The organism is Arthrobacter sp. PAMC25284, from assembly GCF_019443425.1.
Taxonomy (GTDB): domain Bacteria; phylum Actinomycetota; class Actinomycetes; order Actinomycetales; family Micrococcaceae; genus Arthrobacter; species Arthrobacter oryzae_A.
Genome location: NZ_CP080382.1, coordinates 804,261 through 1,031,070 on the forward strand (window position 1 = coordinate 804,261; position 226,810 = coordinate 1,031,070).

At 65.6% G+C, this 226,810-nt stretch carries 208 protein-coding genes, 7 tRNA genes, 16 pseudogenes and 2 riboswitches (1 of these 233 running past the window's edge); of the genes and pseudogenes, 116 read left to right on the forward strand and 115 right to left on the reverse strand.

All coding sequences use genetic code 11. From position 1 onward, the window contains the following. The first annotated feature begins 235 nt into the window (after window positions 1–235). Window positions 236–856 (forward strand): thymidylate kinase, encoded by a 621-nt coding sequence (locus KY499_RS03745; RefSeq protein ID WP_219886238.1) that lies wholly within the window; start codon window positions 236–238, stop codon window positions 854–856. A gap of 276 nt (window positions 857–1,132) precedes the next feature. Here KY499_RS03745 and KY499_RS03750 read toward each other — a convergent pair whose 3' ends face one another. Both KY499_RS03750 and KY499_RS03755 read right to left on the reverse strand, forming a co-directional pair. Continuing rightward, window positions 1,133–1,828: a TrkA family potassium uptake protein gene (locus KY499_RS03750; RefSeq protein WP_219886239.1), complete on the reverse strand. Its 696-nt coding sequence runs from the start codon at window positions 1,826–1,828 to the stop codon at window positions 1,133–1,135. Then, on the reverse strand, window positions 1,821–3,251 hold the full coding sequence (locus KY499_RS03755) for a TrkH family potassium uptake protein (RefSeq protein ID WP_219886240.1): 1,431 nt from the start codon (window positions 3,249–3,251) through the stop codon (window positions 1,821–1,823). Before KY499_RS03755 ends, KY499_RS03750 begins: the two co-directional genes overlap by 8 nt. 175 nt (window positions 3,252–3,426) lie before the next feature. Between KY499_RS03755 and KY499_RS03760 the strand changes: the two genes are divergently transcribed. Beyond that, window positions 3,427–3,822 carry a hypothetical protein gene (locus KY499_RS03760; RefSeq protein ID WP_219886241.1) on the forward strand — a complete coding sequence of 132 codons (396 nt, stop codon included), beginning with the start codon at window positions 3,427–3,429 and terminating at the stop codon, window positions 3,820–3,822. A gap of 167 nt (window positions 3,823–3,989) precedes the next feature. On the opposite strand, the pseudogene KY499_RS18695 reads toward KY499_RS03760, so the two are convergent. Further along, window positions 3,990–4,040: pseudogene (locus KY499_RS18695) on the reverse strand (hypothetical protein); the annotation flags it as partial. A gap of 383 nt (window positions 4,041–4,423) precedes the next feature. Next, a complete protein-coding gene (locus KY499_RS03765) occupies window positions 4,424–5,038 on the reverse strand; it encodes a recombinase family protein (RefSeq protein ID WP_219886242.1) in 615 nt (204 codons plus the stop codon). A gap of 842 nt (window positions 5,039–5,880) precedes the next feature. Here KY499_RS03765 and KY499_RS03770 point away from each other — a divergent pair. Together KY499_RS03770 and KY499_RS03775 are read left to right on the forward strand one after the other, a co-directional pair. Further along, window positions 5,881–6,561, forward strand: coding sequence for a TIGR02391 family protein (locus KY499_RS03770; protein ID WP_219886243.1), 681 nt, complete (start codon window positions 5,881–5,883; stop codon window positions 6,559–6,561). A 530-nt stretch (window positions 6,562–7,091) separates the two neighbouring features. Next, complete coding sequence (locus KY499_RS03775; RefSeq protein WP_219886244.1) at window positions 7,092–8,753, forward strand: DUF262 domain-containing protein; 1,662 nt, start codon at window positions 7,092–7,094, stop codon at window positions 8,751–8,753. Window positions 8,754–9,138: 385 nt separating this feature from the next. Here the strand turns inward: KY499_RS03775 and KY499_RS03780 are convergent. Further along, window positions 9,139–10,483: pseudogene (locus KY499_RS03780) on the reverse strand (ParB/RepB/Spo0J family partition protein). 200 nt (window positions 10,484–10,683) lie between these two features. Here KY499_RS03780 and KY499_RS03785 point away from each other — a divergent pair. After that, window positions 10,684–11,028: a PadR family transcriptional regulator gene (locus KY499_RS03785; RefSeq protein WP_219886245.1), complete on the forward strand. Its 345-nt coding sequence runs from the start codon at window positions 10,684–10,686 to the stop codon at window positions 11,026–11,028. A 41-nt stretch (window positions 11,029–11,069) separates the two neighbouring features. Next, the gene (locus KY499_RS03790; RefSeq protein ID WP_219886246.1) at window positions 11,070–11,411 is read left to right on the forward strand and encodes a hypothetical protein; all 342 of its coding nucleotides are present in this window, start codon (window positions 11,070–11,072) and stop codon (window positions 11,409–11,411) included. A gap of 56 nt (window positions 11,412–11,467) precedes the next feature. Here KY499_RS03790 and KY499_RS03795 read toward each other — a convergent pair whose 3' ends face one another. The 3 genes from KY499_RS03795 to KY499_RS03805 form a co-directional block, all read right to left on the reverse strand. Then, a complete protein-coding gene (locus KY499_RS03795; RefSeq protein WP_219886247.1) occupies window positions 11,468–12,697 on the reverse strand; it encodes an IS110 family transposase in 1,230 nt (409 codons plus the stop codon). Window positions 12,698–13,202: 505 nt separating this feature from the next. Then, window positions 13,203–13,631: a hypothetical protein gene (locus tag KY499_RS03800; protein ID WP_219886248.1), complete on the reverse strand. Its 429-nt coding sequence runs from the start codon at window positions 13,629–13,631 to the stop codon at window positions 13,203–13,205. A 495-nt stretch (window positions 13,632–14,126) separates the two neighbouring features. After that, window positions 14,127–15,284, reverse strand: a complete 1,158-nt coding sequence (locus tag KY499_RS03805) for a DUF6226 family protein (RefSeq protein ID WP_219886249.1) — start codon at window positions 15,282–15,284, stop codon at window positions 14,127–14,129. A 110-nt stretch (window positions 15,285–15,394) separates the two neighbouring features. Here KY499_RS03805 and KY499_RS03810 point away from each other — a divergent pair, with 110 nt between their 5' ends. After that, a complete protein-coding gene (locus KY499_RS03810) occupies window positions 15,395–15,808 on the forward strand; it encodes a hypothetical protein (RefSeq protein ID WP_219886250.1) in 414 nt (137 codons plus the stop codon). 120 nt (window positions 15,809–15,928) lie between these two features. On the opposite strand, the gene KY499_RS03815 is transcribed toward KY499_RS03810, so the two are convergent. Both KY499_RS03815 and KY499_RS03820 read right to left on the reverse strand, forming a co-directional pair. Further along, a complete protein-coding gene (locus tag KY499_RS03815; RefSeq protein WP_219886251.1) occupies window positions 15,929–17,092 on the reverse strand; it encodes an IS110 family transposase in 1,164 nt (387 codons plus the stop codon). A 45-nt stretch (window positions 17,093–17,137) separates the two neighbouring features. Beyond that, window positions 17,138–18,359, reverse strand: a pseudogene (locus KY499_RS03820) (IS256 family transposase). A gap of 582 nt (window positions 18,360–18,941) precedes the next feature. On the opposite strand from KY499_RS03820, the gene KY499_RS03825 reads away from it, so the two are divergent. The 3 genes from KY499_RS03825 (at window position 18,942) to KY499_RS03835 (ending at window position 20,211) form a co-directional block, all read left to right on the forward strand. Beyond that, window positions 18,942–19,187: a hypothetical protein gene (locus tag KY499_RS03825; protein ID WP_123255231.1), complete on the forward strand. Its 246-nt coding sequence runs from the start codon at window positions 18,942–18,944 to the stop codon at window positions 19,185–19,187. Window positions 19,188–19,579: 392 nt separating this feature from the next. Further along, window positions 19,580–19,858, forward strand: a complete 279-nt coding sequence (locus KY499_RS03830; RefSeq protein ID WP_219886252.1) for a hypothetical protein — start codon at window positions 19,580–19,582, stop codon at window positions 19,856–19,858. Further along, window positions 19,855–20,211 carry a ribbon-helix-helix protein, CopG family gene (locus KY499_RS03835; protein ID WP_123255229.1) on the forward strand — a complete coding sequence of 119 codons (357 nt, stop codon included), beginning with the start codon at window positions 19,855–19,857 and terminating at the stop codon, window positions 20,209–20,211. Before KY499_RS03830 ends, KY499_RS03835 begins: the two co-directional genes overlap by 4 nt. A 116-nt stretch (window positions 20,212–20,327) precedes the next feature. Here the strand turns inward: KY499_RS03835 and KY499_RS03840 are convergent, their stop codons facing one another. From KY499_RS03840 to KY499_RS03855, 4 genes are all read right to left on the reverse strand, one after another. Beyond that, window positions 20,328–20,930, reverse strand: a complete 603-nt coding sequence (locus KY499_RS03840; protein WP_219886253.1) for a DNA-binding protein — start codon at window positions 20,928–20,930, stop codon at window positions 20,328–20,330. Window positions 20,931–21,270: 340 nt separating this feature from the next. After that, window positions 21,271–21,501, reverse strand: a complete 231-nt coding sequence (locus KY499_RS03845) for a hypothetical protein (RefSeq protein ID WP_219886254.1) — start codon at window positions 21,499–21,501, stop codon at window positions 21,271–21,273. Window positions 21,502–21,550: 49 nt separating this feature from the next. Further along, window positions 21,551–22,966 carry a DUF2130 domain-containing protein gene (locus tag KY499_RS03850; RefSeq protein ID WP_219886255.1) on the reverse strand — a complete coding sequence of 472 codons (1,416 nt, stop codon included), beginning with the start codon at window positions 22,964–22,966 and terminating at the stop codon, window positions 21,551–21,553. Window positions 22,967–23,404: 438 nt separating this feature from the next. After that, window positions 23,405–23,809, reverse strand: coding sequence for a DUF4352 domain-containing protein (locus KY499_RS03855; protein WP_258190955.1), 405 nt, complete (start codon window positions 23,807–23,809; stop codon window positions 23,405–23,407). A 311-nt stretch (window positions 23,810–24,120) separates the two neighbouring features. On the opposite strand from KY499_RS03855, the gene KY499_RS03860 reads away from it, so the two are divergent. The 3 genes from KY499_RS03860 (at window position 24,121) to KY499_RS03870 (ending at window position 26,376) form a co-directional block, all read left to right on the forward strand. Then, complete coding sequence (locus KY499_RS03860; RefSeq protein WP_123255225.1) at window positions 24,121–24,297, forward strand: CsbD family protein; 177 nt, start codon at window positions 24,121–24,123, stop codon at window positions 24,295–24,297. Between the two features lie 27 nt (window positions 24,298–24,324). Then, window positions 24,325–24,546: a hypothetical protein gene (locus tag KY499_RS03865; protein ID WP_123255224.1), complete on the forward strand. Its 222-nt coding sequence runs from the start codon at window positions 24,325–24,327 to the stop codon at window positions 24,544–24,546. An 831-nt stretch (window positions 24,547–25,377) separates the two neighbouring features. Continuing rightward, window positions 25,378–26,376 carry an EAL domain-containing protein gene (locus tag KY499_RS03870; protein WP_183164491.1) on the forward strand — a complete coding sequence of 333 codons (999 nt, stop codon included), beginning with the start codon at window positions 25,378–25,380 and terminating at the stop codon, window positions 26,374–26,376. Window positions 26,377–26,501: 125 nt separating this feature from the next. On the opposite strand, the gene KY499_RS03875 is transcribed toward KY499_RS03870, so the two are convergent. The 3 genes and pseudogenes from KY499_RS03875 to KY499_RS03885 all read right to left on the reverse strand — a co-directional run bounded on the left by KY499_RS03875 (window position 26,502) and on the right by KY499_RS03885 (window position 28,180). After that, complete coding sequence (locus KY499_RS03875; protein WP_123255222.1) at window positions 26,502–26,720, reverse strand: hypothetical protein; 219 nt, start codon at window positions 26,718–26,720, stop codon at window positions 26,502–26,504. 883 nt (window positions 26,721–27,603) lie between these two features. Continuing rightward, window positions 27,604–27,850, reverse strand: a pseudogene (locus KY499_RS03880) (helix-turn-helix domain-containing protein). 75 nt (window positions 27,851–27,925) lie between these two features. Next, complete coding sequence (locus KY499_RS03885) at window positions 27,926–28,180, reverse strand: hypothetical protein (protein ID WP_219886256.1); 255 nt, start codon at window positions 28,178–28,180, stop codon at window positions 27,926–27,928. 856 nt (window positions 28,181–29,036) lie between these two features. Between KY499_RS03885 and KY499_RS03890 the strand changes: the two genes are divergently transcribed. Then, entirely contained in the window at window positions 29,037–29,183 is a 147-nt protein-coding gene (locus tag KY499_RS03890) for a lmo0937 family membrane protein (RefSeq protein ID WP_123255220.1), read from the forward strand. 389 nt (window positions 29,184–29,572) lie between these two features. On the opposite strand, the gene KY499_RS03895 is transcribed toward KY499_RS03890, so the two are convergent. Then, window positions 29,573–29,752 carry a hypothetical protein gene (locus tag KY499_RS03895; protein WP_123255219.1) on the reverse strand — a complete coding sequence of 60 codons (180 nt, stop codon included), beginning with the start codon at window positions 29,750–29,752 and terminating at the stop codon, window positions 29,573–29,575. A 188-nt stretch (window positions 29,753–29,940) separates the two neighbouring features. Here KY499_RS03895 and KY499_RS03900 point away from each other — a divergent pair, with 188 nt between their 5' ends. From KY499_RS03900 to KY499_RS03915, 4 genes are all read left to right on the forward strand, one after another. Then, window positions 29,941–30,144 (forward strand): cold-shock protein, encoded by a 204-nt coding sequence (locus tag KY499_RS03900; RefSeq protein ID WP_219886257.1) that lies wholly within the window; start codon window positions 29,941–29,943, stop codon window positions 30,142–30,144. A gap of 216 nt (window positions 30,145–30,360) precedes the next feature. After that, a complete protein-coding gene (locus KY499_RS03905) occupies window positions 30,361–30,624 on the forward strand; it encodes a hypothetical protein (RefSeq protein ID WP_148045197.1) in 264 nt (87 codons plus the stop codon). 395 nt (window positions 30,625–31,019) lie between these two features. Then, window positions 31,020–31,352, forward strand: coding sequence for a hypothetical protein (locus KY499_RS03910; RefSeq protein WP_123255216.1), 333 nt, complete (start codon window positions 31,020–31,022; stop codon window positions 31,350–31,352). Then, the gene (locus KY499_RS03915; RefSeq protein WP_123255215.1) at window positions 31,349–31,600 is read left to right on the forward strand and encodes a hypothetical protein; all 252 of its coding nucleotides are present in this window, start codon (window positions 31,349–31,351) and stop codon (window positions 31,598–31,600) included. Before KY499_RS03910 ends, KY499_RS03915 begins: the two co-directional genes overlap by 4 nt. A gap of 155 nt (window positions 31,601–31,755) precedes the next feature. On the opposite strand, the gene KY499_RS03920 is transcribed toward KY499_RS03915, so the two are convergent. Beyond that, window positions 31,756–34,248, reverse strand: coding sequence for an ATP-dependent Clp protease ATP-binding subunit (locus tag KY499_RS03920; protein ID WP_219886258.1), 2,493 nt, complete (start codon window positions 34,246–34,248; stop codon window positions 31,756–31,758). A 697-nt stretch (window positions 34,249–34,945) separates the two neighbouring features. Here KY499_RS03920 and KY499_RS03925 point away from each other — a divergent pair. The 5 genes from KY499_RS03925 to KY499_RS03945 all read left to right on the forward strand — a co-directional run bounded on the left by KY499_RS03925 (window position 34,946) and on the right by KY499_RS03945 (window position 40,136). After that, window positions 34,946–35,407 carry an Hpt domain-containing protein gene (locus tag KY499_RS03925; protein ID WP_123255213.1) on the forward strand — a complete coding sequence of 154 codons (462 nt, stop codon included), beginning with the start codon at window positions 34,946–34,948 and terminating at the stop codon, window positions 35,405–35,407. Between the two features lie 214 nt (window positions 35,408–35,621). Beyond that, window positions 35,622–36,728 carry an EAL domain-containing protein gene (locus KY499_RS03930; RefSeq protein ID WP_219886259.1) on the forward strand — a complete coding sequence of 369 codons (1,107 nt, stop codon included), beginning with the start codon at window positions 35,622–35,624 and terminating at the stop codon, window positions 36,726–36,728. A gap of 677 nt (window positions 36,729–37,405) precedes the next feature. Beyond that, window positions 37,406–38,545 carry a glutamate--cysteine ligase gene (locus KY499_RS03935; protein ID WP_219886260.1) on the forward strand — a complete coding sequence of 380 codons (1,140 nt, stop codon included), beginning with the start codon at window positions 37,406–37,408 and terminating at the stop codon, window positions 38,543–38,545. A gap of 448 nt (window positions 38,546–38,993) precedes the next feature. After that, window positions 38,994–39,551 carry an Hsp20/alpha crystallin family protein gene (locus tag KY499_RS03940; protein ID WP_219886261.1) on the forward strand — a complete coding sequence of 186 codons (558 nt, stop codon included), beginning with the start codon at window positions 38,994–38,996 and terminating at the stop codon, window positions 39,549–39,551. Between the two features lie 378 nt (window positions 39,552–39,929). After that, complete coding sequence (locus tag KY499_RS03945; RefSeq protein ID WP_123255208.1) at window positions 39,930–40,136, forward strand: hypothetical protein; 207 nt, start codon at window positions 39,930–39,932, stop codon at window positions 40,134–40,136. A gap of 469 nt (window positions 40,137–40,605) precedes the next feature. Here the strand turns inward: KY499_RS03945 and KY499_RS03950 are convergent, their stop codons facing one another. Next, complete coding sequence (locus tag KY499_RS03950; protein WP_258190956.1) at window positions 40,606–41,424, reverse strand: hypothetical protein; 819 nt, start codon at window positions 41,422–41,424, stop codon at window positions 40,606–40,608. A 666-nt stretch (window positions 41,425–42,090) separates the two neighbouring features. Then, window positions 42,091–42,705, reverse strand: coding sequence for a hypothetical protein (locus tag KY499_RS03955; RefSeq protein WP_258190957.1), 615 nt, complete (start codon window positions 42,703–42,705; stop codon window positions 42,091–42,093). Between KY499_RS03955 and KY499_RS03960 the strand changes: the two genes are divergently transcribed. Then, a complete protein-coding gene (locus tag KY499_RS03960) occupies window positions 42,660–43,478 on the forward strand; it encodes a DUF1206 domain-containing protein (RefSeq protein ID WP_219886262.1) in 819 nt (272 codons plus the stop codon). The genes KY499_RS03955 and KY499_RS03960 overlap by 46 nt on opposite strands. A gap of 401 nt (window positions 43,479–43,879) precedes the next feature. Here KY499_RS03960 and KY499_RS03965 read toward each other — a convergent pair whose 3' ends face one another. Together KY499_RS03965 and KY499_RS03970 are read right to left on the reverse strand one after the other, a co-directional pair. Next, window positions 43,880–44,206, reverse strand: a complete 327-nt coding sequence (locus KY499_RS03965; protein ID WP_123255204.1) for a hypothetical protein — start codon at window positions 44,204–44,206, stop codon at window positions 43,880–43,882. A 212-nt stretch (window positions 44,207–44,418) separates the two neighbouring features. Then, complete coding sequence (locus tag KY499_RS03970; protein WP_183164490.1) at window positions 44,419–44,583, reverse strand: hypothetical protein; 165 nt, start codon at window positions 44,581–44,583, stop codon at window positions 44,419–44,421. A 224-nt stretch (window positions 44,584–44,807) separates the two neighbouring features. On the opposite strand from KY499_RS03970, the gene KY499_RS03975 reads away from it, so the two are divergent. Continuing rightward, entirely contained in the window at window positions 44,808–44,954 is a 147-nt protein-coding gene (locus tag KY499_RS03975; RefSeq protein ID WP_183164489.1) for a hypothetical protein, read from the forward strand. Window positions 44,955–45,003: 49 nt separating this feature from the next. Here the strand turns inward: KY499_RS03975 and KY499_RS03980 are convergent, their stop codons facing one another. Then, the gene (locus tag KY499_RS03980) at window positions 45,004–45,462 is read right to left on the reverse strand and encodes an SRPBCC domain-containing protein (RefSeq protein WP_123255203.1); all 459 of its coding nucleotides are present in this window, start codon (window positions 45,460–45,462) and stop codon (window positions 45,004–45,006) included. A 405-nt stretch (window positions 45,463–45,867) separates the two neighbouring features. Between KY499_RS03980 and KY499_RS03985 the strand changes: the two genes are divergently transcribed. The 3 genes and pseudogenes from KY499_RS03985 to KY499_RS03995 all read left to right on the forward strand — a co-directional run bounded on the left by KY499_RS03985 (window position 45,868) and on the right by KY499_RS03995 (window position 47,890). Continuing rightward, the gene (locus tag KY499_RS03985) at window positions 45,868–46,014 is read left to right on the forward strand and encodes a hypothetical protein (RefSeq protein ID WP_183164488.1); all 147 of its coding nucleotides are present in this window, start codon (window positions 45,868–45,870) and stop codon (window positions 46,012–46,014) included. Between the two features lie 399 nt (window positions 46,015–46,413). After that, window positions 46,414–46,986, forward strand: a pseudogene (locus KY499_RS03990) (recombinase family protein); the annotation flags it as partial. A 247-nt stretch (window positions 46,987–47,233) separates the two neighbouring features. Beyond that, window positions 47,234–47,890, forward strand: coding sequence for a GIY-YIG nuclease family protein (locus tag KY499_RS03995; protein ID WP_219886264.1), 657 nt, complete (start codon window positions 47,234–47,236; stop codon window positions 47,888–47,890). A gap of 85 nt (window positions 47,891–47,975) precedes the next feature. On the opposite strand, the gene KY499_RS04000 is transcribed toward KY499_RS03995, so the two are convergent. Next, window positions 47,976–48,305: an Lsr2 family protein gene (locus KY499_RS04000; protein WP_219886265.1), complete on the reverse strand. Its 330-nt coding sequence runs from the start codon at window positions 48,303–48,305 to the stop codon at window positions 47,976–47,978. 160 nt (window positions 48,306–48,465) lie between these two features. On the opposite strand from KY499_RS04000, the gene KY499_RS18520 reads away from it, so the two are divergent. Both KY499_RS18520 and KY499_RS18525 read left to right on the forward strand, forming a co-directional pair. Then, entirely contained in the window at window positions 48,466–49,251 is a 786-nt protein-coding gene (locus tag KY499_RS18520; RefSeq protein ID WP_308813077.1) for a hypothetical protein, read from the forward strand. Beyond that, window positions 49,248–49,433, forward strand: coding sequence for a hypothetical protein (locus tag KY499_RS18525; RefSeq protein WP_308813078.1), 186 nt, complete (start codon window positions 49,248–49,250; stop codon window positions 49,431–49,433). The genes KY499_RS18520 and KY499_RS18525 overlap by 4 nt, the downstream gene beginning before the upstream one ends. Before the next feature lie 23 nt (window positions 49,434–49,456). Here KY499_RS18525 and KY499_RS04015 read toward each other — a convergent pair whose 3' ends face one another. Beyond that, window positions 49,457–49,918, reverse strand: coding sequence for a hypothetical protein (locus tag KY499_RS04015; protein ID WP_219886267.1), 462 nt, complete (start codon window positions 49,916–49,918; stop codon window positions 49,457–49,459). A 350-nt stretch (window positions 49,919–50,268) separates the two neighbouring features. Here KY499_RS04015 and KY499_RS04020 point away from each other — a divergent pair, with 350 nt between their 5' ends. Beyond that, on the forward strand, window positions 50,269–50,589 hold the full coding sequence (locus KY499_RS04020; protein WP_219886268.1) for a metal-sensitive transcriptional regulator: 321 nt from the start codon (window positions 50,269–50,271) through the stop codon (window positions 50,587–50,589). Window positions 50,590–50,609: 20 nt separating this feature from the next. Continuing rightward, the gene (locus KY499_RS04025) at window positions 50,610–53,153 is read left to right on the forward strand and encodes a heavy metal translocating P-type ATPase (protein ID WP_219886269.1); all 2,544 of its coding nucleotides are present in this window, start codon (window positions 50,610–50,612) and stop codon (window positions 53,151–53,153) included. A 107-nt stretch (window positions 53,154–53,260) separates the two neighbouring features. Here the strand turns inward: KY499_RS04025 and KY499_RS04030 are convergent, their stop codons facing one another. Further along, window positions 53,261–54,022, reverse strand: coding sequence for a C40 family peptidase (locus tag KY499_RS04030; RefSeq protein ID WP_219886270.1), 762 nt, complete (start codon window positions 54,020–54,022; stop codon window positions 53,261–53,263). A gap of 6 nt (window positions 54,023–54,028) precedes the next feature. Next, window positions 54,029–54,223: riboswitch (cyclic di-AMP (ydaO/yuaA leader) on the reverse strand. A 467-nt stretch (window positions 54,224–54,690) separates the two neighbouring features. Here KY499_RS04030 and KY499_RS04035 point away from each other — a divergent pair. The 9 genes and pseudogenes from KY499_RS04035 to KY499_RS04075 all read left to right on the forward strand — a co-directional run bounded on the left by KY499_RS04035 (window position 54,691) and on the right by KY499_RS04075 (window position 62,060). After that, window positions 54,691–55,158: a hypothetical protein gene (locus KY499_RS04035; RefSeq protein ID WP_219886271.1), complete on the forward strand. Its 468-nt coding sequence runs from the start codon at window positions 54,691–54,693 to the stop codon at window positions 55,156–55,158. Between the two features lie 141 nt (window positions 55,159–55,299). Continuing rightward, window positions 55,300–55,896: a DUF305 domain-containing protein gene (locus tag KY499_RS04040; RefSeq protein ID WP_219886272.1), complete on the forward strand. Its 597-nt coding sequence runs from the start codon at window positions 55,300–55,302 to the stop codon at window positions 55,894–55,896. 80 nt (window positions 55,897–55,976) lie between these two features. Beyond that, complete coding sequence (locus KY499_RS04045) at window positions 55,977–56,876, forward strand: F510_1955 family glycosylhydrolase (protein WP_219886273.1); 900 nt, start codon at window positions 55,977–55,979, stop codon at window positions 56,874–56,876. Between the two features lie 4 nt (window positions 56,877–56,880). Continuing rightward, window positions 56,881–57,630, forward strand: coding sequence for a cytochrome c biogenesis CcdA family protein (locus KY499_RS04050; protein WP_219886274.1), 750 nt, complete (start codon window positions 56,881–56,883; stop codon window positions 57,628–57,630). Between the two features lie 40 nt (window positions 57,631–57,670). Beyond that, the gene (locus KY499_RS04055; protein WP_219886275.1) at window positions 57,671–59,269 is read left to right on the forward strand and encodes a multicopper oxidase family protein; all 1,599 of its coding nucleotides are present in this window, start codon (window positions 57,671–57,673) and stop codon (window positions 59,267–59,269) included. Between the two features lie 12 nt (window positions 59,270–59,281). Beyond that, window positions 59,282–60,239: pseudogene (gene lgt, locus KY499_RS04060) on the forward strand (prolipoprotein diacylglyceryl transferase). Beyond that, window positions 60,232–60,867 (forward strand): DUF3105 domain-containing protein, encoded by a 636-nt coding sequence (locus KY499_RS04065; protein ID WP_219886276.1) that lies wholly within the window; start codon window positions 60,232–60,234, stop codon window positions 60,865–60,867. The pseudogene lgt (KY499_RS04060) and the gene KY499_RS04065 overlap by 8 nt, the downstream one beginning before the upstream one ends. A gap of 30 nt (window positions 60,868–60,897) precedes the next feature. Further along, on the forward strand, window positions 60,898–61,155 hold the full coding sequence (locus tag KY499_RS04070; RefSeq protein WP_219886277.1) for a hypothetical protein: 258 nt from the start codon (window positions 60,898–60,900) through the stop codon (window positions 61,153–61,155). Between the two features lie 2 nt (window positions 61,156–61,157). Beyond that, complete coding sequence (locus KY499_RS04075; protein WP_219886278.1) at window positions 61,158–62,060, forward strand: cytochrome c oxidase assembly protein; 903 nt, start codon at window positions 61,158–61,160, stop codon at window positions 62,058–62,060. Window positions 62,061–62,112: 52 nt separating this feature from the next. Here KY499_RS04075 and KY499_RS04080 read toward each other — a convergent pair. Further along, window positions 62,113–62,301 (reverse strand): annotated as a pseudogene (locus tag KY499_RS04080) (M23 family metallopeptidase); the annotation flags it as partial. 47 nt (window positions 62,302–62,348) lie between these two features. On the opposite strand from KY499_RS04080, the gene KY499_RS04085 reads away from it, so the two are divergent. Both KY499_RS04085 and KY499_RS04090 read left to right on the forward strand, forming a co-directional pair. Then, window positions 62,349–62,678, forward strand: a complete 330-nt coding sequence (locus KY499_RS04085) for a helix-turn-helix transcriptional regulator (RefSeq protein ID WP_219886280.1) — start codon at window positions 62,349–62,351, stop codon at window positions 62,676–62,678. Next, window positions 62,678–63,502, forward strand: coding sequence for a cation transporter (locus tag KY499_RS04090; RefSeq protein WP_219886281.1), 825 nt, complete (start codon window positions 62,678–62,680; stop codon window positions 63,500–63,502). Before KY499_RS04085 ends, KY499_RS04090 begins: the two co-directional genes overlap by 1 nt. Before the next feature lie 180 nt (window positions 63,503–63,682). Here the strand turns inward: KY499_RS04090 and ykgO are convergent, their stop codons facing one another. Together ykgO and KY499_RS04100 are read right to left on the reverse strand one after the other, a co-directional pair. Further along, complete coding sequence (ykgO, locus tag KY499_RS04095; protein ID WP_011693081.1) at window positions 63,683–63,805, reverse strand: type B 50S ribosomal protein L36; 123 nt, start codon at window positions 63,803–63,805, stop codon at window positions 63,683–63,685. Continuing rightward, on the reverse strand, window positions 63,802–64,917 hold the full coding sequence (locus KY499_RS04100; protein WP_308813079.1) for a GTP-binding protein: 1,116 nt from the start codon (window positions 64,915–64,917) through the stop codon (window positions 63,802–63,804). The genes ykgO and KY499_RS04100 overlap by 4 nt, the downstream gene beginning before the upstream one ends. 131 nt (window positions 64,918–65,048) lie before the next feature. Here KY499_RS04100 and KY499_RS04105 point away from each other — a divergent pair, with 131 nt between their 5' ends. The 7 genes from KY499_RS04105 (at window position 65,049) to KY499_RS04135 (ending at window position 69,104) form a co-directional block, all read left to right on the forward strand. Continuing rightward, entirely contained in the window at window positions 65,049–65,357 is a 309-nt protein-coding gene (locus KY499_RS04105) for a helix-turn-helix transcriptional regulator (protein ID WP_219886283.1), read from the forward strand. Window positions 65,358–65,380: 23 nt separating this feature from the next. Then, on the forward strand, window positions 65,381–65,680 hold the full coding sequence (locus tag KY499_RS04110) for a hypothetical protein (RefSeq protein WP_219886284.1): 300 nt from the start codon (window positions 65,381–65,383) through the stop codon (window positions 65,678–65,680). A gap of 88 nt (window positions 65,681–65,768) precedes the next feature. After that, complete coding sequence (locus KY499_RS04115; RefSeq protein WP_258190958.1) at window positions 65,769–66,740, forward strand: metal ABC transporter substrate-binding protein; 972 nt, start codon at window positions 65,769–65,771, stop codon at window positions 66,738–66,740. Between the two features lie 5 nt (window positions 66,741–66,745). Then, window positions 66,746–67,564, forward strand: coding sequence for a metal ABC transporter ATP-binding protein (locus KY499_RS04120; protein WP_219886285.1), 819 nt, complete (start codon window positions 66,746–66,748; stop codon window positions 67,562–67,564). Further along, window positions 67,564–68,478 (forward strand): metal ABC transporter permease, encoded by a 915-nt coding sequence (locus KY499_RS04125; RefSeq protein ID WP_219886286.1) that lies wholly within the window; start codon window positions 67,564–67,566, stop codon window positions 68,476–68,478. The genes KY499_RS04120 and KY499_RS04125 overlap by 1 nt, the downstream gene beginning before the upstream one ends. 2 nt (window positions 68,479–68,480) lie before the next feature. After that, entirely contained in the window at window positions 68,481–68,897 is a 417-nt protein-coding gene (locus KY499_RS04130) for a Fur family transcriptional regulator (protein WP_219886287.1), read from the forward strand. 42 nt (window positions 68,898–68,939) lie between these two features. Continuing rightward, on the forward strand, window positions 68,940–69,104 hold the full coding sequence (locus tag KY499_RS04135) for a hypothetical protein (RefSeq protein WP_219886288.1): 165 nt from the start codon (window positions 68,940–68,942) through the stop codon (window positions 69,102–69,104). 325 nt (window positions 69,105–69,429) lie between these two features. On the opposite strand, the pseudogene KY499_RS04140 reads toward KY499_RS04135, so the two are convergent. Next, a pseudogene (locus tag KY499_RS04140) lies at window positions 69,430–70,267 on the reverse strand (IS256 family transposase); the annotation flags it as partial. Window positions 70,268–70,475: 208 nt separating this feature from the next. Between KY499_RS04140 and KY499_RS04145 the strand changes: the two are divergent. The 8 genes from KY499_RS04145 to KY499_RS04180 all read left to right on the forward strand — a co-directional run bounded on the left by KY499_RS04145 (window position 70,476) and on the right by KY499_RS04180 (window position 76,947). Continuing rightward, on the forward strand, window positions 70,476–71,417 hold the full coding sequence (locus KY499_RS04145) for an alpha/beta fold hydrolase (RefSeq protein WP_219886289.1): 942 nt from the start codon (window positions 70,476–70,478) through the stop codon (window positions 71,415–71,417). Between the two features lie 110 nt (window positions 71,418–71,527). After that, window positions 71,528–72,001 (forward strand): rhodanese-like domain-containing protein, encoded by a 474-nt coding sequence (locus KY499_RS04150; RefSeq protein ID WP_219886290.1) that lies wholly within the window; start codon window positions 71,528–71,530, stop codon window positions 71,999–72,001. Between the two features lie 248 nt (window positions 72,002–72,249). Then, on the forward strand, window positions 72,250–72,531 hold the full coding sequence (locus tag KY499_RS04155; protein ID WP_219886291.1) for an SHOCT domain-containing protein: 282 nt from the start codon (window positions 72,250–72,252) through the stop codon (window positions 72,529–72,531). Further along, the gene (locus tag KY499_RS04160; protein ID WP_219886292.1) at window positions 72,531–74,066 is read left to right on the forward strand and encodes a multicopper oxidase family protein; all 1,536 of its coding nucleotides are present in this window, start codon (window positions 72,531–72,533) and stop codon (window positions 74,064–74,066) included. Before KY499_RS04155 ends, KY499_RS04160 begins: the two co-directional genes overlap by 1 nt. Then, entirely contained in the window at window positions 74,063–74,473 is a 411-nt protein-coding gene (locus KY499_RS04165) for a DUF302 domain-containing protein (protein WP_219886293.1), read from the forward strand. The genes KY499_RS04160 and KY499_RS04165 overlap by 4 nt, the downstream gene beginning before the upstream one ends. 331 nt (window positions 74,474–74,804) lie before the next feature. Then, window positions 74,805–75,284, forward strand: a complete 480-nt coding sequence (locus KY499_RS18700; RefSeq protein WP_219886294.1) for a DUF4395 family protein — start codon at window positions 74,805–74,807, stop codon at window positions 75,282–75,284. A gap of 836 nt (window positions 75,285–76,120) precedes the next feature. Next, window positions 76,121–76,381 (forward strand): SHOCT domain-containing protein, encoded by a 261-nt coding sequence (locus tag KY499_RS04175; protein WP_219886295.1) that lies wholly within the window; start codon window positions 76,121–76,123, stop codon window positions 76,379–76,381. Beyond that, on the forward strand, window positions 76,378–76,947 hold the full coding sequence (locus KY499_RS04180) for a sulfocyanin-like copper-binding protein (RefSeq protein WP_219886296.1): 570 nt from the start codon (window positions 76,378–76,380) through the stop codon (window positions 76,945–76,947). Before KY499_RS04175 ends, KY499_RS04180 begins: the two co-directional genes overlap by 4 nt. 387 nt (window positions 76,948–77,334) lie before the next feature. Here KY499_RS04180 and KY499_RS04185 read toward each other — a convergent pair whose 3' ends face one another. Beyond that, window positions 77,335–78,660, reverse strand: coding sequence for an APC family permease (locus tag KY499_RS04185; protein ID WP_219886297.1), 1,326 nt, complete (start codon window positions 78,658–78,660; stop codon window positions 77,335–77,337). A 358-nt stretch (window positions 78,661–79,018) separates the two neighbouring features. On the opposite strand from KY499_RS04185, the gene KY499_RS04190 reads away from it, so the two are divergent. Both KY499_RS04190 and KY499_RS04195 read left to right on the forward strand, forming a co-directional pair. Further along, window positions 79,019–79,336: a heavy-metal-associated domain-containing protein gene (locus KY499_RS04190; RefSeq protein ID WP_219886233.1), complete on the forward strand. Its 318-nt coding sequence runs from the start codon at window positions 79,019–79,021 to the stop codon at window positions 79,334–79,336. A 77-nt stretch (window positions 79,337–79,413) separates the two neighbouring features. After that, complete coding sequence (locus KY499_RS04195) at window positions 79,414–81,543, forward strand: heavy metal translocating P-type ATPase (protein ID WP_219886234.1); 2,130 nt, start codon at window positions 79,414–79,416, stop codon at window positions 81,541–81,543. Between the two features lie 107 nt (window positions 81,544–81,650). Here the strand turns inward: KY499_RS04195 and KY499_RS04200 are convergent. Beyond that, window positions 81,651–82,043 (reverse strand): annotated as a pseudogene (locus KY499_RS04200) (recombinase family protein); the annotation flags it as partial. Here KY499_RS04200 and KY499_RS18040 point away from each other — a divergent pair. Next, window positions 82,044–82,418 (forward strand): annotated as a pseudogene (locus tag KY499_RS18040) (ATP-binding protein); the annotation flags it as partial. It lies immediately after the preceding pseudogene. Window positions 82,419–82,916: 498 nt separating this feature from the next. Here the strand turns inward: KY499_RS18040 and KY499_RS04205 are convergent. Further along, window positions 82,917–82,998, reverse strand: a tRNA-Leu gene (locus tag KY499_RS04205). A gap of 205 nt (window positions 82,999–83,203) precedes the next feature. Here KY499_RS04205 and KY499_RS04210 point away from each other — a divergent pair. Then, window positions 83,204–83,809, forward strand: coding sequence for an ANTAR domain-containing response regulator (locus KY499_RS04210; RefSeq protein ID WP_123254413.1), 606 nt, complete (start codon window positions 83,204–83,206; stop codon window positions 83,807–83,809). A gap of 184 nt (window positions 83,810–83,993) precedes the next feature. Here the strand turns inward: KY499_RS04210 and pyk are convergent, their stop codons facing one another. The 11 genes from pyk to hisI all read right to left on the reverse strand — a co-directional run bounded on the left by pyk (window position 83,994) and on the right by hisI (window position 99,254). After that, the gene (pyk, locus tag KY499_RS04215) at window positions 83,994–85,472 is read right to left on the reverse strand and encodes a pyruvate kinase (protein ID WP_123254414.1); all 1,479 of its coding nucleotides are present in this window, start codon (window positions 85,470–85,472) and stop codon (window positions 83,994–83,996) included. A 95-nt stretch (window positions 85,473–85,567) separates the two neighbouring features. Continuing rightward, a complete protein-coding gene (locus tag KY499_RS04220) occupies window positions 85,568–87,025 on the reverse strand; it encodes a glutamate synthase subunit beta (RefSeq protein ID WP_219886298.1) in 1,458 nt (485 codons plus the stop codon). Beyond that, the gene (gene gltB, locus KY499_RS04225; RefSeq protein ID WP_219886299.1) at window positions 87,018–91,634 is read right to left on the reverse strand and encodes a glutamate synthase large subunit; all 4,617 of its coding nucleotides are present in this window, start codon (window positions 91,632–91,634) and stop codon (window positions 87,018–87,020) included. The genes KY499_RS04220 and gltB overlap by 8 nt, the downstream gene beginning before the upstream one ends. A gap of 263 nt (window positions 91,635–91,897) precedes the next feature. Further along, entirely contained in the window at window positions 91,898–93,055 is a 1,158-nt protein-coding gene (gene lgt, locus KY499_RS04230; RefSeq protein ID WP_219886300.1) for a prolipoprotein diacylglyceryl transferase, read from the reverse strand. 3 nt (window positions 93,056–93,058) lie between these two features. After that, the gene (gene trpA, locus KY499_RS04235; RefSeq protein WP_258190959.1) at window positions 93,059–93,898 is read right to left on the reverse strand and encodes a tryptophan synthase subunit alpha; all 840 of its coding nucleotides are present in this window, start codon (window positions 93,896–93,898) and stop codon (window positions 93,059–93,061) included. Continuing rightward, a complete protein-coding gene (trpB, locus tag KY499_RS04240; RefSeq protein ID WP_219886301.1) occupies window positions 93,895–95,241 on the reverse strand; it encodes a tryptophan synthase subunit beta in 1,347 nt (448 codons plus the stop codon). The genes trpA and trpB overlap by 4 nt, the downstream gene beginning before the upstream one ends. A gap of 110 nt (window positions 95,242–95,351) precedes the next feature. Further along, window positions 95,352–96,170 carry an indole-3-glycerol phosphate synthase TrpC gene (trpC, locus tag KY499_RS04245; RefSeq protein ID WP_123254418.1) on the reverse strand — a complete coding sequence of 273 codons (819 nt, stop codon included), beginning with the start codon at window positions 96,168–96,170 and terminating at the stop codon, window positions 95,352–95,354. A 2-nt stretch (window positions 96,171–96,172) separates the two neighbouring features. Continuing rightward, a complete protein-coding gene (locus tag KY499_RS04250; RefSeq protein ID WP_219886302.1) occupies window positions 96,173–96,460 on the reverse strand; it encodes an HGxxPAAW family protein in 288 nt (95 codons plus the stop codon). A 76-nt stretch (window positions 96,461–96,536) separates the two neighbouring features. After that, window positions 96,537–97,154: a Trp biosynthesis-associated membrane protein gene (locus tag KY499_RS04255; RefSeq protein ID WP_123254420.1), complete on the reverse strand. Its 618-nt coding sequence runs from the start codon at window positions 97,152–97,154 to the stop codon at window positions 96,537–96,539. Beyond that, window positions 97,154–98,758: an anthranilate synthase component I gene (locus KY499_RS04260; RefSeq protein ID WP_123254421.1), complete on the reverse strand. Its 1,605-nt coding sequence runs from the start codon at window positions 98,756–98,758 to the stop codon at window positions 97,154–97,156. The genes KY499_RS04255 and KY499_RS04260 overlap by 1 nt, the downstream gene beginning before the upstream one ends. 67 nt (window positions 98,759–98,825) lie before the next feature. Beyond that, the gene (hisI, locus tag KY499_RS04265) at window positions 98,826–99,254 is read right to left on the reverse strand and encodes a phosphoribosyl-AMP cyclohydrolase (RefSeq protein ID WP_123254422.1); all 429 of its coding nucleotides are present in this window, start codon (window positions 99,252–99,254) and stop codon (window positions 98,826–98,828) included. Between the two features lie 155 nt (window positions 99,255–99,409). On the opposite strand from hisI, the gene KY499_RS04270 reads away from it, so the two are divergent. Continuing rightward, a complete protein-coding gene (locus KY499_RS04270) occupies window positions 99,410–100,054 on the forward strand; it encodes a TIGR03085 family metal-binding protein (RefSeq protein ID WP_123254456.1) in 645 nt (214 codons plus the stop codon). A 92-nt stretch (window positions 100,055–100,146) separates the two neighbouring features. Here KY499_RS04270 and hisF read toward each other — a convergent pair whose 3' ends face one another. The 14 genes from hisF to KY499_RS04340 all read right to left on the reverse strand — a co-directional run bounded on the left by hisF (window position 100,147) and on the right by KY499_RS04340 (window position 111,488). Continuing rightward, on the reverse strand, window positions 100,147–100,923 hold the full coding sequence (gene hisF / locus KY499_RS04275; RefSeq protein ID WP_123254423.1) for an imidazole glycerol phosphate synthase subunit HisF: 777 nt from the start codon (window positions 100,921–100,923) through the stop codon (window positions 100,147–100,149). A gap of 46 nt (window positions 100,924–100,969) precedes the next feature. Continuing rightward, window positions 100,970–101,812, reverse strand: coding sequence for an ATP phosphoribosyltransferase (gene hisG / locus KY499_RS04280; RefSeq protein ID WP_123254424.1), 843 nt, complete (start codon window positions 101,810–101,812; stop codon window positions 100,970–100,972). A 104-nt stretch (window positions 101,813–101,916) separates the two neighbouring features. Further along, window positions 101,917–102,180, reverse strand: a complete 264-nt coding sequence (locus KY499_RS04285) for a phosphoribosyl-ATP diphosphatase (RefSeq protein WP_123254457.1) — start codon at window positions 102,178–102,180, stop codon at window positions 101,917–101,919. 85 nt (window positions 102,181–102,265) lie between these two features. Beyond that, complete coding sequence (ribH, locus tag KY499_RS04290; RefSeq protein WP_123254425.1) at window positions 102,266–102,751, reverse strand: 6,7-dimethyl-8-ribityllumazine synthase; 486 nt, start codon at window positions 102,749–102,751, stop codon at window positions 102,266–102,268. 108 nt (window positions 102,752–102,859) lie between these two features. Continuing rightward, a complete protein-coding gene (gene ribA / locus KY499_RS04295; RefSeq protein WP_219886303.1) occupies window positions 102,860–103,543 on the reverse strand; it encodes a GTP cyclohydrolase II in 684 nt (227 codons plus the stop codon). A gap of 14 nt (window positions 103,544–103,557) precedes the next feature. Beyond that, a complete protein-coding gene (ribB, locus tag KY499_RS04300; RefSeq protein WP_219886304.1) occupies window positions 103,558–104,238 on the reverse strand; it encodes a 3,4-dihydroxy-2-butanone-4-phosphate synthase in 681 nt (226 codons plus the stop codon). Beyond that, complete coding sequence (locus tag KY499_RS04305; RefSeq protein ID WP_219886305.1) at window positions 104,235–104,888, reverse strand: riboflavin synthase; 654 nt, start codon at window positions 104,886–104,888, stop codon at window positions 104,235–104,237. The genes ribB and KY499_RS04305 overlap by 4 nt, the downstream gene beginning before the upstream one ends. Beyond that, window positions 104,888–106,132 (reverse strand): bifunctional diaminohydroxyphosphoribosylaminopyrimidine deaminase/5-amino-6-(5-phosphoribosylamino)uracil reductase RibD, encoded by a 1,245-nt coding sequence (ribD, locus tag KY499_RS04310; protein ID WP_219886306.1) that lies wholly within the window; start codon window positions 106,130–106,132, stop codon window positions 104,888–104,890. The genes KY499_RS04305 and ribD overlap by 1 nt, the downstream gene beginning before the upstream one ends. A 93-nt stretch (window positions 106,133–106,225) precedes the next feature. After that, window positions 106,226–106,377, reverse strand: a riboswitch (FMN riboswitch). Between the two features lie 134 nt (window positions 106,378–106,511). After that, window positions 106,512–107,168: a ribulose-phosphate 3-epimerase gene (gene rpe, locus KY499_RS04315; protein WP_123254429.1), complete on the reverse strand. Its 657-nt coding sequence runs from the start codon at window positions 107,166–107,168 to the stop codon at window positions 106,512–106,514. 108 nt (window positions 107,169–107,276) lie between these two features. Next, window positions 107,277–108,839: an RsmB/NOP family class I SAM-dependent RNA methyltransferase gene (locus tag KY499_RS04320; RefSeq protein ID WP_123254430.1), complete on the reverse strand. Its 1,563-nt coding sequence runs from the start codon at window positions 108,837–108,839 to the stop codon at window positions 107,277–107,279. Further along, a complete protein-coding gene (gene fmt / locus KY499_RS04325) occupies window positions 108,836–109,756 on the reverse strand; it encodes a methionyl-tRNA formyltransferase (protein WP_219886307.1) in 921 nt (306 codons plus the stop codon). Before fmt ends, KY499_RS04320 begins: the two co-directional genes overlap by 4 nt. Continuing rightward, on the reverse strand, window positions 109,753–110,349 hold the full coding sequence (gene def, locus KY499_RS04330) for a peptide deformylase (protein WP_123254432.1): 597 nt from the start codon (window positions 110,347–110,349) through the stop codon (window positions 109,753–109,755). Before def ends, fmt begins: the two co-directional genes overlap by 4 nt. Window positions 110,350–110,455: 106 nt before the next feature. Next, complete coding sequence (locus tag KY499_RS04335) at window positions 110,456–111,301, reverse strand: cytochrome (protein ID WP_219886308.1); 846 nt, start codon at window positions 111,299–111,301, stop codon at window positions 110,456–110,458. A gap of 115 nt (window positions 111,302–111,416) precedes the next feature. After that, a tRNA-Val gene (locus KY499_RS04340) sits at window positions 111,417–111,488 on the reverse strand. Between the two features lie 416 nt (window positions 111,489–111,904). Between KY499_RS04340 and KY499_RS04345 the strand changes: the two genes are divergently transcribed. The 6 genes from KY499_RS04345 to KY499_RS04370 all read left to right on the forward strand — a co-directional run bounded on the left by KY499_RS04345 (window position 111,905) and on the right by KY499_RS04370 (window position 112,889). Then, window positions 111,905–111,977 (forward strand) — tRNA-Gly (locus KY499_RS04345). Window positions 111,978–112,023: 46 nt separating this feature from the next. Beyond that, window positions 112,024–112,094: transfer RNA gene (locus KY499_RS04350), tRNA-Cys, on the forward strand. A gap of 39 nt (window positions 112,095–112,133) precedes the next feature. Continuing rightward, window positions 112,134–112,208, forward strand: a tRNA-Val gene (locus tag KY499_RS04355). A gap of 57 nt (window positions 112,209–112,265) precedes the next feature. Next, window positions 112,266–112,338: transfer RNA gene (locus tag KY499_RS04360), tRNA-Gly, on the forward strand. 40 nt (window positions 112,339–112,378) lie between these two features. Further along, window positions 112,379–112,453, forward strand: a tRNA-Val gene (locus tag KY499_RS04365). Between the two features lie 169 nt (window positions 112,454–112,622). Further along, window positions 112,623–112,889: an antitoxin gene (locus KY499_RS04370; RefSeq protein WP_123254434.1), complete on the forward strand. Its 267-nt coding sequence runs from the start codon at window positions 112,623–112,625 to the stop codon at window positions 112,887–112,889. 163 nt (window positions 112,890–113,052) lie between these two features. Here the strand turns inward: KY499_RS04370 and zapE are convergent, their stop codons facing one another. After that, complete coding sequence (gene zapE / locus KY499_RS04375; RefSeq protein ID WP_123254435.1) at window positions 113,053–114,090, reverse strand: cell division protein ZapE; 1,038 nt, start codon at window positions 114,088–114,090, stop codon at window positions 113,053–113,055. Window positions 114,091–114,325: 235 nt separating this feature from the next. On the opposite strand from zapE, the gene KY499_RS04380 reads away from it, so the two are divergent. The 3 genes from KY499_RS04380 (at window position 114,326) to ybaK (ending at window position 116,301) form a co-directional block, all read left to right on the forward strand. Continuing rightward, the gene (locus KY499_RS04380) at window positions 114,326–115,243 is read left to right on the forward strand and encodes a sulfurtransferase (RefSeq protein WP_123254436.1); all 918 of its coding nucleotides are present in this window, start codon (window positions 114,326–114,328) and stop codon (window positions 115,241–115,243) included. Between the two features lie 65 nt (window positions 115,244–115,308). Next, window positions 115,309–115,773: a SufE family protein gene (locus tag KY499_RS04385; RefSeq protein ID WP_183164427.1), complete on the forward strand. Its 465-nt coding sequence runs from the start codon at window positions 115,309–115,311 to the stop codon at window positions 115,771–115,773. 24 nt (window positions 115,774–115,797) lie between these two features. Then, entirely contained in the window at window positions 115,798–116,301 is a 504-nt protein-coding gene (gene ybaK / locus KY499_RS04390; RefSeq protein ID WP_123254438.1) for a Cys-tRNA(Pro) deacylase, read from the forward strand. Between the two features lie 21 nt (window positions 116,302–116,322). Here the strand turns inward: ybaK and KY499_RS04395 are convergent, their stop codons facing one another. Continuing rightward, window positions 116,323–117,660 (reverse strand): S9 family peptidase, encoded by a 1,338-nt coding sequence (locus KY499_RS04395; protein ID WP_123254459.1) that lies wholly within the window; start codon window positions 117,658–117,660, stop codon window positions 116,323–116,325. A 144-nt stretch (window positions 117,661–117,804) separates the two neighbouring features. Here KY499_RS04395 and KY499_RS04400 point away from each other — a divergent pair, with 144 nt between their 5' ends. The 10 genes and pseudogenes from KY499_RS04400 (at window position 117,805) to KY499_RS04445 (ending at window position 129,170) form a co-directional block, all read left to right on the forward strand. Continuing rightward, on the forward strand, window positions 117,805–118,296 hold the full coding sequence (locus KY499_RS04400; RefSeq protein WP_123254439.1) for a hypothetical protein: 492 nt from the start codon (window positions 117,805–117,807) through the stop codon (window positions 118,294–118,296). A 43-nt stretch (window positions 118,297–118,339) separates the two neighbouring features. Next, complete coding sequence (gene msrB, locus KY499_RS04405) at window positions 118,340–118,834, forward strand: peptide-methionine (R)-S-oxide reductase MsrB (protein ID WP_258190960.1); 495 nt, start codon at window positions 118,340–118,342, stop codon at window positions 118,832–118,834. A 160-nt stretch (window positions 118,835–118,994) separates the two neighbouring features. Next, window positions 118,995–120,404, forward strand: a complete 1,410-nt coding sequence (locus KY499_RS04410; protein ID WP_219886309.1) for a DUF6421 family protein — start codon at window positions 118,995–118,997, stop codon at window positions 120,402–120,404. Then, window positions 120,401–121,148 (forward strand): annotated as a pseudogene (locus KY499_RS04415) (SDR family oxidoreductase). The gene KY499_RS04410 and the pseudogene KY499_RS04415 overlap by 4 nt, the downstream one beginning before the upstream one ends. A 48-nt stretch (window positions 121,149–121,196) precedes the next feature. Continuing rightward, window positions 121,197–122,285, forward strand: a complete 1,089-nt coding sequence (locus KY499_RS04420) for a low specificity L-threonine aldolase (protein WP_219886919.1) — start codon at window positions 121,197–121,199, stop codon at window positions 122,283–122,285. A gap of 79 nt (window positions 122,286–122,364) precedes the next feature. Beyond that, window positions 122,365–123,009, forward strand: a complete 645-nt coding sequence (locus tag KY499_RS04425) for a DUF3000 domain-containing protein (protein ID WP_123254442.1) — start codon at window positions 122,365–122,367, stop codon at window positions 123,007–123,009. Window positions 123,010–123,070: 61 nt separating this feature from the next. Beyond that, window positions 123,071–124,406, forward strand: a pseudogene (locus KY499_RS04430) (HRDC domain-containing protein). Window positions 124,407–124,547: 141 nt separating this feature from the next. Further along, window positions 124,548–125,834 carry an acetyl-CoA C-acyltransferase gene (locus tag KY499_RS04435; RefSeq protein ID WP_123254444.1) on the forward strand — a complete coding sequence of 429 codons (1,287 nt, stop codon included), beginning with the start codon at window positions 124,548–124,550 and terminating at the stop codon, window positions 125,832–125,834. Further along, the gene (locus KY499_RS04440; RefSeq protein ID WP_219886310.1) at window positions 125,831–128,023 is read left to right on the forward strand and encodes a 3-hydroxyacyl-CoA dehydrogenase NAD-binding domain-containing protein; all 2,193 of its coding nucleotides are present in this window, start codon (window positions 125,831–125,833) and stop codon (window positions 128,021–128,023) included. The genes KY499_RS04435 and KY499_RS04440 overlap by 4 nt, the downstream gene beginning before the upstream one ends. Before the next feature lie 304 nt (window positions 128,024–128,327). Continuing rightward, window positions 128,328–129,170: a universal stress protein gene (locus tag KY499_RS04445; protein ID WP_258191056.1), complete on the forward strand. Its 843-nt coding sequence runs from the start codon at window positions 128,328–128,330 to the stop codon at window positions 129,168–129,170. Between the two features lie 56 nt (window positions 129,171–129,226). Here the strand turns inward: KY499_RS04445 and KY499_RS04450 are convergent, their stop codons facing one another. From KY499_RS04450 to KY499_RS04460, 3 genes are read right to left on the reverse strand one after another with little or no spacing between them, the layout of a single operon-like run. Further along, window positions 129,227–129,616: a CBS domain-containing protein gene (locus KY499_RS04450; RefSeq protein WP_123254447.1), complete on the reverse strand. Its 390-nt coding sequence runs from the start codon at window positions 129,614–129,616 to the stop codon at window positions 129,227–129,229. Window positions 129,617–129,654: 38 nt separating this feature from the next. Continuing rightward, window positions 129,655–130,005 carry a P-II family nitrogen regulator gene (locus tag KY499_RS04455; RefSeq protein ID WP_123254448.1) on the reverse strand — a complete coding sequence of 117 codons (351 nt, stop codon included), beginning with the start codon at window positions 130,003–130,005 and terminating at the stop codon, window positions 129,655–129,657. Continuing rightward, window positions 130,002–131,483, reverse strand: a complete 1,482-nt coding sequence (locus tag KY499_RS04460) for a DUF1538 domain-containing protein (RefSeq protein ID WP_219886312.1) — start codon at window positions 131,481–131,483, stop codon at window positions 130,002–130,004. Before KY499_RS04460 ends, KY499_RS04455 begins: the two co-directional genes overlap by 4 nt. A 229-nt stretch (window positions 131,484–131,712) precedes the next feature. Here KY499_RS04460 and KY499_RS04465 point away from each other — a divergent pair, with 229 nt between their 5' ends. The 3 genes from KY499_RS04465 to KY499_RS04475 are packed head-to-tail and all read left to right on the forward strand — an operon-like array spanning window position 131,713 to window position 134,238. Then, window positions 131,713–131,970, forward strand: coding sequence for a hypothetical protein (locus KY499_RS04465; RefSeq protein WP_123254450.1), 258 nt, complete (start codon window positions 131,713–131,715; stop codon window positions 131,968–131,970). Between the two features lie 10 nt (window positions 131,971–131,980). Beyond that, window positions 131,981–132,922 (forward strand): ABC transporter ATP-binding protein, encoded by a 942-nt coding sequence (locus KY499_RS04470; RefSeq protein WP_123254461.1) that lies wholly within the window; start codon window positions 131,981–131,983, stop codon window positions 132,920–132,922. Further along, window positions 132,919–134,238 carry an ABC transporter permease gene (locus KY499_RS04475; RefSeq protein ID WP_123254451.1) on the forward strand — a complete coding sequence of 440 codons (1,320 nt, stop codon included), beginning with the start codon at window positions 132,919–132,921 and terminating at the stop codon, window positions 134,236–134,238. Before KY499_RS04470 ends, KY499_RS04475 begins: the two co-directional genes overlap by 4 nt. Window positions 134,239–134,678: 440 nt before the next feature. On the opposite strand, the gene KY499_RS04480 is transcribed toward KY499_RS04475, so the two are convergent. From KY499_RS04480 to KY499_RS04560, 17 genes and pseudogenes are all read right to left on the reverse strand, one after another. Beyond that, on the reverse strand, window positions 134,679–135,350 hold the full coding sequence (locus KY499_RS04480; protein ID WP_123256430.1) for a class I SAM-dependent methyltransferase: 672 nt from the start codon (window positions 135,348–135,350) through the stop codon (window positions 134,679–134,681). Between the two features lie 97 nt (window positions 135,351–135,447). Continuing rightward, on the reverse strand, window positions 135,448–136,017 hold the full coding sequence (locus KY499_RS04485; protein ID WP_219886313.1) for a sulfocyanin-like copper-binding protein: 570 nt from the start codon (window positions 136,015–136,017) through the stop codon (window positions 135,448–135,450). Next, complete coding sequence (locus tag KY499_RS04490) at window positions 136,014–136,274, reverse strand: SHOCT domain-containing protein (RefSeq protein ID WP_123256428.1); 261 nt, start codon at window positions 136,272–136,274, stop codon at window positions 136,014–136,016. Before KY499_RS04490 ends, KY499_RS04485 begins: the two co-directional genes overlap by 4 nt. 269 nt (window positions 136,275–136,543) lie before the next feature. Then, window positions 136,544–137,206, reverse strand: coding sequence for a class I SAM-dependent methyltransferase (locus KY499_RS04495; protein ID WP_219886314.1), 663 nt, complete (start codon window positions 137,204–137,206; stop codon window positions 136,544–136,546). Continuing rightward, a complete protein-coding gene (locus KY499_RS04500) occupies window positions 137,203–138,174 on the reverse strand; it encodes a DMT family transporter (RefSeq protein ID WP_219886315.1) in 972 nt (323 codons plus the stop codon). The genes KY499_RS04495 and KY499_RS04500 overlap by 4 nt, the downstream gene beginning before the upstream one ends. Window positions 138,175–138,316: 142 nt before the next feature. Next, entirely contained in the window at window positions 138,317–139,954 is a 1,638-nt protein-coding gene (locus KY499_RS04505; protein WP_308813080.1) for an ATP-binding cassette domain-containing protein, read from the reverse strand. A 13-nt stretch (window positions 139,955–139,967) separates the two neighbouring features. Further along, window positions 139,968–140,723 carry an energy-coupling factor transporter transmembrane component T gene (locus KY499_RS04510; RefSeq protein ID WP_258190961.1) on the reverse strand — a complete coding sequence of 252 codons (756 nt, stop codon included), beginning with the start codon at window positions 140,721–140,723 and terminating at the stop codon, window positions 139,968–139,970. A 4-nt stretch (window positions 140,724–140,727) separates the two neighbouring features. Continuing rightward, on the reverse strand, window positions 140,728–141,549 hold the full coding sequence (locus KY499_RS04515; RefSeq protein WP_123256423.1) for an ECF transporter S component: 822 nt from the start codon (window positions 141,547–141,549) through the stop codon (window positions 140,728–140,730). A gap of 163 nt (window positions 141,550–141,712) precedes the next feature. Beyond that, window positions 141,713–142,087, reverse strand: coding sequence for an STAS/SEC14 domain-containing protein (locus tag KY499_RS04520; protein ID WP_123256422.1), 375 nt, complete (start codon window positions 142,085–142,087; stop codon window positions 141,713–141,715). Window positions 142,088–142,234: 147 nt separating this feature from the next. Next, window positions 142,235–143,302: a nucleoside hydrolase gene (locus KY499_RS04525; RefSeq protein WP_258190962.1), complete on the reverse strand. Its 1,068-nt coding sequence runs from the start codon at window positions 143,300–143,302 to the stop codon at window positions 142,235–142,237. Further along, window positions 143,302–144,279, reverse strand: coding sequence for an aldo/keto reductase (locus tag KY499_RS04530; RefSeq protein WP_219886318.1), 978 nt, complete (start codon window positions 144,277–144,279; stop codon window positions 143,302–143,304). The genes KY499_RS04525 and KY499_RS04530 overlap by 1 nt, the downstream gene beginning before the upstream one ends. 65 nt (window positions 144,280–144,344) lie before the next feature. Next, window positions 144,345–144,563, reverse strand: a complete 219-nt coding sequence (locus KY499_RS04535) for a hypothetical protein (RefSeq protein WP_123256420.1) — start codon at window positions 144,561–144,563, stop codon at window positions 144,345–144,347. Window positions 144,564–144,602: 39 nt separating this feature from the next. Then, complete coding sequence (locus KY499_RS04540; protein ID WP_123256419.1) at window positions 144,603–145,160, reverse strand: hypothetical protein; 558 nt, start codon at window positions 145,158–145,160, stop codon at window positions 144,603–144,605. 82 nt (window positions 145,161–145,242) lie between these two features. After that, the gene (dxs, locus tag KY499_RS04545; protein WP_123256418.1) at window positions 145,243–147,216 is read right to left on the reverse strand and encodes a 1-deoxy-D-xylulose-5-phosphate synthase; all 1,974 of its coding nucleotides are present in this window, start codon (window positions 147,214–147,216) and stop codon (window positions 145,243–145,245) included. A gap of 185 nt (window positions 147,217–147,401) precedes the next feature. Next, window positions 147,402–150,216: pseudogene (locus tag KY499_RS04550) on the reverse strand (aconitate hydratase). A gap of 152 nt (window positions 150,217–150,368) precedes the next feature. Continuing rightward, window positions 150,369–151,748: a class I SAM-dependent RNA methyltransferase gene (locus KY499_RS04555; RefSeq protein ID WP_219886319.1), complete on the reverse strand. Its 1,380-nt coding sequence runs from the start codon at window positions 151,746–151,748 to the stop codon at window positions 150,369–150,371. Continuing rightward, the gene (locus tag KY499_RS04560) at window positions 151,748–153,724 is read right to left on the reverse strand and encodes an APC family permease (protein ID WP_183164581.1); all 1,977 of its coding nucleotides are present in this window, start codon (window positions 153,722–153,724) and stop codon (window positions 151,748–151,750) included. Before KY499_RS04560 ends, KY499_RS04555 begins: the two co-directional genes overlap by 1 nt. 189 nt (window positions 153,725–153,913) lie before the next feature. Here KY499_RS04560 and KY499_RS04565 point away from each other — a divergent pair. Both KY499_RS04565 and KY499_RS04570 read left to right on the forward strand, forming a co-directional pair. Beyond that, window positions 153,914–154,586 (forward strand): annotated as a pseudogene (locus KY499_RS04565) (potassium channel family protein). Further along, a complete protein-coding gene (locus KY499_RS04570) occupies window positions 154,587–155,327 on the forward strand; it encodes a TrkA family potassium uptake protein (RefSeq protein WP_123256413.1) in 741 nt (246 codons plus the stop codon). It abuts the pseudogene before it with no gap. Window positions 155,328–155,372: 45 nt separating this feature from the next. On the opposite strand, the gene KY499_RS04575 is transcribed toward KY499_RS04570, so the two are convergent. The 4 genes from KY499_RS04575 to dut form a co-directional block, all read right to left on the reverse strand. Then, window positions 155,373–156,107: a DUF3159 domain-containing protein gene (locus KY499_RS04575; RefSeq protein WP_123256412.1), complete on the reverse strand. Its 735-nt coding sequence runs from the start codon at window positions 156,105–156,107 to the stop codon at window positions 155,373–155,375. Next, window positions 156,104–156,538 carry a hypothetical protein gene (locus KY499_RS04580; RefSeq protein ID WP_219886320.1) on the reverse strand — a complete coding sequence of 145 codons (435 nt, stop codon included), beginning with the start codon at window positions 156,536–156,538 and terminating at the stop codon, window positions 156,104–156,106. Before KY499_RS04580 ends, KY499_RS04575 begins: the two co-directional genes overlap by 4 nt. Then, complete coding sequence (locus KY499_RS04585) at window positions 156,531–157,262, reverse strand: DUF3710 domain-containing protein (RefSeq protein WP_123256410.1); 732 nt, start codon at window positions 157,260–157,262, stop codon at window positions 156,531–156,533. The genes KY499_RS04580 and KY499_RS04585 overlap by 8 nt, the downstream gene beginning before the upstream one ends. Window positions 157,263–157,423: 161 nt before the next feature. Then, window positions 157,424–157,915, reverse strand: coding sequence for a dUTP diphosphatase (dut, locus tag KY499_RS04590; protein ID WP_123256409.1), 492 nt, complete (start codon window positions 157,913–157,915; stop codon window positions 157,424–157,426). Between the two features lie 94 nt (window positions 157,916–158,009). Between dut and KY499_RS04595 the strand changes: the two genes are divergently transcribed. Next, on the forward strand, window positions 158,010–158,495 hold the full coding sequence (locus KY499_RS04595) for a DUF3093 domain-containing protein (RefSeq protein ID WP_219886321.1): 486 nt from the start codon (window positions 158,010–158,012) through the stop codon (window positions 158,493–158,495). Between the two features lie 88 nt (window positions 158,496–158,583). On the opposite strand, the gene KY499_RS04600 is transcribed toward KY499_RS04595, so the two are convergent. Further along, a complete protein-coding gene (locus tag KY499_RS04600) occupies window positions 158,584–158,883 on the reverse strand; it encodes a DUF4193 domain-containing protein (protein WP_219886322.1) in 300 nt (99 codons plus the stop codon). 334 nt (window positions 158,884–159,217) lie between these two features. On the opposite strand from KY499_RS04600, the gene sepH reads away from it, so the two are divergent. Beyond that, on the forward strand, window positions 159,218–160,564 hold the full coding sequence (sepH, locus tag KY499_RS04605) for a septation protein SepH (RefSeq protein ID WP_258190963.1): 1,347 nt from the start codon (window positions 159,218–159,220) through the stop codon (window positions 160,562–160,564). A 148-nt stretch (window positions 160,565–160,712) separates the two neighbouring features. On the opposite strand, the gene KY499_RS04610 is transcribed toward sepH, so the two are convergent. The 3 genes and pseudogenes from KY499_RS04610 to KY499_RS04620 all read right to left on the reverse strand — a co-directional run bounded on the left by KY499_RS04610 (window position 160,713) and on the right by KY499_RS04620 (window position 165,414). Further along, complete coding sequence (locus KY499_RS04610) at window positions 160,713–161,933, reverse strand: alkaline phosphatase family protein (protein WP_219886323.1); 1,221 nt, start codon at window positions 161,931–161,933, stop codon at window positions 160,713–160,715. Between the two features lies 1 nt (window position 161,934). Beyond that, window positions 161,935–162,678 carry a DUF5998 family protein gene (locus tag KY499_RS04615; RefSeq protein WP_123256405.1) on the reverse strand — a complete coding sequence of 248 codons (744 nt, stop codon included), beginning with the start codon at window positions 162,676–162,678 and terminating at the stop codon, window positions 161,935–161,937. A gap of 44 nt (window positions 162,679–162,722) precedes the next feature. Next, a pseudogene (locus KY499_RS04620) lies at window positions 162,723–165,414 on the reverse strand (GNAT family N-acetyltransferase). Window positions 165,415–165,480: 66 nt separating this feature from the next. Here KY499_RS04620 and KY499_RS04625 point away from each other — a divergent pair. Then, window positions 165,481–168,003 carry a DNA topoisomerase (ATP-hydrolyzing) subunit A gene (locus tag KY499_RS04625; protein ID WP_219886324.1) on the forward strand — a complete coding sequence of 841 codons (2,523 nt, stop codon included), beginning with the start codon at window positions 165,481–165,483 and terminating at the stop codon, window positions 168,001–168,003. A 73-nt stretch (window positions 168,004–168,076) separates the two neighbouring features. Here the strand turns inward: KY499_RS04625 and KY499_RS04630 are convergent, their stop codons facing one another. From KY499_RS04630 to KY499_RS04640, 3 genes are all read right to left on the reverse strand, one after another. Then, window positions 168,077–168,460 carry a VOC family protein gene (locus KY499_RS04630; protein ID WP_123256402.1) on the reverse strand — a complete coding sequence of 128 codons (384 nt, stop codon included), beginning with the start codon at window positions 168,458–168,460 and terminating at the stop codon, window positions 168,077–168,079. Window positions 168,461–168,635: 175 nt separating this feature from the next. Further along, window positions 168,636–169,406, reverse strand: a complete 771-nt coding sequence (locus tag KY499_RS18705; RefSeq protein ID WP_375141116.1) for an HNH endonuclease — start codon at window positions 169,404–169,406, stop codon at window positions 168,636–168,638. Then, on the reverse strand, window positions 169,381–169,875 hold the full coding sequence (locus tag KY499_RS04640) for a DUF222 domain-containing protein (RefSeq protein WP_258191057.1): 495 nt from the start codon (window positions 169,873–169,875) through the stop codon (window positions 169,381–169,383). The genes KY499_RS18705 and KY499_RS04640 overlap by 26 nt, the downstream gene beginning before the upstream one ends. A 671-nt stretch (window positions 169,876–170,546) precedes the next feature. Between KY499_RS04640 and KY499_RS04645 the strand changes: the two genes are divergently transcribed. After that, on the forward strand, window positions 170,547–171,065 hold the full coding sequence (locus KY499_RS04645; RefSeq protein ID WP_219886325.1) for a DinB family protein: 519 nt from the start codon (window positions 170,547–170,549) through the stop codon (window positions 171,063–171,065). 46 nt (window positions 171,066–171,111) lie between these two features. On the opposite strand, the gene KY499_RS04650 is transcribed toward KY499_RS04645, so the two are convergent. Genes KY499_RS04650 through KY499_RS04665 form a run of 4 tightly spaced genes read right to left on the reverse strand, consistent with a single transcriptional unit; the run spans window position 171,112 to window position 178,452 of the window. After that, window positions 171,112–172,167, reverse strand: a complete 1,056-nt coding sequence (locus KY499_RS04650; protein ID WP_219886326.1) for a GNAT family N-acetyltransferase — start codon at window positions 172,165–172,167, stop codon at window positions 171,112–171,114. Window positions 172,168–172,188: 21 nt separating this feature from the next. Next, entirely contained in the window at window positions 172,189–175,770 is a 3,582-nt protein-coding gene (gene cydD, locus KY499_RS04655) for a thiol reductant ABC exporter subunit CydD (protein ID WP_219886327.1), read from the reverse strand. A gap of 6 nt (window positions 175,771–175,776) precedes the next feature. Then, window positions 175,777–176,826 (reverse strand): cytochrome d ubiquinol oxidase subunit II, encoded by a 1,050-nt coding sequence (gene cydB / locus KY499_RS04660; protein ID WP_123256396.1) that lies wholly within the window; start codon window positions 176,824–176,826, stop codon window positions 175,777–175,779. A gap of 36 nt (window positions 176,827–176,862) precedes the next feature. Then, window positions 176,863–178,452, reverse strand: a complete 1,590-nt coding sequence (locus KY499_RS04665; protein WP_219886328.1) for a cytochrome ubiquinol oxidase subunit I — start codon at window positions 178,450–178,452, stop codon at window positions 176,863–176,865. A gap of 436 nt (window positions 178,453–178,888) precedes the next feature. Between KY499_RS04665 and KY499_RS04670 the strand changes: the two genes are divergently transcribed. Next, window positions 178,889–179,275 carry a BlaI/MecI/CopY family transcriptional regulator gene (locus KY499_RS04670; RefSeq protein ID WP_123256394.1) on the forward strand — a complete coding sequence of 129 codons (387 nt, stop codon included), beginning with the start codon at window positions 178,889–178,891 and terminating at the stop codon, window positions 179,273–179,275. Between the two features lie 6 nt (window positions 179,276–179,281). Then, window positions 179,282–180,271: a M56 family metallopeptidase gene (locus KY499_RS04675; RefSeq protein ID WP_123256393.1), complete on the forward strand. Its 990-nt coding sequence runs from the start codon at window positions 179,282–179,284 to the stop codon at window positions 180,269–180,271. Window positions 180,272–180,380: 109 nt separating this feature from the next. Here the strand turns inward: KY499_RS04675 and KY499_RS04680 are convergent, their stop codons facing one another. After that, a complete protein-coding gene (locus KY499_RS04680) occupies window positions 180,381–182,489 on the reverse strand; it encodes a type IIA DNA topoisomerase subunit B (RefSeq protein WP_123256392.1) in 2,109 nt (702 codons plus the stop codon). 241 nt (window positions 182,490–182,730) lie between these two features. On the opposite strand from KY499_RS04680, the gene KY499_RS04685 reads away from it, so the two are divergent. Then, entirely contained in the window at window positions 182,731–182,952 is a 222-nt protein-coding gene (locus KY499_RS04685) for a hypothetical protein (protein WP_123256391.1), read from the forward strand. Between the two features lie 141 nt (window positions 182,953–183,093). On the opposite strand, the gene KY499_RS04690 is transcribed toward KY499_RS04685, so the two are convergent. The 4 genes from KY499_RS04690 to KY499_RS04705 form a co-directional block, all read right to left on the reverse strand. Next, complete coding sequence (locus tag KY499_RS04690) at window positions 183,094–184,416, reverse strand: RNA polymerase sigma factor (RefSeq protein ID WP_219886330.1); 1,323 nt, start codon at window positions 184,414–184,416, stop codon at window positions 183,094–183,096. A gap of 264 nt (window positions 184,417–184,680) precedes the next feature. Next, complete coding sequence (locus KY499_RS04695; protein WP_219886332.1) at window positions 184,681–186,090, reverse strand: DUF4192 family protein; 1,410 nt, start codon at window positions 186,088–186,090, stop codon at window positions 184,681–184,683. 67 nt (window positions 186,091–186,157) lie between these two features. Further along, complete coding sequence (locus KY499_RS04700) at window positions 186,158–187,486, reverse strand: nitrate/nitrite transporter (RefSeq protein WP_219886333.1); 1,329 nt, start codon at window positions 187,484–187,486, stop codon at window positions 186,158–186,160. 39 nt (window positions 187,487–187,525) lie between these two features. Further along, a complete protein-coding gene (locus KY499_RS04705; RefSeq protein ID WP_219886335.1) occupies window positions 187,526–188,464 on the reverse strand; it encodes a proteasome assembly chaperone family protein in 939 nt (312 codons plus the stop codon). Between the two features lie 343 nt (window positions 188,465–188,807). On the opposite strand from KY499_RS04705, the gene KY499_RS04710 reads away from it, so the two are divergent. The 5 genes from KY499_RS04710 to KY499_RS04730 all read left to right on the forward strand — a co-directional run bounded on the left by KY499_RS04710 (window position 188,808) and on the right by KY499_RS04730 (window position 195,061). After that, window positions 188,808–190,334, forward strand: a complete 1,527-nt coding sequence (locus tag KY499_RS04710; RefSeq protein ID WP_123256386.1) for a leucyl aminopeptidase — start codon at window positions 188,808–188,810, stop codon at window positions 190,332–190,334. A gap of 249 nt (window positions 190,335–190,583) precedes the next feature. Further along, a complete protein-coding gene (lpdA, locus tag KY499_RS04715) occupies window positions 190,584–191,969 on the forward strand; it encodes a dihydrolipoyl dehydrogenase (protein ID WP_123256385.1) in 1,386 nt (461 codons plus the stop codon). A 115-nt stretch (window positions 191,970–192,084) separates the two neighbouring features. Next, window positions 192,085–193,848, forward strand: coding sequence for a 2-oxoglutarate dehydrogenase, E2 component, dihydrolipoamide succinyltransferase (gene sucB / locus KY499_RS04720; RefSeq protein ID WP_219886337.1), 1,764 nt, complete (start codon window positions 192,085–192,087; stop codon window positions 193,846–193,848). 140 nt (window positions 193,849–193,988) lie between these two features. Then, complete coding sequence (locus KY499_RS04725; RefSeq protein WP_123256383.1) at window positions 193,989–194,360, forward strand: hypothetical protein; 372 nt, start codon at window positions 193,989–193,991, stop codon at window positions 194,358–194,360. A gap of 272 nt (window positions 194,361–194,632) precedes the next feature. Beyond that, window positions 194,633–195,061, forward strand: a complete 429-nt coding sequence (locus tag KY499_RS04730; protein ID WP_123256382.1) for an OsmC family protein — start codon at window positions 194,633–194,635, stop codon at window positions 195,059–195,061. A gap of 143 nt (window positions 195,062–195,204) precedes the next feature. Here KY499_RS04730 and KY499_RS18710 read toward each other — a convergent pair whose 3' ends face one another. After that, complete coding sequence (locus KY499_RS18710; protein ID WP_375141133.1) at window positions 195,205–195,501, reverse strand: hypothetical protein; 297 nt, start codon at window positions 195,499–195,501, stop codon at window positions 195,205–195,207. Beyond that, window positions 195,383–198,733, reverse strand: coding sequence for a PDZ domain-containing protein (locus KY499_RS04735; protein WP_375141117.1), 3,351 nt, complete (start codon window positions 198,731–198,733; stop codon window positions 195,383–195,385). The genes KY499_RS18710 and KY499_RS04735 overlap by 119 nt, the downstream gene beginning before the upstream one ends. A 74-nt stretch (window positions 198,734–198,807) precedes the next feature. Here KY499_RS04735 and KY499_RS04740 point away from each other — a divergent pair, with 74 nt between their 5' ends. Continuing rightward, window positions 198,808–199,701 (forward strand): TIGR01777 family oxidoreductase, encoded by an 894-nt coding sequence (locus KY499_RS04740; RefSeq protein ID WP_123256380.1) that lies wholly within the window; start codon window positions 198,808–198,810, stop codon window positions 199,699–199,701. 21 nt (window positions 199,702–199,722) lie between these two features. Here KY499_RS04740 and KY499_RS04745 read toward each other — a convergent pair whose 3' ends face one another. Next, window positions 199,723–201,537 (reverse strand): serine/threonine-protein kinase, encoded by a 1,815-nt coding sequence (locus tag KY499_RS04745; RefSeq protein ID WP_219886338.1) that lies wholly within the window; start codon window positions 201,535–201,537, stop codon window positions 199,723–199,725. A gap of 107 nt (window positions 201,538–201,644) precedes the next feature. Here KY499_RS04745 and lipB point away from each other — a divergent pair, with 107 nt between their 5' ends. The 4 genes from lipB to KY499_RS04765 all read left to right on the forward strand — a co-directional run bounded on the left by lipB (window position 201,645) and on the right by KY499_RS04765 (window position 204,677). Next, complete coding sequence (gene lipB / locus KY499_RS04750) at window positions 201,645–202,313, forward strand: lipoyl(octanoyl) transferase LipB (protein WP_123256378.1); 669 nt, start codon at window positions 201,645–201,647, stop codon at window positions 202,311–202,313. Beyond that, window positions 202,310–203,317: a lipoyl synthase gene (gene lipA, locus KY499_RS04755; protein WP_219886340.1), complete on the forward strand. Its 1,008-nt coding sequence runs from the start codon at window positions 202,310–202,312 to the stop codon at window positions 203,315–203,317. The genes lipB and lipA overlap by 4 nt, the downstream gene beginning before the upstream one ends. Window positions 203,318–203,409: 92 nt before the next feature. Further along, window positions 203,410–204,159, forward strand: a complete 750-nt coding sequence (locus KY499_RS04760; RefSeq protein WP_123256376.1) for a DUF4191 domain-containing protein — start codon at window positions 203,410–203,412, stop codon at window positions 204,157–204,159. A 149-nt stretch (window positions 204,160–204,308) separates the two neighbouring features. Beyond that, on the forward strand, window positions 204,309–204,677 hold the full coding sequence (locus KY499_RS04765; RefSeq protein WP_219886341.1) for a DUF3817 domain-containing protein: 369 nt from the start codon (window positions 204,309–204,311) through the stop codon (window positions 204,675–204,677). A 112-nt stretch (window positions 204,678–204,789) separates the two neighbouring features. Here KY499_RS04765 and KY499_RS04770 read toward each other — a convergent pair whose 3' ends face one another. Continuing rightward, window positions 204,790–205,227 (reverse strand): RDD family protein, encoded by a 438-nt coding sequence (locus tag KY499_RS04770; protein WP_123256374.1) that lies wholly within the window; start codon window positions 205,225–205,227, stop codon window positions 204,790–204,792. A 283-nt stretch (window positions 205,228–205,510) separates the two neighbouring features. Here KY499_RS04770 and glnA (KY499_RS04775) point away from each other — a divergent pair, with 283 nt between their 5' ends. Both glnA (KY499_RS04775) and KY499_RS04780 read left to right on the forward strand, forming a co-directional pair. Continuing rightward, window positions 205,511–206,935, forward strand: coding sequence for a type I glutamate--ammonia ligase (gene glnA / locus KY499_RS04775; protein WP_123256373.1), 1,425 nt, complete (start codon window positions 205,511–205,513; stop codon window positions 206,933–206,935). Window positions 206,936–207,073: 138 nt separating this feature from the next. Continuing rightward, window positions 207,074–207,520, forward strand: coding sequence for a GNAT family N-acetyltransferase (locus KY499_RS04780; protein ID WP_123256360.1), 447 nt, complete (start codon window positions 207,074–207,076; stop codon window positions 207,518–207,520). 57 nt (window positions 207,521–207,577) lie between these two features. Here the strand turns inward: KY499_RS04780 and KY499_RS04785 are convergent, their stop codons facing one another. Beyond that, entirely contained in the window at window positions 207,578–207,961 is a 384-nt protein-coding gene (locus KY499_RS04785) for a VOC family protein (RefSeq protein ID WP_123256439.1), read from the reverse strand. 195 nt (window positions 207,962–208,156) lie between these two features. Between KY499_RS04785 and KY499_RS04790 the strand changes: the two genes are divergently transcribed. Genes KY499_RS04790 through rbsD form a run of 7 tightly spaced genes read left to right on the forward strand, consistent with a single transcriptional unit; the run spans window position 208,157 to window position 214,041 of the window. After that, the gene (locus KY499_RS04790; RefSeq protein WP_219886342.1) at window positions 208,157–209,191 is read left to right on the forward strand and encodes a LacI family DNA-binding transcriptional regulator; all 1,035 of its coding nucleotides are present in this window, start codon (window positions 208,157–208,159) and stop codon (window positions 209,189–209,191) included. A gap of 1 nt (window position 209,192) precedes the next feature. Continuing rightward, window positions 209,193–210,740: a sugar ABC transporter ATP-binding protein gene (locus KY499_RS04795; RefSeq protein ID WP_219886344.1), complete on the forward strand. Its 1,548-nt coding sequence runs from the start codon at window positions 209,193–209,195 to the stop codon at window positions 210,738–210,740. Window positions 210,741–210,761: 21 nt separating this feature from the next. Next, a complete protein-coding gene (locus KY499_RS04800; protein WP_123256357.1) occupies window positions 210,762–211,733 on the forward strand; it encodes an ABC transporter permease in 972 nt (323 codons plus the stop codon). Window positions 211,734–211,783: 50 nt separating this feature from the next. Further along, window positions 211,784–212,464 (forward strand): substrate-binding domain-containing protein, encoded by a 681-nt coding sequence (locus KY499_RS04805; protein ID WP_258190964.1) that lies wholly within the window; start codon window positions 211,784–211,786, stop codon window positions 212,462–212,464. Further along, window positions 212,436–212,726, forward strand: coding sequence for a substrate-binding domain-containing protein (locus KY499_RS18045; protein WP_375141118.1), 291 nt, complete (start codon window positions 212,436–212,438; stop codon window positions 212,724–212,726). Before KY499_RS04805 ends, KY499_RS18045 begins: the two co-directional genes overlap by 29 nt. Continuing rightward, window positions 212,726–213,661 carry a ribokinase gene (locus tag KY499_RS04810; RefSeq protein ID WP_219886345.1) on the forward strand — a complete coding sequence of 312 codons (936 nt, stop codon included), beginning with the start codon at window positions 212,726–212,728 and terminating at the stop codon, window positions 213,659–213,661. The genes KY499_RS18045 and KY499_RS04810 overlap by 1 nt, the downstream gene beginning before the upstream one ends. Beyond that, window positions 213,658–214,041 (forward strand): D-ribose pyranase, encoded by a 384-nt coding sequence (rbsD, locus tag KY499_RS04815; RefSeq protein ID WP_123256354.1) that lies wholly within the window; start codon window positions 213,658–213,660, stop codon window positions 214,039–214,041. The genes KY499_RS04810 and rbsD overlap by 4 nt, the downstream gene beginning before the upstream one ends. Window positions 214,042–214,101: 60 nt before the next feature. Here the strand turns inward: rbsD and KY499_RS04820 are convergent. The 6 genes and pseudogenes from KY499_RS04820 to glnA (KY499_RS04845) all read right to left on the reverse strand — a co-directional run bounded on the left by KY499_RS04820 (window position 214,102) and on the right by glnA (KY499_RS04845) (window position 221,902). Beyond that, window positions 214,102–214,636: pseudogene (locus KY499_RS04820) on the reverse strand (GNAT family N-acetyltransferase). A gap of 47 nt (window positions 214,637–214,683) precedes the next feature. Beyond that, window positions 214,684–215,100, reverse strand: a complete 417-nt coding sequence (locus KY499_RS04825; protein WP_219886349.1) for a VOC family protein — start codon at window positions 215,098–215,100, stop codon at window positions 214,684–214,686. A gap of 74 nt (window positions 215,101–215,174) precedes the next feature. Continuing rightward, window positions 215,175–215,924, reverse strand: coding sequence for an amino acid ABC transporter ATP-binding protein (locus tag KY499_RS04830; protein WP_219886351.1), 750 nt, complete (start codon window positions 215,922–215,924; stop codon window positions 215,175–215,177). Further along, window positions 215,921–217,378: an amino acid ABC transporter substrate-binding protein/permease gene (locus KY499_RS04835; protein ID WP_219886920.1), complete on the reverse strand. Its 1,458-nt coding sequence runs from the start codon at window positions 217,376–217,378 to the stop codon at window positions 215,921–215,923. Before KY499_RS04835 ends, KY499_RS04830 begins: the two co-directional genes overlap by 4 nt. A 144-nt stretch (window positions 217,379–217,522) precedes the next feature. Further along, window positions 217,523–220,534, reverse strand: a complete 3,012-nt coding sequence (locus KY499_RS04840; protein ID WP_123256349.1) for a bifunctional [glutamine synthetase] adenylyltransferase/[glutamine synthetase]-adenylyl-L-tyrosine phosphorylase — start codon at window positions 220,532–220,534, stop codon at window positions 217,523–217,525. A 27-nt stretch (window positions 220,535–220,561) separates the two neighbouring features. Then, entirely contained in the window at window positions 220,562–221,902 is a 1,341-nt protein-coding gene (gene glnA / locus KY499_RS04845; RefSeq protein WP_123256348.1) for a type I glutamate--ammonia ligase, read from the reverse strand. 261 nt (window positions 221,903–222,163) lie between these two features. Here glnA (KY499_RS04845) and panB point away from each other — a divergent pair, with 261 nt between their 5' ends. Continuing rightward, entirely contained in the window at window positions 222,164–223,036 is an 873-nt protein-coding gene (gene panB, locus KY499_RS04850) for a 3-methyl-2-oxobutanoate hydroxymethyltransferase (RefSeq protein WP_123256347.1), read from the forward strand. Between the two features lie 78 nt (window positions 223,037–223,114). On the opposite strand, the gene KY499_RS04855 is transcribed toward panB, so the two are convergent. Further along, window positions 223,115–223,279: an SPOR domain-containing protein gene (locus KY499_RS04855; protein WP_123256346.1), complete on the reverse strand. Its 165-nt coding sequence runs from the start codon at window positions 223,277–223,279 to the stop codon at window positions 223,115–223,117. Between the two features lie 82 nt (window positions 223,280–223,361). Here KY499_RS04855 and map point away from each other — a divergent pair, with 82 nt between their 5' ends. Continuing rightward, entirely contained in the window at window positions 223,362–224,240 is an 879-nt protein-coding gene (gene map / locus KY499_RS04860) for a type I methionyl aminopeptidase (RefSeq protein WP_123256345.1), read from the forward strand. A gap of 79 nt (window positions 224,241–224,319) precedes the next feature. Continuing rightward, window positions 224,320–225,123, forward strand: a complete 804-nt coding sequence (ppgK, locus tag KY499_RS04865; RefSeq protein WP_123256344.1) for a polyphosphate--glucose phosphotransferase — start codon at window positions 224,320–224,322, stop codon at window positions 225,121–225,123. Window positions 225,124–225,241: 118 nt separating this feature from the next. Here the strand turns inward: ppgK and nrdR are convergent, their stop codons facing one another. Next, on the reverse strand, window positions 225,242–225,733 hold the full coding sequence (gene nrdR / locus KY499_RS04870; RefSeq protein WP_123256343.1) for a transcriptional regulator NrdR: 492 nt from the start codon (window positions 225,731–225,733) through the stop codon (window positions 225,242–225,244). A gap of 194 nt (window positions 225,734–225,927) precedes the next feature. Further along, window positions 225,928–226,810, reverse strand: partial view of a histidinol dehydrogenase gene (gene hisD / locus KY499_RS04875; RefSeq protein ID WP_123256342.1) — the 3' portion only. The gene runs 506 nt beyond the window's last position; the window shows 883 of its 1,389 coding nt (coding positions 507–1,389); its start codon lies off the right edge, out of view; it ends in the stop codon at window positions 225,928–225,930.

Sequence of the window (226,810 nt, forward strand, 5' to 3'; positions counted from 1 at the left end):
GAAGCGCAATCTTCCCAGACAACAATTCCGTCTACTTACGTGACAAGTTCGCATGAGAGCCCTGAATCACCGAGCATCCGCTCAAGCGATGCTGCTACAAAGTGGAGGCTGATCAATCGTCACCAGAAAACTAGAGCTGTCCCGTATGTGGTTCCTTTCGGTGGCCGCTTCGCCGTCGCTGAAAGCGCCGGGGCCAGATGCTGGGCTGGAACACCCCTGAGGAGAAGGAGTTTGCTTGCTGGTTATTTTGACAGGGATTGATGGTTCAGGAAAAACAACGGCCGCACGGGCGATGGTTACTGCCGCCCTACGGGATGACAAGGACGCGATCCTGCTCCGGAACTACGCGGGCCGGCGCCGGATGTCACTGGTGAGCGCACGGTACGGGATACAGTTCCCTGCACAGTTGGCTGATGCCGTGGAGACGTTGATCCGCAGTGTGAATGTGCTGATTTCCCATACCAAGACCTGGAAGTATCCGGGCCTGATCATCATGGACCGTCACCTGCACTGCCAGCTGGCGTTGCGCCAGGTACGGGGCCTTCCCCGGGGACGTTTCCTTCCCTTCCTCCTCAGGAAGCTTCCAAAACCCGACCTGATCATCCACCTCGTCATCGACCCTGAAGAGGCGCACCGCAGGATCTTGGCGCGCGGCACGGACGTGGAAACCCTCGATGACCTCAACTCATTCCGTACCGCTTACCGTTCGCTTCCCGAATACGTGCACTTCACCGAAGTGAACTCCGGTGGTACACCCGCCGAAGTGCTCTCCAAGCTACGCATCGCCATCGCCAACGCCGACAGCAGCCGAGGAACGTCCTTGGATCGAAGGAAAGCCTCCAGTCAAGGCCCATGAACACAAGGACATAGCCGCCTCCCAAGTTTTCTACGTCCCAGTCTGGTTCTGCTTCGCCCGTCACGACGCCCAGCAAGAGACCTCTGGACGTGCAGACCGGGCATTCTTGCCCGAGCCCGGAATACGCTCTGGGACGGGGCCAAGGGCTGCGGCCCAGGCCGGCGGTTCGGCCGCGAGCTGGGAACCGAGACGGTTCACTTCCAGTGCCATGGCCTCGCGTCGTTCCTGGGGGTTGAGGGACAGACGCCCAATACGGCGCGGTTTACGTGGTGGTAATCAGGGGAGGGTGCTGAATTTTTCTGCCTGGGATTTGCTGCCTTGGACGATGATTTGGTCGTCGTCGTAGAGCACCGTTTGAGCGGTCGTGTGGCCCCACGTGCCGCCGGGACGTTTGACGGCCACGATGGTTATTCCGTACTTGTCACGAAGGCCCAGCACTCCCAGCGGCCGGTCGCGGACGCCGGCGGGCGGGGTAGTCCGGATCATCACGAAGTCGTCTTCGAATTCCACGTAATCCAGGATAGAGCCAAGGACGAGGTGCGCGACGCGCTTGCCCATGTCGTGTTCGGGCCGGATGACGTGCTCGACGCCGAGTTGGCCAAGGATCTCGGCGTGCGGTTCGCTGATGGCTTTCGCCCAGATCTGGGGGCGCTGGAATTTCAGGATCCGGGAGGTTGTCAGGATGCTGGCTTCGATGTCCGAGCCGATCCCGACCACCGCACGGTCGAATTCATGGACGGAGAGCTGGCGCAGCACCTCTTCCTTGGTCGAATCGGCCCTGACCACGTGGGTGAGGTGCCCGTTGAAGGACTGAACGATGTCTTCGTTGGCGTCGATGCCGAGCACCTCGGTGCCCTGCGCTTCCAGTTCCAGGGCCAGCGAACCGCCAAAACGGCCCAGCCCAATGACGACCACCGAGGACGCCTTGTCACCAGCGGCAGCGGAGTGGGAGGAGAAGAAGTTCCTAGCCAATGAGGGGCCTTTCCTTGGGGTATTCGTAGAGTATGGGCCGTTCGCGCAGGGCCAGGGCCGCGCCGAGCGTGACCGGGCCCAGCCTGCCGACGAACATCAGCAGGATCAGGACGAATTGTCCTTCGGGCGGGAGGGCGGCGGTGATGCCGGTGGACAGCCCGACCGTGGCGAACGCTGAAATGACTTCGAACAGGATCTGGTCCTGCCCGAAGTCGGTGATCAGCATCAGGAACATTGTTGAGCCTGTGACGAGGGCGAGGGCCAGGAGCACCACGGTGATGGCCTGGCGGTGCACCGCGCGGGACAGCCGCTTGCCGAAAATATTCACGGCCGTTCCCCCCTGAAGTTCGGTGTGAAGGATAAAGAACAATACGGCGAAAGTCGTGATTTTCAAGCCGCCGGCAGTTCCGGCCGGGCCGCCGCCAATAAACATCAGGATGTCCATGCCAAGCCAGGACACCGGATTCATCTGGGCGATGTCGATGCTGTTGAAGCCCGCGGTTCGGGTAATGACGGACTGGAAGAAGCCGGCGAGCACCCGCTCGGCGGGATGGAGTCCGCCCAGGGTTGCCGGGTTCGCCCATTCGACGGCGGTGAGGAACACGGTGCCGCCAACTAAGAGGGTGGCGGTGCCGACGAGGACGAGTTTCGTGTTCATGCTCCAGTGAACGGGCCGCCGGTATTGCCGGCCCAGTTCGAAGAGCACCGGGAATCCGATTCCGCCGATGATGACCGCCGCGGCGATCGGCAGGCAGATCCAGGGGTCAGCGACGAACCCCATCAGGTTGTTCGAATACAGGGCGAATCCGGCGTTGTTGAAGGAGGAAACCGAGTGGAAGATGCCGTGCCAGACGGCTTCCCCCAGGGATTGGCCGTACCCGGCCATGAAACGGGCCGCAAGGATCACGGCCAAGGCTGTTTCTACGGTGACGCTGATACCCAGGACTCCGAGCAGGACGCGGCGGACGTCGCCGAAGCCATGGCTTTTGGTCTCCGCGGCCGCCGAAAGCCGGGACTTCAGTCCCAGTCTGCGGGCCATGAGAACGCCCAGCAGCGCCCCGAAAGACATCACGCCGAAGCCGCCGATCTGGATCAACATCAGGATGACGACCTGACCGAATCCGGTCCAAAACACTGGGGTATCGACTGTGATCAGTCCGGTCACGCACACCGACGACGTCGCCGTGAAGAACGCCTCGAGAAAAGTTGCCCCGCCCACGCCGGCTTTGGACACCGGGAGCATGAGGAGACCGGTCCCGGCAGCAATGGCGCCGGCGAAACCCAACACGATGACCTGGGCGGGATGGCGGGGGGCAAACGCGCTAAGGGCCTTCGACAGGGCCGCGGATGTTCCTCTGCCTGCCGTCGAGACTTTGTGCCCGAATGAAGCCAGAACGGTCCTGGCAGCGCGAACAGAGTGCATGGCCGCCACGCTATCACCGGAAAAGCGCCGGACCCGCACTGGGAGGGTGCCCTGTACTGCCGTGGGCGGCTTCCGGGCCAGCCCGGCTACTTATTCATAAGGAACTCATCCAGGGATCCAGCTTGAGTGAAAGTGGCCTCGCTGCGTTCGGGCAGCCCAAGCATAAAATCAGACCATGTCTGAGCCCGCAGAATTTCTTGGCCCCATCCTGGAGCTGATGAGCTGGGTGGGCTTTGTCCCCGGCATTCCCCTGCTCATCACCGGCTGGGTCATCACCAAACGCCGCTGCCTGTGGGCCAGCACCACAGCCGAAGTTTTCGAAGCCGGAGGGTTCAAAGGGTTCCGCTGGTCAGATGAGGCGAACACCCCTCACATATCCCTGCACACCGCCGAGCAAACCCGCGGATTGGGGCCCGGCGATGAAGTCCTCCTCTGCTACGACACCTGCCATCCCGCCCGGTGGAGCATCGGCGAACCCCGGAACGATAACCCCGTCCTGGCCCTCGGATGGATCCTGACCGCCGTTGGCATCCTGTGCACCCTGGCCGGCTTCGTCCTGATGATGTTCTGAGGCCCGATCGGAAGGACACGACACTTCACGTACTGTGCGCCGGCCGCGTCCACGCAGATGTGACGGCTCATCCTGCCCCGATTCAGCTGTGTTTTTAGACCAGGGTCGACGGAAGATACCACCAAAACCGGCGAGGTGGTGCTTTCCAGGATGGACTGGCTGACTGACCCGCAGACGATGCCGGGGATGCCGCTGATTCCGCGTGTTCCGATGACCAACAGCCGGGTGCCACGTGTGGCTTTCCTGCCGTCAGCGCCTGTTTCCCCCCGTCATCTCCACCCCGACATCACCCACCACAACAACGTAAGGAGCCGTCTGGCCGAAATCGGTAATGGAAACAGCAGCAGGCGGCCGGCGCAAGGCGCGGCCCAGAATGCCGGCATAGAGAGGACGTGGCTGGATCGACATACATGGGACGACCCGAGCCTGCCGGATCCTCTAGATCTCGTCGAGCACATGACAGAGCACTTGACGTCGGCCAAACGCGCCTCCCGCCGAGTGGCTCCGTGAGTCCGGTTCCGTTTGCAGTTAGGGTCACCCGGGTCTTCTCGTTGCGGTGCTCCTGTCCACCAATGTTCAGCTCAGTGCCCACCCCGCGCGCCTACCGTGAAAGGAGTCTGTCACCGTCGGGTCGCAGTTCCCCGGTGGGTGAGACGTGCCGGTAAAGGGTCTGGCGGCTGATGCCAAGTTCGACACAAAGATCGCTGACTTTGGTGCAGGGCTTGCCCATCGAGGCCATGGCAAGACGGAGCTTTGCCGGGGTCATTTTGTAGGGGCGACCGCCGTTGCGTCCGCGGGCGCGGGCGGAGGCGAGGCCGGCGAGGGTGCGTTCGGAAATCAGTTCGCGTTCGAACTCGGCGAGGGCGGCGAAGATCCCGAAGACCAGCTTCCCGGAGGCGGTGGTGGTGTCGATTGCGGCGCCTTGGCCGGTGAGGACCTTCAATCCGATGCCGCGTTCGGTCAGGTCGTGGACGATGTTGACCAGATGCCGCAGGTCCCTGCCGAGCCGGTCGAGTTTCCACACCACCAGGGTGTCCTCATTATCGCGCAACGCCTTCAGGCAGGCAGCCAGTTCCGGCCGATCATCCTTCTTCCCGGAGACCTTGTCCTCATACAACTGCCCCGCACCGACGCCGGCAGCCTGCAGCGCATCGCGCTGCAGGTCCGTGCTCTGGGACCCGTCGGCCTTCGAGACGCGCATGTATCCGACCAGCATGGTTCCATCCTGTCATTTATACGTTCGTTTAAGTGACAGCGTGATTCCGAACCGGGCTGAAATCAAAATGTGTCACTTAACCAGTCATTTATTCTAAGTCATGCAAAGGGTCACTGTTTCTATGTATGTGACAGGATGCGCGTGAAGTGCGCACGCGGCTTCTGAAAGTCACACGGGGGCGCTGACATGGCGCTACTGACACAACCGCTGTCGTTATGGCAGGATCGAATCACTGTTAGGGCATACCGACCTAGGGCCCGTAGCAGATTACTTATTGGTGGCCTTCCTAGGGGGCTGAGCATCGTGGCAGGCCCGCGACCTGAACGCTCAAGGTAACTACTGAAGGGGCCCTTCCGAAGCGAGATCGGAGCCCGAGGCCACCTTCAGCGAACTTCTTGCTTCACGGCGGCACTAGGCAACCACCTATTCAAAGCTGAAAGCAGGAGCTCCCATGACCCACGAAATACTGTCCCTATCCCTCGGCCTAGCCGTCGTCGAGTGCGCAAAACGATTGATGCCGTTTATTCTTTGCCTGGCCGTGCTTGCCAAGACGGGAAAGACGAAGGGCTTTCAGGACATAGCCGGCGTCTTTAGCTCCTCCCGGCGGCGACCGTAGTACGAGCGGATCATCCCCACGTGCTCGCATAGGGTGGTCAAAAACGCCCAGTCCAGCGTTCTGACCAAGATTGATTCCGGAGCCGAGTTTTGAGCTGCCGGGCGCTGGCACTTGCCCCTGACATAGCCCGCTACTCATACGCACCGGATCCTGGCGCTAACCATTCGTGTGTTCCGGCTACAGTGTGCTCATTCTAGATAGTGAGGTTGCTGTGGATATAAGGAATATGACGGAATCGGAGATAGTATCTGTCTCCCTCGATGAGCTCGCGTTGGCAGTCTTAGCAGATGCCGTTCGCACCAGTACCTGGGACTGGCGCAACTGGATGCTTGGCATGCGTGAAACTAGGGAGTTGCGTAGCGGCTCACCAGGAGATGCAGCCCTGGCCGAAGCGTGGCAGTGGCTTCATTCAAAGGTTCTTGTTGCTAAGGACCCCGGTCAGACCAGCCCACATGCAGTCATGGTCACGCGCCGCGGACATGAGGCGCTTGAGATCGGCCTGCCATATCTGCGAGCAGTGGAACGGCTCGACGTGGACCTGACGCCTGAGCTGGAATATCAGGCGCGCCCTCAGTTCCTACGCGGCGATTTCGATATAGCGGCCTTCGCGGCGATGAAAGAAGTAGAAGTTGCTGTCCGGCGCACCGCAGGACTACCCGACGACAAGCTAGGTGTCGATCTCATGAACCAAGCTTTCCGCGAGGGTGGACCACTCTGGCGAAATTCACTCCACAGGGGTGAATCAATAGCTCAAATGAACCTTTTTGCCGGCGCGATTGGGCTTTTCAAGAATCCTTCTAGCCACCGGCGTGTGAGCTATGACGACGCTACTCTGGCTGCCGAAGTAATCCTCTTGGCAGATCTACTGCTTCGAGTCCTAAAGCGAATCGAACCTGGTTCTGAGTAACTGACGCACGGTGAGAGTCGCGGCACCTATCCGCCACAGACATTACGAGGCTGAAGTCGTCCTGTGCACTCAAAAACCGGCAATAGGGGTCGTTTCTGACAGTCGCGCGCAGGGATCTTGACGTGCAAAGAGATTTTCACGTGTTAGTAACGGCAACTTGACAAAGACTTGACATCGTGGTAAGATTGGGTGTATCGGGCAAGGAAGAAAGTTCCCAAGTTCATGACTCAGTTGCTCACAAAACAGTGCGTCGGGGGTTCGAGTCCCCTCGCTTCCACGATCATGGGAGCGTAGCTCAGTTGGTAGAGCGGCTGTCTCCTGTGACACACCCTCGTGTGTACGAAAAGGCACGGAACCAGTGGTTCCGTGCCTTTTCCTTTGGGCTTGGAAGACCTAGGGAGCGTCATTGAAACTCTCCACATCGGATGTATAGCGCCAGCCGACCCTGCCGTGCGACCTGCGGAAACGATCGTTTTAGACGTGCGCCGCTTGGGATAATCGAAAGCCCACATAGGCCTTAGGCTGACTTCATGGCAGATCCAGCACAGTTTGACCACGACCGGCTCGGTCATCTCTTATCCGACCTTTTACTCGAGGTTCCTGAGTTCCAACGACGCTTCTCGTGGCAGGACAGCCACGTCTTGGAGTACTGGACTGACATTGCGCGAGCGAGGGAAGCCTCAAACTCCTACTTCATGGGCACAGTTGTGCTGGCTGACTCCCCTGGAGACGATGGCAGAAAACTCATCATTGACGGACAGCAGAGGATGACCACCACTGCCATTCTCTTCATCGCCATACGAGACAGACTGAGAGAACTAGGGCAAGAGCGAGCTGCTCAATCCGTCGAAGACACGCATCTGAGTGATTACGTGCTTCGTGAAGAACAGACTGTCGCGAAGCTTATATTGAGCCCCGATGATCATCCATCATTCAGTGCTTTGCTGGCGCAGGAGCCAATCGGTTCAAAAAACAATCTGGTCGGCGGCGCCTATGCCCTGCTCAAGGAGCGAGTTGATGCCCTAGCGCCAGGAGAAGAGGATTATCGTTCGCTAATCGACTTGGTGGCTTATCTCGACAATGACGTTCAGGTATTACTTGCCGTAGCGACGGGGCTACCTGAGGCTTACGTGATCTTCGAGACGCTCAACGACCGAGGGGAAGACCTGACCACGGCAGATCTTCTGAAAAACTTCCTGTTCAGCCAAGCCGGGAACCAGGGCATTGGTCACGCTCAAAGCACATGGACAAGGCTTTCGGCCCGTTTCGACAAACCAGAGGACTTCGTAAAGTTCCTGAGGTACGAGTACATGTCCCGAAAGGGGCACGTGACCAACCGTGGGCTATACAAAGCCCTGCAGGCAGATGTTAGGGGCGGAACGGCTGCCGTCCGCCGCTACCTCGAGGGGGCGGAAACGGCGCTTCAGAGGTACGTAGCTCTCCGCGAACCTGATGACGCTTCTTGGTCAGCCCAAGCCATAGAGGTGAAAGATTCCCTGCTGGCATTTCGTCGCTTCGGATTTGAAGCAAGCATGCCGCTACTACTCGCCGCATTCGCAACCTGGTCGCACACTGATGCCACGCGTTTCGTTGACGTGGTCGCGTCATGGTCAGTTCGATCATGGATGGCGGGAACCCTGGGCGGCGGTGTAGCTGAACGCGCGTTTTGCCTGGCTGCTGAGGCCGTGGCCGACAAGAAAGCCAAGTCAGTAGGCGATGTCCGTCTTTACATGAAAGACCTCGTACCGGACGACGCAACCTTTAGGCAGGCGTTCACAGGTTACGGGTCAGTGACAACTACGCGAGCCAAGTACTTGCTCGCACGCCTAGAACGTCAGTACCTCACGGACCTTCAGGAACAAACGGATGCAATGCCGGACTGGAGCAGCAAGAGCGTGACGGTGGAACACATATTCGCCAAGTCCACTAAGCGTGCCGGCTTCGAGAATGATGAAGACTTCGAGAGATTCTCGCTGTTGAGGGATCAGCTCCAGAACCTAACCTTGCTGGAGCGAACCCTGAATGGGGGCCTCGAAGACAAGTCCTTCGAGCAAAAGGTCTCAACTTACGCCCAATCCGTGTTTGCGCTGACGCGGCTGTTAAGTGAAAACGGCGGGACGTGGGGATTCACTGAGGCTGAAGCTCGATCGGCCATGTTGGCCGGCCTCGCAGCCAAGGCTTGGCCAAAGTAATAGTCGCGTTGCCCGCGCTCTTCGGACCGTCGTCATCGCTGTACCGGCGCCACCTGCACCAATTGGCTGTTCTCTGAACGAAAGGCGGCAGGGCCAGCGCGAGCCGGCCCTGCCTGGGTTTTCCCTCTGCAAAGGAAATATGTGGTTCAGCTTAGCTGAATGGTTTGTGATGCTGCCGCGGGCTGGGTACCTCGTTGTTCGTGGCCCCGCGGGGGTGATGGGGTGTTGGTGCGTGGTCGCGGTTTATGGCGGTCCGTCGCTGGTGAGTGGCTGCTGGGGTTCGCCCCTGGGCGGCGGACCGCCCGGCGTACGGCAGGTTCCGCGCCCTGCGAATGGTAGGGCCGGGCGGCTGTATTGGGGGATCAGCTGCCCGGCCCATCTGACATTATTCGGTGTCGGTGGTGTGTTTGTCGAGAATGATTTTTTCCACGGCACTGGCGGTGTATCCCCATTGGGTGAGTTGGTGCAGGTAGTGGAAGTGCCGTTTCTCGGCGGACCGCCAGGAGTCTTTCTGGAGGGTCTTCTCGTACCCGGCGCAGATCAGGGCGATGAGGGAGAACTCGGGCCGGGCCGCTGTTTTCGCGGTGTGGTCCCGCAACGGGTTCCAGCCCCACCGGTCGGTGTCCTCCCCGGTCCTGGCGCCGATCATCTCGGCGGCGACCTTGCCGTCGTAGCCGCTGGCGGTTTCGGGGTCGTGGGTGATGGCGTGGACGGTGAAGTACTGCCAGCCCTTCGGCGCGGTCTTCCGCGAGAGCAGGGTCTTCACGAAGTCACGCCTGACCTTGGTGGCACTGTCCATCTCGCGGTTATTGGCTATCAGGGTCTTCCTCTCGGCTTTCTGTTCCTCGGTCATCGGGCCCTTCTGGGCCTGGGCGCCGCCGTCGTAGCGTTCGTACTTCGGGGTGAAGCCCAGGTCCTTCCAGCCGGTGATGACGGGGTTGGCGTTGTGCTGGCCCCGGTAGTCGGTGCTGATCAGGTAGGCGTTCGCGTCCGCGTCGGTGGCCGGTTCCCCGTCGGCCCGCTTCGCGGCCGAGACGAACAGGTTCTCCTCCGTCGCGTAGTGCCCGGCGTCCTCCACGATGACCTTGCCGTCGGCCTCGAGTCCGGCGATGAGGGCCGCGAGGGCCGCGGCGCGGTCGCGGCGGTCCCGGAGCAGTTGCGCGACGTGCAGGAGCTGATCGGGTTCGTCCCTGATGACGGACTCCAACTCCTCCGTGGCGTCCTGGTTCCCTTCAAACTCCGTCATGATGAGCGCTTCAAAGATGGTGTATCCCTTACCCAGGGCCGCGGCCCCCGGCGTTCGAAGACTTCGCTTTCAGTGCCCCTTCCACGGTGGTCCTGGTGCGCCCGGTTTTCTTGGCGATCGCGGCGGCCGAGACACCGATCAGGGACAGCTGATGGTAGGCGTCGGCCTCGTCCGCTTCGGTCAGTCCGGCGCGCTGGATGTTCTCCACGACCTGGGTCACGATCCGTTCGGCTTCCTCGGGGGACTCGATGATCATCACCGGGATCACCGCGCGTCCGGCTTCGACGGCGGCGCGGGTGCGGCGCTGTCCCATCAGGACATGCACCGTCCCGTCGTCCGTGCGGTGGGCGATGACCGGTTCCATCACGCCGTGCTCCTTGATGCTGGCAATGAAATCCGGGGTCAGTGCGGCGTCTTTGCGGACGTTGATGTCCACGGTCAGGGTGGCCGGGTCGAGCATGTCAAGGGTGGGTGTGGCGTTCATGGTGTTGCTCCTTCTTGTCCGAGAAGTGGGGTGGGTGGGGCGGCCCAGGTGACCGGCCAGCTCCCCCTTCTCCCCCGTTGATGCTCCTATAGGCGTCAAATCATGGCAGTGGTATTTCCGAAGAGCGCGGTAGGCACGCGAAGCAATGCCTGACTTCCTGTTGTGTTGCGCAGCAATCTACTTAGTGGCACTATCTATCTGTGGATCCCATCGACCTTGACCAGGAGCTGACCCGTGCGGCGCTCCCGCAGGCAGTGCTCGCGGTGCTCAACCACGGCGAAAGCCATGGCTACGCCATCGCCGAGGTCCTCCGGCTGTACGGCTTCAGCCGTCTTAAGGGCGGAACGCTGTACCCCCTCCTGAAGAGACTCGAAGACCAGGGCTTCGTCGAGCACACGTGGCAGCACGACCATGCAGGTCCGGGCCGCAAGCAGTTCACACTCACCGAGCAGGGCCGCCGGGAACTGGAGCGCACGGCAACAGCCTGGCGCCGAATGAGCCAGGCCCTCACCGAGATCCGTACGACCCGACAGGAACGACCATGAGCTACCAGCGGCACCTAACCTTTAACCTCAGAACCCGAGGGGTGTCCGAACCCGAGATCGCGGAAGCACTCGCAGAAGTGCGGGCGCATGAGGCTGCTACAGGGACTGCCGCGGAAGCTGAGTTCGGCACAGCCGAGGAGTACGCGAAGCAGTTCCCCAAGAAGAAGAGGCGGACACGTGGACACACCATCACGATCATCGGGGCAGCATTGGCTCTCGCTTACATTCTCGTCACGGTCCTACTGATGTCTTTCAGAATTGACGTTCGTGAGTACGTCGGCCCGATCACGCTCCTGCCGGGCTTGGTGCTGATCCTCGCCGGTGTACTGGCCGGATTCATGACCGATTACTTCCAGCCAGTGCGGAGCTCCCGCGCCCGCTAGGTACCCAAGCCGCGACGGCACAATCGTGAGTGCCGTGGCTATTCAATCGGGCCTGTCTAAATCAAAACCTCTCGGTCGGCTGATTGCTCGGTTAGCCATTGGCGGTAACTCGTGGCAAGGGCATCGTTGCGGACAAGGCCTCGTTCCAGACTGGAAATTTTGGAAGGCCAATGACCGAGCTCGCGGGCAGCGGTCGTAATAGTGAGACCGAGCTTGGTGCGCATCTGGCGTAGGTCGGCGTTGCTTGGTGCCGGCTGAGGGTTGGTGATCTGGCGGTAGAGTTCCCGGGCTGCGTAGCGTTTGAGACACCGCATTGTTTCTCGTTTGCTCTTGCCCTCCGCAGTGCGCTTGAGCACGTAGTCTTTGGTCCGCTGGCACGAACCCATACGCACCAGTACCACCTGATGCAGGGCACGGTTGGCATTGCGGTCACCGCCCCTGCTGAGCCGGTGACGGGTCGTTTTGCCCGAGGACGCGGGTATGGGCGCGACCCCGACGAGGGCAGCGAACTGGGCCTCGTCCCCCAGACGGTCCGGGTTGTCCCCAACGGTGACCAGGAGCTGGCTGGCTACTTCCGTTCCGACACCTGGAAGGTCACAGAGCATCGGCGCGTAGGTATCCAGGATTTCCCGGAGCGCGGCGTCCGCGGCAGCTACTTCTGCCGTGAGGGACTGGCAACGGGTGGCCAGGGCCTTCAACGTCAGCAGGCACACGTACTCGGGGTCGGCAATATGGCCCGAAGGTCTGCAGCGCTGCAGGGCCGTGATCATCGCCGAGGTTCCCAGCCCCCGGTATTTCGCCCGGAGGTTGTCCGGAGCCGACACGAGAAGGCCCTTGATCTGATTGATGGCCGCGGTACGGGCCTTCACTGCCGAGGTGCGTCCTGCACGCAGGATACGCAGGCATTCAACGGGACCGTCTTTGGCCTTCGGGATCGCCGCGGCCCGGCCGTTGAGTACCGATTGAGCGGCCTGGAAGGCGTCCATCGGGTCAGATTTGCCCTTCAGCCGACGCGCGGCCCGGTTCGGGCGGTTCACCTCCAGCACAGACAGACCCTCACCGCGCAGGGCTCTAACAATTTCGGCCCCGTACGAGCCTGTTCCTTCGACTCCTACGGCGGTGACCGTGCCGTAGCTGGTGATGAACTCCACGATCTTCCGGTATCCGGAGCCGACGGCCAGGAATTCCCTGTCCGCAAGAGGCTTGCCGTGTTCGTTGATCACGGCCACGTGGTGTGTGTCGGCGTGGGTGTCGATACCGGCGATGACGCTAATTTCGGTTGCCAAGATGGAAGTTGCCTCCAGTCGAGTTCAATGGCTGATTGAATGGGGCGCGGGCCAGGTGGGCAGACAGAACGGTAATGGGACTGGTCGAATCAGGCTCCTATGAAGTCATGTCCGCCTGGCTCCACACCCTTTGGCGGACCTTGAGCCGGCGGACAGATCAACAGGAAGACAGCGCCCGGAGGCACGTCAGTTTTTTGGGGAGTCACACCGGCCCAAGACCGGTTCCAGTATTACCGTTTTTTGGTTGCTGGCAAGCTCGCTTGCTCGGCGGCCGACGGAGCCCTGTCTACCCGCAGGGCAAGGTGCAGGAAATTCCCTCAAGGAAATCAGCGACGTAGGAGCGCCGGAGGGACATTTCCTGCACCGCAGGCCCCCGACGAAGGAGGGGCTAGACGGGGTGGAGCGGACGCCTAGAATCCGGAGGAATCTCAATGATGTTGTCAACGGATATTTGCAGTGCTGTTCGGGTGTCCCGGCCGGTGGAGGCCGGGACACCCGAGCGCTTCTAGGCCGTCCAGCCGGGGTAGGGCTTCCGGTCCTGCTCCGGCAGCCCGGCGGCTGTGGCGGGACGGTTGTCCGGGCCGTCGGACTGGCCGGAGGCCCAGTGGAAGAACACCTCCGCGGTGATCGCTTCGAAGCAGGCGTCCGGGGTCCGGAACCAGTGCGCGGCGGTGTCGCCCTCGACGTAGGTGCCGTAGCCGAACAGGTCCCCGCCCCGGTCGCGGGTGCGGGCGACAGCGAGGATGATGTAGGGCCAGGATCCGGCATCCCATCCCTCGCTGCCCCAGTTCGGCAGCGCGGACCAGGCGGTGCCTTCGAGGGTGTCCATCCAGTCGTACCCGTCCCCTGCCCGGTCATCGGCGGGAAGGGCCGGGGCGTTGACCGCTTCGGCGGTATCGGTCGTGACCGTGCGGGTCATGGTTTCTGTGTTCATGAGGTGGTGCTCCGTTTCGCTCGGGCGGGGGCAGGTGCCTGGCGTACCGGCTTCCCTCTCCCCACCATGTTTTTTGCCTGCTGGCGGAGCACCGCGTAGCTGTGCCCGTCGGAGCCGGGGCAACCCAAAAGGGCAAGCAGCTGAGGGGTTGTGGGAGGAAATAAGCGCAGCGCCGACCCAAGGCATCCGCTGCGCGGCCGTCCGCAGGACGGTTGAGCCGGTGGAGCGGGCACGTAGGATCCAACGGACAGCAGCAAAAAAGAATAGAAGAATGCTTGTACTGTCCGAGCGCAGCGAGGCCCGTTTCGTTCTCTTATTCCGGAGCCCGATAAGAAGTAGGAAGGCTCATCGGCGTATGCGTGACTTTTGCGAAACTTGGGCTCCGGGAGAGCACTCTTCCGAGGAAGAGGGGCCTGTTCTTGCCAAATTGGATGACATCGCCGGGATACTGCCGGGTCTACGGCGTTGCTGCTCGGCTCGCCGGGGGTTTCAGGTTCAGTTCCGGCGCAGCGGCCAGGGGCGCCACCCGCCGTCGATTTCCCGTAGCCGGATCTCCGCGGTCTCGAGGCGGGCAGCGGCGGCGGGGCCGGGTTCGCCTTGTCCGCTTTCAGAGCCGGAACCGTCGACGGCGGTCAGTGTGTATTCGCTCCACCGCCGGCCGCCCACCGGGTAGCGTTCGCTGTATCCGCCGGCCGCGACCGTGAGGACCAGCATCTCCATCCGGTCCGCTGTTGACTCGGCCGTTTCGTCGCAGGCATCACACCCGCATACCGGGAAGGGGAAGTCATGCAGCACTCCGGCGTGGATCGTGACTCCCGGATAGCCGGTCAGCACAAACGTCAGTGCCGCTGCACCGGAACCCCGCGGTGTGAGCCTAACCGCGCGCACGGCGTTCTTGGCCTCCCGTAGCAGTTCCCCGGCGTGGACGGGATCCTCTTGGACGTCCACATCGTAAACGGCGGCCAGATAATCGATCAAGACACGTGCGACGATATGAAGCCCGGCGAAACGCTCGGGGTGGCTGTCGACGCTGTAGGAATCCGGGTCCGGCCCGTCAGTGCCCCATTGCCGGCCGTAAGGAATGGGCTCCCCTTCGCGGGAGTAGTAGCTGGCCGCTGGCAGATGCGGCCGGACGTAGCGGGGCTGCCCGGGAGTCGGGGATACCGGGAGGGGCGGCATTTTCGGCGCGTCATCCAGCTCTTCCCGGGCCCATTCCGACAGCACGGAAACTAGCCCACGAACCGATTCGTCGTCCGCGCTGCCCAGACCCTCGAGCAGGCGGTCGATTTCGAACTGCATCTGCCGGTTCCCCACCGTCGCAGACCTTCCTTCGTAGGCCGTCCACTGCGCGTCCGGCCGCAGCCCGGCAATGGTGTTCCCGGCGAAGACGGCCGCCGCGGCACGCAGCGTGCTGTCGTTGTCCAGCTGAGAGCCGACCGTGCGCAGGAACAAAATGAGCCGTTCAGGATCCGAGGCCAGGGCATCGGGGGGCACGCCGCGGGCCGCACAGAAATCAACGAAGGGGGCATAGCCTTCGACGTGCCTGACCACCGCCGCAGCGCCCGGTTCTTCCCGGTAGAGGGCACTGCTGCGTGATACCGGCGTCGGCATGCCGGCCGGTTCCCCTTCGAAGAAACCCTCTTTCGTCCCCATACCGCGATCCTAGGCCAAGGGGCCGCCTGGCACCCTGACCGGGCTGGTGTAGCCTCTGAACAACGACAGCCTGAGGGGGCAGCGCCATGAATCGTCACACAATTCCACTAATGACCGCAGCGTTCGGCGCAGCAATCCTGCTCGCCGGGTGCACCGCACCGGCAGGATTCCAAGCCTTGAACCGCCAGGCAACCGCAGACGACAACGTGCCGGAAGGCTTCACTTTCGAAGGAACGGACGTTCAAGCCGAAAGCGCCCGCCTCCTTGCTTCGCAAGACGGGGTGAAGTACTTCGCCGCCCAAAACAAGGACTCACATGAGGCGTGTCTGGTTATTGTTCCGGAGGCCAAGGATTCGTTGTGGATCGCGGGTTGCGGGAGCTTTGCCCGCGGCGGTGAGGTCGTCACAGTCACCAACGCCACAGGCCTATCGGCCGTCCTCGTCACTGACGGCACCGACACCGACAGATGGCAGTCAGAGGGCTGGACCAAGGTCCATGACAACGTCCTCACCTCACGCCGGTAGCCCCGGGAATCCCTCACCGTCCCGTAGCAGAGTCAGAGGATGACAGCCCCTGACGGGTGCGTTTCCGCGCATTTCACGCACCTCGGATGATCGCGGTCGCCGCAGCCCCGAGTCTGCTTGTCAGGCAGCCATGCGCAGCGCCCGCGCCGGAGCCGTGCTGTAGGTGGTGCCGTCGCGGAGCATGGCCCAGAGGACGTTCAGGCGGCGGCGGGCCAGGGAGAGCATCGCCTGGATGTGGGTTTTGCCTTCGGTGCGTTTGCGGTCGTAGTACCTCCGGGAGGCGGGGCAGGATTTCAGGGCCGAGAGGCCGGAGAGGTAGAAGACCCGCAGGAGCCTGCGGTCGTAGCGCCGGGGCCGGTGGTGGTTGCCGGTGATCCTGCCGGAGTCCCGGGGTGCGGGGGCGAGTCCGGCAACGCCGGCGAACCGGTCCGGGGTTTCAAAGACCGTGAGGTCTCCGCCGGTGGCGCCGAGGAACTCCGCGGCGAGGACGGGTCCGAAGCCGGGCATGCTCAGCAGGGCTTGTGTGTGCCGGTGTTCGGTGACCTTCTCGCCGATCAGGGCGTCGAGCTCGGCCAGTTCCTTGTTCAGGGTGATGATTTCCCGGGCGAGGGCGGCGACGATCAGTTCCCCGAGGTGCTGGGCCGGGACGGTGGTGTGCTGGGATTTCGCTGCGTCCATGGCGGCCTGGGCGACCTTGGCGGAGGAGCGGGCCCCGTGTTTCTTCAGCCACGCCTGGAGCCGTGTCTGGCCGGTGCGGCGGATCCCGTCCGGAGTCCGGTGCTTGGTCAGCAGCAACAGGGCCGCCTTGGAGCGGCTGTAGTCGAAAGCCCGCTCCAGCGCCGGGAAGTACTCGAGCAGATGGGCCTGGAGGCGGTTGATCGCCCGGACCCGGTCCGCGGATTTGTCGGCCCGGCGTGCGGTGAGGAGCCGCAGCCCGGTGCTGATCTCGTCCCCTGCCCGCAGCGGCTGCGGATCCCGGCGCATCCTGGCCTGGTCAGCTATCACGGCGGCGTCTTTGGCGTCCGTTTTTCCTTCCCCGCGGTAAATTTTGGAGGCGTGGTGCACCGTCCGGCCCGGGATGTAGAGGATGTTTTGGCCGTGGGCGACGAGGATGGCGATCAGCAGCGCCGGTCCGCCGTGGTTCAGGTCCGTCGCCCAGACCACCTCGTCGCCGTCGGCGAGTGTGAGGACGGTGGCGATGAGTTCGAGCAGGGCGGGTTCGTCGTTGGGGATTTTCTGCGAGAGCAGACGGGTTCCCTCGGCGTCGATCACGGGGGGTGTCAAGTTTTCTGTGTAAGGGACCGGTCGGTTATCCGGTCTGCCGGGTGGTCAGATCGGAAGTCGGTTGGGGAATTGAACGGCGAAAGCGTTCAGGGCCTGGTGCCAGCCTTGGGTGCCGGTTCCGAGCTCGCCGCCGCGGGTGGTCTCGATGTTCCGGATCCCGAGGTAGACCAGCTTGATCGCGGCCTCGTCGGAGGGAAATGAGCCTCTGGTTTTGGTGATCTTCCGTAGTTGGTAGTTGATCGATTCGATCTGGTTCGTGGTGTAGATGACTTTGCGGATCTCCGGGGTGAAGGCCAGGAACGGGGTGAAGTCCTCCCAAGCGTTCCGCCACGCCAGCACCGCCCCGGGAGCTGTGCTCTGCCAGGTCTCCGCGAAGGCCTCCATCGCCAGCCCGGCGGCCTGCACGGTCGGTGCGGTGTAGATCGGGCGCATGTCCCGGGCCATGGCTTTGCGGGCGCCGTAGGAGGCGTATTTCATGGCCGAGCGCAGCAGGTGCACGACGCAGGTCTGCACCACGGTCTGCGGGTAGATGCTGTTCACCGCTGCCGGCAGCCCGGTGAGCCCGTCACAGCACAGGATCAGGATGTCGATCGCTCCGCGGTTACGGATTTCGGTCAGCACGTTGGCCCAGAACTTCGCTCCTTCGCTGGTGCCCAGCCACAGGCCCAGGACCTGCTTGCGGCCCTCCACGTCCACGCCGACGGCCACGTGGCAGGCCTTGTTCACCACGACGCCGCCGTCGCGGATTTTCAGCCAGATAGCGTCGATATGGACGATCGGATACACCGATTCGAGCGGCCGGTTCTGCCACTGGGCGACCTCGTCGGCGATCACGTCGGTCACCCTCGAAATTGTCGCGGCTGAGACCTTGGTCCCATAGATCTCATCGAGGTGGGAGCCGATGTCCCGGGTGCTCATTCCCCGGGAGTACAGGGACAGGATCATGTCCTCAACCTTGCCCAGCCGGCGGGGCCCGTTTGGGCACGATGACGGGCTCGAAGGAGCTGTTCCGGTCCCGCGGCACGGTGACTTGCACCGGTCCCTGGAGAGTCTGAACGCTCTTGGTGGTCTTGCCGTTGCGGGAGTTGCCCGTGCCCTGCCCTGCGGGATCTCCGGACTCGTAGCCGAGGTGGTCACTCATCTCGGTTTCCAGCGCCCGTTCCAGGACCGCCCGGGTCATTCGGGAGAGGAGCTCCTCAACACCGTTGCGGCCCTCTCCGAGGTCCTCCGCAGCCGTGACGAGCGCATCGATCTGGTCGGCGCTCAAAACGCCTTCTAGGGGGTTGGTGGTCGTACTGATTTCGGCCAAGGGGGCCCGTCCTTTCAGGGGTGAAACCGCAGGTCACACCCTAGTTAGAGACCGGACCCTTACACACTCAATGAAACACCCTCAGCTCACGACGCAGTGATGATGGGCTTTGCCGGCATCGATACCGGCCCACAATTTCGCCAAAACAGCCTCCAGTCTGTCGTACGGGTGGATCCCGGCAGATAACCGCGCCGTCGTGTCCTTATCCGGCGATCATGTCGCGTCTCTCAATCAGCGGTCGGGTCATCGCGGAGAGTGCGGGCGGCCAATCCTTCGGAGCCGTCACGGAAATCCGTCCGGCCACAGCAACAAAGCCATACCCGCCTCCCCCGGGTAGCCACGACCCTACAACGGCCACGGAAAACTACCCGTCAACAACATAAGGACAGCAACACAAAAACATCGCAGACGAAAGAAAAGGACCAGGGCATCCGGAGCCCTGCGACGGAGACACTGGACCCAACAGCCGGCCGCGCCAGCGGACGCCCAAATAGGGGTGAGCGCTGCGAGCATGCCCTTCCTCCTAAGTAGGGTGAGGCCATGAGTGATCAGCCACCGCATTCCGGCCGCCCACACCGTGCGCCGCACGGTGCTGGGATGGAGTCTCCGCGGATCCTGAGATTCCTGGCCGTGATATTCACGGTCGCCGCAGCAGGATCGCTGGTGCTGGTGGGCGTCGATCTCGTCATCGGCCGGCCGTCGGCGGGCGATATCTTCATCACCGTTCTGAATGCCCTGGCAGCTTTCCTGTTGTGGCGCAAGGTTTCCGAACAAGCACGGACATGAGGAAAGGGCAGGCCCGGCCGGACAGGCGGCCATGGGTGCACGCGTGGGTTGACTGCTCGGGCCCCCGACCGGCTACGATCAGTGGTCTTGTACGGAGAAAAACCCGGCCCCATGTACGGCAAAAACAGGGTTTTACCGGCCGGAGCGAAGCGCAGGCCCGCTTCCCTGGGTGGAGCGCAGCGGAAACCGAGTTTGGTCCCCGGGGTTGTGCCCATTGTGGTCAGGTGGAGCCCTCAGAACAGCTCAAAGCTGTCCACACTGTGCACAACCCCGGGCTGGCCCTGGGGGAACTGACTGCGGGACTGCCTGTGGGCAGTCGCTCTCGCCCGGACCGGTGAGGCAACCCCTAATATTGTCTTGCAATACTCCTATTTTTGTGAGACAATATTCATATGGCGATCAGGTGGGCGGATAGCGCAGAAAAGCATGGAATTGCCCGTGAGGATGCGTTGAATGCGATCCTGAACCAGATCTACCACGTTGAGCAGTTCGATGAGCCGCGTGTGGAATCGGGCGTACGTCCGGATCTGTTTATCGGCCCTTCCCGGGACCGCCGGATGATTCTCGAAGTCATGGCGGTCATTACACCGCCCAACGACATCCTGGTCTTCCACGTGATGGAGGCGAGGCGGAAGATACTCGACATTGCCGAGAGAGGAACAACGGAATGAGTGAGAAGAAGGCCAAGGGCGGCCAGGACCTGAGCCTGGAGGAACAGGCCCGCTTCCATGCCTTGGGGGAATGGGCGGAGACCGCCGATATCGGCCCGGACGCCCGCATCAGCAAGGCGTCCGGGCCAGGTGCCGGCCGCGCCCTCCTGGAAGCAGCCCTGGGTTCCCCCGAGGCGGTAAAAAGAGCCGTGGGCAAGCCGTCCCTGAGCAGCAAGGGAACGTCCCCGTCCCGGACCATCCGGCTCCCGAAGGACATGGACGCGCAACTGCTCGCCCGGTCCGAAATGGAGCACCGCAAGCCCAGCGAAATCCTCCGAGAAGCGCTGGCCCAATACCTTGCCAAAGCCTCCTGACGGCAGGCAGGTGATTGACGTGTACCCCTCAAGGGTCCCGACAGCCTTGACTGCAGCCCTGATCTAATTCGCGCCGGTTCCTGGATGTACGACGAGACGGATCTAAATCCTTTTGGCTACCGGGCATTCTTCGTCTCCGGGGAAACGCGCTGGAGCAGGGCGTTGTGTACCTGTTCAAGGGTGGTGGCGCGCACTTCGGCCGTCGCCAGCTTCCGGGAAGCGTCCGCGGCCTCCTTGGCAGCAGCCCGCTCGGACTCCCGTGAATCCTCCAGCTGCTTACCGATCACGGCAAGCTGGCGCTCCAACGCGTCCCGCTGCGCCTGAAGGCGTTCAAGTTCCTCGGCATGCCCCGCCGCGGCGGCATCCTTCTCGGCGCTGGCCTGGTCCAGGTCGGCGACGAGCTCGGCGATCTCAAGATCCTTGTCTTTTCGTTCCTGCGCCCAGGCTGCCTCCGCGGCCGCGTGGCGTTCAGCGGCCAGGGCGGATGCTTCTGCCCAGCAGGCACCGGCCAGGCGTGCCGCCTGCTCCAGCAGAGTCGGCGGCGCGGCTGCGACCTTCCCGCCCGCGGCCTGCTTTTCCTCGGTCCATTCCTTCAGATACCGGGTGGCGTCGGCGTTGCTCACGCCGGCCGCCGCGCGGACCGTCGACACGGTGGGCCGGCGCTCGGCACTGATCTGCTCGGCCGCGGCATAGACGCGGTCTTTCACGCTCAACGTCATCAAAAAGCACCTCTCCAATCCATCAGAAGTAGTAGGAGTAGTATTGATACTACTCCTACTACTACCCATTTTTGGCTCCGTATAGCGCCGGTTCGGATGACGCCGCCACCGGTCCCGGCTGAAATAGCTGCGACCTACGACGGGCCGGCAGCGCAAAGCTTGGACCACGCGAAACTTGAATGACGCCTCGCCGGCCTCAACGACGCCGAGAACGGGTCCTGTGACGGGTGCCAGCCAAGGGGGCGTCGTCGGAGCTTCCGTGGAGGCCCTGGTGCCAGCAGGCGCACGAAAGAAGCCGCCAGTCATGGGGGACGACTGACGGCTTCCGCTTCCTAGGGCGTCACGCTTCGGCGGACTCGTCGCGCACAGGAGTCCACGAGATATACACGGTCCCTGAGTCCTTTCCCCGCAGCTCGGCCCGCTCGTCCACCGCATCCTCGTGCTCCAGCAGATATGCCGCGATCATCCGGTCGGCTATCGCCGACCCCTGGTACTGGTCCTGGGCTGACACACGGCCCAGAAAGACCCAGTCCTCAACACCGACAAGTTTCAGGAACGCATTGAATAACATCCTGAACCCAAGCTACGAGGACGGGACTGCCCAACCAGAAGACGCATCATCAGTTGACTTCCCACTCGGCCGTCTTGGCCTGCTCCAGCTCGACAAACCTGGCGGCCATTGTCGCGTTGCCTCGTGTGAGCTTCCTAATCGTGAGGTCTTCGGCCTTGGCGTTCGCAAGCCGCAGGTTGTTGGCCGACTTGTGCAGCGCCTCTTTCGTCTTCTCCAAGTCTTTGATCGCTTCGTCGATGCGCTTGATCGCCTCCACGAAACCGTCGGAGGCGAGCCGCCAGTTGCGGCCGAACGCGTCCTTGAAGTCATCGATCTGCTGCTCGAAGTTCGTGATATCGAGGTTCTGCGCCTTAACCAGCGCGAGCTCGGTCTTGTACTTGAGCGAGTTCATCGCGGCGTTCCGCAGCAGCGCGATCAACTGGATGAAGAACTGCGGCCGGATGACGTACATTTTCGGATAGCGGTGAGAGACGTCAACGATCCCAGTGTTGTAGAGCTCGCTGTCGGGCTCGAGCAGTGAGACCAGCACGGCGTACTCGCACCCCTTCTCGGTGCGGTCTTTGTCCAGCTCCTTCAGGAAATCTTCGTTCTTGTGCTTTGTCGCGGTGCCGTCGTTCTCGTTCTTCATCTCGAACATGATCGAGACAATCTCAGTACCAGCACTATCGGAGTCGCGGAATATATAGTCGCCCTTGCTACCGGCCCGGGCATCGTTGTCCTTCTCGAAATAGGAGAGTGGGAAGGCTGTGGCACGGATGCGGTTGAACTCGATTTCGCAGTGCTGTTCAAGAGTTTCACCGACCATCTTGGTCGACAGCTTCGCCTTCAGGTCCCGCAGTCGCTCAATCTGTTCTTCACGGTCCTTGATCTGGGTTTCGTACTTGTCCTTCAGAGACGCCTCCCCGAGCTGCTTCGCAAGCTCGGCTCGTTCGAGACCACTCTTGAATTCGTCCCGCTCCTTTTCGACGGTGCTGACTGCCTCGGTGATCGCAAGTCTCTGCACGATCTCAATAGCCTCGAGCTTCGCCGTGAGGTCTTGGATCGCGGTGTCCTTCGTCGAGGCGGCCTTCTGAAGTTCGTTGACGAGCTTCGCTTCGGCCAGCTCCGCCGATGACTGTTTCTCCTGCTTCGTCTGTTCGAGCTCGTTCACGAGCGCGTCGCGCTCCTTTTCGACGGCACTCAGCGCCTCTGCTACAGCGAGCTTCTGTGTGACCTCACGGGCATCGAGCTTCGCCTTCAGCTCCTGGATCGCGGCATCCTTGGCCGCCGCAGTCTTCTGAAGTTCACTGGCGGCCTTCGTCTCCGCGAGTTCGAGAGCCGTGGCCTTGTCTTGCTCGGCCAGCTCGAGCCGCTCGTGGAGCTGCTGTTCGAACTCGGCATCGCGAACCTGCTTGACGATGTCGGCGTAGCCGGCCTCATCGATAGTGAATGTCTGTCCGCAGTGCGGGCACTTGATTTCATGCATAGCTGGAACCCCAATCAGGCTATGTCGGCCTCGAACGGCCGCACTTGTGTGCCCCTCTGGTCTTTCAGAGGGAGAAGAATTGTCGAGATACGCCGGTCTCCGGCGTGGCGGCATGCGAACCGACCGCCGAAGCGAACAGCAGCGTGCTGGGCTTGTTACGGCGCGGCGCAGAGTTGCCCGTAAGTCATTGACCCCCAAACTATCCCCCAGGGTGGCACCGTTGCGCCTTGCGTTCGCGCGGCCGGAGTCCTCCCGAGAGATGTCTAACAGTTGATGTACATGTCTGTCGAGAAACTTGCTCCGCTCCGCCCCCGATGTGATGGGCAATCCTTTACCGGACACAAGCCGACGTTCGGCGCAGATATTGGTGATGTCTCGGGGGCTGTTGAAGGCTTAGCTGTCGGCTTGTCAAGCAAATCTTCAGCAGTCCCATCTGGTTTACCCGGGGATCTGGATCCGTGCGGCTTCCTGCATCAGCGGGGTGGAGATCATCACAGTCGAAGCACCGGGCGCAATATCGAAAGCAATGAATCCGCGAGTCTTGTCACCCGGCAGAACGTCGCCAGAGCCAAGCTGATTGTCCGCGAAGAGGCTCAGATCGGCTTTGCGCCCATCAGCGTCCTTGGCAGTGAAGTAGAACGGATTGGAGCTGGTCTTACCCGATTCTGTTTCCCAGAGGACGTCCAACAACAAGTAGCTGCCGTTCTTCGCCGCGGTGGCGAATGCCGTCGTGGAAACAGCGTCCGTTCGCACGGCAGAGACGATCGTGATCTTCGCGATGTCGCCGTTGCCCATCTTGACGCTGAACGGTGCCCCAATCGACGGGCCGGAGGCAGGGGACATCAAAGCCGCCTCAAAAGACTGGGCCTGGAGCCAGGACCCCGCTGCCGAAGGAAACCCTCTCGGCCGCCACGGAACCGGAAACCTCCGATCACCCGCGCAGATAACACCATGACAGAGCCGCGTTTCTCTCTCCGTTCCGTGCGCCGACATTTACTCGCAGCCAGCCAGTCAGCGGGGCCTTCCGAAGGCCGGCACCGCCCCTGGCGGACCAGGATCGCATCCTGATCTTTTGGCGGGTTCCTCCGTACAATGGAACTGTCGGACCCTGCGGCAGTCACGCCGGCGGGGCGGCCTAATAAGGAGCACGCACCATGGGCTTGGGTGATAAGATCCACAACGCTTCGGAGAAACTCCACGGCAAGGGCAAGGAAACCGCCGGAGATGCCACCGGAAACGACCGGTTAAAGACCGAGGGCAAACGCCACCAAGTCAAAGCCGACCTGAAGCAGGCCGGCGAAAAAGTCAAAGACGCCTTCAAAAAACACTGATCCGGAAGACCTGCGGACGACGCGCCCATGAGCGAACCAAGGAATCCGGTTTCCGGCCGCCGGGTCAACAGCCCGGTCCCGGCCGGTCATGCCGGGCACAGTCTCCATCACGAAATCCTCACCACACAGCAGATACGCGAAGTGGGCAGGCGCCGCACGGATGCAGAAGAGAAACTTGCCCAACATCTGCGCGAGGCCCGGCACAAAAGCCGGGACTCCGGAAACCCCGAAACGCCCGCAAATCCCTGACCCTCCCCGCCCCTCCAGCAGCCCGTCTCTGCGTGGAGGCCGGTACCGCGTGCGGGGTCCGCACGCTATCCGCACCGCAAGTCGCGCCAGGCATCATTTTCAGACCCGGACGCCACAACGCGCCGCGCGCATCGTGACAGGAGTCGCTACGGAGCGGCGCTCGAACCCCTGCACCGGCCCCGACCCTATCCCGGGAACGACGAGCACCTTGCCGGCTGACAAAAATCCATGGTTGCCCCAGCGGCAAGCACCGGGGCGACCATTCCTCCTGCCCATCCCCTACCCGCAAACGTCATGGCCCGGGGCCTCTGGGTGGCCCGCGAAGGACCCGAACCCGCTTAGCATTTATCCATCAGGTCTATTGGGGGGGAAATATGAACAAGGCGCAAAGGCGCGCTTATATGGAGCCGCCCTGCCCGGCGTGCGGTTCCCGGGTTGCCCCGACTTGGAAAGATCAGCGGTCCCGGGCTGACCCGCAGCCCGACTGGCAGGTCAGCGCACGGCAATGCAGCAGCCGGACCTGCGCTCTCAACGACCCGCGGAACTGGACCGGCTACTCCCTGAACCCGTCATCGACGCGAACCTGACCCGCAGCCAACTGGCATGCGTCAGGCGGGATCACCGGGCCTGTCCGAAAGCAGTCCGAGTCGATGCCAGCGGAAGGAATACGGGGGTCTCGTCCGCACCCCCTACCGCCGTAGCACCGCACGGCCCCGCGGCGGCCGGGACCGTTGTACAGTACTTTCCAAGGCCTTCCGCTGCCGGATCCGGCAGCGGTGGGACGGTTCCGGACTCAGCCGGAACGGGGGAACAGAGGAACAGACTATGTCGATGGATTCGTCATCCATTCCTGCGCGCTCCGGGAACGAGCCACCGCCGGGCCCGGACCCTGGCGCCCCGCGCCGCGATGACGGTTCGGAAACACCCCGGTTCTTCGACGTCGATACTGAGTCGGGCCCGTCGGACCCCGTGCCGGCACAGGACAGTGCCGGGGACCGGCTCCGTGAATCCCGGGTGGCTGGTCCCGGACACCGGGAAACAGTCCTGACCGAATACCTCGCACCGGGATCCCGGACCGCGGCGGCGGCAACGCCGGCCGTGGGGGTCGGGGAATTCCTGACGGGCAGGCTGCTGCTGACTGCCTTCCAACCCATCCTCGATCTGTCCACGGGCGCCATCGCCGGTGTTGAAGCCTTCACCCGGTTTGCCGGCGACGGAAGCGATGACGCGCAGCGTTGGTTCGCTGCGGCCGCCCGCGCCGGGCTGGGACGTGAGCTGGAATTCGCGGCACTGGAATCTGCCCTCTGCGCCGCCGTGCACCTGCCGCCGCATCTGTACGTGGCGCTGAAAGTCTCCCCCGCCGTCTGCCTGGACCCGCTGCTGCCGGGCCTGTTCCACGGATCGGCGCTGGCCCCTGACCGGACGGTACTTCAACTCACCGAGCCGCTGACAGACGCCCAGCTCACAGCCCTCGCCACCGTCCTGGCCCCGCTCCGCCGGCAAGGGGTCCGTCTCGCGGTGGACCACGTGGGTTCCTACGCCGACTCGATCCGCCACATCCGGGAACTGGAACCCGACATCATCAAGATTGACCGGAACCTGATCGCCGGAATCGACACGGACTACCTCCGCCATGCCTTCGGCGACGCCATGGCCGGGTTCGCCGGAAAACTCGGGGCCACGCTCGTCGTAGAAGGCATCGAAACCGCTGCAGAACTCACGACCGTCCGCTCCCTCGGCATGACCGCGGGACAGGGCTACTTCCTCGGCCGGCCCACCACCAGCCCCGAGGACTGGGCCCACTGGCACCATCTTCCAGAAGAATCGTAATTCCGGGCAGATCCCGGCGGGCTCCCGCACCCCTGACACCCGGACACCACGGGCCGCCAACCCGAACCCAAGGCAGGCATCAAGGCAAAGGAACGGCGCACACCACACTCACGACCCGGTGCCGGTTACCCGGGATCCGCGCGCCGTCCTACGGCACCCTTGCAGCCCAGGGCGCCCGCGGCCCAAACCAGCACCCGGGCCGCGGCCGCCAGGGCCAATAGGGCCGTCAGGGCCAGGAGCTGGCCGGCAACCATCACGGCCGCCACACCGTGGGTGCCGTGCTGGGCGGTCGCTGATCCGGCGCCGGAGAGGTGAGTGATGTGTTCATGTGGTCCCCCAACCATGATGATTTCCTTTATCGGGCCGATCCCGGCGGTTCCGCCACATCCAGGCCCGCGCCTCAGCATCCGAAGGGCGCCGGCTCAATCGGGCGCCTTAAACGGACGGCCAGGTCACGTCGTGCACTGGGTCCGGATCAGGCAGCCCCGGCCCCGGAGTCACATGCCAGGAGCCGGCATCAAGCCGGGGCGGGGCAGGCATGGATGGTGGAGCGGCCCGCCCCCAACGGTTGGTACGGGCCGCTCTGGCCCGTACGCTAATAGGTTTTTGTCCGTCAGACAACGGGTGTTGACTTTCACGTCCCCGCGGCCTAAATTATTTCAGTCCCGCCGCATCCCCCAATAGCGGCGGGACAACTACGTTTACGCCCCCGCCCCCATGAACTCCTACCGGGGCGCGGGTCGGGGTGCTGTCCGAACCCCGTTTCGGGTCTGCCGCCGCGCCCGGTGGCACGCAAGGCAAGGCCACAGGGAGTCAGGTGTACTACGTGATCATGGCCGCGGGCTGTCTGCGCGGCCCGGCAAATGCATTCGACGGCCTGGCTTGATTCGGGACCATGGTCCACATATCCGAGACGCCAGCGCTGGCAGCGGTGCCTTTCAGGTCGCGGCGAATGTGGTGCTGACTACGTGGGATAGCGCCGGCGGACCAGATGTTCACGGACAACACCCGAGCCACATCATCCCGCCTCCTGTGATTGTTAAATCGGGATGGCGGTTGGCCCTCCCGTTCACCCAAGGTCCGACGGGACTGACTCGGGGCAGCGTGGGGTTTATCCCGCACCAGGCTCGTCCATCGCGCCGCGTCCCGTGATGGAGTCGGGGCAGTTCCTATCGAATCCTGCAGGGTTTCAGAACTTCTTGCGGATGAGTGATGACCTCTTTCCGGCTAAAACCGCACCAAGGTCGGGTTATGGAAACACCCGCAAATCTGGAACGCAGGTGGAGCCTCTGATCGTGTGTGGGAGGTGCCCGCCTTCCTGATGTAGTCTTCGACGGAGTTTTCAGGAATGCGGTAGGAGTTACCGAAGCGCACAGAGGCCAAGGGTGTCGGCGCGGGCCAGCCGATATACGGTCATCCTGGACACGCGCAGTATCTTGGCTGCCTCGGCGATGGTCAGGTACTGGTTGGGCACGTTGCAAGGGACATCGCACTCCGACTCTCGCGGGTTCGGATCAGGTCGCTGGGTTGGCTTGGTGCGGACTGGCTGCTAGTCCGGCCGCCGTAGTTGCCGGTAGTCGTAGAAGAAGATTTGGTCTACGGTCTGCAGCCCTACGAACGTGCCGTTTTTGACGGCCACGCGGCCTTCGTTGCGGCCGTTGAAAGGATCATCACCGATGACGACCTCGCCGAGCTTGTAGGGAACAGGCACCCTGCGTGCACGGGCCAGAGTTTGGTGGACGAACCCGGACAGTCGCCGGACCCGGGCGCTGAATGCCGGTGCTCCGGCATGAATTTCCCCCATTGGAATTCTCCTTCTGACGTGGGTGCGGCCCCGGTAGCCACGGAGATCGGTTCCCCGCACAGGGGCAGCACCACATAAGGCAGGGTAACCGCAAGTCACACACGTAACCATAGGTAATACTCGCCTCAGTGGTCACTCTTCGGTAAAGGCCGGCGGTGCCACCCTCGAAACAACAACACGTTGAATGGGAGGATTTCCGGTGCCAGAGTGTTGAGTCTTTCGGATCGTGCGGACATCGCGATGGGGCATCAGGCCGGTACAACGGGCCGGCCGATCGGTGTCAATATCGGCCGGGGCCCCGCCATCGCGTGGCGTAACGCCGGCATTCCACCAAGACCCGTGGCTACCATCGTGTTGTCACTGCGGACGTGTCGCCGGACCAAAAACGCCGGCGTCCAGCCCCGGAGGCGGGAGGCGGGAGGCTGTCCTCCTGGCACGGGTGAAGGCTGATTTGTTCAGGTCCAGGACGCCGCGGCGGACCGCGGGTGTTTGCGTTTGGAAGCGGCCGGACCCAGCGTGGAGACCATGGCGGAATCCCCCTGCCTCGGACCGCCACACCGGTGGGCTGCTATCCCTTATTGTTTTGCCATGTCCAGCAATCCGATCCTGACATAGGGTGATACGCACCACGCAATACCGGCGTGGGCCTTCGGCCGGGGTCGCGAACCTGGATCCTTACCCTGGCTTGCGAACAGATGCGGTACCGGGGCCGATGAGAGCGAGAGGCACGACGATGATCCTTGCCGGCACCGGCCGCAGGCGGGCCACCGACCGTCATGTCACTCCTGCCCCGCGGCTACAGCACGCGGAGCGGCCGAGGGCGCAAAATCAGCATGTCCAACAAAAGGAGACTCTCATGTTGCTTTGGATAGCCGTCATTATTGCTGTTCTCTGGCTTCTGGGCCTGCTCGGGAACATCGGCGGCGGCCTGATACACCTGCTTTTGGTTATTGCCGTGGTCGTCCTGATCTTCCACTTCATCCGCGGCCGATCCCGCACCTAAACACGACACGATGTTCCGCCGCCGCGGACGCCGAGGCGCGGGCAGCCGCCAAGTTATCGGACAGTGGGCCATCTCAAAAATGGGGGTCTGCTGAAAGTAGAGATCAGCATGCGTGCAGCACGCCGGCGTTTCACCCATGAACGCAGATCTGCCGCAGGCGGCGTTAAGCGCAGCGGGTGCACGCGGATCTTCACCGGCCACGGCGTGGGCGGCCCGGGCGGCGCCGGCGGCCCGACGGAAATCCCGGTGCGGCGTGGTGCGGAACGAGGTCAGCACCCCCTGGAACCGCCGCATCTTTGCCGTCCGGACGGCTACCGCGGTTTTCACCCTCATGGAGCGCTTGTCCCGGAAGTTTCCGGATAGTTAGTCAGGGGCGGCGGCCGTGCAGCTTATTCCGTGCCGTTGTCTTGGGCTTCGAGGTGTTTGGCCATGGCTTCGATGGCCTGGTTCCAGCGTGCTGTCAGCGCCTGCCGGCTCAGCGGTTCAAACATGCTGGTCAGTACCTTTTCAACTGCATCGTATGCGGCGTCTCTGGCGCGCTCCTGGGCCGCGGGGCTGTAGTAGTTCATGCCTGTTATTCGACACCGAAGCTTGAAAAGATGTCCTGCCACCGTTGCAGCCCGCCTGTGCAAGGGCCGAAGGTCCCCGTAGCCTGCGACCCTGCCGCCGGGTAAGTTGGAGGACGGCGGACGAAGGTGCCCGCCGCAGCCGGCGTCTGATGCCCGGTGAACCAGGACCGCAAAGGCAAAGGACGAACATGGCAACAGGGACAGTGAAATGGTTCAACTCGGAGAAGGGCTTTGGATTCCTGAGCAATGATGACGGCTCCGCGGATGTGTTTGCCCATTACTCCGCCATCGCCAGCAGCGGATACCGGTCGTTGGAGGAGAACCAGAAAGTCCAGTTTGATGTGGTCCCGGGTCCGAAGGGACCCCAAGCGGAGAACATCCGCCCGCTTTAGAACACACCGGCGCTCTCCTGCCGGCGCGAACGGCCCCGGGGTCACCAGCGGGTCTGATCCGGCGGGAAGGTCTTGAGTCCCGGGCCGGGCACACGCCAGAATGGTTACCGGGGCCGCGGCGCACGGCGGGTACCGGAATCCATGATTCTTTCACCGATGACCGCCGCGCCGGTGCGCGGGTTCCGGACCCTGAACACGTTCCGACCGGAGGAAACAATGAACAGAGCATCCATCGAGGACCTGTGGTCCAGGCTGGATCCGACGACGCAGGAATGGCTGCGGGCCAATCCCGGCAGCGCCATCCTTCCACGGACCGTGACCGAGGCCCTCCTGCAGGCCAGCGGCCGGCACGAGGACCTGGAGGGCACGGATCGAAACGGCCAGCTCCCCCTCTCCGCCCGGGACCGGGCCTTCATCCAGGCCATGGCCGAAGCCGCACCGGCAGGCCACCCCGTGCCCCCGGGAGCGCCGCCGGCCTGAGAACGGATGCCCGGCCGGGCCCGCGCAGGGCCGCCCGCCGGCGGACCCGCCAGCAGGTTCGGTGCCTCCTGCGGGTGACGGTCCGGCTGTTTTTCGCCCGTCGCGGCGCCGCTGACCCTGTGAAGCCGGTGCGTGACCGGGTTTCCGTACCCTCCAACGACCCGATGCTGGGTGTCTTCTTCCCTCGCGGCTGGAGGCGGCATCGACCTGCGGTTCAGTATCTTTGCCTGACTCCGGGATGATCCCGCAGGCCCGGAGGGCGGAAAAGGGGACGCGCGCTCCCTTCCTGCCGGCCCGATACGTCATGAGAGGATGTGATGCAGTTCACGCTGGTGCCGGTATGCTGGAACCGGTCGGGCAGGCGGCCGCCCGTGAATTGTAGAGAGACAGTGTCCATGGCCAGCAAACTCGATGTCACCGTCGCCGTCGACATGGGTTCTGGCACCATTACCGTCACCCCGTCAGGGGCCCTCACGCTCGGCAATGTCCGCGGACTCCTCCCGGTCGCACGGCGGGCAGCACTACTCGCCCCGGGCCACAGCGTCATCCTGGACCTGAGGAAACTGGCCGCCGCCGAGCCGGGCGCCGTGCAAACACTCTGTGCCGCCTGCCCGCCCGACACCCGGATCCTCGCACCGGGCCTTCCTGTCACGGCGCAGGCCACACCCGGCAGATCCCTGCGCCCGGGGACCCCGCGCACCACGGCACCCCAGCCGGCGGCGGCATGAGCACCGGCCGCCCGGATGCGCACGAGTCCGCGTCCTCACGGATCTTCGTTATGTTCCCCCGCTGGCCCCTCGTTCCCTCCGCCGACCTGTACCGGCTCCAGGCCGCGCTCACCCGGTGTGCGGACCTCGAGGACTCCGGCTCCGCCCGGGAACTGCTCCTGCTCGTCACCGATGAACTGGAACGCCGCACCGCGGAACCCGGGCACCTCCCCTCATTGGGTTCATCAGCGGACGACCACGGGCAATAGCAGACCAACGAGGGCCCGGCCCGGGCCTGGCCATCAACGGAACACCGTCACCCCGGGAACCCGCCAGAATCCGCGGCCTGGAATCACCCCGCGGCCGACACAGCCGGCGGGGTTCTCCGGCACGCGGGCGTCCGTCGTCATCAGGCAGCGGTCTCTTAGCCCGGCAGCGGCAGGGCGTCCGGGATAACCGGCTTGGCGTTGCCGGCGAAGGTGAACTTCGCGTCGTCGCCTTCGCCATCCACATCCACCATCACGATGTCGCCGGGGTGGATCTCGCCGAAGAGGATCTTCTCGGAGAGCTGGTCCTCGATCTCGCGCTGGATGCTCCGGCGCAGCGGCCGGGCGCCCATGGCGGGATCGTAGCCGCGGGTTGCCAGCAGGATCTTGGCCGCCGGGGTGAGCTCGATGCCCATGTCCTTGTCCTTGAGCCGCTTTTCCAGCCGGCCGACGAACATGTCGACGATCTCGATGATCTCGTCCTGGGTCAGCTGCGGGAACACCACAACGTCGTCAACACGGTTCAGGAACTCGGGGCGGAAGTGCTGCTTGAGCTCCTCCGTGACCCGGGCGCGCATCCGGTTGTAGCCGGTCTGAGTGTCCGTGCCCGACTGGAAACCGGTGGTGACACTCTTGGAAATGTCGCGGGTGCCAAGGTTGGTGGTCATGATGATCACCGTGTTCTTGAAGTCCACCACGCGGCCCTGCGAGTCGGTCAGACGGCCGTCTTCCAGGATCTGCAGCAGCGAGTTGAAGAGATCAGCGTGCGCCTTCTCCACTTCGTCGAACAGCACCACGGAGAACGGACGACGGCGGACCTTTTCGGTCAGCTGTCCGCCTTCCTCGTAGCCCACATAGCCCGGAGGAGCACCGAAAAGGCGCGAGACCGTGTGCTTCTCGGAGTACTCGGACATATCCAGGGTGATCAGGGCATCCTCGTCACCGAAGAGGAACCCGGCAAGGGCCTTGGCCAGCTCGGTCTTTCCGACGCCGGTGGGGCCGGCAAAGATGAACGAACCGCCCGGACGCTTCGGGTCCTTCAGCCCCGCACGGGTGCGGCGGATAGCCCGCGACACCAAACCAACCGCTTCCGCCTGCCCCACGACGCGGGAGTGCAGCTCGTCTTCCATCTTCAGCAGCCGCGAAGACTCTTCCCCGGTGAGCCGGGAGACCGGGATACCGGTGGAGTTTGCCAGCACCTCGGCGATCAGGTCCTCGTCAACCTCGGAAATATCGTCCAGACCGCCCGCCTTCCATCGGCGTTCCTTCCCGGCACGTTCGGCAATGAGCTTCCGCTCCTTGTCCCGCAGTGACGTGGCGCCTTCGTAGTCGGCGGCGTCGAGCGCGACGACTTTGGCCTTCCTGAGCGCGGCGATTCGCTCGTCCATGACCTTGAGCTCCGGCGGAGCAGTCATCCGGCGGATCCGCAGCCGGGCGCCGGCCTCATCGATCAGGTCAATGGCCTTGTCCGGCAGGAAACGATCCGAGATGTAACGCTCCGCCAGGGTCGCCGCGGCGACCAGCGCGCCGTCGGTGATTCTGACCCGGTGGTGCGCCTCGTACCGGTCACGGAGGCCCTTGAGGATCTCGATCGTATACGCGACGGAGGGCTCCCTGACCTGGATCGGCTGGAAACGGCGCTCGAGCGCGGCATCCTTCTCGATGTGCTTGCGGTACTCATCCAGCGTGGTCGCACCGATGGTCTGGAGCTCGCCGCGGGCCAGCACCGGCTTCAGGATCGAGGCCGCATCGATCGCACCCTCGGCGGCACCGGCACCCACGAGGGTGTGGATCTCGTCAATGAACAAAAGAATGTCCCCGCGGGTCCGGATCTCCTTCAGGACGTTCTTCAGCCGCTCCTCAAAGTCACCACGGTACCGGGACCCTGCCACCACGGACCCCAGGTCCAGGGTGTAGAGCTGCTTGTCCTTGAGAGTCTCCGGGACGTCACCGCGGACAATCGCCTGGGCCAGGCCCTCCACGACGGCAGTCTTGCCGACGCCGGGCTCACCGATCAGCACCGGATTGTTCTTGGTCCGCCGGGACAGGACCTGCATCACGCGTTCCATTTCGGATTCGCGCCCGATCACCGGATCCAGCGTGTTCTCCCGGGCAGCCCGGGTCAGGTTCCGGCCGAACTGCTCCAACAACGGCGAGTCCGCCGCCGTCCGCTCCTGCCGTCCGCCACCGGCGCCCGCACCCGAGGCGTCCGCGCCCCCGCCCGGGAGCAGCCGGAGGACCTGACCGCGCAGCCGGACCGGGTCCGCGCCCAAAGCCGCCAGCACCTGCGCGGCCACGCCGCCGCCCTCCCGGATCAGGCCGAGGAGCAGGTGCCCGGTACCGATGTAGTCATGCCCCAGATCCAGCGCCTCCCGTAGCGCCAGGTCCAGGATTTTTTTGGCCCGCGGCGTGAACGGGATATGCCCCGCCGGGGCCTGCCGGCCCCGCCCGATGAGCGCCTCCACCTCACCCCGGGCCCCCTGAAGCGAAACACCCAGACAGTCAAGGGCCCCGGCACCAACACCCTCACCCTCGCGGAGCAACCCCAACAGGAAATGCTCGGTGCCGAGGTAATTGTGGCCCAGCAGGCGCGCCTCCTCCTGGGCAAGCACCACCACCTGCCGTGCACCATCCGTAAACCGATCAAACAATTCGGCCCCACCCCCGCCCGCTTCCTACCTCGATGCTACGTCCGTCCCGGACCCGCCCGGGAGTGGTTCCTGTTGCAGGATGAGGGTCTGCTGTCCTGCCGGCCCGGCATGATTGCCGCCCCAGCCGTCAATGACCCGGGGTGTTGTCACCGGGTCCGGTCGGTGCGGGCGAGACCGCCAACGATCTGGTACTGGCTATAGAACCCGTTATGGGGGCCTTGTCCGTGAATGCCCGCTGAACACCCTCGCGCCGGCGCTGAGTGCCCTGGTCCAGAATGCTGACCTGGAGTATCCGATCCGTTGCCCGGCCGTGAGGCCTATTCTGTGACTGTTCATTCGAGACGGGGGTGGCAGAGGACTCACCTGCCAAGTGTTGCAATCGCTGCGGGAGTCCACGGAAGGTGCCACGCCGGTGCTGGAAACGAGCTGTTGCGGGGACCAGAAGTGCCAACCGCACGACCGGTTCACGGCTCGGCTGAGCTGGAAGCGGTGTTTCTTCAAAATTTTATCAAGGCGCCACGGAAGTCTTGAATAAATCGTGACCCGGGCCAGGGGCCTGCCTTGATCCGGGACCGGCAATGTTAGTGTTGTCCCGCCAAATGGTCACGGCCAGATCCACGCCGGGCAACCACCCGCGGCCGGCCCCGCTCGGAACAGGGCCAGCCATCGGGGCCTGAGTCGTGAATGAGGGAGACAAATGGCAGGCCGCCCCGGCGAAACCGTCCTTGACGCAGCCGTCCTCATCGATCTCGCCGATCAGATGCAGAGCGACGCCCTCGCCAGAAAGTTTGCCCTGAAATTTGTGGACCTGCTCCAGCCGCGGCACGACCGCATCCTCGCCACCCTCGGCAAAGGTGACATCCGCGCGGCCCTTGACGCCGTCCTGAGCCTCAAGGTCAACGCCCGGATGGTCGGAGCCTTCGTCGTGGAGCAGACCTGCCAGGCCCTCCAACGCTGCGTACTCGACGGCGACAATCCGGCCGCCGCACGGTATGCGCAGGAACTTCCACGGGACATCGACGACGTCAAAGACGCCATCGCCGAACTCCTCACCGGTGCCCTGCACCGGGGCACGCCCGTCAGGGACTCAGTACATCCAATGCCGCCGCGGGGCGGCTCCGGAGCATACACCCGTCAGGCAGTCACGCCGGCACTCTGAACAGGGACCGGGGACCGGGGCGTAGTAGTACTCCTGCGGGCCTGGTCCAGAGTTGGGCGGCGGCGCCGCAGGCGGGGAGGATATCCGGACCGCCGGGCCGGTGGGAGGGACCAGCAGGGGAGGTACAGTCTTATCCATGGCCTTCCGTCCGGGATCCCGGAAGAGGGCCGGCCGGTTCCGGACTCAGCCGGAACGGGGAACAAAGGAAGAGCCCATGTCGATGGACCCGCCGTCCTTTCCAGCACGCTCCGGGGAGGAACCTCCCCGGCGCCCGGCACCCGGCAGCCCTGACGGCGACGTCACCCCGGGAATCAGCCGGCAGGCCGCTGCCATTATCGAGGCGATCCTCGCAGACCCGGCGCCGGAACGGGCCCCTGTCAGGGACCGGCTTCGCGACCACGTCGCGGCCCATCCCGGGCACCCGGAAACGGCTCTCGCAGAGCATCTGCTGTCCCTCGGATCCCTGGCCTCATTCCCGGCCGGAGCGGCGGGACCGGTCCCGTCCGAGGAGCGGCACCCGGCAGAATCCCCGGCCCCGGCCGTGGACGGAGCGCTCTCGAGGATCGACGCGGTCCTCAAAGGCAGGATGCTGCTGTCCGCTTTTCAACCGATCGTCGATCTCACCACCGGCGCTGTCGTCGGAGTCGAGGCGTTCACCCGGTTCGTCAGCGACGGGGGCCCCACCGCGGACTGGTTTGCCGACGCGGCCGCGGCGCGGCTGGGAAGCGAACTTGAATTCGCCGCGCTGGAGTGCGCCCTCGCCACCGCCATGCACCTGCCCCCGCGCCTATACGTGGCACTTAAACTGTCCCCTGCCATCTGCCTGGACCCGCTCCTGCCGGCGCTGCTTCAGGAATCGACGCTGTCCCCCGACCGCATCGTCCTCCAGCTCACCGAGGCCCTCACGGCCGGCCAGCCCGCGGCGCTGGCCGCGGCACTGGCCCCGCTGCGTCGCACCGGCGTCCGGCTCGCGGTTGAACACGCAGGCACCTACCCCGACTCGATCCCCCGCATCCGGCAGCTCGGACCCGACATCCTCAAACTTGACCGCACCCTGATAGCCGGAATCGATACAGATCCCCTCCGCCGTTGCTTCGGTGAGGCCATGACCGCATTCGCCGAACAGCTCGGAGCGACGCTCATCGCCGAAGGAATCGAGACCAGTGCGGAATTCGGCGCAGTCGCCGGCCTCGGTATCAGGACCGGTCAGGGCTACTTCCTCGGCCGGCCCACCACCCGCCCCCGGGACTGGGCCCGCTGGGACCTTCCGGCTGTGGAAGCCCGCTCACGAAACGTACCCGGCGGGTCGGCACGGTCCTGACTCCCCGGGCCCCTCCCCGAAACCGGCCGCGGGAGCGGGGCCGCGGGAGCGGGAGCGGTAGCGGGGGCCCGGGACGTGGCGGGTGCAACGGCCCGGGCGCAAACGGGGACGGGGACGGGTGAAGCCCCCGGCAGCAGCTAGCCGGCCCTGTCCGGACCCCATCGGAAGCCGACCCTGATTGCGGCGATCCGCCGGCACGGGCACGTCCGCCGCGGGGAGGTCCGGAAAGGGGCCCGCGGGGAACGAGCATGATCACCGCCACCCCGCGACACGGATCAGCGACCCGATGACGTCCCACCGGTCGGGGTCCACGCCGGCACGGAAATGTCACCAGCTGTTCCTGCCGGTCCTCCCGGCTTCACCCGGGACGACCCTCGAGCAGGCCAAAGGCGGCGTCCTGTACGCGGCGGCAAAGTTCAGCAGGAGCCGAAACGATCCCTGGCCGGTCAATTCGCCTGCAAAGATCCTCTGATCGTCCCGCGTCTGCCCGAGTGGCGCCTGCCAATTCCCGTGTATCCTCGCTCATCTGCCGCTGCCGGACGTGTGATCAAAATTTAGGTAGAGCCGGGGGACACCGGCCGGGGCACGGACTCCGTCGTGGTTCTCGCTCCGGGACGGGACGGGTGCAGCGAAGGGGTCGTTCGGACAGACCGGGGCCGCTGGCCCACAATGACTGTATGCGCACATTCGGGGTCGAGGAGGAACTGCTGATCGTCGACCCCGTCTGCGGCCAGCCGCTGCCCCTGGCCGATGGGGTGCTGGCCGTCAGCAGGGTAGCTGGCGGCGCCTTTCCGGCGACGGGCAGGGTCGTGCTCACTGCTGAGTTCAAGCAGGAGCAGATCGAAGTCCAGACCAGCCCCTGCTCGAGCGTTGATGCCCTGATGGAGGAAATCCGCCGGGGACGGGCCGCGGCCGACGCGGCGGCCCGGGCCGTGGGGGCCAGGGCCGTTGCCCTGGCGACGTCCCCGGTGCCGGCGGTCACCCACACCACCCCCGGTTCCCGCTATGCGGCCATGACGGAGGGTTTCGGTCTGACCGCGAGGGAGCAGCTGACCTGCGGGCTGCACGTTCATGTCTCCGTCAGTTCGGATGAAGAAGGCGTCGCCGTCCTGGACCGGATCCGCAGCTGGCTTCCGGTGTTGGCGGCTCTGAGCGCGAATTCACCGTTCTGGAACGGCGCCGATACCGGGTATGCCAGCTACCGCACGCAGGCGTGGGGCCGGTGGCCGACAGCCGGTCCGGCCGAGCTGTTCGGCTCCGCTGCCGGGTACCGTTCCCTGATTGCGGGGTATCTGGGCACCGGCGTTCTGTTGGACGAAGGGATGGTCTACTTTGACGCCCGGCTCTCCCGGGACCACCCCACCGTGGAGGTCCGTGTGGCCGATGTCTGCCTGTACGCCGAGGATGCCGCCCTCATCGCGGCGCTCGTCCGTGGGCTGGTGGAGACGGCCGCTACAGAATGGCGTCATGGTGTGCCGCCGCTGCCCGTCCCGGCCGCCCTGATCCGTCTGGCCCTCTGGCGGGCCAGCCGGTCCGGGATCAACGGTGATCTCCTGCACCCGGTGGACAACCGGCCGGGACCGGCGCCGGAGATCATCGAGGCTCTCATCCGCTACGTCCGGGCCGCTCTGGCCGGTTCAGGGGACCTCCTTCCCGTGCAGTCCGGGCTGAGCGCCATTCTGCGGCGCGGCACCGGGGAACGCAGGCAACGCGCCACGCTCGCCTGCACAGGAAAGCTCTCCGCCGTTGTCACCGACGCCATCCATTCCAGCCACCACCCCCGGCCCAGTCCGCTACCGCCGGGCAGTTCGCCCTGATCAGTGCCCGCGGCGCCGCGCCCGGGGCCTTTCCGCATAGTCGACGGCAGAAATGACTCCGGGATCACGGAACACCGGGGCGCTTCCCCCTTTCCTTTCAACGCATGTGTCCGATTCGCTGCCCGGGCGCCGGCGGAGATCGAAACGCCGCGGACGTCATCGTCAGTGGACCGCCTCGTGTTCTTTTAACCACTCTCGTGTCCGTGCCGACGGATCCAGGCGGTCAGATGACCACGGGGCCGGTCCTGGCGTTCAGAGAAAACGTACGGATGCCGTGTGCGGCGGCTGACCGCGGAGCGCACGGCCGGACCGGGGTCAACGCGCGGAACGCCTCTTCCCCTGGCCGCGCCGAGAGCGTAGGTTGCTGCTTGCACAGCAAATACCGCGCTGATTACCGCGGGCGCTGTCTGGGGGCCCGTGGCGGCGCACTCATCATAGGGAGGAAACCATGAGCGACATCATCCGGCACATGCCTTTCGACGTGCCCGAACCGGTCCGCCGGTTCCTGCAAGGGGACATCGGCTCGTGGCTGCGCGTGGAGGAATACCACGACGGATCCAGCCTGGTGATCAGGGCCGAGGTGCCCGGCGTCGACCCCGAGAAGGACGTTGACATCACCATCGCCGGAACCACGCTCACCATCGAAGCCCGCCGGGAAGAACAATCCGAACACCAGGACAGGCACAACTACCGCTCCGAATTCCGTTACGGGGCGTTCAGCCGCAGTTTTCAGCTGCCCCCGGGCGTCAAGGAGGACGACATCCAGGCCTCCTACAACAGCGGGGTCCTCGAAGTCCGTGTACCCTCACCCGGACAGGGCACCACGCCCGGCCGGAAAGTCCCGGTCAACCGAACCGACGCCTGGGTGGCAACCGCCAGCGGGGGCAGTGCCACGGGTGTAGGGACCGAAGAGACCACCAGCGAAGCCACCGCACCGGCGCCGGCCTCCCCCACGCCATCGGATCCGGACCGACCGGCTACCCCGCCGGCGGGATCCTCATTCTGACCCGATCAGCCGGACCTGATCTGCAGCGGTGACGTAGGCGGCCGCCGCCTCAGGTGCCGCATGACCGGGTGCCGTGTCCGGCCGGCCCGTGGACCGGCACCAGCCAGGGCCGGCCCGCCATGGCGTTGCGGCCCGTTCATGCGCTGGATGCTAATGCTCGAAGGAAATCCTGCGGTGCGCCGGCGCAGCTGCCCGGCCATCCGGCCCGGACAGCACAGCCTTCTCTCCTGCCCGGCCCAACGGAACAACAGCCGCCGCGATCCAGACCCGTTTAGGGGGTTCACTTGAACGGGTGGTCCTGATCCGCGATGGATCATTTCCACGAACAGGTGCATAATGGCGCTCAACCGTCACTAAGATCCGGTATCGGAGGACGAAATGCGGGCGAGAAGCATCGTCGGAATAGTAGTGCTGCTTTGGCTCGCGATCGGCGTCATCGCCGCCGCGCAGCGCGGTTATTTCGCCGGACAGCTCGCGTCCTGCGCCTCGGTTGGGACTGTCGCGGTGACAATCGTTGCAGGGCCGCTGAACTATCTGGGCCTGAATCCCACGCTCACCTGCGACATCCCCCAGCCATCGCCGTAGCCGCAGACCCTGCGGCTGGGTCACGTGGTGAACGATGCAACACTGCAGTAAGTAACGGTCACCATCATTCAGGCTGAGCCTTCGCGTCCGTCAAACAGACCGGGAAGGAATATCTGCCCATTCTCACCTCCATGATCACCAGGGCCCACAATCTCGGACTGGCGGTCACCGGCGAGGGAATCGAAACCACCGTCCAGGCCCCGCCGCCTGATCCGGCTCGGCAGTGACTCACTCCAGGGGTACTACTTCTCCCGCCCGTCGCCGAACTCTGCCCCGCACAACAACACGCCACAGACCGCATCCGGGCCCGACCGTCTCAGCAAAGGAACGTTTGCTGAGATGCCGTGGCACATGCATGTGGATCAGGTTCCAGGACGAACGCTGCATACACCCAGCCGGCGATCGAGCGGACGCACATTGCGCAAGGATTGGCCGTTATGAAAGGGGTTCTCACGCTGACCGAGGCCTCTCATTTAGCGCCGGAGATCTCCGTTGCAACTTCGGCTTTGGGGGTCTGGGCGTAGTCTGCGTTTACCTCGTACGCGTGCTCGTCGAGTACCAGTGCCTGCTGGTTGATGTCTTTCAGTTGGGCATCGGAGAGCTGTTCCGCCTTGACCAGATCCAGGGTCTCCTGCCGGTCCCCGCCTACGGCTGTCACTTTTAGCAGACCCGTGCCTGCTGAATAGAACTTCTGCTGATGCCCTACTGCCGGTTCCAACGGATTGTGTTCATCAATGACCAGCACACCCTCGTAGCATCCCGTGGGAACACACGTTTTCTGATTCTCCTGGACGGGGACCCCGCAGTCCAGGAACTGCACTGCGGGTGCGTGAGCCTGGACATAGCTGGGCGAGCCGGTCCGCGGTTCGGCCTGCATCGCCAGTCCCGCCTGGGCCGCGGACAGACCGCTCAGAAATGTGGCTGGCGCGCCCATGAATTCGCCATTCTCAAACTCTTCCGGGTACTCCCCGAAGAGCCAGACGTCGCCATTGTTGGACTGCGCAAAAAAGGCCAGTTCGGATTCCACCAGCTCTCCGTCGGCGTAGTCGCGGTCCCACATCACCTGGGTCTTCACACCATCCACCATTTTGGTGAGTCCGGTCACAGTGTGGGTTACTGTGCGCTCGGTGGTGCCTTCTGCGCTGGTGACCGAGCCCGTGGTCGTGTACTGCATGCCGGGCGTCAGGGGAAACCACTTGTTGTCGATTTTTGGCGACGCCGGGAAAGCCGTGCGGTCGAAGTTGAGGGCTGTTCCTGGCCCGCACAGCCCCACGGCCACGGGCGCCACGGTTGGTGAGGCTGAAGCTGATGCTGCCTCCTGCGTCGGAGTTGGTGACGTTGCAGGCACAGCTGAGTCCGAGGGCGGTGTGGAAGTGGCCGAGGGTGTGGACTGCGCGGCACACGCCGCTGTGGACATGGTGAGAAATAGTAGGAGAGCGGAACCCACTGCTGTCCGCCGATCGTGCAAATGGAACATCTCGATGTCCTTCCGTCGCTGAAATTCTGTTCGGGGCAGTGCTCTCGCATCCGCGCCAAGTCACCCCAACGGGGCGCGGATCAAAGGGTCCTGGGGAATGGTTCACCGAGGAAGGAATGGAAGGTCTGCTCAGCCTCCTCTCCTAAACCTGAGACCTGTGCAAATTCTGGACCGACTTATCAGAATGGTGGCCTAGTTGCGGCTATTTGAGAAGAGGCATGCCTCCCGGATAGCAATTCAGGCGTGTTTGTCGTCCGACTGCGCGAAAGAGGTTAGCTAAATTGCAGCGAAGGCTCGTTCAGGTGAGTGAAAGCTTTCCGTAAGAGTGGACGCGACCCTGCGCAATGGTTTATATGGATTGGAATCATCAGCAGGTCCCGCAGAAGTGATCCTGGCGGCGCGGCTCGTCAGCGATGGCCGGGGCTCGCCGGTGGCGGCGGCCAACTGTTGGCGCCAGACGGAACTTGGACAGGGTTCCTACGCCAACCGCAGCGGCCGTCCGCCCAGCTTCACCGTAATTTCCTGGCCCCAGGAGGCGGTGAGGCGGGCGTCTTCCATGCCGTCTCCAAATACCACAAGCTGGTCGGCGGCAACGGTAACGCGGAGTGATTCGCGGGCCTCCGGCGCACCCACGGTCCAATAGGTTCCCGTGATGGGGGAGGGCCAGGCCTCGCGGGCGAACCATGTGAGGCGGGGATCCGTTGGCGCCGGCAGGGCGCGTCCGCCGCGGTCGAGGGTGATGGATGCGCACCAGTCGTTGGCGACGGCGACGGCGACGGTGCCGGTGCCGGTGCCGGTGCCGGTGCCGGTGCCGGTGCCGGTGCCGGTGGAGACGATAAGGTCCGACGACGTATGGCGTTGGGTCTGCCCGCCGGGGCCCGTGAGTTGGTATCGGACCGACTGGTGCGAAGCCTGGCCGAGTGGGTTCCCGCCAGACGGAGCCTTCCCGGAGCCCGCCCGGTCCAGGCCTGTAAGCAGTGGAACTCCGGTGACAAAATGGGTGTGTTGCGGGTAATTGGCATGTGCGTCGGCATTAAGGACCGGACATGAAGAAAGAGCTGAAAGAGGCCGCGAACACGGTCGAGGAGGCATCGAACTCCAGGGCTCTTGTAGTCGCGGCCAGGGCAGGGTTTGCCGTCAGCGGCCTGCTGCACCTCATGACCGGTTTCGTCGCCATCCGGTTGGCCTTCGGCACGGCGGGACAGGCGGACCAGGGCGGTGCCGTTGCCCAACTCGCAGGCCAGCCCGGTGGACTGGTGCTGCTGTGGACCGGATTCGCTGCCTGTGTGGCTCTGGCGCTCTGGCAAACCAGTAACGCCGTGTTCGACTACGGTCAGCTGGAAGCCAGGAAGCAGGTGGGGAAGAAACTTTCCGCAGGCGGCAAGGCGGTGGTGTTCGCCGTGCTGGCGCTGACATTTGCTGCCTCCGCAACTGGAAACAGCAGGAACAGCGGAAAGTCCACCAGCGATTTCACGGTTTCAATCATGAAAGCACCCGGGGGTTCATTCCTGCTGATCGTCATCGGAGTCGCGATCGCCGTCGTCGGCGTCGTATTTGTGGTCCTCGGAGTCAAGGCATCGTTCAAGAAGGATCTGCGGTTGCCGTCCTCGGGCACCGGCCGGACCATTGTGACGGGGCTGGGCGTTGCCGGCTACGTGGCCGAGGGCATCGCGCTGTTTCTGGTGGGGTTGCTGTTCATCATTGCCACCGTCAGCGCCCGCCCCCAGGAGTCCACCGGCCTGGACGGCGGGTTGACGGCGCTGCGCGAGCAGCCGTACGGGCTGTATATGCTGACCGCCGTCGGCGCCGGTCTGATCTGTTACGGCCTCTACCTGATGGCGAAGGCCAAATACGCGCGGATGTAAGCCGTCTGCCAGCGCGGCAGGCTCCAGCTCCATTGAGTTAAGTGATTGTCCGTGTCAATCTCATCCGCTGTGACGGCTTGAATCAGGTCCACCGGGGGCCATTTTGGTACTGGATTTCCGCCGCAGTGTGTGGTCGGGGCGGTAGGAGCCCGTGTGTTGGGGATGACAGCCTGACCGCATCCGAGGGACAGTCTGTCCGTCTCACCGCGGTTCACGACGATCAGCGGAGTCCTGGACGGTATCAAGGCTGTGCGGGAAAGCGCGGCAACGGGGCATGTGGTGGATCGTTCCTCCTGCGCACCACCGATCCCCCTTCCGGGAGCTCGCCGGTCCGTGCTCGTAGGGCGGTGATGGCCGCTCGATTTCCGGCTTTTTGCCCCGAGGCGGCCGGGAGCGGCAGGTCAGGCCGCCAAGCCCACAGCCAGGGCGGGGGCTGCGGCATTAACGGGTGCCAGGACGCTGAGTCTGCAATCAGCCTGGAGCGGATCTATGTATGCGGGCAGGCGGTGGCGCCGCGAGCAGGCGCGCAGCTGCTCCAAAGCTAGGGGTTCGACGCTGGCGTGGGTCATGTCGATTTCCACGGCCAGGCCTTCCATCAGGGCGTTTGCGCGTTTCACGATCACATAGAGGGCCTGGAGGCTTTGTGCCGTCACGCGGCCCTGGGCCTCGATCCGGGCGTGAGCGCAATCGAGGTCCACCCGGACCAGGACGCTGAGCTTGTCTTTCATGGTGCTCCTACCCTTCGGGGGTGGCCGCGACGCTGCGGCCGCCCCCGCAAGCGTAGGCATGAGCTGTGACGCACGCAACACCCCGGCACGCATTCAGGACATCTCTACCACCGTTCTATCACTGTGCGGGGAGGGTTGAGGCGCCTGCCCATGCGGCATCCGGACTAAGCGATCAGCGCATGCAGATCGACGCCGAAGAACGCGACGAGCGGTCAGAGAAGTATCGCCGCAAGGCCTTCGAGGATATTGCCGGGAATGTTCCATGCCACGAGGTATCCGTGGGTGGCGGCGACCAGCAGACCGATGGCCAGATAGACCACCCCGAAGAAGCAGATTCCGCGTCCGCCCGTTCCGCGTCTGCCAAATCCGCGCATCATCGCTACTTTCCCATTGTGGGGAGGGAGCTAAAGTATATTCCGCCCAACCGTCTTTGGATATGAAACTTCCCGCTGGCGGTATTCCGGCCCTTCGTCTCTAAGCGTGGTTAGGTCCAGTTGAGTTTGAGGGTTCGGGGTGTTGTCGGCGTGGCGGCAGGAGAGAGACATCAGGGTCTCTTTGAATTGGTAGCGACTAAACAACCATTTCCCAAAGAAACCCTGACGTGTCTGACTCTACTTCCTGCTCCGGCGGGACGTGGTGCGATCGCGCTGATGCCCTGCTTGGTGTTCCTGGCGTTCACATCACGTCCGTTGCCGAGGCCGCCGCTGGCCTGATCATCCATGTTGAAACTGACGAAACCATGGCCTGACGGAGTGGTCCTGCGGTTCGCGATATAGCCAGGCGTTCACGGCGGTACGTCAGGGCTGAGCTTCGGCGAGGTCTTTGAGTTTAGTGAGAGCCGCCGGCCACGCTTCATTCAGCATGGCCGCCCATTCGTCAACGCCGTCAAGCTCGACCTTGACTGACGTCACCCCTTCGGCTTCGGTGAACGAGTAGTTTTCGTGGGCTCCGATAAATTCCTTCGCCGCATCGCTGGTCCGGTCCTCCACACCGCGGACAATCTGACCGAGATATCGCAGGGAGATGAACTCATGCGGCCTGCTTTCCTCAACCGTTGCGATCATCCCTCCCAAGGATTCTTCATCGTCAGGGCCGAGGAAACGAATCTCGCTGCCTCTGTTCCAGTCGCCCTCATAGTAGGAACCCTTTTCATTGAAAGCACTCGTCCACTCCCGGTACGCGGCATCATCGAGCATCGTGGACCAGACGGTTTGGGCGGGGGCGCTAATACTCACCTCAAATTTCAGCTTTTCCATGCCTGATCGTACGTCCGCTTCAGGGATCGGAAACAGGCCCCGGTTTCCGGGAAGCCTTGGGGCTCATTGCACAGAGCTGATGCGACGCCCGCCCGCAAGCGGATCTTCTTGCAGAAGTGGTGTGCGGGGCCTATAGGGGTGGAAGCTTCGCGCACACAGTGAGTCTTGGCCGCACCGGAGCGGCGCAGTCCGCGTGCCGTCACTCGCGGTAGATTTTCGTGACCGGCGTCCCAATGCCACGAGGGCCCTTCGGGCCAGGAACACCGCGACGTCATCTCCGGACTCCCGTCGGCAGCCCTTCAAGCCCGAGGAACGACGAAAGGCGAGCACAGTCAGGCGCGCCGGCTGGTCCCGTCACCCGGTCATGCCGTAGACATGATGCCTATGGAGATCGACCGAGCGCATATGCCGCCAGCAACAGACGAAACAACCCACGGTAAGACCCATCGGGTGGTCTTCTCTGACCCCGAGTCCATCAGGGCAGTCGCGGTACGCGATCCCGACGATGCCTGTGACGCCGCCCAGGCTCCTGTCTTCTCAAACCCCTTCTAATCCACCTGCAGCCCCTTCCGCCTGGAGTACCGTCGACACGATGCCCGGACTCCTGCCGGCGGCCCTTGCCGCGCCGTCCCGGCGAAGCCGGTAACAAGCCCGGGTACCGGGCCCAACGGTACTGCCCGTCCGCTCCACGATCAGCCGGACGAATCACGGACCCTTGACGGGGCGCAATACGAGATCCGTGTCGATCGCCTCGGTGAAGTCATGGGCATCGATGCCTCCTGGACCGGCTGGCCCTCCGCGTCTCACAACCCTTGAGTTGCAAGACCTTTGGTCGAGACACTCGCTGGCCTTGACGCTTCAATAACCTCAGTGTCTTGCTACTATGTCCCGTAAGTGCGGCGCGGGTTTGCGGTAGTCAATCACTGTTGCGGGACACATTGGAGGCACCAAATGGGCAAGCTGATCGGATACGCCCGGGTATCTACCCGGGCCCAGGACGCCGACCGGCAGACCGTGGATCTACTGGCCGCCGGGGTGCGAAGGGATGACCTCTACACCGACCACGGGGTCAGCGGAGCCCGGGCGGCGCGGCCGGCCTTCGGCGCGGCTCTCGCTGCCCTGCATGAAGGCGACACCCTCGTCGTCACCACATTGGACCGGCTCGGGAGGTCCACCGCCAACATGCTCGAACTAGCCACCCTGCTGCGGGAACGGAAGACCGGTCTGCGCGTGCTCAATCTCGGCGGCGGCGACGTGGACACCGGCACACCCATGGGCTCCATGGTCTTCACCGTCATGACAGCCCTCGCGCAGATGGAACTGGAAATCAAACGGGAACGAATCACCGATTCGGTCTCCAAACGCCGGGCCGCGGGCAGGGACCTAGGCGGGCGCCGGGAGCAGTTCACCGACAGCCAGATCAACAACGCCCGCCGACTCATCGACGCCGGCCAGCCAGCCACCCAGGTCGCCCGTGACCTCGGCATGTCCCGGGCGACCCTGTACCGGCGCATGGGTGAACTCGATGCCCGACAGTGGATAATCGCCCAGCCCCCACTGAACGGAACAGCGGACTCTGGGACGGTTGCGGCAGCCACATGGCCGAATTTGTCGAGGCCTTCGGATTTGAGGGCGGCGACGACACTGCTAGGCACCCAATAATCACGGCACCAATGCATAATCGGACTAGCAAAACCCAACGTTGAGGAGCCTGATGCCCAACAGCCGAGAGATCCGACTATCTGAAGTGGAGCGATTAGCAGCCACGGGGATGTCTACTGCAGCCATCGCCGCCCAGCTAGGAGTTCACTACTCTACAGTCGCCAACGATCTGGCCGCCGTCCGTCCCAGACGGGTACCTCGGATCGACAGCCCCGTCAGCTCTCCCCCGCAAAATCTGCCAACCTCCGACACATCAGCGACCGGAACATGGTCTGGACTGGCCCAATGCGAAAACGCCTGGGCCGCCACGATGAACCAGCCCGGAATCTATCGCTGGTTTCTTGACGGCCCCCTGCCTGAACCGTTCAACTGGCCAGCCCATCTCTCACCATTAGGCCTGGGAGACCTTCTCTACGTGGGCAAGGCAACCAATCTTCGCACCCGGGCCAAACACCATAAGCTACCCACCGCCGGCTCCACCCTGCGTCGAACGCTGGCCTCGCTAATGGGCTTTCCCGGTGTCTGGCATGGGAAATCCGCCCATCCCCGTATCGCAGAAGAACATAACGCCTTCCTGACGGACTGGATGACCAATAACCTTCTGATGAGCTTCAGGGGCCTCCAAGAACACGAAACGCTGGAAAGCGCCGAGGTGCTGCTGCGAAAACAATCAAAGGCACCACTGAATAAGGACGCCATGACCCCGGAACAATTGCATGCTTCCGAGGTCGGCAGACGTTGGAAAGCCAGCGCAATACGTCTATGAAATACCCGAACGCCGATAACGGCCCATCCGAACGCCCAGGTTCAGCTTGGGTTCGATGAGCTGAGCCTGGGGCTCACGCTTCTCGCTAGGCGTGGGCGGCGGTGTAGGCCTCTTGGATGTCTTGGCGGATCCGGCCCCGGGTACTGGGGTTGTAGCCGTGGGCGTTGGCCCAGTCCCGGACCCTCCGGGTCTCTTCCCTGCCCAGCGGCGCCACCGTGCCGGCCCGGCCTGCGGAGGAACCGCGGAGCCGCCGGCCCTTGGCAGTGTATTTGGTCAATACTGCGCGAAGTTCGGCGGCGTTGGCCGTGGTGAGATCGATCTCGTAATCGGCGCCGTCGACAGAGAACCGGACGGTTTCTTCGGCGTCCTCGCCGGTCAGGTCATCGATGAGCTGGACATAGACTTTGCGGGCCAAGGGGGTCCTTCGGTTTAGGGTTCATGCCGCCGTCCCCCCCAACGTCAGCCTTTACCCTCAACCCTATTTCACCCCCGGACACCCCCAGACCCGGCGTGCACCTGCAGCTCAAATCCGCTCACGGGAGCGGATCACGGGCCGTTGTGCTTGTATGAAGGGCATGGCCGTCGACGCTCCCCCGGAAGTCACGCAGGACCTGACCCGGCTGGCGGCTGCGCTGGACGGGTCCGTGCCGGCGAAAACGGCGGCGAACCTCCTGATCGCGACCTGGAACGTCAGGGCCTTCGGGGACCTGACGAACAAATGGGCCGCCGGCCCCCGCGACTCCCCCAAACGCGACTGGCACGCCGTGGCGTGCATTGCCGAGGTGGTTTCCCGGTTTGACGTCATCGCCCTGCAGGAAGTCCGCCGCAACACCACGGCGCTGCGGTTCCTGCTCGAACTCCTCGGCCCCGTTTGGCGGGTCATCGCCTCCGACGTGACCGAGGGATCCGCCGGGAACGGCGAACGCCTCGCCTTCCTCTACAACACCGAGCGGGTTCAGCCTTCCGGCCTGGTCGGGGAAATCGTCCTCCCGCCCCTCGAAACAGACCCGCAGCGACAGTTCGCCCGCACCCCGTACGTCGCAGGGTTCAGCCGCACCGGCACCGAATTCACCCTCGCCTCCGTCCACGTCCTCTGGGGCAAAAACGCGACCGAACGCCTCCCCGAAGTCACCGCCTTCGCCCACTGGACGCGCGCCTGGGCCGACCGGCCCCACGACACAACCTCGTGGTTCTGGACTACTTCAACCTCGACCGCATCGGCGACCCCCGGGGATCTACCAGCCCGCCGCCGGGGTCCTCCGCATCGGTCGGAAGCCTTTCGCCCCGGCGGACGGGGGCCCCGGCTGGGCTACCTCCTGGAGGAACGCGGCTCTACAAAAAAGAGTCCGTTCTGGACGTGATGGTCTACTTCTTCCGTCTCAAAGGCCTGGACAAGGCCAGGGCGAAGGCCAAGTCGCAGGATTATCTGGAGCGCGTGGACCTCGCCGACAACGCGGGTGGGCGCACAGCACACCGGCGCCATCCATCAGACCTTTGGTTCGGCGCCGCAGTCCCTGGTGTCGGGGTGCCGGCCGGCCAGTGATGGGGATTGTCTCGGCGCGGGAACTACGTCACATCAGGGACGGATGGTTTGAGGGCCCGGGTCCCCCTAAGTATCACGGCCGCGAGCACAGTTGCGAGCATAATCACGAGTGACCCTATCCCCAGGTAGAAGAGCAGGGACGTGTTGCCGGGAGGCCTCGCCGCCCCGTTCGCAGCCGCGTCGATCAACCACCAATACCCTGCGGTGGAGGCCGTCCACAGTGCACCGGCGGCTAGAACCAGCCACGACAGTCGGGAGAACCAGGGTGTGCCGGTCCGATACGAGAGTGCCAGTGCCAACAGGGTGATTCCCGCCGCCGCGAGAATCAGTCCGGCGAAGTAGTAACGTCCTGCCAGAACGCCTGCGAGTGCCCCAAGGCCTCCGATGAGGACAAGACGCCGGGCGCCGAGGGGCATGCGTGGGCGGCCGACAGAAATCTCTCCCGCAGCCTGGGAACCGCCGGTTGTTGCGTCGTCGTCTGTCATCGTGTTCTGAGATCCTCTGTACTGACAATTGCTGGCCCCGGGCAGCGACTTGAGGTCTGGACTTGCGACCGGCAGGTCGGGGTGCTCCGACATTCAAACTCTACAGACACGGCGGCGCCCCGCTGGCATCGAGAGCTACGACAATGAGTGCGTTCTCCGGTCCGGAGCAGATTGTGCCGGGTCAAGAGCAAAACTCTCCCGGCAGGCCGTGGCCGGCGGTGAGTCATCATTCTGATCGAAGCACCCCGCCGCCGCGGGCGTGAACGAGTACAGCACAGTTCCACCTGAACTCTTGAAGTTATACCCCCTAGGGGTATACATTGGTCCTGTAACCGCTTGAAGGAGCCGTCATGAACCTCTCTGTCGATGAGGCCGGGGGCGCCCCTGTTGCCCCTCGCGGATACACCGCGGACAAGGACGCGTACCGTCGGCGGCTCAAGCGCATTGAGGGTCAGGTGCGCGGGATAGCCCGCATGGTCGATGAAGACTCGTACTGCATCGACATCCTGACCCAGGTCGCGGCCGTCACCAAGGCCCTGCACGCGGTCAGTATCGGGCTGCTCGAGGAACACATCGGCCACTGCGTCGTCAGCGCGGCGGCCGAATCGGAAGAAGCCGGGGACGCGAAAGTCAAAGAAGCATTGGACGCGATCGCGCGTCTGCTGCGCTAGGAATGAAGGGGAAAATCATTATGAGCGTCAATACCACCGTCAATATTTCGGGTATGGACTGCAGTCATTGCGTCGCCTCCGTGACCGAGGAACTCCAGAACCTTGACGGCGTCGAGGAGGTCGCTGTGGAGCTGAACAAGGACGGTGTCTCTGTCGCCACCCTCATCTCGGCAAACGAGCTCGACCTGGAGCAAATCGGCGAAGCGGTCGCAGGGGGCCGGCTACCTCGTCGTGGCCGCCGGGGCCTGAGGATGGACTCCGGAACCCTGACGAATACGCGCATTATAGATCTCGATATTCAGGGAATGACCTGCGCTTCGTGCGTTGGGCGGGTGGAACGGAAACTCGGAAAACTCGACGGCGTCCACGCCAGCGTCAACCTGCCCCTGGAATCCGCCCAGGTCACGGCGCCGGACGCCATCACGGACCAGCAGATCCTCGAGACCATCGCGGCGACCGGGTATACGGCCCGGCTCAAGGCCGCACCCGTCGCAGACGGGCCGGAGGAGGGCCCGGATAAGACGGTGCCGGAGCCGTCCCGTGACGGGCCCGCCGCGTCGGCGATCCTGCGTCCCCGGCTGCTGCTTGCCGCCGTTCTCACTCTGCCGGTGGTCATCATTTCCATGATCCCGGCCGCCCAGTTCCCGCACTGGGGCTGGTGGGCCTTCGCGCTCAGCCTGCCCGTGGTCACCTGGGCGGCCTGGCCCTTCCACCGCGCCGCGGCCGTCAACGCCCGGCACCTGGCCTCCACGATGGACACGCTGGTATCCATCGGGGTGGGGGCAGCGTTCCTGTTCTCCAGCTGGCAGCTGTTTGCCGATCCGTCGCTGACCGGGCACACCGGCATGGAGATGAGCGCCCACACCCTGTACTTCGAAGTCGCCGCCGTCGTCACGACGTTCCTGCTGCTGGGCAGGTACCTTGAAGCCAACGCCAAACAACGCGCAGGCAACGCGCTGAAAGCGCTCTTAAACCTCGGGGCCAAGGAAGCCACCGTGCTCCGCGACGGCGTCGAGTCCCTGATACCGGCCGACCGGCTGCAGCCCGGCGACGTCTTCCTCGTCCGCCCGGGTGAAAAAATTCCCGCCGACGGATTCGTCATCGACGGGAACAGCGCGGTCGATACCTCGCTCATCACCGGGGAGTCGCTGCCGGTCGAGGTTGGCGTTGACGACACGGTGACCGGGGCTACGATCAACACCAACGGCCGGCTGCTGGTGAAGGCCACCCGTGTCGGCAGCGAAACAACACTGGCCCAGATGGGGAGACTTGTCAGCCAGGCACAAAGCGGCAAGGCGCCGATTGCCCGGCTTGCAGACCGGATCAGTGCTGTCTTCGTCCCGATCGTCCTGGCCATCGCTGCGGCCACCTTCACCGTGTGGATGCTTTCAACCACTGACCCGCAGGCCTCCTTTACCGCCGCCGTCGCGGTCCTGGTCATCGCCTGCCCCTGCGCGCTCGGTCTGGCCACCCCGACGGCCCTGCTCACCGGAACCGGCCGGGGCGCGCAGCTGGGCATCCTGATCAAGGGACCGCAGGTCCTGGAAGGCACCCGGACCGTGGACACCATCGTGCTGGACAAAACCGGCACCGTGACCACCGGACGGCTCTCCGTCGCAGGTATCCACAGCTTCTCCGGGGCCGCAAAGGAGGAGCTTTTGGCCCTGGCCGGCGCCGTTGAAGCCGCGAGTGAGCATCCCATTGCCCGCGCCATCGCCCGCGCGGCCAAGGGCGAAGGACCGCTGAGGGCCGTCACCGGCTTTGAGAGCGCACCCGGTGGAGGCGTCCGGGGAATCGTCGATGGCCGCCGCGTGGTCGCCGGGCGCGCCGGGTGGCTCCAGGACAACGCCATCATCCTGACCGACCGCCATCAAACGGCCTTGAAAACGCAGGAAGAAACGGGCGCCACCGTGATCTGGGTCGGCGTCGATGGCCAGACTGCCGGAATGATCAGCCTCACTGATACGGTCAAGGATGGCTCCGCGGCCGCGATTGCCCGGCTCAAAGACCTGGGGCTCAGGCCCATCCTGCTGACCGGCGATAACGCAGCCGTCGCGGCGATCGTTGCCGCCGCCGTGGGCATTCCGGCCCACGATGTCCTGGCGGGGGTCCTCCCGGAAGGGAAAGTGCAGGCGGTCCGGAAGCTTCAGGCATCCGGGGCTACCGTGGCGATGGCCGGCGACGGCGTCAACGACGCCGCGGCCCTGGCCCAGGCCGACCTGGGCATTGCCATGGGCAGCGGGGCGGACGTCGCGATCGCCGCAGCCGACCTCACGGTCATGGGAAACGACCTCGGCCAGGTGGCCCAGGCCATCGAGCTATCCCGCAGGACACTGGCCACCATCAAGACGAACCTGTTCTGGGCTTTCTTCTACAACGCCCTCGGGATCCCGGTCGCCGCGCTGGGCCTGCTGAACCCGATGATCGCCGGCGCCGCGATGGCCGCCAGCTCGGTCCTGGTCGTCAGCAACTCCCTGCGTCTGCGCCGCTTCGCCGCGACAACCCTTCAGGATTCCCCCGCGGAATCGAAGGCCACGCTGCCGGTTCCGGCCAGGCAGGCCTGAAGCACCAAGGCCGGCGACCCGACGGGGAAGCGCCGTTGAACGCGCCAAGGGCCGGTGGGTTACTGCCCCCAAGGCAGCAACCCCACCGGCCCTTCAGCGGATACTTCTCAGGCGCCCGCGCGGACGAACGTGACGGGGCCGGTAGCGGTCAGCCACGACAGGGGATGCACAACGGTCTGGTTCTTGCCGTTCATGCCGGAGCTGAGCACCTGGCCGTCGCCGACATAGATTCCGATGTGGCCGGGCTGGATGACCATGTCCCCGGGCGTCGGGGTACCGACGACTTTCCCGTAGTTCTTGAACTGCATCGGGCCCAGGTCGCCAACCGGAATGCCGGCTGTTCCCAGGGCCTTTTCCACCAGACGGGTACAGTCCTGAATGAGACCAAGCTGCGCGTAGGCGGCGGATACCATGGCGGCATTGACCCCGCCTGCCGCCGGAGCAGCAGCAGGCGCCGCCGCGGCCTGCGGGCTGACGGTGATCTGGGCTTTTGCCGCCGGCGCCTGGACGGCCGCCGCCGGCACGGGTGCTGCAACAACTGCCGCAGGCTTTTCGATGACCGGCGCCGCGGTGGTGGCGACGGCGGGGCGTTCAAAGGAAATCCGGACGCTGGAGTCAGCGCTCAGCGGCGCCGCCGCCTGGCTGGACACCTCAAGGTTTGAGACGGGGGCAGAATCCCGCTGTGCCGGGGCCTCGGCGGCCTGGGCGGCGATTCCGCTGGTCAGAACCAGTCCCGACGCGGCGGCGATCACGGCGGCCTGGCGGCCCAGCCCGCCGGCGTTGTCGGCAACGGTCCTGGAGATTGTCGCGAGCGGGCTGGTGTGTACGGTGACCGCGCGGCGGCGGCCGTGAGCTTTGCGTGTGGACATGAAAAAGTAGCCTCTCCCAATGCCTGCGGGGTTAGCTGTCGGATTCGGATGGGAGACACCCGGCCGCAGTCCCTGCAAAAGATGCAGTGGTGCGGCTTCACCCCAAGGCCTGAGAACAGGCCAACATGTGGTTTCCCCGTCTCTGCCGGACGATTTTGCGAACGGATCCCGGGCAGCGGCAGAGTTAGGCAATCGGCTCGGGAGTGCCGTTCCCGGAGAAAATCGGCACGGATTCGACCGTACGGTAAAACCGCGGGGATGTCACATTCAGGTAACGACAGCGGCCGAGCGGGGCGCCCCGGGGCAGCAGCCCCCGGCCGGCGGGCCCCGGCAGGTCCCACGTGCGGGGGTTTCCCTGGTGGCGAAGCGCGGCATCGCCATGACCCCTCGCGAGGCCCGGCAGGTCGTCCGCGCCGCGGCCGAGGAACTCCCTCCGTCGGACAAGGACATGCAGGTCGCCGCGTGCTGGTGGTCGCCGGACGGTCCTCTCCCCCGGCGCCGGTGCCGTCCTGATGTCCCTCTCCACGGTCGCCGCTGGTCTGAACGGGCAGCTGATGAGCCGGATGAAACTGAACTGCGCCCGGGATCGTTGACCCCGGCAGGCGCCGGAAACTTTCCAGGCCGGTATTCTTAGAACGAATCATGCTCTGCCGGAAAGGAGGAACACCATGACCGCAGCCCTGCCCGGGCGAGCCATGGCGCTCTTCCGCCGTGCATCCCTGCTGTCCGGAATGCTGGCGATCATTGCCGGGATTATTGGGATGCACCTCATGAGCGGCTCCCACGTATTGCCGGCGACCGCCGCAGGCCTTGGCGTGGACACATCCCTGGACGCGCAGGTTTCCGCGGTGATCATGCCCGCCCCGGGCGGCGGTGCACGCCAGGGCGCCCCGGCTGAACAGCGCCCGGAGTCCCTATCAGGGCTTTCGTGCGCGGACGCGGGCCTCTGCCCGGCGATGACGGGCATGGCCGCCGCCTGCATTCCTTCCCCGGGCCATCCGCCGTTGGAGGCCCCGTTGCCGGGGACCACGCCCTTTGCCGATACCGTCCCGGCCGCGTTGCCGGCCGGCTTCCGTCCTTACCCGTATCTGCCCGGGGCTCCTTCTCCGGGTGACCTCTGCATCAGCCGGACGTAAAGGCTGAGCTGCGCCGTGTTCTGCCCGGCGCATAAGCCCTGATCCTGACGTGCCCTGCCGGAACTCCGGCTTCTTTGTCGTGCGCGTCACCAGCCAACGGCTCCATGTGCCGGTTGATGTCTAGAAGGACCCCCGATTTTCATGAAAAAATTTTTGACCCTCTCCGCCGCGGCCGTCGCCGCCGCGATTGCCCTGGCCGGATGCTCCGCCGGCTCCGGCGGCAGCATGCCCGGTATGGACACGGGCGGCTCCGGCGCGTCCACCGGTTCCGCCCCGATAGCTGCCGGGGACCACAACGGCGCCGACACCATGTTTGTCCAGGGCATGATTCCGCACCACAGCCAGGCGGTGGAGATGAGCGACATCATCCTCCAGAAGCAGGACATCGACCCCCGGGTCACTGCCCTTGCCACCAAAATCAAGGCCGCCCAGGCCCCGGAGATCAGCACCATGACCGAGTGGCTGAAGACGTGGAATGAGCCCGAACCGATGGCCAGCGGCGGCATGTCCGGGACGATGAGCAGTGACGACATGTCCAAGCTCCAGGCGGCACAGGGCGCCGACGCAGCCAAGTTGTTCCTGACCCAGATGATCGCGCACCACCAGGGCGCCGTGATGATGGCCAGGACCGAGGAGGCCGATGGCCAGAACGCCGACGCGGTGACCCTTAGCAAGGAGATCATCACGTCCCAGCAGGCAGAAATCCAGGAAATGCAGACGTTGCTCGGCTCCCTCTAGCCAACTGCATCACGGCGCCGGTCCCGTTGCGTGGCCGGCACCGCGTCACCGATCTTCCTATCCCCTGTTTGGAGCCTTCCATGCCTCTTTTCCACCGCCACCGGCCCCCCGCCGCGATTGGCACCGCCGCGGCTGCCGCCGTGATCTTTGCCCTGTCCGCCTGCTCTCCGGCGACCACCGATCCGTCCGCCGCAAACGGCTCGAAATCGTCCGCAGCAGCAGGCGCCGCGTCCGGGCTGCCGAGCGCCCACGTCCATGGCCTGAGCGTTAACGGCGAAACGAGCCAGGTGCTCCTGGCCACGCACGAGGGACTGTTCGACGTCTCCGGTACCCCTGCCGTGACAATCGGACCGACCAACGACTACATGGGTTTCACCGCAGCGATGGAACCGGACGTCTTCTACGCCTCGGGGCATCCGGGCCCGGGCTCGGACCTGCCCAACCCGGCCGGGCTGCTCAAGACCACCGACGGCGGCAGGACGTGGCAGCAGCTCTCGAGGCAGAAGGAATCGGACTTCCACGCCCTCGCCGCCACGAAGTCCGGCATCGTTGCGTTCGACGGGACCCTCCGGACCAGCACTGATGGCATTACATGGCAGAGTGTCGCCGCAGACTTCATGCCGGCTGTCCTGGCCGGGAACCCCTACAGTGATACCGTTCTGGCCACCACCACGGACGGGGTGCAGCGCTCCACCGACGGCGGGACCACCTGGACGCTGAATGCGGCGGCCCCTCTGATCCAGTTCGCCGCGTTCGCCAGCTCCAGGGAAGCCATCGGCGTCGCACCGGACGGGGCCGTGTACTACTCCCCCGACGCAGGCACGTCCTGGCAACAGACGGGGACGATCAGCGGCGGCGTTCAGGCCATCGCCGCAATGGAAGGCGCGGACGGCAGCCCATGGATCTGGGCCGCCACCGCAACCGGTGTGATCGTGTCCACCGACGGCGGGGCGACGTTCCGGCCCTCCGACGCGGACTGATCCGGTGGACATCGGCGACTATTTCGCTTCCACCGTACTTTCAGGTGCCTTGCTGATCGCCATTCCCTTGGCGATGACGGCGGGCCTGGTGTCCTTCCTCTCACCATGCATCCTGCCGCTCGTTCCCGGGTATTTGGGGTTTGTCTCCGGGCTGACGGACCCGACGCAGCCACAGAACCGCCGCCGGGTCCTGGCCGGGGTCGGACTCTTCATCCTGGGCTTCGCGGCGGTCTTCACCCTCTACGGGGCCGCGTTCGGCGCGATCGGCTCCTGGCTGCTGCGCTGGCAGGATGCCCTGATGCGCGGCCTCGGCGTGGTGGTGATCCTGATGGGCGCTGCCCTGCTCGGCGCCGTCCCATGGCTCCAGCAGACCCGCAAGCTCAGCCTCGGCCGCCGGACCGGGCTCGCCGGCGCACCGCTGCTGGGGATTGTTTTCGGTCTCGGCTGGACTCCGTGCATGGGTCCGACCCTCAGCGCCGTGCTGTCCCTAAGCGTGACGACCGGCAGCGCCGGACGCGGGGCGCTCCTGGCCTTTGCCTACTGCCTGGGCCTGGGGATCCCCTTCGTTCTGACCGCCCTCGGCCTGAACTGGGTCAGCACCGCCCTGGCGTTCGTCCGCCGGCACATTCGCATCGTTAATATCGCCGGGGCGTCCCTGCTGATCGTTCTGGGCATCCTGATGGTCTCCGGGGTCTGGGTGAGCTGGATCTATCAGCTCCAGAACCTCTCCGGGACCTTCCTCACCCCCATCTGATACCGGCGGCCCGCATGCGGCCGCCCCCGAAGGACTCCACATGAGCATTCACACCGATTATCATCTGGGCCGGCGCCGCTTCCTGGGCCTGTCCGTCGCGACGGCCGCCACGGCGGCCCTTGCGGCCTGCGCCAATACCCAGGCCCCGGCAGGCCTGCCGGAACGGGTCCTGCCCACGGATGCCGCCGTCGCCGATTACGAGGCCCTCCGGGCGTTTAGCGGAACAACCGTCACCCAGGACCTGACAGCGTCAGCCTTCCAGACGACCCTTGCCGGGAAGGCCATCACGACGTGGGGCTATAACGGCGGACTCAGTGCGCCCACCATCCGCGCCACGGCAGGTGACCGGCTCCAGGTCGGACTGGCCAACGGGCTGAAGGATCCGACCAGCATCCACTGGCACGGCCTGGCACTGCGGAACGACCAAGACGGCGTCCCGCACATCACCCAGGATCCAACCGCCGCCGGCGCCGGGTTCGACTACGGATTCCTGCTGCCCCACCCCGGCACCTACTGGTACCACTCGCACGTCGAGATGCAGCGCGAACGGGCCCTCTACGGCGCACTCATCATCGAGGACCCGGCCGAAAAGCTCGTCTATGACCAGGACTGGGTGATCGTGCTGGACGACTGGCTGGACGGCGTCACCGGCACCCCGGACGAGGTCATGGAAGAACTCTCCGGCGGAATGTCCATGGGCGGGGACGGGATGTCCGGGACCTCCATGCCCGGCATGGACCACGGCCCCATGGGCTCCAAGCCGTCCCCCACCAGCACCAGTGGAGCACCGGGCATGGGAACGAGTCATATGCTGATGGGTGCCCGCAGCGACTTCCTCGGCGGCGACGCCGGTGACGTCCGCTTCCCGCTCCACCTCTTCAACGCCAAGGCACCGGAAGAAGCCGATGTCCTTGCCGCCAAAGCCGGGGATGTCATCCGGCTCCGGATCATCAACGCCGCCGGTGATACCGCCTACCGAGTCGGCGTCCCCGGGCATACGCTCACTCTCACGCACACCGACGGGTTCCCCGTCCAGCACCAGGACGTCGACGCCGTCGTGCTCGGCATGGGCGAACGCATCGACGCCCTGCTCACCGTACCGGAGGGATTCACCCCGGTACTGGCCCTGCCCGAAGGCAAGACCGGGCAGGCCCTGGGATTCATCAGCACCGGCACCGGCAAGCAGCCGCTTCCCGCGACCCTGCCATTCACCTTTGACGGCACGGTCGTCGACGGCGGCCAGCTCAAGGCCGACCCCGGCGTCAGCTTCGCCCCGAAAACCCCGGACCGGACCCACGAACTCCGGCTCACCGGCGGCATGATGCAGTACGACTGGGGCATCAACAGCCGCCGCTTCGACATGAACGACCCGTTCCGCGACGCCTTCGAAATCAAAGCCGGCGACCGCGTAGAGGTGAGGTTCGTCAACGAAACGGACATGTGGCACCCGATGCACCTGCACGGCCACACCTTTCAGGTCGGAACCGACGGCGCCCGGAAAGACACCGTCATAGTCCGGCCCAAACAAACAGTCACGGTGATCTTCGACGCCGACAACCCCGGCCAGTGGCTCACCCACTGCCACAACGCTTATCATGCCGAACGCAGCATGATGGGCGTCTTCTCCTACATCAAATAAGGGAACCCGACCATGAACACCCTTGTCGCGACAGAGCTTTTCTTCCCCTCCCCTGTCGCCAGCGCCATCCAGCTCGGGCCGTTGACCCTCCGCTTCTACGCCCTCGCCATCCTGGCCGGCATCGTCGTTGGGGTCTGGCTTACCGCCCGCCGGCTCCGGGACCGCGGCGGCACCACCTCCCAGACCCTCGACATTGTGACCTGGGCAGTGCCCTTCGGCATCGTCGGCGGCCGGATTTACCACGTCATCACCGACAACCAGCTCTATTTCGGCCCCGGACGCGACCCTTGGGGTGCGTTCCGGATCTGGGAAGGCGGCCTCGGGATCTGGGGCGCCGTTGCCCTCGGACTCGTAGGAGCACTGATCGGGGGCCCGCCGCGCCGGCGTCCCGTTCGCCGCGTTCGTGGATGCGGCAGCACCGGGCCTGCTGATCGCCCAGGGCCTGGGCCGCTGGGGCAACTGGTTCAACAACGAACTCTACGGCGAACCCACGGACCTGCCCTGGAAACTCCAGATCCACGCCATGGACCCGGTCACCGGCCAAGCCCTGACCGGCGCCGACGGCGCTCCGCAGGTTTTGGGCTATTTTCACCCGACCTTCCTCTACGAATCGCTCTGGGTCCTGGCCGCGGCGTTGCTGCTGATCTTCCTGGACCGCCGCTACACCCTCGGCGCCGGGTCCGTGTTCGCCCTCTACATCGTCTCCTACACCGCCGGTCGCTTCGCCTTTGAACTGATGCGCTCGGACCCGGCCAACCTGATCCTGGGCCTGCGCGTGAACACCTGGGTCGCCGGCCTGCTCTTCCTGGCCGGGCTCGTCCTCTTCCAACAGCTCAGGACCCGTCCCCGCTCCACCGTCCCGCCCGCCCCCAACGAACCCGCCCCCAAAGACCCCGCGCCCGGCAGCCCGCCCTCAGGAAACGACGTCGTGGATCCCGCCCCGCCTGTAAAGGAAGCCACGCATGAGTAACGCACAGCGGCGACGCGCCGAAAACCAACGCATCGTCGCCGATCTCCGCAACCAGCAGCGGGCCAAACAGCGCCGGTTCAACATCCTCCTCTACGGCGGATTCGGACTGCTCCTGGCCGGCATCATCACCGCCGTGACCCTGACCATCCTCGGGTCCGTCCAGGAAAAGAACGCCGCCGCCGAGGCCGCCAAGCAACCCATCGAAGGCATCCAGACCTTCACCGGCCTGTCCCGGAGCCACGTCGAGGCAACCGTCGACTATCCCCAGCAACCCGGCGTCGGCGGGGATCACGCGGCCACCTGGACCAACTGCGGGATCTACACCGAACCCGTCAATAAGGAACGTGCCGTCCACTCCCTGGAACACGGCGCCGTCAGCATCACGTACGGCTCCGGACTGGCCGCCGCCGACATCACCACGCTGACGGCCCTGGCCACGGACAAGCCCTTTGTCCTGCTCAGCCCCGGTACGGACTCCGGGACCGGAATCACGGCCACGGCGTGGGGCGCCCAGCTGACCGTGACCGATGCAGCCGATCCGCGCATTGCCAATTTCATCCGCGCCTACGCCCAGTCCCCGGACGCGCCGGAGCCCGGGGCTCCCTGCACCGGCGGCGTCAACAGCTAAGCATCCGACCCGTCGACCAAAGGAAACCCCATGAAGAAATTTCACAGGCCCAAACCCGCGACCGACCCACAGTCACGCTACCGCCGGCACCGGCGGCTCGTCCGGTTCGGACAGGTCCTCATGGCCGCCGGCGCGCTGGTCGCCATCGGCCACTGGATCGCCCACCTGGCCCCGGCCGGACAAGGCCCGAGCATCACCCAGGATATCCTCATCGGCTACCCCACCGGGGGCCTGCTGATCCTCATCGGGGCCGTTATCGCCGGGCGCACCGAGACGAAGAAACGCTGAGCATGCCGCCCTGGGACGTTGTCCTGACCGCGTGGACTGTGAACTGGCCGGCCGTGGTCTTCCTGGTCCCCGCCGCTGTACTGTATGCCCGCGGCCTCCACGCCGCCGGGCGCCAAGGAATCCGCTGGCCGTGGCGGCGAACACTGACGTTCTACGTCCTGGGGCTGGGGAGCTTCGCGGCGCTCAGCTTCGGCTTCACCGGCGTCTACAGCCACGACCTGCGCTGGGCCTTCACCCTGAAGATCACCGCATACCTGTTCATCGTCCCGCTCCTCGTTACCGCGGGCAAGCCCCTGACCCTGGCCAGGGAGACGCTGGGACCGGCCGGGGCGGCACGGCTCCAGTCATTTCTGGGACACGCGGTGATGCGGGCACTGAGCAACACCGTCGTCGCCGCGCTGCTGGGCCTGGGATTGTTCACCCTCTTCCTGGCACCGCTGTTCCATCCCCTCCGGACCGACCCGCTCTGGGACGCGGCCCTGACCATTCTGGTGCCGCTGACCGGGATGCTGATGGTGGTGCCGATCATCGAAGAGGAGTCGACCAAGGCCGTCAGTGCGCTGATCATCGTCGAATTCATCTACGTGTTCATCGAACTCGTCGCCGATGCCGTTCCCGGGATCATGATGCGCATCAGCCCGCAGATCCTGGACGGGGCAACACAGGCCCTGACCGGGCATCCGGGCTGGCTGCCCGGGGCGTTGCGGGACCAGCAGCTCGCCGGTGACCTGCTGTGGTTCCTGGCCGAAATCGTCGACGTGCCGCTGATCATCCTGATGTTCGTCCGGTTCGCCCGCAGCGACCGGAACGAAGCGGCCTCCTTCGACAACCTCACCGATGATCAGCTGGAGGCGCTGAACCGCGGCCACCTGAGCGGCCCGCACGCACGCCGCGGTGCCTGGTGATGCGTAAAGTCCTCCCGGGCCCGGATTTTTCGGAGAGCCGCGGCCGGCCAGCTCAGATGAACGCGGCGGGATTGGCCGTTTGGCCGTTGAACATGACCTCGAAGTGGAGATGGCAGCCGGTGGAGTTCCCTGTCGTCCCCACGCCGGCGATCACTGCGCCCCGGGCGAGGACCTGCCCGAGGGAGACACCGATGCTGGACAGATGGTTGTACGTGGTTTTCAGGCCGTTGCCGTGGTCCAATGAGTACACCTAATCATGGATTCAGTTGTTGATGTACTATCGGTTGTATGCAGACAGTCACGCAGTCATCGGTTCTTGCCCAGTGCGGGTTTGCGTTCTCGGATCCCACCCGGGCCAGGGTTCTGTTGGCGCTGCGGGACGCGGCGGCGTATCCGAGCGAGCTGGCTGATCTGATCGGTGTGAGCAGGCAGAGCCTGTCGAATCATCTTGCGTGTCTGCGCGGTTGCGGTCTGGTTGTCGCGGTCCCGGAGGGGCGGCGGATGCGTTACGAGCTGGCCGATTCGAGGCTGGGGGAGGCGTTGACGAACCTTCTTGGTGTTGTTCTGGCGGTTGATCCGGCGCAGTGCACCGACAGCGCCGGTGCGGGGTGCTGCTGATGGGTGCCGGCCAGGTTCAGGCCGGAGTGGTGGCTGGCCGGCAGTCGATTCTTGCCCGCAGGATCCGGTTGCTCGTGGCAGCGACGATCGCCTACAACGTGGTGGAGGCCGTCGTCGCCATCGGCGCGGGAACGGTTGCTTCCTCCAGTGCTTTGATTGGCTTCGGGCTGGATTCGGTGATCGAGGTTTCCTCGGCGGCCGCGGTCGCCTGGCAGTTTTCCGGCCGTGACCCGAAGGCGCGCGAAAGGACGGCGCTGCGTCTGATCGCGGTCGCCTTTTTTGCCCTGGCCGCCTTCGTCACCATCAGTGCGGTGCTCTCGCTCTCCGGTGCCGGGGAGGCGGAGCATTCAACGGTCGGGATCGTTCTGGCCGCGGTCAGCCTGGCGGTCATGCCGTTCCTGTCCCTGGCGCAGCGGCGCGCCGGCCGGGAGCTGGGTTCGCGCTCGGCTGTCGCCGATTCACGCCAGACCCTGTTGTGCACGTACCTCTCAGGTGTTCTGCTGCTGGGGCTGGTGCTCAACAGCGCCCTGGGCTGGTCTTGGGCTGACCCGGTCGCGGCGCTCGTCATAGCAGCGGTGGCACTCAAGGAGGGACGGGATGCCTGGAAGGGTGAGAGCTGCTGCACGCCTGGCCCGACGGCGTCCGAGCCCACGCCCGGGCACCTTCCTTCCACGCCGGACCTCGCGCCCGCCCTGTCGCTGACGACGTCCGGTGCCCGGCCGCTGACTCTGACTACGAGGACCGCCGCGGACACTGGGGGTTGCTCCTGCTGCCACGCCAACGTGATCCGCACAGCTGCGACAGAACTGCGACATCAGGACTGAGCAGGGGCGGGCAAGAAACTTCCGTTCCCTGCCGTGAACGGCTTTGCTGCCCGGCCCCTGGCCGATAGCGGCCACCGGGAGCCGGACAACGCTGCCCGCCGTTCGTCTCCCGGGCCCCGCCGTGCGGACGGCTGCCCTGGCGGGTCGGCTGCGCGGCGCCAGTCTCTCCGGAGCGGTGGGTCAGCCCTGGCGGGCCTTCATCCGGGGATTTTTCTTGTTGATGACGAAGGTGCGGCCGCGGCGGCGGACAATCTGGGCTCCCGGGATTTTTTTCAGTGCCCTCAGTGAGTTGCGTACTTTCATGATGTGCTCCTTTGTGGTGTTTCGGTTGCTTCGTTCAGGTCAAAAGGATCAGGGAACGAGTCTGTGCCGGTGGCCATTTCCGCCTCGGTGAGCTCGCAGGCCGTCAGCAGCGAGGCGATTTCGGCGGCGTCGACGTCATCGCCGGTGACGGCCAGCACGGTTCCGCGGTCCCCGAATTCGGGATGCCAGTCCAGCACGGCGTCGGGACCGGGCCCCGGGGACATGAACGGGAGGCCCTTCCGCCCCGCCTGCCAGGGGCCCGTGTTTTCCAGCCATACCCGCGGGCCGATGCCCTGGACGGCGATCCTGCAACCCGGGGCCGATGCCACCCAGAGCCGGCCGCGCAGCCAGCATGAACCTTCGGCGATGGCGGCCAGGGCGTGGCGGAAACGCTCCGGATGCAGGGGCCGGACAATCCGCTGCACCACCGTAATGAAGGGCGAGGAGGATTCCGCCGGGACACGCACCGAGCCGGGCACGGTCCGGGCTGTTGCCTCTGCCAGGTTGTGCCGGCCGGCCCGGACGTCGCCGGCGCTTTCGGTCACCGCCCCGTGCGGGGCGATCTCCTTGATGAGCTGGACTCCCCGGGTCCGGGCTGCCGGGTCCACCGGCACGAGGGCCGGATCGGCCAGCAGGACCGTGTCGTTGAAGGAGAGTTCGCCCATCAGGAATTCCCCCGGTGTCCGGTCATCGTCCGGCACCGGGGTGAAACCGGATTCGAACAGGGTGTGGCGGTCCCAGATCTGGTCCTCCACCGCATCCGGTGCGCAGGCAAGCACTACTGAGTCAATCGTCACCGCGGCGCCGAGGCCTCTGAGCAGCGCGTGCACGGCCGTTGCCGAGGCCACCGCGGGCGGCAGACCCAGAATAATCCGCGAACCCCGCGCCAACAGCCGGCTCACCGTGGGCACGACATCCAGGCGCACGGTGCAGCTCAGGCAGCCATGTTCCAGCGTCGATTCCTCCCGCTCCACGCGCCGGCCCTCCCGGAAAACCCGCCGGATCACCAGTCCGTCTTCGAGCAGGTCATGAAAAACGACAAGGGCGCCGGGTGACTCCGCGGCGAGGGCGGCGCACACCTGCTGCCGGCAGAAAACATCCAAAGAACTCACAACGGTCACATGCATGAACGCCAGCCTATATGCGAAGGATTCTCATTTGCAAAAGGCTGACCATGCTGCCTCCCGGCCTTCAATGAGATCTTTACCCCGTCGAAGTATCAACGTATGTTTATGTATTGATGATGACTGACGAGCAGACCCTGATCCGGACCGCTGAGCTGTTCAAGGCGCTTTCGACCGCTTCGCGCCTGCGCATTCTCTTTGTCCTGTCCGGGGAACCGTCATCGGTCAGCACCCTGGTGGCGGCAACACAGCTGTCCCAGCCGCTGGTTTCCCAGCACCTGAAAACGCTGCGGGGAAACAATTTGGTCACCGTCACGCGTACAGGCAAGGAAGCACTCTACGCCCTGGCCGATGACCACGTGGCCCACGTCATCCGCGACACCATCGCCCACAGCCGGGAACCGCACCACGGCAGCCAGGCCGACTGACTGCCCTTACAAAAGGAGTCATCATGACCGAGGAAGTCAAGGCAGAACACACCCTCGCCGAGCACACGCACGGCGCGGATGACTGCAACCACGAAACCGTCCAGCACGGGGACCACGTCGATTACCTGCACGACGGCCACCGCCACGCCGAGCACGAAGGCCACTACGACGAACACGACGATCCGGCCGAACACACAGCCCGGGACCACCGCCACGGCGCGGATGACTGCAACCACGAAACCGTCCAGCACGGGGACCACGTCGACTACGTCCACGACGGCCACCGCCACGCCGAACACGGCGACCACTACGACGAACACTGAGTCCCCCCCGGACGCCGGGGAACATTCCGGCGCCGGGCCACCAACCCGGGCACCCCGGCTGACCAAATTGACAATGATTCTCATGTAAATGAGAATCAATCTCATGAAAACCCGCACCCGCTTTGCTCTTGCCATGCCCCTTTTGTCCGCCCTTTCCCTGAGCGCCTGCGCTTCCGGGGCTCCGGCGGAAACGTCTGCCTCGGGCACGGCCGGGGCGGACGGTGCGCCACTGACGGTGATGGCGTCCTTCTACCCGCTGCAGTATGTGGCCGAGCAGGTGGGCGGGACTCTGGTGAAGGTCGAATCCCTGACCCCGCCCGGCACCGAACCGCACGACCTCGAACTCTCCCCTGCCTCTGTAGCATCGCTGGAGAACGCGGCCGCCGTGGTGTATCTCTCCGGATTCCAGCCCGCCGTCGATGACGCCATCAAACAGGCGTCCCCGGCGAACGTTGTGGACGTGTCCGCCGAAGCGAACCTGGAGGCCGGCCACTCAGAGGCAGGGGAATCCGAAGAAGCCCACGCCGGCGAGGCAAAGACCGGCGGGATGGACCTGCACTTCTGGCTCGATCCGGACCGCCTGGCCAAGGCCGCCCACTCAGTCGCCGCTGAACTCGGCGAGGTCGATCCCGGCAACGCTGCCACCTACAAGGCCAACGCCGAGGCCCTGACCGGGAAACTGACGGCACTGGATCAGGACTTCAGCCAGGGGCTGGCGACCTGCACGACCCGCACCGCCGTGGTTTCCCACGAGGCCTACGGCTACCTGACGAACAAGTATGAGCTGAAACAGGTGGGCATTTCCGGTCTGGAACCGGACACGGAGCCCTCACCGGCCCGTCTGGCGGAAATCGGCACGGTCGTCAAGGATGAAGGGGTGACCACCATCTTCACCGAGACCCTGGTCAATCCCAAGGTCGCCGAAACCCTCGCCGCGGACCTGGGCATCAAGACCGCGGTCCTGGACCCGCTCGAAGGCCTGGTAGATGACAGCCTGGACTACGAGAAGGTCATGCGTCAGAACCTCGAAGCACTGCGCAGCGCGCTGAGCTGCTCCTGACCCCCGTGCCTGCCAGCCCTTTCCCCGTCAACCCGGTACCCGCTGTCCCGGCCCCGATCCGAACACGGCAACTTTCCGTCTCCGTGGAAACCGGCACCATCCTGCACGGCATCGACCTGACGGTTGCTGGCGGGGAGGCGGTGGCGCTGCTCGGTGCCAACGGGTCAGGCAAATCAACCCTGGTCAAGGCACTGGTCGGCATTGTGCCGGTCACCTCCGGCAGCGCCGAAATCTATGGCGCCGACGTCACCGCCGCACGCCGGTCCGTGCCCTGGGCGCGGATCGGCTACGTGCCGCAACGGCTGGGGCCCAGTTCCGGTGTGCCGGCCACGGCCGTGGAAGTCGTGGCCTCCGGGCTGCTGGACAACCGGCGTTTCCGCCCGGGCCGCGGTGCCCGCCGCAAAGCGCTGGAGGCTTTGGAACAGGTCGGACTGCTGGACCGGGCACACGAGAGTGTGCAGGTGTTCTCCGGCGGCCAGCAGCAGCGCGTCCTCATCGCCCGGGCCCTGATACGCGAGCCGGACCTGATGATCCTTGATGAGCCGCTGGCCGGAATCGACCAGGCCTCCAAAGAGGCACTCGCCCGCACCCTGACCGGCATGCAGGCAAAGGGCACGACTATCCTGGTGGTTCTGCATGAACTCGGAGAACTCACCGGCATCATCGGCCGCGCCGTCGTGCTGCGCCACGGCCGGGTTATCTTCGACGGCCCGCCCCCGCCCGCGGCTCCGGGACACGATCACCCCGGACACGACCACGTGCACGCCCACGCGGACACACCCCCGCCCGGACACACAGTCCCTGACCTGCGTTCGGAGTGGTGATGGGTTTCCTTGACGCCATGGTGACCATGCTCTCCAGCCCCTTGATGCAGCGCGGGCTCATGGTCGCGGTGCTGGTCGGCATCTCAGCACCGGTGATGGGCACCTACCTGGTGCAGCGCCGCCTGGCCCTGCTCGGTGACGGGATCGGCCACGTCGCCCTGACCGGTGTCGCGATGGGCTGGCTCGCCGGCAGCGTCGCGGGACTCACACCCCATGACCTGCTGGCCGTGCCCGGGGCCGTCATCGCCGCCGTCATTGGCGCCGTGCTCATCGAACTGGTCCGTGAAAAGGGCAAAACCAGCGGAGATGTCGCCCTAGCCCTGCTCTTCTATGGCGGGATCGCCGGAGGGGTGCTGCTCATCGGCGTTGCCGGGGGCACGTCCGCGAACCTGACCGGTTACCTCTTCGGTTCCATCTCCACCGTCACGGCACTGGACGTCTGGCTCACCGCCGGCCTGGCCGCGCTCATCCTGGGCATAGGCCTGGGCCTTCGTCCGGCCCTGTTCGCACTGAGCCATGATGAGGAGTTCGCCCGCGCGACAGGCCTACCCATCCGGACCCTGAACATCCTGGTGGCCGTGCTCGCGGCGCTGACCGTGTCCGTCTCCATGCGGGTCGTCGGGGTGCTGCTCGTCTCGGCCCTGATGATCGTGCCCGTGGCCATCGCCCAGCTGACGGCCCGGTCTTTCCGTGCCACGATGAGCACCGCGATGGCCATCGGGGCAGTAGTCTGCGTCACCGGCCTGTCCATTACCTACTTCCACCGGCTCTCACCCGGGGCAACCATCGTGGTCCTCGCGATCGGCGTCTACGCCGCGGTCGCCATAATCCGCCCGCTGATCAGGCGCCCGAAACGGAGCAGTGATCCCCACCTGGACGCCGAGGACGACGTCCGCCTGCGCGAGGAGGCCTAGGAGTGGAACGGCGGACCCGGCAGCGTTCGGCCCTGGAGGAGCTGCTGGGGCGGAACACAGGGTTCCGCAGCGCCCAGCAGCTGCACACCATGCTCCGCGATGAGGGCGAACCGGTATCCCTGGCCACGGTCTACCGGCTCCTGCAATCCATGGCCGGCGACGGTGAGGTGGACGTGCTCCGCAGCCAGGAGAGCGAGAACCGGTACCGGCGCTGCCACCGCCAGGAACACCACCACCACCTGGTCTGCCGCCACTGCGGACACACCGTGGAAGTCGCCGAAACCACAGTCGAACGCTGGGCCGCCCGGACAGCACGCCAACACGGCTTCGCCGCCGTCACCCACACCCTCGAACTCCTGGGCACCTGCACCGCCTGCTACACGACTCCGGCAACTGCCACCCGATCAGGCAACGAATAAGCTGAGTCCAGACCAAAAGATCGGACGGCAAGGCCGGTCCATTTGCGCGGTACACGCCTGCACGATTCGACTGCGGCGCTCCGAGTCACCGGAAGCCAGATCGACCTCTTCACCGGCACAGTGTTTCCCCTGGACGAAGAGGTGGACTTCAGCTTCACCATCCGCCTCGACATCACCCCGCCACCATCAGCGTCTCTCCCCTACTGAAGTACTAGGCGCACACACGCCTCCCAGTGCAACGGCACGGCCAAACAATATGCCTCATTAGACATCGTGTCCAAGGGCAGCAAGTGAACGACCCCGCACGAAGGGTCGCTTTTGACCCTTGGCTAGCGCCTCGCACCCTTCCCCCAGCTTCCCGGGCTGCACCCTGCGACAAATAGCGCTGTGAGAACGCCGCCATTCACCGCCGAAAGTCACACCCCAGCACTAGAAAGCAGGGTCCTCACGGACGCACATTTTGTCCTATAACCCTGTTTTGTGATGGTTAGGGACTGTCCGATAAACGGTGTGTGGGTCCGGCCGGTTTTCATTATTGAGTGGTTCTTTCGAACCGGCCGGCGAAGCTGATCGCGAACGCGTTCAGCGCCGGCTTCCACCTCATCATCCAGCGTGCCCGACCGCCGCCGGTTGGATCAAGAGATCTGGTGACGAGGTACAGGCATTTCAGGGCGGCGGTTTCGTTCGGAAAGTGCCCGCGGGCCCTCACAGCCCTTCGGTAGCGGGCGTTGATCGACTCGATTGCGTTCGTTGTGCAGATCACCCGCCGGATCTCCACGTCGTACTCCAGGAAGGGCACGAATTCAGCCCACGAGGCTTCCCAGAGCCGCACGATGGCCGGATATCGCTGCCCCCACTCGGCGGTGAACTCGGCGAACCGGTCCCTTGCCGCTTGCTCGGACGGGGCCGTGTAAACCGGCTTGAGCGACTTGACGATCCCGTCGCGGTGCTGGCGTCCGGCGTAGCGGAAGCTGTTGCGGATCAGGTGAACGATGCACTGCTGCACGACCGTTCGCTCCCACGTGTTCGTAATCGCCTCCGACAGGCCCTTGAGCCCGTCGCAGACCGCGATCAACACATCTTCCACGCCCCGGTTCTTCAGCTCGGAGAATACCTGCAGCCAGAAGCGGGCACCCTCGCCACCGTCGCCGGCCCCAGATGCCCAGAATCTCCCGCTCCCCGTTCACGGTGACGCCCATAACGACGTAGAACGGGGTGTTGCGCACCTGCCCGTCACGGACCTTGACCACGATCGCGTCAACGAAGAGCACCGGATAGATCGGATCCAAAGGCCGGGCCGACCATTCGGCCAGTTCCCCGGCGACCTTCTCCGTGATGCGGCTGATGGTGTCTTTGGAGACCCTGGCACCTTTGTTGCACCCTGGGAAGAGGAAGAAGACGATGATGGAACACCCGCGTAGGGTTCCCTCCTCGATTCTCAACCCCGCATCGCGGACTTTGAGCGGCGGTGCGGTCTGATGCCGGCCAGGACGGACAGTGCCAGCTGGCCCAGCCCGGTCCCGGCCCAGGCGAAGCGGCGTCCACTGCATCGGTGGGTCAGGGCTTAGAGTGGGCGGCATGGGCAGTCGACGAATCAGTGCGTCCACGGTTGGGGTCGTGCTGCTCGCGGCATCGCTCTGGCCCGCCCTGCACTTTTTTTCGGGCCGGGTGTGCCGCTGGCGCCGGGGCGCGGGGGCGCCGCGCCGCGCCGGGCGTCTCGGGGTGCGAGTGTTCGGTCAGGGCAACCCCGTGCTCGTGCTGCTGCCGGGCATCGCGGCGAGCCAGGCCTACTTCGGGGCAGCCTATGACCGGCTCGGCGAGGTCGCGACGGCGGTCGTGATCGACCCCCTCGGCTTCGGCTCCTCCATGGATGCCAGCGCCGGCACCGACTCGTTCGCCCTCGAGGAACACCTCGCCGCCGTCACCGGCGCCCTCCGCGCACTCGACCTCGACGGGCGCCCACTGCACGTGGCCGGCCATTCGATGGGCGCGTCGCTCGCGATCCAGTGGGCGGCGGCGAGCCAGGGCGACATCCGCACGGTAATTGCGTTCGATGCCCCCCTGTTCCGAACCCGGGCTGAAGCGGACGAGCGGGTGCAGCACATGGGCTGGTTCGAGGCGCTGCTATCGACCGGCCCGTTCGCCCACGCGGTGTGCGCGTGGATGTGCCGGCACCGCTCCGCCGCCTCCGTGCTCGCCGTCGCGCTCAACCCGACGATGCCGGCGGCCATCGCCAGGGACGGCGTCAAGCACACCTGGTTCTCCTACATCCAGAGCTTCGAGGCGCTCGTCGCGGCCGACACCTGGACCGGAGCGGTCGCCGCCCTGTCCGGCCGGGGCGTGCCGGTGCTGCTCGTCGACGGGGAGAGGGATCCGGTGCCGGTCCCCGGACGCGCCCGCGCGCTGGCGGCGGAATTCGCGTCCGTCACCGCGCGCACCCACCGCGGCGGGCACGACCTCCCCCTCGCCTCACCCGGCTGGTGCTCCGACCTGCTCTACCGGCAGATCGCCGCGGCCTGAACCCACTGCTCCGCATCGCCGAGCAACGATAGGGACGAACGATGACCTGTGTCCGCCGCCTCTTTGGCCGAGGTAGCTTTGGCCTGGGCGGTCGGCGTTAGGCTGGGCTCATGCGAGTCGAACCAGCCGTGATAGAACGAATGACCCGAACCCGCTCTCAGGATCCGGCCAGCGTGCCCCGGGAGGTGGCAGGAGAAGCGGATTTGGTGGTGGTGGACACGACATGGGGAGAGCTGCAGCCGCTGCAGAGCGCGCCCGGGGTAGTAACCCTCGGCGAGCTAGAACTCCTGAAATCGCTCAGCGGCGGCGCGGTCCTGATCGACAGCCGTGTGCCTGGTTCCAGAGCCGGGATCACGATTCCAGGCGCAGTCAACATCCCCCACGACCGGATCCTGGAATCCAGGGACCAACTCGACCCTTCCCGGCTGAGCGTGTTCTTCTGCAACGGCCCGCAGTGCCCGCAATCACCGGCGGCCGTCCGGGCGCTGGTGGAAACCGGGTATCCGGCCTCCGCTCTGGCATATTACCGGGGTGGACTGCACGACTGGGTCGCCCTGGCCATGCCCACGGAACGGGTCACCTGACCGCCGGCGCCCGTCACGGCGCCGGGGTCAAAGACGACCGCGCACCGGGCGCTGGCGAGCCGCGATCAACCGAAAACCAAGCCGCGGAGGGCGTTTTTGTGGCCCGCGCCGGTTCCGGCCGGCCGCTTAAGGTCCAATACGACGGGGCCATGACTGGCAATCTCTGCAACGGTCCCGCCACGAACTGCCACGACTCCCGAGGCGTTCGTCAGGACACCGGCCCCATGCCACAGGAACGGAGAAGAACAATGATGGACGAATACGGTTCGACGATGGGCTCCACGTGGCTGTTCTGGCTGCTCCTGGTGATCGGTATTGTCCTGCTGGCGATCCTTGCCGTGCGGTTTTTTTCCGGCAGGATCACCCGACCCGGGCCCGGCCGAGGTCCTGGGGCGGGCCCAGGCCCTGACGGCCCCGGCGCTATGGGCGCGACTGCCGCCCGACGGATTTTGGACGAACGGTACGCCAAGGGGGAATTGAGCGCGGAAGAATACCGTGAGCGGCTTAGAGTCCTCGGGGATGAGGCCTGATGCGACCTCTCAGCCGCCGCAGTGCCTTGATGCTGGGAGGGGCCGGCGCTGCGGCCGCAGCGACGGGCGCGGCGGGATTGCTCTGGGACCAGGGCATGGGGTTCCAGGCCGCCGGTGGGCTGGACCTGAGTGAGCCGCAGGCCCTGCGCAGCGCCGATGGCCGGCTTCAGGTGAAGCTGTCGGCGGCCGCGGGGCGTGTGTCGATCGCGGGCAGGGACGCCACTGCGCTGTCCTATAACGGGTCCGTGCCCGGCCCCACCCTGTTCCTGCAGCCCGGGGACCGGGTGAACGTGACGTTGGAGAACGGGTTGGCGGATCCGACCAATCTGCACGTCCATGGGCTGCACGTCTCCCCGCAGGGGACCAGCGACAACGTGCTGGTTTCGGTCGAACCCGGGACGTCGTTCAACTATGAGTACCGGCTGCCGGCGAACCATCCTCCGGGCGTGTACTGGTACCACCCGCACCACCACGGAAGCGTCGCCGACACGATCTTCGGCGGCCTGTACGGGGCGATCATCGTCCAGGACTCCCAGCCCGTGCCGGTCACCCGGGAACGGGTCCTTGTCATCTCCGACATCTCCCTCACCGGGGGCGGTTCCATCGCCGCCGTGTCGGCGATGGAGAAAATGATGGGCCGGGAAGGTGCCCTGGTCCTGGTCAACGGGCAGCTGACCCCGGTCCTGGCCGCCCGGCCGGGCGAGCGTGAACGGTGGAGGGTCATCAATGCCTGCACCTCCCGGTACCAGAAGCTGCGCCTGGACGGCCAGGACCTGCAGCTGCTGGGCCTGGATTCCGGCCGCTACCAGAGTCCCCGGGACGTTGAAGAAGTAGTGCTGGCCCCGGGCAACCGGGCCGACCTGCTCGTGACCACCGCGGCCGGGACCGCCATACTACGCACCCTGCCCGTGGACAGGGGGAGCATGGGGTCCGTTATGGGCGGCAACAACGGTAGCGGGCAGTCCCGGCCCGGCCCGGACGGGACCATCCTGGCCACCCTTTCCGTGACCGGCTCACCGGCTGCTGCGCCGGGGCCGGTCCCGGCGCAGCAGCCGCCCCGGGACCTTCGGTCCGCCCCGGTGACCGCCCGGCGGGAACTGGTCTTCGCTATGGGCATGGGTATGAACGGCGGTGGGATGGGGTCGGGGATGATGAGTTTCACCATCAACGGCAGGCCATTTGACCCGGCAAGGGTCGATACCACGGTCCCCGCCGGCGCCGTCGAGGAATGGACCCTCAGGAACACCAGCCCGATGGACCATCCCGTGCACCTGCACGTGTGGCCGATGCAGATCATCGAACAGGCCGGCCGGCCCGTGGATAGCCCCGTGTGGCAGGATGTGGTCAACGTCCCGGCCCGCAGCAGCGTCCGGGTCCGGATCGCTTTCGATGACTTCACCGGGAAAACCGTCTATCACTGCCACATCCTGGACCATGAGGACAGCGGCATGATGGGCCTGATCGAAGTCCGGTGGCGCAGTGGCCCCACAGTCCTTTGCATGAATGAGAAAACCGATGAAGGAGCACAACAATGACCTACGCACACACCATCACCGTCGCGCTGCCCTACGCAGAAGCGGTAAACCGGACCCGTGAAGCCCTCTCGGGGCAGGGTTTCGGTGTACTCTCCGAAATCGATGTCCGCGCCACCTTCGAGGCCAAGCTCGGGTCCGACGCCGGGCAGGGCCTGGGTGACTACCTCATCCTGGGCGTCTGTAATCCTGCCCTGGCGCAGAAAGCTCTCGCCGCGGACCCGGACATGGGACTGCTGCTGCCCTGCAACGTCGTGATCAGGCGCGGACCGGACAACTCCACCACCGTCATCCAGACCATCGACCCGCAGACCATGGTGCAGCTTAGCGACGCCCCGGCCGTCTCCGAAGTCGCCTCGGACGCCGATCACAGGCTCCTCGCAGCCCTGAAGGAACTCGAAACCGCCTGAGACCCGGCCCACATGCGGGGACGGTCCGCCCGCGGAGAGAACGGGCACGGCCGAACGCGGCATGGCACCGGAACCCGCCGGCCACTGCGCGGTGACGGCCGGACTATTCACGCTATGCCTGGCTCAGCCGGGGCCTTGTTGGCGGCTCTTGACTGGGCCTGGTGCGGTGTTTCGCACGGCCAAAGTCCAAGAGCCTGGAATCATCGAGATCGAAAGGAATCGACGCAGCCTCAACAGCGCCGGTGTCCTTGACCACGGCTCGTAGTCATGTTTGGGAGACCAGGCTAAAAATTCGAGAGCAAGGATTCCACCCACAATGAGGGAACCAAAAATGCTCGATGAATTCACAAGGAACAATCTAAATAAGCAAGGATTTGGAAGTCTTGATGAGGACGCCAAGTCTTGCTATGCGTGGCCCCTGCGATTCACGCCGGGAGTGGGCACCGTCCTGATCGTTGTCGGATTGACTTTGCAGTCGCCCACTTTTCTTGGGCTTGGGGCAATCGTTCCACTTACCGGAGTACTATTCCCCCGCGGGATGATTATAGATCTGGTTTACAATTTTGGCGTCCGACATCTATTTCATGGGCCAGCGCTCCCGCCCACGCCGACACCACGACGGTTTTCGTACCTGCTGTCCACCGTGCTGCTGACGGGCTCGGCCTTGTCCTTCTATTACGGGTTATCAACGTTGGGATTCATCCTAGGAGGAGCGGTCGCTCTAGGGGGCTTAATGCTCACCACCACCCATTGGTGTCTCGGGTCGTGGATCTACAGATTACTTTTCCGGCATTCAGCGGCGAGGTCGTAACTACAGGAGCATCAACGCGGCGCGGTATCTTCACCATTACCTCATCAGCGCGCACTCACCCGGCAGTGCCCGGATTCTAACCCGCATCCGGTGCACCGACGGCCGGTTCCTGGCCGGTGGCGGGGGCCGGGGGCGGGCTGATGCGTCCCAGCAAAAGACTCGTATGCGCCCTGCAAAGCCTCATCGCGCGCCAGCGCGCCCTGCCTCAGTCGGGGATTCGGCTGAGGACTGGAGCGCCCCTTGGCGGCTCTCCGTGGTTCGTGGTGAATTTGGGCTCGTCTCTTTAGGCGAGAAGAGCCCGTAGAAACGAAACCGGCCTGCACCGCACCGGCGATGCAGGCCACCCACACCAGGGATCGGCTGAGGAAAGTTTTCATTTCCGTCGCTAATTAGCGCACTGTCCTCACGTTCTGCACACCCCAGCATCCCACCGAAAAACGCGCTTCCTGCGCGTCAGCCCCGTGGGTGATGGACGCGAAGGGCGTGCGACGGCACGTATCCACCTGTCATCTCAAGAAGCAGAACGATGGCATGCCCCGGGTGCTGGCGATGCAGGTCAGAGCGGCGTGGTGGGTCCCTCTCTTGGTGCCAGGTCAGGGCGCCGCGTATCAGTGCTGGCAGGTCATGTACCCGGTCGATAGGGGCGCGGGCAGGGGCGCGGCCATGCTCTCGGGCAGACCCAGCCTGGTTAGGCATCGCCTCGGCCGTTAGGCCGGGGCTGCGAACCTGGCGGGGGCGGGCAGCCGTCTCATGGACCAAGGACCCTGTTGTCCCGACCCGGAACAGGCAATAGTGGAAGCGGGGCAGCAGTCGCCGACGAGTTGAAGGAGATCCACATGATGTACGGATGGTATGGCGATGGGGGCATTCTCGGCTGGGTGGTCATGGCAGTGATGATGCTGTTGTTCTGGGGAGGGGTGGCGGCCGTGGTGATTCTTCTGGTCCGCAGCGGACGGGCCGGCGTGGGGGGCCACTCCGGGTCCTCGCACCCCCCGTACGATGACCCGGAGCGGATCCTCAACGAACGCTTCGCCCGCGGGGAGATCGATGCGAACGAGTTCAATGAACGCCGCATGGTTCTTCGAAACAAGCCATGAAGGCTCTGAGCCGCAAAACGCATTTTTTATTCGGTGCCGCCGTCGCTCTTGTCCTGACTGCCCTGTCCATGCTGGCTGTGGTTTTCATGAGCGGCGGGACGAACCCGGGTGGCTACGCGTTTCCGGGAGCCTCCCGATGCACGGCGCCCGACCTCCCCGGTACGGTCATCAACGTCACGGCCTCCGACATGGGAGGTGCCATGATGGGCGGTTCCGCGATGATGCGCGGCAGCATGCTTCTGACCGCAGACAGGACCACCGTGGCCGGCGGCAAGGTGTCCTTTTTCGTCACGAACGTGGGAAACATCCCTCACGAAATGATGATCGTCCCGCTGGCAGGTACCCAGATCGCAGGAACCCGCCCGGTTGGCCGGGACGGCAGAATCGATGAGAGGGGCAGTTTGGCTGAGGCCGCCGCCACCTGTGCCGAAGGCGAAGGCGACGGGATTCTCCCGTCTGCGGCCGGATGGATCACCCTTGATCTTGCGCCCGGAGAATATGAACTGTTCTGCAATCTCCCGGGGCACTATTGGGCCGGGATGTACACCCGGCTCACAGTCACCTAAACCATCAAGACCCGACACGGCCTGGACGCCGGAGCGCGGACGAGGCCGGCGATACGCACGATATCCTCCATACCCGCCACTTGGACCGGCCGAAGGTATATCCGGGAAGACCTGAGCCGCAGGTCACGGACGGCGGCACCAGGCCAACACCGTTCAGTCCGGCTATCAGGGAGCGCCGGCCGGGTTTGTCCGGCAGTTCTTAACCCCGGTCGCGCACGCCCCTCTACCGGGCCCCGTATTAAGACGGATTCGTCGTTAGGACATTAGTGTCTTCGAACGAGAGTAGTTCCCAGCCCCTGCAGGCCTCCCACCGGCTGCACCGCCGAGGACCATGACCGGCCCGGGCAGGAATGGACGGAGGTTTCAGCGTGTGGAGTCGGTCATGTCTCAAGTGCGGGAGTGTTGCCCATCGTCGGCCTTGTCACTCTGATCGCGGCGTCGGACGGCCCACCATTGGGCAAGGAAGATCGTCAGGGACAAGGCTGCGGCCACGGCCAGCGTGAGTAGATCCTGGCCTGCCTTGACGGTAATGAAAGCGGTTAGAACAACGACGTCGAGGGTAATCGCGACTACGGGTACCCATCGTCTGGCGCCGATGTCCTGGTGCAGGTGGCGGATGACGCCGAGGTGGACGGCGATGTCCATGCTGATATACAGCAAGGCCCCGAGGGACGCTATCTGGCTGAGGTCAAAGAAGACCGTCACGATGATCGCCAGGCCGGCCGTGATCAGCAATGGCTGGTGCTTGATCTTCTCCGGGAGCCCGGGTGCCTGCTTCATGTCCTGAAGCATCGCGTAAAGCCTGGACACCGAATAGATGCTGGCCAGCAAACCCGAGAGCGTCGCCACGACGGCGAGGGCGATCGTCAGGCCCACTCCCCAGGCGCCGAAGAGCGGCTCGGCAGCCCGCGCCAGGGCGTAGTCCCTGGATTCAATGATCTGCGGGACGCTCAGGCTTCCGGTAACGGACACCGTGAGCAGCAGATATATGACCGCGCACAGGGCCAGCGAGATGATGATGGACCTGCCGATGTTCTTCTTCGGTTCCTTAATGTCACCGCCCTGATTGGTGATGGTGGTGAAACCCTTATAGGCCAGGATGCACAGCGTCGTCCCCGCGAGGAACCCGATGATGCCCTCCTGCGGCGGTTCGCCCGAGCCGCCGGTGAGCGCAGCTCCCAGCGAGGACCACCCCGCCGCCAGAAGGCCAGCGATGGCCAGCGCCGCGATACCAAGGATCTTGGCCGCGGCCGTAACGGTCGCGGAACGCTCCACCAAAGTATTCCCGAAGATATTCACCACGGCAGCAAGAGCGATCGCGGCCACGCCCAGAGCCGGGACCAACAGCGGAGATTCCTGCAAGCCAAAGGGACGAAGCATGTAGGTGCCAAAGGTCCGCGCCAGGAGACTTTCCGCGACCACCATGGAGACATACATAAACAGCGAGAATGACCCCGCGATGATGCCGGGCCCGAACGCATCCTTGAGCAACATGGCGATCCCGCCGGAGGAAGGGTTGGCCCCGGAGTACTTCACGTACGAATAGGAACTGAATGCGACAATGATTGCGCCGGCGAGAAAGGCCGCGGGCACCAACCCGCCCGCGAGTCCGGCGACCTGGCCTACAAGGGCGAAGATCCCCGCCCCGACCATGACCCCGGTCCCGAGCGAGACGGAACCGGCAAGGGACAACTTTGGGGAATCTTCAGCCATGGCAACGAGTCTAACCATGACACGGAAGCGCCCGCTTCCGTGGGGGCGCAGCCTGCTCGGAAGGGGACCGGCGCACAAACTGGTTCCGCAGCGGTCCCAAGAGTGGACCACGCCGCCGCCGAGATCAGGACGGGCCGACCCCGTACACAGCCAGCGTTCCAGCGCACCAATGTTCCCTGACCTTTTGGCCGAGGGTCCGGCTTTCACCACCGGACACACTTGCAGAATATACCCCCCTGGGGTATCTTGGGGATGTTGACAGTGAAGTGGTTTGTCCAGGCCCTGCAGATTCCGCGGGCCGTTACAGCCGTTCAACCCCAGCACCCCATCACTTCTCCTCGGATAGGAACAAGCTGACATGTGCGGAACCGACACCCGAACCGAACTCCCCTTGATCACTCCGGAGCAGTCCGGCTGCGGCTGCTGCTCAACCCAGACCGCAGCACAGACGCCCGCCGCGGCTGACGGATCCGTGTACGAACTCGGGGGCCTCACCTGCGGGCACTGCGCCCAAACCGTTGAAAAAGCCGTCACCTCCGTGGATGGGGTGGAAGCCGTCACCATCGAGCTCGTCGCCGGGGGCACATCCCGCCTGACAGTCGCCGGGACCGCCAGCAACGCTTCGATCCGGGACGCCGTGACCGGCGCCGGATACAGCTTCTCAGCCAGCGAGTAACCCGCAACACACCGTAGAGTGTCAGGTCTCCAGGGCCGCCGCCGCTGGAAGAAACTCCCAAGCGAAGGAGAGCCCCAATGGACCACGACCACCACAACGGACCCGCCGCCGGGCAGAACGCACCACCCGCTCCCCGCGGCGGGTCCGCCCTCACGCCGGCACCTGACGCCCGCAACCACCAAGCCCACGGCATGGACGACGAGCACATGGTGCACACCCATGGCCAGCACGCCGGACACAGCGTCGCGATGTTCCGGAACAGATTCTGGCTCACGCTGGCCCTGTCCGTTCCTGTGGTCTATTTCAGCCCGATGGTCGGGCACCTGCTCGGCTATGCGCCCCCGGCCCTGCCCGGCACGGCCTGGATTCCCCCAATCCTGGGCACGGTGATCTTCTTTTACGGCGGCCAACCCTTCCTCAAGGGTGGCCTGGACGAGCTGAAGGCCCGGAAACCGGCCATGATGCTGCTGATCGCCATGGCCATCAGTGTCGCGTTCATCGCCTCCTGGGTCACCAGCCTCGGGATCGGCGGCTTTGACCTGGACTTCTGGTGGGAACTGGCGTTGCTGGTCAGCATCATGCTGCTGGGGCACTGGATCGAGATGCGCGCCCTCGGCTCCGCCCGCGGCGCGCTCGACGCCCTCGCTGCCCTGCTGCCGGACGAGGCGGACCGGATCACCGCCGAAGGCACGGAAACCGTCAAAGTCAGCGACCTCGTGGCCGGGGACACCGTCCTGGTCCGTTCCGGGGCCCGGATGCCGGCCGACGGCATGGTCATCGCCGGCCAGGCTGAGTTTGACGAGTCGATGATCACCGGCGAATCCAGGACCGTCCTGCGCTCCCCCGGCGATACCGTCATCGCCGGAACGGTCGCCACAGACAACACCGTCCGCGTGCAGGTCACCGCAGTCGGGGACGACACCGCCCTGGCCGGCATCCAGCGGCTGGTCGCCGAGGCCCAGGCCTCCTCCTCGAAAGCCCAGGCCCTGGCCGACCGGGCGGCTGCGTTTCTGTTCTACTTCGCCGCCGGCGCCGGCATCATCACCTTCATTGCCTGGTCTCTTCTGGGCAGCATCCCCGACGCCGTCACCCGGACTGTCACCGTGCTCGTGATCGCCTGCCCCCACGCCCTCGGCCTGGCCATCCCGCTGGTCATTGCCATCTCCACCGAACAGGCCGCGCGGGCCGGTGTCCTGATCAAGAACCGGATGGCCCTGGAGCGCATGCGCACCATCGACGTCGTGCTCTTCGACAAAACCGGGACCCTCACCAAAGGCGAACCCGCCCTCAAGGACCTTGCGGCCGCCGAGGGCGTGGACCCGAGCGAGCTCCTGGCGCTAGCCGCAGCCGTGGAGGCCGACAGCGAGCACCCGGTAGCGCGGGCCATCGTCCGGGCCGCCCGGGAACAGGGCCTTCCAATTCCGGCAGCCTCCGATTTTTCGTCCATGACCGGCCGCGGTGTCCGTGCCACAGTCAACGGCACAACCATCCAGGTCGGCGGCCCGGCCCTGCTCCGCGAACTCCAGGCCGAAGAGCCGCAGTCACTGGCCACCACCACCAAGGCCTGGATCGACCGTGGCGCGGCCGTCCTGCACATCATTGACGGGCACCGCGTCCTCGGGGCCGTCAGCCTCGAAGATGCCGTCCGCGCCGAATCACGGCAGGCCGTCAAAGCCCTCCAGGACCGCGGCATCAAGGTCGCCATGATCACCGGCGATGCCCAACAGGTGGCCCTTGCCGTCGCCGAAGAGCTCAACATCGATGAGGTGTTCGCCGAAGTCCTCCCGGCGGACAAGGACAAGAAGGTCGCCGAACTGCAGTCCCGCGGACTGAAAGTCGCCATGGTCGGTGACGGCGTCAACGACTCCCCCGCCCTGGCCCGGGCCGAAGTCGGCATCGCGATCGGCGCCGGCACGGACGTCGCGATGGAGTCCGCCGGCGTCGTCTTGGCCGGCAACGACCCCCGGGCCGTCCTGTCCATGCTGGACCTCTCCCAGGCCAGCTACCGGAAAATGTGGCAAAACCTCATCTGGGCCACCGGCTACAACATCATCTCCGTCCCCCTGGCCGCCGGTGTTCTTGCCTTCGCCGGGATCGTACTCTCCCCCGCCGCCGGCGCCGTGCTGATGTCCGCCTCCACCGTCGTCGTCGCCCTGAACGCGCAACTGCTGCGCCGGCTGAAACTGAACCCCGCCGACCTCAACTGAACCCTGCACCTACCCGGGCTACGCCTCCGATAGCCTCCAACGCCGGGCTGCAATAGCTACTGGGGCTGTCTCAGTAACGGTGTATCCGGCAAGTTCTTGTAGAAGTCTCAGCTGCCAGCCTTCAGGTACTGGTAGAGGGTTTCGCGGCTGATCCCGAACTCCCGGGCCAGGCCGGTCTTCTGCTCCCCCGCCCCCGCCCGGTCCCGCAGCTCGGCCGCCTTCTCCGGAGTGAGGGCTTTCCGGCGACCGCGGTACGCGCCGCGGGCCTTGGCCAGGGTGATTCCCTCGCGCTGGCGCTCCCCGATCAGGGCCCGCTCGAACTCGGCAAACGCGCCCATCACCGAGAGCATCAGGTTCGCCAGCGGGGACTCCTCCCCCGTGAAGACCAGCTGTTCCTTCACGAACTCCACTCGCACCCCCTTCCGGGTCAGCGCCTGCACCAAAGACCGGAGGTCATCGAGGTTCCGGGCCAGCCGGTCCATGCTGTGCACCACAAGCGTGTGCGTGACCGCTACGACCGGGACAACATAGCCTTGATCCTCATCGGCATGCCCGGAATTGAAAAATGGTTCATCCGCTACGCGCAGCTCTACAGCAGGGTCGGCTTCGCCCACGAATACCGCCCACTCGCCCAGGAAGAACTGAATTTAGTTTTGGAGCGCCGATGGCACAAACTCGGTCAGACCCTGGACCCGGAAGATTTCACCGATGCCCAGGCCGTCGCTGCCGTCGCCCGGATTACCCGAGGCAACTTCCGCCTCATCGACCGGCTCTTCACCCAGGTCGAACGAGTCATGAAAATCAATGAACTCAGCACCATCACCGACGACGTCATTGAAGCCGCACGCTCAACCCTCGTCATCGGTATCAGCTAAGACCGCCAAACCGAGATGCGAAAAAACCGCCATTGCGAACTAACAGTCACAGCCAAGCACACAGTCACAACCGATCGCCCCCACTTTTGACCCACGTGGCAATGGATACGAGTGCGGACCGGCCGGGCCGATCCAGGCGTTGCTGATTTACCGCATCTGGAACGGCGACAGAAGGAGGCCTCCAGTCCCGGATGCCAAAAGGCCGCGGTCAATCCTGACGCAGTCAGCGAATCGCGGCCAAGAATCTGATTGGATTCCCGCTCAGGTGATGTCATCACTGCAACTCGCCGGCATGAATACGCACAGGGCCAACCACGTCCGCCAAGCCAACCTAGAAAAGACACCCGGATCACAGCACGCGGACGGCGAACTAGCCAGGACCCTGAAATCCGCCACCACGGCAACCAGGCACCAGCCGGGAGAAGTCACAGAGGGACCCGAGCAGGGCCAATTTCCGCTCGTTAAAGCAAAAAACCCCTCTGACGAGGGGTCATGCTGTGCCCGAGGTGGGACTCGAACCCACACACCTTTCGATACCGCATTTTGAGTGCGGCGCGTCTGCCAATTCCGCCACTCGGGCGCGGAGTACACCGGAAATTCTATCCCCTCACCCACAGTGTTGTGAGTAACGCGATTGGCTCCGGTGCGCGAAATTACTCTACATGCAGATAGGCTGAATTCCAGAATCGCGCCAGTGACGCCGCATCAAACCCACCCTGTCCAAGTACACCGGCGGACCAGACCCTCCAGGGCCCGGTCCGCCAGTACCTTTCCAAGGAGATCCCGTGTCTGAACAGACGGAGTCAAACGCCACATCCCAGCCGGCACGCCGCGTTATCGTCGCCGAAGATGAAACCCTCATCCGCCTGGACATCATCGAGATCCTGCGCGGCGAGGGCTACGACGTCGTCGGCGAGGCTGACAACGGGGAAAAGGCCGTGCAGCTGGCCGAAGAGCTCAAACCGGACCTGGTCCTGATGGACGTCAAGATGCCCGTCATGGACGGCATCTCCGCGGCGGAGAAGATCGTCAAGGCCCGGATCGCTCCAGTGGTCCTGCTGACCGCGTTCAGCCAGAAAGAACTCGTGGAGCGCGCCCGCGACGCCGGCGCCATGGCCTACGTGGTCAAGCCCTTCACCCCCGCGGACCTCATCCCCGCCCTCGAGATCGCCCTCTCCCGCCACGAGGAGATCAAGGCCCTCGAAAGCGAAGTCACGGACCTGCAGGAACAGTTCGCCACCCGCAAGCTCGTGGAGCGCGCCAAGAGCCTCCTGACCACCAAGATGGGCCTGACGGAGCCGGAAGCGTTCCGCTGGATCCAGAAGACCTCCATGGACCGCCGCCTCAGCATGCGCGAAGTCGCCGAAACCATCATCAACCAGGTCAACTAACGACGGCGGCGGCGCCCGCCTTCCAGCCGGGCGCCCGCAACCTACCGCCCGGCAGATGGCCGAAACACCGGCCCGCCGCCACACAACAGCAAGCACCAAGAAAGGGAGGGTTCCCGCCAGTCGGCGGGAACCCTCCCTTTTGCTTGCTACCTCAGCTAAAGCCGGGGCCCTAGCTGATGTGCTTCTACTTTTCCGGCCAGGGGCCGAGCTTTTCGCGGTTCGATCCGTTCCCACCGGTGCGGCCGGAGTCGGCGAGGTCGCCGACCTTGTGGACCTTCAGGGAGTTGGTCGAGCCGGCCTTTCCGGGAGGGGAACCGGCGGCGATGACGACTAGGTCGCCGTCGTCCACGAGGTTCAGTTCCAGCAGACTGCGGTCCACCTGGGCGGTCATTTCGTCGGTGTGGCCGACCGTCGGGACCAGGACCGGCTGGATGCCCCAGGTCAGCGCGAGCTGGTTCCAGACGTGCTCCACCGGGGTGAAGGCGAACACCGGCTTGATCGGACGCAGGCGGGACAGCCGGCGTGCCGAGTCACCGGACTGGGTGAAGGTACAGATGTACTTCGCGTCCAGCTGGTCGGCGATTTCAACGGCGGCACGGGTGATGGCGCCACCGCGGGTCTTGGGCTTCGTGCCCAGCGGCGGGACGCGCTCAAGGCCGTGGACTTCGGTGGATTCGATGATCCGGGCCATGACCTTGACGGTCTCGATCGGGTACTTGCCCACGCTGGTTTCACCGGAGAGCATGACGGCGTCGGCGCCGTCGAGCACGGCGTTGGCGCAGTCGGAGGCCTCGGCGCGGGTGGGGCGAGGGTTGTCGATCATGGATTCGAGCACCTGGGTGGCGACGATGACCGGCTTGGCCCAGCGGCGCGCCAGTTCAATGGCACGCTTCTGGACGATCGGCACTTCCTCCAGGGGAAGCTCCACGCCGAGGTCGCCACGGGCCACCATGATGGCGTCGAACGCGTCGATGATCTCGGGCAGCTGCTCGACGGCCTGCGGCTTTTCGATCTTGGCGATGACCGGCACACGGCGGCCTTCCTCGTCCATGATCTCGTGCACGCGGGTGATGTCCGAGGCGTCCCGGACGAAGGACAGGGCGATCAGGTCAACGCCGCGGCGCATGGCCCAGCGCAGGTCATCTTCGTCTTTTTCACTCAATGCGGGAACGTTGACGGCGACGCCGGGCAGGTTGATGCCCTTGTTGTTGGAGACCATGCCGCCGACGGTTACTTCGGTGACGACCTTCACGTCATCGACCTCGATGGCGCGCAGCGCGACCTTGCCGTCGTCAATCAGCAGTGCGTCGCCGACCTTGACGTCGTCGGTGAGGCTCTTCAGCGTCGTGGAGCAGATCTCCTTGGTGCCGGGCACATCCTCGGTGGTGATCGTGAAAATGTCACCGGTCGCCAAGGCATGCGGGCCGTCAACGAAACGGCCCAGGCGGATTTTCGGTCCCTGCAGGTCGGCCATGACGGCGACTGCCTTGCCGAGCTGTGCCGCAGCCTTGCGGACGTTCTCGTACGTGGTGTCGTGCACGGAGTATTCACCGTGGCTCATGTTCATGCGGGCCACGTCGACGCCGGCCTCCAACACGGCAAGCGTGTTCTCGAAGCTGGCGATGGCCGGGCCGAAAGTGGCCACAATTTTTGCGCGTCTCATATACCTACCCTAAGTGGTGTTATGTATTTGTGGATGTGAAGCGGAAATGAACCGGTGGGACCCGGTGGTCCCGCCTGTCGCGGGCTCGTGACGGGCTAGAGAACGGCCATCGCGCGGTCAGTCGGCGCCACCGGGGCCGGGAGGATAGTGCTGCCCATCAGGAACTTGTCCACGGCCGCCGCGCAGGCACGGCCCTCAGCGATGGCCCAGACAATGAGGGACTGGCCGCGACCGGCGTCACCGGCCACAAAGACACCCTCCGTGTTGGTCATGTAGTAGCCGTCACGGGCGACGTTGCCGCGGCCGTCGAAGTCGGCCTTGACCTGCTCCGTGATGCCCGCCGGCTCGGCGCCGGTGAAGCCCAGCGACAGGAAAACGAGGTCCGCGGGGATGATCCGTTCGGTGCCGGCCTTCGGCAGGCGCTTGCCCTCCACGAATTCGGTCTCGGCGATTTTCACGCCGGTCAGCTTGCCGTCCTCCCCCACGAACTCGACGGTGGAGGCGAGATAGGTGCGTTCGCCGCCTTCCTCGTGTGCGCTGGCGACTTCAAAGAGCGTCGGGAACGTGGGCCAGGGCTGGTGGCCCGCGCGTTCCGCCGGAGGCTGTTTGCCGATCGCCAGCGTGGTGACCGATGCGGCCTGGTGCCGGTGCGCCGTGCCGAGGCAGTCGGCTCCGGTGTCGCCGCCACCCAGGATCACCACGTGCTTGCCTGCGGCGTTGATCTGGTTCTCGACGGTCTCCCCTGCCACGACCCGGTTGGCGGGCACAAGGTAGTCCATGGCGAAGTGCACGCCCTCGAGCTCGCGGCCCGGGATCGGCAGGTCACGCGGGACGGTCGCGCCGGTAGCAACAACGACGGCGTCGTAACGGCGCCGCAGTTGCTCCCAGGTCACGTCGGTGCCGACGGAGACGCCGGTCCGGAAGCGTGTCCCTTCGGCCTTCATCTGCTCGAGCCGTCGGTCCACCTGCTCTTTTTCCATTTTGAAGTCGGGAATTCCGTAGCGCAGGAGCCCGCCGATCTTGTCGTCGCGTTCGTACACGGCGACGGTGTGGCCCACCCGGGTGAGCTGCTGTGCGACGGCGAGGCCGGCGGGGCCGGAACCGACGACGGCGACCGTCTTTCCGGTGAGCCGGGCCGGCGGCAGCGGGTTGACCCAGCCGTGTTCGAAGGCCTGGTCCACAATCGAGACCTCGACCTGCTTGATCGTCACGGCGGGCTGGTTGATGCCCAGCACGCAGGACGATTCACAGGGTGCGGGGCACAGCCGGCCGGTGAACTCCGGGAAGTTATTGGTAGCGTGCAGACGCTCCATGGCTTCCTCGCCCTTGTCCCGCCAGACAAGGTCATTCCACTCGGGAATGAGGTTGCCCAGCGGGCAGCCCTGGTGGCAGAACGGGACGCCGCAGTCCATGCAGCGGCCGGCCTGGCTCTTCAGGACACCCTTTTCCTGGGCCTCATAGACCTCTTTCCAGTCCATGATGCGCACCGGAACGGGACGCCGCGGCTGCGTTTCCCGCTGGCGTACTTTCATAAATCCGCGTGGGTCAGCCACCGGTAACCTCCAGGATTCGAGACCAAACTTCTTCGCCGTCGGGGTCCAGGCCCTCTTCAATGGCGTCGAGACGGGTTTGCAGGACAGCCGCGAAGTCCCGCGGCAGCACCTTGGTAACGCGGGCGGCGGTGTCGTCGAAGTTCTCCAGCAGCCGGGCCGCCAGCAGCGACTCCGTCTCCTCAAGATGCTTGACGAGCAGCCCATGAACAATGTCGCGGTCCTCGGCGTCGAGCTCGCGCAGCTGCAGCTCACCGGACTCAAGGGCCTGCTTGTTGACGCGGGTGGTCTGCAGGTCCAGCACGTAGGCTGTTCCGCCGGACATGCCCGCACCAAAGTTACGCCCGGTGCGGCCGATGATCAGGGTCTGACCGCCAGTCATGTATTCGCAGCCGTGGTCGCCGATTCCTTCCACCACCGCAGTGGCGCCGGAGTTACGGACAAGGAAGCGTTCGCCGACCTGGCCGCGCAGGAAAATCTCGCCGCTCGTGGCGCCGTAGCCGATCACGTTTCCGGCGATCACGTTCCGTTCGGCCGGAAAGACGTTGGTCCGGTCCGGACGGACGATGATGCGTCCGCCGGAGAGGCCCTTGCCGACGTAGTCGTTGGAGTCACCAAACATGCGCAGCGTGATGCCGGCCGGCAGGAAGGCGCCCAGGGACTGGCCGGCGGTGCCGCTCAGCGTGATGTCGATCGTGTCCGTCGCCAGCAGGTCTGTGCCGAACGTCTTTGTGACCACGTGGCCCAGCATGGTGCCGACGGAACGGTCCGTGTTGATCACGTCGAGGGTGATCTTCACCGGCGTACGGTCACTGAGGGACTCGGCCGCCAGGGTGATGAGGCGCTGGTCGAAGTGCTTGTCGAGCTCGTGGTTCTGGCCGGTGAGGTTGCGCAGCGGCGCGTCGTCGTCGAACTCGAGTCCGTGCAGGATCGGGTCCAGGTCCAGCCCTTCGGCCTTCCAGTGGCTGATCGCCTTGCGGGCGTCGAGCATGTCGGCGTGGCCGATCGCTTCCTCGATGCTCCGGAAACCCAGTTCAGAGAGGATTTCGCGGACTTCCTCGGCGAGGAATTCGAAGAAGTTAATCACGAACTCGGGCTTGCCGTTGAAACGGGAGCGCAGCTCGGGGTTCTGCGTTGCGACGCCCACCGGGCAGGTGTCCAGGTGACAGACGCGCATCATGATGCAGCCGGAGACTACGAGCGGCGCCGTTGCGAAGCCGAACTCCTCGCCACCGAGCAGGGCAGCGATAACAACGTCGCGGCCGGTTTTGAGCTGGCCATCCACCTGCACCACAACGCGGTCACGCAGGCCGTTGAGCATCAGGGTCTGCTGCGTCTCGGCGAGGCCGAGCTCCCACGGGACTCCGGCGTGCTTAAGCGAGTTCAGCGGTGAGGCACCGGTTCCGCCGTCGTGGCCGGAAACCAGCACGACGTCGGCCTTGGCCTTTGTCACGCCGGCCGCGACGGTGCCGATCCCCACTTCGGAGACGAGTTTGACGTGGACACGGGCCGAGGGGTTGGCCCGTTTCGCGTCGTAGATCAGCTGCGCGAGGTCCTCGATCGAGTAGATATCGTGGTGCGGCGGCGGCGAAATCAGTCCGACGCCGGGTGTCGAGTGCCGTGTCCGGGCAACCCAGGGGTAGACCTTCTGGGCCATCAGCTGACCGCCCTCGCCGGGCTTGGCGCCCTGCGCCATCTTGATCTGGATGTCATCGGCGTTGGTCAGGTACAGGCTCGTGACGCCGAAGCGGCCGGATGCGATCTGTTTGACCGCGGAACGGCGTTCCGGATCCAGCAACCGGTCCACATCCTCGCCGCCTTCACCGGTGTTGGACTTACCGCCCAGCCGGTTCATGGCAATTGCCAGGGTCTCGTGGGCCTCCTGGGAGATGGAGCCATAGCTCATGGCGCCGGTGGAGAACCGCTTGACGATGCTGGAGACGGGCTCCACTTCGTCCAGCGGCACGACGGGGCGCTGACCGGTCTTGAATTTCAGGAGCCCGCGGAGCGTCATCAGGTTCTCGGACTGGTCGTCCACGCCGCGCGTGTAGGACTTGAAAATGTCGTAGCGGCGTTCCCGGGTGGCGTGCTGGAGGCGGAATACCGTCTCGGGGTTGAACAGGTGAGGTTCGCCGTCGCGGCGCCACTGGTATTCGCCGCCGCCGAGCAGCGGCTGGTGCGCCAGTTCGATGCCGTTCTCCGGGTACGCCATCTGGTGCCGCGCCGCAACTTCGGCTGCGATCACGTCGAGGCCGACGCCGCCGAGCTGGGAGTGGGTGCCCGTGAAGTATTCGTCCACGAGTTCCTGGCTGAGGCCGAGGGCTTCGAAGGTCTGGGCTCCGGTGTAGGAACCCACCGTGGAGATGCCCATCTTGGACATGATCTTCAGGACGCCCTTGCCGAGGCCCTTGATCAGGTTGTAAACGCCGTCCTCGGGGGTGACGCCCACGACGTCGCCGCTGTGGATGAGCTGCTCGACGGATTCCATCGCCAGGTACGGGTTGACGGCAGCGACGCCGTACCCGATCAGCACTGCGACGTGGTGCGTCTCGCGGACGTCGCCGGCCTCGACCACCAGAGCGGTTTTGGTGCGGTTGGCGCTGCGGAGCAGGTGGTGGTGCACGGCGCTGACGAGCAGCAGGGACGGGATCGGCGCCCACTGGGCGTTCGAGTCGCGGTCCGAGAGCACAACGTACTGGACGCCGCGGTTAATGGCTCCGGAGACCTGCTCACAGATTTCGGTGAGGCGGGCGCGCAGGGCGTTCTCGCCGCCTTCGGGCCGGTACAGTCCCCGGACCTTGATGGCGATCCGGTCGCCGTCGGCGCTTTCGATGTTGGCGATCTTGGCGAGTTGGTCGTTGTTAATCACCGGGAACGGCAGTGAAATCTGCGGCTGGCGCACCTGCCGGAGGTCCAGCAGGTTGCCGTTCGGCCCGACCGCACACGTCAGTGACGTGACGAGTTCCTCGCGGATGGCATCCAGCGGCGGATTGGTGACCTGGGCGAAAGACTGGACAAAGTAATCGAAGAGCAGCCGGGGACGCTTGGACAGCACGGCAATGGGGGTGTCGGATCCCATGGCGCCGAGCGGTTCCGCACCGGTCCGCGCCATCGGGCCCAACAGGATTTTCAGTTCCTCGGTGGTATAGCCGAAAGTCCGCTGGCGGATGTTCACCGACGCCGCGGTATGCACAACGTGCTCACGTTCGGGCAGGTCGTTGAGGTCGATCAGGTTGTCTTTGACCCAGTCGGCCCACGGGTTGGCCGCCGCGACTTCAGCTTTGACCTCGGCGTCGTCGATGATCCGGCCGGCCTCGGTGTCAACAAGGAACATCTTGCCGGGCGAGACGCGGCCCTTTTTGACCACCTTGGAGGGTTCGACGTCGATCACGCCAACTTCGGAGGCAAAGATCACGAGTCCGTCCTCGGTGATCCAGTAGCGGCCGGGGCGCAGGCCGTTGCGGTCCAGGGTGGCGCCGACGAGGTTGCCGTCAGTGAAGGACACCGCCGCCGGTCCGTCCCAGGGCTCCATCAGCAGCGAGTGGTATTCGTAGAACGCGCGGCGGGCAGGATCCATGGTGGCGTGGTTTTCCCACGCCTCCGGGATCATCATCATGATCGAGTGTGTGATTGGGCGGCCGGAGAGCCACAGCAGCTCCGCTACTTCATCAAACGACGCTGAATCCGACGCGCCCGGGGTGCAGATCGGGTACAGCTCCTCCGGAGTCTCCCCCAGCAGCGGGTTGGCCAGCTGGGACTGGCGGGCACGCATCCAGTTGCGATTGCCCTTGACGGTATTGATTTCACCATTGTGGGCGATGGTCCGGAAGGGCTGGGCCAGCGGCCAGGACGGGAAAGTGTTGGTGGAGAACCTGGAGTGGACAATGGCCAGCTTGGTTTTGAAGCGCTTGTCCGACAGATCCGGGTAGAACGGTTCCAACTGGGCCGTGGTGAGCATGCCCTTGTATACGATGGTCCGTGAGGACAGCGAGGGGAAGTAGACGCCAAACTTGTTCTGGGCGCGCTTACGGATCCGCCAGGCCCGGGAATCGAGCTCGTTGCGCTCAAGGGTCTCCCCCGTGCTGGAGGCGAAGAACGGCTGGGAGAAGTAGGGCATACAAGCCCGCGCCATGGCGCCCACAAGATCAGCGACGATGGGGACTTCACGCCAGCCGAGGACGGTCAGGCCCTCGTCAGCGGCAAGGCCTTCGATGCCGGCCTTGGCGGCGTCTGATTCACGCTGCTCCGAAGGAAGGAAGGCCGTCCCCACCACGAACTGGCCGGGAGCCGGCAGTTCAAAGTCTGTAACCGCACGGAAAAACTCGTCCGGTACCTGCATGAGCAGACCGGCACCGTCGCCGGTGCCCTCGTCGGCGCCGACCGCGCCACGGTGCTCGAGGTTGCGAAGCGCGGTGAGTGCAGCATCAACGATGTCGTAGCCCGGCTCGCCACGCAGGGTCGCGATAATGGCGAGGCCGCACGCATCCTTTTCGTTGTCCGGGTGGTAGAGCCCGCCCGCTGCGGGCAGCGCCGCGAAACGTCTGAACGGAGACATCGCTGCCGCGTCCTGGTCCGGTTCGGACCAGCTGGGGCTGTGAAGAGTTTGGGTCATGGGAGACGTCCTTCCTCCTAATCGTGCGTATGGGAGGGACAACATTGGCCCGGCCCGCTCCGCCAGTGTGACAGGCGTAACAGGGCAATTTACTTATTGAAATTGTAGGCCAGCCGGCCCTGCTAACGAATAGTTACGCAGGACACTGGCCTGGACTTGCACGAACTGCTGGCATTTGCCGTTCGAACATTCCCGGCCGCCACGTCGTTGTGGACACGGGCGCGGCGAGCGGTGGCTCACCAACACACGCCACCGGAGCCCGGCTACAATTTGCCGTTGGCGTCCGGCGCGGATCCGGTGGTGTCTTTCGTCGTTTCAGCTTCCGTGGAAGCGTCACCGGAGCCGCTTTGGTTATTCCGGAGATTATCACGGGATTCACTATCTGAGACAGAGTGTTCCGCATTGCGGATGGTCGCCGGGCCGGCCGGGACGGCCTGGCGACCAGAAGAGTCCACGGAGTCGGCGTCGACGATTGCGTTGTCGGCGCTTGCCTTGGCGTCCGCTTCCGCATCTGCTGACGGCTCGCGGCCGGGCAGGTACGGGCTGTCCGCGCCGCTTCGCTTGCGCAGTCCGAGGAAGATGAAAATGGCCGCGGCTGCGAGCAGGACGAAGATGCTGGTCCAGACGTTGAGCCGGGTGGTGATGCCGAAGAGGCTCACCTGTTCGGCGTCGTCGATCCGCAGTGCCTCAATCCAGACCCGGCCCAGCGTGTAATAAACCGCGTAAAGCCAGAACAGCCGGCTGCGGCGGAAGTTGAACTTCCTGTCCAGGGCCAAAAGGATCACAACGCCTACCAGGTTCCAGAGCGACTCGTACAGGAAGGTCGGATGGAACAACGTGTCCGCCGGCATGCCGGCGGGAAAATTGGCATTGTTCGCGTCGACCTGCAGTCCCCACGGCAGCGTGGTGGGGGCGCCGAAGAGTTCCTGGTTGAAGTAGTTCCCCCACCGGCCGATCGCCTGGGCGAGCAGCAGCCCGGGGGCGGCCGCGTCCACGAAAGCGCTCAGCTTCACTCCCGCGCGGCGGCAGCCGATCCAGGCCCCGACGACGCCCAGAAGCACAGCGCCCCAGATCCCCAATCCGCCGCGCTGGATCTGCGGGATCAGCGACAAGTCGCCGGTACCGTCGAAGCCGGGGCCGAAGTAGGCGTCCGGCGAGGACACCACGTGGTAGAGACGTCCACCGATGATGCCGAACGGAATCGCCCAGACGGCAATGTCCCAGACGCTGCCTTCCGGTGCCCCGCGCCGTGCCCAGCGGACGGACGTCAGCCACAGGCCGACGATGATGCCTGCCAGGATGCACAGGGCGTAGGCGTGAATGCGCAGTGCCCCCCACGGCAGCGGGATGTCGAATCCGGACCAGTCAGGGCTCGGAATGCTCGCGGGAATCATCGCCGCCGCGCGGAGGACTGCCTGCATTGGTTACGCTTCTTCCCTGGTGAGGCCGGTGCTGAGGTCTTTCGTCAAGGACGCAACCGCTTCAACTCCGCCGTCGCCGATCGCCACGACGAGGGCTGTGCCCACGATCACGCCGTCGGCGTAGGCCGCAATCTCGCGGACCTGGCTGGCGTTGGAGACGCCGAGGCCCACGCAGACCCGCTCGGCGCCGGCGGCATGCGCCGCCGCGACGACGTCCTTGGCCGCGGAGCTGACCGAGGTGCGGGCGCCGGTGACGCCCATGATGGAGACCGCGTAAACAAAGCCGCGGCTCGCCTCGACGGTGCGCCGCATCCGCTCCGGCGTGGAGGACGGAGCCACGAGGAACACCCGGTCCAGCGCGTATTTGTCCGAGGCGGCCATCCATTCGGAAGCTTCGTCGGGGATGAGGTCCGGGGTGATCAGACCGGCTCCCCCGGCGTCGGCAAGACGGCGGGAGAACTCATCGACACCCATGCGGACCACGGGGTTCCAGTACGTCATGACCAGTACGGCGGCGTCGGTCCGGCTCGTGATGCCGCGGACAACGTCGAAGACCTGGGCGACGTGGAAACCGTTGGCGAGGGCCTCGGTGGTCGCCTTCTGGATGACCGCACCGTCCATTACCGGGTCGGAATACGGGATGCCGATCTCGATCAGGTCGGCGCCGTTCTCGGCCAGAGCGATGCCGGCGGCGATGGTGTCCTCGACGCTCGGGTAGCCGGCGGGCAAGTAGCCGATGAGGGCCGCCCGGCCCTGGGCCTTGGCGCGGTCGATGGCCGCTGCGGACTTGCTCACGGCAGGTGCCGAGGCGTGCTTGTTGTCGACGGAATCCGTGGTGCTCACAGTTTTTCGCCTTCCTTGGCGATTTGGGCTTCGGGTGAATCCTGATCCAGCAGGTCAAACCATTCCGCGGCCGTGGCCACATCCTTGTCGCCGCGCCCGGAAAGGTTAATCATGATGATCTTCTCCGAGGCATCGCCCTCGGCAGCCATGCGCTGGCCGACCTTCATGGCGCCTGCCAGGGCGTGGGCGGATTCGATCGCGGGGATGATGCCCTCTGTCCGGCACAGGATGCGGAAGGCGTCCATGGCTTCTGCGTCGGTGATGGCTTCGTAGCTGACGCGCCCGATATCGGCCAGGTAGGCATGCTCGGGTCCGACGCCCGGGTAATCCAGCCCGGCCGAGATCGAGTGCGACTCGATGGTTTGGCCGTCGTCGTCCTGCATCAGGTAGGAGCGTGCGCCATGCAGCACCCCGGGCTTGCCGAGGCTGATGGTGGCGGCGTGACGTCCGGTTTCGATGCCGTCGCCGCCGGCCTCAAAGCCGTAGATTTTCACGGCGGGATCGTCCAGGAAGCCGTGGAAAATGCCGATGGCGTTGGAGCCGCCGCCAATGCACGCGCACACGGCGTCAGGCAGCCGGCCCGCCTGCTCGAGGATCTGGGCGCGGGCTTCTTCGCCGATAACCTCGTGGAAGAACCGGACCATGGCCGGGAAGGGGTGCGCCCCGGCGGCGGTACCGAGCAGGTAGTGGGTGTTGTCCACATTGGCGACCCAATCACGGAGGGCGTCGTTGATGGCGTCCTTGAGCGTTTGGGATCCGCTGCTGACAGGGATGACTGTCGCGCCCAGGAGTTCCATCCGGGCCACGTTAAGGGACTGCCGGCGGGTATCCTCGGCGCCCATGTAGACCACGCACTCCAGGCCCAGCAGCGCGGCGGCGGTGGCACTGGCCACGCCGTGCTGGCCGGCGCCGGTTTCGGCGATCACGCGCGTTTTGCCCATCCGTTTGGCAAGCAGGGCCTGGCCGAGGACGTTGTTGATCTTGTGTGAGCCGGTGTGGTTCAGGTCCTCACGCTTGAGGAAGACCCGGGCGCCGCCGCAGTGTTCCGCGAAGCGCTTGGCCTCGGTCAGCAGTGAGGGCCGGCCGGCGTAGTTCTTGTTCAGGTCGGCGATCTGCGCGACGAAGGCGGGATCGGCTTTGGCCTTCTCGAACGTGTCCTCGAGCTCGTCCAGGGCAGCGATCAGCGACTCGGGCATCCACCGCCCGCCGTAGGGACCGAAATAGGGTCCCGGGGCGTGCCGCAACGACGCCGCGTCCTGTGCCGAGCCGTTCTCCGGCCGTTCCCCCTGCAGGAACGCGTTCACAGCGTTCCCCTCTGAGCTGGCTGCTGGCGCATCGACCATGAGTCCCACCATCCTGTTCCACTGCTGTTGCTGTAAATTCTTGGATCCCCGAGGGGACACGCCGGTCCGCGGAGCCGGCGGCAATAGCCTGCCTGCTCCGCACGCCTGCGTCAGGCGCGTGCGGCGATTTCGCGCGTTCCGACGGCCATAAATTCAGCGATGCGTTCGCGCGGCGTCGCGTCGCTGACAAGGGCTTCACCGACCAGGATCGCGTTGGCCCCCTGCGCGGCGTAATCCCGGACGTCCGCGGCGCTGCGCACACCGGACTCGGCGACGATGAGGGCGCCGGCCGGGATGCTGCCGGCGAGTCCGGCGAACACCGAGCGGTCGACGTCGAGCGTCTTAAGGTTCCGCATGTTCACCCCGATGATGCGCGCCTCCGCAGCGACCGCCCGTTCAACTTCCTCCGCCGTGTGCGTCTCCACGAGCACGTTCATGCCGAGTTCGCGGCTGAGGGCGCTGAACTCCTGCAGTTGCGCGTCGGACAGCGAGGCCACGATCAGCAGGATCAGGTCCGCGCCGTGGGCCCGGGCCTCCCAGATCTGGTACTCGTCGAGCATGAAGTCTTTGCGTAGCAGCGGGATGTTGACGGCCGCCCGGACGGCGTCGAGGTCGTCGAGCGAACCGTTGAAGCGGCGCTGTTCGGTCAGGACGCTGATGACTGAGGCACCGCCGTCGGCGTACTCCACGGCCAGCGACGCCGGATCGGCGATTCCGGCCAGGTCGCCTTTGGACGGGCTGCGCCGTTTGATTTCGGCAATGACTTTCAGCTCGTCCCGCTGCTCGAGGGGACCGCCGAGCGCCATCCAGGCGTCAAGTGCCGGCTCGGCTGCCGCGGCGCGCTCCTTCAGCTCTGCGAGCGTGACGAGCCGCCGACGGGCCTCCATATCCTCCTTGACACCGGCATTGATGTCGTCGAGAACGCTCACGCCTAGTGGCCGGAGTTCGTCAGCTTGCTGCCGCCGACGCCGTAGCCGGCTTTGCGCATGATCCAGCCGACGATGAGACCGATCACCATGATGGCTGAACCCACAATGAAAATGGGGGTGTTGGCGATGACGAAGGCGATGGAGGCAATGAGGGCGCCGACCAGCATCACGATGACGCAGGTCCACGCGGCTGGGCTGTTGCCGTGTCCGCTCGGCTCGGCGTGGTTGATGTGGTCGTAGACGCCGGTTCCGGCGGCGGGCTTCGGTGCGGAAACAGTGACTTTGCTCATTGGAATCTCCTCAGGATGAATACTGCATTATATTCTGCCATTTATTGGCGGCGACTTTGGCCGCGCCCGCGTCGACTCAGGTGGGATCGTCGCCGCGTGAGAGCCGGTCCCAGCTGTCTATCTCGTCCGGCTGCGCGGCCGGGTGTGCCTTGCCCGCTGCGGTGGCGATGGCGGTGTCGTATTTGGTGCGGGTTTTCCAGTACCGGCCTGCGGGTATCAGCGCCAGCGCACCCGCCCCCAGCAGGACCCCGGCGATGACGGCAATTACCGGAAACGCCGAGACGTCCACTGTGGCGGTGCCGCCGCTGATTCCGGTCGCGGCGGCGATTGACCCCTGCGCCGCGGCCAGCGGATTCGCGAGCACGATCGCTGCGGCGCTGACGATACCCGCGGCGGCGAGGACGATGATGGCTGCGACGATCCAGCGCGCGATCCGGCCTGCGATTGAGGCGGCCAGGCCGCCGGCGAGGGCGACCAGGGCCAGGGCGGTCACCGCGGTGGCGGCCTGGCTGCCCTGCACCTGCAGGCCCGCCTGGCTGGCGGCGGCCGTTCCGAGTTGAGCGGGATCGAGGTGGACTGTGAGCCACGTCTGGGTTGTGGCGCCGAACACGGCCAGGGCGAACGCGGCAATGGTCAGGACCACAGTGGACTTGCGCGCCCAGCTGGGTGTGGCCGGTCGGACCGGTGAGCTCATCAACTGATCGCGCCGGCGGGACCGGCGTTGGCGTCGTCGGCATTGGCGTCGCCGGCGACCCGCACCGAGTCGGCATTGATATTTCGCAGCGAGCCGGCAGTATGGACGGCCCGGAGAGGTGCGGCCGCTTTGTTGACCGTTTCTTCGGCTTCGGTGGGATTCACGGAATCGGCCACGATCCCGCCGCCGGCCTGCACATACGCCCGGCCCTCCCGAAGAAGGGCTGAACGGATCGCGATCGCCATATCCAGGTCCCCGGCGAAGTCCAGGTATCCCACCACCCCGCCGTAGATTCCGCGGCGGTGGGGTTCAAGTTCGTCCAGCAAGCGCAGGGCCCGGGGCTTCGGCGCGCCGGACAGCGTTCCGGCCGGAAACGTCGCCTTGAGGACGTCGTAGGCGGTCGCCTTTGGCGCCAATTCGCCCACGACAGTGGAGACGAGGTGCATGATGTGGCTGAACTTCTCCACCTCCATGAACTGGGTGACATCCACGGATCCGGCGACGCAGACCTTGGACAGATCGTTGCGGGACAGATCCACCAGCATCAGGTGCTCCGCCCGTTCCTTTTCGTCGGCCAGCAGTTCCTCGGCCAGCGCCTTGTCCGCTTCGACGGTCTTGCCGCGGGGCCGGGATCCGGCGATGGGGTGGGTGATGACTTCCTCACCTGTGACAGTCACGAGGGCTTCGGGTGAGGAACCGACGATCGAATATTGCCGGCCGTCAGCGTCTTCGAGGCTGAAGATATACATGTACGGGCTCGGGTTGGTGTTCCGCAGCACGCGGTAGACATCCAGCGGATCGGCCCCGCATTCCATTTCGAACCGCCGCGAAACCACCACCTGGAAGACCTCGCCGTCGACGATTGCCTCCTTGCTCCGGTCCAGGGCGGCCAGGTACTTCGACTCGTCCCAGCGTTCCTGGACGCTGGACGCGAAATCGAGTGCTTCGTCGTCGAGCACCGAGACAGGCTGCTGCACCGGGGCGCTGATCTTCGCCAGCAGTTCTTTCAGTCGGGCGACGGCGTCGTGCCACGCGTCGTCGACCCTGTCGGAGCTGTTGTCGTAGTTGATCGCGTTGGCGATCAGGAGCACAGTGCCGTCCATGTTGTCGTGCACCGCCATGTCCGTGACGAGGTTGAGCGCCATCTCCGGCAACTGGAGGTCGTCTTCGGGTGGGCTGGTCAGCTTCTCCCAGTGCCGGACAGTTTCCCAGCCAAGAAATCCGACCAGCCCGGAGGTGAAGGGCGGGAGGCCGTCGAAGCGGTCCGTGCGGAGGGCTGCGACAGTATCCCGGACGGCGTCCACAGGGCTGCCGTCCCGTGGCACACCGACGGGAGGCTCACCAAGCCAGTGAGCCTGGCCGTCTTTGGTCGTGAGGGTGGCCCGGGAGCGCGCACCAATGAAGGAGTACCGGGACCAGGAGCCGCCGACAGCCGCGGATTCCATCAGGAACGTCCCCGGCTGGCCCTGGGCCAGCTTGCGGTACAACGCGATTGGCGTCTCCGAGTCAGCCAGAACCTTGAGCCGGACGGGGATAACACGGCTGTGACCTGCGAGTTCACGGAACTCTTCCAGGCCCGGGCTGATGATTCCAAGGTCCTGCATGGCTGTGGTTTCCGCCTGTTCTGTCTGTGGTCTATGAGGTGGGGGTGGTGAGGCGGGGCCGGTGCGCTCAGGCGCCCGGGCCGACGACGGCGTCGAGGTCCCGGCCTTCGAAGCAGGTCCGTGTCCCGGTGTGACACGCCGCGCCGATCTGGTCGACCCGGACCAGGAGGGCGTCTCCGTCGCAATCGATCGCAACTGATTTCACCCATTGGACATGCCCGGAGGTATCGCCCTTGCGCCAGTATTCCTGCCGGGAGCGTGAATAAAAGGTGACGCGCCCGCTGGTCAGGGTTCGGTGCAGGGCCTCATCATCCATCCAGCCCAGCATCAGCACCTCGTGCGTATCGTATTGCTGCACGACGGCGGCCACGAGGCCGGCGCTGTCCCTTTTCAGGGTCTCCGCGAGCCGGGCAGGAAGCCGGCTGTCGTGCTCCGCCGCACCGGCGGTCGCAGGGCTGGAGGTTGGGCTGGGGGCGGGGGCAGGCTGCTCAGACATCAGATCAAGTCTAGTGCCTGCCGATGGCGCTCGAAGGAGCCGCACCGCGGCGATCGTTATTCTGCCGGGATTCCCGGCGCCCCCCGGAAGTCTCCGCCGCAATTACGGCGGTTCCGGTGCGCAAGTCCGGGCGTCTCGTGCTAGTTTCACAAGTGATGCATTTCGTCGATCCGTCCCGAGAAGTCCTGGCCGAAACCCTGCTGGCGGCCGGCCCCGACTCTGCCACGCTCTGTAAGGGCTGGCAGACGCGGCATCTTGCCGCGCACCTGTACTTGCGGGAACGCAAGGCTGCGGTCGGTCTGGGGCTGCTGATCAAGGGGTTTTCGAAAGCCTCGGACCAAGCCACGGAGAAGCTCGCCGCCAAGCTGAAGGCCCCGGACGCATACGCCAAACTGGTTGCCGACTTCCGGTCCGGCCCGCCCCGGCTCTCCCCGCTGAAGATCAAGGCGCTGGATGAAAGCTCCAACCTGATCGAATACTTTGTCCACACCGAAGATGTCAGGCGCGCCGTGGACCGGTGGGCTCCCCGCGCGTTGGATGAAGAGTATTCGGACGCGTTGTGGGACGAACTCGTCAAGCGCGCGGCCATCCTGTACCGCGGCGTCGATCTTGGGATTGTGCTGGTCAACCCGTCCGGCCCCCGGCACGTCGCCAAGCGGGCCCCCGTCTCTGTGGCCATTGTCGGGGAACCGGGCGAACTCCTGATGCACGCCCACGGCCGCACCGGCCACGCCCTCGTGACATTTGAAGGGCAGCCGGACGCCGTCGCGCTCCTCCAGTCAGCCGAAGTCGGCCTCTAACCGCCTGCACCAAACAACGCGGGGTCACTTCCTGCCCATAATCCCTTCCGGGACGGGCGAGGAGTGACCCCGCGTCGCTTTAAGGTGGGCGGTCAGCGGACTTCGAAGCCGGCCGCGCGGATCGCGGCTTTGACCTGTCCGATTGCGTCGATCGGGCCGAAGTGGAACACCGACGCCGCCAGGACGGCATCCGCGCCGGCAGCGACGGCAGGCGGGAAGTGCTCGGGCTTACCGGCGCCTCCGGAGGCGATGAGCGGGACCTTTACGGCCGCCCGGGCCAGCCGGATCAGTTCCAGGTCGAAGCCGTCCTTGGTGCCGTCGGCGTCGATCGAGTTGAGCAGGATTTCGCCCACTCCCCTGTCGGCAGCTTCCCTGGCCCACGCGATCGCATCGATCCCGGTGCCCTTGCGGCCACCGTGCGTGGTGACCTCGAAGCCCGACGGAGTGGGCGCGGACCCGGGCCGGGTGCGCCGCGCGTCCAGGGACAGCACCAGGACCTGGGCGCCGAAGTGCCGGGTGATCTCATCGATCACGTCGGGCCGGGCCACAGCAGCGGTGTTGATGGCTGCCTTGTCCGCGCCAAAGCGCAGCAGTTTGTCCACTTCGGCCACGCCGCGCACGCCTCCGCCTACTGTCAGCGGGATGAACACTTCCTCGGCGGTGCGGCGGACGACGTCGAACGTGGTTTCCCGGTTACCCGAGGAAGCCGTGACGTCAAGGAACGTGAGCTCGTCGGCGCCGCCGTTGTCATAGCGGTGCGCCAGTTCCACCGGGTCTCCGGCGTCGCGCAGTCCTTCGAAATTGATGCCCTTGACGACGCGGCCGGCGTCGACGTCCAGGCACGGAATGACGCGCACGGCAACTGTCATGATGTCTCCTGAAGTTTGCTGGAGGGGTTCCGGTGGAGTGCGGGACTCAGATCCGGCAGGCGTGAATGCTGCTGACCAGGATGGCGCGCGCGCCGAGGTCGTAGAGTTCGTCCATGATCCGGTTGGTTTGCCGTTTGGGGACCATGGAGCGGACGGCCACCCAATCGGAGTCGCGCAGCGGCGAAACCGTGGGCGATTCGAGGCCCGGGGTGAGTTGGGCGGCCTGTTCGACGAGCTCCTTGCGGATGTCGTAGTCCATCATCACGTACTGGCGGGCTACCAGGACGCCTTGAAGCCGGCGGACCAGCACCTCGGCAGCGGCGTTCCGCTCACCCTTGCGGCCAATCAATACCGACTCGGAGCGCAGGATCGGCTCACCGAAGATCTCCATCCCGGCGGCCCTGAGGGTGTTTCCGGTTTCGACGACGTCGGCAATCGCATCGGCGACACCGAGCCGCACGGACGACTCCACGGCGCCGTCGAGGCGGATTACCGTCGCATTGATGCCGCGCTCGGCCAGGTAGCCCCGCAGCAGTCCGTCGTAGCTGGTCGCGAGCCGTCTGCCTTCAAGCTGCTCGACGGAGGCGAAATCCCCGACCGGGCCGGCGAAGCGGAATGTGGACGCCGCGAAGCCCAGGGGCAGCAGTTCCTCGGCTTCCACTTCGGCGTCGAGGAGCAGGTCGCGGCCGGTGATGCCAACGTCGAGCGTGCCCTGGCCGACGTACACGGCAATGTCGCGCGGGCGGAGGAAAAAGAACTCGATGTCGTTATCAGGGTCCAGCATGACCAGTTCGCGGGTGTCGCGGCGCTGCCGGTAACCGGCTTCGGCGAGCATGGCGGAGGCGGCTTCGGACAGGGATCCCTTGTTCGGGACGGCAACTCTAAGCATGGGGAAGATCTCTCTTGGGTTAGGAAGTGAAGTGCAGGCACTGTGGCCACGCAAGGCACAGGTTGGTCCACGGGTAACTCCGTGCACCAGCCGGTGCGGCGCGGCTAGAGATGCTTGTAAACGTCTTCCAGGCTGAGTCCCTTGGCGAGCATCAGAACCTGCAGGTGATAGAGCAGTTGGGAGATCTCCTCCGCCGCGGCTTCGTCGGATTCATACTCGGCAGCCATCCACACTTCGGCTGCTTCTTCCACGACTTTCTTGCCGATGCCGTGGACTCCGGAATCCAGTTCGGCGACGGTGCGGGAGCCTTCGGGGCGTGCGGCTGCCTTTTCACTCAGTTCTGCGAACAGCGACTCGAAATTCTTCACGCCCACCAGCCTACTTGCTTACGGCCGGACCGCGCCTGCCGGGCCCCAGCATGACGCCCGCGATGTGACGGATTACACACCCGGGTCAGCTGTACTGGCGCAGCGTCACGGCGGTGGCCAGGGCTGCCGTGACCGCCTCGTGTCCCTTGTCCTCGGTGGAACCGGGCAGCCCGGCCCGGTCAATGCCCTGCTGTTCGGTGTCGCAGGTGAGGACGCCGAAGCCCACCGGGACGCCGGTGCGCACGCTGACCTCAGTGAGACCCAGGGTGGCCGCCTCGCAGACGTACTCGAAGTGCGGGGTGCCGCCGCGGATAACGACGCCGAGTGCCACGACCGCGTCGAAGTGCGGTGCCAGCCGCGCCGCGGCCACGGGGAGCTCAAAGGTACCGGGCACGCGCAGGACGGTCGGTTCGCTGATGCCGGCCTCCTTCGCAGCGCGCATGGCCCCGGCCAGCAGGCCGTCCATAATCGTGGTGTGCCAGCTCGCGGCCACGATGGCCAGCTTCAGCGCCGACGTCTCTTCGGATTTGAAGGTGCTCAGGTCGATCTGGGGTGCGCCGTGTCCACTCATGCGGATTTCCTTGCTCTAGGTCTGTATTTCTTGGTCTGGGTGTTGGTGCTCGGGAGAATGCTCCGGAGGAGCGGTGCGAAATTGCCGACGTCGTCGGGTTTCAGGCAGTCAGTCTTGTTCGTGCGCAACGCCGTTAGCGGCAGTCTGGACGTCGAGGACCAGCCGGTGGTCCATCCGGTCCTTCTTGGTCTGCAGGTAGCGGATGTTCTGATCACGGGAGGGTACTTCGGTGGGAACCATCTCCACCACCAGGACGCCGGCCTCCGCGAGTCTGTCCTGTTTGACCGGGTTGTTGCTCAGGAGGCGCACCTCGTGGAGACCCATCTCCACCAAAATCTGCCCGGCGGCATGGTAGGTGCGGGCATCGATGGGCAATCCCAGCTGCTCATTGGCTTCCACGGTGTCAAAGCCGGCTTCCTGCAGTGCGTAGGCCTTAATCTTGTTCGCGAGGCCGATGCCGCGGCCTTCCTGGCCGCGCAGGTACAGCAGTGTGCCGCCGAACTCGTTGATCATCTCAAGCGCATAGGCCAGCTGTTCACCGCAGTCGCAGCGGTAGGAACCGAACACGTCTCCGGTCAGGCACTCCGAATGCAGACGCACGAGCGGTGCCCTGCCATCGGCCGGCGGCACCGGTGAACTGACGGCAAGGTGCTCAGCACCGGTGACCAGATCGGTCCAGGCCTGGGCCACGAAGTCGCCGTAAGCGGTCGGCAGCTGGACCAAGGGTCCGCCGCTGACCGGGTGCGGGCGCTGGTCCGCGTCAATGTCTTCCTGGATCCCGGTAGTCGTCATTTTTCGCTCCTCCATCAAACCTGATCCAGGGCAGGACCGCCGCGCTGTGCGTCATCGAGGTAGGCCACCAGATCCTTGATCGAGATCAGTGGGCAGCCATGCTCAATAGCGAAGCTGCGAAGACCGTCCAGCCGCATCATCTCTCCGTTGTCGTACACCAGTTCTGCAATTACTCCCACAGGCTCCAGGCCGGCGAGCCGGCACAGATCCACTGCCGCCTCGGTGTGGCCGGGACGTTGCCGCACACCACCGTTAACGGCGCGCAACGGGAAAACATGCCCGGGTCGGGTCAGGGATGTCGGCTGGCTCCCGGGATCGGCAAGAATCCGGGCCGTCAAAGCACGGTCCGTGGCGGAAATTCCGGTGCTGACTCCGACGGCCGCGTCGCAGGAGACTGTATAGGCGGTGCCCTTGGCGTCTTCGTTGACGGCGACCATCGGCGGCAGCGCCAGGGCATCGGCCCGCCCGGCCTCGAGCGGGACGCAAATGACTCCCGAGCTGTGCCGCACGGTCCAGCCCATCAGCTCCGGCGTCGCGTGCTGGGCGGCAAAGATGATATCGCCTTCGTTTTCGCGATCTTCATCGTCGACGACGAGGACCGGCCGGCCTGCAGCTATGGCGCTGACGGCCGCTTCGATTGGGTCCAGGACGGACGTGGCCATGGCCTCGGGCCGGGGTTCTTTGACGAGGCTCATGCTGCGTCCTCCCCGCGGTGTGCCGCTCCCCCGGCGGCGGCCGTGGAGAACGCGAGCAGCCGCTCGGTGTACTTCGCAAGCACGTCGACTTCGAGGTTAACGCGGGACCCTGCGTCCTTCGCGCCGAGACCGGTTTCGGCCAGCGTGGTGGGAATCAGTCCTACCTCGAACCACGGCGCAGGCTCGGCGGCCGGGCTGACTGCGGTGACTGTCAGGGAGACGCCGTCGACGGCTATTGAGCCCTTCTCGGCGATGTAGCGGGCGAGGCCGGCCGGCACACCGAACCGGAGCCGGTCCCAGTTGCCGAGCGCTTCACGCTCCAGCAGTTCCCCGACGCCGTCGACGTGGCCCTGCACCACGTGCCCGTCGAGCCGGCCGCCCGCCGGAACGCAGCGCTCCAGGTTGACCGGATCGCCGACTGCCAGCTCGCCGATGGTGCTGCGGGTCAGGGTTTCACCCATCACGTCCACGCTGAAGTCCCGGCCGTCAATTGTGGTGGCTGTGAGGCACACGCCGTTGACGGCGATGGAGCCGCCCAGGGCAAGCCCGTCGGTGGATCCGGGGGCGTGGAGCCGGAGCGTGGCACTGATGTCGCCGTTGCGCTCAACGGACAGCACCTTTCCCTGTTCGGCAATAATTCCGGTGAACATCAGTAGCCTCCTGGGGCGGTAGCCGCACCGGGACGGTGCGGGATGGAATCGAAAATCGTGGCGGTGACAGCGTCGGTGCCCGTTGCGTCTGCGGCGGTGGTTCCGGTTACTGCGGCGGCGCGGCTGGCGGTTACTGCGGCGGCGCGGCTGGCGGTTTCGGCCCGGCCGACGCCGGCTGTGGGCGTGAATTCAGGGCTCAAGTGCAGCCGGAGGTCCCGGCCAAGCACCTGGACGGCGCCGCCGGAGGCTTGATCCCAGGCCCAGCGCTGGGCGTTCGCCAGCGTGCCGATGCCGAGATCGTCCAGTGCCGGTGTGCCGGAGCCAAGAAGCGTGGGCGCCAGGTAGACGATCAGTTCGTCGACGAGCCCGGCGCCAAGGAAGGCGCTCAGAATCCGTGAGCCGCCCTCCACCATGAGGTGCCGCACGCCGGCGTCGAACAGTTGATCCAGGGCCTCGCTCGGATCGTGGGTGGCAAGGTGCAGGACGTTGCCGTCGTCGCCGTGGATGGCCGCATCGGCGGGGATTGCCCGGTGCCCCATCACGGCGCGCAGCGGTTGCTTGCCCGCCGTTTCGCCAGCGGCGTTCCGGGCCGTGAGCCGGGGGTCGTCCACGAGGACGGTCTGCGTGCCGACCAGGATGGCATCGATCCGGCCGCGCAGTGCGTGGTTGTCGGCCAGGGATTCCGGGCTGGAGATCCACTGGCTGGTGCCGTCGCTCGCGGCGATCCGACTGTCGAGGGTCTGCGCGATATGCAGCGTGACGAAAGGCCGCCCCGCCGCGACGGCGTCAAACCATCGCCGGTTCAGCGCAAGGGCGGCGTCTGCCGCCAGACCGGATCGGACCCTGACGCCGGCGGAGCGCAGCGTCCCCGCGCCGCCGGCAGCCGGATCATGGGGATCGTCGACGGCGTAGATGACGTCAGTGATCCCGGCATCGATGATCGCCTGGGCACAGGGGCCGGTGAGGCCGGTGTGGTTGCAGGGCTCAAGGGTTACCACGATGGTGGCGCCGCTGAGGTTCATGCCTGCGGCGACGGCCTGGTTCACCGCATCAGCCTCCGCGTGGGCCGTGCCGGCCCCGCGGTGGTACCCGGTGACGAGTGGTGTCCCGTCTGCGGCGAGGATGACAGCGCCCACCAGCGGATTGGCCCCCCGCGGCCCCAGTGCGGCGGCAGCCAGTGCCGCGCCCATCGCCGTAACTTCGGCGGCGCTGAAACCGGTGGAGTCGCCGTGAAGCACGTCCATGCGTGTGTCGTTCCTTCCCTCAAGAACCGCGATGGCTCCGGGGCATACGACAGCGCAGTGCGGCGGAGCCTCAATGGCACCACCGAAAAAGCCGTACGTGCTTCTCTCATCCAGACTTTAACTGTCGGTACCGGAATTTCACCGGTTCAACCGTCTGCCGGCATCCTTCCCGAAGGAAAGCACCGGCTCGCGGGTCGCGGACTGTCACCGCCGGTTCGGACTTACACCGACCCCGGAGCACGTATGTGTGTTTTTATTCTGACACAACCCGGCGCGATGGCGGGACATTCCCCCTGACGTTACCGCCGGCGTCGCCGTTGCGGGGTTTCCGCAACCCGTCAACGGGCTTTCAAAAATGGTCAACGGGCTGCCAAAACGGTTAGCGCGAACCTGCGCTTCGGAGCCGCTCGATGGCGGCCGCCGGGTCGTCAGCCCCGTAGACCGCTGAGCCGGCCACGAACACGTTGGCGCCGGCCTCGGCGGCGCGCACAATCGTCTCTTCGGTGATGCCGCCGTCGACTTGCAGCGCCACACCGATCCCCGAGCCGTCGATTGCAGCGCGGGCGCGGCGGATCTTGGGGAGCGTCAGATCCAGGAAGGACTGACCGCCAAAGCCTGGCTCCACGGTCATGATCAGGAGCATGTCCAGTTCGGCCAGCATGTCCAGGTAAGGCTCCACGGGCGTGCCGGGCCGTAGCGCCATGCCTGCCTTGGCGCCCCGGGCCCTGAGTTCGCGGGCGAGCTTGATCGGCGCGATCGAAGCCTCGGCGTGAAACGTGACCGACGCGAGTCCGGCGTCGGCGAACCCGGGCGCCCAGCGGTCCGCGTCCGCAATCATCAGGTGGGCGTCCAACGGGACCGGGCTAACGGCCTGGATACGCTGGACAACGGGCAGCCCGATCGTCAGGTTGGGCACAAAGTGGTTGTCCATCACGTCCACGTGCACAGCGTCAGCGTTGCTGATGCGGTTCAGTTCCGCCTGAAGGTTCACAAAATCTGCGGAGAGGATGCTCGGGTTAATGCAGCACTGGGCCATCGGGTTCCTTTGCGTTCTACTGTTCGGGGTCTGCGGTACAGCGGACGGTGCAGCGGACGGTGCGGCTGGTGGCGTGGCCGGGCGGACCGGTGGCCGGCCCGGGGCGGCTCAGGCCTTTTTGTGGATGAGCGCCAGGAACATCGCATCCGTCTGGTGCACATGCGGCCAGAGCTGGGCCGTGAGGTCGTGCCCGGCATCCAGTCCGCCGGTGAGGCTCACGCTGTCCAGCACCGCGCCGGCGTCGAGGAGTTCGAGGTCTTCGCGTTTGCGCAGGACGTCGCTGACGACGGCGGTGGTTTCCGCCGGGTGCGGCGAGCACGTCACATAGGCGACGACGCCGCCGGGTTTGACCGCGTCCAGCGCGGACTTGAGCAGCTGGCGCTGCAGCGGGCCCAGGTCCACGAGGTCCTTAGGGGTACGCCGCCACCGTGACTCCGGTCGGCGGCGAAGCGCACCGAGCCCGGTGCACGGCACGTCCACGAGGACGCGGTCGAAGCTTTCGGGCTGTTCGGCCCCCATCTCGCGGCCGTCGCCGGTCCGGACGGACCAGCCCTCCTCGGGTACCGCGGAGAGGGCCTGGCGGACCAGTTTGGCCCGGTGCGGCGCGGATTCGTTGGCGAGCAGGTGCGCGCCCTGCTGCCGTGCCAGGGCTGCGAGCAGGGCGGCCTTGCCGCCGGGTCCGGCGCACAGGTCCAGCCATCGCTCGCCGCCGTCAGCGGCACCGCTGCTGCGCGTGGTCCTGTCGCCGAGGTCGACGGCGGCCATCGCCCGGGCCACCAGCTGCGAACCGACGTCCTGGACCCGCAGGCTGCCCTCGCGCACCGAGGCGAGCCGGCCAAGGTCGCCACCGCTCGAAAGCGCGGAATCCGCCACCAGCTCCCCCGGGGTCGCGCCTCCCTCGAGGGCCTCGTCCAGGCTGCCAAGCCCGGGCAGGGCCACCAGGTTGACCACCGGCGCCGCGTTGTCCGCCGCGAGCAGATCGTTGATCTCAGCGACCGGCCGGCCGTGCGCGACGAGCGACTGCCGGAGCGCCCTGACGATCCATTCCGGGTGGGCGTACCGGGTCGAGGCGATCCGGGTTTCGTCGGTTTCCTCGCTGAGGAGCAGTTCCAGCCATTCCTCGAGGCTGCGCGCGGAAACCTTGCGGAGCACGGCGTTGATGAGAGTTGATGGTCCGGCGCCGATGACGGCACGGGCCAGGCCCACGGTCTGATCCAGGGCGGCGTGTGCCGGGACCCGCATGGCCAGCAGTTGGTGCGCGCCGATCCGCAGGGCATCCAGGATCGCGGGGTCGAGCTGGTCCAGCGGGCGGTCCACGCACCGGGCCAGGACGGCATCATAGGTGCCTTGGCCGCGGAGGGCGCCGTAGCTCAGTTCGGTGGCGAAGCCGGCGTCGCGCTTGTCCAGCCCGTGATGCCGGATCCGTGCGGGCAGCACCAGGTTCGCGTAGGCGTCCTCGGACGCGACGGCACGCAGCACCTCGAAGGCCACCAGCCGGGCCGGATCTGCGCGGCGCGTGCGCTGGGACGGGGCGTTGTCGGTAAACGTGCGCGGACCGCGGTTGCGCTCCCGGCCCTTGGCATCGCGGTGGCTGCCGCTCCGGCCGGAGCTTTGTCCGCCTTGCCGGGGGCCCCCACCGCGGCCGCTGCCGTTGGTTCCTGAGTCGCTCATTCGAACACCACGCTTTCAAGTGTTGCCTGTCCGCGCGCCCAGTCGGCGGCGGTCATCATTTTTTTCCCGGACGGCTGCATCCGGGTAAGTTCCACGGGGTGCGAGCCGGTTCCCACCAACACGGTTTTCCCGTTCATGGCCAGTTCACCGGGCGGCAGGGCGGCCGCTTCCGGCCGGGGCAGGACGGGCTCCAGCTTGACCCGCTGGCCCTCGAGCATGGTCCAGGCTCCGGGTTCCGGCGTGACGCCGCGGGCCCGCCGGCTGATGGCGAGTGCCGGCTGCCGCCAATCGAGGCGGCCATCCTCAAGGCTGAGTTTCGGTGCCAGGCTGACATCGCCTTGCTGCGGCACGGCGGCCGCCTGGCCGGCTTCGATCGCGGACAATGTCTGGGCCAGCAGCACGGCTCCGCTGTGGGACAGTCGCTCCAGGAGAGCCCCGGAGGTATCATCCGGGCGCACTGTCTCGGTCAGGGTGCCAAAGACCGGGCCGGTGTCCAGGCCCTCTTCGAGGAGGAACGTCACGGCGCCGGTGACGTCGTCGCCGGCGATGATCGACCGCTGCACGGGTGCCGCCCCGCGCCAGGCCGGCAGCAGGGAAAAATGCAGGTTGACCCAGCCGTGCCGGGGAACGGCCAGGGCCCCGCGGGGAATGAGCCCGCCATAGGCGACGATCGCGGCGACGTCGGGTTCAGCATCGGCGATCCGGGCGGTGACGCCGTCGTCGACCTTTGTGGCGTGGATGACCGGGATGTCGAGCTCGCCGGCGCGCGCCGCAACGGGCGACGGCGTCAGGACTCTCTTGCGTCCCAGCGTGGCGTCCGGACGGGTGAGGACGGCGACGACGTCGAACCCGGCCCGGACCAGGGCATCCAGGGACGGCACGGCGACGGCCGGGGTGCCGGCAAAAAGGACCCTCACTGGGTCTTTCCGAAAGCGCCGCCCGGCGAACCACCAAACGCACCGCCACCAAAACTGGAGCCGACGGTCTTGGCGCGCTTCGCCGTCGTCTGCTCCGTGATGGCGTCATAGTTGGCGTTCCGGATGGCCCGCAGTGCGGCCTTGCGGTCCTCGCCGTCGAGCCGGTCCGTGTAGAGGACACCGTCCAGGTGATCGTTTTCATGCTGGAAGCAGCGGGCCAGCATCCCTTCGCCGTCGATCTCGACCGGGTTGCCGTTGACGTCAACGCCGGTGACCCGGGTGCTGCGGTAGCGCCGGACCGGGAAGCCCAGCCCGGGGATGGACAGGCAGCCTTCAACCTGGTCCGGCTGGAAGTCCTCGCTGTTCTCCAGCACGGGGTTGATGATGTGCCCTTCGACTCCGCCAATGCGGTAGGTGAAGACGCGCTGGCTGACGCCGATCTGGGGCGCGGCAAGGCCTGCGCCCTCAACGTCTTCCATGGTCTCGATCATGTCGGCCACAAGCTTCGCCAGGTCAGGCCCGAATTCCGTCACTGGATCGGCGACTGTGCGCAGCACAGGATCCCCGATAATGCGGATATTCAAAATGGCCATGTGTCATCTGTCCTCACGGTCGGCGGCTACGGGATCCTGTCCAGTTTAGTAGCTCCTGGCCGCTTCGGCCCCGGCGGTCCGTCCGGCCCCGCTGCCCGGAGGGTTCCTAGCGGTGAACGGGCGGTGCGAGCGGAAGCAGTGCCGCTCCGGCCGCGGCGGTGTCCGCTGACATTTCCCAGACGCGGCGGAGCGCACAGAACTTCCACCAGTGGTGCTTCAGCACGTCCGGGTTCGCCCGCTGCGGACGGACTTCGGTCTCGCCCACCGCCACAGCGAGCAGGATGGGCGAGTCGCCATGCTGCCAGGCCTCCCACTCCCCCGCTATGGGATCCACGAGGCTTTCCTCGGCCTTCATCCCCGCAACGAGCTGCATCACGACTTTGTCATCAAGCGGTTTGACGGTGCCGTCACGGCTGGTGCCCTTGGTTTTGTAGTCGATCAGGCAGGTACGGCCGTTGATCCGAGCCACGAGGTCCAGGGTGCCCGCATAGCCGACGCTCGCATTCCAGACCGTGATCTCCGGTGCGATCGGTTCGACCTGAAAGAGCTCCCACCACTCATCGAAGCGTGCCGCGAAGGCCTCTTCGCCGTTGGCCGCCAGAGCTTCCCGGGTTTCCTTCATCAGGTGCGGCCGGCCCAGCGCCCGCAGAGCGACCTGCTCGCAGTAATTGTGTACCCGGTCTCCTCGCTTGGCGGCGTCATCCCGGTAGCTTTCGGCAGCTTTGGCAGCACGGCTGACGGCCTGCCGCAATTTGGCCGGGCTCCCCAGGATCCCGGCAAGCGCGGGATCCTGGGCGAGGCTGTTGGCTCCCATGTACCCGAACCAGCCGTCCAGGCCATGGGGCTGCTGACCGATCACCGTCGTGATGGAGGGGACGGAGAACTGCTCCGAGGTGGAGCGTGCGTACATCCGGCCATAGTCGGTGGCGTGGGCAAGAAGCGGAGCGGTCATGGAAGAACTCTTTCACGGAGGGCAGACATTCAGCGGGTCAGACGTACAGCGGGACGGACACGGGTTAACGAAAAATGGCCCCTCCCGCTAAGAGCGGGACGGACCATTTCGTGGGTGGGCGATACTGGGTTCGAACCAGTGACCTCTTCGGTGTGAACGAAGCGCGCTACCACTGCGCCAATCGCCCCAACGACATTGAATGCTAGCCCACCCGGCCGGGTTTTTGAAATCGGCCTGGCCGCAGGCGAACATGGATCTCCTCCACGGTGGGAAACACACACCGCCTGGAACGGCACAGGAAGACCCCTGACCGGATAACCGCCCGGCTCATTCCCGGGGTTCGGCACATTCACAGCCCGGATTGCCCGCTCACTTCGGAATTCGATACGGACGGGACCTCGAACCAGGACGTCACGGCCAGCCGATTAAAGCGCTGAATTACAACCCTGTAATTAGCAAAAACCCCTAGAAACCAAGGATCCAAGGGTCTTCCGCGCAATGCTTGCTGCCTCGATTTGTAGATTCCCGGAACCTCCTATAGAGTTCTTACTCGTTGGAACGCGAGGAAATGCCGATTGCGGCGCGGAATTTTGACCCAACATTGCGGACGTAGCTCAGCTGGTAGAGCACCACCTTGCCAAGGTGGATGTCGCGAGTTCGAATCTCGTCGTCCGCTCGCAGGACACTGTCACGGCAACGGTTCTTCGGAATCCTGTCTACACGGTGGGTTGGCCGAGAGGCGAGGCAGCGGCCTGCAAAGCCGTATACACGGGTTCGAATCCCGTACCCACCTCGGTGAAAACCCTGGTTTCCGGTTCCGGCCGGATGCAAGGGGCGATTGGCGCAGCGGTAGCGCGCTTCCCTGACACGGAAGAGGTCACTGGTTCGATCCCAGTATCGCCCACCAGAGTAAGGAAACTTACTTGATGGAGTTTCGACGGCCAGGCTGGACGGAACAAAAAATGCGGACGTAGCTCAGCTGGTAGAGCACCACCTTGCCAAGGTGGATGTCGCGAGTTCGAATCTCGTCGTCCGCTCTCGATTTTGTAAAAATCCACACCGGATCATCCCGGTTGCGGGCGATTGGCGCAGCGGTAGCGCGCTTCCCTGACACGGAAGAGGTCACTGGTTCGATCCCAGTATCGCCCACCACATCAAGCAGCTCTCCGGAGCTGCTTTTTTTGTTCCCCGGCCCCTGCGGTCCTTCCCCGGTCCCTTGCGGTCCTTCACCGCACCACCTTCGCCTTGGCACGATCCTGACAGGCGGCTAGGATCGAAAGCGCAGGGAGCGATCTGGCTCCACGACTGAAGGGAGGTGCCCGTGGGTTTTCTTGACAATCTGAAGGGCAAGGCTCAGCAACTCGTTGATGGTAACGAACAAGCCATCAAGGACGGGATCGAAAAGGCAGGCGACTTCGTCGACTCCAAGACCGGCGGCAAGTACGCCGACAAGATCGATTCCGCACAGCAGGGCGCTTCCAGGCTCGTGGACAAGGTTGACCGCAAGCCGGATACGGCGGCCGCCGACGAACATATCGCCGACGAACCTCCCGCTGGTGAGCGTCCCGCCCCCGGGGAAACCCGGTAGCTGGGCCTCTGCCCCAATTTCGTCACCGAGGTGCCGGTCCCGCCGAGAGGCGGCGCCGGCACCTCTGGCATTTAACGCCCGCAACATACCAACGCGGGGTCACTTTTCACCCATCCAGGACTCAGGATGGGCGAAAAGTGACCCCGCGTTGCTTTAGCGGAGGTTAGGAGGGTTCGTGGTTCTGGCCTTCGCGGGCCAGGGCCGTGAGCCGGGAGACGGCACGGAAGTACTTCTTCATGTAGCCGCCGGTCATCATCTCTTCGGTGAAGAGCTGATCAAAGGGCACCCCGCTGGCCAGGATCGGAACGTCCTTGTCGTAGAGGCGGTCAGCCAGCACCACGAAGCGCAGCGCCACGGACTGCTCCGTGATGGTCTCCACGTTTTGCCAGACGACGCCTTCGATGCCGTCGAGCAACTGGCGGTAGCGGCTCGGGTGGACGCCGGCCAAATGATGAACGAGGGTACTGAACTCATCGCGGGCCACGGTCTTGCCGTCGAATTCGGACTTCATGTGGTGCGTCAGGTCGTCGTTGCGCAGTGGCTGCGGCGCCGCGGGCAGCCCGCGGTGGCGGAAGTCCTCACCGTCGATCCGGACGACGTCGAACTGGTCCGCCAGCACCTGGATCTCGCGTGCGAAGTCGACGGCAGCGAACCGGCCGTCGCCCAACGAGCCCGGCAGGGTGTTGGACGTCGCCGCCAGCTTCACGCCGGCGTCCGCGAGCTCACGCATGAGCCGGGACATCAGGACGGTGTCGCCCGGATCGTCGAGCTCGAACTCATCGATGCAGACCAGTTTGTAGTGACTCAGCGCATCTACCGTTTTGCGGAAGGAGAGCGCGCCGACAAGGTTGGTGTATTCGACGAAGGTGCCGAACGCCTTGGGTCCGGGGGCCGCGTGCCACAACGACGCGAGCAGGTGGGTCTTGCCGACGCCGAAGCCGCCGTCAAGATAGATCCCGGCCCGGGAGGTGTCCTTCTTGGCGAAGAGCCGTTTGAACAGCCCGTCGCCGTCCCGGGCGCCGACGCCGGCGGCAAATCCTTCCAGCTCCTCGACAGCGTAAGCCTGGCTGGGCTGGGCCGGATCGGGCCGATAGCTGTCAAAGGACACTGCGCCAAAACGCGGCGAGGGATAGAAGCCATTGAGGAGTTCATCCACGGAAACCGCCGGCGTTCTCGCGGCGAGCTGTTCAATCTGTACCAAGGGGGTCCGTTCTGCTGGTCTCGTGTCCCCCCAAAGAATACCGGGAATGCCGGCCCGGGCGCGATCAAAGCAACTCCCGCAGCAGTACCCGGGTGAGAACGCGTGAGAAAGGCCACATTTCCGAGTATGACCAGACGGGAGTATTCGTGGCGGGGCGTGGCTAGGGTGGTATGAGGCCCGGCGCCGCGCTTGATTTCGTCCGGCCTCCTGACCGTTCGAGTGAAAGGCCACCGCTATGCCGTACCCCGTTGAGCAAAACGAGAAGTTCGCCGCCTACGCCCACCCCGAAAAGCTGGTCTCCACGGAGTGGCTCGCCGCGGCCATCGACGCCGGCGAACTCGACGGCGGGAAGCTCGTGGTCGTGGAATCCGACGAGGACGTCCTGCTCTACGAGACCGGTCACATCCCCGGCGCCGTGAAAATTGACTGGCACACGGACCTCAACGACGAAGTCACCCGGGACTACGTCGAGGGCTATGCCTTCGCCGCCCTGGCCGCGGCCAAAGGGATTTCCCGTGACAGCACCGTAGTGATTTACGGCGACAAGTCCAACTGGTGGGCCGCTTACGCCCTGTGGGTCTTCACCCTCTTCGGTCACGAGGATGTCCGGCTCCTGGACGGCGGCCGGGACAAGTGGATTGCCGAAGGCCGGGCCATCAGCACCGAGACCACGGTGCCGGCGCCCGGGGACTATCCCGTGGTGGAGCGCAACGACGCACCGATCCGGGCCTTCAAGGAGGACGTCCTGGCGCACTTCGGCAATCCGCTGATCGACGTCCGCTCGACCGAGGAGTACACCGGCCAGCGCACGCACATGCCCGCCTACCCGGAGGAAGGCGCCCTGCGCGGCGGCCACATCCCGACCGCGGCATCCATCCCCTGGGCCCGCGCTGCCGCCGAGGACGGGACCTACCGCGACCGGACCGAGCTTGAGGCCCTCTACCTCGACGAAGCCGGGCTCACGGCCGGCGACGACGTCGTGGCCTACTGCCGGATCGGCGAGCGTTCCAGCCACACCTGGTTCGCCCTGAAATACCTCCTGGGCTTCGAGACGGTCCGGAACTACGACGGTTCCTGGACCGAATGGGGCAACGCCGTCCGCGTTCCCATCGTCAAGGGCGCCGAGCGCGGCACGGTTCCGGCCGCGAAGTAGTCCGGTTCCTCCGGGGAGGGCTGGCGACCGGGACACAATCGCCGGGCATGCGTAAGCTGGGAGTGATGAATACTTCTGCCCTCCCCGCCGCGCTGGCGGAAATTGTTGACGACTTCCAGGCCCTGACCGAAGCAGACCGGCTGCAATTGCTGCTGGAGTTCTCCCGCCAGCTTCCCGAGCTGCCGGAACGGCTCAAGGACCATCCGGAGCTGATGGAGCAGGTGGTTGAATGCCAGTCGCCGCTCTTCCTGACCCTTGAGCTGGAGCCCGCCGACGGCGGTGACTCCGGCCGCGTCCGGCTCTTCTTCAAGGCGCCGCCGGAAGCCCCCACCACCCGCGGTTTCGCCAGTGTGCTGCACGAAGGTCTCGATGGCCTCACGGTCCGGGAGATCCTGGCCGTGCCGGACGATATGCCCGAACTCCTTGGCCTGACCCGGGCCATCACGCCCTTGCGGATGCGCGGCATGACGGCGATGTTGGGCCGGATCAAGCGCCAACTGGCGGCCCGTCGACAGCCCGGCCTGTCCTGACGCTCGACCTCGACGTCACCGGCTATGGCCCGTAGACAGGCATCACCGGGAACTCCGGCCACCGCCGCCCTCACGGCTGCCGGCGTTACCTTTGTCGCGCATCCCTACAGCCATGACCCGGCGGCGGCCAGCTACGGCGCCGAAGCCGCGGCAGTGCTCGGCGTCGACCCCGCCCGGGTGTTCAAGACCCTGATGGTCGACGTCGACGGCAGGCCCGCCGTCGGCGTCGTACCGGTGAGCGGGACCCTGGACCTGAAGGCGATGGCCGCGGCCCTGGGCGGCAAGAAGGCGGCCATGGCCGATCCGGCCGCCGCCCAGCGGCGCACCGGCTATGTGCTAGGCGGGATCTCTCCGCTCGGGCAGCGGCAGTCCTCCCCCACGGTGGTCGACGAAAGCGCCCTGGGCCTGGCGAGCATCCTTGTGTCCGGTGGACGGCGCGGCCTTGACCTCGAACTGGCGCCGGAAGAACTGATCCGGCTCACCGGCGCCCGTACCGCCCGGATCGCCAACGGCCGGGAAACCGCCTAGACCCGCTGGTTACTGCTGCCGCTAGGCTTCCGGCCGGCCCGGGACTCCGCCCGGACCGGACTGGCCCGGGTTCGTCCGAGGCGCCAGTTGCTGCCGGAGCCAGGCCGCGACAAGCCGTTCCCAGCGTTCCGGATCCACGTTCCATTCCTTGGTATGCCGTGCGGTGTCGAACGGCTCAAAAGTGACCATCTCGGGGTTCTTCTCGGCCAGATTGGCCGACGGGCCGTACGGGACATACTCGTCATCGACGCTGTGCAGGATCAGGGTCGGCGTCCTCAGCTCAACGGCCCGGGATATCCAGTCCATCGCCTTGAAGTTCACCGGTGCAGCCAGCCCGGTCAGCCGGCGGCCCAGCCGATGGCCCAACATCACCTGCCCGTAGCGTCCCACGGACGTGGGAATCCGGTTCAGCTCCGCGTGGTGCGCCAGCACGTTGACCCAACTGATCACCGGAGCATCAAGCACGAGTGCCCGGATGACCTGCCGGTGCCGCGACAGGTCGGCAGTCTGCAGGCAGATCGCGCCGCCCATGGACCAGCCGAACAGCACGACCTCGCGCGCACCCTGCCCGAGGGCGTAGGTAATGGCGGCCTCGACGTCGCGCCATTCCGTGGAGCCCAGGCCGTAGCGTCCGTCCGCGGCCGAGGGCGCCAGGCCGTCGTTGCGGTAGGAGATCAGCAGACTGGACATGCCCAGTTTTCCGGCCGTTTCGAGGACGCGCAGGCCTTCCTGCCGTGACGCCCCGCGCCCGTGCACCATGATCGCCCACACGTCGGACTCCACACCGGGCACGGGTGCAGCCCGCACCAGCCAGGCCGGCGCCGTTCCGCCGTCGACCTCAATCAGCACGTCTTCTGCCTGCACACCGAGCGTGGCCGGATCAGGGTGGATCGTCCCGCTCCAGGATCCCCGCCGCGCGGCTGAGAGGTCTCCGCTGTAAACCGCTTCAACCTCGCGCAGTACGGTGCGCTCGGCCGGGGAATAGGACACGATCCGCCCGATCCGGGCGTGCCCGCGGCCATTGTCGAAGAACAATCCGTAGACGCCTTCCAGAGTGGCGTCCGGGGTGGCGGCAAGGATCACCTGTTGCGTGTTCCCTTCCCGGATCACCGCCAGAATTTCCTGGTCCTGCGGCCGCTCCGAGGCGGGCGTGATGACGCGGCGGGCGAAGTACAGCGCCAGTGCCGATGATCCGGCGGCGAGCAGGGCGGCCGCGGCGCCGCCGCCGATGGCGCCGGCCGCGGCCCATTTGGCACTGCCGCGCACAATGGCTGCGGTGCCGTCCCGTTCGGGAGTCCCTTCGCCCTGCGCGGGCGGGATGCGGAGTGTGTCGGACGGAAACCGGAGCGATGATGCCATGGCACCATTCTGACTGAATTGCAGCGCAGCTCCGTCATCGGCGCCTGCATGCGCCGCCGCCCGCAGTTGCTGCGGGTCGGAGGCGCCCGGGCCGTCGCCGGCGATATCCGTGCAGGGCCGGTGGCGCACGGCTAGGCTGGGGGCATGAGTGATCCAATCGTCATTTTGACAGAAGAACCCCTGGGCGCCGATGACCGCGTCAACATCCAGACTCTGCTGGCCGGAGGGGACGCGCCCTTGGTGGTCCTGGTCCCGGCCAACACCGAACGGCACCTTCTGGTGGATTTTCTGGAGAACCTCTCCATGCTGGAAATCGCGAAGGCCTTCCGAGAACTGACGTCCCAGTCCCCCGACCCTGCGGAAGCGCGCGCCGAAGCCGCCGAGGCCCTCGCCGCCTCGCTCGCGGCGCTGGCGGGCCTCGGCGGAGGCGTCACGGGCGAAGTCGTGGACGGCAAGCCCGTGGAAGGGCTGGTCGCCAAGGTCAAGGAACTCGGTGCCGGTCAGGCCGTTGTGGTCACCCGCCCGCACGCCCTGGCCGATACCTTCCACACTGACTGGGCCAACAAGGCCCAGGACAGCCTCGGCCTGCCGGTGCTCCATCTGTACGCCGGTTCGGGATTTATCGGCGACTCCTGAGCGTTATGCAGGCATGAGTATCTTCAGCAGGAAGTCAGAGAACGTGACCAGCACCCCCGGCACGGTCCCGGAAACGCCCGGCACCGGTACGTCGGGCACTGAAACGTCGGGCGAAGCCGACGCCGGCCCGGTCACAGCGAAAACGGATGAGCAGTGGCGTCAGGAACTGACGCCCGAGGAATACCGTGTGTTGCGCCAGGCAGGCACCGAGCGGCCGTACACCGGTGAGTACTGGGATACCCACGCCACCGGCGTCTATCAGTGCCGGGCATGCGGGTCCGAGCTTTTCACCAGCAGGGAGAAGTTCGACTCGCACTGCGGCTGGCCCTCGTTCTGGGCTCCGCTGGCGGACGGGACCGTCAGATATATCCATGACCGCACGCTGGGCATGGAACGTGTGGAGGTCCGCTGCGCGCACTGTGATTCCCATTTGGGCCACGTGTTCGAGGGCGAAGGCTATGGCAACCCGACGGACCAGCGGTTCTGCATCAACTCGGTCTCCCTCAAGCTCGTCCCCGCGGACGACGCCGGAGCCTGACGCCGGACCGGCAGGCCCGTCCCGTGCTGTAGCTGGGGCGGGCTTCCGGACCATATGCCACAGTCTTTCTTATTCTCAAGGCATTTTTGCATTAGAGATACTGCTTGCTTGCTACGCTCGCCGTAGACGTTAACAGCAACCAGAAAGGCGCCTGTCGATGATGACTACGACTGCTACCACCACAACGGGTCCGATCAGTTCCGATGCCCGGGACTGGCTCCGGCTCAAGGCCGCCGCGACAGAGCTCCAGGCACTTCAGGTCCAGGACGGATCCGTCCCTGATACCGCAGCGCACGAAGCGGCTGCCGGGCATGTCCACACCATTACCGCTGCGGTCTCCGCCCTGGCGCCGGCCTTTCCACATGATGCCCGGTACCTGGAACTTCTCGTCGCAGACTTCGACCGCTGGGCCGGTTCCGGCTTCGGTGTTCCGGACTTCCTCGACTCGCTGCAGGCCTTCCAACCGCAGCAACACCGGATCAACGGTCTCCAGCACCTCGTGGTCTTCCCGATGTACACGCAGAACGGCAGCAGCAACCGCTTCGTGGAGGCTGTGCTGATCGAGGTCATCTGGCCTGAGTTCATCGAAGGACTCGAAGCAGGCGACTACTCCAACAGGCTTTTTGTGCCGATCCGTTTCCTCGATTTCACACCCGGCTACGACACCAACTCCGCCGTACTGTTTCCTGAGACCGTGGCCGTCCGGGAGACCCCGACGTTTACGTGGGGCGCGATCTTCGCCGACCGTGAGGCAGCCCGCTTCCGGCGCGTCCTGCGCGCTGCCGCGGACATTACCTCGCTGCAGCTGCCCGAGGACGCGGCGGCCCTGCTCGAAGATCAGGAGCTCACCCAGGAAACCTTCGTGATGTGGGACCTGATCCACGACCGCACCCACATGCGCGGGGACCTGCCGTTCGATCCCTTTATGATCAAGCAGCGCATGCCGTTCTTCCTCTATTCGCTCGAGGAACTGCGCTGCGACCTGACGGCGTTCCGGGAATCCGTGAACATCGAAAAGGACGAACACGCCGATCCGGAAGCTCGCCGGCACGCCAAGCTCGTCCAGTACGCCGTAATCTTCGACCGTATCTTTCGCTTCGCCATCACCGGCAGCCGCGTCCGCAACTACGACGGCCTCGGCGGGCAGCTGCTCTTCGCCTGGATGCACCAGCACCACGTCCTGCACTGGACCGACAGCAAACTCAGCATCGACTGGGACGCCGCTGCCGGCGTCGTGGTTGAACTCGGCGCCAAAATCGAGGAGCTCTACTGGCGCTCGATCGACCGGCCCAAGACGGCCCACTGGCTCGCTGCCTATGAGCTGGTCTCCGGCACCGTCACCCCCCACCCGGCCTCCGTCTGGGCCAAAGGACCCGACGCGTTGCCGCTGGACGGACCGCCGCGCGGGCTGACGGACCAGGTGCTCGACGACGAGTTCCCGCTGTCCATGTTCTACGAAGCGCTCGAGAAGAAGATGCGTCCAGTGATCGAGTCGACGGCCGGCATCACAGCCGGCTCAGCCGCGGACACAGCCACGGGCTCGGGTACCCGGGCCATGAACGCGGCATGAGTTCCGCCACCGGCCTCAACGTCGTGGTCACCGGCGGCAGCGGTCCGTCCGGGATCGCCGCCGCCCGTGCTCTGCGCGATGCCGGCCACACGGTGTTTACGGTGGGCTCGGACGGCGACCGCATCGCAGCCGCCGCCACAGCAGCCGGCTCGGGCGTAACGCCCGTGGTGTGCGATCTGGCCAGCCTGGCCGAGGTCCGCGCCCTGCGCGAGACGGTCCATGCCGGCCTGTCGGGGGCAGCTCGCACCGTCGACGGCGTGATCCACCTTGTAGGCGGCTGGCGCGGCGCGAAGGGCATCACGGACCAGAGCGACGACGACTGGGACTTCCTGGAACGCGGCGCCATCACCACCCTGCGCAATGTCTCGCGGGCGTTCTACGACGACCTTGAGGCCTCGGCCACCGGACGCTTTGCGATGGTCTCCTCCACCGCTGTGGACAACCCGACAGCGGCTGGCGCGAGCTACGTGGCCGCCAAGGCTGCCGCGGAGGGCCTGGACCCTCGCGGTCGCTGACGGTTTCCGCCGGGCCCAGTCCGGCCGCCCGAAAGCCTCCATCGAACAGCGCAGCGCAGCGACCATCTTCGTGGTGAAAGCCCTCGTGGACGCGCAGATGCGGGCCAAGTCCCCCGAAAGGACCTTCCCCGGATTCACCGATGTGGAGGACCTGGCCGCCGCCGCCGCCGGGCTGTTTACGGCTCCCGCCGCGCAGTTGAACGGCCGACGGCTGCTCCTGAACCCGTGAACGCGGCACCAACAGCCGATCTCCTAGACTGAAAGCGTGAGCAAATCGATGACGAGCACTGCTGTAGCTGCCCCTGCGAACACCGCGGCGCGGCTCCATGATCCCTCCGTCCGGGGCTTCGCCTCGGACAACTATTCCGGCGTCCACCCCGAGGTGCTGGCGGCCCTCGCCGCCGCCAACGAGGGGCACCAGGTCTCCTATGGGGAGGACGAGTACACGGCGCGGTTGCAGCAGCTGATGGAGGAACACTTCGGTGAAGGGATCGAGTGCTTCCCGGTCTTCAACGGAACCGGCGCCAACGTCCTGTCCCTGCAGTCCCTGCTGCCGCGCTGGGGTGCCGTCGTCTGCGCGTCCACCGCGCACATCAACATGGATGAGAACGGCGCGCCGGAGCGGATTGGCGGCATCAAGCTGCTGCAGGTCCCGACGCCGGACGGTAAGCTCACGCCCGCGCTGATCGACCGCGAGGCCTGGGGCTGGGGCGACGAGCACCGCGCCCAGCCACTGGCCGTATCCATCACCCAGACCACCGAGCTCGGCACCTGCTACACCCCGGAAGAAGTCCGCGCCATCGCGGATCATGTCCACGCCAAGGGCATGACCCTTCATATGGACGGCGCCCGGCTGGCCAACGCCGCCGCGCACCTGGGCGTTCCGCTGCGGGCTTTCACCCGCGACGCCGGCGTCGACATCCTGTCCTTTGGCGGAACCAAGAACGGTCTGCTGTTCGGCGAGGTCGTGATTGCGCTGAACCCGGCAGCTTCCCCAGGACTGATCTTCCTGCGCAAGATGAACATGCAGCTCGCGTCGAAAATGCGGTTTATGTCAGCGCAGTTCATAGCCTTGCTGGACGGCGACCTCTGGTTGCGTTCGGCGTCGCACGCCAATGCCATGGCCACCCGTCTCCGCGACGGCGTCAAGGACATCCCCGGCGTGGAACTGAGCCAGAAGACGGAGTCGAACGGGGTGTTCGCCATCCTGCCCGCGGGGGTGGCGGACCGTCTGCGGGCGTCGTTCCGCTTCTACGACTGGAACGAGGCGACCCGCGAGGTCCGCTGGATGTGCTCCTTTGACACCACGGAGGACGACGTCGATTCGTTCCTGGCAGCCATCAGGCGCGAGTTGGCCGCCGGCTGAACCTGCGGCAACCCGGCAGGCCGTCCGCCCGACGGCGGCGAGCCTGCCGGGTTGCCGGGCTCGAAGTGCATAATCTGCCATGGTGAGCTCATTCGATCAGGTTCCGGCGGATTTCCTGTTTGCCCTGGGAACTCTTCGTCATGCCCGGGTCAGGCGCGAACTGCAATTGGACGAGATTCCGGCGCCCTCCCGGCTGGCGCCCTTTGCGGTGGCGCTGGGGGCTGAGATCCTCGGCCCGGACGACAACGCGGCACCGGTACACGGCCCTGCAGCGACGGCACTGGCGCCAGCATCCGGGAGCGACGACGTCGAGCTGGCGACCGGCCGCTTTATCCTGCTTCATGACCCTGCCGGTTCAACCCTCTGGGATGGCGACTTCAGGATTGTCACCTACATCCGTGCCCGGCTCGAACGCGAGATGGGCAATGACCAGCTGTTGGGATCTGTCGCCTGGACCTGGCTGGTCGAGGCCCTGGAAAACCATCAGGCGCAGTACCGGGCGGCCGGCGGAACGGCGACGCGTGTCCTCTCGGAGGGCTTCGGAACGCTGTCCGAGCAGCCTGATTCGATCGATATTGAACTTCGCGCTTCCTGGACTCCCGCGACCCCGGACATCGCCCCGCACCTGGAGGCGTGGTCAGACATGGTCTGCACGTTCGCCGGGCTCGAGCCGCTGCCCGAAGGAGTCACCGCGCTGCCACGGCGGCTTCGCGGCGAGGTCTGACGGCCCGGCCTTCCCACCGGCGGGGCACCGGAGGCCATGTTGTCGGTAAACTGTAGGAACCATGACCCCTCAGATTCCTGAAATAACCACGGCCGGCGACCCGGCCGCTGACACAACAGCCCACATCACGGTGGAAGGCTTTGACAGCCTGGTCCCCGAAGTGATCGACCTCAACGCCCCGCGCGACGGAGTGCCGCTCGTCATCGAAACCCAGTCCGGCCTGGAACGTTGCGCCGCGGCCCTCGCAGCCGGACACGGACCGGCCGGAGTGGATGCTGAACGGGCCTCCGGCTTCCGCTACGGCCAGCGCGCGTTCCTCGTCCAGATCCGCCGCGAAGGCTCCGGCACCTGGCTCATTGACCCCGAACCGTTCCAGGACCTGAAGATCATCAACGACGCCCTCGACGGCGTCGAATGGATCCTGCACGCCGCCAGCCAGGATCTCCCCTGCCTGTCAGAACTTGGTATGTGGCCCGACAAACTCTTTGACACCGAACTGGCAGCGCGGCTGGCCGGCCTCCCGCGGGTAGGCCCTGGCCGCGGTGATTGAACAGCTGCTGGGGTTCGGCCTCGCGAAGGAGCACTCGGCAGCCGACTGGTCCACCCGTCCGTTGCCGGAACCGTGGCTGCGCTACGCCGCCCTCGACGTTGAGGTCCTCGCCGAACTGCGGGAGGAACTCATTGAACTCCTTGTTGCCGACGGCAAGCTTGACTACGCGGAACAGGAATTCGCGGCCATCCTCAACGCCGGGCAGGCCCCGCCCCGCGTCGATCCGTGGCGGAAGACGTCCGGGCTGCACCAGATCCGCGACCGCCGCCAGCTCGCAGCGGTCCGCGAGCTGTGGCTGGAACGTGATTCGCTGGCCCAGAAACGCGATGTCGCCCCCGGCAGGCTCCTCCCGGATTCGGCCCTGGTCTCGGCCGCCAAGTCCATGCCCGCCACCGTCCCGCAACTTCTGGGCACCAAAGGCTTCCACGGCCGCGCCGCGCAACGCGAAGCGCCGCGGTGGCTGCGCTGCATCAGCGCTGCGCAGGTCCTTGAGGACCTGCCGCCGCTGCACTTGCCAACCAATGCCCCGCCGCCTCCGCGTGTCTGGGCCGACCGGGACCCTGTGGCCGCTGCGCGCCTCGCCACGGCCCGGCCCCGGCTCCAGGCCAAGGCCGAGGAACTGAACCTGCCGCTGGAGAACCTGTTGACCCCGGACTATCTCCGGCGCGTTACCTGGCGCCCACCGGTGGAACTGACCCCGGAGGGCGTGGCCGAGGAACTCCTCGCCCTGGGCGCCCGCCAGTGGCAAATCGAGATCGTCTCCCCGCTGATCGCGGAGGCCTTCCTCAACCCCGAGCCCCTGCCCGTCAAGGAACCCAAGCCGGCAGCCGGAGCCTCGCCCGCCTAGCCGGACGGCCGGCCCGCCGGTTCCTCCCCTTGCCAGCGAAGTTACTGGCGAGTAACATTTTGCATGTTGTCCCCCGGATCCCCGCTGCCCGGCACTCCGCCGGCACGGGTCCGGCACCCATGTCTCAATGAGGAGTCCCACGTGAGCCACACCCGGAGCACTGCGAAGGCCCGTACCGTCCGTGACGTTGTGTTCGTCGACGGCGTCCGCACCCCGTTCGGCCGCGCCGGCGAGAAAGGCATCTACGCCGGAACCCGCGCCGATGACCTCGTGGTGAAATGCATCCGCGAGCTGATGCGCCGCAACCCGGCCCTGCCCGCGGAACGGATCGACGAGGTGGCCATCGCCGCCACCACCCAGACCGGCGACCAGGGCCTGACTATCGGCCGCACCGCAGCACTCCTGGCCGGTCTCCCCCGGACCGTGCCCGGCTTCGCAATCGACCGCATGTGCGCCGGCGCCATGACCGCCGTGACCACGACGGCGAGCGGCATCGGCTTCGGCGCCTACGACGTCGTGATTGCCGGCGGCGTCGAACACATGGGCAACCACCCGATGGGCGCCGGCGCGGATCCCAACCCGCGCTTCGTCGCCGAACGGATCGTGGACCCGGCGGCCCTGAACATGGGCAACACGGCCGAGAACCTGCACGACCGATTCCCGGCCATCACCAAGGACCGCACCGACGCCTACGCCGTCGCGTCCCAGACCAAGCTCGCCGCCGCCTACGGCAAGCACCAGATCCAGCCGGACCTGGTGCCCGTCGCCACGATGAAGCCCGGCCAGGGCTGGACCGTCAATACCGTAGATGAGCCGCCGCGCCCCGGCACTTCCACCGAGGACCTCGCCGCGCTCCGCACCCCGTTCCGGGCCCACGGCCGCGTCACCGCCGGCAATGCCGCAGGACTCAACGACGGCGCCACCGCCGCCCTCCTCGCCTCCGCCGACGCCGCCGAGGAACTCGGCCTGCCAGTCAAGATGCGGCTCGTCGGCTACGCCTTCGCCGGCGTCGAACCCGAGGTCATGGGCATCGGCCCGGTCCCGGCCACCGAAAAGGCCCTCAAGAACACCGGCCTGAACATCGAGGACATCGGACTGTTCGAGATCAACGAGGCGTTCGCCGTGCAGGTACTCAGCTTCCTGGACCATTTCGGCATCGCCGACGACGACCCCCGGGTCAACCGCTATGGCGGGGCGATCGCCGTCGGCCACCCGCTGGCTTCTTCCGGCGTGCGGCTGATGAACCAGCTGGCCCGCCAGTTCGAGGAGGACCCGTCGGTCCGCTACGGCCTGACGGCCATGTGCATCGGCCTGGGCATGGGCGCCACCGTGATCTGGGAAAACCCGCACCACGCCGATTACGGCACCGAAGCCGCCGGCCCCTCCACTGACACCGCCACCACCACCGAGACTGGAGCCGCAGCATGAGCGCCGCCGATTTCCACAAGCTTGCCGGGCTCTTCCCGAACGAGACCGTGACGCACTCATACGTCCAGGACATCGCTTTGCCCGGCGTCGACGGCCAGCCCAGCGCCGGCACCTTCGCGCTGGTCACCCTGGACAACGGCCTGGACCACTCCAAGCCCACCACTCTGGGCCCCAACACCCTTGTGGAGCTCGGCACCGTGCTGGAGGGCCTAAAAGAACGCGCCGCCCGCGGCGAGATCGTCGGCGTCGGTGTCACCGGCAAGCCGTACTTCCTGGTCGCCGGGGCGGACCTGTCCGCGGTCAAGTCCGTCAGCAGCCGCGAACACGGGCTTTGGATGGCCCAGCTCGGCCACGACGTCTACGCCACGCTCGCTAACCTCGGCGTGCCCAGCTTCGCCTTCATCAACGGCCTGGCCCTCGGCGGCGGCCTCGAGCTCGCGTTGCAGTCCACGTACCGCACCGTTTCCACCACGGCCGGGGCCCTCGCATTGCCCGAGTCCTTCCTGGGCCTCATCCCGGGCTGGGGCGGCGTGTACATCCTGCCGCGGCTCATCGGCCCCGAAAATGCCGTCAAGGTCATGATCGAGAACCCGCTGAGCAACAACCGGACCCTGACCGGCCCGCAGGCGTACAAAATCGGCATTGCGGACGCACTCTTCGAACCCGCCGACTTCGTGGAGCAGTCACTCACCTGGGCCGCCCGGGTTCTTGCCGGCGCCGAAACGCCGGAGCGGGAGAACGCCGTCGATCCTTCAGATCCGGAGGTCACCGCGCGCTGGGCGGCCGCCGTCGCCGCCGGCCGGGCGTTCGTCGAGGCCAAAACCTCCAACGCCTCCCCCGCCCCGGCCAAGGCACTGGACGTCCTGGAAGCCAATCGCACCATGAGCCAGGCGGAATCCGCGCAGCTCGAATGCGAGACCCTCGCCGTGCTGATGCAGAGCGATGAGTTCCGTTCCACGGTCTACGCGTTCCTGGACCTCGTGCAGCGCCGGGCCAAGCGGCCCGCGGGCGCCCCGGACCGGAAGCTCGCCCGGCCGGTGGGCAAGATCGGCGTCGTCGGCGCCGGGCTGATGGCCAGCCAGCTCGCGCTGCTGTTCGCCCGCCAGCTCAAGGTCCCTGTCGTCATGACGGACATCGACCAGGCACGTGTGGACAAGGGCGTGGGCTACGTCCACGCCGAGGTGGACAAGCTCCTGGCCAAAAAGCGGATCAGCCCGGACGCGGCGAACCGCACCAAGTCGCTCGTCACGGGGTCCGTGTCCAAGGAGGCCTTCGCCGACGCGGACTTCGTCATCGAGGCCGTCTTTGAGGAACTCAACGTCAAGAAGCAGGTCTTCAAAGAGGTCGAGGCGATCGTCTCGCCCGAGTGCATCCTCGCCACCAACACCTCGTCCCTGTCTGTCACGGCCATGGCCGAGGATCTGGAACATCCCGAGCGGCTGGTGGGGTTCCATTTCTTCAACCCTGTCGCCGTGATGCCACTGCTGGAAATCGTCCGGGCACCGGCAACCGACGACGCCGTTCTCGCCACCGCGTTCGAGCTCGCCAAGGGACTGAAGAAGTCCGCCGTGCTGGTCAAGGATGCCGCCGCGTTTGTGGTCAACCGCATCCTGCTGAGGCTCATGGGCGAGGTCACCGCCGCGTTCGACGAGGGAACCCCGGCCGAGGTGGCCGACAACGCGTTGCGCCCCATGGGACTTCCGATGACGCCATTCACGCTCGGCGCGATGGTCGGCCTGCCCGTGGCTCAGCACGTCCAGGAATCCCTGCACACTGCGTTCGGGGAGCGCTTCACCGTCTCGCAGAACCTGCAGAAGCTGATCGACAACGGTGTGAAGAGCATCTGGGCCTCATCGAACGGGGCAGCGGAGAAGGGCGCCGACGGCAAGCCGTTCATTCCGGCCGAGACCCTGGCCCTGATGAGCTTCGGCGACTCGCCGTCCACCGCCGAGGACGTGCTGCGCCGTACCCAGGACGCCCTGGCCGAGGAAATCGGGCTGATGCTGGACGAGGGCGTTGTGGCCGGCCCGGAAGACATCGACCTGTGCATGATCCTCGGCGCTGGCTGGCCGATGTTCCTCGGCGGCATCACCCCCTACCTTGACCGGGTGGGCGCCTCCGAGCGGGTCAACGGCAAACGTTTCCTGGCCCCGGGAGTGGCTTCCGCGCCTGCCTTGGCGCCCGCGTAAGCGCTGACAACGCAGTCACAGCCCGGACGGTGAACCCACCGCCCGGGCTGTGCTGTTTCACCCGGGCGTTGAAGGAGCCCTGGCAGGTTGTGCCCGGAATCTCGGCAGGAGCATTGTCACCGCTCATGCCGAGATCGGCGTAATGTTTGCAGCCATAGGGACAGCGGACTCCCGGCCTCCGCTCCCGATCCTTGGTCACTGATCCAATGCCGGCATTGAACGTGGAGAGCCGGGCCTTGTTCAGGAGGGGTGCATGCGCGGACTGGAACATCTGCTCGCGGCAACGGATCTATCTCACGCTGCGATGAATGCAGCCCATCGCGCAGCCGGTATCAGCAAATTGACGGGTGCGTCGCTTGACCTCTTTCACGCCGTGAATTTGTCTGGTCTGGATCGGCTGCGTCGGATGACGCCCGGAATTCCCGCAGACTTGGACGAACGCTTGACGGCGCAGCCGCTTGAAGAAATGCGACGCCTGGCCGCCGACCTGAGTGAGCGCCACGGCGCCGCCGTCGGAGTGCGTGTGGGCATCGGACCGGCCTCCGTGCAGATCGACGCGCAAGCCGCGGCCCTGCCTGCAGACCTTATGGTTCTCGGTGACCGCGGAGCGGGGGCGCTATCCCGTCTGGTCCTTGGTTCGACTGCCGCACGCATGGCCGAAACAGCCTCATGCTCAGTCTTGATCGTCAAACGACCTCCGAGCGAACCGTACCGAAGCGTCCTGGTGCCTGTGGACTTTTCCTCAAATTCCTTGCCAGCGCTCCGGACAGCCCTTGCGGTGGCCCCGGAATGCAGGATCGCCCTTTTCCACGCATACGGGGTGCCCTTCGAAGGCAAGCTCAGGGCGGCCGGAATCCGCGAGGAGCTCCTGGAACAGTACCGAGCGGCAGAGCGGACCGCAACCTTCGCGGACATGCGCCGCCTCTGCCAAGCGGCGGGTCTGGCGGAACATGCCGCGAGCCTGGTCGCGCTCCGCGGCCCGGTGCTCCTCCGCATCCTGGAACTGGAAAAGGAGCGGAACTGCGACCTGATTGTGATGGGCCGGCATGGGGAAGGAACACCGCTTGAACGCGTTTTCCTGGCGAGCGTCACTAAACAGGTGCTGGCGCAGTCCCAGGCCGACGTCCTGATCTCTGCGGGGGAATAGGCGGCCAGCAGGAGGTGCCGCGGGTCCTGGAGCAGCGACCCGGGCGGACCGGCCTGTCAGATCAGGTCGTCCATCAGTCGCGCAAGGATATCGTTCATGGCGAGGAGTCCGATGAGCTGATTGTTGTCCACCACTACCAGCCGGTTGAGTTGGTATCTGCTCATTAGGGCAGCCGCCTGCCGAACGGACAAATCCCCGCCCACGGTAATGGCGGGAATCGTTGCGGCGTCGTACACGTTGAGCAGGTCCACGTCCCCTTCTTTCGCGACCACCGAGTGGAGAAGCTCGCTGTAGGTCAACAACCCATACGAATCATGCGAGTGCTGCCGCTCCACCACCAGGCTCTTCACCTGGCGGTCTTTCATGGCGGACAGCGCTTCCCGCAACGTGCTGTAGGGCGAGATAGTGACGACGTCGGACACCATGACGTCTTTGACGGTCAGCATGTGGCTGCTCCTGATTGATGGTTGTGAACGAGTTGGCTTCAGTCTTCCCCACGGCGGAGATGTTCCTCGAAGCTGACGACCTGTTTCAGGTCGATCCCGGTCAGGTGTTCGATCGGGATCGAGAACGCCAGTCCGCGTGAACTCTCCCCGCTGACAAGGATCCCGTGCAGCTCCTTCAGGATCGGTGCGGCCAGGTGAGACCCCACGACCATCAGCAGCACAGATTCCGACCCCTCAAAGGTCAGGCCGAAGAAGGTCTTCTTTGGCTCACCACCGATCCCCTTGCCTGGCAGGATGGTCACCCCGGTCGCACCGGCCGCCTGCGCGTGTTCGATGACCTTGTCCTCAAGATCATCAGGTGCGATCACGATGATTGCGGTGAATTTCATGGCTGTTCCTTTCTCAGCGGCGAGAATCTCTCCACCAACATGGCATACACGATGACGGCAATGACGGGGAAGACTGATGCGAAGGCGATCAAGCCGAAGCCGTCGATCAGCACGTCCCGGCCTTCGACTGCATCCGCGAGCCCAATACCGAGGGCGGTCACGAGCGGCACGGTGACTTCCGACGTCGTGACGCCACCGAGGTCAAAAGCCAAAGCGAGGATGTAGCTCGGGGCAAGGAAAGCCAGGACGAGCACCACGGCATAGGCGGTCATGATGTAGTAGTGAAAAGGGCCACCCACCAGTATCCGATAGACGCCGAAGGCAATGCCGAGAGCGACTCCCACCGCGACGACGAGCCTGAGGGCCAACGCACTGATCCGACCGGGAGCAGCTTCCTGGGCTTGCGCCCCAATGGCCAGCAGCGCCGGTTCGGCCATGGTGGTGGCGAATCCTATGAGTAAGGCGAAGAGCAGGATGAGGGCCGGCGCACCCCGCTCTATCAGTTGCTCTGCCATGAGCCGGCCGATGGGGAACAACCCGATCTTGAGACCGACGACGAAGGCATAGAGGCCAAGCAGAACCATAAGAAAACCGACGGCCACCCGCATCGGATGAGCCAGCTTCCGCCGGAGCGCTACATACTGAAAGAAGAGCACGACTGCCACAATGGGTAGGACCTCCCGGACCATCGAGGCGAGGCCCAGGAGCATCCCGAAGACCCAGTCCGCAGCGCCTGCATCTGTTGCCGGCGGCTGCACGGGTGCAGCATCGCCGAAGTTGTACACCCACGTTCCGTACAGCTGGACGCCGATCATGGGCACCATCACGCACAAGGCCACGAGGCCAAAGCCGTCTGCGAGCGGGCTCCGCCCCCGGATCGAGTTGGCCAGGCCGAGCCCGATGGCCGCAATCAACGGAACGGTGACGATATTTGTGGTCACGCCGCCGGAATCGTAGGCCAGGCCCACAATTTCCGGCGGAGCCACAAAGGTGAGCCCGAGTACCGCCGCGTAGCCGCCGATCAGCAGTTTGTGGATTGCCCAGCCGCGCAGCACGCGGAGAACACCGAGTACCAGGACCAGCCCCACCGACAGCGCGATGACGACGCGGAGGGTGAAGCCGTTGATCCGGCCGCCGCTGACAAGCTGCGCCTGGTCCGCTACCGCGATCAACGCCGGTTCTGCGATGGATGCCGCGAAGCCGATGGCAAAACCGAACGGCAGGAGCAGCCCGAGGGCACCTCGGCGGACGAATTGGTTGGCGAGATTCTTGCCGACGGGAAATACGCTGAGGTCCAGGCCATGGAGGAACAGGGCGATGCCTACGCCCACGATGAGAACGCCGGCCAGGAGATCCATGGGATTATCGGGAACGGTCCGGAAGATCCCGGCCTGGAACACCACCACGACGGCCACGATCGGCAGGAGATTCTTCAGTGCCTTGCTAAATTCGCGGGCGAAGCGGAGTAGGTGCTCCATGGAGTCCTCTACCTGGTGATAATGCCAGTTTCCAGTCAGTCTGCCGGGTGCAACGAACAGTGTCCACGGGAGAATTTTCCGGTAGAAGCGGCTCGCCGCAGGGCGGCGAGCAGAAGACGAACGATTCCAGCCAGGCCCGCCGGGACCGACGCCCCTATGAACCGGCCCGGCCCGGCCGTACGTTCGAGCATGGAACAACACCCCCGGAGCCGTCGGCATCTTGTCCGTATTGGGCATCCTGCTGATTTTTCTCGTGATGCTCATGGGGGCATTCCCACGGTTCCTTGCGTGGCTCGGCATCGCCACCGGCGGCCTGGGTATCGTGGCGGAGACGCTCCGGCACGCCGTCCCGGCGCTCTACCCGGGCTACGGACTGCTGATGTGGATGTGGTTCGTGACGATGGGGATTGCGCTGATCCGGCTGGCAGCCCGAATCAAGCCATGCCGCGCACCGCGAATGAGCAGCCCGCGGCCGCCCCAAAGCTAGAGTTGTGCGCATGACGCAGGGCAACTCGGCCACCGAGCCACTCGTACACATCCAGGACTTCCGCATGGACTTCGGGGACAAGACCGTCATCAAGGACCTGTCCTTCGACGTCCGGGCCGGCGAGACGTTCGGCTTCCTGGGCAGTAACGGTTCCGGGAAAACCACCACGCTGCGGGCGCTGCTGGGGATTTACCAGCCGACCGCCGGGACGTTGCACATCAGCGGCAAGCCGTTCACACCCGCAGACGGGGCCCGGCTCGGATACCTGCCCGAAGAGCGCGGGCTCTACAAAAAAGAATCCGTCCTGGACGTCATGGTCTACTTCGGCCGACTCAAAGGCCTGGACAAGTCCAAGGCGAAGGCCTGGTCACAGAATTACCTCGAGCGCGTGGACCTGGCCGATAAGGCCGGCGTGCGGCTGGATAAGCTCTCCGGCGGCCAGCAGCAGAAAATCCAGCTCGGCGTCACCATCATGAACGAGCCTGAACTGCTGATCCTGGACGAACCCACCAAGGGTTTTGACCCGGTCAACCGGCGCCTCCTGATGGACATCATCGAGGAACAAAAACTCGCGGGCGCAACCGTCATCATGGTCACCCACCAGATGGAAGAAGTGGAACGGCTCTGCGACCGCGTCATTCTCCTCAAGGACGGCACCGCGCGTGCGTACGGGACCGTGGCCGCCGTGCAGGAACAATTTGGCGGGACGCTATACCGGCTCAGCTACGACGGCGTCCTGCCCGCCTCGACGCTGTTCGACGTCGTCTCCGACGCCGGCGGACACGCCGAACTCTCTCCCTGCTCCGGCGGTGACGAAGCGACGGTACTGCGTGAACTCATCGGGGCCGGCGTCGCCGTCCGCTCATTCACCACCGCACGTACATCCCTGGACGAGGTCTTCATCAAGATCTACGGGGAAGCCCACGAACTGGCAGAGGCATCAACAACATGACCAACCAGACGCCCGCCCGCTCCACCGCGCAGCCCGCTCCCGCCGGCAGTTCGACGCCGCCGGCACCGGCCCGGTCCACATCCGTCCGGCACAACCTCGGCACCGTCGTCGGGTTCGAATTCGGCCGCACGGTCAAGAAACGCCGCTTCTGGATCGCGACCCTGGCCATCCCCGTGGTGATCGCCATCGTGGTCCTGCTTGTTTTTGTCAGCAACTCCACTACGGCGGCGAGCGAGGATGCGCAGAAGGACGCCGCAGTCTCCTTCACGTACACCGACGACTCCGGGCTCATCCCGGCCGACCTCGCCTCGGCCATGGGCGGCCGGATCGCGGATGATCCCGCCGCGGCGCTGCAGGACGTCAAGGCCGGACTCACGGAGGCCTACTTCGCCTACCCGTCTGACCCGGTCACGACTCCGATCAAGGTCTACGGCGCCGATCAGGGAATTTTCGCGAACGGCAGGTACGACGCCGTCGCCACTCAACTCCTGGTGACAGCGGCGAAGGCCAAAGTCGGTTCGCCGCAACTGACCGCAATCGCGAGCGGCAACGTCCGTACCGAGGCCCAGACGTTTAGGGATGGCCAGGCGGCCGGCGGGATCGGCTCCGTCATGCCGCCGCTGATGTTCCTGCTGATCTTCTACGTCACCCTGATTTTGCTCTCCAACCAGATGCTCAACAGCACCCTGGAGGAGAAGGAAAACCGGGTCACCGAGATGATTCTGACCACTCTGAACCCGACCACCCTGATCATCGGAAAAGTCATCGCACTGTTTATGGTCGGGCTCGTCCAGATGCTCGTGTTCCTGACACCTGTCGCCGTCGGATATATCTTCTTCCGCGAGAAGCTCGCCTTCCCCGACTTCGATCTCTCCGCCCTCAGCTTCGAGCCCGGGCCGCTGATAGTTGGTGCATTGCTGCTCCTGGGTGGCTTCACCGTCTTCACCGGTGTCCTGGTCGCGATCGGCGCAGTGATGCCGACGGCCAAGGACGCCGGGACGATCTTCGGGCCGCTGATGGCACTGATCTTCATCCCCTTCTACACACTGGGACTCATCGTCTCCGATCCGCACTCGCCGATAGTGCAGGTCTTCACGTACTTCCCGCTCTCCGCCCCAGTGACGGCCATGCTCCGCAACGGCTTTGGCACGCTGAGCCCCGTCGAGTCCACCATTGTCATCGCCGAACTCTTTATCACCGGCGCCCTGATCCTCCGGCTGGCCGTCCACCTGTTCCGCTACGGATCCATCCAGTACACGTCCAAGCTCTCGATCTCCGGGACCTTCCGCAGGCGCACAGCGCCAACCGGGAAGTGACGCCGGACTGACCACGGCTCCCGTCGTCTTCAGCGACCTCTTCCTGTCGGTAGCCGCGCGTCGCATAATCAGCTGCCCCGGGGTCGCCTAGCATCGGAGCATCAAGTTTCTTGGGGGAAATGATGAACAAAGCGCAGCGGCGCGCTCACATGGAGCAGCCTTGTCCGAAGTGCGGTGCCCGGGTCGTTCCAATCTGGAAAGATGAGCGGTCCGCGGCCGACTCACAACCGGACTGGCAGGTGAGTGCCCGGCAGTGCAGCAGCCAGGGGTGCTGGCTCAACGACTCGAAACGATGGCCGGCTTTGGCATAAACCGTCTCTACAGACCTGAAGCAGTAGCCTCAGGACCACGGCCCGCCACACGACTACCAGTCACTACCGTAGTAAGACACGTGCCGCCACGTATTCCTCCGGGTCACGCATTCAGCTTAAACGTGCCTATTAGATCTGGTCAGATGTTTTCCCGGAAATAATGTAAGTCAATCCGAAGTACTGCTCCGTCACTTCAACATTGGTCAGTAATTCTTGTGCTGTTTTACAGATCAGTTCCCAGGGGCGGCCCGAAGCCCATTCGCCAGTCACAGCATAGGGCTTCATTAAGGCAACTGCGGCCGACGCAATCAGGGAAGGCCACGGCGCAGGGATCTGTAGTTCCAGAAGCACAAGACGTCCCCCGGGAACCAGCGAATTGACTCCGTTCCTTATTACCTGTTCAATTTCAGGAAAAATTGACAGTGCATAGCTGGAGAACACTGCGTTCACCTTCGCTGGATTTTGAAAAGTTGAGGCGTCATGCTGGATTAACGTGACATTATTCCATTTGTGCTGGAAAACCCGTTTTTGGGCTTGTTGCAACATGGCATCCGTAAGATCCACGCCTGTGATATGGCCGGTGGAACCGATGTAACGTTGAAAGAGCGAAAAGTTCAAGCCGGTGCCGCAACCCAACTCCAGAACCTTATCGCCCGGCTGGAGGTCCAGCGCTTCCACGGCCTGCCGCCTGTATTTCCACTCCCGATAGCCGAATAGATAATATAGGTTCGCTGTGAAATCGTATCTTGCAGCGCGCTTGCGATACGTGTGGATAATGGACGTTATCCGCGAGGATTCCATCTCTGTGCTCCCCTCATCCAGTTACGGTGACCGTGGAGCCGGAGTCCCCGACGCTCAGGCGGATCCCGCGGCTCGGGACCCGACGGGTCCGGCCGGCTCAGGTGACCGTGAGGCGGGTGTACATCCCGGCCCAATAGTGACCCGGCAGGTTGCAAAACAATTCATATCGTCCTGGTGCAAGATCCAGGGTGATCCATCCGGCCGCAGACGGAAGAATCCCGTCGCCTTCGCCTTCGGCACAGGTGGCGGCGGCCTCCGCCAAACTGCCACGCTCATCAATTTTTCCGTCCCGGCCAACCGGTCGGGTTCCTGCGATCTGGGTACCTGCCAGCGGGACGATCATCATTTCGTGAGGGATGTTTCCCACGTTCGTAACGAAAAAGGACACCTCGCCGCCGGCCACGGTGGTCCTGTCTGCGGTCAGAAGCATGCTGCCGCGCATCATCCCGGAACCGCCCATCATGGCACCTCCCATGTCGGATGCCGTGACGTTGATGACCGTACCGAGGAGGCCGGGCGCCGTGCATCGGGCTGGACCGGGGAATGCGTAGCCGCCCGCGTTCGTTCCGCCGCTCAAGAAAACCACCACCAACATGGACATGGCAGTCAGGACAATCGCTGCGATGGAACCCAGGACAATGTGCGCTTTGCGGGACAGGGTTTTCATTGCTTATTTCGAAGAACGGAGCGGCGCTCATTGAGCTCGTTCGCGTCGATTTCGCCGCGGGCGAAGCGTTCGTTCAGGATCTGTTCCGGGTCACTGTACGGGGGGTGCGGCGGCCCGTAGGACCCGCCCATACCCGGCCGTCCGCCGCGGATCAGGAGAATCACGACGGCCGCCACCGCTCCCCAGAACAGCAGCATCATCAGCGCCATGACCACCCAGCCGACAATGCCGCCGTCGCCATACCATCCGTACATCATGTCCGAACCTCCGTCGTCTCGCTCGCGACTGCTGACTCACCTTCACTGTCGTCGGTCCCGGGTCAGAAAAACAGGGTCCTTGGACCGTAAGGCCGTCGCAGCGATGCGGTGGCCAGAGCCGGTGTCACTGTGCGACCGCGTTCCACAGAGGAGCGGACCGCGGCCGATGCCCAGCTGAACCGGCAGGTCATGGCCCGGCAGCCTGGGCTGACGGATCAGCGACTCGAGACGATGACCGGCGCTGGCTTTACGCGTCACCCGCTCATACGTCACCCGCCCGTCGGCGGGGCGGCACCCGGGTTGCCAGCCGGCGCGTATGCGAACACGTAGGCGAACGCAGGCCTGGTGTAGCCGACTCCCCGCCCGGCAGCACGGATCAGCTCAGGCCGGTTGCCGTCCGGGTTCTTCGGTACCAGATATCGGTCAAGACGGTCCGTGTCCAGCAGGTACGTCTCACCGCGGTGGGTCACGGCGGCTTCGAGCCGCAGCGTGGGATCGAGGGCGGCAAGGCTGGCGTCTCCGTGGCTTGCGTTCGCGAGCAGCAGCCCGCCCGGCTTGAGATACCTCCGGCAGTTCTCCCAGACCGGCCCGGCGTAAAGCGAGATCAGCAGATCGAACCCCTGATCCGGGACTGCCAGAGCCGTCGTATAGTCGGCGGCAAGGAATTCGACCTCCGTTCCCGCACCGGGAACAGTACGGCCGTGTAGTTCGGCCCGCACAAGATCCACGTCACCGAAGAACGCTTCCGCCCGGCGGTCGGTGTCAACGTACGTGACCGCCGGGATCACCGTCGACGGGGACAGGTCGACGTAGCTGCCCGGGTAGAGTGCACGCTCCGGAGCCCAGGCCCGCGCGAGCGCACCGAACATCCCGGACCGGTCCCCGATGGAGTTCCGGTACCTCGACCATGCGGCTTTCGGCCGGGGTGTCACACAGCGTGCCCTTCAGGACCGCGGGCGTCAGTTCCGCCCGGGGCCGAGCCCGGTGTCGCTGCGGGCGGCACCGGGCTCGACACCTTCTGCGGGCGAAGCGCCACTACCCCGGCCAGGATCAGCAGCACGGCGATGCCGTGCAGGGCGTCGATCGGTTCACCCACCAGCAGCCAGCCGATTGCCAGCGCGACGACCGGCGGGATGTAGGTCGCGCTCGACGCCATGATTGCTCCAAGCCGGTCAACGATGAAGTAGTACAGGATGTAGGCGGTTCCGGTGCCAAGCAGCCCCAGCCCGAGGACCATGGCAACCAATGCCCGGAGATCTCCACCGATGGCCGTGATGCCGTTGAAGTCTGTCACGACGGCGAGTGTCAGCAGCGCGAGGCCCATCTGGTACGTGGTGAGCGCGGCGGCCGGTATCGACAGCCCCACCAGGAACTTCCGTGCATAGACGAAGGACAGCCCCACGCTCGCGGAGCCAAGCAGCATAAAGGAAACCCCGGCCGGGTCCACGGAGCCGGCTGCGTTCCACGGGCGGGCGATCAGCAGCACCCCGGCGAAGCCCGCCACGACCCCGAGGATCCGCAGCGCGGTGATACGTTCGCTGCGCAGGAACACTGCGGCGGCGAGGAACGTGAACAGCGGGATCGCGCCGCTGAGCGCCCCCGCGATCCCCGATGGCAGCAGCGCGGTCCCCGATGCGAAGGCGAAAAAGTAGGCGCTGGTCGCCAGGACGGACATCACGACGAAGTGTTGGATGTGCCGCAGATGGCTGAGTTTAATGTCCCGACGGATGAGGGCGTAGGCGAGGACGGGCAGGAACCCGCAGGCCACCCTGAGGAAGGTGATCTGGCCTGCCGTGATCGTCTCGGAGGCCCACTTCATAAAAATGAAATTGCTGCCCCAGATCAGCCCGAGCGCGCCGAACGCGGCCATGGCTGTCTTCTGCGCCCGTTGCAGGTTCATTCGGTGCCGGCCACAGACTCGGTTGCGGCGGAAGAGATCGTCATGCCTGTGACGGTACAACCACGGCTGCGGCACAGTGAAATTTGTGCGGCGCTGCCCCGCCATCCTGGCCATCCCGTCATCCCGGCCGTGACACAGCCGGTCAGGCGCGCTGTTCCCGCAGCCTCCCGCCGCTGAGCTCCAGAACCCGGTGCGCATGATCCCAGGCATACGCCAGGTCGTGGGTGACAAAAACTACGCCAGCCCCGCGAGCGGCGGCGTCGTCGACGGCGGCCCGCAGCAGCAGCAAGCCGTGCCGGTCCAGCCCGACGGTCGGTTCGTCGAGCACAAGCAGCGCCGGCCCGCGGGCGAGCACCGTCGCGAGGGCGAGCAGGCGTTGCCTGGACGCCGATAGCTCGGCCGGGTGCTCCCCGGCCGAGGCGGCAAGCCCGACGGCGGCCAGCGCCTCGAGCGCCTTCGCCTCAGCGTCGTCCCGGGCCGACCGCGCTGTTCCAGGTCGGGACCACGTTCCGGCCAGCAGCGCCCGCAACCGGCCGCGGCCACGCTCCGCTCGGGCATCGGCTCTCCGGCTGTGCAGGTCGCGAAGCCCGAAGCGGACTTCGCGCAGCACGGTCCGTTCGAAGAGCTGGTCGCCAGGGTGCTGGAACAACAGGCCGACGGAGGCGGCGACCATCCCGGCAGGACTGCCTGCGATGTCATTGCCGCAGATCCGCACGTCCCCGGATGTGGGCTGCAGGAGGCCACTGAAGTGCTTCAAGAGAGTGGATTTTCCGGCACCGTTGGGGCCCGTGATGGCAACTACCTCACCCGGCTGGACCGTCAAATCCAGGTTCCGCAGGACCTGCTTCTCCCGGACCGGCCCGGGCTCCACTGCCCTCCCCCGATCTCGCAACATTTTGGACACCGGGGCGTAGCCGAAGCACACGCCGCTAAGCTCAAGGATCCCTGCGGCGTCTGGCCTGCCGGTGGCAGGGGTCAACGGCAGACGGCGGGTTCCGGAATACTGCAGGCCGGGTGCCATCACGCCCGAAGCCTCGAGCGCTGCGGAGCCGGCCAGTTGCTTCGGAGATCCGGTGGAAGTGACCGTGCCGCCGTCGAGGACCGTCCAGTGTGAGGCTGCCTGGGCCAGCCGGTCAGCTGCCTGGCTGAGGACAAGAACGGCAGTCCCGGCCTCGAGCAGTGCCCGGACGAGGTGCAGGACCTCGCCGGTGCCGGTCCGGTCCAGGGACGCCAGCGGCTCATCCAGTATCAGGACTTCCGGGCCCGTAATGACGGCGCAGCCCAGCGCAAGCCGTCGCTGCTCCCCGCCGGACAGCGTCGCCGGGTCACGGTCCAGCAACCCGGCCAGACCTGCCAAGTCCGCCGTCCGGGCAACCTCGCGGCGCATGTCATCCCTTGCCATGCCCCGGCTTTCCAGGCCGAAGGCCAGTTCCTCCGCCACAGTGGCCCGCACGGTGGAGAGCATGGCGGCCGCGTTCTGCGGGACGAAGCCCACCCGGTATGACCATGCTGCCGGGTTGATCAGCGGATCTTCCGGCGAACCGTGGAACTCCAACCGGTCGGCGCCCAGCGCCAGGCTGCCCGTCAGAGTGCCTGCGTGGCCGGGCCGCAGCCAGCCGGCCAGCAGCTTGCCCAGCGTGGTCTTGCCGCTCCCGGAGCCGCCCAAAACAGCTGTCAGCGTGCCTGAGTGTACTGCCAGTGCGGCCTGATGAAGCACCGGGGCGTCGTCTCCGTGGTAGCTGAAGGCCTCAATCGAGGCGCTGAGAACCGGCGGAGCCATGGTCACCATGCCGTCACCGCCCGAGGCCGGGAAGGGATTGAACGAGGCGAAAACCTACCATGCAGGCGGCCGCCAGGAGGGTCGCCGCCCGGAAGCGCCGCTGGGCCGGCGAATCAACAACCTCCCGGTAACTGCTCCGCGCCCCGGGCCCGCCGAATCCCCGTGCGTCCAGTGCCTGTGCCCGGCTGGCCGCGTCCGAAGTCAAGGCCAGGACCAGCGGCACCATCTGCAGGCGTGTTGCCGCCAACCGGGACGTCAAGCCACCGCGGAGGACCAGTCCGCGGGCCTCCTGGGCCTGCCTGATACGGTCCAGGCGGCCGGCGATCGCGGGCAGGAGCGTCAGGGTGGACGCCAGGACGAAGCCAACGCGCGGCGCAAGCCTGCCCATTGTAAGAACGGTCACTAGGTCGGGGACGCTCACCGTGAAGGAGAAAAGCAGAAACACCAGCACGGGCACGGCGGTGCGCGCCGCCGATTCCCCGGCGAATGCCAGTCCTTCAGCGGTGACCCGGGCCGGCCCCCATTCCGCCAGGACGATACTGCCTTCGGGAAAGAACAGCCCGTGGATCATCAGGAGCGACAGCCCCAGCGGCATCAGGATGACGGCCGCGGCAGGCAGCACCCGTCCGGCGACGCCCAGCCGCACCGCTCCCAGAGCTACTGCGGCCGTGACCGTGATGGACAGCACCCAGCTGGACGCCGCCGTCGTGATAACCGCGGTGCACGCTGCCGCCGTCAGTGCGGTGAGTGGATGGAGGCGCTGGCGCACAGTCTTAGGCTTTGGTGTCCCGCGGAGCTTTGCCGGCGAGCACCCGGAACCTGCGGACGAACGGGAACTGCAGGGTCGTCCGGCGCGGCAGCGCATACGCCAGCAGGGCGGCAATCACGAACACGATCGCCTTGTCCATGGGGTCAGAGATGAGCGCCTGCTTGGTGACCGCAGCGAGCAGCGTGTCGCCCATGGCCCGGAACGCGCTGACAATTGCACCGGTTCCGATGCCCGAGGTACCGCCGAACACGAAGGCGGCGATCGGCGCGGAGACAACGCCGGCGAGGACTCCGGTGATGAAACCGGCCACGGGTGCCAGGTAGAAGCGGCGGAACAGGCCGCCGCGGGCGGCCATGCCGGCGAGGAAGCCGATAAGGGCCGCGCCGGCCGCGAACGGAAGCACGGTGGGATTGAAGAAGGACCAGACAATGCTGCTGAGTGCCCCGGTGGCGGCGCCAGCGGCCGGTCCGGCCAGAACGGCGATCAGCACGGTGCCGATTGCATCAAAGTAGAACGGAAGCCCTGTGCTGCCCATCAGTTGACCGAGAACAACGTTGAGCACGAGCGCTACGGGAATGAGGACCAGCGTGGAGGTAGGCAGGGCCGGAAGGACCGCGACAATCAGCAGCATTGCGCCGAGGAGGAAGCCTCCGAGGGCCACGAGGGCCGAGAAACTGGCGAGACCGTTCGTGATATCCGCCGGTTGGGTGAGGACAAGGAAGGCGTACGTCGCCGCGATCGCGGCAGCGCCGGCGAGTTCGAGCAGGCGGCGGCCGCGGCCGGCCGCCTGTCCAGAGGCGGGGATAATCAGTGCGGGCTGTGACATGGGGATGGTCCTTCGGCTGGGAGTTGGAACGTCCGCCTCATGTCACCTCGGCGCAGCTACCATCTTAGCGGCGCCCGGACCCGTGCGCCTTTCGACGATGGATTGACCGGCTGATCACCGGCAACCGCGGCGCCATGGCAGAGCGCGCAGGACCTCGGACGAGTCAGCGGGCGACGACGTCCTTCAGCCAGGCCATGGCAGCGTCCCTGGATGTAAAGAACTCGTGCGGGTATGTGGTTGCCCGGCTCGTGGCGGCAGCGACGACCCGGTCCACCGGGCTGGAGCCGAGGACCGCAATCGCCAGCACACCGCTGCTTCGCGCGAACTCGGATCGGGCACCCGCGCTGAACTCCACGTCGGTCATCTCCGAGAGCATCGGCATCGGCTTCCCGCCGCTGATCCGTTGCACCGCCAGCATGGCATCCCTTGCGCCGTCGGCGTCCACGAAAGAGCCGGGCCGCCAAGTACTAAAGAGTATTCCTGCGCTGACGCGGACAGAATTCTTACCGTCGGCGGCGTCGATGTGTTCCGGCTTCATTTCAATGATTCTAGGCCTGACCTGCGAAAACACCACCAACGGGGATGCGCGCAGAGCGTGTCGAGGTTCACTTCGTGCTGCTCGGCGTCGAATGTTACGGGGCGCTCCCGGATCGCAGCGGATTCTGCGCCGGCGGCCGATTCCCAGTCAGCAGCGGGCAGGCCCTGTGCGCAGCCCCGCGGCCAGCGCCCCAACCGAGGAGATCAGCTCTTCGAAGCACTGGTCCGGGTCGTTTCCGGTGACGATCCGGGCGTTCGGCGGCAGCCCCCACAGCCCGCGGTAATCCGCGACCGTAGTGCCGATGAGCAACGGCGAGTCCGTCTCGACGTCGACCGTTGCCAGCCGGGCCGTGACGGAGGTGCGCCCGGCCGCAGCGGCGGCCGCGAACGCATCGTGCATGTGCGCCACGTAGCCCTGGTCGTAAAGCCGGTGGAACTCCATGTAGAACCGGATCGCGTCGGAAAGGCACGCGACGAGCGGGTTGCTGGACCCGCTGCGCAGACCCTCGGGCTGGTCGGGCAGGACCAGTTCGGGGTCTTCGGCGCCCGCGGCTTCGGCGAGTGCGCGCAGGTGCGCGGGGCGCATCTCAATCCGCTCCGTGGTTTCCAGGGCACACACCAGCGGCAACTGCTCCTCCGGCAGTCCGCGGTAGGCCGCGAAGACTTCCTTGGCCGCGTGCGGGTCCACCGAGACGTTCCATTCCGCCGTCGGTGTCGTGTTGCCCTGATAGTTGAAGCAGCCGCCCATGATGACCAGGCCCTTGAGCAGCCGCGGAAGTTCCGGTTCGCGCCGCAGCGCCAGCGCGAAGTTGGTCAACGGGCCGGTGATGAGTCCGGTAATTTCTCCCGGCCGGGCCCGCACCTCCTCCACCCAGACGTCGACGGCGTGCCGGGGCGAGATCGCCTGCTGCGGCAGCGGCAGCTCGGCGTGGCCGATCCCCTGCGGGCCGTGGGTCTCTTCCGTCGTGACGAGCGGGATCTGCAGCGGCACCTCAGCGCCGACTGCCACTTCGATCCCCTGGCGGCCACAGAGCTCAAGGAGGGCCAGATTGTTCAGCGCGACCTGGCGGGCGCCGACATTGCCGGCCGTGCACGTGATGGCCTGGATGGTCACCTCCGGCCGGGACAGCAGGTAGACAAGAGCGAGGGCATCGTCGATTCCGGTGTCGACGTCCATCAGCACGGTGGGCCCCGGAGGAGGCAGCTCGGCTGCCATCAGAACAGCGCGACCTTCGGAGTCCTGGGGAAAATTTCGTCGAGTTCCGCGAGCTCGTCCACGCTGGGCTTCCAGGCTGCCGCGGCGGCGTTCTCCCGGACCTGTTCAGGCCTGGTCGCGCCGGCGATGACACTGCTGACGGAGGGCTGAGCCGCCAGCCACGAGAACGCAACCTGCACTTCGGTGAGGTCCCTCGCCGCCGCAAAGGCACTGTAGGCGTCCAGTTGGTCCCAGTCGGCGTCGTGGACCAGATGGGTGCGGGTACGGCTGAGCCGCGTCCCTTCCGGCGCCGTGCCCTTGGCGTATTTGCCGGTCAGGAGTCCGTTGGCGAGCGGGAAGTAGGGCAGGACACCCAGTCCGTAGGCTTCCGCGGCGGGCGTGACCTCCAGCTCGGCCCTGCGGTCCAGCAGGTTGTAATGATTCTGGGTGGAGATGAAGCGTGCTCCCCCGCGGGCGCGGGCCACAAATTCAGCCTCCGCGATCTGCCAGCCGGCACGGTTGGAGTGGCCAAGATAGCGGACCTTGCCGCTGGTCACGAGCTCGTCGAGGGCCGCGAGCGTCTCGTCGATGGGAGTCAGCGGATCCGGGGTGTGGAACTGGTAAAGGTCGATCCAGTCTGTCCCGAGACGCCGCAGGGACGCTTCCACGGCCGTGATGATGTACCGCCGGGAGCCCCGGGCGCCGAAGTCGTTGCCGTTCGCGCCACCCATGTCCATGCCGAACTTGGTGGCTACAACGGCGTCGTCCCGGCGCCCGGTGAGGGCCTTGCCCAGCATCGTCTCGCTGAGCCCGGTCTCCCGCCCGTAGGTGTCCGCAACGTCGAAGAACGTGATGCCCGCCTCCAGCGCGGCATGCACAACGGCGTCGGTGCCCTCTTGGGACTCCGTCAGGGTCCCGGCCCGGCCCAGGTTATTGCAGCCAATGCCAACGACGGAGACGGTCAATCCGGAGTTACCTACGCGGCGGTATTCAGTCATAACGCCAGCCTATAACGGGCGGCGCGGACTCCTGTGCCGGTTCCCAGCCCGCCGTTACCAGCCCGCTACCCGGTGGGCAGCTTCAGTCCGTGTTCGTCCATCGCGTCCTGGATCTGCGCCAGGGTGCGCGGGCCCATCCCGTGCATTCCCGACAACCTGCGGCCTCCGAGGGCCACCACCTGCTCGAGTGTCTCGACTCCCTCGTGGGCGAGAGCCCGCCGGGCGGGAGCGGCAATCCCTACCGGTAGCGGGGTGTGGCCGGGCTGAGCAATTTTGGACGTCATGGTACGGGCCTTCCAGTCGGTTTCCCCGGTATGTCGTCGTTAAAGCGTAAAGCTGTTGGCCGGCTTTGCCGAGTGCTTGAGCTTAAATGTGTTCTCTCCGGCAGCGGCTGCGCCGATGCTCAGTTTCGTGAAGTCCAAATCTTCGCCGCGGATGCACACCTTGATGGCATTGACCGTCTTGTTGACATCCGGGGTCAGGCAAAAAATATTCAATTTGGCGTCCGAAAATTCGGAGCGGTCCACGATGCCGAGGCCGCGCCAGGCCAGGTGGCTGATCAGGGCGTCCTTGGCCTTCTCCTCCAGGTACCGGTCCCGGTCCGTGCCGTCCTTGGTCTTCAACGCGTACTGTGCCACTACCCAGAACTGCTCCGATTCCGGGATCTCGGCATAGCCGTCCTCGGCGCACTGAACGGCAAAGGCATCCATGAGGCCTTCCGCTGCGGCCGCGTCTCCGACGTCGGTCTCCTCGGTTTTGCTTTGGTGCCCCACCACGCCGTGGTTCATCACGAACTGGCTGTAGTCCTCGTCGAACCACGCCTCCCTGAATTCCAGGACGCCCTCGTCGTTGCGTTTGTAGACCCGGATAATTCCGCTCATGGGCCAGTTCCTTCCTAAAGCGTCCTCTGCAGGCACCACAGTGGGAGCCGCCGGACGGTGTAATGGTTCTTGGACGTGCTGGCTACAGCAGCGGCAGGCTGCCGGTGCTGGGGTGTTCCTGGCCGGGCAGGGGGCGGGCAAACGGCACCTTGGTCCCCAGCACCTGCGCCACGACGTCGTGGGTGATCTGCTGGGCAGTCAGGCCGACGCGTTCCAGCACCTGGCTGCGGGTCCCGTGGTGCAGGAACTCGACGGGCAGCCCGACCTCGTTGAGCGCAGTGTCCACGCCGGCCGCGCGCATTTCCTGGCGGATCCTGGAGCCAACCCCACCGGCCCGCACGCCGTCTTCGATGCAGATGACGAGACGGTGATGCGAGGCGAGGGCGATGATGGAATTCCGGACCGGAAGGACCCAGCGGGGATCCACTACGGTGGAGCTGATGCCTTGGGCACCCAGCCGGTTGGAAACATTCAGCGCGAGGTCGGACATCGCGCCGACGCTGACGATCAGGACGTCGTTGTCGCTGGAACCGGCCGGGCGGCGGGCGAGGACATCGACGCCGTCGCTGAGGCGCTCCAATGCCTCGACCTCAACCCCGACGGTTCCCTTGGAATAGCGGATTACAGTCGGTGCGTCGTCGACCGCCACGGCTTCGCGGAGTTCCTCCCGGAGCCTGGTGGCGTCCCGGGGCGCCGCCAGGTGCAGGCCGGGGACAATCTGTACCATCGCCATATCCCACATGCCGTGATGGCTGGGGCCGTCGGGTCCGGTGACTCCGGCCCGGTCGAGGACGACCGTTACGCCGGCTTTGTGCAGGGCCACGTCCATCAGCAACTGGTCGAAGGCCCGGTTCAGGAACGTCGCGTAGACGGCGACCACGGGGTGCAGACCGCCGAAGGCCATGCCGGCGGCGGACGTCATCGCGTGCTGTTCAGCGATCCCGACGTCGAACACCCGCTCGGGGTGCCGGGCCGCAAATTTGTGCAGCCCGACAGGAATCAGCATGGCCCCGGTGATACCCACGATGTCCGGCCGTTCATCCGCGATATCGGCGATCTCTTCGGCGAAGACTGCGGTCCAGGACTTTGCACCGCCGGCCTCTGTCGGCACGCCCGTCTCCGGGTCGATAACCCCGACGGCGTGGAACTGGTCGTCCTCGTGGGCCCGGGCCGGCGCGTAGCCGTGGCCTTTCTCCGTCATGGCGTGCACAATCACGGGGCCGGCGTAGTTCCTGGCCGTGGAAAGGGCATGTTCCATGGCCTGGAGGTTGTGGCCATCCACCGGGCCGATGTATTTCATGCCGAGATCCTCGAACATGCCCTGCGGCGCCCACCAGTCCTTGATGCCCTTCTTCATGGCATGCAGGCTCTTATAGGTGAACTGGCCGGCCGGGCCGCCGTTCTGGAGTTTGCGCTTCCACCATTCCAGTGCGCCTTCGTAAGCGGGGGCCGCCCGAAGGGAGTCGATCGTGGGGCGGAGGGAGGCCAGGTAGTCGGCAAAGCCACCGACAGTTGGCGCGTACGAGCGGCCATTGTCGTTGACCACGATCACGACACGCCGTTTTTTATCTGACGCGATGTTGTTCAGGGCTTCCCAGGCCATCCCGCCGGTCAGGGCGCCGTCGCCCACGACTGCGATCGTAAAACGGTCACCGTCGCCGGTCAGCTGCCGGGCCCGGGAAATGCCGTCGGCCCAGGAAAGCGAGGAGGAGGCGTGCGAGCTTTCGACAATGTCGTGCTCAGACTCAGCCCGGTCGGGGTAGCCTGACAGGCCGCCCTGCTGCCGGAGGGTGCTGAAATTCTGCCGGCCGGTCAGGAGCTTATGGACATAGGACTGATGTCCGGTGTCAAAGACGATGCTGTCCCGAGGGGAATCAAAAATCCGATGCACGGCCATGGTCAGTTCGACGACGCCGAGGTTCGGTCCGAGGTGCCCGCCCGTCTGCGAGACGTTGCCGATGAGGAAGGTCCGGATCTCGGCGGCCAGCTGCTGCAGCTGCGCCCCGGACAACTTGCTCAGGTCCTGCGGATTCCGGATGGTGTCCAAGATTCCCAACGGCCACTCCTTCAGGTGGTAGAAATGCCTTTTAACTCTAACGCCTCGGATCGGCCGGCCGTGCCGGACGGTTGAACCGGCGCCGCATCCCGTGAACGGCAATGGTCCCGGCCGGTCAGTGACCGGCCGGGACCATTTAGCGCGTTACCATCCTGACCGGCGGCTGCCGCCGGTCAGGATTCCGCCTAGTTGGCGGAGATCTGGCGCAGCACGTACTGCAGGATGCCGCCGTTGCGGTAGTAGTCCGCTTCGCCCGGGGTGTCGATGCGCAGGACCGCATCGAAGGACGTGACGGTACCGTCTTCGGCGGTGGCCGTGACCTTGAGGGTCTTCGGCGTGGTGCCTTCATTCAGGGCGGTGACGCCCTCCACGGCGAAGGTTTCCGTGCCGGTCAGGCCCAGGCTGGCAGCGGACTCGCCGGCCGGGTACTGCAGCGGCAGGACGCCCATGCCGATCAGGTTGGAGCGGTGGATGCGCTCGTAGCTCTCGGCCACAACGGCCTTGACACCCAGGAGCGCGGTGCCCTTGGCTGCCCAGTCGCGGGACGAACCGGAACCGTACTCCTTGCCAGCCAGCACCACCAACGGGGTGCCGGCTGCCTGGTAGTTCTGCGCAGCGTCGTAGACGTAGGCCTGCGGTCCGTCAGCCTGGCTGAAGTCACGGGTGAACCCGCCCTCGACGCCGTCGAGGAGCTGGTTTTTGATCCGGATATTGGCAAAGGTGCCGCGGATCATCACTTCGTGGTTGCCGCGGCGTGAGCCGTAGGAGTTGAAGTCCTTCCGCTCCACACCCTTGGCCAGCAGGTACTGCCCGGCCGGGGTGTCCGACTTGAAGGAACCGGCCGGGGAGATGTGGTCGGTGGTGACGGAGTCGCCAAGCTTGAGCAGCACGCGGGCGCCGCTGATGTCCGCGACCGGATCCGGGGTGGCCTGCATGCCGTCGAAGTACGGGGGCTTCCGGACGTACGTGGAATCCTCGTCCCAAGCGAACGTATCGCCGGCGGGGGTGTCGAGGGCCTTCCAGCGTTCGTCTCCGTCGAAGACGCCCTCGTAGCCGCGTGCGAACATTTCCTTGTCGATCGAGGAATCGATGACCTGCTGAACTTCGACCGGGTTCGGCCAGATGTCTTTCAGGAAGACGTCGTTACCGGCTTCGTCCTGGCCCAGGGCATCGGCCTCGAAGTCGAAGTCCATGGTTCCGGCCAGGGCGTAGGCGATGACCAGCGGCGGTGAGGCCAGGTAGTTCATCTTGACGTCCGGGTTGATCCGGCCTTCGAAGTTACGGTTACCGGAGAGCACTGCGGCGACGGAAAGGTCGTTGGCCTGAATGGCCTCGGAGATTTCCGCGTCGAGCGGACCGGAGTTGCCGATGCAGGTTGCGCAGCCGTAGCCGACGATGAAGAAGCCGAGCTTCTCCAGGTACGGAGTCAGGGCCGGACTTGTTGTAGTAGTCGGTGACAACCTTCGAGCCCGGAGCCACGGAGGTTTTGACCCACGGCTTGGAGGTGAGACCCTTTTCCACTGCGTTGCGTGCCAGCAGTGCAGCGGCAAGCATGACGGAGGGGTTGGACGTGTTTGTGCAGGACGTGATCGAGGCAATCGAGACCGCGCCGTGATCCAGCTCGAACTCGCGGCCATCGGCAGTCTTGACGCTGACCTTCTTGTTCGGCCGGCCGTTGGCGGAGGGTCCGTGCGGGTGCGGCGCCTCGTCCGTCAGGTGCGTCTTCGTGGCCGTGAAGGACGGCGTGTCCGAGGCCGGGAAGGACTCGTCGAGGGCTTCGTCAACGCTGCCGCCGACGAGTTCTTCCTTCACGTAGTTGCGAAGGTCCTGGCGGAACTGGGCCTTGGACTCCGTGAGGATGATGCGGTCCTGCGGGCGCTTCGGGCCTGAGATCGAGGGCACCACGGTGGACAGGTCCAGTTCGAGGTACTCAGAGAATTTGATCTCACGCGACGGATCGTGCCAGAGGCCCTGTTCCTTCGCGTAGGACTCAACCAGGGCGACGTTCTCATCGGACCGGCCGGTGAGGCGCAGGTACTCGAGGGTGACGTCGTCGATCGGGAACATCGCAGCAGTGGAGCCGAACTCCGGGCTCATATTGCCGATCGTGGCACGGTTTGCCAGCGGCACAGCCGCGACGCCTTCACCGTAGAACTCCACGAACTTGCCGACCACGCCGTGCTTGCGCAGCTGCTCGGTGATGGTCAGGACAACGTCGGTGGCGGTGGCTCCGGCCGGGATGGACCCGGTCAGCTTGAAGCCCACGACCCGCGGGATCAGCATGGAAACGGGCTGGCCCAGCATGGCGGCCTCGGCTTCGATGCCGCCCACGCCCCAGCCGAGCACGCCCATGCCGTTAACCATGGTGGTGTGCGAGTCGGTCCCGACGCAGGTGTCCGGGTAGGCGCGGAGGGCGCCGTCAACCTCTCGGGTCATGACCGTGCGGGCCAAGTACTCGATGTTGACCTGGTGCACGATGCCGGTTCCCGGCGGGACGACCTTGAAGTCGTCAAACGCGGTCTGGCCCCAGCGCAGGAACTGGTAACGCTCGCCATTGCGCTGGTATTCGATTTCCATGTTGCGCTCGAGCGCTCCGGCGTTGCCGAAGGCGTCGATCTGCACGGAGTGGTCGATGACCATTTCCGCCGGCGCCAGCGGGTTGACCCGCTTGGGGTCGCCGCCGAGCTCCTTGACGGCTTCACGCATGGTGGCAAGATCCACGATGCAGGGCACGCCGGTGAAGTCCTGCATGATCACGCGCGCCGGCGTGAATTGAATCTCAGTGTCGGGCTCCGCGTTGGGATCCCAGCCTGCCAGGGCGCGGACGTGATCGGCGGTGATGTTGGCGCCGTCCTCTGTCCTCAGCAGGTTCTCAAGCAATACCTTGAGGCTGAACGGAAGGTTTTCTGCACCTTCAACGGAGTTCAACCGGAAAATTTCGTATTCGGCACCGGCAACATTAAGTTTGCCTTTTGAACCGAAGCTGTCCACAGTGCTCATTCGCAGGACTCCTCTCGCAACAGTTTTATCTTTGCCGCGCCGCCAATCCCTTACTAGTTAGGGGAGCCTAACTAAGGCACGCGCCGAAACGATCGCGTGCAGAAAGTGGGATCAGTCGTAATGAAGCGCGACGACGGACTACTTCGTCCATCCTAGTGGTTTGACCCCTGCGGGGTCAGTAACGCCACAGTCTCCATGTGGTGCGTGTGCGGGTACAGGTCAAAGGCCCGCAGCCCGGACAATTCCCAGCCGCCCTGCTGGAAATACCCAAGATCACGGGCAAACGACGCCGGATCGCAGGAGACGTAGGCGATGGCCCGGGGTCCGGCACTCATCAGCTGCTCCACGACGGCTTTGCCGGCACCTGCCCGGGGCGGATCCAGCACGAGGGCGTCGAAATTGCGTGGTTTCTGCCGCAGCACCCGTTCCACCCGCCCCTGCACGATCTCCACCTGGGCAAAGTCATGCAGGTTTTTCCGCGCGTCACGGCTGGCTCCCGGGGAGCCCTCGACCGACAGCACGGATCCCGTGACTCCCACTGTGTCGGCGAGTGGCGCTGTGAACAGCCCGGCGCCCGCATACAGGTCAGCCACCACAGAGCCCGGGGCGAGGAAGCCGCCGTCGTGCAGGAATCCGGTGACAGCCCCCACGAGGGTTTCCGGGGCATCGCGGTGGATCTGCCAGAAACCGTCGCCGGTGACGCGATAGTCGTGGCCGGCCGCTGCCTCCTGGACGAAAGTGCGGCCGCGCAACTGCAGCACCTCCCCCTTGACGGGATCAAAGCTCGCCACAGACACGTCGTCGGGCAATTGATGCAGGATGGCGCTGAGCCGTTTGGCCCGGGTCCCCGGGGCGGGAACCAGCAGGACGAGCGGGCGGGAACCGTTGGAGGGCACGGCGACCTCAACACGCTCAATCCCCTGCAGGTCCAGCTCCCAGAGCCGAAGGGCATTAATGCCATCCACGGCCAGAGGCATCTCGCGGACGGGCAGAACGGCATCGGAGCGGTGCGCGTGCATGCCCAGTTTGCCGGACGGCGTCACGGCAAATCCAGCGCGGGTCCGCCAGCCGAGTCCGGCCCGCGTTTGTGCGCCGGACTCCCCCGTGGCGCCGCCAACGGCTTCCACGCTGGGACCGCCATCCAGCGGGTGTTCGACGCCGGCGAGGCGCTTGAGCTGTTCGGCCAGCACCTCGGCTTTCAGGCTGCGCTGGCGTTCCAGTGAGATGTGGCCCAGTTCGGCGCCGCCGACCGGCGGGTGCCGGTGGGACCAGGAGCGGCCGGAATCCGCGAGGTCCCAGAAATGCTCCACCCGGTCCGGTGACGCTTCGAGGACTTCCACGACGTCGGCGCGCCAGAATTTGGCGGCTGCGCCGTCGTCCGTGAGCCGGACCCGGACCTTCTCGCCGGGAATCGCATGCCGGACGAACACCACCCTGCCCTCGTGCCGGGCAACGCAGTGCCCGCCGTGGGCGACGGGTCCCACCTCAAGGACAAGTTCGGTGTGGTCGGTGTTCCGGGGGGCTTGGCTCATTAGGTGTTGTCCTGCAGTCTCTTGGCTTCTTCGGAGGATTTCAGCTGCCACGGGACGCTGGCGACCATAACGCCAGGCTCGAAGTGCAGACGGGTCTTGATCCGCAGTGCGGTCTGGTTGTGGACGAGCTGCTCCCACCACTTTCCCACGACATATTCAGGAATGTAGACGACGATCAGGTCACGCGGCGAGTCGCGGCGCATGTTCTTGATGTACTCCATAATCGGGGTTACGGTCTCGCGGAACGGGCTGGCGAGGATCGTGAGCGGCACCGGGATTTCCAGTTTTTCCCAATCCATGAGCGTCTGCTCGGTCTCTTCCGAGTCGATGTCCACGGTGATCGCATCCAGCCGGGATGGCCGGGAGGCACGGGCGTAGGCGAGGGCCCGGAGGACCGGCTTGCGGACGTGCGAGACCAGCAGGACGGCGTGCACCCGGGTGGGCAGCGCCCGCGGCGAGGAGTCCTCGTCCACGGCGAGTTCCTTCGCGACGTTGTCGTAGTGCGCCTTGATGCTCCACATGATGAGGAACAGCACGAACATAGCCAGCAACGCGATCCAGGCGCCCTGTTCGAATTTGGTAATCAGGACGATGACCAGCACGAGTGCGGTCATGCCGAATCCGATCATGTTGATGGTGCGGGATTTAATGATTCGCAGCCTCGTCGCGGTGTCCCGGGAGAGTTTCAGTTCGCGGCCCCAGTGCCGGACCATGCCGAGCTGGCTGGCCGTGAAAGAGATGAAGACGCCCACAATGTACAGCTGGATGAGTTTCGTGACGTCGGCGTTGAACGCAATGATCAGCACCAGGGCGCCGGCAGCCAGGGCGAGGACCCCGTTGCTGAAGGCCAGCCGGTCGCCGCGGGTGCGCAGCTGGCGCGGAAGGTAGCCGTCCTGGGCAAGGATCGAGCCAAGGACGGGGAAGCCGTTGAAGGCCGTGTTGGAGGCGAACACCAGAATGACGCCGGTGGCCGCAACCACGAAGAAGAACGGGATGGACCCGGCGCCGAAAATGGTCTGGGCGATCTGGCTGATTGCCGGGCTCTGGATGTAGTTTTCCGGCAACGGCTTCCCGTCCAGCAGGAACTCCTTCGCCGGGTCCAGGACAATGTGCACTTTGGTGGCGTTGGCGAGGTAGATGATGCCCGCGAGCATGGACGAGGCGATCACGCCAAGCAGCAGCAGCGTGGTGGCCGCGTTCTTGCTCTTGGGTTTCTGGAAGTTCGGCACGCCATTGCTGATTGCCTCGACACCGGTCAAAGCGGCGGCGCCGGAGGAAAAAGCCCGCAGCAGCAAGAAGGCGCCGGCCAGGCCCACGAGTCCTTCGTCAAAACCGGCGGCGGGCACGATTTCGAAGGCGGCCGACGGCGCCTGCCCGAGTTGGCCGGTCGCCGCCTGGAAGATTCCGACGCATGTCATCCCCAGGATGGAGGCCATAAAAATGTACGTCGGAACGGCGAAGACGCTGCCGGCCTCCTTGATGCCGCGCAGGTTCACGATGGCCAGGATAACTACGCCGATGACGGCGATGCCGGCCTGCTGGCCGTGCAGCGACGGGACGGCAGTGGTCAGGTACGTCGCTGCCGAGGACATCGACACGGCGACTGTCAGGACGTAGTCAACAAGCAGGGCCGAGGCAACGGTGAGGCCGGTGTATTTGCCAAGGTTTACGTTCGCGATTTCATAGTCGCCGCCGCCGGAGGGATAGGCGTGAACGTTTTGCCGGTAGGACGCGACGACGGTCAGCAGGACCACCATCACGGCGAGTCCCACCCACGGCGAGAACGCCACAGCACTGACGCCGGCCAGGGCCAGCGTCAGCAGGATTTCATCCGGAGCGTACGCCACAGAGGACAGGGCATCGGAGGCGAACACGGGAAGCGCGATCCGCTTCGGCAGCAGGGTGTGGGCCAGCCGGTCGTTCCTGAATGGCCTGCCGACGAGCACCCGCTTTACGGCATTGAGAATTGTCAGCACCAGACAAAGTTAGTCTGATTCGGACGCGATGTCATGACGGTCCAAAACCGTCGGCCCGCGCCTCCGCCCCCAGCGGGCGCCCTCCCGGCCGCGGACGGGACCGGCGGAGGCCCGCTGCGGGCAATCCAACGCCCGTGGCCGGTAGAGTTCTCAGCAGTATTCAGACGCAAAACTAAAGAGGAGGCCTGTGTGGCGCACTTCGTGATCATGGGATGCGGACGGGTGGGGGCAACCCTGGCACACACGCTGGAAGACGCCGGCCATAGCGTGGCCATCATCGACCAGGACGACCGTGCCTTCCGCCGGCTCCGGACCGGCTTCTCCGGCCGCAAGGTCACCGGCGTCGGCTTCGACCGGGAGACGCTCAAGCAGGCCGGCGTAGAAGATGCTTACGCTTTCGCGGCAGTCTCCAGCGGTGACAATTCCAACATCCTGGCTACCCGGGTGGCCCGCGAGACGTTCCACGTCCCTCATGTTGTCGCGAGAATTTATGACCCGGGCCCGCGCCGAGATCTACCAGCGCCTTGGTATCCCCACGGTAGCGGCGGTGCGCTGGAGCGCGGACCAGGTACTGCGCCGGATCCTTCCGGAACAGCACCTGGCCGGCGACTTCCGGGATCCGTCGGGCCGGCTGGTCCTGGCCGAGGTGGATCTCGACCCCGGCTGGGTCGGACATCCGATTTTCGTTATCGAGAAGGCCGCCGGAGTCCGCGTCGCCTACCTGACCCGGTTCGGAGAAGGCATTCTGCCGGCGGCCGGAACTCTGTACCAGGACGGCGACACGGTCCACGCCATGCTGAGCGTGGACCGCAGCTCCGAGGTTGCCCACATTCTCGCTAAATCCCCGGCTAAGGAGTCCTGAGTGAAAGTCGTCATCGTCGGCGCGGGGAGCGTCGGGTCCTCCATCGCCCGTGAGCTGCTGTCCCACAAGCATGAAATCCTGCTGATTGATGTGAAACCGGAAGTGATTGGCAAGAGCGGGCTGCGCGGCGCCCACTGGCTGGTCGGGGATGCCTGTGAGCTGAGCACCCTGCAGGACGCCAAACTGGAGGACGCCGACGTCGTGGTCTCCGCCACCGGCGACGACAAAGTCAATCTGGTGGTGTCGCTGCTGGCCAAGACGGAATTCGGCGTTGGCCGCACGGTTGGCCGGGTCAATAACCCGAAGAACGACTGGATGTTCGACGATTCGTGGGGCGTCGACGTCGCGGTCAACACCCCGCAACTGATGACCGCACTCGTGGAGGAAGCGGTGGAGATTGGCGACCTCGTCCGGTTGCTGACGCTGCAGACCGGAGTGTCCTCCCTGGTCGAGTTCACCGTCCCGCATGATTCGCACGTGATCGGCCTGACGGTGGGTGGCGTTGACTGGCCCGAGGACTCAACGCTGGTGGCGATCCTGCGGGACCAGGCGCCGATCACCCCTAGCCGCGATGACGTGATCGACGGTGGAGATGAACTGTTTTTCGTTACGACAATCGCGGCCGAGGATGACCTGCGTGCCTTGCTCGCCCCCGAGTCAGCCAGCGACGAGGAGCCCGCCGCGGAGCATGCCGGTCCCGTTGTCCCGCCGGCCGGAGACGACGACGGGTTCGACGGCTGACGGGCACCACCCCGCTGGCTGGCCTGCAGCGACACCCGCTGCGGGTCAGCCTGGGGTTGAACCGGACGCCGGGGTGGGCTTTGTCAGCAGCCAGGCGACCCACAGACCAAGAATGTACAGCGGCGCACCCATGATCAGCCGGCTGGTAGCCAGTCCGGTCAGGCCGGATTCGCCCATCAGGTACAGCGGCACCTGAACCAGCAGCCGCAGGGCCAGCACCAACACGATGACCCAGGTGCCGATCCGGTAGGCCCTCAACCGCGCCTGGTGCTTGCGCCATTCGAGCCCTTCGTTCCGGATGAAGCCAAAAAGCAGCCCGGCAACAGGCCAGCGCACGGCAATCGAGACCACCATCACCAGGATGTACCCGGCGTTGGTGAAGAAGCCGAGGACGTAGAAATCTTCCGCCTTGCCCGTGGAGTTGGCGAACCAGGCAGACAGGCCGACGCCAACAAATCCTGCCAGGGCCTGTGTCAGCGGCCGGCGCTGGACCAGCCGCACGACGGTGAACGCCGCTGCGGCCGCAAGCGCGAAGACCAGGGCTGTTGACAACTCGCGGGTGATCGTAAAAGTCACTAGAAACACGAGGCCGGGCAGAATGCTCTCGGCAATGCCCTGGACGCCGCCGGCGCTTTTGAGAACGTCGATGTTTCCGTTGCTGGACCGGTGCAGCCCGGCTTTCGCGGCGTACCCTTCGGCCATCCGGGACACCGTGGGCGGGGCGACGGCGTCGTCGTCCTGCTGCGGCGTTGTCCGCTCGGGATGTTCGGGGACGGTCATAGGTCTTCCTGTCCGGAGAGAATTTCGTAGCGGGGATTGAACATGGTGGGCAGCCCGTCACGCAGCGTGACCATACCCTCAAGCCGGAGCTCCGTGCCGGCGTTGACGCCCCGGATGCGGCGCCGGCCCAGCCAGATGACCCGAAGACGGTCCTTGGGCCGCGGAATCCCGGACCGGACACTGGCCCGTCCCTTGGGTGAAGAGACGGCAGGGACCACCCCGGTGGCCAGGCCTGCCCGTGCGGCGGCGGCGGCGGACTTCTTCGTGCCGGCCCGGGCGTCATGGTCGACCAGGATCGCCGTAAATGCCGCGACGCGGACTGCCGGCACGTACGTGACGGATTCGATGAAGCCACGGCAGACGACGCGTCCGCGGTCTGGAAGCGCCCGCACGGCGAGGGGCACGGCGGAGTCCCTGCGGGCGTCAGCCAATCTGGGTGGTCTCCGGCCCACGGTCGGGTTGTCCGAATTCCGGGGCCTGCTGCGGCGACGGCGCTGCGGAGTCCTTAGGGAGGCGGAGCTGGAGCAGATCACGCGGCGGCATCGGATTCTCGCCCCGAATGACCACGACCTGCCGGAAGAGCGTTTCAAGGCCCGCCGCGGCGTCGCGGTTGATTGCGGCGTCGCCGCCGAGAACGCCCCGCAGGAACCACCGGGGACCGTCGACGCCGATGAAGCGGGCGACCCGGTATCCCTGGCTACCGTCAGTACCGCTGGCCGGAAGCTTGGCGATGAGTTCGGTACCGAAACTCCCCTCGATCTCCTCCACCTGGCCGCCCTGGCCGCCGACGGACTGGCCGATCTGCTCGCGGATCTCGTCCCAGAGTCCTTCGGAGCGCGGCGCGGCAAAAGCCTGAAGCTGGAGGCTTGAGCCCGCCAGGTCCAAAGTGACCGCCACGACCCGCTGGGAGGCTTCCTCGACCTCAAGGCGGAGCTGCAGGCCCTCGGTCGGCGCAATCAGGAGCGCTCCTAGGTCCACGTAACCGTTCTGGTTGTCGATTTCCGAGACGTCAAACGGACCCGTGGCGCCTCGTTCGCCGCCGCCGGCAAGCGTGCTGGCGGTTGTCGCAGCGGATTCTTCAACAGCAGTATCCGCAGCGTCGCCGGAGTCTGTCAGCTGTTCCTGCTTGGCTTTCCTGCCACGCCCAAAAACCATGGGTTGTCTCCTTTGTAGTGATCCTGTGCCGCCGCCCGATGCCGCCCTGGCGCCGGTCCGCGGGGCGCCGGCCCTGTCCCGGGTGCGGCGCCTGCTCAAATTTCCCTGCGTTTGCCTGCACAGTTCGCCTGCGTAGACGTCAATCCGTGCGGGACCCGGACTCAGGCCTGGGCGCCGAAGCCGCCGGTGGAGCCGAACCCGCCTGCGCCGCGGACCGATCCGTCAAGCTCCTCGACGGGCAGGAACCTTGCGTACTCCACACGTTGAATGACCAGTTGTGCAATTCTATCGCCGCGACGCAGTTTGATCGTCTGGGTGCGGTCCGTATTCAGCAACGTCACTGCGATTTCACCGCGGTAGCCGGCGTCGACCGTGCCGGGAGCGTTGACCACCGTCAGGCCGTGCTTGGTGGCGAGGCCGGACCGCGGATGGATCAGGGCGACGAAACCATCCGGGAGGGCGATGGAGACGCCGGTCGGAACGAGGCACCGCTCGCCCGGCGCCAGGACAACATCGACCCGGGCCCGCAGGTCGGCACCGGCGTCACCCGGGTGCGCGTAGGACGGTGGTTCGAGTCCGTCGTCGAGCATTTTCAGTTGCACGGTCAGGGTGGGCGTTCCATACTCCGGAATGCCGGCTGTTTCTTCAGTCACAGTCCCTCACTCTAACGCCAGCGGGGAAGGCGGCCTACTGGAGCCGGGCGGCCATCAAGATGAAATCCCCTGGGAAAAGTGGAAAGCTGGGCCTATGCCCGATTTCAGCGTAACTCCGTCTGCCTCCCAGAGCGTCCCCAGTGACGCCGCCGTGCTCTACACGGAGAAGCTTTGGCCCAACACCTGGATCTGGCTGATCGCGGCGGGCTTCTCAAGCGCGGGGATCCTTGTCCTGGCACCAATCAGCTTCGGGACGGGCCTGACTGCGGCCGCCGTGTTGTTTGTCATCATTGCAGTGCTGCTGGTCCTGTCCACCCCTGCCATCACGGTGACGCGCTCGACGCTGCAGGTAGGCCGGGCCACTATCGAACGCCGTTTCCTGGGCGATGCCGCGGCGTTCCGCGGCAAGGAAGCCACAGCCGAGCGGGGCACCCGCCTGAACGGACTCGCGTTTCTGTGCATCCGGGGCTGGATCGACCCGGTGGTCCACATCGAGATCACGGACCCGTCGGACCGCACGCCGTACTGGCTGACGTCCACCCGGCACCCGGAGCGGCTGATCGCGGCGCTCAAGTCCTGACGCTTCACTTCCAACACTCCGGTCCTGGCGGTCCGGTCTCGACGCTCCGGTCCTGGCGGTCCGGTCCTGGCGTTCCGGAACGGAAACGCTAGCCTTCACAGTCCATGCAGTACTTGAGGACGCCCTTTTCGCGGGCGATCTGCGAACGGTGGCGGACCAGGAAGCAGGACGCACACGTGAACTCGTCCGCCTGGGCAGGCAGAATCCGGACCAACAGCTCTTCCCCGGACAGGTCCGCGCCCGGTAGTTCATAGCCCTCAGCCAGCTCCGATTCATCTTCATCCACAACGGCCGTGGGTTTTTCGGTACGCCTGGCCTTAAGCGCCTCGATGGAGTCCTCGCTGATGTCCTCTTCGGTCTTCCGCGGCGCATCGTAGTCTGTCGCCATTTTTGCTTGCTCACACTCCGGATCGGTCGATTGTTTGCGCCTTCGCGGGACGAACCGGCCGGCTGGCAGCCCCTGGCAGTCCGGGATCGGTTCACCGATATCAACGCCGGACGTGCGGTTTTTGTGCCCGGTGTCGGGACATTTTTGCTTAAGCATCCACGGAAAGCCAGAGCCATCCGCCCTCCCCGTACGCCAGTGCTTCGTGACGGACCGGAAGCGGGCGAAAATGCCGGAACGGCCGCGGAAAATGACGGCGCGCCTGCCGTCCTCACGGGAAATGAGGCCCGCGGGTGGCAGAGTTTCGATTGTTAGTAATGCCAGGGTGGAGGATTGAATGCAGGATCTACGGCTTGTAGGCGTCCACGACGACGGAAATCACCTTCTGTTGAGTGGCACCGGCGGCGCGATTTTCCGGCTGCCCATCGACGAAGCACTGCGGACGGCAGCAAGCCGGGCGGCGGCGAAATCGGCTTCCTCTGCCGGCAACACACCGGTCACTGTTTCCCCGCGCGATATTCAGTCCCGGATCCGTGCCGGCGCCACAGCGGCTGACGTCGCGGAAATCTCCGGTATCCCCCTGGCCAAGGTCCAACGCTACGAAGGTCCCGTCCTGGCCGAGCGCGAGCACGTCGCCGGGCAGGCCCGAAAGGTAGAGGTGGCCTCCCCCGCTCCAGGCCACGACGCCTACCGCTCCGTGTTCGGGGACCACCCCGCATCACTCGAGGATATGGTCAAGCACCGGCTTACGGCTTACGGCGTCGAACCCTCAACGCTCGAGTGGGACTCGTGGCGGCGCCCGGACGGCAGCTGGAATGTCGTGGCACGCTTCGAACCGAAGCCCGGCGGTCCGTCCGCCATCGGGGAAGAGCCTCCGGCCATGTGGACGTTCAATCCAGCCCGTAAGTCGCTGCAGAACGCCAACCGGTGGGCGCAGCAGCTCAGCGAACTCGAACCCTTGGACGGCCCCGTTCCTGGACGCCGGCTGTCGGCCGTCTCCGACCGGCCCTTTGATTTTGAGACAGACGCCGACGCCGCAGCCAGAACGGCCGCCGAACAGCACTCCATGATCCACCAGCTGCTGCTTCAGCAGGACCGCCTCCATCAGGAACGGGACGCCGACGGGCTGCTTGACATGCTGCGGTCCCGGCGCGGGCAGCGAATGGGCATGGACGAGGATGCCGATGACGCCCTCGCGATGCTTATGGCCAACAGCGTTCCGGCCGCCCACCCCCGGCCGTCGGAAGTGGTTGAGGGGGAGCCCGCAGAGACCGGTGCCGGCGAAGTCGAGGCCACCGCTGCGGAATCGGATCCCGGCGCAGCGGACGCGAAACCCGACGAACCAGCGAAGGCTGAACCGGACTCGTTCGAGGCCCGCCGCAACAGCCGGGCGGCGCTGATGTCCCGGCTCACCCTGGCACCGAGTCTCCCGGACCCGGACGCCACATTGACGCTGCACGACGGGGTCAGTACCGAAACGCGCGAGATCACCATAGCGGCCTCAAAGTTGCGGCCCGCCGGCCAGGCGCCGACGTCCACCCCGGGGCTGGACGAACTCCTCGGCGGGGGGCCCATCCCGCCGCCAGCAACGCGAGACCCAGTCGCCCCGGCGCGAAGCGGATGCGGGACAGCCGGAGCGCCAGCCCGGCAAGCCCAAGCGTTCCAGTGTCCCCAGCTGGGATGAGATCGTCTTCGGAACCCGCGGCGACTGACGCTGCACGTTCCGGGCATTCGTAACCAGGGCGTCCGTAACCAGGGTCCTGGGCCGCCAGGCCTTAGGCCGCCAGGATCCGGGCCGCTAATGCCAGGGCCGCCACGGTCCGGCGGTACCGCTAGCGGCGGCGTGGCGCTTTTTTGCCCTCGGCGCGGAAGTACAGCAGCGGTACTTCCCGTTCGGCCTTTGTCAGCGAACCGTGCTGTCCCACCACTTCCAGTGCGCTTGGCCGGACCCGCCTGCTGTCATAAAGCGCCAACGCGTCGCGGGCGGCAATCATGACGTCGCCGATCCGCCCGGCGGCCTCGGGCCGGACGGCACCGAACAGCCCGCCGGCAATCGCTTCTTCACGGGTGAACGCCCAGATCCGGTCTCCGAAACGGGCCCGCCAGGCTTCCAGCAGGCGTCCCGGGGCGGTGTTATCGGCCGCATCGGACAGATACATATGAACCATCCGCGGCTCCCCGGCGGTGTGCCGGACACCGGCGATGAGCTCAGGCTCGGCCGAGTAGTCGATGCGCTGTGATTCGGGCACGTCAACCATGCCGTGGTCGGCAGTCAGGAGGATCGTGGTTCCGGGCGGCAGCGTGGCGTTGAGCCGCAGCATGGTGGCATCGAGCTCTTCAAGCTGGTGTTCCCACTGTGGAGACTGGCAGCCGTGGCGGTGCCCGGCCTTGTCGAGTTCGTTGACGTAAAAATACATCAGCGACGCCCCGCCGGCCATTGCGTCCGCTGCCGCTTCGGTCCTGGCATGTGAGGTAACTCCGGTGACAAAGCGGCCACCGCGGAGTGCCGCCCGGGTCATCGGCGAGTTTCCGAACTGGGGCAAGCTGACGGTGACCACGTCGACGTGCTCGGCGGCCCGTTCCAGGACGGTCGGAAACGGTTGCCACTGTTCGGGATCAACGCCGGCGTCCCAGTTGCCGAGCATGTTCACCACACGGTCCTGGTCGGGGTCCAGGACGTCATATCCCACCAGCCCGTGCTGGCCGGCCGGCAGTCCGGTGCCAAAGCTGGCCAGCGATGCGGCAGTGGTGGAGGGGAACGCGGAGTCGAGCGAAACCGGCACGTTGCCCTGCCCGGCCTGCATCACGGAGCGCAGGAACGGAGTGTGCGCGGATTTCTGCTTGAGCAGGTTACGGCCCAGACCGTCGGCCAGAACGACACACACGCGTTTGGCGGCCGGCAGCTTCAACGCGTTGTCGAAACCGGGAATGCCCAGGCTGGCCGCGGCACTCGTGAGCACCTCGGCAACGGAACGCTGGCCGAAGGCCGGGGCGGGGGGCATTTCCGGGTGGGCAGGGACGGCGAGCGGCTTGGGCTCGCTGACCTCAGCCATCTCAGCGCTGATGGCCGCGGCTCAGGCGGTTGGCGAAAACGCCCATCCGGGGGCGCGGCGGCATCCCGGGGACGGAATGCAGCGCTGGAGCGGCGGAACCGGTGTTCACCGCGCGGAGCGCCCGGGCAAACAGCTTGGCGTCCTGAACGGCCTGCAGCCCGTCCGCTTCGGCGCTGATGCGCAGCACGATGTCTTCCTGCGCGATGCTGCCGGTGTAGCCGTGGTCCGCCTCGCACTGCGGATCCCCGCAACTCGCCGGGCCCATGTCGAGGCGCTGGCCGCCTGACCAGGCAATGGACAGCGTGACCTCACGGACGGGATCCGAGGGCTTGTAGTCCTGCGGCTGGGCGTACATGTAGCTCAGGACCACCGAGCGGATCTGCGTTACGGGAACGGATTCGGTCGAGACCTGGGCAACGGTCTGTTCGCCGGCGTCGTCGAGTTGCTGGTCATCGACGTGGGTGATCACCAGCATGTCCTCGGTCAACACCAGCACGGTGATGTGCCGGCGGACTTCGGCCCGGTCAAAGTGTGTTTCCAGATGGACCAGGTGCGCTACGCAGTCGCGGCCGTCGAGAGCGTCGGCGACGACATCGGCCACGAGGCGGGGGTAGAACCCGGCTTTCTGCAGGGCGCCTTCCAGGCTCTGACCCTGCGCGCTGTGGTCGTGGGGACCATGTTGGCGCGTGGCCGGGAGTCCGGATGCGGGCGCCTCGGGCTTGGACGGTTGAGGCTGGGAGGTCATGGATTCCATTTTCACAGATCGGCCCGGGACATGCTAACCCGCAGTCAGTCCCGCATCGCGCGGCGGGCCGTGTCGGTGCGCTGGGCGGCATTGGCGATCCGGACGTCGGCCGCCAGTATCGAGGCGCCGTCGGGGCCCGCCAGGACCGGGTTGAACTCTATGAGGGCGATTTCCGGATGGTTATCCTTGAGTCTTGTCAGCCGGGAGGCGAGGTCTTCCAGTGCGGCGACGTCAACGGCCGGCAGCCCCTGGTAGCCAAAAAGTTTGCGGGACGCGCGGGGAGCCCTGACGAAGTCATGCAGGTCCGTACCGGAAAGCGGGGGCACCCGGTGGGCCCAGTCTTCAAGCAGGTTGACGGCGTCGCCGGCCAGCCCGAAGGAGATCACCGGCCCGAGGAGTGGATCCTCGACGGCCCGGAACGTGCAGGCCTGGCCGACTGGAACCATAGTCTGCACCTCCAGGGCCGGTGAACCGTACCGTTCCAGCTTTTTGCGCATCTGCAGCACATTGCGCCGCAGCGACCCGGCGTCCTGGATGTCCAGCCGCACCCCGCCCAGGTCCAGCCGGTGCCGCAGGGCGGGGTCCGTAGTCTTCAGTACCACCGGCCAGCCCAGCCGGTCTGCGGCCGCCACGGCCTCCTCCGCAGTGTCAAAGCGTTCGGACGGGACAACGCTGATGCCGTAGCGGGCCAGCAGCCCGGCTGCCGCCGCGCTGTCAAGCCGGACCAGTTGCTCTCCGCCCACCGTGTGCAGCAGCCGCTCCAGATCGGCCCTGGCGGCGTCCGGGTCGCAACCGTCCGGCTCCACGAAGAGGCCCTGGTCACGGTCCCGCCAGCGGGCATAGCGGACGACAGCGGCGAGCGCGGACACGGCGGCTCCGGGGTTGGAATAGCAGGGCACAGTGCTGGCCCCGGCGCCGGGGCCCACCATGCCTTCGACGTAGATCGAGGGGTCAAGGATCCCGCTGAAGGCGGCGACCACGGGTTTTCCCGCCGCCTCGGAACATTCAGCGAGCGCCCCGGCGATCTTTTCCACGGTGAGTCCGCGGGCCGGGAGAAGCGCCACAACGACGGCGTGGACATCGTCCCGGCCCAGGGCTTCCTGCAGGGGCCCGGCGCAGGGCCGGCAGGGCTACCGACATACCGGCATCGAGATCGACGTCGGTGACAATGCCTTCGACGCCGAGGCCGTGGGCGGCCGCGCTGTCCGCCACGACCTTGCCCAGGGCACGGGAGTTGCTGAAGACGGCAACGCCCGGCCCCTGCGGCAGCGGCTGGCACGCGACGATCTGGGCGACGTCCATGAGTTGCTCCATGGTCTCGACCCGGATCACGCCCGCCTGGCGCATCATGGCGTCGACGGCCTCGGGTGGCGCCAGCGTGGTGCGGACGGCATGGCCTGGCGGCAGGTTCAGTCCCATGGCGTCGGACTTGGCCACGATCACCGGCTTGGTCCGGGCCAGACGGCGTGCCAGCCGGGAGAACTTTCTTGGATTGCCAATGGATTCGAGGTAGAGGCCTACCGCAGTGGTGTCGGCGTCGTCCTCCCAGTACTGCATCATGTCGTTGCCGGAGACGTCGGCGCGGTTGCCGGCAGAGAGGAAGGTGGAGATGCCCAGGCGGCGGCGGCTGGAGGCGGCGTAGAGAGCGACGCCGATCGCGGCCGACTGGCTAAAGAGCCCCAGGCCGCCGCGGCGGGCAAGGTCCGGCGCCATCGAGGCGTTGAGGGACACCGCCGGGTTGGTATTGACGATCCCGAGCGAGGCGGGGCCGATCACCCGCATCCCGTTGGCGCGGGACTGCCGCACGAGCTCCCGTTGACGGGCGAGTTCGCGGTCGCCGTCGTCCTCATATCCTGCCGTGGCCACCACGATTCCTTTGACGCCGGCGGCGGCGCAGTCCCGGACGACGGCGGGGACTTCCTCAACGGGCACGGCGATGACAGCGAGCCGGACCGGTCCAGGAACCTCAGCGAGGCGGGCGAAGGACAGCATCCCGGCGAGTTCCATGGCCTCCGGGTTGATGGCGTAAACCGGACCCGTGAATCCGCCTTCGATGATGTGTTCGAGCAACTGGTACCCCACGGCGCCCCAGGTGCGGCTGGCCCCGATCACCGCCACGGAAGACGGTGCCAGCAGTTCCTGGATGCTGCGCGCCTCAGCGCGATGTTCCCGCGCCTCCATCACGGTGCGGGACTTGTCCGTGGGGTCGATGTTGAACTCGAGGCTGATCACACCGTCGTCGTAGTGGCGTTTGACGTCATAGCCGGCGTCAGCGAACACCATCAGCATCTTGCGGTTTTCCGGGAGCACCTCTGCGCTGAAGATGCGGATGCCGTTTTCCCGGGCAGCTGCGGCGAGGTGCTCGAGGAGGATGGAGCCGATGCCCCGGCCCTGGTGGGCGTCCGCGATGTTGAAGGCGACTTCGGCCTCTGCCGGGTTGTCGAGACGGTCGTAGCGGCCTATCCCGAGAATCTCCCCGCCGATGGTGATGACGAGGGCAACCCGGTCGCGGTAGTCCACCTCCGTGAAGCGCCGGAGCTCCTTACCGGACAACGAGGCCTTGAACGCAAAGAAGCGCATGTAGATCGACTTTTGCGATTGTCCCGTATGGAAGGCCTGCACGGCCTGGGCATCAGAGGGGTGGATCGGGCGCACATGGGCCGTTCCACCGTCGCGCAGGACGACGTCGGCTTCCCAGTATTCCGGATATATGCCGCCCGCGGGCTGATCCACCATAGGCTTAGCCTAGTCATAAACTTTCGCAGTACCCGTTCAGCCCCCTTGAAAAGGACCCCCAGCCTCATGGCCCGCCGCCAAACCACGCCCCCCGCCGGGGACGCCAGCCCTGATTTCGTCGAAAACATCGTCGATATCGATGTCACTTCCGAGATGGAAGGCTCGTTCCTGGAGTACGCCTATTCGGTGATCTACTCCAGGGCCCTCCCGGATGCCCGCGACGGCCTGAAACCCGTCCAGCGGCGCATCCTGTACATGATGAGCGAGATGGGGCTCCGCCCGGACCGCGGCCATGTCAAGAGTGCCCGCGTGGTGGGCGAGGTCATGGGCAAGCTGCATCCGCACGGCGACACCGCGATCTACGACGCCATGGTGCGGATGGCACAGGGCTTCTCCCTCCGGCTGCCGCTGATCGACGGCCACGGAAACTTCGGCTCGCTCGACGACGGTCCGGCCGCCCCGCGATATACCGAGGCACGGCTCGCGGCGGCGGCACTGACCCTGACCGACCACCTCGACGAGGACGTCGTTGATTTCGTCCCGAACTACGACAACCAGCTCACCCAGCCCGAGGTCCTGCCCGCGGCGTTCCCCAACCTGCTCGTGAACGGCGCCACCGGTATCGCCGTGGGCATGGCAACGAACATGGCCCCGCACAACCTGGTCGAGGTCATTGCCGCCGCCCGGCACCTCATCGCGCACCCGGACGCCACCCTCGAGGACCTGATGAGGTTCATCCCCGGCCCCGACCTCCCGACCGGCGGCCGGATCGTCGGCCTGGACGGCATTCGTGACGCCTACGCCACCGGCCGCGGCTCGTTTAAGACCCGGGCCAAGGTGGAGATTGAGCAGCTCTCGGCCCGCCGCACCGGCCTGGTGGTGACGGAGCTGCCGTACATGGTCGGGCCGGAAAAGGTCATCGAGAAAATCAAGGACGCCGTCAACGGCAAAAAGCTCACCGGCATCAGCGACGTCGTGGACCTGACAGACCGCAAGCACGGCCTGCGGCTCGTTATCGAACTCAAGAACGGGTTCAACCCCACCGCCGTCCTGCAGCAGCTCTACCGGTTCACCCCGATGGAAGACTCCTTCGGCATCAACAACGTCACACTGGTGGACGGCCAGCCGCAGACGCTCGGCCTCGTGCCGCTGCTCACCGTCTACGTGGAGCACCGCATCACCGTGGTGCGCCGGCGGACCGCCTTCCGCCTGGGCAAGAAAAAGGACCGCCTGCACCTGGTGGAGGGTCTTCTTATAGCCATCGTCGACATCGACGAGGTCATCCAGATCATCCGGTCCTCCGACGAGGCCGCCGAGGCCCGGGCCCGGCTGATGTCCATCTACGACCTCTCCGAAATCCAGGCCAACTACATCCTGGAGCTCCGGCTCCGGCAGCTCACGAAGTACTCCCGGATCGAGTTGGAGAAGGAACAGGACGAGCTGCGCCGCGAGATCGCGGAGCTCGAAGCAATCCTCGCCTCACCGGAGCTTCTCCGCGGGCTCGTGTCCGATGAGCTCGCCAGCATCGCCGAGAAATACGGCACCCCGCGCCGCACCGTACTGCTTGAATCCGAGGCGGTCTCCCCCACCGTCGCCGCCGCCCTGGCCGCGGCCCCCGGGGCAAAAGGCAAGGCCGCTCCCCTGGCCTTGGAAATCACCGACGATCCGTGCTGGGCCATCCTGACCGCCTCCGGCCAGATCGCGCGCACCGCCAACCAGGACAGCCTCGCCGAGGCAGGACCGCGGACCCGGCATGACGTCTTCACCTCGGTACTGAACACCTCGGCGCGCGGTGAGATCGCCGCCGTCACCTCCCAAGGCCGGATGCTGCGCCTGCAGGTGATGGACATGCCGGTGCTGCCGCCGACGTCCGGAACGCCGAACATGGCCGGGGGCGTCCCGGCCAAGGACTTCATCACTCTGCTCAAGGGCGAATCGCTCGTTTCTTTCGCCCCGCTGGACCAGGTCCTCGCGATCGGCACGGCCCAGGGCGTCGTCAAGCGCGTGCAGCCCGACTACCCGCTGAACCGCGAAGACTGGGAGGTGATCGCGCTCAAGGACAAGGACACCGTAGTGGGCGTGGCGCCCGCAGGTTCCGACGACGATGACCTCATTTTCCTGACCCGGCAGGCGCAACTGCTGCGCTTCAGCGCCTCAGTGGTGCGGCCGCAAGGCAGGACCGCGGGCGGAATGGCGGGAATCAAGCTGGCCGCCGGTGACCGGGTGCTGTTCTTCGGCGCCACCGCGCCGGCCGACGCGGCCGCCGTCGTTGTGACCATCGCGGGGACCGACGGCGCCTTGCCTGGCACCGCCCCGGGGGCCGCCAAGGTCACGGCACTGAACGAATACCCGGCGAAGGGGCGCGCCACTGCCGGGGTTCGGGCGCACCGCTTCCTCAAGGGCGAGGACACCCTCCTTATCGCGTGGGCCGGACACGGCCCAGCGAAGGCATCCTCCTCCGCCGGGGTGGCCCGGTCCCTGCCCGGCGAACATGGCAGGCGAGACGGATCGGGCATTCCGCTGTCCCAGGCCATCGATGCGATCGGCCCGAGCATGGCCTGGGAGCCGGCGCCCGGGGCTAATGACTAGGCACGCGCACAAGGCCAGCCACGCTTCCGTGGCTGGCCACGTCTTGATACCCTGCGGCAGTTGAACCGGCGCGTTAGGGCATGTAGTTCAGACTGAGGATATTTCCCTCGCTGTCCAGGAACCATGCTGCGGCGCTTCCGTCAGGCATCCTGGCAATGCCGCCTTCCGTTTTCAAACCCGGAAAGTCGTACTCCTCGAAGACGACGCCCGTAGCCTGCAGCTCCGCAACGGCGGCCGCTATGTCCTCGACGATCCAGCCGATCTGTGTGTTCTTGGCTGAACCGGCGTTTGACGTCTGGTAGATCAGAAATCCTGTTCCATCGCCGCACTTGTACTGCACGTTGTCCTCGGCATCTGGGTTATCCGGTTCGAGCCCGAGTTTGTCGCGGTAGAAATCGCGCGCGCGGGTGATATCGGCGGCCGGCAACACGGAGCCGACCCACTTGTCTTTCAGCATGGCTGTGTTCCTTTCCAGGCCCACCCCCCGGAACGAACTTTACTCCGTTTGGCGCCTCGCGAGCCCGGGAATCTGTGGACCATTTGCAGCTGGCTTTCCCGGGTCTGCCCAGCGCCAACTTCGCCGGATGAGGAGGCGGTTTTGCGTCCGGTCCTGGCAGCCCTAATGAAGCAGTTCAGCTGCAGAAATAGTGGTTTCTTCGGGGCTGTTGGCGAGGGTCCAGGTGTGGGGGCGCGATAAACCACGGGATCCCGGTACGCATCTGGATAGTCCACTGCGCCTTATGGATCACGTGGTGATGGTGCGAACACAGCAGGGTCCCGTTGTCAGTTCCCGTGCTGCCGCCGCGGGACCAGTAGGTGATGTGGTGGGCTTCGCACCAGGGCGCCGGGATAGTGCAGCGCGGAAAGGCGCAGCCCTGGTCGCGGGCGGTAATGGCTTTGCGGACGTGGGGCGGGAAGACCCGTGAGGCGCGGCCGATATCCAGGATCCGGCCCTCGCCGCCGAGGAGGACGGGGATGATGCCGGCGTCGCAGGCAATTTTCCGGATCGTGGACGCCGTGACCGGCCCGGTGAAAAGAAACGAAGCCGCTGTTGCGGTTCCGATCGCGCTGCCCGCGTCGTGAGCGGTCCCGGCGTCGTGAGCGGTGCCGGCGTCGTGAGCGGTGCCGGTGTCGGAGCCAATAACGTCCGGGATCTGGGCGCCGGTGGTGCCGTGGGAGTCCTCGATGCCGTACGTGCCGTAGGTGCCATGCTCTCCGGTGCCGAACCGATCGAAAAGATCCCGGTAGTTGATGATGGCCATGATCTGGGGGCGGAGCCCGCCCGCAGCGGGCAGGATGCCCGCCGCGAGAGCCGCTTTGCAGGCACCAACAAGCCCGTCGAGGAGTCTTTGGGGCCGCGAGCGCGGGTCCAGCCGGTCAGCAGCCCGGTCGTCCCCGTTCACCGTCCCTGTCCCAGTCGTCGGCCGCTGAGCCGGGGGCCGTGTCGGCCGGTGTCGCGGCCCGCCCTACGCGGGGGTTGGTGGCGACATTTATCACTGTGAGAAGGTGCTCGTATTGATCGGTTGTGGCGAAGATTGCCAGATGGTGAAGCCCGCGCCGGGGTTTCCGGACAAACGCGCCCTGCAGTTGCCGAAGGACTTCCTCGGAAGGTTCGCCGCCGTCCTGGTCCAGGGCATCGGCCCAGTGCTTGGCTACCCGGGCCAGGAAGTCATGGTCGTTTTCGGCCGCCGTCACGGTCAGGGCATGTTCCATCCCGGCAACGGCCTCCGGCCCGGCCGTGTGCCGGACCCTGTCCAGGGACATTGTGATGATCGTCGCGGCGTGCGAGGCGATATTCCCGGTGGCCACGGCTGCGGCGACCTCCGGCCGTGCCGCGGGCTCGGGCAGGCCCGCGATGCCCGACCGGGGCAGGACTTCGGCCGCGAGGGCAAGCCGGCGTTTGGCCTCGGATGCGCTGACCGCAGCCGTGCCCGAAGGAAGTCGGCCGGGTTTCGGTCCCCTTCACCCAGCACCTCAGCCACTCCATTTGTGCCTTTGCCTGGCGCGTCTGCAAACTTCGCCTCAATCGCGCCGCCGGATCCGCCGTCGGGTTCGGACTTTGGTTCTTGGGTCCAGCCGGTCAGCCAGCCGGCATCCGCCCCCGACCACGGCTCCGCGCCCCACCCTGCAGTCGCTTTCTGAGCCAAGGCCGCGGCCTTGCGAGTCCGGTCTACTGCTGCGGCAGCAACAAGCTGCAGGAAATCCACCGTGCGGGAAAGGTCCTCCACGTGGCCGGCGAAATTAGAGGCTTCGAAGAAGTGCGGAGTCTGACAGCACGGTCTCAGCGACGGCCCGGGCCAGCACAAGAATCCTGTCCAGATCGGGCTTATCCTGATCTGAATCCGGTAAGAACCCACCAACGGCTTCCATAACTCCACCCTGCCAAAGGGGTACGACAAAATTGAGCAACGCGCGTACGCGCGGCCCTCATAGCAGCCGGATCCGCGAAACCAGGGACACCGTCCAGCCGGCGCCGATCGCCGGATGTCCACAACGCCAGAGATGTGGATATCGGGTCAGGAAAATGCCCTTAGACTGCTGGCATGCCTATCATTCCCGATTCCAAGGACTGGACCTGGGTGCTCACGCGGCCCTGCCCCGAGTGCGGCTTTGACGCTTCCGCAACAACCCCGGCGACCGTGCCCGGAGTTCTCACGAGCATGCTCCCGCGGTGGCGTGCGGCACTGCGCCGGCCGGACGCGGCCGAACGCCCCGACGAGAGCACGTGGTCCGTCCTCGAGTACGGTTGCCACGTCCGGGACGTCTTCGCTCTCTTCGACCACCGCCTGTCCCTCATGCTCACAGAGGACGATGCGCGGTTTGATGACTGGGACCAGGACCTGGCGGCCGTGGAACAGGACTACATCAGCGCCGACCCGACAGAGGTCGGTACCGCATTGACCACAGAGGGCGAACAGATCGCCGCGTCCTTCGCCCTGGTCCGGGAGGAAGAGTGGGGCCGCAAAGGCACACGCAGCAACGGTTCCATATTCACTGTCCTGACGTTCGCACAGTATTTCCTGCACGACGTCGTCCATCACCTCCACGACGTGGACGGATAGCCTGCGAAGGCAGCGACAGACTGGCCGGTTGCCGGTTTCTGGCGGTTCATCCATCGGTTGGGGACTCCGCCGGCTCCAGATCCTTGTCCCAGGCCATGCTGCGGTTAACGACGGTATATCCCATCTTGAGGTAGAGGCCGAGCGCGCCCGTGGGATTTTCGGAATCGACGTCCAGGGACGCGGTATCCATACCGGACGCCGCAAACCGGCGCATCGCGTCGGCCAGCAGCGCCTGCGCTATTCCCCGGCCTCGGAACTCCCGCCGCACTCCCAGCAGCTCGGTATACCCCTCGCGAAAGCCGCGGACCACCGCGCCGTCGGCGTCGTGGGTGGCGAGCTGGTAGCCGGCCACCGTTCCAGTGGGCTGATCCAGCACCACGCCGCTCAGATCCGGCCTGGCCAGCGGATCGTCAACCACGAGACCCCATGCCTCATCGTCCCGGGGTTCGCTGCCCCAGTGGTCCCGGAAGACGTCGTTATGCGCCAACCGGACGGACTCGCGCAGCTCCGGGCCAAAGGTCACCAGCGAAAACCTGGGGTCCAGGACGGTTTGGGGCAATGTCCCGCCCAGGGGCCGGTGCATCTCATTGAAGTAGCGCACAACAGTCAAGCCCGCCCGATCAAAGAGCGCCGCCTGATGTTGATGCTGATGCTCCATGTACAGCCGCAATTTCGGCACTTGGGCTGGCGGCCCAGGTCCGCCGGAGTCCGCGCTGCTGGCCGTGTCCTCAGCGAAACGTTCGCGGGTCCGCTGTTCGGCCCAGGCCAGCAGCCCGGTGCCGATGCCACTCTCTTGCCATTCCGGATCTACACAGCCCAAACCGATTGCTTTCGCTCCGTCGCGGTTCTTCATGATTCTGGCGTAAGCACGGGCAAAACCCTGCGGATCGAAGCCGACGACGGTGTTCTCCGCCGCCGGGTTGTTCTTCGATCCCAGGATCTGCGCCAGTTCGGCACGGCGTTCGAACCAGACGGGGCGTTCGACGGCGGCAGTACGCGCGATCAGGTCCGCCCAGGCGTCCACGTCCCGGGACCCCGCCGGTCGCCATGCCAGCCGGGGATCGAGCGCAGTTCGCGATTCTGGTCCGCCCTGTGCATTCATGCCAACAGGTTAGCGTCCGGCCTACCCGCGGGCCAGAACCTGAGCCGGGACGTCGGCCGCGGCAGCCGCGGCGTCGAGATCCAGCCGGACATCGGCGGCGTCGATGTCGTCCGGGTTGTGCGTCACCAGGACCACCGTCCGGTCCTGAAGTCCGCGCCGTAGTTCGGCCAGAAGGGTCCGGCCGGACTCAGCGTCCAGGTGTGCGGTGGGTTCATCCAGCAGAATCACTTCCGCTCCGCTCAGCAGCGTCCGGGCGACGGCGAGACGCTGGCGCTCCCCGCCGCTGAGGAACGCGCCTCCCGGGCCGATCCGGGTGTCCAGTCCCTCCGGCAGGCGGTCCAGCAGCGCTGTCAGGCCGACGGCGGCGAGGGCCTCCCGAAGGTGACGCTCGAAGGTGTCCGGAACACGGCCCGGCGCGCCCCTGCCTGTGCGCTCCGCAGCGTCCCCGGGGACCGCCAGCATAAGGTTGCCGCGGATGGTCGAGTCAAAGAGGTGGGCCTCCTGCGGGCACCACGCCACCTGGCCGCTGAGGAACAGCGCACCGGCCTGCGGCGGCAGGAAACCGAGAATTACGGCCAGCAGGGTGGATTTCCCGGAACCGGAAGCGCCGGTGACGGACAACCAGCGGCCGGGTTCGGCGCACGCGTTGAGTCCTCGGAAGACGGTGTGCCCGCCGGGCCAGGAGGCCGCCAGTCCCCTGAGCTCGATTCCGGCCCGCCCGTCCGGGCGCGCGGGCGGCGGGTCCATCCCGGGGATGTCCTTGCCGCTGGTCCGGGCAGGGGCGTGGAGGACCCCGGCGTCGGAGATCCTCCGCAGCACCGCCCGCAGGGCCGGGTACTGCCGCACCGCCGTTGTGATGGCCGCATAGGGCTCCACCAGGGCGAGTTGCAGCAGGACCACGACGGCGACGGTGGCCGGGGCGACGGCACCGCTCAGTGCCTGGGGCGCCCCAAGCACTGCGCTGATCAGTGCGGCGGCACCACAGGCGAGCACGGTCAGTCCCTGACCGAGTCCTTCGGCCCAGGCCGAACGCTTGGAAGCGGCAGTGGCTGCCCGGTCATCGCGGGTGATTGATGTCAGGACCGGTTCGGCGACCCCGTTGGCGTGCAGTTCGGCCCGGGCGTCAAGGGCGGCGGCGACGCTGCGCAGCACGCCGGCGCGGAGGGCCTGCTCGGTTCCGGCGGACATCCGGTCCGCGGCCAGGGCCAGTGCCGGGGCGGCAACGAGGCTCAGCAGCGCCGCCGCCAGCACGGCCGGCAGCGTCACGGGCAGCAGGATGCCGGTCGCGGTGAGCGCCGCGACGGCCACTGCGACGGCGGTCACCGGCGGCAGGACCACACGGGGCAACAGGTCCCGCACGGTGTCGACGTCATCGACCACTGTGCCCAGGACATTGCCGCCCTGCAGCAGGCGGCGCAGAGACAACGCACGGCGGCTCAGGGATTCCCAGAGCCGGCCCCGGAGGCGGGTTAGGGCGGCAAAGACGGCGTCGTGGAGCAGGAGCCGTTCGGCGTAGCGCAAGGCCGCGCGGCCGATTCCGAAAAAGCGCACGCCGACGATCGCGGTGAGCAGGTACAGGATGGGCGGCTGCTCGCTCGCGCGGATGATCAGCCAGCCGGAGAGCCCGGCCAGGGCGACAGCGAAGAGGGCAGCGAGGGTGCCGATGGCGCCGGAGGCAGCGAACTTCGCGGCAACGGGCGCCAAAAGCCGTCGCAACGCCGCCACAGTGCCCGGCAGGCGGTCCGCAGTATCAGGATCAGGCCCGGTTCCCGCGGACGGGATCACGGGCCTCCCTGCCGCACGGCCGTCGGGCGCAGCCGGAGCGGGAGTCGCGTCTGCGCTCGATGCTGTCGAGGGCGGTGCCCAGCCGCGGGCAGCAACTGCGCCGGCCCCGGCGTCCGCCCCAGTCACAGACACCAGCCGGTCGGCCAGTTCCCGGGTCTGCCGGTCGTGGGCGACCAGCAGCACGGTCACGCTGCCGCGGAGGGCGGCGATGGCGTCACTGACGGCATCGGCCGAGCCGCGGTCCAGGTGTGCGGTCGGCTCATCCAGGAGCAGGACGGTGGCCCCGGCCTCTATTCGGGCCAGCCCCCGGGACAGGGCCACGCGGCGAAGCTCCCCCGGGCTCAGCTCCGCCGGGTGTTTGGCCGCGAGATGCCCCGCGGCACAGCTCTGCAGGCAGCGCCGGGCGGTTGCATCCATTTCTGCGGCGGACCTTCCGGCACCGGAGATTTCGGCGTCGGACCTTCCGGCACCGGAGATTTCGGCGTCGGACCTTTCGGCGTCGGACCTTCCGGCGTCGGAGATTTCCAGGGCGCCAAGGTACAGCCGGACTTCGTCCATGACCGTCGGGGCAACCATCACCGGATGCTGCGGAACCCACGCGATGTCCGCCGTCGTGAATCCCGTCAGTCGACCGGAGATTTCCGTACCCTGGCCGGACCCGATTGTGCCGGCGAGTACGCCCAGCACGGTGCTCTTACCTGCACCGCTGGGACCGTCCAGGGCCGTAATTTCTCCGGGTAAAGCGGTGAAGGTGAGCGGACCGACGGCGTTGTCCGCCCGGCCGCTGTACCGTACCGTCAGTCCGGCCACGCCGACCGTGGGGGGCCCGGCGTGCGGTAGCGCGGAGTTTGCCGGAGTGGCCGGCACCGGCTGCAGGGGTGAGCGTTCGGGAGCATCGAGGACGTCGGTGGTTTCGGCGAGCGCCACCCTGCCGTCGTCGCTGGCGTGGTGCGCCGTGCCCAGTTCGCGCAGGGGCAGGTAGCAGTCGGGGGCCAGGATCAGCGCCAGGAGCCCGGCTTCGAGGCCCATGTCCCCGTGGACCAGCCGGACGCCGATGAAGACGGCCACGACGGCGACGGAGATGGTCGCGATCAGCTCAAGCGCCAGCGCGGAAAGGAAGGCCGTGCGCAGCGTTCCCATCGTGCGGTCGCGGTACTGCTCGGAGATGTCTTCGAGGGCCTTGCGCTGCGCGGAGGCGCGACCTAGGCCGACGAGGACCGGGAGTCCTTTGGCCAGTTCCAGCATGTGTCCGGAGAGCCGCGCGAGCGAGGTCTGGGCTTCGCGGACCCGGTCCTCGGTGTACCGGCCGATCAGGATCATAAAGACCGGGACAAGGGGCACGGTCAGCACTATCACTACGGCGCTGATCCAGTCTGCGAACAGGATTCGGGCCCCCAGCAGCAGCGGCACCGCGGCACAGTTCACAAGGGCGGGCAGGAACTGGGTGTAGTAGCTGTCGAGGGCGTCCAGCCCGCGGGTGGCCAGGACGGCGAGGCCGCCGTCGGACGGCCCGGACGTTCGAACACCGTTGCGCAGCGCGGTTCCCAGCAGCCGTGACCGCAGCTCTTCCTTGACGCCGAGGGCGGCGCGGCGGGCGGCGACGGACTGTCCCCAGACGGTGACGGAGCGCAGGAGAACACCTGCCAGGCCCCAGGCCAGCTGGTCCCCCCACGCCGGATTCTGCGCCATCAGCCCAGCCAGCATCGAGGCGACGGCCTGGGCCATCAGGACCAGGGCGAGGGCCTTCAGCGCACTGAGCAAGCCCAAAAGGTAGAGCGCGGAGCGGGTAGCCGGGCCTGACGGGAACCGGGGCTTCATCGGCCGTCAGTCCTTGGAGTTGAGCGCTTTGGCGGCGATTGCGGGAAGGAAGCTGTGTGCCTCCGGGATCTGTTGGGCACTGACCCTGCGCCGGAACACCCAGTAGGTCCAGGCCTGGTATGCAAGGACCAGCGGCAGCCCGATGGCGGCGACGACACTCATGAGCCCGAGGGTGTAGTCCGACGAAGAGGCGTTTGAGATCGTCAGGTTGAAGGCCGGATTCAGGGTCGACGGCAGCACCACGGGGAAGGCTGCCCCGAAGATCGACGCGCTGCAGAGCAGAAGGAAGGCGCTGAGGGCGAGGAAGGTACGGCCCTCGGATCCCCTGCGGGCAAGCATCCACGCCAGGACGGCGGCGGCCACGGCGGCAACGACTGCGACGACGGTCCAGGCCTCGCCGCTCAGCAGCTGCAGGCTCACGGCCCAGCCTGCCATCGGCAGGATCAGGACAGGCAGCAACCGGAGGAACCACCGGCGCGCCCGGTGTCGGACCTCGCCATCGGTCTTCAGGGCCAGGAACGCGAGTCCGTGCAGCAGCGAGAAACCAACGACGGCCAACCCTCCCAGCACCGCGTAGCCGCTGAACCATGCGAAGGCGCCGCCTTCGCGGTCGCCGTTGGCGTTCAGCGGCAGCCCAGTGGTGGTGAGCCCCAAGGCGGTGCCGACTCCGAACGCGGCAACAAGGGAACCGGCCGAAATGGCCCAGTCCCAGCGGGCACGCCACTGGTCCGTGTCCACCTTGCCTCGGTACTCGAAAGCGACGGCACGGAAGATCAGCGCGACGAGGACCAGCAGCAGCGGCAGGTAGAGGGCGGAAAACAAGGACGCATACCAGAGCGGGAAGGCCGCGAAGGTGGCCCCGGCGGCGGTCAGGAGCCAGACTTCGTTGCCGTCCCACACTGGGCCGATCGTGTTCAGCAGGACCCTGCGTTCGGTGTTGTTCCGGGCGAAGCTCTTCATCAACATGCCGACACCGAGGTCAAAGCCTTCGAGAAAAAGATAGCCCGTCCACAGCACCGCAATGGCAATGAACCAGATGGTGGGTAGCAGATCCATGCTGAGTATCCTCTAAGTTTCTTGGGTTTCGGGTGCTTAGTAGGCGAAGGCCAGGACGTCGCCGGGCGTCCCGTCGCCGGGCGGGGTGTCATCCCCGCCCTTGCCGGCGGCCCCGGCGTGGGCAAGTTCAGGCATCGCCGAGACCACGCCGCCGCGAACGTACTTGACGAGGAGCTTGACTTCGACGACCAGCAGGACGGCGTAGATGGCGGTCAGGACCACCAGGGAGGTCAGGATTTCCGCGGCGGACACCCCGGGTGACACTGCGGCGGCAGTAAACATAAAGACCTGGTCGACGCCGGCGAAGTCCGGGTTCGGGGCCACAACGAATGGCTGGCGGCCCATTTCCGTGAAGATCCAGCCGGCGGCGTTGGCGCCGAAGGGGGCCAGGATTCCGAAAACGGCGAGGCGCATGAGTCCGCGGGAGGCCGGAACGGTTCCCTTGCGTGTTACCCAGAGCGCCAGCAACGCTGCAAAGGCCGCGATTCCGCCGAAGCCGATCATCATCCGGAAGCCCCAGTAGGTGACTTCCATGACCGGCACGTACTGGATCTCCGTGCCGGCGCGGTCGCCGTAGATGGGGTTGTCCGGCAGCGTGGTCCCGTACTTGGCCTGATACTCGCCCAGCAGGCTGTTCACACCCTTAACCTCGGTGGTGAAGTCACCGTTGGCCAGGAAGGACAGGATGCCGGGAACCTCGATCAGGGCCACGATGTCGTCGCAGTTTTTGGAGCCGAGGTTTCCGACGCTGAGGACGGAGAAGCCGGTGCCGTCGTGGCACGCGGCCTCCGCCGCGGCCATCTTCATGGGCTGCTGTTCGAACATCAGCTTTCCCTGGATGTCGCCGGTGAGTGCGGTTCCGGCGAAGGAAACCATGGCAACGACCGCGCCAATCCGCAACGACCGAATCCATACCGTGTGGTCAGTGCGGTCCCGGCCGGAAATTGCAGCCTCACCGGGATTGACCTTGCCATCGGCGCCGACGGTATCGATCCCGTCGTGGCGGCGGCGCCACAGGTGGTACCAGGCGATGCCCAGCAGGAATCCGCCGGCCACCGCGAGGGCGCCGAATAGCGTGTGCGGGAAGGCGACGAGCGCAGTGTTGTTGGTAAAGACTGCCCACGCGTCAGTCATGACCGGCCGGCCGTTGATAAGTTCGACGCCCACGGGGTGCTGCATCCAGCTGTTGGCCACGAGGATGAAGTAGGCGGAGAAGACGGACCCGATCACCGCGATCCAGAGGCAGGCCAGGTGGACGCCGGGTTTGAGCTGCTTCCAGCCGAAGATCCAGAGTCCCAGGAACGTCGATTCCACGAAGAACGCCAGAAGGGCCTCCATGGCGAGCGGTGCGCCAAAAACGTCGCCGACGAAGCGGCTGTACTCGCTCCAGGCCATGCCGAATTGGAACTCCTGCACGATGCCCGTGGCTACGCCCATGATGAAGTTGATCAGGAAGAGCTTGCCCCAGAACTTCGTCATCCGCAGGTACTCCGGCTTGCCGGTGCGATACCACAGTGTCTGGATTACCGCCACGACCAGTCCGAGACCGATCGTCAGCGGCACCATCATGAAGTGGTAGACCGTGGTGATTCCAAATTGCCAGCGTGCGATTTCCAAGGCGTCCAAGGCAGTCCCTACTTGTAGCTGGATTCCGACAAGTTCTACGATGCGTAGAACTAGTACTTCTACAGAGTGTAGAACAAATCGGCGCTCTTCCAGAAACCCACAATCCCACGCCGCGCAATCGGCCGCAATGGAGCCAGCGATTCATTACCTGGGGGTTATTGAAGGGATCGCGAGACCGCCGCCGGACGCCGCCGGACGGCTCGGCAGGTCCCTTGTCGACGGCCCGGCAGGCCGGCGCCGGGCTGCCCGAAAGCCCGCAACTCCCCGGCCTCCGATGCGCCACGCTCATCCCCGGACGCGCCTCCGAGGAAAAGTGTTCTACTCCATGTAGAAACAATTCCAGAAACACGGTAAATTTGAAGTGCACCACTCACACCCCGCTCCGGTCGGCCAAGAGCCGCCACCGGGCACGGCCAGCTAAGAAGGACACACGGAAATGGCAAGTCTCGGCGAACTCGAACGGGCAGTGATGGATCTGCTCTGGGCAGGACAAGAGGCTGCAACCGCCAACACCCTGCGGGATCTGCTCGCCCAGAGCACGCAGCCGCAGAACGGCGCAGCCGGCCACGAAGGCAAGGACCTGGCGGTCACCACCGTGCTCACCGTCCTGTCCCGTCTGGAGCGGAAGGGGCTGGTCGAGCGGGAGCGCGGGACCCGACCGCACCGCTATCAGTCCGTCTCGAGCCGTGAGGATCACACAGCGGAGCTGATGCATGAGGTGCTCGGCTCGGCTCCGGACCGCGAAGCCGTGCTGGCACGGTTCATCGGATCTGTTACTGACACGGAAGCGGAAACCTTGCGGAAACTTCTGGGCCTTAGCTAGCGCCCGATGTTCTGGACCTCATACTTTCTGGCGGTCCTCGCGATAGCACTGGCATGGCCGGTGCCGGTTCTCCTGTCCCGCGCGAAATGGCCGGCGCGGTCGCCCTTTACGGCAATGTTGCTCTGGCAGGCAATCGCCCTCGCCGGCGGGCTCTCCATGATCGGGGCCATGCTCGTTTACGGACTTGAGCCGATCGGCAGCAACCTGCTCTCAGGCCTTGGCGCGCTGGCCGGGATGGTCCTGCGTGACGCACCCACTACGGCGCTGGGCTTTTGGCACATTTTCGCGCTGTCCGCTGCGGCGCTCCTCACGGCCCACCTTATCTTCACCCTGCTGCTGACCTACTACAGGATCCAGCGCCAGCGCCGGCGCCACCGGGAGTTACTGGCCCTGCTGGCGTCACCGTCAGCGGATGGACCTCGGACCATGGTCCTGAACGTCGACTCCCCCGTGGCCTACTGCCTGCCGGGCGGCGCGCGGTCCGTCACCGTATTGTCCGACGGATTAATGGCCGCGCTGGAGCCCGACGAGCTTCGAGCCGTGCTGATCCATGAAAATGCCCATCTGGACCAGAGGCACCACCTGCTGCTCTGGGCTTTCGCGGCGTGGCGACAGGCGCTGCCATGGCTGCCCACCACCCGGCTGGCGCAGGACGCCGTCAACTCGCTGATCGAGATGCTTGCCGACGACGTCGCGCTGAAGACGGAGAGCCGGCAGACCCTGATCAAAGCGATCGCCATCGTGGCGAGCGGCACCCGCAGCGGTCCCGAATCCCCGCTGACGTTCAATGATTCCGACGCCGCCGAGCTCGCACCCGGTGCCCCCGGGGCCACCGGCGGGTCCGGGTCTGTGCGGACGACGGCGTCGCGCGTCAGCCGCCTGCTGTCCCCGCAGCCTCCGCTGCCGGACGCAGTGAGGGCGGGCGTCCTGGCGGTCTGCGGGCTGCTTCTGGCCGTGCCGACGGCCCTGCTGATCGTCCCGGGACTGCTGGACTGACCCGCATCACGGGGCTGAACCGCGTCCCCTGGCCAAGCCGTGGCGGTCCGGGCAGGCCGTCCGGTGGCCGTCAGCCGGGCCACCCCGTTGACGCCCGCACCCGCCCGGCTCAGGCGTCGATCCGCTCCCGGTCCAGGCTGGCGGCACCGGCAATAATGAAGTCTTTGCGGGGCGCGACGTCGGATCCCATCAGCAGATCGAAGGTGTCCTCGGCCTGCTTCGCGTTCTCGATCCGGACCTTGCGCAGCGTCCGGTGCCTCGGGTCCATCGTGGTTTCAGCCAGTTGCTCCGCGTCCATCTCACCCAGGCCCTTGTAACGCTGAATGGGCTCCTTGTAACGTTTGCCCTCCTTTGCCAGCCGGCCCAGCAACGCATGAAGCTCGGCCTCGGAGTACGTGTAGATCATCTCGTTGGCTTTCTGCCCGGCATTAACAACCTCCACCCGGTGCAGCGGCGGGACAGCGGCGAAAACCCGTCCCTCGTCTATCATCGGCCGCATGTACCGGAAGAACAGCGTCAGCAGCAAAGTGCGGATGTGGGCACCGTCGACGTCGGCATCGGTCATCAGGATGACCTTGCCGTAGCGCGCAGCGCTGATGTCGAAACTGCGGCCGGATCCGGCACCAACCACCTGGATGAGGGCGGCGCATTCAGCATTGGAGAGCATGTCCCCCACCGAGGCCTTCTGGACATTCAGGATCTTGCCGCGGATCGGCAGGAGTGCCTGGAAGTCGGAGGACCGGGCCAGCTTGGCTGTGCCGAGGGCCGAATCACCCTCGACGATGAAGAGTTCGGAGCGTTCGACGTCGTCGGTGCGGCAGTCCGCGAGCTTGGTGGGCATCGAGGAGGTCTCCAGCGCATTCTTGCGGCGCTGGGTTTCTTTGTGCACACGGGCCGAGATGCGGGACTTCATCTCGCTCACGACCTTTTCCAGCAGCAACGCCGACTGGGCCTTGTCATTGCGGTTGGCCGAGTTCAGTCTGGCAGTAATCTCCTGCTCCACGACCTTCGCGACGATGGCGCGGACCGCCGAGGTGCCCAGGATCTCTTTGGTCTGGCCCTCAAACTGGGGTTCAGCGAGGCGGACGGTGAGGACGGCGGTGAGGCCGGCAAAAATGTCGTCTTTTTCGATCTTGTCGTTGCCGGCCTTGAGCTTGCGGGAGTTTGTTTCCACCGCCTTGCGGAAGGTCTTGAGCAGCGCCTGCTCAAAGCCGGTCTGGTGGGTTCCGCCCTTGGGCGTGGAGATGATGTTGACGAAGGTCCGCACGGTGCTCTCATAACCGATGCCCCAGCGCAGGGCGATGTCGACTTCGCAATCCCGCTCTACCTCGGCGAGCTGGCTGTGGCCCCGCTCGTCCAGGACCGGGACAGTTTCCTTGAACTTCCCGGAACCGTGAAGGCGCCAAATATCGGTGACACCGGGGTCGGCTGCGAGGAATTCGACGAATTCAGAGAGGCCGCCGTCGTGGTGGAAGACTTCCTCGTGCGGTCCGGATTCGCCCGGGGTTCCCGGGACACGGCGCTCATCACGGACCGTGAGCTTCAGTCCGGGAACCAGAAAGGACGTCTGCCGGGCACGGGCGGCGAGCTCGTCGTAAGAGAACTTTGCGTCCGGAGTGAAGATCTGCCGGTCCGCCCAGTAACGGATCCGGGTCCCCGTGACGCCGCGCTTGGCCTTGCCCACGACGTCCAGGACGGAACCGTCCACGAATGGAGCGAAGACCGCCGCGGGATCGGACTTGGTGCCCGGATCCTTGAAGCGGCCGGGCTCACCGCGCCGGAAGGACATCTTGTAGGTCTTTCCGCCTCGGTCCACCTCCACATCCAGCCGGGAAGACAGGGCGTTCACCACCGAAGCGCCGACGCCGTGCAGGCCGCCGGAGGCGGTATAGGACCCGCCGCCGAACTTGCCTCCGGCGTGCAGTTTGGTGAATACCACCTCGACGCCGGTGAGGCCGGTCTTGGGTTCGACGTCAACCGGGACGCCGCGGCCGTCGTCGTGGATTTCCACGGAGTTGTCCGCGTGCAGGATGACCTTGATGTCGTGGCCAAAGCCGGCCAGCGCCTCATCGACTGAGTTGTCGATGATTTCCCAGAGGCAGTGCATGAGTCCGCGGGAGTCTGTGGAACCGATGTACATGCCCGGGCGTTTCCGGACGGCTTCGAGGCCCTCCAGCACTGAAAGATGCCGGGCGGTGTAATCAGAACTGGGTGCCACGGGTCGTGATCTCCTTCAGGAACGGGACCGTCAGCATTCGACGGTCCGGGCAAAATACGCGCTCTTCCTAGGGTAGTCGGACTGCTGCCCTGCTTGGTTCAGCCGCCATCCCGCTGGTCAGGCGGAGCAGCGAGGCGTTATCGAGACGTGATACGCGGACAGCGAAAGTTCCCCATCCTTGGCATGGATTGGCACCGAATACTGGTTATATAGGTATACGGAACTACTAAGGAGGCCGAAAATGACAACAGCAGTTGCGGACCGCACACTGAACACCGTTGACCGGTGCGATCGTTGCGGGGCACAGGCATATGTCCGGGTTGTTCTCGGCGCCTCCGGCGGTGAGCTTCTCTTCTGCGGCCACCACGCACGCGCCGTCGAGCCGACGCTGAGGCCACTCAGCTCAGACTGGCACGACGAAACGGCTCGGCTGCACGAGAAGGCACCTGTCCCCGTCGACTAGACCATCAGCAATCAAAGTGCAGGGGCCCCTCCGGTGTGGAGGGGCCCTGCTTCTGTTTTAACAGCAACACGGGGTCACTTCCCGCCCATGTTTCCGAAGATCATGGGCGGTAAGTGGCCCCGCGTTACTGGAGCGCGGGTTTTAGTCGAGGTAGTCGCGCAGAACCTGGGACCGGGACGGGTGCCGCAATTTGGACATCGTCTTTGATTCGATCTGGCGGATCCGCTCGCGAGTGACACCGTAGACCTTGCCGATTTCGTCTAAAGTCTTCGGCTGGCCGTCGGTCAGTCCAAAGCGCATCGCCACAACGCCCGCTTCGCGCTCCGAGAGCGTGTCCAGCACCGAGTGCAGCTGTTCCTGCAACAGGGTGAAGCTCACGGCATCGGCCGGGACCACAGCTTCCGAGTCCTCGATCAGGTCGCCGAACTCAGAGTCGCCGTCCTCGCCGAGCGGCGTGTGCAGCGAAATGGGCTCGCGGCCGTACTTCTGGACCTCGACGACTTTCTCCGGGGTCATGTCCAGCTCAAGGGCGAGCTCCTCCGGCGTGGGTTCCCGGCCAAGGTCCTGCAGCATCTGGCGCTGCACGCGGGCCAGCTTGTTGATGACCTCGACCATGTGCACCGGAATACGGATGGTGCGGGCCTGGTCAGCCATGGCGCGGGTGATGGCCTGGCGGATCCACCACGTCGCGTAGGTGGAGAACTTGAAGCCTTTGGTGTAGTCGAACTTCTCGACCGCACGGATGAGCCCCAGGTTGCCTTCCTGGATCAGGTCCAGGAAAAGCATGCCGCGGCCGGTATAGCGCTTGGCGAGGGACACGACGAGGCGGAGGTTTGCCTCCAACAGGTGGTTCTTCGCCCGCTTGCCGTCGTGGATGACGAATTCGAGTTCACGCTTCAGCTTCGGGTCCATGGAACCGTCGTCTGCGTTGATCTTTTCTTCGGCAAAAAGACCTGCCTCAATGCGCAGGGCGAGGTCCACTTCCTGCTCGGCATTCAGCAGGGCGACCTTGCCGATCTGCTTCAGGTAGTCCTTGACGGGGTCGGCCGTGGCGCCGGCTGACATAACCTGCTGGACCGGGGCGTCGTCGTCGTCGGCATCGGAGTAGACGAAACCTGTCCCGGTGCTGGCCTTGGCCTTACCCGAAGCATCGTCACTGTCATCGTTGAGTTCGGCGGCATCGGGAGCGAGGTCATCGAGGTCCTCATCGGCTTCGGAGTCGTCCTCGTCAGACTTGCTGGCGGCCTCTGCCGCGGCTTTGGCGCCGGGCTTGGGCCCGCGCTTCTTGGGCTCAGGCTTCGTGGCACCGGGCACGGCGCCACCCCCATCGGCGGAAGCCGCGTCTTTGACAGCCTTGTTGGCTGCACGCGTGGCGGCACGCTTGGCATTCGCTGCCGCCTTCTTCTCCTCAGGGGACAATTCAGCCTGGTCGGCGGGTTCCTTCTTCGCGGAAGACGGGGTCACAGAAAACCTTTCTAGCGGCGGTCTGTGGAATCACCATACGGGCAACACCACTATGACCCTGTCAAGTCCGTGTTTCACATCAGGTGCAACCACGGCCAGCAGAGCCACTTAGTAAAACTGCCGGGGCGGCCATAATGTTCCCTGTTTTCGGGGTTCATTACAGGCACTCAATACACGGACCCAACCGGGTCTCGGCACCCATTGTCTCACGGTTTTCGTCACCAGTGCTGAACCCGCACATAATCTGCAGTTTTCCTTGACGCCTCACGCCGCGTCCGGCGCGAATTTTTGCCATGCAGACTCCCGCCGGGCTGCCCAGCCGCAAAGCGTGCCCCGAACGGCCACCTCCGCCAGCAGTTCAGCCAGCCGGTAACCCGGGGCCTCCTGAAGGGCCTGCCGGAACAGCGCATCGGCAAAGGAACCCCGGCCGCGGCACCACTCAATCCAACCCCGGCCAGTCAAACCCGCAGCCCGCGCCTCTGCCCCGCTGTCAGCACCCAGCTGGACCAGGACCCGCTCTAGCTTCATCATGAGGCCCCAGTCGGGCACGGCCGGGGCCAGGCCCAGCAGCACCTCCCCATAACCCGGTGTGTCGCGCGCGTCTTTGGCGGAAGCATCCCTGCCCTGTCCCGGGACCTCAGCGAAGCCGTGCAGCGGCGGAAGCGGCAGCGGCTGGACGGGGACGGCCCCGTTGTTTGGCCGGGGAGGAGGGTCGAAGCTGCCGAATTCCGCCGCACCGCGTTCTGCGGCTTCCCTGCCGGCCGCGGCGAGGACCAGCACGGCGTCCCGCCAGACCTGCACGCAAAGGCTGGCCCGCAGGTAGCCGGCCAGCAGCGGCGGCAACTCCTGTCCCGCAGGCGCATGCAGGACCCGCGTCCAGACATCCAACACCCGGCCGAATTGCGCCTGGTCGCGGCGGAGCCCGGCGAACTGCCGCGCCCAGTCCTGCTCCCCCTCCAGCGCCGCCGGATCTGCCGGCGGCCACTGCGGGCCGGCTACTCCGGGGGCGAGGCCAGGCGCGGCGCCTACCGCGCTGCCCCGGAACACCATCTCAGCGTTGAGGCGGCTGTTCAGAATATCTGCGACCGGCCGCCTGGCCGGGGCGCAACACAACGATTCGCCGCAATGGGCGTTCCGCCAAAACCGGTCTCCGATGATCCATGCGTCCCGCACCGGCAGTCCGGCCCCAGCCAGTGCTGTTTCGAGTGCCGCCAGCAACTCAGCCCACAGGTCACCAGCCAGGTCCGCACCATTAGGGTCATCCGCGTCGCCCGCGTCCTCCAGGCTGCCCGCGTCCTCCAGGCTGCCCGCGTCCTCCAGGCTGCCCGCGTCCTCCAGGCTGCCCGCGTCCTCCATGCGGTCCGGGCTGCCCGCCCCGAGGCTGCCGCCCGCGGTGAAGAAGGCGAGCAGCGCGCCGTCGGCTTCGTCGTCGGCCGCCAAGTAGGAGGCCACCGTACGGGCATAGTCCACGGCGCGGCGACCCGGTCCGGCGTCCGGCACTGGGCCTGCTCCGGCGCCGCTGCCGGGAAGGTCCACGCGGAGGGTGGCGCCCAGGCGTTTGCCTTGCATGGTCATGGCCACGAGGCTGTTCTTGGGCCAGTAGCCGAGCGAGTGCGGTATGTAGCCAAGCACGTCCTCGGGTCCGGTAATTTGCAGGTGCTGGGGAGTTGTCATAACGCCACCCTCGCCCTGCGGCGGCCCCGTCGGCAGTCCGGACCTGCCCTATGTGGACAACAGTTGGTTAGGGCATTCGGCACCGCTCCGCGTTGAGTCGGCGCTGCTCGGCGAGTGCCGCCAGCAGCGGCGGCACAACGACACCCTGGGCGGCCATCTGCCGGCGGACTTTCCGCCGGGTTACGAGAACTGCCACGGATCCCCCTGCAAGCAGGACGAACTGAACGCTCAGCGCGACACGGAACGGCGCCAGATCGTACAGTTCCGCCGAATAGCCGGCAGCATGCAGGACATCGAGGACCAGACCGATCAGGTAGATGGCAATCAGTGAGGCGATGAACCCGCCGACGTTAACGATCCCAGTGGCCGTTCCCATCCGGTGGGCGGGATTGAAGGTCCGGGCAAAATCGAATCCGATCATGGAACCCGGCCCGCCAATGGCCAGGACAACAATGAGCACGGCCAGCAGCCAGAGCGGGGACCGGCCAGGGACCAGCAGCACGGCGGCCCAAGCCACCGCAGTCACGGCGGATATGAGCAACACCATGGTGGACCGGCGCAACGGATGCCTCGCCACAAAGCGCCCCATCAACGGTCCGGCAGCGATGGCCGCGGCCACATAGAGGGACAACAGGGCCGAAACAGTCGCCGTGTCCAGGCCCTGCGCAGAGATCAGGAAGGGGTAACCCCAGGTCATGGCGAACACCGTACCGCTGAACTGAACCGTGAAGTGGCTCCACAACCCCAGCCTCGTCCCTGGCTGCCGCCAGGCATGCCCAAGAGAAATCCCGGTGGCGCGAAACCCGGATGCCGGTTCAGGGGCCGGATGGCCCGGCGGCAGGTCCTGGAGCAGGACCAGTACCAGGATTATGACCAGGGCCGACATCCCGGCCAGCGTCAGGAAGGCAGTGGTCCAGCCGGAAGCGTGCAGGATCATCGCGAAGGGCACCACGCTGAAAAGCTGTCCCAGTTGGCCGGACATGCCGGTCAATTGGGTGAGCAGCGGAACCCGCGCGGGTGCGAACCAGAGCGGGAGCAGCCGGATGACGGAGATGAAGGTCATGGCGTCGCCGGCACCCACGAGGACCCGGCCCAGTACACCGCCTGGAATGTTGTCAGCGAAGGCCAATTGGAGTTGACCGAGTCCCATCAGCAAGGCTCCGCCGGCCAGCATGGCGCGGGAACCTAGCCTGTCCACGAGTACGCCGACGGGGATCTGCAACGTTGCGTACACCAGGAGCTGGAGCACGGTGAAGACGGAAATTTCGGCTGCGCTGGCCTGAAAACGCTCGGTGGCCTCGATCCCTGCGACGCCGAAGGACGTGCGCTGGCTGACCGCCACGAGGTACGCGAAAACGCCGATGATCCATATCTGCCAGGCGCGGGGTGCGGTCACTACCCCATTATGCCCGGCCAGAAACTAAATAGTATTTATTTATTTGCCCGGTTCCTTGCGTGCCAGATACGCCTCCACCGCGGCGCCGAGCACGTCCGCGTTCGGAAGTTCGTCGTTCTCATCCGCGAGCAGGGAGCGCCGCACGGTTCCTTCGGCTTTCTCGTCGTATCGAACTTCGAGCCGGGACACGACCTGCTGGACCTCTTCCGATCCTTCGACCTGTTCGGCGATTTGTCGGCCGACTTCCCGTCCGGCCTCCCGCAACCGGTCCGTCGGCAGCATCAGGGACGTGGCGGCACCCAGGTACTCCAGTCCCGCAACTGCGGCCGTCGGATACTCCGCCTCGGCGAGATAGTGCGGCACGTGCATGACGTAGCCGGCGACATCCCGTTCTGCCGCCGTCAGCCGCAGCTCGAGGATGTGTCCCACAGCGGCCGGCACCTCGACGGTGGGCTTCCACACCGATATTCCCTCAATAAGATCCGGCCGGTTGCCGTGAACGGTCACGCCAACCGGACGGGTATGCGGCACAGGCATCGGGATGGAATGGATCCAGGTGGTGAGGTTGACGTCCAGTTCGTCGACCAGACCCACGACGGCGCGGGCAAAGCGTTCCCACTGCAGATCGGGTTCGAACCCGGCAAGGAGCAGGAAGGGGCTTCCCAGCCCGTCAATGAGCCGGTACAGGGCGAGGCTGGGCGCCTGGTAGTCCTGCAGGTGGTCTTCGACAAAGCTGATCTGCGGGCGGCGGCTCCGGTAGTCGATGAGCTGGTCCGCGTCGAATTCAACAATCAGTGCGGTGTCGAGGGTGTCCAGCAGTTCGGTGGTGATCTGCCGGACAACGTGGCCGGCGTCGGCGAATCCGGTAAAGCCCATCACAAGATTCAACCCGCGCAGTTCCTCACGGTCGAACAGCTCATCATCACGCCAGTACAGCGATTTCGGGTCCAGCAGGGAGCCGGAAGTCCGGTCAGTCACGGCATGTTCCTTTCGCGGTAGCAGCGGTTGCGGGCAGGGTCCGCGGTGGCGGAACCGGCGCAGCGGCGGTTCCGCCACAGAGGCCCCCGCCAGATATCAATTGTCCGGGACGCGCCGCTACCAGTAACAACGCACGGGCTCCCGGGCTAATTCCTACCCGCGGTGTGCGCCAACTCTCATTCATTTGATCCGCAGGGCCGCCAACCGACTACGATCGGAACCGGCCCTAGTGACGGCCAAAGACACCGGGTGGCGTCTAAACAAGATGCCGGCCCGGGAACCCAAGGCAGGGCGCCGAACATGCGGTTCCTGCTGACATCAGAGAGAAGTGAGGACTGTCCTCGTGGTCAAGAATACTGAAGTGAAACTTAGTGCAATCGCAGGGAGCCTCCTGAAGTTCCCCGGTGACGCCCTCGTGGTCGGCGTCGGGCAGGGTCCTGACGGTCCCGTCCTGCTGGAGAACCCGCTGTCGGCCAAGGCCGCAGAAGCTCTTGCCGAGACACTGCGCATTCTTGGCGTGACCGGGGCTTCCGACCAGGCGCACCGCGTGCCGGGGCTGCCGGAAACCGGAGCCGCCGTCCTGGTGCTGGCAGGTGTGGGAAAGCTGTCCGGTTCGCAGCCGCTCACTGAAGAGACCCTCCGGCGTGCCGCCGGCTCTGCCGTCCGTCAATTGGCCGGCCTCAGCACCGTGACGCTCGCCCTTCCGACGGCGTCACTGGCCGACGTCGCCGCCGTCGCCGAAGGTGCAGCGATGGGCGCCTACTCCTTCACCGAACACCGCTCCTCGAAGGACGGCCTCAAAGCACCGGTGGAGAACGTCGTGATCAGCACCGGGTTCGCCAGGGACAAGGGCCTTCAGCCGGTGCTCGAGCGTGCCGCCCTGATCGGCAAGGCAGTCAACGCGACCCGTACGCTCGTGAACCAGCCGCCCAGCCACCTTTATCCGGAGACCTTTGCCGACGCCGCCAAGGAGCTGTCCAAGGGCCTGCCGGTCAAGGTGACCGTCTGGGATGAAAAGCGCCTCGAAAAGGAGGGCTTCGGCGGCATCATGGGGGTGGGCAAAGGCTCTTCCCGGCAACCGCGCCTGGTTAAGGTCGAATATGCTCCCGCCAAGGCGGCGGCAAAGATTGCCCTCGTCGGTAAGGGAATCACCTTCGATACCGGCGGGATTTCCATCAAGCCGGCCCTGGGCATGGGCGACATGAAGAGTGACATGGCGGGCGCCGCCGTCGTGCTGAACACCGTGCTGGCCATCGCAGGACTCGGTCTGCCCGTGAAGGTGACCGCCTGGCTCTGCATCGCGGAAAACATGCCCTCCGGTGCCGCCTCACGTCCCGCCGACGTGCTGACCATGTTTGGCGGCAAGACCGTAGAGGTCCTGAACACCGACGCCGAGGGCCGCCTGGTCATGGCCGATGGCATCGTCGCCGCAAGCCAGGAGTACCCGGACGCCATCATCGACGTCGCCACCCTGACCGGCGCCCAGCTGATCGCCCTCGGCAACCGCACCGCGGGTGTGATGGGTGCCGACTCAGTGACCGGCCCGCTCAAGGCCGCCGCGGACCGCGCCGGCGAACTCGTCTGGCCGATGCCGCTGCCGGAGGAACTGCGGCCCAGCCTGGACTCCCAGGTCGCCGACCTGGCGAACATCGGTGAACGCCACGGCGGCATGATGACAGCCGCCGTTTTCCTGCGGGAATTTGTCGGCAAGGACAAAGACGGAGCGCAGATTCCGTGGGCTCATATCGACATTGCCGGCCCGTCGTTTAACAACGGCAGCCCCTACGGCTACAACCACAAACAGGCAACGGGCTGCACCGTACGCACCCTGGTGGCTTACGTCGAGGACGTCCTGGCCGCGACCGCCTGATCCCGCCGGTGTGGTGGTCCGGCCGCTACGGCCCGGCCACCACTTCGCGTGACTCTGGACACAGGCACGCCACAATCGGTGCGACAAGGTGGAGCATGTAATAGTGGTTCGCTAAGGTGAACCACGGTAGTCCCAATCTATTAGTCACATATGAAAGGGAACCTGCCGGCTGGCATAATCGCCGCAGGCAGGTTCCAAGACCAGATGATGCGTACTCTCGTGTCATCGTTCACGCGAGGGAGCGTTTTAGTGGCCGATCAGGCAACTGCGCAAGAATTCGACATCCTGGTTCTCGGCGGCGGCAGCGGCGGTTACGCAACCGCCCTGCGAGCTGTCCAGCTCGGCCTTACCGTGGGCCTGGTCGAGAAGGCCAAGCTCGGCGGTACATGCCTGCACAACGGCTGTATCCCCACAAAAGCCCTGCTGCACTCCGCAGAACTGGCGGACCATGCCCGCGATGCGTCCAAGTACGGCGTCAATGTGACCCTTGACGGCGTCGACATGACCGCCGTCAACGCCTACAAAGACGGCATCATCGCCGGCAAATATAAGGGCCTGCAGGGTCTGATCAAGAGCAAAAAAGACATCACTGTCATCGAGGGTGAGGGCAAGCTCCAGGGCGCCGACACCGTCGTCGTGAACGGCACTGCGTACAAGGGCAAGAACATCGTCCTCGCCACAGGGTCCTACTCCCGTTCGCTGCCGGGCCTCGAAATCGGCGGCCGTGTCATCACCTCGGATGAAGCCCTCACCATGGACTACATCCCCAAGAGTGTCATCATCCTCGGCGGCGGCGTTATCGGCGTCGAGTTCGCTTCCGTGTGGAAGTCCTTCGGCGTTGACGTCACCGTCGTGGAAGGCCTGCCGTCGCTGGTCCCCAATGAAGACCCGACCATCGTCAAGGCGTTTGAGCGTGCCTTCAAGAAGCGCGGCATCAAATTCAACACCGGCACCTTCTTCCAGGGTGTTGAGCAGAACGCCGACGGCGTCAAGGCCACCCTCGTGGACGGCAAGACCTTCGAAGCGGAGCTTATGCTCGTCGCGGTCGGCCGCGGCCCCGTCACGGCCAATCTTGGATACGAGGAGGCCGGGCTGAACATTGACCGCGGCTTCGTCATCACCAACGAACGCCTGCACACCGGCGTCGGCAACATCTACGCCGTCGGCGACATCGTCCCGGGCGTGCAGTTGGCCCACCGCGGCTACCAGCAGGGCATCTTCGTCGCCGAGGAAATCGCCGGCATGAGCCCCGTGGTCGTCGAGGACATCAACATCCCCAAGGTCACCTACTCCGAGCCGGAAATTGCCACGGTCGGATACTCCGAGCCGGCAGCCAAGGCGAAGTTCGGCGAGGACCAGGTCGAGACGCAGGAATACAACCTCGCCGGGAACGGCAAGAGCTCGATCCTCGGCACCAGCGGCCTGGTCAAGCTGGTCCGGCAGAAAAACGGCCCCGTGGTCGGCGTCCACATGATCGGTCAGCGCATGGGCGAGCAGATCGGCGAGGCCCAGCTGATCGTCAACTGGGAGGCCTACCCCGAGGATGTCGCCCAATTGCTGCACGCCCACCCGACGCAGAATGAGTCGCTGGGCGAAGCACACATGGCCCTGGCCGGTAAACCCCTCCACGGCTAAGCACTCCCGCAAGACAACAGAGCTTAGTGCACCGGGCTGGAAAAGCCGGGTGCACTAAGCTCGAACACGGCAGCAATCATCCGCACTAAAGATCAATAAGGAGAACGGGGACGACATGTCTGAATCCGTTAACTTGCCCGCCCTTGGTGAGAGCGTCACCGAAGGAACCGTCACACGCTGGCTCAAGCAGGTAGGTGACCGGGTAGAGGTGGACGAGCCGCTGCTCGAAGTCTCCACCGACAAAGTAGACACCGAGATCCCCTCTCCGATTGCGGGCATCATCGAAGAAATCCTCGTCGCCGAAGACGAGACCGCTGAAGTCGGCGCACCGCTGGTGCGGATCGGCTCCGGCGAACAGTCTGCCCCCGCAGCCGAAGAAGCCCCGGCGCAGGAAGCCCCCGCCGAAGAAGCCTCCGCCGAACAGCCCGCAGAGCCGGAAGCGGCCGCCCCTGAGGCAGCAGCCCCCGCCGCCGAGGATGCCACGTCCGGCGAGGTACACGAAGTCACACTTCCGGCCCTGGGCGAGAGCGTCACCGAAGGCACCGTGACCCGCTGGCTCAAGAGCGTCGGTGACACAGTTGAGGTGGACGAGCCGCTGCTGGAGGTCTCCACCGACAAGGTCGACACCGAGATCCCGTCGCCGGTGGCAGGGACCCTGCAGGAAATCCGGGTCAACGAGGATGAAACCGCCGAGGTCGGCTCCGTGCTGGCTATCATCGGTTCCGGTGCCGCAGCCCCGGCCGCGGCTCCCCAGCAGGAAGCTCCCAAGCAGGAAGCCCCCAAGCAGGAGGAAGCCCCCAAGCAGGCTGAGGCTCCGAAGCAGGCTGAGGCTCCGAAGCAGGAGGAAGCTCCGAAGCAGGAGGAAGCTCCGAAGCAGGAGGAAGCTCCGAAGCAGGAGGAAGCTCCGAAGCAGGAAGCCCCTGCGGCAGCGCAGGGCGCCGCAGCTCCGGCTGAATCCGGCTACGTCACCCCCCTGGTCCGCAAGCTGGCCAACCAGCAGGGCATCGACATCGCCTCCCTGACCGGCACCGGCGTCGGCGGCCGCATCCGGAAGCAGGACGTCCTGGCAGCAGCTGAGGCCAAGGCGGCACCGGCAGCGGCCAGCGCCCCGGCGTCTGCTCCGGCAGCCGCACCGGCTTCGGAGGCGGCCTCTTCACTGCGCGGCACCGTGCAGAAGGCTCCGCGCATTCGCCAGGTCATCGCCCGCCGTATGCGCGAGTCCCTGGATACCTCCACGCAGCTGACCCAGGTGCACGAGGTCGACATGACCAAGGTTGCCAAGCTGCGGACCCGCGCCAAGGATTCGTTCCAGGCCCAGAATGGTTCCAAGCTGACCTTCCTGCCTTTCATCGCCAAGGCCGTTGCCGAGGCACTGAAGCAGCACCCGAAGGTCAATGCTTCCTACGACGAGGACAAGCAGGAGATCACCTACCACAACGCCGAGCACCTGGCGATTGCGGTGGACACGGATAAGGGCCTGCTGGTCCCGGTTATCAACGACGCGGGCAACCTGAACATGGCGGGCCTGGCTGGAAAGATCGCCGACGTCGCGGACCGCACCCGAAAGGGCAAGATTGGACCGGATGAGCTGTCCGGCGGTACGTTCAGCATCACGAACATCGGCTCGGTCGGCGCTCTCTTCGACACGCCGATCATCAACCAGCCGCAGGTGGCCATCCTGGGCACGGGCGCGATCGTCAAGCGTGCCGTTGTGGTCTCGGACGAAAATGGCGATGACTCGCTGGCTATCCGCTCGATGATGTACCTCTCCCTGACGTACGACCACCGTCTGGTGGACGGCGCGGACGCCGGCCGGTTCCTGCAGACGCTGAAAACGCGTCTGGAAGCAGGGGCGTTCGAGGCAGACCTCGGCCTCTAGGCCTCAGCAGCACCAACGGCGGCGGCCGTGAGGGCACCGGTGGGAAACCACCTGGCAGCCAGCACGGCCGCCGCTTTTTGATTTCAGGACCCGGCGGGTCCTTCTCTTGTGCAGCGTGGCTGGATAGCTACACTGATGCCATGGTTATCCTGTTTAACATCGTGGTCTTCCTGCACATCGTCGGCGCGGCCATGGTGGTCGGTATCTGGATTGGCCATTTGAAGACTCCCATCGTCCACCCCCGCCAGTTCGACGGCGCGATGTTGTCGATTCTCACCGGAATCGCCCTGATGGGCCTGCTCCCGATCCTGCACAACCAGGATCCCAGCGAGTTCGGCGATCCGAACTACTTCAAACTGGGCATCAAATTCGCCATCGGTCTTGGCGTGGGTGTCCTGGCCTTTATTGGCCGGCGCAAGTTCAAGAAGGGCGAGAAGATTGAGCTGAGCATGGCCCACGGTGTTGGCGGGCTGGGCCTGCTGAACATTGCCATCGCCACACTCTGGCAGTAGCCAGGACCTGACGTTTCGCGGCGACGCTCCCCCGCGGGGGAGCGTCGCCGTTTGCGTTGGCGCCCGTTTCCCGTGCTGTCCGGCTCCGCCGGCGTCACCGCGGGGCGCCCTCTTCCACGACGCGGTAGCCCGGAGAAGTCATAGTCAAGATCCGGTAACAGTTCTCTCACAGCGGATACCGCTCCGGACGGGGCCGAGACTGCCTAAGATAGGACTCGGCACGGACCGGCACCAGCCGGACCGCTGATGCTAATCAACGTCGAGGAGTGGACATGGCAGCAACACGCACCGCACATACCGTATGGAATGGCGACCTCATGTCAGGGGCAGGCAGCACAACGCTGGACAGCTCCGGGTTGGGCACGTATGACGTCACCTGGAAGGCCCGCGCCGAGTCGGCTGCTGGCAAGACGAGCCCAGAGGAACTGATCGCCGCGGCCCACTCAGCCTGCTTCTGCATGCAGCTGAGCAACCTGCTGGCACAGGCCGGTCACACCCCGGATGAGCTCAACGCCAAAGCGGATGTCACCTTTGTGCCCGGGACCGGCATCACCGACAGCCACCTCACCCTGTCCGCCAAGGTTCCCGGCATCTCCGAGGAGGACTTCCAGCGAATCGCCGATGAAGCGAAGTCCACCTGCCCGGTCTCCGGCGCCCTGACCGGACTCAAGATCACCCTGGACGCGACCCTCGTGTCCTAGCACATTCCCCGGTCCGGCTAGCCCCAGGCAGGGCACCGAACCACCAAGGCCCCCGCTTCCCGCCATACTGGCGCTGGAAACGGGGGCCTTTGCCGTAACGCCCGACCGGATCTCCGTCGGTGCCCGGTCAGGCGTCGGGTTGCCTAGCCCTGGTTGTCCTGCTGGCGTGCGGGCAACGGGGAGGGCCGGACCAGCCGGTATCCCTCGCGCAGCGGCGGCCGGTCAGTGGGCAGTTCCTGGATCATTTCCTTAAGCGCGCCAATCCCGTATTCCAGCTGGGGATCCGTACCGGCAGCGTAGGCATGCGGCGGGAATGCTACCTCAATGTCCGGAGCGACGCCGAAGTTCTCCACACCCCAGCCGACGCCGCCGGCGAACCAGGTGGCGTAGCGGGGCTGGGTGACGCCCGTGCCGTCGGCCAGGGCGAAGCGGTTGTCGATCCCTACAACCCCGCCCCAGGTCCGGGTTCCGATGACCGGCCCCGATCCCGCGCAACTTGGAAACCTGCGTGATGATGTCGCCGTCGGACCCGGCGAATTCGTCGGTCAAAATAATGACCGGCCCGCGCGGTGCGTGGTGCGGGTAAGTCCGGGGTTTCTCACCGCGCGGCATGCTCCATCCGGTGACCTTGCGTCCTATAAGCTCCGCGACGAGCTGCGAGGTGTGGCCGCCGCGGTTACGGCGGACGTCGACGATGAGTCCGTCCAGCGCCGTTTCGGTGTCGAGGTCGCGGTGCAGCTGGGCCCAGCCGTTGGCCAGCATGTCCGGGATATGCAGGTAGCCAAAGGTCCCCTGTGAGGCTTCCCGCACAGTCCGGCGGTTGCCGGCGACCCACTCCTGATAGCGCAGGCGTTCCTCATCCTTGACCGGAACCACGGCCACGCGGCGCTGCTGTCCGGCCAGGTCGCCATGCCCGGCGCCGTTGAGGAGCGTCAGCTCCACGGCCCGCCCTGCCGCGCCTACCAGCTGCATGGCCGGGGCCAGCGCGTTGGAGAGCTCGACGCCGTCGATCGCCAGCAGGACATCGCCGGCCTTGGCATCCGCCCCGGGCCGGGTGAGCGGCGAGGTGGCCAGCGGGTCCGAGGACTCCCCTGCCAGAATCCGGGTGATCTCCCAGCCCCTGCCGGTGAAGGCGAAATCGGCGCCGAGCCGGCCCTGGCCGTTGCTGCCGTTCTCCGAGACCGCCCTGGGACGGACGTAGGCATGGGACGTGCCCAGCTCGCCGTGCAGTTCCCAGAGCAGGTCCACGAGGTCGTCGTGGGAGCCGAGCCGGTCCACGACCGGCCGGTAGCGGGCATGGATCGAGTCCCAGTCCTGGCCGGCCATGTCCTCGGTCCAGAAGAAGTCGCGCTGGAGGCGCCAGGTTTCGTCGAAGGCCTGGCCCCAGACGCTGAGGGGTTCGAGCAGCACCCGGATCCGGCTCAGGTCCACGGTGACCAGCTGCCCCGATTCCTCGTCGGCTTTGGCGGCTGTCGGCGCGACGCGGATCTGCTTCTCGTGCAGGTAAACGATTTTCCCGCCGTCGCCGGAGAGCCGGTAGCTGTCCAACGACTCCACGATCGTCGCGAGGCGGCGTTTGGCCATGTCAAAACGGACCAGGCTCGGCGCGGTTTTGCGGTCCTCCAGGCTTGCGCGTCCTTCCCCGGTCACACCCGAAAGCTCGCTGTCGAGCCACAGCAGCGCTTCGTCGGTTGCGGTGAGTGCGGAATAGTTGCCCTGGCGCACGGGAACGGCAATGACCCGGTGCGCGAGTCCTTCGGCGTCAACGCGGACAACGGGCAGCCGGTCCCCGCTTTCGTCCGAGGGGTCACTGGCCACATCAGCGGCCACGTCCAGATCGACGGTGGGGCCGAAGGGGGACGGCGTGTCGGCGGCCAGTGCCACCAGATACGGCTTGATCGGGCTCGGAAACGAGAGATCGAACGAGTGCCCGTCGTAGACCGGGTCGAAGCTGCGGTTGGACAGGAAGGCAAGGAACTTTCCGTCCGGAGTGAAGGAGGGAGATTCGTCGCAGAACCGGCCGTCCGTGACCTCGATGATCGCCGACGCCGGGATGCCCTCCGGGCCGGCGGCGAGGCCGTCGCCGATGCTGGCAATCCGCAGCCGGCTCCGGGACCCAAACGATGTCACCGGCTCGGACCAGCCCAGCCACGTCGAATCCGGGGACCAACTGAAGCCCTCGATGCTGCCTTCGCCGATGCTGCTCACGAGCGACAGGGCGCCCGTCCGGGTGTCGGCAAGGTAAATGCCGCCGAAGGACGTTCCGACGGCGAGCCAGCGTCCGTCGGGGCTGGCCTCCAGCGCGCTGGTCCTGGTTGGTGTGGGAAATCCGATCCTCATAGTCTGGAGCGGTTCCGGGCTTTCCTGTTCGGCACCGGCCGCCACAGCAATGCCCGGGGCAGCCGCCGGGGCGGAAACCGGGACGCTCACCGGCACCTCGGTCCCGGCAAAACCGCCCACCCGTGCGGCGGAGACCGGTTTCGGCAGCGGCATCCCGGCTCCGGCGTCGTCCCCGGCTGCCGTTTCCTCCCGGGCCTGAGCCGGCCGCGGTGACGCCTTACCGTGCCCCGGCACGCCGGGCACGGGCGCCGCGATGGCTTTCACATACAGGGCTTCGACGCCGTCGTGGTCCGCGACGTAGGCAATCCTGCCCTCACCCAACGGGCGCGGCAGGCGGGCCCGGACACCGGGGGTGGCTTCGAGGACACGGGACGGACCGTCCTTATGCCGCAGCCAGTGCACCGTGCCGTGGGCTTCGACGGCGCTGGAGCCACCGGTGCGGTCGGGGACGACGTCGCCGAGGTGCCGTGCCGGTTTCAGCAGGACGGCACGGCGGGCCTGCGAGGCGGACCCGAGCGAAATTTCGAGCTTGACCGGTTCGCTGCCGAGGTCCGTCAGGAGCCACAGCTCACCGGCTGATTCGAAGACCACGCGTTTGCCGTCAGTGGCCGCGTGCCGGACATAGAAGTCCTCGTGGTCGGTATGGCGCCGCAGGCCGGTGCCGTTGGGCAGCACTGAGTAGAGGTTGCCGTAGCCTTCGTGGTCGGACAGGAACGCGATGCGTCCGTTGACCCACATGGGATCGGTGAGGTTCCCGTCGATTTCTGCGGCGAGCCGCTCAAACTCGCCGTTTCCGTCGCCGTCGATCCAGAGCTTGCCGGCGGCGCCGCCCCGGTACCGCTTCCACCAGGCGGGCTCACGGGAGAGGACGCTGGCCAGGACCACGGGACGTTCGTCGCCGACGACGGGCCCGAAGGCGACGGATTCAACCGGGCCGAATCCGAGTTCCTGCGCCCAGCCGCCGCTGACCGGCAGGCTGTACGCGTGCGTGTGGCGGCTATCGGACTGCTTGAATGCGCTGGTGACGACGATGTCGCCGTCGGGGGTGAATCCCTTGACCCGCGTGGAACTGTGACCGAAGTAGCTCAGCTGGCGGTAGCCGCCGCCGTCGACGTCCGCGACGACAACTTCCGGGGCGGTGCCTTGGACCACGGTCCAGACCAGATGTTTTCCGTCGGGCGTGAAGCGGGGATTCCTGGCCGGCAGCTGCAGTGAGGACACGCGCCAGGCGCGGCCGCCCTGAAGGGGCGCAATCCAGACATCGTCCTCGGCCACGAAGGTGATCAGGTCACCGTGCACATGCGGGAAACGGAAGTAACTCGAAGAGGTCATCGTTAGATCATAGTCAACGCGGCCCGTGCCCCTTTGAAGGTTTCGCGGCCGTGCCGGGCATGGTGAGATGGATCATGCGAATCATTGTTGCCGGTGCCTCCGGGCTGATCGGAACCGCCCTTTCCAGCAGTCTGCGCAGCAGCGGGCACGACGTCGTGGCTCTGGTCCGCCGGCCGGCCGCCTCGCCGTCGGAGTTCGAGTGGAACCCGGCGGAGGGCCGGATCGACGACGCCGCACTGCAGGGCGCCGACGCGGTGATCAACCTCTCCGGCGCCGGGATCGGCGACCGGCCGTGGACCAAGGCCCGGATCGCGGAGCTCCTCGCCTCGCGGGTAGGGCCGACGCGCACCCTGACGGCCGCGATGTCCCGGCTGGAGGTGCCGCCGGCCGTCTTCCTGAGCCAGTCGGCATCCGGCTATTACGGCAGCGCCGGGCCAGTGGTGCTTCGCGAGAATGCTCCGGCGGGGACCGGCACGCTGGCCCGGATCTGCGTCGAATGGGAGGCTGCGGCGCACGAGGCACCGGCGGGGGTCCGGGTTGTCACGCCGCGCACCGGTGTGGTCCTTAGCAGGTCCGGCGGCGCGCTGGGCCGTCTGATGCCGCTGCTTCGCCTGGGCGTGGGCGGCCCGCTCGGCAACGGCCGGCAGTACTGGCCCTGGGTCACGCTTCCGGATGTCGCGGGCGCGTTTTCGTTCCTGCTCACCGCCCCGGTGAGCGGAGCGGTGAATCTGTGTGCTCCCGAAAGCGCTGATGTGAACTCCCTGATAGCAGGGCTGGCCGGAGCCCTGCACCGCCCGGCACTCCTGCGGGTCCCGGCCCCGGTGCTGCGGCTTGTGATGGGACAACTCGCTGAGGAGCTGCTCCTGGCCAGCCAGCGAATGGAACCGGCGGTGCTGGCCGGTGCAGGATTTGAATGGCAGCACCCAGCCCTGGCTCAGGCCGCGGCGTGGGTTGCTGAACGGGGCTGACTGGCCTCCTGGACCCGGGGCTTAGCCGCCCGGCTCTCCGGTAAGAGAGTCGGTAAGAGGGTCACCGGGGGACGGCTCTCCGGTGAGAGGTTCGTCGGCGAGGATCTCGGAAATCCGCCAGGCCCCATGAACGCGGATCAGTGCGAGCCGCATCCGGACTTCGTCGCCGGCCGGCCATTCCGCCACTACCGTTCCTGCGGCATTCAGTTCCTGGTAGGGCGTCGTCACGGCGGTGACGGCCAGCAGGGCGCGGGCCGGGTCACTGCCGGGCGATTCGAACGCCCGGGTCAGTGTCGTCGAGAACCCGTGCAGGCGGTGCCCGGTCTCGGCCAGCCGCGTGCTGATCGGGGCATCGGCGGCCGCCGCCCCGGACGCCGGGGCGTTGACCTCGTCAAGCAAGCGCAGGTCCCCCGAGCTGAAGGCCAGTGACCGCAGCCCGGCCAGGCCCCGGGCCGCGGCTGCCGGATCCGCGGCACAGAGCAGGTCGCGGAGTTCCGCCGGGACTGATGCCCGCGCCGCGGCCGGTTCCGTGTTTTGTGCTTCCGCGGCCGTCGTTTCCGGGACCTGTTCCGGGACGGCCAGGATCGTGGGTGCCGGACGACGAGGCGTTCCTCCGGTATCAGCCGGCGGCGGGAAGGAGGGCGCCGGCGCTGTATGGCCCGGGAGCCCGGGGACCACCACAAGCTGACCGGACTTTCCGCCGAGGATCCACCACGCACCGGCCAGTCCAGCCACGACGACGCCCGCCAGTGCCATGACCGTAGCTGCGGTCCGCGGCCTGCGGCGTAGGCCGGACCGCGCGCCAGCGGAGGAAGCGGCACCCGGGAGGGCGTGCCGTCCCACCGGCGGGTGGGCCGGCCGGGCCGGCACCGGGCGATCGGTGGCGTTGCCCGCGCCGCGCCCGGGCCGCAATGAGCGAAACCATCCGTGGAGCCGGGCGATCCGCCGCTCCCCCGCGCTGACCGGCAGGGACCGGCGGGTCAGCAGCCGGGGAATCACCTCGGGGTGGACGGAGACGGAAAGATCCACGGGATCTGCGGGCGCGCTCCGGTAGATTGCGGCCGCGAGGACCGCTGCCGAGGGCCGCTCCTGCCGGTCCTCGCTGAGCCCGGCCTCGAGTGCCGCCGCCAGGTCCGGCGGAACGTCCGGTACCGCGAGGGACAGCGGCGGACGCAGCCGGGTCGGGCCGGGCGCTGAGCCCGTCAGGCAAAACCAGCCGAGGGCCGCGACGGAGTAGACGTCGCGCTCCGGTTGCAGCCCGGCCCTGGCCCCGTCCGTTGGCACCGGGTCACGGAACCCAGCCGTTCCGGCTTCAGCAGGCCCGACAACATCGGCAACCATCCGCGCCACCCCCAGATCGGCCAGCATTGGTTTCCCGTGGGCCGTGAACAACACATTTCCAGGGGACACATCGCCGTGGGCGAAGCCGCGCGTGTGCAGATAAGCCAGCACCTGGGCTACGGGAGTCAGGACTGTCACCGCCTCCCCTGCCCCGAGCCTGCCGCGCGCCGCGAGAAGCTCCGCCAGCGTCCCGCCCGGCGCGTAGTCCAGCAAGAGGCCCAGTCCGCCGTCGCCGTCCGGCCACCGCACCACAGCGTGGGCACGCACGAGGTGCTCATGCTCGAGTACCGACAGGATACGGAGTTCGCGCCGCATCCCCTCCTCGGTACCGTCTTCGCTGAACGGGCGGTCGAAGCACTTGAGGGCGTACTCGTGGCCGGTGGACCGTTCGATGACGTGCCATACGGTGGCGCTGCCGCCACGGCCAAGACGCCGGCCAACGTCGTACCCGGGCACCTCGGGCACTCCTCCACTGTCCTCGGGAAGTTCTTCCATACCCAAGGAATAGCGGATTTCGTGGGATCCCGCAGAAGTTATCCACAGGAATGAGAGCTTGAACACAGAATCGGTGCAGGGCACGGCCGGGGGCTAAGCTGGATGCCATGACTCTTGAGTTCACTCGGCTGGGTCTGGCCCCGAATTTCGTCGATTACACCCGCGGCTGGGACATCCAGCGCGAGCTCCACGCGAAAGTCCTGGCCGGCACGGCACCCAGCACCGTCCTCCTGCTCGAACATGCCGCTGTCTACACGGCCGGCAAACGCACAGAGGATCACGAGCGTCCCTTCGATGGCACCCCCGTGGTGCCCGTGGACCGTGGCGGCAAACTGACCTGGCACGGACCAGGACAGCTTGTCGGCTACCCCGTGATCAAGTTGAAGAATCCGGCGGGCATCCGCGAATACGTCGAACGCCTCGAGGCCGTGATCATCGCCGTGCTCGCCGATTACGGCATCACGGCAGCACGGATCAAAGGCAGGGCCGGAGTCTGGATCGACGAGGACGCGAACGGCCCGGCCCGCAAAATCGCAGCCATCGGCATCCGCGTCCACGAGGGCGTCACCATGCACGGCTTCGCCATCAACTGCAATAACGATCTTGCCCCGTACCGGCAGATCATCGCCTGCGGCATCACCGACGCGGGCGTCACCACCATCGCGCAGGAGACGGGCCGTGACGTTGCTCCGGCGGACCTCGTGTCACGGATCACCCAGGAACTGCGCGACAATGAAGTAGCCCTAGTTGCAACCCCCGAAGGAGCTCTACTGTGACACTGGCACCCGAAGGCCGGAAAATGCTGCGCATTGAACAGCGAAATGCGGCCACCCCGGTGGAACGTAAGCCCGAATGGATCAAGGCCAAGGTCCAGATGGGCCCGGAGTTCGTCCAGCTCAAAAAACTCGTCAAGAAGGAGGGGCTCCACACCGTCTGCGAAGAGGCCGGCTGCCCCAACATCTTCGAATGCTGGGAAGACAAGGAAGCGACGTTCCTGATCGGCGGTTCCGAGTGCACCCGGCGTTGCGACTTCTGCCAAATTGATACCGGCAAGCCCTCTCCCGTGGACGTGTTCGAGCCCACCAAGGTGGCCCGCTCGGTCCAGGCCATGCAGCTCCGCTACGCCACCGTGACCGGTGTGGCCCGCGACGACCTCGCAGACGAGGGAGTCTGGCTTTATGCCGAGACGGTCCGCAAAATCCACGAACTGAACCCTGGCACCGGAGTCGAACTGCTGATCCCCGACTTTTCCGGCAAACCGGAGCACATTGCGGCCATCTGCGACTCCAAGCCTGAGGTGTTCGCCCACAACGTCGAAACCGTGCCTCGGATCTTCAAGCGCATCCGCCCCGCGTTCCGCTACGACCGCTCCCTCGACGTCATCACGCAGGGCCGCAATCTGGGCATGGTGACAAAGTCCAACCTCATCCTGGGCATGGGCGAGACCCGCGAAGAGATCTCCGAAGCTCTCCGGGACCTGCACGAGGCCGGCTGCGACCTGATCACCATCACGCAGTATCTGCGCCCAAGCGAAAGACACCTGCCGGTCGACCGTTGGGTCAAGCCGCAGGAATTTGTTGACCTGCAGCACGAGGCGGACGAAATCGGCTTCCTCGGCGTGATGAGCGGCCCGCTGGTACGTTCCTCATACCGCGCCGGCCGGCTCTGGGCCACGGCGATGCGCAAGAAGGGCTGGGAAATCCCGGCCGAGCTCGCCCACATTGAAAGCTCCGGCAGCACCCGGCAGGAAGCCAGCTCGCTGCTCGCGGCCCGCTCCTGAATCCACCACACCGCAAGTGCGGATGAGGGCCGGGCTCCGGAGCAATCCGGCGTCCGGCCCTCAACCGTAAATCACGTAGAATTAAAGGCACTATGGCGAACTCCTCTGACTCCAGCATCTCCACACCGGACTCCGACGCTCCCAAGCGCGGCCTCTTCTCCCGCAAGCCCAAGGCAGCAAAGATCAAGAAGCCGAGCCGGTTGAAGCAGATCGGCGAGGTTTTCAAGATGACCCGCCGGCATGACCCCATGGTCCAGTGGGTCATGTTGCTGGCCTTCCTGGGCGTTGTCGCCGCCAGCCTCCTCGTGGGTTTCCTGTTGGACAACTGGATCACCGGCCTGATCATTGGCATCACGCTCGGTGTCCTGGCCGCGACCCTTATTCTGTCCCGGCGCGCTGAACGCGCCGCCTTCGCGCAGATCGAGAACCAACCCGGCGCGTCCGGTGCTGCACTGGGAACGCTCAAGCGCGGGTGGATCACAGAAGACCAGCCCGTGGCCGTGAACCCGCGGACCCAGGACGCGATTTTCCGCGCCATCGGCCGTCCCGGCGTCGTACTGGTCACCGAGGGTCCCAGCGCCCGGGTCAAACCGCTCGTTGACGCTGAACGCAAGCGGCTCGCCCGGATCCTGCCCAACGTCACCATCCACGTTATCGAGAGCGGCCGCGGCGACGGCCAGGTGCCGATCAGCCAGATCGCAAAGAAGATGAACAAGCTTAAGAATGAGCTGACCAAGATCGAGGTCGGCGCCGTGTCCAAGCGGATTTCCTCTTTGGGCAGCCGCTTGCCCATTCCCAAGGGCATTGATCCTTTCAAGGCCCGTCCAAACCGCGGACGTTAGCCCGACGGCAGCCTTCGAGAACCGCCCCGGTTTCCACCCGCACGTGGGGAGGCAGCCGGGGCGTTTTCTTGTGCCGAGTCGGCTCTCCGTAAAGCATTGACCAAACAATTTCTCACCGACGTCCCCCGGGACAGAAACCGGAGCATCCCATGAAACGCCCGTCCACGCCCGCACTGATCCGTACTTTCCGTGTGCTGGCGATCGCCGAAGGCTTCAGTTGGGCGGCATTGCTGGTCGGGATGTTCCTGAAATGGGTGGCCGGGACCACTGAGCTGGGAGTGCAGATCGCAGGCCCCATCCACGGCGCGTTGTTCATCGGCTACGGGCTCTCGGCACTGGCTCTCTGGGGTGCCCTCCGTTGGCCGTTCCGGGTAGCTGTTGCCGCCGGGTTCTCCGCCGTGCTTCCCTTCGCCACAGTCTGGTTTGAACGCTGGGCCGGCCGCCGCGGCTATCTTGATCCCGCGGACCGCCACGAGGGCACGCAGCAGGTGACAGCGGGCGTGGAGGCGCAGGTCTGATCCGTCGACGACGGTCCGGCCTTAGTCCGGGCCGTGCCGGGCCTGCTCCGGGCCTGTTCCGCCCTCTTACGGCTGGACCTGCGGCCAGGTCCTGCATTCGGACTGCCCAGTACTACATTCGGACGAGGATGGTGTTCAACGCTTTGTCGTGGAGGCCACGCTGGTCAGGATCAAAAATGACCGCCGGAATGACAAGGCACAGCAGCAGGCTCCGTACCAGGGCAGCCAGCGGACCAGCGGAACCGCCGCGCAGGCTCACGACATGGATCCCGGCGATCCGGTGGCCGATACTGTAGCCCAGCGTGCCGATCAAGAGGATCTGTTCGACGGCGAACACGCCAAGGGTGGCCCACGAATTTCCACCGAACGCGAAGTTGCTGATGAGCAATGCAAAGCCCCAATCGATGCAGATCGCAAGAATCCTGCGCCCCGCACGGGCCATCGAGCCCGGCCCCGATTCCGGCAGTCCCAGCCGCTCCCCCGGATACTTCGAGAGGCCGGACGTGTCCGGTCCGCTGAGCCATGAGCCTATATCTTTACGATCAACCACCGGTCCAGACTATCGGTTCGGGAGCCGGACGACGACGCATCGCCTGGCCCACACTTTGGAACCGGATAGGCCAATCTACGGACACCGCGTACGGTTTAGGGGACAGTTCATTCTGTAACCTGCCGGAAACAATGCGGACACTAGCGGGAAATCCCGTCTGCCTAAGGTAGTAACAGTTGCTAGCGGCTATAGGAGCGGGGATTTTTTCTGCCTTCCCCGCCGTCGGACTGCGCTGGACCATAGTGCCTGACGGCCACATATTTCATATGCGTAAGGAGCATAGATGTTCAAGACTGCGGACGACGTCCTCAAGTTCATCAAAGACGAAGACATTAAATTCGTCGATATCCGCTTCACCGACCTCCCTGGCGTTCAGCAGCACTTCAACGTGCCCGCCAAGAGCGTGGACGCGGACTTCTTCGTCAACGGCCAACTCTTTGACGGATCATCGATCCGCGGCTTCCAGGGCATTGCCGAGTCTGACATGCAGCTCATCCCGGACGTAACGACCGCGTTCGTCGACGCTTTCCGCATGGAAAAGACCCTCGCGCTGAACTTCTCCATCGTCAACCCGCGCACCGGCGACCCTTACCACCGCGACCCCCGCGGCGTGGCCGAGAAGGCCGAGGCCTACCTGGCGTCGACCGGCATCGCCGACACTGCGTTCTTCGCACCTGAGGCCGAGTTCTTCGTCTTTGACAACGTCCAGTACCAGTCCTCACCGCAGGGCAGCTTCTACAAGATCGACTCAGAAGAAGCACACTGGAACACCGGCCGTGAAGAAGAGGGCGGAAACCTCGGCTATAAGACCCCCGTCAAGGGCGGCTACTTCCCGGTCTCCCCCACAGACAAGCAGGCCGACCTCCGCGACGCAATGTGCATCGCCCTGGACGAGGCCGGCCTTGAGGTCGAACGCAGCCACCACGAAGTCGGTTCCGCCGGGCAGGCTGAGATCAACTACAAGTTCACCACCCTGACCCACGCCGCTGATGATCTGCAGAAGTTCAAGTACGTCATCAAGAACACCGCGGACGCCTGGGGCAAGTCTGTCACCTTTATGCCGAAGCCGGTCTTCGGCGACAACGGCTCCGGCATGCACTGCCACCAGTCCTTGTGGACCAACGGCGAGCCGCTGTTCTACGACGAGAAGGGCTACGCCGGGCTCTCCGACATGGCCCGCTGGTACATCGGTGGCCTGCTGAAGCACTCCTCGGCTGTTCTCGCGTTCACCAACCCGACGGTCAACTCCTACCGCCGCCTGGTCAAGGGCTTCGAAGCGCCGGTCAACATGGTCTACTCGCAGGGCAACCGCTCCGCCGGTATCCGTATCCCGATCACCGGTTCCAACCCGAAGGCCAAGCGCATCGAATTCCGCGCTCCGGACCCCTCCTCCAACCCGTACCTGGCGTTCGCTGCCCAGCTGATGGCCGGCATCGACGGCATCCGCAACCGCATCGAACCGCCGGCTCCGATCGACAAGGACCTCTACGAGCTCCCCGCCGAGGAAGCCAAGGACATCCCCAAGGCTCCCGGAACGCTCGAAGAAGCCCTCGATGCACTGGCCGAGGACAACGAGTTCCTGCAGGCAGGCGGCGTCTTCACCCAGGACCTGATCGACACCTGGATCGAATACAAGTACGAGAACGAAATCCGCCCGCTCTCGCTGCGCCCGAACCCGTACGAGTTCGAGCTGTACTACGGCGTCTAGTCACCGTACGGACCGCGCACCAACTGGTCCGCCCAAGATCCGCCCGGCCCGCCTCCATACCGGAGGCAGGCCGGGCGGATCTTTTTTGTCGGCCGTTCCGGTGTTGTAGACACCGCCCGGCAGTGACACGATGCATCAATGGATGCCCTTCGCACCAAGCGCCTGGGTCCCGGCGACCGTGAGGCGGCTCGCGCCGTGTTCGCGGTGATGGCGCAGGCGTTTGCAGAAGAAGCCAGGCCCCTTCCTGACGACTATGTTGACGCGCTGCTGCAAAGCGATGCGTTCTGGGTCCTCGCGGCGTTCGCCGATAAGAGCATCATTGGCGGCCTCACAGCCCACACGCTGCCGCTGACCCGCTCGCCGTCCGCAGAACTGTTCATCTATGACCTTGCCGTCCATCAGGACCATCGTCGCCGGGGCGTGGGCCGCAGGCTGATTCTGGATGTGCGCGACGCCGCCCGTGCGGCCAACCTGGGCGATGTCGTTCTCGCCGCGGACCAGGAGGACACATATGCGCTCGAGTTTTATCGCGCCCAGGGTGGCGCAGCAGCCCTGGCGACCATTTTCACCTTTACGCCCGAGTGAGTATGTGCAGGTTGGCGCTTTGGCCCGATGACTGGACGGGTGATGGCTGCCTGCCCCCTACGTGGTGGCCGGAGGCGTTCTCCGGATTTCCTGGATAACCCAGCGGTTTCCGTCCGGATCCTTGAAGGTGGCGAATAAAAACCCGCCCATGTCCTGCGGTTCGCTGATCTCGGCTCCGCGGCTGATCAGGGCGGCCCGAATCTCGGCCATGTCGGTCACGACGAGCTGCAGCCCCTCAAGGCTGCCGGGCGCCATGCTGTGCATTCCCGTGCCGATGACAATCGATGCCGCTGACCCGGGCGGGGTGAGCTGGACCACCCGCATCCCTGGGATGTGCTCGACATCGTGGTCGAGCTCAAATCCCAGCAGCTCCGTGTAGAACTTCTTGGCCCGGTCCACGTCGGAGACCGGAACCTGGACAACCTCTAGACGCAGTTCCATGTGCAGCACCCTAGCAGCCCGGCCGCCGCCGACAGCAGGCCTCCGGGCTGCTGCGTGACGTGAGATTACGCTTCAGACCAAAAAGGCCCAGATGGCATATTGACAGTCCGGTGCGGACCCTCCTATAGTCGTGGAATCGATTACATGGAATCGATTCCATGACTGCGACAGTCAATCACAAAGAGGTGAACTAAAGTGACCGGTGCAACCATCAAGGATGTGGCCGCCTTGGCCGGCGTCTCCGCTGCCACGGCCTCCCGGGTGCTCTCCGGCAACCCCGCCACCTCTCCGGAGGCCCGTGAAAAAGTCCGCGCAGCCGTCGAGCAACTCGACTTTCGGCCCAACGCCCAGGCCCAGTCGCTGCGGTCCACGCGAACCAACACGATCGGCCTCCTCGTCTCCGATGTCCGCAACCCGTTTTTCGCCGACCTCGCCCACGCCGTCGAGCAGGCCGCGCTGGCGGCCGGCTATGTCACGATGCTCGGCAACGCCAACGAACGCCAGGACCAGCAGGACCGCTACCTCGATACGCTCATCACCCGCAGGGTGGACGGCATCATCGTGGCTCCACAGGGAGACGGCAGCGGCGCCATCGCTTCACTGATCAAGCGACGTATCCCCACCGTTTTTGTGGACCGCACAGTCGACAACATTGCCGTGCCCAGCGTCACTACAGACAGCACCCCCGGCATCCGCCAGGCCGTCGAGCATCTCGCCGCCAACGGTCACCGCCGCATTGGCTACATTGCCGGGCCACGCTCCATCTCCACGGGCCGGGACCGGTACACGGCCTTCACCAATGCCATCCGGGAATTTGGCCTCGACGACTCCCGGGAATTGATTTACTTCGGCGACTTCCAGGCCGCCAGCGGCTCTGCCGGGACACACGCCCTGATGACTCTGGACCGGCCCCCCACGGCGATTCTGGCCGCGGACAGTCCCATGGCGGTTGGCGCCGTCGCCCTGCTGCACCGCCTTGGCCTGCAGATCGGCCGCGACATCGCCCTCGTCGCATTCGACGACATTGAGTGGTTCGCCATGCTCGACCCCGCCCTCACGGTGATTTCGCACAGCGTCGAGGACATGGGCCGGATCGCTGTGGAACTCCTGCGCCAGGTTATCGACGGCGGTACCCCGTTCTCGGTCCTGCTGCCCAGCGAACTCGTCGTCAGGGCCTCGTCCGGGCCAGTCACCGGCCACGCCAACCTGCCCCAGCGAAGGAACAACTGATATGAGCCAGCAGCCCCTCATCACGCTCGACCGGGTCAGTAAGACTTTCGGTCCCGTCACGGTTATCTCCGATGTGACAGTGAACGTCTATGCCGGCAAAGTCCAGGTCCTGCTCGGGGAGAACGGCGCCGGCAAGTCCACTCTCATCAAGATGATGGCCGGGGTGCACCAGCCCGATGGCGGCAGTATCCTCGTCGATGGCCGCGCCGTGACGCTGCCGGGCACCCGGGCCGCCGAGGCCCTTGGCATTGCCACGATCCACCAGGAACTGAACCTCGTCGGGACGATGAGCGTCGCCGAAAACGTCATGCTGGGCCGGATGCCCAAGAAATACGGCCTGGTAGACCGCAAGGAACTCCGGCGGCAGGCCCGTGCGGCGCTGGCGCTGATCGGGCTCGACGTTGACGTTGACACTCCGGTCGGCGAACTCGGCATCGCCCGGCAGCAGCTGGTTGAAATCGCGAAGGCACTCAGCATCAACGCCAGGATCCTGATCCTGGACGAACCCACGGCAGCGCTCACCCGGCACGAGACGGAAAGCCTTTTCCGGGTGATCGAGGATCTCCGCAGCCACGGCGTCGGGATGCTCTTCATCAGCCATCACCTCGATGAGATCGCCGAAATCGGGGATTCCGTGACAGTGCTGCGCGACGGCGAATTCGTGGCGGAAGTTCCCGCGTCCACCCCCGAGGATGAACTGGTCCGGCTTATGGTGGGGCGCAGCATCGACGAACAATTCCCCCGGCGGGCTGGCTCCGACGCCGATCTTCCGAACAGTTTGCCACTGCCCGGCGCTAACTCGAACGGCGACGCAGGCGTCCTGCAGGTCACCAGCCTCAGCTCCAAGGGCAAGTTTCAGGACATCAGTTTCACTGTCCGGCCCGGGGAAATCCTCGGCATCGCCGGGCTGGTGGGAGCCGGGCGGACGGAACTGATCCGTGCCATCGCGGGCGCGGACAAATACGACTCGGGCTCCGTGACTGTCCGGGGCCGCACACTTCCCGCAGGCAACGTCGGTGCGGCAGTTGCCGCAGGGATCGGCCATGTGCCCGAGGACCGGAAAGTCCAGGGACTCGTTCTGGATGCCTCCGTCAATGAAAACCTGGGCTACGCCACCCTCAAATCCACCGCGCGTCTGGGACTGGCGGACTTTTCCGGTCAGCGCAGCCGGGCCGAATCCGTAGCCCGGACGTTGCGGATCCGGATGCACGACATCGAGCAGCCTATCCGCTCCTTGTCGGGAGGCAACCAGCAGAAAGCCGTCTTCGGCCGCTGGATCCTGGCCGGGTCGACAGTGCTGCTGCTCGACGAACCGACCCGGGGTGTCGATGTAGGCGCCAAGGTCGAAATCTATGAACTGATGAACCAAATCACCGCCGCCGGCGGAGCGATCGTTATGGTCTCCAGCGAACTGCCCGAGGTCCTGGGCATGAGCGACCGCATCCTGGTCATGCGTGACGGAGCCCTCGCCGGCGAACTGAACGCGGCGGAAGCCACCCAGGATGCCGTGATGACGCTGGCAGCCCGCGACACCGACGAAGTGAACTGAGAGAGGCAAGGAACAACTTTTATGTCCACCGCTACTTTGGACGCGCCACTGCGCCGCGTCGACCTGCGCCGATTCCTCGCCAACAACGGCGCCCTCGTGGGGCTCCTGGTACTCTGCCTGGCGCTCTTCATCGCCACCCCCGACTTCCTCACCGGGCCCAACCTGCTCAACATCGGCATCCAGGTCTCCACGGTCGCTGTCCTGGCTTTCGGCATGACCTTTGTGATCGTCGCGGGCGGCATCGACTTGTCCGTCGGCTCCGTCGCAGCGCTGTCGGCCATGGTGTCCGGCTGGTTCTTCGCCAGCGCCAACCTGCCGGGCGGCGTTGCCTTGCTGGCCGGGCTCGTGACCGGCCTGCTTGTCGGCGTTGTGAACGGTCTTGCCAGCGCCTACGGCAAGCTGCCCTCGTTCATTGCCACCCTCGCGATGCTCAGCATCGCCCGTGGACTGACCCTCGTGATCTCCGACGGCCGGCCGATCAAGACGGCCCCGGAAGTATCCTTTCTTGGCGGCAACCTCGGCCCGATTCCAATGCCGATCATCGTCCTGGTCGTGGCAGCACTCGTTGCCGCGTTCATCCTCAACCGGACGGTCCTGGGCCGGTCCATGTACGCCGTTGGCGGCAACAAAGAGGCAGCCCGGCTGTCCGGGCTGCCCGTGCAGCGCATCATCGTGGTCGTGTTCGGCCTGGCCGGGCTCTTCGCCGCTCTGGCTGGCCTGCTGCTGGCCGGCCGGCTGGATTCCGCCCAGCCGCAAGCGGCTGCCGGCTACGAACTCGACGCGATCGCCGCCGTCGTGATCGGCGGGGCATCCCTGGCAGGCGGGCTGGGCAGAATCTCCGGCACGTTCGTCGGTGCTCTGGTCCTGGTAGTGATCCGCAACGGACTGAACCTTCTTAACGTCACATCCTTCTGGCAGCAGGTCGTCATCGGTGTCGTCATTGCCCTCGCGGTAGGCATGGACGTGCTGCGCAGAAAAACCCGGTCCAGCTAGGGACCGCACACGTTTTCCCCCCTCCCCGATTCAACCCTAAGGAAAGAACAATGAAGATCTCCCTCCGCCAAATGGCGGCCGTCGCAGCGACAGCCACACTCGTCCTCGCAGGAACCACCGCCTGCAACCGCGGCACCGACGCCACCGCCGGGACCCCGAAAGTGACGCTGGCCCTGTCCACGCTCAACAATCCTTTCTTCGTCGAACTCCGCGACGGTGCCGAAGCCGCAGCCAAGACCGCCGGCATCCAGCTGGATGTCGTTGACGCGCAGAACGACTCGGCGACCCAGGCCAACCAGTTGGCGACAGCGGCAACCGGCAGCACAAAGGCAGTTATCATCAACCCTGTCGATTCGGACGCGGCCGGTTCCGCCGTGGCGACCCTGACCAAAGCCGGCATCCCGGTCATCGCCGTGGACCGAACCGTCAACGGCGCGGACCTGGCCTCCTATGTCGCCAGCGACAACGTCGCCGGCGGCAAGCAGGCAGCGGTAGAGCTGGCCAAGGCCATGGGGGAAGAGGGCAGCGTGATCGTCCTCCAGGGTGTCTCGGGAACGTCCGCCAGCCGCGACCGCGGTGCCGGCTTCGCCGAAGGCATCAAGGACTTCCCCAAGATCAAGGTCGTTGCCCAGCAGACGGCCAACTTCGACCGGGCCCGCGGCCCTGGACGTGGCGTCGAACCTGCTGCAGTCCAACCCCGGAGTGACCGGCATCTTCGCCGAAAACGATGAAATGGCCCTCGGCGCCATCCAGGCCCTCGGCGCCAAGGCCGGCGCCGAAGTGAAGGTCGTCGGCTTCGACGGCACCGCTGACGGTCTGGCCGCCATTGGTAACGGAACACTCGTCGCCACCATCGCGCAGCAGCCGGCCAAGCTGGGCCAGCTCGCCGTGGAGCTCGCCGCGAAGCTCGTCAAGGGCGAAAAGGTTGAATCAACCGTTCCGGTCGAGGTCGTCTCCGTGACCACCTCGAACCTGGGCGAATACACCAAGTGATGACTGCCGCCGCCCCCGCAAACGCCGGCCCGATCGTCGTCGTTGGCTCGATCAACGTTGACCAGGTCATCCGGGTTGACCGCCACCCTATGCCAGGCGAAACCGTGGTGGGGCATTCGATCACCATTCTTCCCGGCGGAAAAGGCGCCAACCAGGCGGTCGCCGCCGCGCAGCTCGGGGCGGCGGTATCCCTCGTCGGAGCCGTCGGAAACGATGGTCAGTCCGGGGCGGCCATGAAGCTCCTGGTCCGGGCCGGCGTGGACCTTTCCGCGGTGACCACGGTCGAAGGATCCACCGGTCTCGCCCTGATCAACGTTTCCGGCGACGGAGAAAACTCAATCGTGGTGGTCCCTGGGGCCAACGCGGCCATGGGAGAAGTGGCGGTGCAGGGCGCGGCGGAGCTGATCCGCAACGCAAGCGTGGTGGTGCTGCAGGGCGAAATCCCGGCGACAGGAATCGCGGCCGCCGCCCGTCTCGCTGCCGGGCGCATCCTGCTCAACCTCGCTCCCGTCATCAATGTGGACCCGGCCGTCATCCTCCAGGCCGATCCACTCGTCGTCAACGAGCACGAGGCCGCCCTGGTCCTGGAACTGCTGGAACCGGAACGGGAAGCACCTGCAGGGGACGAGGCACTGGTTGCCCGATTGCGGGCCAGCGGCATACGCTCAGTGGTCCTCACCCGCGGGGCACAGGGCGCCATCTGTTCCGATGCTGACGGGACGTTCGTTATCCCGGCGCCCAGGATGCAGGCCGTCGACACCTCGGGGGCGGGAGACGCCTTTGTGGGCGCCCTCAGCACCCGGCTCGCCACGGGCCAGCCGCTGCACGAGGCCGCCCGCTTCGCCTGCAGGGTCGGCGCGTTCGCGGTCCAGGGGCACGGAACCCAGCCCTCCTATCCAACCGCAGCCGATGTCCTTCCGGACGTGGAAGCATGAGGAAACGCGGCATTCTGAACGCAGAACTTAACGCCGCCCTCAGCCGGCTGGGGCACTCCGACGTCGTCCTCGTGGCCGACTGCGGCATGCCGGCCCCGGCCGGGGTCCCGGTGATCGACCTCGCCGTCGTTCTGGGGATCCCCCGCTTCGAGCAGGTCCTGGACGCGTTGCTCGACGAACTCGTTGTGGAAAGCTGCACTGCCGCCGCCGAGGTCCGAAACACACCAGCCGAAGCCTGGCTGACGGGGCGGTTCACCGGAGTGAAGTACATCAGCCACGCGGAACTCAAGGTGCTGTCGGGCTCCGCGAAGCTCTTCATCCGGACGGGCGAGGCGACCCCCTACGCCAACGCCGCCCTGGTCTGCGGCGTACCGTTCTGAGCCCACCGCGTCCGGCGCGCTTCCGGCCGGGAAGCACGCCGGACCGGAAGCCGGCCGGAGCTACAACCGGTGACCGGGCTGGAACCCGTGGTACATCGTCCGTTGCGGGGCCGGCGTCGCCGCCGTCATAGCGGCCCCGATCCTCAAACCCGGCCTTGCGGTACGCGGCTTGCCCTGCCGGGTTGCGTTCGTTAACGGAGAGGACAACCCCGGTCTGGCCGGTCCCAAGATCCGCAGTGAGCTTCGCGGCTTCCCGGACGGCCGCAACGGCGGCAAGGGTCCCGAAGCCCAGGCCCTGCCGGTGCCTGTCGATCAGGAAACCGCGCAGGAGCCAGGCGGAGTCATCGTCGGGCCAGCCGGCCAAGCGGGCAGCGCCGCTCTGCAGGGTGAAAACACCGACGGCCAGGCCATTCGTGTCGATCACAAACGGGTGCCGAGACTCTTCCTCCAGCCCTACCAGGACCATCCGGAGCGGATCTCCGACGAATTCCTGCTGCCCGTCTGCCACTCCAAGCAGCGCGACCTCCCCCAGTTTGATGGCCCGGGCGTCGCCGTCGAGCTTCCCCAGCGGCAGCAGCCACACACTTTCACGCATGACAGAAGCCTACCCACACGGCAGGCGCGACCGCCCGGTTGGACAGGCTACAGCGCGGCGTCCTTCGGTGGTCCGGCGGGATCCATCCAGAAGACCTCCCAGAGGTGCCCGTCCGGATCCTGGAAGCTGTGCGTATACATAAAACCGTAATCCTGGGCTTCCTCCGACGGCACGCCGCCCGAGGTCATCGCAGTCCGGACGGTTTCGTCGACGGCCTCGCGGCTGTCCAGCGAGAACGACATAATAACTTCCGCGGCACCCGCTGTGGCGGCAACCGATTTGGATGTGAACGTCTTGAAGTAGGACTCGACGAGGAGCATGACGTAGGCATTGTCGTTGACGATCATGCACGTGGCATTCTCGTCTGTGAAGTCGGGGTTGAAGGTGAACCCCAGCGCGGTGAAAAATTCCACCGTCCTGGAGAGGTCCTTCACAGGGAGGTTTACAAACAGGTGCCGGGCCATGCGACCCAAGATAGCACTGCCGGTGTGTCCTGTCAGCACGTGAACGCTCCCTGTGAGGGCGCCCCTCTCCCCCGCTAGAGAACCTTGGAGAGGAACTCCTGGGTTCGCTGCTGCTGGGGGTTGCCGAACAGGTCCTCCGGCTTGCCTTCCTCACAGATGACGCCGTCGGCCATAAAGAGCACGCGGTCCGCGACTTCGCGGGCAAAGCCCATCTCATGCGTGACCAGCACCATCGTCATGCCTTCGGCAGCGAGATCCTTGATGACCTGCAGTACTTCGCCCACCATTTCCGGGTCGAGGGCGGAGGTCGCCTCGTCGAAGAGCATAATGTCAGGGCTCATGGCCAGCGCCCGCGCGATGGCGACCCGCTGCTTTTGGCCGCCGGACAGCGACGCCGGTCGGGCGTCGGCTTTCTCGGCGAGTCCGACGCGCTCGAGAAGCCTGTACGCGGTGGCCCGGGCCTCGGTTTGACTGGCCTTCTTCGACTCGACCGGTGCGAGCATGATGTTCTCGATCACGCTCATGTGCGGGAAAAGATTGAAGTGCTGGAACACCATGCCGATGTGCCGGCGGACCTCGTTGATATTGACCTTCGGGTCCGTGACATCAAAGCCGTCCACCGTGACATGGCCGGCCGTGATGTCCTCCAGCTTGTTCAGGCAGCGCAGAAACGTCGACTTGCCGGAGCCCGACGGCCCGATCACGCAAACCACCTCGCCCTCGGCGACACTGGCAGTGATGCCTTTCAGGACTTCATTGTGGCCGAAGGACTTCTTGAGGTCCCGGACTTCAATCTTGGCCGGTGCGGCCGTTGCGGTACTCATTTGTTGAACCTCTTATCTGCGACGTTGGCCAGCTTGGTCAGCAGCATGATGACCACGAAGTAAATGACCGCCACGATGAACAGCGTCTCGGTAATCCGGAAGTTTCCGGCGTAGATCTGCTGGCCCTGGTACAGGAGCTCAGCGAAGCCAATGGCGAGCAGCAGGGAGCTGTCCTTGAGCATGATGATCAGCTGGTTGATCAGGGACGGCGTCATGATCTTGAACGCCTGCGGCACAACGACCTTTTGCATGGACTTGGCGTAGCCCAGACCCAGGCTCCGGCTGGCCTCAAGCTGGCCCGGGTCCACGGACTGGATGGATCCGCGAACAATTTCGGTGATGTACGCGGCCGAGTTAAGACTCAGCGTCAGCACACCAGCCACCCAGATATTGATCGGCTGTCCGGTCAGCTGCGGGATTCCGAAGTAGAAGAAGAACGCCCAAACGAGCAGCGGGGTGCCACGGAAGATGCTCACGAACGTCGTCGCGATGCCGCGCAACCATACGCTGGTGGAGATCTTCAGGAAGCCCATAAACAGACCGATCAGCATGGCGACGGCAAAGGAAATCGCCGTCACCAGAACAGTGTTGCCCAGACCCTTCATCAAGGCGGGGAAGCTGACGGCAAGCAGGTCCCAGAAACTGGTCTGTGCGGCCGCCGTCGGATCCTTAAGGTACTTGTCCAGGATGGCCTGGTACTCGCCGCTGGACTTCATGTCCGCGAGTCCGGCATTGAAGGCGGCGAGCAGTTCGGGGTTCTGGCCCTTGTTGACGGCGAAGCCGTAGGAGCCGCCCGGTTCTTTGTCCGTGACGGTCTTCAGCCCATTGTTCTGGCTGATGCCATAGGCCAGGACGGGGTAGTCATCGAAAACAGCGACGGCGTTGCCGGACTTCACAAATTCGTACATTGTGGCGGACTGGTCCAGGGACTTGACCGTGAAACCGTACTGATCGGCGATGGACTTGGCGAAGGTTTCGCCTTCGCTGCCGGTCTTGGCAGTAACGGTCTGGCCTTTGAGGTCGGCGTAGCCCGTGATGTCGGTGGTGGCCTTGGCGACGGCCATCTGCACGCCCGACTCGAAGTACGGTGCGGAGAAGTCGTAGATCTCCTTGCGGGCATCGGTGATCGACATCCCGGCGATGACACCGTCAACCTGATTGGACGAAAGCGCCTGCAGGGCTGCGTTGAAGCCGAGCGACTTAATTTCGACGGCGAACCCCTGGCTCGCGGCAATGCCACGGATGATGTCCATGTCGATACCGGTCAGCTCACCGCCGGCGTCCCGGAACTCGAACGGCGCAAACGTTGTGTCGGTGCCAATGACATAGGTCTTTCCGGATACGCTCGACGCCGCGGCTCCGGCAGCGGCCGGTGCGGCGGCGGCCGGTGCGGCGGCGGCGCCCGCGGCACCGAAGAATATGGCGGCAACAGCCAGTAACGCTCCGAGCACCATGGCGGCCCGTCGTCTGAGAGGCCCGGCCGGATGGAGTCTGGTCACAACTAAACAACCCTTCACTACGGTTCTACGGCCGGGCAGACGCGGCCCGGCACCGTATAGAGGGTACCCGCAATTCAGCCCCGCCCCGGCAGCACCAACCTACTGGCCGTAGAAAACCCGCTCAAACACGTTTCGGGCGCGGCGGCTGAGCCGGAGGTAATCCTCTTCCAGCGCCGCGGCGTTGCCCTGGCCGTAGCCGCACCAGCGCGCCACGGCTTCAAGGTCCCGGCGCGAGGACGGCAGCACGTCCGAGGCCCGGCCTGTCCAGATGACGTTGGCCGACCGGATCCGGCTCGCCAGCCGCCAGGCCCGCAGCAGGATCACCGCGTCCCCTGCCTCGAGGATGCCGAGGACCGCTGCGGCCTCCAGCGCATCAACGGTGGAGGTGGTCCTCAGCTCCGGGTGCCGTCCGGCATGCTGCAGCTGGATCAGCTGGGTCAGCCATTCGACGTCGCTCAAGCCGCCCCGGCCCAGCTTCAGGTGCCGGGCGGGATCGGCGCCGCGCGGCAGCCGTTCGGCCTCGACGCGTGCCTTGACCCGGCGGACTTCCCGGACGTCCTGCTCCGACAGTTCTTCCGGATAGCGGATGGGGTCAATGAGCGCCATAAAATCGGCGGCCAGGGCATCGTCGCCGGCCATCGGCCGGGCGCGCAGGAGGGCCTGGGCCTCCCACACGAGCGACCATCGCCGGTAGTACTCGGCAAAGGAGTCCAGAGAACGCACCATCGGTCCGTTCTTGCCCTCGGGTCGCAGATCGGCATCGACCATCAGTACGCGCTCGGCCAGGATGGCCGGTTTCAGCGGCTGGGTCAGCAGGCTGGAGAGCCGGCCCACGATCTGGAGCGCTTGCTTTTGGGCCTCGTCCTCGGGAACGCCGGGCAGGCCGCGGTGGACATACATCACATCCGCGTCCGAGCCGTAGCCGATCTCGCGACCACCTTGCCGTCCCATGGCCACCACCAGCACGTTCACCTTCAGGGGCTCCTCGGCAGTGACCACGGTTTCCGCGACGCGAAGCGCCCCGAGCACAGCGGCACGGTCCGCGTCGGCCAGCGCGGCCCCTACCTGGTCCTGGTCCAGCAGCCCGGCGCTGTCAGCAATGGCAATCCGGAGAATCTCCCGGCGTCGGATGAGCCGGATCAGTCGCATGGCGCTTTCCGGATCGGCGTGCCGGGACATTTTCGAGCTGATTTCCAGCCACTGTGACTCGAAGCTGAGCGGCGCCAGCTCTTTGTCCGTGCCGAGCCAGGCCACGGATTCGGCCGAGACCTCGAGCAGGTCCGCGATGAGCCGGGAGTTGGAGAGCACATGGCACAAGCGTTCCGCCGCCGCCGTTGAATCCCGGAGCAACCCCAAGTACCAGTGCGTAGTGCCCAGCGCCTCGCTGACCCGGCGGAAGGCGAGCAGCCCGCCGTCCGGATCCACACCGTCCGCGAGCCAGCCCAGCAGGATGGGCAGCAGCTGGCGCTGGAGCTGGGCGCGCCGGCTGACGCCGGCGGTGAGTGCCTCGATGTGCCGCATGGCGCCCGGCGGATCGAGGTAGCCCAGGGCAGCCAGGCGCCCCTGGGCAGCTTCCGGCGTCAAGCGCGCCTCTTCGCTGCTGAGGCTGGCCACGGTATTGAGCAGAGGACGGTAAAAGATGCGTTCGTGCAGCTCGCGCACGGAACGTTTGGTGGTCCGCCAGGCCGCGGCCAGGGCATCGGGCTGGGGCCGTTCGTCCGAGAAGGGCCCCAGCGCGGCTTTCGCCAGTGCCCGGAGGGCGGCATCCTTGACCGGCATCAGGTGCGTCCGGCGCAGCTGGAAGAGCTGGATCCGGTGTTCCAGGAGCCGCAGGTAGCGGTAGTTGCGGTCGAACTCCGCCGCATCGGCGCGGCCAATGTACCCGCCGGCGGACAGCGCGGCAATGGCCGACGTCGTGTCCCGGCAGCGCAGCGTCTCATCCGTTTTCCCGTGCACCAGTTGCAACAACTGGACGGTGAATTCGATGTCGCGCAGTCCGCCGCGGCCCAGCTTGATCTGGCGTTGCTCTTCGTCGGCGGGGATGTGCTCGGTGACCCTGCGGCGCATGGCCCGGACGGACTCGACGAATCCTTCCCGGCCGGCGGATGACCAGATCAGCGGCGCCACGGCGGCCTCGTAACGGGTGCCCAGTTCGGTGTCACCGGCTATCGTCCGCGCTTTCAGCAGCGCCTGGAATTCCCAGCTCTCGGCCCAGCGGGCGTAGTAGCTTTCGTGTGAAGCCAGCGTCCGGACGAGCGGACCGGATTTGCCCTCAGGCCGCAGGTTCGCGTCGACTTCCCACAGCCCAGGCTCCCGGCCGGCGGACATAATTGCCCGGGATATGCCCGACGCCAGGGCGGTCCCAATCGTGTTGGCGTGCGAGTCCTCCAGGGTGCCGGATTCAATCACGTAGATGACGTCGACGTCGGAAATGTAGTTGAGTTCGCGGGCCCCGCACTTGCCCATTCCGATGACGGCCAGTCCCACGTCGGCGACCTCGACTGGGTTGAAGTGCTCCGCAGCCTCGGCCCGGGAGACAGCCAGGGCAGCCTCAACGGCGGCGCCGGCCAGATCGGCCAGTTCGGCGCCCGCGGCGGGCATAAAATCCAGCGGGTCAGCCGCGCAGAGATCCTTTATGGCGAGCTCGACGACCCCGCGCCGGTAGGCCGCACGCAGTGCCGCGTAAGCTTCCTGCCCGGTAAGGGCCGCAACCGGCCGGGCAGACCTGGGATCCGCCCGCACCGATTTCAGCAGCCGGGAGCGCAGTTCCCCGGCGTCGGCGGCCTGCGGCTCCGGGCTGGTGGTGACATCAAAGACGTCCACATGTTCGGGGTGCCGGATGAGGAACTCGCCGAGGGCCTCTGAGGCGCCCAGCACCCGGTAAAGGGGTTCGCTGGTTTCAAGCTCCGCGACCGCGAGTTGGCGCAGTTTCGGGAGTTTCTCGATCAGCCTTACGAGGGACTGGAGGGCCGTGTCCGGGCTGGCCGCCAGTTGCAGGCCGGCAAAGAGGGCGTCCTGGTCCAGGCCGTCCAGCTCCCGGGCAGCGAGGAAGCGTTCGCCCTTGTCCAGATCGCTGAAGCCCGCCGCGATCATCCGCCGCGCCAGACTCACTTTGGCCTCCTCGTCACCGGCACGGACCTAAAGGATGCCGAGGTTGCGCTGCAGCTCGTAGGGCGTCACCTGGAGCCGGTAATCCTGCCATTCGGCGCGCTTGTTGCGCAGGAAGTGCTCGTAGACCTGCTCGCCGAGGATCTGCGGCATCAGTTCTGAATCCTCCATGGTCCTGATGGCGTCGTGCAGGCTGGCGGGCAGCGGGTCGTGGCCCATGGCGCGCCGTTCGGCCGTGCTGAGCGACCAGATGTCGTCCTCCGCCGCGGCCGGCAGCTGGTAGCCCTCCTCGATCCCCTTGAGGCCGGCGCCCAGCAGCACGGCATAGGCCAGGTACGGGTTCGCCGCCGAATCGATGCCGCGGTATTCGATCCGCGCCGACTGGCCCTTGCCCGGCTTGTAGAGCGGGACCCGGACCAGGGCGGAACGGTTGTTGTGTCCCCAGCTGAGGTAGCTCGGCGCTTCTCCCCCGCCCCACAGCCGCTTGTAGGAGTTCACGAACTGGTTGGTGACCGCAGTGAATTCGGGCGCGTGCTTGAGGATGCCCGCAATGAAATGCCGTGCAGTCGCGGAGAGCTGGAACTCGGCCCCGGCTTCGTAAAAGGCGTTGGTGTCCCCCTCAAAGAGCGAGAAGTGGGTGTGCATCCCGGAACCGGGGTGGGCGGTGAACGGCTTGGGCATAAATGTCGCATAGGTGCCCTGCTGCAGCGCGACTTCCTTGATCACGGTGCGGAACGTCATGATGTTGTCCGCCGTCTGCAGCGCATCCGCGTAGCGCAGGTCGATCTCGTTTTGGCCCGGGCCGGCCTCGTGGTGGCTGAACTCCACCGAAATACCCACGGATTCCAGCATGGTCACGGCGGTGCGCCGGAAGTCCTGGGCGACGCCGCCGGGGACGTGGTCAAAGTATCCCCCCTCGTCCACGGGTACGGGGGAACCGTCCGGTCCGGGAGTTTGGGACTTGAGCAGGTAGAACTCGATTTCCGGGTGGGTGTAGCAGGTGAAGCCCATATCGGCGGCCTTAGCCAGGGTCCGTTTGAGGACGTTGCGGGGATCGGCGGCTGAGGGCTCCCCGTCGGGTGTCAGGATGTCGCAGAACATCCGCGACGTCGCCTCCGTCTCGCCCCGCCACGGCAGGATCTGGAAGGTCGAGGGGTCCGGCTGCGCCAGCATGTCGGATTCGAAGACACGGGCGAGCCCCTCGATGGAGGAGCCGTCGAAGCCCAATCCTTCTTCAAAGGCACCCTCGACCTCGGCCGGGGCCAGCGCCACGGACTTGAGTGATCCCACGACGTCGGTGAACCACAAACGCACAAAACGCACGTCGCGTTCTTCGATCGTCCGCAGGACAAACTCTTGCTGGCGGTCCATTTTGGCCTCTTTCCGGTTCTTCAATCCGTACCCAGGCCCGTCCAACGTGGCGCCCGCGGCTGCTCACGATTCACTGTACTAAGCATTCGCTTCAATTGCTGGAGCCGTCCGCGCCCGTAACACAGCGTTAACACGAAGGCACCCTCCCCGGGCCTATGGTTGCCCGCACGGAAAGGACCACCTTGCCTGTGTGACACGATTCACCGGCCGGCGCCGGGACCCCGGTAGCTTGCACGCGAGGTCTCACACTACGGTGGTGCCATGGCCACTAGCACCAGCTCCGATTCCAGCACGCCTTCAGAATCCTCCGCCCCGGCGGTTGAGGTTCCCCGGAAGCCTGCGGCCAGGATCCGCACGCACCACCTTCACCAGGCCAAAGTCAACGGCGAACGGTTCGCCATGCTGACCGCCTATGACCAGTACACCGCTGAAATTTTCGATCAGGCGGGCATCGAGGTGCTGCTGGTCGGAGACTCCGCCTCCAATAACGTCTTCGGCAATGAAACCAGCATCCCGGTGACGGTCGATGAACTGATTCCCCTGTGCCGCGCCGTCGCCCGCTCTGCCAAACGCTCCCTCGTCGTCGCGGACCTGCCGTTCGGCAGCTATGAGGTCTCTGCCCAGCAGGCGGTGGCGACAGGCGTCCGTTTCCTCAAGGAGGGCCTCGCTCACGCCGTCAAGATCGAGGGCGGGAAGTTCTACGCCGAGACGGTCCGGGCCATGGTCCAGGCCGGAATCCCTGTCATGGCCCACATCGGTTTCACCCCGCAGAGCGAACACGCCCTCGGGGGCTACCGGGTCCAGGGCCGCGGCGATGACGCCGGGAGGCTGATCGAGGACGCCGTGGCACTGGCCGAGGCCGGCGCGTTCTGTGTCCTGATGGAAATGGTCCCGGCGGCCACGGCCGCCGCGGTGGACGCCGCCGTCGACGTCCCCACCATTGGGATCGGGGCCGGAAACGTCACCACGGGTCAGGTGCTGGTGTGGCAGGACATGGCCGGACTGCGCGGCGGCCGGATGGCGAAGTTCGTCAAGCAGTATGCCGACCTGCGGACCACGCTCAGCGACGCGGCGAAAGCCTACGGTGACGACGTGCGCTCGGGCCAGTTCCCCGGCCCCGAACACTCGTTCTAGCTGTACTGCCCAGACAGGTCAGTTAAGCGGCTGATGGGCGGGGTGGCCCGGGCTGTCCCGGCCGGGGACGGGCGCCGGTTAGTCGTCGTCGTCCTTGTCCCAGGCCTCGTTCCGGGCCTGGACCTTTTCGAGGGCGTGTTCTGCCTCCTCCCGGGTCTTGTAGGGACCGATCAGCTGGGTCCAGTCCGACATGGCGTCTTCCTCGACCTCGTGGGTGTTGACGTTGTACCAGTACTCCGGCATTGGTGCTCCTTAATCGACATGCGGGCGGGTGTATTGCGGCTCACATTTCCCGGCGTTCGGCCGTGCCTTATATGATCAACATATGCCTTCCCTAGCCTCAACTGCACCCATCGGCACCCTGATCCCGGGAACCGTGAGCCCGCAGCTTTCCGTACCGGCGTCCATCCCGCGTCCTGAATACGTGGGCAGGCCCGCACCGGCCAAGTTCACCGGTTCCGAAGTTAAATCGGCGGAGACGATCGAGAAGATCCGGATTGCGTCCCGGATCGCAGCCCAGGCCATCGTCGAGGTCGGGAAGCACATCGAACCCGGCGTCACCACGGACCAACTGGACCGCGTCGGCCACGACTTCCTCCTGGACCACCAGGCGTACCCTTCCACGCTCGGTTACCGCGGGTTTCCTAAGTCGCTGTGCTCATCGCTCAATGAAGTTATCTGCCACGGCATTCCGGACAGCACTGTGGTTCAGGACGGCGATATCCTCAACATCGACATCACGGCGTTCATCGGCGGTGTCCACGGCGACACGAACTACACCTTCCTGGTCGGCGATGTCGACGAGGAATCCCGGCTGCTGGTCGACCGGACGCGCGAATCGCTGAACCGCGCCATCCGGGCCGTCGCACCGGGCCGCGAGATTAACGTGATCGGCCGGAGCATCGAGTCCTACGCCAAGCGGTTCGGGTATGGCGTGGTCCGTGATTTCACCGGACACGGCGTGGGCGAGGCCTTCCACACGGGGCTGATCATTCCGCACTACGATGCCGCTCCCGCCTACAACACCGTGATCGAAACGGGCATGGTGTTCACCATTGAACCCATGCTGACGCTCGGTACCGTGGACTGGGATATGTGGGCCGACGACTGGACCGTGGTGACCCGGGACCACAAACGCACCGCACAGTTCGAACACACCTTGCTGGTCACGGACTCCGGCGCCGAAGTCCTGACCCTGCCATAACGCCTGCACTGCCGCGCACAACAGCGCACGCGACACCCCGCATCACAGACCGCCCGCCCCTGCCATGAACGGAAGCACATTGCCCAAGAAGGACGAGAAGTCGAAAAAGAACGCCTACCTGATCGGCATCGATATCGGTGGCACCGGCATTAAGGGCGGCATAGTCGACGTGAAAAAGGGCAAGCTGATTGGTGATCGCTTCCGCGTCCCGACGCCGCAGCCTGCCACCCCGGAGGCCGTCGCCGAGGTCGTCGCCCAGGTCGTGGCAGAGCTCTCGGCCCGCCCCGAGGCCCCGGCCGCTGACTCCCCGGTAGGCGTCACCTTCCCGGGCATCATCCAGCATGGTGTGGTCCATTCGGCCGCGAACGTGGACAAGTCCTGGATCGAGACGGATATTGACAGCCTGTTCTCGGCCCGGCTCGGCCGCCCCATCGAGGTCATTAACGATGCGGACGCCGCCGGCCTGGCGGAAGCACGCTTCGGCGCGGGTGAAGGTGTTGCGGGCACCGTCCTGGTTATCACGCTCGGCACCGGGATCGGATCCGCGTTCATTTTCGATGGCAAGCTAGTCCCCAACGCCGAGCTGGGCCACCTCGAGATTGACGGATTCGACGCCGAGAGCAAGGCCTCGGCTGTCGCCCGGGAACGCGACGGCGTGAGCTGGGAGGACTACAGTGTGCTCCTGCAGCGCTACTTCTCCCATGTCGAGTTCCTGTTCTCCCCCGAGCTCTTCATCGTCGGCGGCGGCATCTCCAAGCGCTCCGATGAATACCTGCCGCACATGAAGCTGCGGACGCCGATCGTCCCGGCGGAACTGAAGAACGACGCCGGCATTGTGGGCGCCGCGGTCGAGGTCGCCTTGAACCACAAACTGCTCAAGTAGCCCCGACGGGGCCCGGTGCTACGGGCACTGCATCTCGCGCCTTGACGTGGAGCCGGTGGCGGCTGCGACTTCCCCTTCGCAGCCGCCACCGGAGTCTATGGTGGTTTCCCGGCGGAGCCTAAAGCGGGCTTTTCTGCGGGTTCGTGCCCTCCCGGCCCTTAGCCACGGATTCGTGACGGAGCAGCGAGATGGCGGACTCGAAGTCTTCGAGTGACTCAAACGCCTGGTACACGCTGGCGAAGCGGAGGTAGGCAACTTCGTCGAGTTTCTGCAGTGGGATCAGGATTGCCAGACCGACGTCGTGGGCTTCAATCTCGGCCGTGCCTGCTGCGCGGATCGATTCCTCGACTTCCTGGGCCAGCAGCGCGAGGTCGTCCTCCGTCACCGGCCGGCCCTGGCAGGCTTTTCGGACACCGTTGATGACTTTGCTGCGGCTGAACGGCTCGCCGACGCCTGAGCGCTTGATCACGGTCAGGCTGGTGGTTTCCACCGTGGTGAAGCGGCGGCCGCATTCGGGGCATTGCCGGCGGCGCCGGATGGCGGAGCCGTCGTCGGCAATGCGGCTGTCAACCACACGCGAGTCAGGGTTGCGGCAAAACGGGCAGTACACGTTGTTTCCTCCCCTGTCGCAACTCCGCGGCCCGGGCGCCGGACGACCTGCCCATCAACCCGTCAAACGACCGGTCAACTGCGAGTCCCGTGCGGCGCGTCGTCTTCCGTGCTCAGTTTACGACTAGATCTAGCTGAATAACAAGACTGTAATTACTACATGTAGTGGTTGCCGGTCCCGCTGGCGCCGTCGTGTCAGGCGCCGGCGGCGAATCGCGCGGTGACCGCGTCGCCGTGGGCCGGCAGGTCCTCAGCACCGGACAGGCTCACGATGTGGCCGCTGACCTGTTCCAGCGCGGACCGGGTGTAGTTGACGACCTGAATGGCCCGCAGGAAGGTTGTCACATTGAGACCCGAGGAAAAGGCGGCCGTGCCACTGGTCGGCAGCACATGGTTTGACCCGGCGCAGTAGTCCCCCAGGCTGACGGGGCTGTAGTCCCCCACGAAAATCGCTCCGGCGTTTCGGATCCGGGCCGCCACCCGGGGTGCGTCAGCCGTCATGATTTCCAGGTGCTCTGCCGCGTACGCATCGCAGGCGGCAATGCCCTGGTCAATGTCGTTGACGAGGACAACACCGGACTGCGGGCCGGACAAAGCCTCGCGGACCCGCGCGCTGTGCTTTGTGGCGGCGGCCTGGCGGTCGAGTTCGATCCGGACAGCAGCGGCGAGGGTTTCGGAATCCGTAATCAGCACGGACGCCGCCTTGGGGTCGTGTTCGGCCTGGCTGATCAGATCCGCGGCGACGAACGCCGGTTGCGCAGTAGCGTCGGCCAGGATGGCAATTTCCGTTGTTCCGGCTTCGGAATCAATTCCCACCACGCCCTTCACGAGGCGTTTGGCGGTCGCGACAAAAATATTGCCCGGACCTGTGACGACGTCCACCGGATCGATCCCCGCGGCGTCACCGAGGTCCGCTCCGCGTGCCGGGATGCCGTAGGCGAAGGCAGCAATGGCCTGGGCCCCTCCGATTGCGTACACCTCATCGATACCGAGCAGGCAGGCGGCGGCGAGGATGGTCGGGTGCGGAAGGCCGTCGAAGTCCTTTTGCGGCGGCGACGCCAGTGCGATGGATTCGACG

Bases quoted from the DNA above. Each gene is read 5' to 3' on its own strand.
- KY499_RS03965 (WP_123255204.1), bottom strand. From the start codon at position 44,206: ATGAAAGACAAGCTCAGCGTCCTGGTCCGGGTGGACCTCGATTGCGCT.
- KY499_RS04155 (WP_219886291.1), top strand. From the start codon at position 72,250: ATGATGGACGAATACGGTTCGACGATGGGCTCCACGTGGCTGTTCTGG.
- KY499_RS04105 (WP_219886283.1), top strand. From the start codon at position 65,049: ATGACTGACGAGCAGACCCTGATCCGGACCGCTGAGCTGTTCAAGGCG.
- hisF (WP_123254423.1), bottom strand. From the start codon at position 100,923: ATGACAGTTGCCGTGCGCGTCATTCCGTGCCTGGACGTCGACGCCGGC.
- KY499_RS03935 (WP_219886260.1), top strand. From the start codon at position 37,406: ATGCGCACATTCGGGGTCGAGGAGGAACTGCTGATCGTCGACCCCGTC.
- KY499_RS04440 (WP_219886310.1), top strand. From the start codon at position 125,831: ATGAGCGCCGCCGATTTCCACAAGCTTGCCGGGCTCTTCCCGAACGAG.
- KY499_RS04785 (WP_123256439.1), bottom strand. From the start codon at position 207,961: ATGGAACTGCGTCTAGAGGTTGTCCAGGTTCCGGTCTCCGACGTGGAC.
- KY499_RS04740 (WP_123256380.1), top strand. From the start codon at position 198,808: ATGCGAATCATTGTTGCCGGTGCCTCCGGGCTGATCGGAACCGCCCTT.
- KY499_RS03915 (WP_123255215.1), top strand. From the start codon at position 31,349: ATGAGCACCGGCCGCCCGGATGCGCACGAGTCCGCGTCCTCACGGATC.
- lgt (WP_219886300.1), bottom strand. From the start codon at position 93,055: ATGCAGGCAGTCCTCCGCGCGGCGGCGATGATTCCCGCGAGCATTCCG.
- gltB (WP_219886299.1), bottom strand. From the start codon at position 91,634: ATGACCCAAACTCTTCACAGCCCCAGCTGGTCCGAACCGGACCAGGAC.
- KY499_RS18700 (WP_219886294.1), top strand. From the start codon at position 74,805: ATGCTCGATGAATTCACAAGGAACAATCTAAATAAGCAAGGATTTGGA.
- KY499_RS04795 (WP_219886344.1), top strand. From the start codon at position 209,193: ATGAGCCAGCAGCCCCTCATCACGCTCGACCGGGTCAGTAAGACTTTC.
- KY499_RS03875 (WP_123255222.1), bottom strand. From the start codon at position 26,720: ATGGTTGGGGGACCACATGAACACATCACTCACCTCTCCGGCGCCGGA.
- KY499_RS04455 (WP_123254448.1), bottom strand. From the start codon at position 130,005: ATGAAATTCACCGCAATCATCGTGATCGCACCTGATGATCTTGAGGAC.
- KY499_RS04160 (WP_219886292.1), top strand. From the start codon at position 72,531: ATGCGACCTCTCAGCCGCCGCAGTGCCTTGATGCTGGGAGGGGCCGGC.
- KY499_RS04270 (WP_123254456.1), top strand. From the start codon at position 99,410: ATGCATTTCGTCGATCCGTCCCGAGAAGTCCTGGCCGAAACCCTGCTG.
- ybaK (WP_123254438.1), top strand. From the start codon at position 115,798: ATGGCCCGTAGACAGGCATCACCGGGAACTCCGGCCACCGCCGCCCTC.
- KY499_RS04650 (WP_219886326.1), bottom strand. From the start codon at position 172,167: ATGAATGCACAGGGCGGACCAGAATCGCGAACTGCGCTCGATCCCCGG.
- glnA (WP_123256373.1), top strand. From the start codon at position 205,511: ATGTTCAAGACTGCGGACGACGTCCTCAAGTTCATCAAAGACGAAGAC.
- KY499_RS04030 (WP_219886270.1), bottom strand. From the start codon at position 54,022: ATGTCCACACGCAAAGCTCACGGCCGCCGCCGCGCGGTCACCGTACAC.
- KY499_RS03995 (WP_219886264.1), top strand. From the start codon at position 47,234: ATGTCTACTGCAGCCATCGCCGCCCAGCTAGGAGTTCACTACTCTACA.
- KY499_RS04685 (WP_123256391.1), top strand. From the start codon at position 182,731: ATGACAACAGCAGTTGCGGACCGCACACTGAACACCGTTGACCGGTGC.
- KY499_RS04035 (WP_219886271.1), top strand. From the start codon at position 54,691: ATGACCGCAGCCCTGCCCGGGCGAGCCATGGCGCTCTTCCGCCGTGCA.
- KY499_RS03905 (WP_148045197.1), top strand. From the start codon at position 30,361: ATGAACAGAGCATCCATCGAGGACCTGTGGTCCAGGCTGGATCCGACG.
- KY499_RS04520 (WP_123256422.1), bottom strand. From the start codon at position 142,087: ATGAAGCCGGAACACATCGACGCCGCCGACGGTAAGAATTCTGTCCGC.
- KY499_RS03810 (WP_219886250.1), top strand. From the start codon at position 15,395: ATGACCGCAGCGTTCGGCGCAGCAATCCTGCTCGCCGGGTGCACCGCA.
- KY499_RS03845 (WP_219886254.1), bottom strand. From the start codon at position 21,501: ATGTTATTCAATGCGTTCCTGAAACTTGTCGGTGTTGAGGACTGGGTC.
- KY499_RS03895 (WP_123255219.1), bottom strand. From the start codon at position 29,752: ATGAACTACTACAGCCCCGCGGCCCAGGAGCGCGCCAGAGACGCCGCA.
- KY499_RS04380 (WP_123254436.1), top strand. From the start codon at position 114,326: ATGCCGTACCCCGTTGAGCAAAACGAGAAGTTCGCCGCCTACGCCCAC.
- sepH (WP_258190963.1), top strand. From the start codon at position 159,218: ATGCAGGATCTACGGCTTGTAGGCGTCCACGACGACGGAAATCACCTT.
- KY499_RS04075 (WP_219886278.1), top strand. From the start codon at position 61,158: ATGCCGCCCTGGGACGTTGTCCTGACCGCGTGGACTGTGAACTGGCCG.
- KY499_RS04625 (WP_219886324.1), top strand. From the start codon at position 165,481: ATGGCCCGCCGCCAAACCACGCCCCCCGCCGGGGACGCCAGCCCTGAT.
- KY499_RS04480 (WP_123256430.1), bottom strand. From the start codon at position 135,350: ATGGAATCCTCGCGGATAACGTCCATTATCCACACGTATCGCAAGCGC.
- KY499_RS04110 (WP_219886284.1), top strand. From the start codon at position 65,381: ATGACCGAGGAAGTCAAGGCAGAACACACCCTCGCCGAGCACACGCAC.
- KY499_RS04825 (WP_219886349.1), bottom strand. From the start codon at position 215,100: ATGGCCCGGCACCTGTTTGTAAACCTCCCTGTGAAGGACCTCTCCAGG.
- KY499_RS04420 (WP_219886919.1), top strand. From the start codon at position 121,197: ATGACGAGCACTGCTGTAGCTGCCCCTGCGAACACCGCGGCGCGGCTC.
- KY499_RS04190 (WP_219886233.1), top strand. From the start codon at position 79,019: ATGTGCGGAACCGACACCCGAACCGAACTCCCCTTGATCACTCCGGAG.
- KY499_RS03890 (WP_123255220.1), top strand. From the start codon at position 29,037: ATGTTGCTTTGGATAGCCGTCATTATTGCTGTTCTCTGGCTTCTGGGC.
- ykgO (WP_011693081.1), bottom strand. From the start codon at position 63,805: ATGAAAGTACGCAACTCACTGAGGGCACTGAAAAAAATCCCGGGAGCC.
- KY499_RS04765 (WP_219886341.1), top strand. From the start codon at position 204,309: ATGAAACGCCCGTCCACGCCCGCACTGATCCGTACTTTCCGTGTGCTG.
- KY499_RS04595 (WP_219886321.1), top strand. From the start codon at position 158,010: ATGCCCGATTTCAGCGTAACTCCGTCTGCCTCCCAGAGCGTCCCCAGT.
- ribA (WP_219886303.1), bottom strand. From the start codon at position 103,543: ATGACGACTACCGGGATCCAGGAAGACATTGACGCGGACCAGCGCCCG.
- KY499_RS03765 (WP_219886242.1), bottom strand. From the start codon at position 5,038: ATGCTGGTCGGATACATGCGCGTCTCGAAGGCCGACGGGTCCCAGAGC.
- KY499_RS04780 (WP_123256360.1), top strand. From the start codon at position 207,074: ATGGATGCCCTTCGCACCAAGCGCCTGGGTCCCGGCGACCGTGAGGCG.
- KY499_RS04540 (WP_123256419.1), bottom strand. From the start codon at position 145,160: ATGAGCGGAATTATCCGGGTCTACAAACGCAACGACGAGGGCGTCCTG.
- KY499_RS03855 (WP_258190955.1), bottom strand. From the start codon at position 23,809: ATGTCCCCTGCCTCCGGCCCGTCGATTGGGGCACCGTTCAGCGTCAAG.
- KY499_RS04020 (WP_219886268.1), top strand. From the start codon at position 50,269: ATGAACCTCTCTGTCGATGAGGCCGGGGGCGCCCCTGTTGCCCCTCGC.
- KY499_RS03940 (WP_219886261.1), top strand. From the start codon at position 38,994: ATGAGCGACATCATCCGGCACATGCCTTTCGACGTGCCCGAACCGGTC.
- trpB (WP_219886301.1), bottom strand. From the start codon at position 95,241: ATGGTCGATGCGCCAGCAGCCAGCTCAGAGGGGAACGCTGTGAACGCG.
- KY499_RS04600 (WP_219886322.1), bottom strand. From the start codon at position 158,883: ATGGCGACAGACTACGATGCGCCGCGGAAGACCGAAGAGGACATCAGC.
- KY499_RS04575 (WP_123256412.1), bottom strand. From the start codon at position 156,107: ATGACCGTCCCCGAACATCCCGAGCGGACAACGCCGCAGCAGGACGAC.
- KY499_RS04305 (WP_219886305.1), bottom strand. From the start codon at position 104,888: ATGTTCACCGGAATTATTGCCGAACAGGGAAAGGTGCTGTCCGTTGAG.
- KY499_RS04810 (WP_219886345.1), top strand. From the start codon at position 212,726: ATGACTGCCGCCGCCCCCGCAAACGCCGGCCCGATCGTCGTCGTTGGC.
- KY499_RS03830 (WP_219886252.1), top strand. From the start codon at position 19,580: ATGGCGATCAGGTGGGCGGATAGCGCAGAAAAGCATGGAATTGCCCGT.
- KY499_RS04125 (WP_219886286.1), top strand. From the start codon at position 67,564: ATGGGTTTCCTTGACGCCATGGTGACCATGCTCTCCAGCCCCTTGATG.
- KY499_RS03870 (WP_183164491.1), top strand. From the start codon at position 25,378: ATGGATTCGTCATCCATTCCTGCGCGCTCCGGGAACGAGCCACCGCCG.
- KY499_RS03860 (WP_123255225.1), top strand. From the start codon at position 24,121: ATGGGCTTGGGTGATAAGATCCACAACGCTTCGGAGAAACTCCACGGC.
- KY499_RS04615 (WP_123256405.1), bottom strand. From the start codon at position 162,678: ATGACCTCCCAGCCTCAACCGTCCAAGCCCGAGGCGCCCGCATCCGGA.
- KY499_RS03955 (WP_258190957.1), bottom strand. From the start codon at position 42,705: ATGCCTCCTCGACCGTGTTCGCGGCCTCTTTCAGCTCTTTCTTCATGT.
- KY499_RS03980 (WP_123255203.1), bottom strand. From the start codon at position 45,462: ATGGAAAAGCTGAAATTTGAGGTGAGTATTAGCGCCCCCGCCCAAACC.
- KY499_RS18520 (WP_308813077.1), top strand. From the start codon at position 48,466: ATGGCCGTCGACGCTCCCCCGGAAGTCACGCAGGACCTGACCCGGCTG.
- KY499_RS04250 (WP_219886302.1), bottom strand. From the start codon at position 96,460: ATGAGCAAAGTCACTGTTTCCGCACCGAAGCCCGCCGCCGGAACCGGC.
- KY499_RS04115 (WP_258190958.1), top strand. From the start codon at position 65,769: ATGAGAATCAATCTCATGAAAACCCGCACCCGCTTTGCTCTTGCCATG.
- KY499_RS04505 (WP_308813080.1), bottom strand. From the start codon at position 139,954: ATGGCTCCGCCGGTTCTCAGCGCCTCGATTGAGGCCTTCAGCTACCAC.
- KY499_RS04695 (WP_219886332.1), bottom strand. From the start codon at position 186,090: ATGACAACTCCCCAGCACCTGCAAATTACCGGACCCGAGGACGTGCTT.
- KY499_RS04805 (WP_258190964.1), top strand. From the start codon at position 211,784: ATGAAGATCTCCCTCCGCCAAATGGCGGCCGTCGCAGCGACAGCCACA.
- KY499_RS04335 (WP_219886308.1), bottom strand. From the start codon at position 111,301: ATGACCGCTCCGCTTCTTGCCCACGCCACCGACTATGGCCGGATGTAC.
- KY499_RS04165 (WP_219886293.1), top strand. From the start codon at position 74,063: ATGACCTACGCACACACCATCACCGTCGCGCTGCCCTACGCAGAAGCG.
- hisI (WP_123254422.1), bottom strand. From the start codon at position 99,254: ATGTCTGAGCAGCCTGCCCCCGCCCCCAGCCCAACCTCCAGCCCTGCG.
- KY499_RS03760 (WP_219886241.1), top strand. From the start codon at position 3,427: ATGTCTGAGCCCGCAGAATTTCTTGGCCCCATCCTGGAGCTGATGAGC.
- glnA (WP_123256348.1), bottom strand. From the start codon at position 221,902: ATGGACCGCCAGCAAGAGTTTGTCCTGCGGACGATCGAAGAACGCGAC.
- KY499_RS04385 (WP_183164427.1), top strand. From the start codon at position 115,309: ATGAATACTTCTGCCCTCCCCGCCGCGCTGGCGGAAATTGTTGACGAC.
- KY499_RS04450 (WP_123254447.1), bottom strand. From the start codon at position 129,616: ATGCTGACCGTCAAAGACGTCATGGTGTCCGACGTCGTCACTATCTCG.
- KY499_RS04255 (WP_123254420.1), bottom strand. From the start codon at position 97,154: ATGAGCTCACCGGTCCGACCGGCCACACCCAGCTGGGCGCGCAAGTCC.
- KY499_RS04085 (WP_219886280.1), top strand. From the start codon at position 62,349: ATGCAGACAGTCACGCAGTCATCGGTTCTTGCCCAGTGCGGGTTTGCG.
- def (WP_123254432.1), bottom strand. From the start codon at position 110,349: ATGGCCATTTTGAATATCCGCATTATCGGGGATCCTGTGCTGCGCACA.
- KY499_RS03900 (WP_219886257.1), top strand. From the start codon at position 29,941: ATGGCAACAGGGACAGTGAAATGGTTCAACTCGGAGAAGGGCTTTGGA.
- KY499_RS04725 (WP_123256383.1), top strand. From the start codon at position 193,989: ATGGTTATCCTGTTTAACATCGTGGTCTTCCTGCACATCGTCGGCGCG.
- KY499_RS04800 (WP_123256357.1), top strand. From the start codon at position 210,762: ATGTCCACCGCTACTTTGGACGCGCCACTGCGCCGCGTCGACCTGCGC.
- KY499_RS04735 (WP_375141117.1), bottom strand. From the start codon at position 198,733: ATGACCTCTTCGAGTTACTTCCGTTTCCCGCATGTGCACGGTGACCTG.
- KY499_RS03930 (WP_219886259.1), top strand. From the start codon at position 35,622: ATGTCGATGGACCCGCCGTCCTTTCCAGCACGCTCCGGGGAGGAACCT.
- KY499_RS04180 (WP_219886296.1), top strand. From the start codon at position 76,378: ATGAAGGCTCTGAGCCGCAAAACGCATTTTTTATTCGGTGCCGCCGTC.
- KY499_RS04460 (WP_219886312.1), bottom strand. From the start codon at position 131,483: ATGGAGCACCTACTCCGCTTCGCCCGCGAATTTAGCAAGGCACTGAAG.
- KY499_RS04055 (WP_219886275.1), top strand. From the start codon at position 57,671: ATGAGCATTCACACCGATTATCATCTGGGCCGGCGCCGCTTCCTGGGC.
- KY499_RS04070 (WP_219886277.1), top strand. From the start codon at position 60,898: ATGAAGAAATTTCACAGGCCCAAACCCGCGACCGACCCACAGTCACGC.
- KY499_RS03805 (WP_219886249.1), bottom strand. From the start codon at position 15,284: ATGGGGACGAAAGAGGGTTTCTTCGAAGGGGAACCGGCCGGCATGCCG.
- KY499_RS04645 (WP_219886325.1), top strand. From the start codon at position 170,547: ATGCCTATCATTCCCGATTCCAAGGACTGGACCTGGGTGCTCACGCGG.
- KY499_RS04630 (WP_123256402.1), bottom strand. From the start codon at position 168,460: ATGCTGAAAGACAAGTGGGTCGGCTCCGTGTTGCCGGCCGCCGATATC.
- panB (WP_123256347.1), top strand. From the start codon at position 222,164: ATGGCCACTAGCACCAGCTCCGATTCCAGCACGCCTTCAGAATCCTCC.
- KY499_RS04445 (WP_258191056.1), top strand. From the start codon at position 128,328: ATGAATGCAGCCCATCGCGCAGCCGGTATCAGCAAATTGACGGGTGCG.
- KY499_RS04585 (WP_123256410.1), bottom strand. From the start codon at position 157,262: ATGGTTTTTGGGCGTGGCAGGAAAGCCAAGCAGGAACAGCTGACAGAC.
- KY499_RS04530 (WP_219886318.1), bottom strand. From the start codon at position 144,279: ATGACTGAATACCGCCGCGTAGGTAACTCCGGATTGACCGTCTCCGTC.
- KY499_RS04260 (WP_123254421.1), bottom strand. From the start codon at position 98,758: ATGCAGGACCTTGGAATCATCAGCCCGGGCCTGGAAGAGTTCCGTGAA.
- KY499_RS04555 (WP_219886319.1), bottom strand. From the start codon at position 151,748: ATGAGCCAAGCCCCCCGGAACACCGACCACACCGAACTTGTCCTTGAG.
- KY499_RS04675 (WP_123256393.1), top strand. From the start codon at position 179,282: ATGTTCTGGACCTCATACTTTCTGGCGGTCCTCGCGATAGCACTGGCA.
- KY499_RS03960 (WP_219886262.1), top strand. From the start codon at position 42,660: ATGAAGAAAGAGCTGAAAGAGGCCGCGAACACGGTCGAGGAGGCATCG.
- KY499_RS03985 (WP_183164488.1), top strand. From the start codon at position 45,868: ATGCCGCCAGCAACAGACGAAACAACCCACGGTAAGACCCATCGGGTG.
- KY499_RS04730 (WP_123256382.1), top strand. From the start codon at position 194,633: ATGGCAGCAACACGCACCGCACATACCGTATGGAATGGCGACCTCATG.
- cydD (WP_219886327.1), bottom strand. From the start codon at position 175,770: ATGAAGCCCCGGTTCCCGTCAGGCCCGGCTACCCGCTCCGCGCTCTAC.
- KY499_RS04745 (WP_219886338.1), bottom strand. From the start codon at position 201,537: ATGGAAGAACTTCCCGAGGACAGTGGAGGAGTGCCCGAGGTGCCCGGG.
- KY499_RS04015 (WP_219886267.1), bottom strand. From the start codon at position 49,918: ATGACAGACGACGACGCAACAACCGGCGGTTCCCAGGCTGCGGGAGAG.
- KY499_RS04195 (WP_219886234.1), top strand. From the start codon at position 79,414: ATGGACCACGACCACCACAACGGACCCGCCGCCGGGCAGAACGCACCA.
- cydB (WP_123256396.1), bottom strand. From the start codon at position 176,826: ATGGATCTGCTACCCACCATCTGGTTCATTGCCATTGCGGTGCTGTGG.
- KY499_RS03825 (WP_123255231.1), top strand. From the start codon at position 18,942: ATGAGTGATCAGCCACCGCATTCCGGCCGCCCACACCGTGCGCCGCAC.
- KY499_RS04400 (WP_123254439.1), top strand. From the start codon at position 117,805: ATGAGTGATCCAATCGTCATTTTGACAGAAGAACCCCTGGGCGCCGAT.
- KY499_RS03770 (WP_219886243.1), top strand. From the start codon at position 5,881: ATGACGGAATCGGAGATAGTATCTGTCTCCCTCGATGAGCTCGCGTTG.
- lipB (WP_123256378.1), top strand. From the start codon at position 201,645: ATGACTCTTGAGTTCACTCGGCTGGGTCTGGCCCCGAATTTCGTCGAT.
- KY499_RS04525 (WP_258190962.1), bottom strand. From the start codon at position 143,302: ATGGCAGCCGAGCTGCCTCCTCCGGGGCCCACCGTGCTGATGGACGTC.
- KY499_RS03970 (WP_183164490.1), bottom strand. From the start codon at position 44,583: ATGATGCGCGGATTTGGCAGACGCGGAACGGGCGGACGCGGAATCTGC.
- KY499_RS04090 (WP_219886281.1), top strand. From the start codon at position 62,678: ATGGGTGCCGGCCAGGTTCAGGCCGGAGTGGTGGCTGGCCGGCAGTCG.
- rbsD (WP_123256354.1), top strand. From the start codon at position 213,658: ATGAGGAAACGCGGCATTCTGAACGCAGAACTTAACGCCGCCCTCAGC.
- KY499_RS04410 (WP_219886309.1), top strand. From the start codon at position 118,995: ATGACTACGACTGCTACCACCACAACGGGTCCGATCAGTTCCGATGCC.
- KY499_RS04470 (WP_123254461.1), top strand. From the start codon at position 131,981: ATGACGCAGGGCAACTCGGCCACCGAGCCACTCGTACACATCCAGGAC.
- KY499_RS04145 (WP_219886289.1), top strand. From the start codon at position 70,476: ATGGGCAGTCGACGAATCAGTGCGTCCACGGTTGGGGTCGTGCTGCTC.
- ribB (WP_219886304.1), bottom strand. From the start codon at position 104,238: ATGAGCCTCGTCAAAGAACCCCGGCCCGAGGCCATGGCCACGTCCGTC.
- KY499_RS04855 (WP_123256346.1), bottom strand. From the start codon at position 223,279: ATGCCGGAGTACTGGTACAACGTCAACACCCACGAGGTCGAGGAAGAC.
- KY499_RS04830 (WP_219886351.1), bottom strand. From the start codon at position 215,924: ATGAGTACCGCAACGGCCGCACCGGCCAAGATTGAAGTCCGGGACCTC.
- KY499_RS04835 (WP_219886920.1), bottom strand. From the start codon at position 217,378: ATGGTGCTCGGAGCGTTACTGGCTGTTGCCGCCATATTCTTCGGTGCC.
- KY499_RS04535 (WP_123256420.1), bottom strand. From the start codon at position 144,563: ATGACGTCCAAAATTGCTCAGCCCGGCCACACCCCGCTACCGGTAGGG.
- rpe (WP_123254429.1), bottom strand. From the start codon at position 107,168: ATGGCCCAGTGCTGCATTAACCCGAGCATCCTCTCCGCAGATTTTGTG.
- KY499_RS03850 (WP_219886255.1), bottom strand. From the start codon at position 22,966: ATGCATGAAATCAAGTGCCCGCACTGCGGACAGACATTCACTATCGAT.
- KY499_RS04475 (WP_123254451.1), top strand. From the start codon at position 132,919: ATGACCAACCAGACGCCCGCCCGCTCCACCGCGCAGCCCGCTCCCGCC.
- KY499_RS04425 (WP_123254442.1), top strand. From the start codon at position 122,365: ATGGTGAGCTCATTCGATCAGGTTCCGGCGGATTTCCTGTTTGCCCTG.
- ribD (WP_219886306.1), bottom strand. From the start codon at position 106,132: ATGGACGTGCTTCACGGCGACTCCACCGGTTTCAGCGCCGCCGAAGTT.
- KY499_RS03925 (WP_123255213.1), top strand. From the start codon at position 34,946: ATGGCAGGCCGCCCCGGCGAAACCGTCCTTGACGCAGCCGTCCTCATC.
- KY499_RS03775 (WP_219886244.1), top strand. From the start codon at position 7,092: ATGGCAGATCCAGCACAGTTTGACCACGACCGGCTCGGTCATCTCTTA.
- KY499_RS04610 (WP_219886323.1), bottom strand. From the start codon at position 161,933: ATGGCTGAGGTCAGCGAGCCCAAGCCGCTCGCCGTCCCTGCCCACCCG.
- KY499_RS04515 (WP_123256423.1), bottom strand. From the start codon at position 141,549: ATGTCACAGCCCGCACTGATTATCCCCGCCTCTGGACAGGCGGCCGGC.
- pyk (WP_123254414.1), bottom strand. From the start codon at position 85,472: ATGAGACGCGCAAAAATTGTGGCCACTTTCGGCCCGGCCATCGCCAGC.
- KY499_RS03885 (WP_219886256.1), bottom strand. From the start codon at position 28,180: ATGGGGGAAATTCATGCCGGAGCACCGGCATTCAGCGCCCGGGTCCGG.
- KY499_RS04065 (WP_219886276.1), top strand. From the start codon at position 60,232: ATGAGTAACGCACAGCGGCGACGCGCCGAAAACCAACGCATCGTCGCC.
- KY499_RS04500 (WP_219886315.1), bottom strand. From the start codon at position 138,174: ATGAACCTGCAACGGGCGCAGAAGACAGCCATGGCCGCGTTCGGCGCG.
- map (WP_123256345.1), top strand. From the start codon at position 223,362: ATGCCTTCCCTAGCCTCAACTGCACCCATCGGCACCCTGATCCCGGGA.
- KY499_RS04150 (WP_219886290.1), top strand. From the start codon at position 71,528: ATGCGAGTCGAACCAGCCGTGATAGAACGAATGACCCGAACCCGCTCT.
- KY499_RS04485 (WP_219886313.1), bottom strand. From the start codon at position 136,017: ATGAAAACCCTGTCCCGCAAAGCGCACATTGTCCTGGGTTCCATCGCA.
- KY499_RS03865 (WP_123255224.1), top strand. From the start codon at position 24,325: ATGAGCGAACCAAGGAATCCGGTTTCCGGCCGCCGGGTCAACAGCCCG.
- KY499_RS04025 (WP_219886269.1), top strand. From the start codon at position 50,610: ATGAGCGTCAATACCACCGTCAATATTTCGGGTATGGACTGCAGTCAT.
- sucB (WP_219886337.1), top strand. From the start codon at position 192,085: ATGTCTGAATCCGTTAACTTGCCCGCCCTTGGTGAGAGCGTCACCGAA.
- KY499_RS04395 (WP_123254459.1), bottom strand. From the start codon at position 117,660: ATGGCATCATCGCTCCGGTTTCCGTCCGACACACTCCGCATCCCGCCC.
- KY499_RS03945 (WP_123255208.1), top strand. From the start codon at position 39,930: ATGCGGGCGAGAAGCATCGTCGGAATAGTAGTGCTGCTTTGGCTCGCG.
- KY499_RS04185 (WP_219886297.1), bottom strand. From the start codon at position 78,660: ATGGCTGAAGATTCCCCAAAGTTGTCCCTTGCCGGTTCCGTCTCGCTC.
- ribH (WP_123254425.1), bottom strand. From the start codon at position 102,751: ATGAGTGGACACGGCGCACCCCAGATCGACCTGAGCACCTTCAAATCC.
- KY499_RS03800 (WP_219886248.1), bottom strand. From the start codon at position 13,631: ATGAACACAGAAACCATGACCCGCACGGTCACGACCGATACCGCCGAA.
- KY499_RS03910 (WP_123255216.1), top strand. From the start codon at position 31,020: ATGGCCAGCAAACTCGATGTCACCGTCGCCGTCGACATGGGTTCTGGC.
- KY499_RS04040 (WP_219886272.1), top strand. From the start codon at position 55,300: ATGAAAAAATTTTTGACCCTCTCCGCCGCGGCCGTCGCCGCCGCGATT.
- KY499_RS04490 (WP_123256428.1), bottom strand. From the start codon at position 136,274: ATGATGTACGGATGGTATGGCGACGGCGGCATTGTCGGCTGGGTGGTC.
- KY499_RS03835 (WP_123255229.1), top strand. From the start codon at position 19,855: ATGAGTGAGAAGAAGGCCAAGGGCGGCCAGGACCTGAGCCTGGAGGAA.
- KY499_RS04045 (WP_219886273.1), top strand. From the start codon at position 55,977: ATGCCTCTTTTCCACCGCCACCGGCCCCCCGCCGCGATTGGCACCGCC.
- KY499_RS04760 (WP_123256376.1), top strand. From the start codon at position 203,410: ATGGCGAACTCCTCTGACTCCAGCATCTCCACACCGGACTCCGACGCT.
- KY499_RS04320 (WP_123254430.1), bottom strand. From the start codon at position 108,839: ATGAGCGACTCAGGAACCAACGGCAGCGGCCGCGGTGGGGGCCCCCGG.
- KY499_RS03840 (WP_219886253.1), bottom strand. From the start codon at position 20,930: ATGACGTTGAGCGTGAAAGACCGCGTCTATGCCGCGGCCGAGCAGATC.
- KY499_RS04175 (WP_219886295.1), top strand. From the start codon at position 76,121: ATGATGTACGGATGGTATGGCGATGGGGGCATTCTCGGCTGGGTGGTC.
- hisG (WP_123254424.1), bottom strand. From the start codon at position 101,812: ATGCTTAGAGTTGCCGTCCCGAACAAGGGATCCCTGTCCGAAGCCGCC.
- KY499_RS04670 (WP_123256394.1), top strand. From the start codon at position 178,889: ATGGCAAGTCTCGGCGAACTCGAACGGGCAGTGATGGATCTGCTCTGG.
- KY499_RS03755 (WP_219886240.1), bottom strand. From the start codon at position 3,251: ATGCACTCTGTTCGCGCTGCCAGGACCGTTCTGGCTTCATTCGGGCAC.